This is a genomic window from Rhodococcus sp. S3, assembly GCF_058211795.1.
The window spans coordinates 4,302,978-4,533,663 of sequence record NZ_CM177074.1; the positions used below are offsets into that span (position 1 = coordinate 4,302,978).

At 67.1% G+C, this 230,686-nt stretch carries 205 protein-coding genes, 1 tRNA gene and 5 pseudogenes (2 of these 211 only partly in view); 103 read left to right on the plus strand and 108 right to left on the minus strand.

Annotated features, from left to right (window positions below):
* The 6 genes from glmS to AC0LPE_RS19890 all read right to left on the minus strand — a co-directional run.
* Positions 1-935: the 5' portion of a glutamine--fructose-6-phosphate transaminase (isomerizing) gene (gene glmS, locus AC0LPE_RS19865; protein ID WP_490605057.1), read on the minus strand. The gene continues 931 nt to the left of window position 1, outside the view; the window shows 935 of its 1,866 coding nt (coding positions 1-935); the start codon lies at positions 933-935; its stop codon lies beyond the left edge, outside the window.
* A gap of 77 nt (positions 936-1,012) precedes the next feature.
* Entirely contained in the window at positions 1,013-1,810 is a 798-nt protein-coding gene (locus AC0LPE_RS19870; protein WP_490605058.1) for a WecB/TagA/CpsF family glycosyltransferase, read from the minus strand.
* Positions 1,807-2,604, minus strand: a complete 798-nt coding sequence (locus AC0LPE_RS19875; protein ID WP_490605059.1) for a glycosyltransferase family 4 protein — start codon at positions 2,602-2,604, stop codon at positions 1,807-1,809. Before AC0LPE_RS19875 ends, AC0LPE_RS19870 begins: the two co-directional genes overlap by 4 nt.
* 423 nt (positions 2,605-3,027) lie before the next feature.
* Positions 3,028-3,960, minus strand: coding sequence for a glycosyltransferase family 2 protein (locus tag AC0LPE_RS19880; RefSeq protein WP_490605060.1), 933 nt, complete (start codon positions 3,958-3,960; stop codon positions 3,028-3,030).
* Between the two features lie 1,182 nt (positions 3,961-5,142).
* Positions 5,143-6,345, minus strand: a complete 1,203-nt coding sequence (locus AC0LPE_RS19885) for a glycosyltransferase family 4 protein (RefSeq protein WP_490605061.1) — start codon at positions 6,343-6,345, stop codon at positions 5,143-5,145.
* Positions 6,342-7,682, minus strand: coding sequence for an O-antigen ligase family protein (locus AC0LPE_RS19890; protein ID WP_490605062.1), 1,341 nt, complete (start codon positions 7,680-7,682; stop codon positions 6,342-6,344). The genes AC0LPE_RS19885 and AC0LPE_RS19890 overlap by 4 nt, the downstream gene beginning before the upstream one ends.
* Before the next feature lie 1,214 nt (positions 7,683-8,896).
* On the opposite strand from AC0LPE_RS19890, the gene AC0LPE_RS19895 reads away from it, so the two are divergent.
* The 5 genes from AC0LPE_RS19895 (at position 8,897) to AC0LPE_RS19915 (ending at position 13,680) form a co-directional block, all read left to right on the plus strand.
* Positions 8,897-9,811: a UTP--glucose-1-phosphate uridylyltransferase gene (locus AC0LPE_RS19895; protein WP_490606376.1), complete on the plus strand. Its 915-nt coding sequence runs from the start codon at positions 8,897-8,899 to the stop codon at positions 9,809-9,811.
* Positions 9,812-10,755: 944 nt separating this feature from the next.
* On the plus strand, positions 10,756-11,562 hold the full coding sequence (locus tag AC0LPE_RS19900; RefSeq protein WP_490606377.1) for a helix-turn-helix domain-containing protein: 807 nt from the start codon (positions 10,756-10,758) through the stop codon (positions 11,560-11,562).
* A 95-nt stretch (positions 11,563-11,657) separates the two neighbouring features.
* Positions 11,658-12,194 (plus strand): hypothetical protein, encoded by a 537-nt coding sequence (locus AC0LPE_RS19905; RefSeq protein WP_490605063.1) that lies wholly within the window; start codon positions 11,658-11,660, stop codon positions 12,192-12,194.
* A 78-nt stretch (positions 12,195-12,272) separates the two neighbouring features.
* Entirely contained in the window at positions 12,273-13,031 is a 759-nt protein-coding gene (locus tag AC0LPE_RS19910) for an aspartate dehydrogenase domain-containing protein (RefSeq protein WP_490606378.1), read from the plus strand.
* A 271-nt stretch (positions 13,032-13,302) separates the two neighbouring features.
* Positions 13,303-13,680 (plus strand): hypothetical protein, encoded by a 378-nt coding sequence (locus AC0LPE_RS19915; RefSeq protein WP_490605064.1) that lies wholly within the window; start codon positions 13,303-13,305, stop codon positions 13,678-13,680.
* Between the two features lie 70 nt (positions 13,681-13,750).
* Here AC0LPE_RS19915 and AC0LPE_RS19920 read toward each other — a convergent pair whose 3' ends face one another.
* Positions 13,751-14,671, minus strand: a complete 921-nt coding sequence (locus AC0LPE_RS19920) for an SDR family oxidoreductase (RefSeq protein ID WP_490606379.1) — start codon at positions 14,669-14,671, stop codon at positions 13,751-13,753.
* 999 nt (positions 14,672-15,670) lie between these two features.
* Here AC0LPE_RS19920 and AC0LPE_RS19925 point away from each other — a divergent pair.
* Together AC0LPE_RS19925 and AC0LPE_RS19930 are read left to right on the plus strand one after the other, a co-directional pair.
* Complete coding sequence (locus AC0LPE_RS19925) at positions 15,671-16,066, plus strand: hypothetical protein (RefSeq protein WP_490605065.1); 396 nt, start codon at positions 15,671-15,673, stop codon at positions 16,064-16,066.
* A gap of 183 nt (positions 16,067-16,249) precedes the next feature.
* Positions 16,250-17,644: an IS1380 family transposase gene (locus AC0LPE_RS19930; RefSeq protein ID WP_490605066.1), complete on the plus strand. Its 1,395-nt coding sequence runs from the start codon at positions 16,250-16,252 to the stop codon at positions 17,642-17,644.
* A 48-nt stretch (positions 17,645-17,692) separates the two neighbouring features.
* Here the strand turns inward: AC0LPE_RS19930 and AC0LPE_RS19935 are convergent, their stop codons facing one another.
* The 4 genes from AC0LPE_RS19935 to AC0LPE_RS19950 form a co-directional block, all read right to left on the minus strand.
* Positions 17,693-18,895, minus strand: a complete 1,203-nt coding sequence (locus tag AC0LPE_RS19935) for an IS110 family RNA-guided transposase (protein ID WP_106201818.1) — start codon at positions 18,893-18,895, stop codon at positions 17,693-17,695.
* A gap of 711 nt (positions 18,896-19,606) precedes the next feature.
* Positions 19,607-21,046: a sugar transferase gene (locus AC0LPE_RS19940; protein WP_490606380.1), complete on the minus strand. Its 1,440-nt coding sequence runs from the start codon at positions 21,044-21,046 to the stop codon at positions 19,607-19,609.
* A 268-nt stretch (positions 21,047-21,314) separates the two neighbouring features.
* Positions 21,315-23,375: a heavy metal translocating P-type ATPase gene (locus tag AC0LPE_RS19945; RefSeq protein WP_490605067.1), complete on the minus strand. Its 2,061-nt coding sequence runs from the start codon at positions 23,373-23,375 to the stop codon at positions 21,315-21,317.
* A 48-nt stretch (positions 23,376-23,423) separates the two neighbouring features.
* Entirely contained in the window at positions 23,424-24,071 is a 648-nt protein-coding gene (locus AC0LPE_RS19950; RefSeq protein ID WP_490606381.1) for a DUF305 domain-containing protein, read from the minus strand.
* Positions 24,072-24,261: 190 nt separating this feature from the next.
* Here AC0LPE_RS19950 and AC0LPE_RS19955 point away from each other — a divergent pair, with 190 nt between their 5' ends.
* Positions 24,262-24,948: a response regulator gene (locus tag AC0LPE_RS19955; protein ID WP_490605068.1), complete on the plus strand. Its 687-nt coding sequence runs from the start codon at positions 24,262-24,264 to the stop codon at positions 24,946-24,948.
* Positions 24,945-26,063, plus strand: coding sequence for a sensor histidine kinase (locus tag AC0LPE_RS19960; protein WP_268654515.1), 1,119 nt, complete (start codon positions 24,945-24,947; stop codon positions 26,061-26,063). The genes AC0LPE_RS19955 and AC0LPE_RS19960 overlap by 4 nt, the downstream gene beginning before the upstream one ends.
* Here the strand turns inward: AC0LPE_RS19960 and AC0LPE_RS19965 are convergent.
* From AC0LPE_RS19965 to AC0LPE_RS20010, 10 genes are all read right to left on the minus strand, one after another.
* The gene (locus AC0LPE_RS19965; protein ID WP_088897951.1) at positions 26,054-26,491 is read right to left on the minus strand and encodes an SRPBCC family protein; all 438 of its coding nucleotides are present in this window, start codon (positions 26,489-26,491) and stop codon (positions 26,054-26,056) included. The two genes, AC0LPE_RS19960 and AC0LPE_RS19965, sit on opposite strands and share 10 nt — an antisense overlap.
* A 106-nt stretch (positions 26,492-26,597) precedes the next feature.
* Positions 26,598-27,458 carry an MBL fold metallo-hydrolase gene (locus AC0LPE_RS19970; protein WP_490605069.1) on the minus strand — a complete coding sequence of 287 codons (861 nt, stop codon included), beginning with the start codon at positions 27,456-27,458 and terminating at the stop codon, positions 26,598-26,600.
* Between the two features lie 156 nt (positions 27,459-27,614).
* Complete coding sequence (gene bsh / locus AC0LPE_RS19975; protein WP_490605070.1) at positions 27,615-30,161, minus strand: choloylglycine hydrolase; 2,547 nt, start codon at positions 30,159-30,161, stop codon at positions 27,615-27,617.
* Positions 30,158-31,018 carry an alpha/beta fold hydrolase gene (locus AC0LPE_RS19980; protein ID WP_490605071.1) on the minus strand — a complete coding sequence of 287 codons (861 nt, stop codon included), beginning with the start codon at positions 31,016-31,018 and terminating at the stop codon, positions 30,158-30,160. Before AC0LPE_RS19980 ends, bsh begins: the two co-directional genes overlap by 4 nt.
* A complete protein-coding gene (locus tag AC0LPE_RS19985; protein WP_490605072.1) occupies positions 31,018-31,782 on the minus strand; it encodes an aspartate/glutamate racemase family protein in 765 nt (254 codons plus the stop codon). Before AC0LPE_RS19985 ends, AC0LPE_RS19980 begins: the two co-directional genes overlap by 1 nt.
* A complete protein-coding gene (locus AC0LPE_RS19990; protein ID WP_490605073.1) occupies positions 31,779-33,116 on the minus strand; it encodes a M20 family metallopeptidase in 1,338 nt (445 codons plus the stop codon). The genes AC0LPE_RS19985 and AC0LPE_RS19990 overlap by 4 nt, the downstream gene beginning before the upstream one ends.
* On the minus strand, positions 33,113-34,447 hold the full coding sequence (locus AC0LPE_RS19995) for an amidase (protein WP_326600013.1): 1,335 nt from the start codon (positions 34,445-34,447) through the stop codon (positions 33,113-33,115). Before AC0LPE_RS19995 ends, AC0LPE_RS19990 begins: the two co-directional genes overlap by 4 nt.
* The gene (locus AC0LPE_RS20000; RefSeq protein WP_326600015.1) at positions 34,444-35,322 is read right to left on the minus strand and encodes a VOC family protein; all 879 of its coding nucleotides are present in this window, start codon (positions 35,320-35,322) and stop codon (positions 34,444-34,446) included. The genes AC0LPE_RS19995 and AC0LPE_RS20000 overlap by 4 nt, the downstream gene beginning before the upstream one ends.
* 39 nt (positions 35,323-35,361) lie before the next feature.
* Positions 35,362-36,417 carry an FAD-binding oxidoreductase gene (locus tag AC0LPE_RS20005; RefSeq protein ID WP_490605074.1) on the minus strand — a complete coding sequence of 352 codons (1,056 nt, stop codon included), beginning with the start codon at positions 36,415-36,417 and terminating at the stop codon, positions 35,362-35,364.
* A 3-nt stretch (positions 36,418-36,420) separates the two neighbouring features.
* Positions 36,421-37,614, minus strand: a complete 1,194-nt coding sequence (locus AC0LPE_RS20010) for a Rieske 2Fe-2S domain-containing protein (protein ID WP_085469794.1) — start codon at positions 37,612-37,614, stop codon at positions 36,421-36,423.
* A 265-nt stretch (positions 37,615-37,879) separates the two neighbouring features.
* On the opposite strand from AC0LPE_RS20010, the gene AC0LPE_RS20015 reads away from it, so the two are divergent.
* Positions 37,880-38,494: a winged helix DNA-binding protein gene (locus tag AC0LPE_RS20015; RefSeq protein ID WP_160873994.1), complete on the plus strand. Its 615-nt coding sequence runs from the start codon at positions 37,880-37,882 to the stop codon at positions 38,492-38,494.
* 79 nt (positions 38,495-38,573) lie between these two features.
* Here AC0LPE_RS20015 and AC0LPE_RS20020 read toward each other — a convergent pair whose 3' ends face one another.
* The 3 genes and pseudogenes from AC0LPE_RS20020 to AC0LPE_RS20030 all read right to left on the minus strand — a co-directional run bounded on the left by AC0LPE_RS20020 (position 38,574) and on the right by AC0LPE_RS20030 (position 41,352).
* Positions 38,574-40,103: a sugar transferase gene (locus AC0LPE_RS20020; protein WP_490605075.1), complete on the minus strand. Its 1,530-nt coding sequence runs from the start codon at positions 40,101-40,103 to the stop codon at positions 38,574-38,576.
* Positions 40,104-40,643: 540 nt separating this feature from the next.
* Positions 40,644-40,794, minus strand: a pseudogene (locus AC0LPE_RS20025) (hydroxyquinol 1,2-dioxygenase); the annotation flags it as partial.
* Between the two features lie 27 nt (positions 40,795-40,821).
* A complete protein-coding gene (locus AC0LPE_RS20030) occupies positions 40,822-41,352 on the minus strand; it encodes a nuclear transport factor 2 family protein (protein WP_490605076.1) in 531 nt (176 codons plus the stop codon).
* Positions 41,353-41,638: 286 nt separating this feature from the next.
* On the opposite strand from AC0LPE_RS20030, the gene AC0LPE_RS20035 reads away from it, so the two are divergent.
* The 4 genes from AC0LPE_RS20035 (at position 41,639) to AC0LPE_RS20050 (ending at position 45,430) form a co-directional block, all read left to right on the plus strand.
* Positions 41,639-42,811 carry an acyl-CoA dehydrogenase family protein gene (locus AC0LPE_RS20035; RefSeq protein WP_160874010.1) on the plus strand — a complete coding sequence of 391 codons (1,173 nt, stop codon included), beginning with the start codon at positions 41,639-41,641 and terminating at the stop codon, positions 42,809-42,811.
* 29 nt (positions 42,812-42,840) lie between these two features.
* Positions 42,841-43,752, plus strand: a complete 912-nt coding sequence (bphC, locus tag AC0LPE_RS20040) for a biphenyl-2,3-diol 1,2-dioxygenase (protein ID WP_016694848.1) — start codon at positions 42,841-42,843, stop codon at positions 43,750-43,752.
* 159 nt (positions 43,753-43,911) lie between these two features.
* On the plus strand, positions 43,912-44,577 hold the full coding sequence (locus AC0LPE_RS20045; RefSeq protein ID WP_490605077.1) for an IclR family transcriptional regulator: 666 nt from the start codon (positions 43,912-43,914) through the stop codon (positions 44,575-44,577).
* Positions 44,578-44,647: 70 nt separating this feature from the next.
* Entirely contained in the window at positions 44,648-45,430 is a 783-nt protein-coding gene (locus AC0LPE_RS20050; protein ID WP_088897946.1) for an IclR family transcriptional regulator, read from the plus strand.
* Here AC0LPE_RS20050 and AC0LPE_RS20055 read toward each other — a convergent pair.
* Positions 45,412-46,200, minus strand: a complete 789-nt coding sequence (locus AC0LPE_RS20055; RefSeq protein WP_160874014.1) for an SDR family oxidoreductase — start codon at positions 46,198-46,200, stop codon at positions 45,412-45,414. The genes AC0LPE_RS20050 and AC0LPE_RS20055 overlap by 19 nt on opposite strands.
* A gap of 108 nt (positions 46,201-46,308) precedes the next feature.
* Between AC0LPE_RS20055 and AC0LPE_RS20060 the strand changes: the two genes are divergently transcribed.
* Positions 46,309-46,896, plus strand: a complete 588-nt coding sequence (locus AC0LPE_RS20060; protein WP_088897944.1) for a TetR/AcrR family transcriptional regulator — start codon at positions 46,309-46,311, stop codon at positions 46,894-46,896.
* A 36-nt stretch (positions 46,897-46,932) separates the two neighbouring features.
* On the opposite strand, the gene AC0LPE_RS20065 is transcribed toward AC0LPE_RS20060, so the two are convergent.
* From AC0LPE_RS20065 to AC0LPE_RS20075, 3 genes are all read right to left on the minus strand, one after another.
* On the minus strand, positions 46,933-48,069 hold the full coding sequence (locus tag AC0LPE_RS20065; protein WP_490605078.1) for a 3-ketosteroid-9-alpha-monooxygenase, oxygenase component: 1,137 nt from the start codon (positions 48,067-48,069) through the stop codon (positions 46,933-46,935).
* 486 nt (positions 48,070-48,555) lie between these two features.
* Positions 48,556-49,962, minus strand: a complete 1,407-nt coding sequence (locus tag AC0LPE_RS20070; protein ID WP_490605079.1) for a sensor histidine kinase — start codon at positions 49,960-49,962, stop codon at positions 48,556-48,558.
* Positions 49,959-50,666, minus strand: a complete 708-nt coding sequence (locus AC0LPE_RS20075) for a response regulator transcription factor (protein WP_016694841.1) — start codon at positions 50,664-50,666, stop codon at positions 49,959-49,961. The genes AC0LPE_RS20070 and AC0LPE_RS20075 overlap by 4 nt, the downstream gene beginning before the upstream one ends.
* Before the next feature lie 133 nt (positions 50,667-50,799).
* On the opposite strand from AC0LPE_RS20075, the gene AC0LPE_RS20080 reads away from it, so the two are divergent.
* From AC0LPE_RS20080 to AC0LPE_RS20095, 4 genes are read left to right on the plus strand one after another with little or no spacing between them, the layout of a single operon-like run.
* Positions 50,800-51,642 (plus strand): polyphosphate polymerase domain-containing protein, encoded by an 843-nt coding sequence (locus AC0LPE_RS20080; protein WP_490605080.1) that lies wholly within the window; start codon positions 50,800-50,802, stop codon positions 51,640-51,642.
* Between the two features lie 27 nt (positions 51,643-51,669).
* Complete coding sequence (locus tag AC0LPE_RS20085) at positions 51,670-52,347, plus strand: DUF4956 domain-containing protein (RefSeq protein WP_490605081.1); 678 nt, start codon at positions 51,670-51,672, stop codon at positions 52,345-52,347.
* Entirely contained in the window at positions 52,347-53,906 is a 1,560-nt protein-coding gene (locus AC0LPE_RS20090) for a CotH kinase family protein (RefSeq protein WP_160874024.1), read from the plus strand. Before AC0LPE_RS20085 ends, AC0LPE_RS20090 begins: the two co-directional genes overlap by 1 nt.
* 40 nt (positions 53,907-53,946) lie before the next feature.
* Entirely contained in the window at positions 53,947-54,744 is a 798-nt protein-coding gene (locus tag AC0LPE_RS20095; protein WP_490605082.1) for an enoyl-CoA hydratase, read from the plus strand.
* A 249-nt stretch (positions 54,745-54,993) separates the two neighbouring features.
* Here the strand turns inward: AC0LPE_RS20095 and AC0LPE_RS20100 are convergent, their stop codons facing one another.
* Together AC0LPE_RS20100 and AC0LPE_RS20105 are read right to left on the minus strand one after the other, a co-directional pair.
* Complete coding sequence (locus tag AC0LPE_RS20100) at positions 54,994-55,281, minus strand: hypothetical protein (protein WP_490605083.1); 288 nt, start codon at positions 55,279-55,281, stop codon at positions 54,994-54,996.
* Positions 55,282-55,325: 44 nt separating this feature from the next.
* Complete coding sequence (locus tag AC0LPE_RS20105) at positions 55,326-55,760, minus strand: PaaI family thioesterase (RefSeq protein ID WP_447818374.1); 435 nt, start codon at positions 55,758-55,760, stop codon at positions 55,326-55,328.
* Positions 55,761-55,849: 89 nt separating this feature from the next.
* On the opposite strand from AC0LPE_RS20105, the gene AC0LPE_RS20110 reads away from it, so the two are divergent.
* The 4 genes from AC0LPE_RS20110 (at position 55,850) to AC0LPE_RS20125 (ending at position 58,887) form a co-directional block, all read left to right on the plus strand.
* Positions 55,850-56,332, plus strand: a complete 483-nt coding sequence (locus AC0LPE_RS20110) for a winged helix-turn-helix transcriptional regulator (RefSeq protein ID WP_490605084.1) — start codon at positions 55,850-55,852, stop codon at positions 56,330-56,332.
* A gap of 285 nt (positions 56,333-56,617) precedes the next feature.
* Positions 56,618-57,490: an alpha/beta fold hydrolase gene (locus AC0LPE_RS20115; protein WP_145692253.1), complete on the plus strand. Its 873-nt coding sequence runs from the start codon at positions 56,618-56,620 to the stop codon at positions 57,488-57,490.
* A 53-nt stretch (positions 57,491-57,543) separates the two neighbouring features.
* Positions 57,544-58,305, plus strand: coding sequence for a DUF899 domain-containing protein (locus AC0LPE_RS20120; protein ID WP_264720426.1), 762 nt, complete (start codon positions 57,544-57,546; stop codon positions 58,303-58,305).
* A gap of 60 nt (positions 58,306-58,365) precedes the next feature.
* On the plus strand, positions 58,366-58,887 hold the full coding sequence (locus tag AC0LPE_RS20125; protein ID WP_261379964.1) for a DUF8606 domain-containing protein: 522 nt from the start codon (positions 58,366-58,368) through the stop codon (positions 58,885-58,887).
* A gap of 22 nt (positions 58,888-58,909) precedes the next feature.
* Here AC0LPE_RS20125 and AC0LPE_RS20130 read toward each other — a convergent pair whose 3' ends face one another.
* Positions 58,910-59,389, minus strand: coding sequence for a DUF6194 family protein (locus tag AC0LPE_RS20130; RefSeq protein ID WP_088897933.1), 480 nt, complete (start codon positions 59,387-59,389; stop codon positions 58,910-58,912).
* Positions 59,390-59,442: 53 nt separating this feature from the next.
* On the opposite strand from AC0LPE_RS20130, the gene AC0LPE_RS20135 reads away from it, so the two are divergent.
* On the plus strand, positions 59,443-60,228 hold the full coding sequence (locus AC0LPE_RS20135) for a MerR family transcriptional regulator (protein ID WP_490605085.1): 786 nt from the start codon (positions 59,443-59,445) through the stop codon (positions 60,226-60,228).
* Here AC0LPE_RS20135 and AC0LPE_RS20140 read toward each other — a convergent pair.
* Positions 60,149-62,093: pseudogene (locus AC0LPE_RS20140) on the minus strand (APC family permease). The gene AC0LPE_RS20135 and the pseudogene AC0LPE_RS20140 sit on opposite strands and share 80 nt — an antisense overlap.
* 151 nt (positions 62,094-62,244) lie before the next feature.
* Between AC0LPE_RS20140 and AC0LPE_RS20145 the strand changes: the two are divergent.
* The 4 genes from AC0LPE_RS20145 to AC0LPE_RS20160 all read left to right on the plus strand — a co-directional run bounded on the left by AC0LPE_RS20145 (position 62,245) and on the right by AC0LPE_RS20160 (position 66,126).
* Positions 62,245-63,501 (plus strand): IS701 family transposase, encoded by a 1,257-nt coding sequence (locus AC0LPE_RS20145; protein ID WP_490605086.1) that lies wholly within the window; start codon positions 62,245-62,247, stop codon positions 63,499-63,501.
* Positions 63,502-63,947: 446 nt separating this feature from the next.
* Positions 63,948-64,622 carry a PaaI family thioesterase gene (locus tag AC0LPE_RS20150; protein ID WP_490605087.1) on the plus strand — a complete coding sequence of 225 codons (675 nt, stop codon included), beginning with the start codon at positions 63,948-63,950 and terminating at the stop codon, positions 64,620-64,622.
* 132 nt (positions 64,623-64,754) lie between these two features.
* Positions 64,755-65,639, plus strand: a complete 885-nt coding sequence (locus tag AC0LPE_RS20155) for an acyl-CoA thioesterase domain-containing protein (protein WP_490605088.1) — start codon at positions 64,755-64,757, stop codon at positions 65,637-65,639.
* Between the two features lie 97 nt (positions 65,640-65,736).
* Positions 65,737-66,126 (plus strand): hypothetical protein, encoded by a 390-nt coding sequence (locus tag AC0LPE_RS20160; protein WP_145692248.1) that lies wholly within the window; start codon positions 65,737-65,739, stop codon positions 66,124-66,126.
* 427 nt (positions 66,127-66,553) lie between these two features.
* Here AC0LPE_RS20160 and AC0LPE_RS20165 read toward each other — a convergent pair whose 3' ends face one another.
* A complete protein-coding gene (locus AC0LPE_RS20165; RefSeq protein ID WP_258259099.1) occupies positions 66,554-66,787 on the minus strand; it encodes a hypothetical protein in 234 nt (77 codons plus the stop codon).
* Positions 66,788-66,916: 129 nt separating this feature from the next.
* A complete protein-coding gene (locus AC0LPE_RS20170; protein WP_490605089.1) occupies positions 66,917-68,452 on the minus strand; it encodes an amino acid permease in 1,536 nt (511 codons plus the stop codon).
* Between the two features lie 219 nt (positions 68,453-68,671).
* On the opposite strand from AC0LPE_RS20170, the gene AC0LPE_RS20175 reads away from it, so the two are divergent.
* The gene (locus AC0LPE_RS20175) at positions 68,672-69,178 is read left to right on the plus strand and encodes an Lrp/AsnC family transcriptional regulator (protein WP_016694965.1); all 507 of its coding nucleotides are present in this window, start codon (positions 68,672-68,674) and stop codon (positions 69,176-69,178) included.
* Between the two features lie 91 nt (positions 69,179-69,269).
* On the opposite strand, the gene AC0LPE_RS20180 is transcribed toward AC0LPE_RS20175, so the two are convergent.
* The 4 genes from AC0LPE_RS20180 to AC0LPE_RS20195 form a co-directional block, all read right to left on the minus strand.
* Positions 69,270-70,355, minus strand: a complete 1,086-nt coding sequence (locus AC0LPE_RS20180) for a Glu/Leu/Phe/Val family dehydrogenase (RefSeq protein WP_490605090.1) — start codon at positions 70,353-70,355, stop codon at positions 69,270-69,272.
* A 53-nt stretch (positions 70,356-70,408) separates the two neighbouring features.
* Entirely contained in the window at positions 70,409-73,867 is a 3,459-nt protein-coding gene (locus AC0LPE_RS20185) for an indolepyruvate ferredoxin oxidoreductase family protein (protein WP_490605091.1), read from the minus strand.
* A 379-nt stretch (positions 73,868-74,246) separates the two neighbouring features.
* A complete protein-coding gene (locus AC0LPE_RS20190) occupies positions 74,247-74,660 on the minus strand; it encodes an SPW repeat protein (protein WP_490605092.1) in 414 nt (137 codons plus the stop codon).
* Between the two features lie 159 nt (positions 74,661-74,819).
* Positions 74,820-75,833 carry a zinc-binding alcohol dehydrogenase family protein gene (locus AC0LPE_RS20195; RefSeq protein WP_229568424.1) on the minus strand — a complete coding sequence of 338 codons (1,014 nt, stop codon included), beginning with the start codon at positions 75,831-75,833 and terminating at the stop codon, positions 74,820-74,822.
* A 72-nt stretch (positions 75,834-75,905) separates the two neighbouring features.
* On the opposite strand from AC0LPE_RS20195, the gene AC0LPE_RS20200 reads away from it, so the two are divergent.
* On the plus strand, positions 75,906-76,058 hold the full coding sequence (locus AC0LPE_RS20200) for a hypothetical protein (RefSeq protein ID WP_490605093.1): 153 nt from the start codon (positions 75,906-75,908) through the stop codon (positions 76,056-76,058).
* Positions 76,059-76,155: 97 nt separating this feature from the next.
* A pseudogene (locus AC0LPE_RS20205) lies at positions 76,156-76,658 on the plus strand (hemerythrin domain-containing protein).
* A 24-nt stretch (positions 76,659-76,682) separates the two neighbouring features.
* On the opposite strand, the gene AC0LPE_RS20210 reads toward AC0LPE_RS20205, so the two are convergent.
* On the minus strand, positions 76,683-77,162 hold the full coding sequence (locus AC0LPE_RS20210; RefSeq protein ID WP_229565712.1) for a DUF421 domain-containing protein: 480 nt from the start codon (positions 77,160-77,162) through the stop codon (positions 76,683-76,685).
* Positions 77,162-77,683 (minus strand): hypothetical protein, encoded by a 522-nt coding sequence (locus AC0LPE_RS20215; protein ID WP_145692244.1) that lies wholly within the window; start codon positions 77,681-77,683, stop codon positions 77,162-77,164. Before AC0LPE_RS20215 ends, AC0LPE_RS20210 begins: the two co-directional genes overlap by 1 nt.
* Positions 77,684-77,879: 196 nt before the next feature.
* Between AC0LPE_RS20215 and AC0LPE_RS20220 the strand changes: the two genes are divergently transcribed.
* The 3 genes from AC0LPE_RS20220 (at position 77,880) to AC0LPE_RS20230 (ending at position 82,268) form a co-directional block, all read left to right on the plus strand.
* Positions 77,880-78,794 (plus strand): manganese catalase, encoded by a 915-nt coding sequence (locus AC0LPE_RS20220; RefSeq protein ID WP_490605094.1) that lies wholly within the window; start codon positions 77,880-77,882, stop codon positions 78,792-78,794.
* 126 nt (positions 78,795-78,920) lie between these two features.
* The gene (locus AC0LPE_RS20225) at positions 78,921-80,213 is read left to right on the plus strand and encodes an ATP-grasp domain-containing protein (RefSeq protein WP_088897924.1); all 1,293 of its coding nucleotides are present in this window, start codon (positions 78,921-78,923) and stop codon (positions 80,211-80,213) included.
* A 12-nt stretch (positions 80,214-80,225) separates the two neighbouring features.
* The gene (locus tag AC0LPE_RS20230) at positions 80,226-82,268 is read left to right on the plus strand and encodes a CocE/NonD family hydrolase (protein ID WP_088897923.1); all 2,043 of its coding nucleotides are present in this window, start codon (positions 80,226-80,228) and stop codon (positions 82,266-82,268) included.
* A 69-nt stretch (positions 82,269-82,337) separates the two neighbouring features.
* Here the strand turns inward: AC0LPE_RS20230 and AC0LPE_RS20235 are convergent, their stop codons facing one another.
* The 3 genes from AC0LPE_RS20235 to AC0LPE_RS20245 all read right to left on the minus strand — a co-directional run bounded on the left by AC0LPE_RS20235 (position 82,338) and on the right by AC0LPE_RS20245 (position 85,879).
* A complete protein-coding gene (locus AC0LPE_RS20235; RefSeq protein ID WP_088897922.1) occupies positions 82,338-82,796 on the minus strand; it encodes a DUF6098 family protein in 459 nt (152 codons plus the stop codon).
* A 79-nt stretch (positions 82,797-82,875) separates the two neighbouring features.
* On the minus strand, positions 82,876-84,396 hold the full coding sequence (locus AC0LPE_RS20240; RefSeq protein WP_490605095.1) for a sugar transferase: 1,521 nt from the start codon (positions 84,394-84,396) through the stop codon (positions 82,876-82,878).
* Between the two features lie 367 nt (positions 84,397-84,763).
* Positions 84,764-85,879: a glycosyltransferase gene (locus AC0LPE_RS20245; protein WP_490605096.1), complete on the minus strand. Its 1,116-nt coding sequence runs from the start codon at positions 85,877-85,879 to the stop codon at positions 84,764-84,766.
* A 177-nt stretch (positions 85,880-86,056) separates the two neighbouring features.
* On the opposite strand from AC0LPE_RS20245, the gene AC0LPE_RS20250 reads away from it, so the two are divergent.
* The 5 genes from AC0LPE_RS20250 (at position 86,057) to AC0LPE_RS20270 (ending at position 92,829) form a co-directional block, all read left to right on the plus strand.
* Positions 86,057-87,793: an alpha/beta fold hydrolase gene (locus AC0LPE_RS20250; RefSeq protein ID WP_490605097.1), complete on the plus strand. Its 1,737-nt coding sequence runs from the start codon at positions 86,057-86,059 to the stop codon at positions 87,791-87,793.
* The gene (locus AC0LPE_RS20255; protein ID WP_160874056.1) at positions 87,790-89,187 is read left to right on the plus strand and encodes an O-antigen ligase family protein; all 1,398 of its coding nucleotides are present in this window, start codon (positions 87,790-87,792) and stop codon (positions 89,185-89,187) included. The genes AC0LPE_RS20250 and AC0LPE_RS20255 overlap by 4 nt, the downstream gene beginning before the upstream one ends.
* Positions 89,070-90,152 carry a glycosyltransferase gene (locus tag AC0LPE_RS20260; RefSeq protein ID WP_160874058.1) on the plus strand — a complete coding sequence of 361 codons (1,083 nt, stop codon included), beginning with the start codon at positions 89,070-89,072 and terminating at the stop codon, positions 90,150-90,152. The genes AC0LPE_RS20255 and AC0LPE_RS20260 overlap by 118 nt, the downstream gene beginning before the upstream one ends.
* Positions 90,153-90,164: 12 nt before the next feature.
* Positions 90,165-91,712, plus strand: a complete 1,548-nt coding sequence (locus AC0LPE_RS20265) for a flippase (protein WP_490605098.1) — start codon at positions 90,165-90,167, stop codon at positions 91,710-91,712.
* Between the two features lie 82 nt (positions 91,713-91,794).
* On the plus strand, positions 91,795-92,829 hold the full coding sequence (locus tag AC0LPE_RS20270) for a cellulase family glycosylhydrolase (protein WP_229565724.1): 1,035 nt from the start codon (positions 91,795-91,797) through the stop codon (positions 92,827-92,829).
* Here the strand turns inward: AC0LPE_RS20270 and AC0LPE_RS20275 are convergent, their stop codons facing one another.
* Entirely contained in the window at positions 92,830-93,912 is a 1,083-nt protein-coding gene (locus tag AC0LPE_RS20275) for a GNAT family N-acetyltransferase (protein WP_490605099.1), read from the minus strand.
* Between the two features lie 165 nt (positions 93,913-94,077).
* Between AC0LPE_RS20275 and AC0LPE_RS20280 the strand changes: the two genes are divergently transcribed.
* Positions 94,078-95,199 carry a GH39 family glycosyl hydrolase gene (locus tag AC0LPE_RS20280; protein ID WP_490605100.1) on the plus strand — a complete coding sequence of 374 codons (1,122 nt, stop codon included), beginning with the start codon at positions 94,078-94,080 and terminating at the stop codon, positions 95,197-95,199.
* Between the two features lie 17 nt (positions 95,200-95,216).
* On the opposite strand, the gene AC0LPE_RS20285 is transcribed toward AC0LPE_RS20280, so the two are convergent.
* The 10 genes from AC0LPE_RS20285 to AC0LPE_RS20330 form a co-directional block, all read right to left on the minus strand.
* Positions 95,217-96,416, minus strand: a complete 1,200-nt coding sequence (locus AC0LPE_RS20285) for an aminotransferase class I/II-fold pyridoxal phosphate-dependent enzyme (protein WP_160874064.1) — start codon at positions 96,414-96,416, stop codon at positions 95,217-95,219.
* A 43-nt stretch (positions 96,417-96,459) separates the two neighbouring features.
* A complete protein-coding gene (locus tag AC0LPE_RS20290) occupies positions 96,460-97,107 on the minus strand; it encodes a phosphate signaling complex PhoU family protein (RefSeq protein WP_490605101.1) in 648 nt (215 codons plus the stop codon).
* Between the two features lie 73 nt (positions 97,108-97,180).
* On the minus strand, positions 97,181-97,339 hold the full coding sequence (locus AC0LPE_RS20295; protein ID WP_157788930.1) for a hypothetical protein: 159 nt from the start codon (positions 97,337-97,339) through the stop codon (positions 97,181-97,183).
* Between the two features lie 118 nt (positions 97,340-97,457).
* On the minus strand, positions 97,458-99,023 hold the full coding sequence (locus AC0LPE_RS20300; protein ID WP_490605102.1) for a hypothetical protein: 1,566 nt from the start codon (positions 99,021-99,023) through the stop codon (positions 97,458-97,460).
* 92 nt (positions 99,024-99,115) lie between these two features.
* Positions 99,116-99,940, minus strand: a complete 825-nt coding sequence (locus tag AC0LPE_RS20305) for an N-acetyltransferase (protein ID WP_490605103.1) — start codon at positions 99,938-99,940, stop codon at positions 99,116-99,118.
* A gap of 148 nt (positions 99,941-100,088) precedes the next feature.
* On the minus strand, positions 100,089-100,745 hold the full coding sequence (locus AC0LPE_RS20310; RefSeq protein WP_088897911.1) for a hypothetical protein: 657 nt from the start codon (positions 100,743-100,745) through the stop codon (positions 100,089-100,091).
* 108 nt (positions 100,746-100,853) lie between these two features.
* Positions 100,854-101,180, minus strand: coding sequence for an Rdx family protein (locus AC0LPE_RS20315; RefSeq protein ID WP_088897910.1), 327 nt, complete (start codon positions 101,178-101,180; stop codon positions 100,854-100,856).
* A gap of 207 nt (positions 101,181-101,387) precedes the next feature.
* Complete coding sequence (locus AC0LPE_RS20320) at positions 101,388-101,549, minus strand: hypothetical protein (protein ID WP_016696211.1); 162 nt, start codon at positions 101,547-101,549, stop codon at positions 101,388-101,390.
* An 83-nt stretch (positions 101,550-101,632) separates the two neighbouring features.
* The gene (locus AC0LPE_RS20325; protein ID WP_490606382.1) at positions 101,633-102,760 is read right to left on the minus strand and encodes a glycosyltransferase family 4 protein; all 1,128 of its coding nucleotides are present in this window, start codon (positions 102,758-102,760) and stop codon (positions 101,633-101,635) included.
* A gap of 486 nt (positions 102,761-103,246) precedes the next feature.
* Positions 103,247-103,912 carry a hypothetical protein gene (locus AC0LPE_RS20330; RefSeq protein WP_490605104.1) on the minus strand — a complete coding sequence of 222 codons (666 nt, stop codon included), beginning with the start codon at positions 103,910-103,912 and terminating at the stop codon, positions 103,247-103,249.
* Positions 103,913-104,207: 295 nt separating this feature from the next.
* Between AC0LPE_RS20330 and AC0LPE_RS20335 the strand changes: the two genes are divergently transcribed.
* Genes AC0LPE_RS20335 through AC0LPE_RS20350 form a run of 4 tightly spaced genes read left to right on the plus strand, consistent with a single transcriptional unit; the run spans position 104,208 to position 109,481 of the window.
* Positions 104,208-104,888 (plus strand): hypothetical protein, encoded by a 681-nt coding sequence (locus AC0LPE_RS20335; protein ID WP_490605105.1) that lies wholly within the window; start codon positions 104,208-104,210, stop codon positions 104,886-104,888.
* A gap of 5 nt (positions 104,889-104,893) precedes the next feature.
* Positions 104,894-106,378: a hypothetical protein gene (locus AC0LPE_RS20340; RefSeq protein WP_490605106.1), complete on the plus strand. Its 1,485-nt coding sequence runs from the start codon at positions 104,894-104,896 to the stop codon at positions 106,376-106,378.
* Positions 106,363-107,838: a glycosyltransferase gene (locus AC0LPE_RS20345; protein ID WP_490605107.1), complete on the plus strand. Its 1,476-nt coding sequence runs from the start codon at positions 106,363-106,365 to the stop codon at positions 107,836-107,838. Before AC0LPE_RS20340 ends, AC0LPE_RS20345 begins: the two co-directional genes overlap by 16 nt.
* Positions 107,835-109,481: a glycosyltransferase family 39 protein gene (locus AC0LPE_RS20350; protein WP_172414923.1), complete on the plus strand. Its 1,647-nt coding sequence runs from the start codon at positions 107,835-107,837 to the stop codon at positions 109,479-109,481. Before AC0LPE_RS20345 ends, AC0LPE_RS20350 begins: the two co-directional genes overlap by 4 nt.
* Here AC0LPE_RS20350 and AC0LPE_RS20355 read toward each other — a convergent pair.
* The 4 genes from AC0LPE_RS20355 to AC0LPE_RS20370 form a co-directional block, all read right to left on the minus strand.
* The gene (locus AC0LPE_RS20355) at positions 109,473-110,537 is read right to left on the minus strand and encodes a beta-mannosidase (RefSeq protein ID WP_443209889.1); all 1,065 of its coding nucleotides are present in this window, start codon (positions 110,535-110,537) and stop codon (positions 109,473-109,475) included. The two genes, AC0LPE_RS20350 and AC0LPE_RS20355, sit on opposite strands and share 9 nt — an antisense overlap.
* Before the next feature lie 55 nt (positions 110,538-110,592).
* Positions 110,593-111,219, minus strand: a complete 627-nt coding sequence (locus AC0LPE_RS20360) for a DUF5995 family protein (protein WP_490605108.1) — start codon at positions 111,217-111,219, stop codon at positions 110,593-110,595.
* Between the two features lie 79 nt (positions 111,220-111,298).
* Entirely contained in the window at positions 111,299-111,889 is a 591-nt protein-coding gene (gene dcd, locus AC0LPE_RS20365; RefSeq protein WP_016696219.1) for a dCTP deaminase, read from the minus strand.
* 34 nt (positions 111,890-111,923) lie between these two features.
* The gene (locus tag AC0LPE_RS20370; RefSeq protein WP_088897904.1) at positions 111,924-112,559 is read right to left on the minus strand and encodes a TetR/AcrR family transcriptional regulator; all 636 of its coding nucleotides are present in this window, start codon (positions 112,557-112,559) and stop codon (positions 111,924-111,926) included.
* 109 nt (positions 112,560-112,668) lie between these two features.
* Between AC0LPE_RS20370 and AC0LPE_RS20375 the strand changes: the two genes are divergently transcribed.
* Entirely contained in the window at positions 112,669-113,493 is an 825-nt protein-coding gene (locus AC0LPE_RS20375; RefSeq protein WP_088897986.1) for an oxygenase MpaB family protein, read from the plus strand.
* An 87-nt stretch (positions 113,494-113,580) separates the two neighbouring features.
* Positions 113,581-113,651 (plus strand) — tRNA-Gly (locus AC0LPE_RS20380).
* 91 nt (positions 113,652-113,742) lie between these two features.
* On the opposite strand, the gene AC0LPE_RS20385 is transcribed toward AC0LPE_RS20380, so the two are convergent.
* The 3 genes from AC0LPE_RS20385 to ahpC all read right to left on the minus strand — a co-directional run bounded on the left by AC0LPE_RS20385 (position 113,743) and on the right by ahpC (position 116,782).
* Positions 113,743-114,234: a gluconokinase gene (locus tag AC0LPE_RS20385; protein WP_372462908.1), complete on the minus strand. Its 492-nt coding sequence runs from the start codon at positions 114,232-114,234 to the stop codon at positions 113,743-113,745.
* A 242-nt stretch (positions 114,235-114,476) separates the two neighbouring features.
* Positions 114,477-116,072 carry an alkyl hydroperoxide reductase subunit F gene (gene ahpF / locus AC0LPE_RS20390; RefSeq protein ID WP_160874076.1) on the minus strand — a complete coding sequence of 532 codons (1,596 nt, stop codon included), beginning with the start codon at positions 116,070-116,072 and terminating at the stop codon, positions 114,477-114,479.
* A gap of 146 nt (positions 116,073-116,218) precedes the next feature.
* Complete coding sequence (gene ahpC, locus AC0LPE_RS20395) at positions 116,219-116,782, minus strand: alkyl hydroperoxide reductase subunit C (RefSeq protein ID WP_016696227.1); 564 nt, start codon at positions 116,780-116,782, stop codon at positions 116,219-116,221.
* A gap of 214 nt (positions 116,783-116,996) precedes the next feature.
* Between ahpC and AC0LPE_RS20400 the strand changes: the two are divergent.
* Positions 116,997-117,158 (plus strand): annotated as a pseudogene (locus AC0LPE_RS20400) (alpha/beta fold hydrolase); the annotation flags it as partial.
* 30 nt (positions 117,159-117,188) lie between these two features.
* Here the strand turns inward: AC0LPE_RS20400 and AC0LPE_RS20405 are convergent.
* Positions 117,189-117,431 (minus strand): DUF2630 family protein, encoded by a 243-nt coding sequence (locus AC0LPE_RS20405; protein WP_006552644.1) that lies wholly within the window; start codon positions 117,429-117,431, stop codon positions 117,189-117,191.
* 100 nt (positions 117,432-117,531) lie between these two features.
* On the opposite strand from AC0LPE_RS20405, the gene AC0LPE_RS20410 reads away from it, so the two are divergent.
* Entirely contained in the window at positions 117,532-117,954 is a 423-nt protein-coding gene (locus AC0LPE_RS20410) for a hypothetical protein (protein ID WP_064851718.1), read from the plus strand.
* Positions 117,955-118,046: 92 nt separating this feature from the next.
* On the opposite strand, the gene AC0LPE_RS20415 is transcribed toward AC0LPE_RS20410, so the two are convergent.
* On the minus strand, positions 118,047-118,553 hold the full coding sequence (locus tag AC0LPE_RS20415) for a VOC family protein (protein WP_490605109.1): 507 nt from the start codon (positions 118,551-118,553) through the stop codon (positions 118,047-118,049).
* 240 nt (positions 118,554-118,793) lie between these two features.
* Here AC0LPE_RS20415 and AC0LPE_RS20420 point away from each other — a divergent pair, with 240 nt between their 5' ends.
* Positions 118,794-119,225: a hypothetical protein gene (locus AC0LPE_RS20420; RefSeq protein ID WP_490605110.1), complete on the plus strand. Its 432-nt coding sequence runs from the start codon at positions 118,794-118,796 to the stop codon at positions 119,223-119,225.
* A gap of 3 nt (positions 119,226-119,228) precedes the next feature.
* Here the strand turns inward: AC0LPE_RS20420 and AC0LPE_RS20425 are convergent, their stop codons facing one another.
* Positions 119,229-120,065 (minus strand): DUF1206 domain-containing protein, encoded by an 837-nt coding sequence (locus tag AC0LPE_RS20425; RefSeq protein WP_490605111.1) that lies wholly within the window; start codon positions 120,063-120,065, stop codon positions 119,229-119,231.
* A gap of 129 nt (positions 120,066-120,194) precedes the next feature.
* Here AC0LPE_RS20425 and AC0LPE_RS20430 point away from each other — a divergent pair, with 129 nt between their 5' ends.
* Positions 120,195-123,506, plus strand: a complete 3,312-nt coding sequence (locus AC0LPE_RS20430; protein ID WP_490605112.1) for a bifunctional proline dehydrogenase/L-glutamate gamma-semialdehyde dehydrogenase — start codon at positions 120,195-120,197, stop codon at positions 123,504-123,506.
* 66 nt (positions 123,507-123,572) lie between these two features.
* The gene (locus AC0LPE_RS20435; RefSeq protein ID WP_016696235.1) at positions 123,573-123,953 is read left to right on the plus strand and encodes a hypothetical protein; all 381 of its coding nucleotides are present in this window, start codon (positions 123,573-123,575) and stop codon (positions 123,951-123,953) included.
* Positions 123,954-123,957: 4 nt separating this feature from the next.
* Here AC0LPE_RS20435 and AC0LPE_RS20440 read toward each other — a convergent pair whose 3' ends face one another.
* Positions 123,958-125,532, minus strand: coding sequence for an SGNH/GDSL hydrolase family protein (locus tag AC0LPE_RS20440; RefSeq protein ID WP_490605113.1), 1,575 nt, complete (start codon positions 125,530-125,532; stop codon positions 123,958-123,960).
* 111 nt (positions 125,533-125,643) lie between these two features.
* On the opposite strand from AC0LPE_RS20440, the gene AC0LPE_RS20445 reads away from it, so the two are divergent.
* From AC0LPE_RS20445 to aroD, 3 genes are all read left to right on the plus strand, one after another.
* Positions 125,644-125,967: a hypothetical protein gene (locus AC0LPE_RS20445; protein ID WP_024102029.1), complete on the plus strand. Its 324-nt coding sequence runs from the start codon at positions 125,644-125,646 to the stop codon at positions 125,965-125,967.
* A 117-nt stretch (positions 125,968-126,084) separates the two neighbouring features.
* Positions 126,085-127,737 (plus strand): MDR family MFS transporter, encoded by a 1,653-nt coding sequence (locus AC0LPE_RS20450; RefSeq protein WP_490605114.1) that lies wholly within the window; start codon positions 126,085-126,087, stop codon positions 127,735-127,737.
* 42 nt (positions 127,738-127,779) lie between these two features.
* Positions 127,780-128,550 (plus strand): type I 3-dehydroquinate dehydratase, encoded by a 771-nt coding sequence (gene aroD / locus AC0LPE_RS20455; RefSeq protein WP_490605115.1) that lies wholly within the window; start codon positions 127,780-127,782, stop codon positions 128,548-128,550.
* Positions 128,551-128,553: 3 nt separating this feature from the next.
* Here aroD and AC0LPE_RS20460 read toward each other — a convergent pair.
* The 3 genes and pseudogenes from AC0LPE_RS20460 to AC0LPE_RS20470 all read right to left on the minus strand — a co-directional run.
* Positions 128,554-128,919 (minus strand): annotated as a pseudogene (locus tag AC0LPE_RS20460) (fluoride efflux transporter FluC); the annotation flags it as partial.
* Positions 128,916-129,377 (minus strand): fluoride efflux transporter FluC, encoded by a 462-nt coding sequence (locus tag AC0LPE_RS20465; protein ID WP_490605116.1) that lies wholly within the window; start codon positions 129,375-129,377, stop codon positions 128,916-128,918. The gene AC0LPE_RS20465 and the pseudogene AC0LPE_RS20460, both read right to left, overlap by 4 nt.
* A complete protein-coding gene (locus AC0LPE_RS20470) occupies positions 129,362-130,261 on the minus strand; it encodes an alpha/beta fold hydrolase (protein ID WP_490605117.1) in 900 nt (299 codons plus the stop codon). The genes AC0LPE_RS20465 and AC0LPE_RS20470 overlap by 16 nt, the downstream gene beginning before the upstream one ends.
* 138 nt (positions 130,262-130,399) lie before the next feature.
* On the opposite strand from AC0LPE_RS20470, the gene AC0LPE_RS20475 reads away from it, so the two are divergent.
* The gene (locus tag AC0LPE_RS20475; RefSeq protein ID WP_490605118.1) at positions 130,400-131,746 is read left to right on the plus strand and encodes a cytochrome P450; all 1,347 of its coding nucleotides are present in this window, start codon (positions 130,400-130,402) and stop codon (positions 131,744-131,746) included.
* A gap of 20 nt (positions 131,747-131,766) precedes the next feature.
* Positions 131,767-133,887, plus strand: coding sequence for a thiamine pyrophosphate-dependent enzyme (locus AC0LPE_RS20480; RefSeq protein ID WP_490605119.1), 2,121 nt, complete (start codon positions 131,767-131,769; stop codon positions 133,885-133,887).
* 15 nt (positions 133,888-133,902) lie between these two features.
* Here the strand turns inward: AC0LPE_RS20480 and AC0LPE_RS20485 are convergent, their stop codons facing one another.
* A complete protein-coding gene (locus AC0LPE_RS20485; protein WP_490605120.1) occupies positions 133,903-134,610 on the minus strand; it encodes an HNH endonuclease family protein in 708 nt (235 codons plus the stop codon).
* Between the two features lie 38 nt (positions 134,611-134,648).
* Positions 134,649-135,671 carry a beta-ketoacyl-ACP synthase III gene (locus AC0LPE_RS20490; protein WP_490605121.1) on the minus strand — a complete coding sequence of 341 codons (1,023 nt, stop codon included), beginning with the start codon at positions 135,669-135,671 and terminating at the stop codon, positions 134,649-134,651.
* Positions 135,672-135,834: 163 nt separating this feature from the next.
* Between AC0LPE_RS20490 and AC0LPE_RS20495 the strand changes: the two genes are divergently transcribed.
* From AC0LPE_RS20495 to AC0LPE_RS20505, 3 genes are all read left to right on the plus strand, one after another.
* Positions 135,835-136,443 (plus strand): SAM-dependent methyltransferase, encoded by a 609-nt coding sequence (locus tag AC0LPE_RS20495; protein ID WP_145692219.1) that lies wholly within the window; start codon positions 135,835-135,837, stop codon positions 136,441-136,443.
* 97 nt (positions 136,444-136,540) lie between these two features.
* Positions 136,541-138,376, plus strand: a complete 1,836-nt coding sequence (locus AC0LPE_RS20500) for an acyl-CoA dehydrogenase (RefSeq protein WP_016696249.1) — start codon at positions 136,541-136,543, stop codon at positions 138,374-138,376.
* 141 nt (positions 138,377-138,517) lie between these two features.
* Entirely contained in the window at positions 138,518-139,675 is a 1,158-nt protein-coding gene (locus tag AC0LPE_RS20505) for an oxygenase MpaB family protein (protein WP_490605122.1), read from the plus strand.
* 75 nt (positions 139,676-139,750) lie between these two features.
* Here the strand turns inward: AC0LPE_RS20505 and AC0LPE_RS20510 are convergent, their stop codons facing one another.
* Together AC0LPE_RS20510 and AC0LPE_RS20515 are read right to left on the minus strand one after the other, a co-directional pair.
* Entirely contained in the window at positions 139,751-142,330 is a 2,580-nt protein-coding gene (locus AC0LPE_RS20510; RefSeq protein WP_490605123.1) for a VanW family protein, read from the minus strand.
* A 230-nt stretch (positions 142,331-142,560) separates the two neighbouring features.
* Positions 142,561-143,874, minus strand: a complete 1,314-nt coding sequence (locus tag AC0LPE_RS20515; protein WP_016695526.1) for an acetyl-CoA C-acetyltransferase — start codon at positions 143,872-143,874, stop codon at positions 142,561-142,563.
* A 124-nt stretch (positions 143,875-143,998) separates the two neighbouring features.
* Between AC0LPE_RS20515 and AC0LPE_RS20520 the strand changes: the two genes are divergently transcribed.
* A complete protein-coding gene (locus AC0LPE_RS20520; protein WP_160874094.1) occupies positions 143,999-145,345 on the plus strand; it encodes a 3-oxoacyl-ACP reductase in 1,347 nt (448 codons plus the stop codon).
* Positions 145,346-146,203 carry a MaoC/PaaZ C-terminal domain-containing protein gene (locus AC0LPE_RS20525; RefSeq protein WP_490605124.1) on the plus strand — a complete coding sequence of 286 codons (858 nt, stop codon included), beginning with the start codon at positions 145,346-145,348 and terminating at the stop codon, positions 146,201-146,203. It abuts the gene before it with no gap.
* 113 nt (positions 146,204-146,316) lie between these two features.
* Here AC0LPE_RS20525 and AC0LPE_RS20530 read toward each other — a convergent pair whose 3' ends face one another.
* Positions 146,317-146,925: a TetR/AcrR family transcriptional regulator gene (locus AC0LPE_RS20530; protein WP_006552668.1), complete on the minus strand. Its 609-nt coding sequence runs from the start codon at positions 146,923-146,925 to the stop codon at positions 146,317-146,319.
* Positions 146,926-147,000: 75 nt separating this feature from the next.
* The gene (locus AC0LPE_RS20535; RefSeq protein ID WP_490605125.1) at positions 147,001-148,182 is read right to left on the minus strand and encodes a glycoside hydrolase family 3 N-terminal domain-containing protein; all 1,182 of its coding nucleotides are present in this window, start codon (positions 148,180-148,182) and stop codon (positions 147,001-147,003) included.
* Between the two features lie 113 nt (positions 148,183-148,295).
* Here AC0LPE_RS20535 and AC0LPE_RS20540 point away from each other — a divergent pair, with 113 nt between their 5' ends.
* From AC0LPE_RS20540 to AC0LPE_RS20555, 4 genes are all read left to right on the plus strand, one after another.
* On the plus strand, positions 148,296-148,763 hold the full coding sequence (locus AC0LPE_RS20540) for a universal stress protein (protein WP_490605126.1): 468 nt from the start codon (positions 148,296-148,298) through the stop codon (positions 148,761-148,763).
* A 55-nt stretch (positions 148,764-148,818) separates the two neighbouring features.
* Complete coding sequence (locus AC0LPE_RS20545; RefSeq protein ID WP_490605127.1) at positions 148,819-149,901, plus strand: isochorismate synthase; 1,083 nt, start codon at positions 148,819-148,821, stop codon at positions 149,899-149,901.
* A gap of 140 nt (positions 149,902-150,041) precedes the next feature.
* Positions 150,042-150,215 (plus strand): DUF2613 domain-containing protein, encoded by a 174-nt coding sequence (locus AC0LPE_RS20550; protein WP_006552672.1) that lies wholly within the window; start codon positions 150,042-150,044, stop codon positions 150,213-150,215.
* Positions 150,196-154,482: an alpha-(1->3)-arabinofuranosyltransferase gene (locus AC0LPE_RS20555; protein ID WP_490605128.1), complete on the plus strand. Its 4,287-nt coding sequence runs from the start codon at positions 150,196-150,198 to the stop codon at positions 154,480-154,482. The genes AC0LPE_RS20550 and AC0LPE_RS20555 overlap by 20 nt, the downstream gene beginning before the upstream one ends.
* Here AC0LPE_RS20555 and AC0LPE_RS20560 read toward each other — a convergent pair.
* Positions 154,371-155,543 (minus strand): acyltransferase family protein, encoded by a 1,173-nt coding sequence (locus AC0LPE_RS20560; protein ID WP_490605129.1) that lies wholly within the window; start codon positions 155,541-155,543, stop codon positions 154,371-154,373. The two genes, AC0LPE_RS20555 and AC0LPE_RS20560, sit on opposite strands and share 112 nt — an antisense overlap.
* 246 nt (positions 155,544-155,789) lie before the next feature.
* Here AC0LPE_RS20560 and pgfA point away from each other — a divergent pair, with 246 nt between their 5' ends.
* Complete coding sequence (gene pgfA, locus AC0LPE_RS20565; protein WP_490605130.1) at positions 155,790-157,025, plus strand: cell envelope lipid trafficking protein PgfA; 1,236 nt, start codon at positions 155,790-155,792, stop codon at positions 157,023-157,025.
* A gap of 64 nt (positions 157,026-157,089) precedes the next feature.
* Here pgfA and AC0LPE_RS20570 read toward each other — a convergent pair whose 3' ends face one another.
* Positions 157,090-158,277, minus strand: coding sequence for a polysaccharide biosynthesis protein (locus tag AC0LPE_RS20570; protein WP_490606383.1), 1,188 nt, complete (start codon positions 158,275-158,277; stop codon positions 157,090-157,092).
* A 180-nt stretch (positions 158,278-158,457) separates the two neighbouring features.
* Between AC0LPE_RS20570 and AC0LPE_RS20575 the strand changes: the two genes are divergently transcribed.
* Entirely contained in the window at positions 158,458-160,209 is a 1,752-nt protein-coding gene (locus tag AC0LPE_RS20575; protein ID WP_490605131.1) for an MmpA family trehalose lipid delivery protein, read from the plus strand.
* Here the strand turns inward: AC0LPE_RS20575 and AC0LPE_RS20580 are convergent.
* Positions 160,120-161,349, minus strand: a complete 1,230-nt coding sequence (locus tag AC0LPE_RS20580; protein ID WP_229565874.1) for a glycosyltransferase family 4 protein — start codon at positions 161,347-161,349, stop codon at positions 160,120-160,122. The two genes, AC0LPE_RS20575 and AC0LPE_RS20580, sit on opposite strands and share 90 nt — an antisense overlap.
* Before the next feature lie 166 nt (positions 161,350-161,515).
* Between AC0LPE_RS20580 and AC0LPE_RS20585 the strand changes: the two genes are divergently transcribed.
* From AC0LPE_RS20585 to AC0LPE_RS20595, 3 genes are all read left to right on the plus strand, one after another.
* Positions 161,516-162,271: a class I SAM-dependent methyltransferase gene (locus AC0LPE_RS20585; RefSeq protein ID WP_160874215.1), complete on the plus strand. Its 756-nt coding sequence runs from the start codon at positions 161,516-161,518 to the stop codon at positions 162,269-162,271.
* A gap of 22 nt (positions 162,272-162,293) precedes the next feature.
* Complete coding sequence (locus AC0LPE_RS20590; RefSeq protein ID WP_088899660.1) at positions 162,294-163,196, plus strand: ROK family protein; 903 nt, start codon at positions 162,294-162,296, stop codon at positions 163,194-163,196.
* A 106-nt stretch (positions 163,197-163,302) separates the two neighbouring features.
* Positions 163,303-163,734, plus strand: coding sequence for a CBS domain-containing protein (locus AC0LPE_RS20595; RefSeq protein WP_172415080.1), 432 nt, complete (start codon positions 163,303-163,305; stop codon positions 163,732-163,734).
* A 32-nt stretch (positions 163,735-163,766) separates the two neighbouring features.
* Here the strand turns inward: AC0LPE_RS20595 and AC0LPE_RS20600 are convergent, their stop codons facing one another.
* A complete protein-coding gene (locus tag AC0LPE_RS20600; protein ID WP_088899662.1) occupies positions 163,767-164,168 on the minus strand; it encodes an Rv0313 family protein in 402 nt (133 codons plus the stop codon).
* Between the two features lie 110 nt (positions 164,169-164,278).
* On the opposite strand from AC0LPE_RS20600, the gene AC0LPE_RS20605 reads away from it, so the two are divergent.
* Positions 164,279-164,758 carry a nucleoside deaminase gene (locus tag AC0LPE_RS20605; protein ID WP_160874109.1) on the plus strand — a complete coding sequence of 160 codons (480 nt, stop codon included), beginning with the start codon at positions 164,279-164,281 and terminating at the stop codon, positions 164,756-164,758.
* Between the two features lie 114 nt (positions 164,759-164,872).
* Complete coding sequence (locus tag AC0LPE_RS20610) at positions 164,873-166,321, plus strand: aldehyde dehydrogenase (RefSeq protein ID WP_229565878.1); 1,449 nt, start codon at positions 164,873-164,875, stop codon at positions 166,319-166,321.
* Positions 166,322-166,408: 87 nt separating this feature from the next.
* Here the strand turns inward: AC0LPE_RS20610 and epsC are convergent, their stop codons facing one another.
* Positions 166,409-166,987 carry a serine O-acetyltransferase EpsC gene (gene epsC / locus AC0LPE_RS20615; RefSeq protein WP_006552687.1) on the minus strand — a complete coding sequence of 193 codons (579 nt, stop codon included), beginning with the start codon at positions 166,985-166,987 and terminating at the stop codon, positions 166,409-166,411.
* A gap of 8 nt (positions 166,988-166,995) precedes the next feature.
* Complete coding sequence (gene cysK / locus AC0LPE_RS20620; RefSeq protein ID WP_016694541.1) at positions 166,996-167,931, minus strand: cysteine synthase A; 936 nt, start codon at positions 167,929-167,931, stop codon at positions 166,996-166,998.
* A gap of 478 nt (positions 167,932-168,409) precedes the next feature.
* On the opposite strand from cysK, the gene AC0LPE_RS20625 reads away from it, so the two are divergent.
* From AC0LPE_RS20625 to AC0LPE_RS20640, 4 genes are all read left to right on the plus strand, one after another.
* Positions 168,410-168,976, plus strand: a complete 567-nt coding sequence (locus AC0LPE_RS20625) for an SRPBCC family protein (protein ID WP_490605132.1) — start codon at positions 168,410-168,412, stop codon at positions 168,974-168,976.
* Positions 168,976-170,145, plus strand: coding sequence for a zinc-dependent alcohol dehydrogenase (locus tag AC0LPE_RS20630; RefSeq protein WP_490606384.1), 1,170 nt, complete (start codon positions 168,976-168,978; stop codon positions 170,143-170,145). Before AC0LPE_RS20625 ends, AC0LPE_RS20630 begins: the two co-directional genes overlap by 1 nt.
* 59 nt (positions 170,146-170,204) lie before the next feature.
* Complete coding sequence (locus AC0LPE_RS20635; protein WP_106201231.1) at positions 170,205-170,681, plus strand: VOC family protein; 477 nt, start codon at positions 170,205-170,207, stop codon at positions 170,679-170,681.
* A gap of 90 nt (positions 170,682-170,771) precedes the next feature.
* The gene (locus AC0LPE_RS20640; protein WP_106201230.1) at positions 170,772-172,574 is read left to right on the plus strand and encodes an AAA family ATPase; all 1,803 of its coding nucleotides are present in this window, start codon (positions 170,772-170,774) and stop codon (positions 172,572-172,574) included.
* A gap of 64 nt (positions 172,575-172,638) precedes the next feature.
* Here AC0LPE_RS20640 and AC0LPE_RS20645 read toward each other — a convergent pair whose 3' ends face one another.
* The 5 genes from AC0LPE_RS20645 to AC0LPE_RS20665 all read right to left on the minus strand — a co-directional run bounded on the left by AC0LPE_RS20645 (position 172,639) and on the right by AC0LPE_RS20665 (position 177,905).
* Complete coding sequence (locus AC0LPE_RS20645; RefSeq protein ID WP_106201229.1) at positions 172,639-172,935, minus strand: NHL repeat-containing protein; 297 nt, start codon at positions 172,933-172,935, stop codon at positions 172,639-172,641.
* 415 nt (positions 172,936-173,350) lie between these two features.
* Positions 173,351-175,183 carry a phosphoenolpyruvate carboxykinase (GTP) gene (locus AC0LPE_RS20650; RefSeq protein ID WP_160874115.1) on the minus strand — a complete coding sequence of 611 codons (1,833 nt, stop codon included), beginning with the start codon at positions 175,181-175,183 and terminating at the stop codon, positions 173,351-173,353.
* Positions 175,184-175,462: 279 nt separating this feature from the next.
* Complete coding sequence (locus tag AC0LPE_RS20655) at positions 175,463-175,864, minus strand: DUF6802 family protein (protein WP_337199616.1); 402 nt, start codon at positions 175,862-175,864, stop codon at positions 175,463-175,465.
* A gap of 14 nt (positions 175,865-175,878) precedes the next feature.
* A complete protein-coding gene (locus tag AC0LPE_RS20660; protein WP_490605133.1) occupies positions 175,879-177,264 on the minus strand; it encodes a hypothetical protein in 1,386 nt (461 codons plus the stop codon).
* Positions 177,261-177,905: a hypothetical protein gene (locus AC0LPE_RS20665; RefSeq protein ID WP_490605134.1), complete on the minus strand. Its 645-nt coding sequence runs from the start codon at positions 177,903-177,905 to the stop codon at positions 177,261-177,263. The genes AC0LPE_RS20660 and AC0LPE_RS20665 overlap by 4 nt, the downstream gene beginning before the upstream one ends.
* 135 nt (positions 177,906-178,040) lie before the next feature.
* Here AC0LPE_RS20665 and trmB point away from each other — a divergent pair, with 135 nt between their 5' ends.
* The 3 genes from trmB to AC0LPE_RS20680 are packed head-to-tail and all read left to right on the plus strand — an operon-like array spanning position 178,041 to position 182,938.
* Positions 178,041-178,787 (plus strand): tRNA (guanosine(46)-N7)-methyltransferase TrmB, encoded by a 747-nt coding sequence (trmB, locus tag AC0LPE_RS20670; protein ID WP_159417495.1) that lies wholly within the window; start codon positions 178,041-178,043, stop codon positions 178,785-178,787.
* The gene (locus tag AC0LPE_RS20675; RefSeq protein WP_026061641.1) at positions 178,784-179,476 is read left to right on the plus strand and encodes an NYN domain-containing protein; all 693 of its coding nucleotides are present in this window, start codon (positions 178,784-178,786) and stop codon (positions 179,474-179,476) included. The genes trmB and AC0LPE_RS20675 overlap by 4 nt, the downstream gene beginning before the upstream one ends.
* Before the next feature lie 9 nt (positions 179,477-179,485).
* Entirely contained in the window at positions 179,486-182,938 is a 3,453-nt protein-coding gene (locus AC0LPE_RS20680; RefSeq protein WP_490605135.1) for an MMPL family transporter, read from the plus strand.
* Between the two features lie 61 nt (positions 182,939-182,999).
* On the opposite strand, the gene AC0LPE_RS20685 is transcribed toward AC0LPE_RS20680, so the two are convergent.
* From AC0LPE_RS20685 to macS, 3 genes are all read right to left on the minus strand, one after another.
* Positions 183,000-183,698 (minus strand): DUF1707 SHOCT-like domain-containing protein, encoded by a 699-nt coding sequence (locus AC0LPE_RS20685; RefSeq protein ID WP_016694529.1) that lies wholly within the window; start codon positions 183,696-183,698, stop codon positions 183,000-183,002.
* 50 nt (positions 183,699-183,748) lie between these two features.
* Complete coding sequence (locus AC0LPE_RS20690) at positions 183,749-184,375, minus strand: response regulator (RefSeq protein ID WP_060650815.1); 627 nt, start codon at positions 184,373-184,375, stop codon at positions 183,749-183,751.
* 63 nt (positions 184,376-184,438) lie between these two features.
* Entirely contained in the window at positions 184,439-185,578 is a 1,140-nt protein-coding gene (gene macS, locus AC0LPE_RS20695) for a MacS family sensor histidine kinase (RefSeq protein WP_016694527.1), read from the minus strand.
* Positions 185,579-185,752: 174 nt separating this feature from the next.
* Here macS and AC0LPE_RS20700 point away from each other — a divergent pair, with 174 nt between their 5' ends.
* The 5 genes from AC0LPE_RS20700 to AC0LPE_RS20720 all read left to right on the plus strand — a co-directional run bounded on the left by AC0LPE_RS20700 (position 185,753) and on the right by AC0LPE_RS20720 (position 191,278).
* Entirely contained in the window at positions 185,753-187,261 is a 1,509-nt protein-coding gene (locus AC0LPE_RS20700; RefSeq protein WP_019290866.1) for an adenylate/guanylate cyclase domain-containing protein, read from the plus strand.
* Positions 187,262-187,345: 84 nt separating this feature from the next.
* A complete protein-coding gene (locus AC0LPE_RS20705; protein ID WP_490605136.1) occupies positions 187,346-188,467 on the plus strand; it encodes a lysylphosphatidylglycerol synthase transmembrane domain-containing protein in 1,122 nt (373 codons plus the stop codon).
* An 89-nt stretch (positions 188,468-188,556) separates the two neighbouring features.
* Positions 188,557-189,111: a YceI family protein gene (locus AC0LPE_RS20710; RefSeq protein WP_490605137.1), complete on the plus strand. Its 555-nt coding sequence runs from the start codon at positions 188,557-188,559 to the stop codon at positions 189,109-189,111.
* A gap of 134 nt (positions 189,112-189,245) precedes the next feature.
* Complete coding sequence (locus AC0LPE_RS20715) at positions 189,246-189,626, plus strand: DUF3054 domain-containing protein (protein ID WP_016694523.1); 381 nt, start codon at positions 189,246-189,248, stop codon at positions 189,624-189,626.
* A 179-nt stretch (positions 189,627-189,805) separates the two neighbouring features.
* Positions 189,806-191,278, plus strand: coding sequence for a peptide MFS transporter (locus AC0LPE_RS20720; protein ID WP_037191483.1), 1,473 nt, complete (start codon positions 189,806-189,808; stop codon positions 191,276-191,278).
* A gap of 46 nt (positions 191,279-191,324) precedes the next feature.
* On the opposite strand, the gene AC0LPE_RS20725 is transcribed toward AC0LPE_RS20720, so the two are convergent.
* The 3 genes from AC0LPE_RS20725 to AC0LPE_RS20735 all read right to left on the minus strand — a co-directional run bounded on the left by AC0LPE_RS20725 (position 191,325) and on the right by AC0LPE_RS20735 (position 195,725).
* The gene (locus AC0LPE_RS20725; RefSeq protein ID WP_006552709.1) at positions 191,325-192,062 is read right to left on the minus strand and encodes a sulfite exporter TauE/SafE family protein; all 738 of its coding nucleotides are present in this window, start codon (positions 192,060-192,062) and stop codon (positions 191,325-191,327) included.
* A 134-nt stretch (positions 192,063-192,196) separates the two neighbouring features.
* A complete protein-coding gene (locus tag AC0LPE_RS20730; protein ID WP_490605138.1) occupies positions 192,197-193,876 on the minus strand; it encodes an NTF2-like N-terminal transpeptidase domain-containing protein in 1,680 nt (559 codons plus the stop codon).
* Between the two features lie 79 nt (positions 193,877-193,955).
* Complete coding sequence (locus tag AC0LPE_RS20735; protein ID WP_423658244.1) at positions 193,956-195,725, minus strand: penicillin-binding transpeptidase domain-containing protein; 1,770 nt, start codon at positions 195,723-195,725, stop codon at positions 193,956-193,958.
* A 193-nt stretch (positions 195,726-195,918) separates the two neighbouring features.
* Between AC0LPE_RS20735 and AC0LPE_RS20740 the strand changes: the two genes are divergently transcribed.
* Positions 195,919-197,454 carry an ABC-F family ATP-binding cassette domain-containing protein gene (locus AC0LPE_RS20740; protein ID WP_490605139.1) on the plus strand — a complete coding sequence of 512 codons (1,536 nt, stop codon included), beginning with the start codon at positions 195,919-195,921 and terminating at the stop codon, positions 197,452-197,454.
* 22 nt (positions 197,455-197,476) lie between these two features.
* Entirely contained in the window at positions 197,477-198,289 is an 813-nt protein-coding gene (locus tag AC0LPE_RS20745; protein WP_160874135.1) for an alpha/beta fold hydrolase, read from the plus strand.
* 16 nt (positions 198,290-198,305) lie between these two features.
* On the opposite strand, the gene AC0LPE_RS20750 is transcribed toward AC0LPE_RS20745, so the two are convergent.
* Positions 198,306-198,896, minus strand: a complete 591-nt coding sequence (locus AC0LPE_RS20750; protein WP_120283693.1) for a TetR family transcriptional regulator — start codon at positions 198,894-198,896, stop codon at positions 198,306-198,308.
* A 328-nt stretch (positions 198,897-199,224) separates the two neighbouring features.
* Entirely contained in the window at positions 199,225-200,451 is a 1,227-nt protein-coding gene (locus tag AC0LPE_RS20755; protein WP_160874137.1) for an acyl-CoA dehydrogenase family protein, read from the minus strand.
* A gap of 133 nt (positions 200,452-200,584) precedes the next feature.
* On the opposite strand from AC0LPE_RS20755, the gene AC0LPE_RS20760 reads away from it, so the two are divergent.
* Positions 200,585-201,703 carry an energy-coupling factor ABC transporter permease gene (locus AC0LPE_RS20760; protein WP_088898272.1) on the plus strand — a complete coding sequence of 373 codons (1,119 nt, stop codon included), beginning with the start codon at positions 200,585-200,587 and terminating at the stop codon, positions 201,701-201,703.
* 27 nt (positions 201,704-201,730) lie between these two features.
* On the opposite strand, the gene AC0LPE_RS20765 is transcribed toward AC0LPE_RS20760, so the two are convergent.
* On the minus strand, positions 201,731-202,261 hold the full coding sequence (locus AC0LPE_RS20765) for a TetR/AcrR family transcriptional regulator (protein ID WP_253250082.1): 531 nt from the start codon (positions 202,259-202,261) through the stop codon (positions 201,731-201,733).
* 201 nt (positions 202,262-202,462) lie between these two features.
* Between AC0LPE_RS20765 and AC0LPE_RS20770 the strand changes: the two genes are divergently transcribed.
* The 6 genes from AC0LPE_RS20770 to AC0LPE_RS20795 all read left to right on the plus strand — a co-directional run bounded on the left by AC0LPE_RS20770 (position 202,463) and on the right by AC0LPE_RS20795 (position 206,903).
* Positions 202,463-202,513, plus strand: a complete 51-nt coding sequence (locus AC0LPE_RS20770) for a hypothetical protein (RefSeq protein ID WP_404817807.1) — start codon at positions 202,463-202,465, stop codon at positions 202,511-202,513.
* A gap of 114 nt (positions 202,514-202,627) precedes the next feature.
* Positions 202,628-203,143: a DUF4242 domain-containing protein gene (locus tag AC0LPE_RS20775; RefSeq protein WP_016694511.1), complete on the plus strand. Its 516-nt coding sequence runs from the start codon at positions 202,628-202,630 to the stop codon at positions 203,141-203,143.
* A gap of 7 nt (positions 203,144-203,150) precedes the next feature.
* Positions 203,151-204,200, plus strand: coding sequence for an acyl-CoA dehydrogenase family protein (locus AC0LPE_RS20780; protein ID WP_088898274.1), 1,050 nt, complete (start codon positions 203,151-203,153; stop codon positions 204,198-204,200).
* The gene (locus AC0LPE_RS20785) at positions 204,176-204,916 is read left to right on the plus strand and encodes an ABC transporter ATP-binding protein (RefSeq protein ID WP_490605140.1); all 741 of its coding nucleotides are present in this window, start codon (positions 204,176-204,178) and stop codon (positions 204,914-204,916) included. Before AC0LPE_RS20780 ends, AC0LPE_RS20785 begins: the two co-directional genes overlap by 25 nt.
* On the plus strand, positions 204,913-206,085 hold the full coding sequence (locus tag AC0LPE_RS20790) for an ABC transporter substrate-binding protein (RefSeq protein WP_088898275.1): 1,173 nt from the start codon (positions 204,913-204,915) through the stop codon (positions 206,083-206,085). The genes AC0LPE_RS20785 and AC0LPE_RS20790 overlap by 4 nt, the downstream gene beginning before the upstream one ends.
* A gap of 47 nt (positions 206,086-206,132) precedes the next feature.
* Entirely contained in the window at positions 206,133-206,903 is a 771-nt protein-coding gene (locus AC0LPE_RS20795) for an ABC transporter permease (protein ID WP_490606385.1), read from the plus strand.
* A gap of 7 nt (positions 206,904-206,910) precedes the next feature.
* Here the strand turns inward: AC0LPE_RS20795 and AC0LPE_RS20800 are convergent, their stop codons facing one another.
* Genes AC0LPE_RS20800 through AC0LPE_RS20815 form a run of 4 tightly spaced genes read right to left on the minus strand, consistent with a single transcriptional unit; the run spans position 206,911 to position 210,709 of the window.
* Positions 206,911-207,384: a nitroreductase/quinone reductase family protein gene (locus AC0LPE_RS20800; RefSeq protein ID WP_160874147.1), complete on the minus strand. Its 474-nt coding sequence runs from the start codon at positions 207,382-207,384 to the stop codon at positions 206,911-206,913.
* Between the two features lie 4 nt (positions 207,385-207,388).
* Positions 207,389-208,261: an alpha/beta fold hydrolase gene (locus tag AC0LPE_RS20805; RefSeq protein ID WP_490605141.1), complete on the minus strand. Its 873-nt coding sequence runs from the start codon at positions 208,259-208,261 to the stop codon at positions 207,389-207,391.
* Entirely contained in the window at positions 208,251-208,892 is a 642-nt protein-coding gene (locus tag AC0LPE_RS20810; RefSeq protein ID WP_490605142.1) for a TetR/AcrR family transcriptional regulator, read from the minus strand. Before AC0LPE_RS20810 ends, AC0LPE_RS20805 begins: the two co-directional genes overlap by 11 nt.
* Positions 208,889-210,709 carry an N-acyl-D-amino-acid deacylase family protein gene (locus AC0LPE_RS20815; RefSeq protein WP_490605143.1) on the minus strand — a complete coding sequence of 607 codons (1,821 nt, stop codon included), beginning with the start codon at positions 210,707-210,709 and terminating at the stop codon, positions 208,889-208,891. Before AC0LPE_RS20815 ends, AC0LPE_RS20810 begins: the two co-directional genes overlap by 4 nt.
* A 72-nt stretch (positions 210,710-210,781) precedes the next feature.
* On the opposite strand from AC0LPE_RS20815, the gene AC0LPE_RS20820 reads away from it, so the two are divergent.
* Both AC0LPE_RS20820 and AC0LPE_RS20825 read left to right on the plus strand, forming a co-directional pair.
* Entirely contained in the window at positions 210,782-211,843 is a 1,062-nt protein-coding gene (locus tag AC0LPE_RS20820; RefSeq protein ID WP_088898281.1) for a D-TA family PLP-dependent enzyme, read from the plus strand.
* Entirely contained in the window at positions 211,843-212,958 is a 1,116-nt protein-coding gene (locus AC0LPE_RS20825) for a PQQ-dependent sugar dehydrogenase (RefSeq protein WP_160874219.1), read from the plus strand. The genes AC0LPE_RS20820 and AC0LPE_RS20825 overlap by 1 nt, the downstream gene beginning before the upstream one ends.
* A gap of 3 nt (positions 212,959-212,961) precedes the next feature.
* Here the strand turns inward: AC0LPE_RS20825 and AC0LPE_RS20830 are convergent, their stop codons facing one another.
* From AC0LPE_RS20830 to AC0LPE_RS20840, 3 genes are read right to left on the minus strand one after another with little or no spacing between them, the layout of a single operon-like run.
* Positions 212,962-213,414: a MaoC family dehydratase gene (locus AC0LPE_RS20830; RefSeq protein WP_016694499.1), complete on the minus strand. Its 453-nt coding sequence runs from the start codon at positions 213,412-213,414 to the stop codon at positions 212,962-212,964.
* A 28-nt stretch (positions 213,415-213,442) separates the two neighbouring features.
* Positions 213,443-214,189, minus strand: coding sequence for a GntR family transcriptional regulator (locus AC0LPE_RS20835; protein ID WP_016694498.1), 747 nt, complete (start codon positions 214,187-214,189; stop codon positions 213,443-213,445).
* Positions 214,190-214,215: 26 nt separating this feature from the next.
* Entirely contained in the window at positions 214,216-215,367 is a 1,152-nt protein-coding gene (locus AC0LPE_RS20840) for an acyl-CoA dehydrogenase family protein (RefSeq protein WP_490605144.1), read from the minus strand.
* A 213-nt stretch (positions 215,368-215,580) separates the two neighbouring features.
* On the opposite strand from AC0LPE_RS20840, the gene AC0LPE_RS20845 reads away from it, so the two are divergent.
* Both AC0LPE_RS20845 and AC0LPE_RS20850 read left to right on the plus strand, forming a co-directional pair.
* Positions 215,581-216,459: an HpcH/HpaI aldolase/citrate lyase family protein gene (locus AC0LPE_RS20845; RefSeq protein ID WP_490605145.1), complete on the plus strand. Its 879-nt coding sequence runs from the start codon at positions 215,581-215,583 to the stop codon at positions 216,457-216,459.
* Positions 216,460-216,464: 5 nt separating this feature from the next.
* Positions 216,465-217,484, plus strand: a complete 1,020-nt coding sequence (locus AC0LPE_RS20850; protein WP_145690891.1) for a MaoC family dehydratase — start codon at positions 216,465-216,467, stop codon at positions 217,482-217,484.
* Positions 217,485-217,556: 72 nt separating this feature from the next.
* Here the strand turns inward: AC0LPE_RS20850 and AC0LPE_RS20855 are convergent, their stop codons facing one another.
* A complete protein-coding gene (locus AC0LPE_RS20855; RefSeq protein WP_060650299.1) occupies positions 217,557-217,970 on the minus strand; it encodes a hypothetical protein in 414 nt (137 codons plus the stop codon).
* Positions 217,971-218,013: 43 nt separating this feature from the next.
* On the minus strand, positions 218,014-219,063 hold the full coding sequence (locus AC0LPE_RS20860) for an enoyl-CoA hydratase/isomerase family protein (protein ID WP_088898286.1): 1,050 nt from the start codon (positions 219,061-219,063) through the stop codon (positions 218,014-218,016).
* Between the two features lie 58 nt (positions 219,064-219,121).
* Between AC0LPE_RS20860 and AC0LPE_RS20865 the strand changes: the two genes are divergently transcribed.
* The 4 genes from AC0LPE_RS20865 to AC0LPE_RS20880 all read left to right on the plus strand — a co-directional run bounded on the left by AC0LPE_RS20865 (position 219,122) and on the right by AC0LPE_RS20880 (position 222,977).
* On the plus strand, positions 219,122-220,345 hold the full coding sequence (locus tag AC0LPE_RS20865) for a CoA transferase (RefSeq protein WP_490605146.1): 1,224 nt from the start codon (positions 219,122-219,124) through the stop codon (positions 220,343-220,345).
* Entirely contained in the window at positions 220,342-221,736 is a 1,395-nt protein-coding gene (locus AC0LPE_RS20870) for an amidohydrolase family protein (RefSeq protein WP_490605147.1), read from the plus strand. Before AC0LPE_RS20865 ends, AC0LPE_RS20870 begins: the two co-directional genes overlap by 4 nt.
* A 114-nt stretch (positions 221,737-221,850) precedes the next feature.
* Positions 221,851-222,480, plus strand: a complete 630-nt coding sequence (locus tag AC0LPE_RS20875; protein ID WP_160874165.1) for a TetR family transcriptional regulator — start codon at positions 221,851-221,853, stop codon at positions 222,478-222,480.
* A gap of 26 nt (positions 222,481-222,506) precedes the next feature.
* Positions 222,507-222,977 (plus strand): hotdog fold domain-containing protein, encoded by a 471-nt coding sequence (locus AC0LPE_RS20880; RefSeq protein ID WP_160874167.1) that lies wholly within the window; start codon positions 222,507-222,509, stop codon positions 222,975-222,977.
* 76 nt (positions 222,978-223,053) lie between these two features.
* Here AC0LPE_RS20880 and AC0LPE_RS20885 read toward each other — a convergent pair whose 3' ends face one another.
* From AC0LPE_RS20885 to AC0LPE_RS20895, 3 genes are all read right to left on the minus strand, one after another.
* The gene (locus AC0LPE_RS20885) at positions 223,054-224,124 is read right to left on the minus strand and encodes a 2-oxoacid:ferredoxin oxidoreductase subunit beta (RefSeq protein WP_490605148.1); all 1,071 of its coding nucleotides are present in this window, start codon (positions 224,122-224,124) and stop codon (positions 223,054-223,056) included.
* On the minus strand, positions 224,121-226,055 hold the full coding sequence (locus AC0LPE_RS20890; RefSeq protein ID WP_490606386.1) for a 2-oxoacid:acceptor oxidoreductase subunit alpha: 1,935 nt from the start codon (positions 226,053-226,055) through the stop codon (positions 224,121-224,123). Before AC0LPE_RS20890 ends, AC0LPE_RS20885 begins: the two co-directional genes overlap by 4 nt.
* A 120-nt stretch (positions 226,056-226,175) precedes the next feature.
* The gene (locus tag AC0LPE_RS20895; RefSeq protein ID WP_088898293.1) at positions 226,176-226,889 is read right to left on the minus strand and encodes a dienelactone hydrolase family protein; all 714 of its coding nucleotides are present in this window, start codon (positions 226,887-226,889) and stop codon (positions 226,176-226,178) included.
* A gap of 216 nt (positions 226,890-227,105) precedes the next feature.
* Between AC0LPE_RS20895 and AC0LPE_RS20900 the strand changes: the two genes are divergently transcribed.
* Positions 227,106-227,798: an SDR family NAD(P)-dependent oxidoreductase gene (locus AC0LPE_RS20900; protein WP_490605149.1), complete on the plus strand. Its 693-nt coding sequence runs from the start codon at positions 227,106-227,108 to the stop codon at positions 227,796-227,798.
* Positions 227,799-227,800: 2 nt separating this feature from the next.
* Here AC0LPE_RS20900 and AC0LPE_RS20905 read toward each other — a convergent pair whose 3' ends face one another.
* Positions 227,801-228,076: a WhiB family transcriptional regulator gene (locus AC0LPE_RS20905; protein WP_490605150.1), complete on the minus strand. Its 276-nt coding sequence runs from the start codon at positions 228,074-228,076 to the stop codon at positions 227,801-227,803.
* 202 nt (positions 228,077-228,278) lie between these two features.
* Positions 228,279-229,499, minus strand: a complete 1,221-nt coding sequence (locus tag AC0LPE_RS20910; RefSeq protein WP_160877355.1) for a CoA transferase — start codon at positions 229,497-229,499, stop codon at positions 228,279-228,281.
* Positions 229,500-229,702: 203 nt separating this feature from the next.
* On the opposite strand from AC0LPE_RS20910, the gene AC0LPE_RS20915 reads away from it, so the two are divergent.
* Positions 229,703-230,686: the 5' portion of an MFS transporter gene (locus tag AC0LPE_RS20915; RefSeq protein ID WP_088898295.1), read on the plus strand. 450 nt of this gene lie beyond the right edge of the window; 984 of the gene's 1,434 nt are visible here — the first part of the coding sequence; the start codon lies at positions 229,703-229,705; its stop codon lies off the right edge, out of view.

Sequence of the window (230,686 nt, forward strand, 5' to 3'; positions counted from 1 at the left end):
GCGCTTCCACAAGCCACCACAAAGACTTTGTCGATATCGCGAAGTTCCTGATCAGACATCCGAGTCTCATCTAAAACGACACGGCCCGTATCGAAATGCCCAAGAAGTGTGTTCGACACCGCCGATGGCTGCTCGTCGATCTCCTTGAGCATGAAATAGTCATGCCCACACTTTTCAGCCGCTGCGAGATCCCAGTCAATCTCGAAGGGCTGACCAGGATGATTACCGCCGCCCTGGAAGTCAAGGATTTGGTACCTGTCAGGAGAAAGGACGACCATCTGATCCTGGCCAAGCTCAACCGCATGTCGGGTGTACTCAATAAACGCCGCCACATCCGAAGCCAGAAACATCTCTCCCTCCCCCACACCAACAACGAGGGGAGTCGAGCGCCGCGCTGCCACAAGAAGGTCGGGATGATCGGCGTGCGCGAATACGAGTGTGAAAGCGCCTTCTAGCCTTTGCAGGACGCTCGCTACGCTTCCGATGAAGTCGCCGGCGGTTTCGCCCTTCGAGTACGCTCTCGCCACGAGGTGCACAGTAACCTCTGTGTCTGTATCGCTCTCGAGCTCGATTCCTGCATCTTCCAACTCGCTCCTCAAGGATGCGAAGTTTTCGATGATCCCGTTATGCACCACGGCAAGCTTACCTGTTACATCGCGGTGAGGATGCGCATTTCGATCTGTAGGACGCCCGTGTGTTGCCCATCGCGTGTGCCCAATGCCAGTGCATCCAGGAAAAGCGTACGCGAAAGAATCACCAAGCTCAGCTTCAAGATTGGCTAACTCGCCGGCTTTGCGCTCAACAGCGAGTCCGCCCTTTCCGTCCACGATAGCAATACCGGCAGAATCATATCCGCGGTATTCCATGCGTCGCAATGCCCCGACAACGACATCCGCCGCACGCCTATTTCCACAATATCCGACAATTCCACACATGTGTTAGACCTTCACAGAGATTCGGCGGTGTACCCTCGGTATATCCTTGGACACTGAAGTAACTTCAGCATGAACTCTTACTGCCTGCGGACACGGTTCGCGCTTCGCGTGAACAGCTGGCGGACAACCGACTCGACAAATATTGCGTTACCGAACAAGTATCTGCGCCATAGTCTCTTCGGTTCTTTAGCAAACCTATATACCCATTCCAGACCAGTGCCATGGAGCCAGCTGGGCGCCTCCTGTACATTGCCCGCCACAAAGTCAAAAGCAGCACCAACCCCCACTACAGGACACCTTAGGCGCGAGGCGAGCATTGAAGCCGCGAAATCCTGCTTTGGCGTACCCAATCCAAGCCACACAATACTTGGCTCAGAAAAGCCCACCTCAGTCACTATGTTCTCAATATACTTTTCATCGAGAGCAGCGAAGGGTGGTGAATAAGATCCTACAACGTCCACTCCCGGGTATTCCTTCTCGACGACGTCGATAAGCATTGCAAGCGTATCCTTAGATGCGCCTACAAAGAAGTGCCTTACGCCACTCGGTCGTCCTTTATCTAAAACGTCGCGAAAAAAGGACGGGCCCCGTACCGTCGACGCCATCGTTCTCCGCCCTTCACGTCGCGCAAGAAGGCGCATGGCCACTCCCACCGGAGCGCCATCCGGAAAGGTCACGCCATCCTCGGAGATGATCCGCGCGTAGGCCGCATCTGTCTGCGCCAGAGACACGCAATAGGCGTTCGCAAGTCGTACCGCCACTGCTTGATCAGCTTGGGAAGTCACGAGGTCAATTAGCCAATCGGTAGCAGCATTGCGATCGGTCGCCTGAAACGGCACTCCGCTTACCTTTACTATTTCAAACGGAGACTTCATTCGCTAACTCCACTCTGAGCAGAACCAGCATCCCCTTGAGCTGGCGTTGTTGATTCATTTAACGACGTGAATCCATACGCCTGCTCCAAACAAGATTTCATTCTTGTTAAAGTCCAATCTCTACGTTGCGAATAACCCAAGCCTTCTGTGGACTCGATCGCAGCTGCGAGTCGTCTTTCGATGCCATTCACAGGGCGTGAAGAAACCACCACCGCATTGGAATCAGCCATCGTCCGAACCCCGCCCAGATCCAAACATACGACGGGGAGTCCGCACGCCGCGGCTTCAGCTGCCGCCCAACCTCCTGAGTCGTGGAGACTCGGGAAGGCCAGGACAGTTGCGTTCCACATGTGTTTTTGGACCTCCGTTTGGTCGCACCAGCCCATGAACCGCACACGAGGACCAAATTCTTTAGCCGCCGCCCGAAGAGTCGTCATTTCCGGACCATCGCCAACAAAAACGAGCTCCCAATCATCGTCGAGGTGCCGTAGCGACTTTAGGACCAGGTCAACGCCCTTTAGCTTCAGCAAACGCCCAACAAATAGAATGCGTCGACGGGGCCGTGTCAACCCAGGAGGGGGCTGAAATTTGGAATATGGCAGGACACAGTTAGGTTGAACAAGTACCTGAGCGCCAATAGGCGCGCTAGCAACGCTATCCGAGTTAATCGATATAAAGCAATCGACTTGCCGACGAAGACCAAGACGAGTGAAAAACCTGACTATTCGAGTAGTGCAAACTCGAACTAACTGCCTAAATACCTCATCGAGTCCCAGCCTTAACGAAAGTCGCATCGGGGGATAGGTGTTTCCTCCTGCCGGCCCCCAGACACGCCGCGCATTCTTGCTCCTTGCCCCGAAGATAGCCGGCGGTAGCCAGTCCGAAGCAAACGTTGCATGGTGTACGACTGAATAGTTTTCTGCCGTCCTTTTGACAACCAAAGCGGCGCGCCATAACCAATAAAGGTATCGGCGGTACGTGCTCCGTGAACTATCGAATGGAGTTGAGATCCTTATGACGGATACATCGGACGGCAGCCGGGACGCTTCTGCTTCGAGACGCGGAGCGTTACCGCCCCGTGTGATTAATGTTACGCGGTCACTTATCTCCGCGCATGCCTTCAACAATGCCCAGCCAGCACCCGACTCACTCCCTTCCGACGGGTCGCACGCATACGCGCAGAGCAACACCGATCTCTCTGCTCGCTTAGTCAACCTTCATCCCCTCGCACTGGCCAGCGGCGCCGCAGATCGCCTTCTGACAAATCCTCGGAACCACTCATGAGTCCACCCAACATTTCGAACACCGTGATCGAGAACCAACCTGAGGCAACATGGATTCAAAACTGACATAGGAAGTAATACCGAAATACCGAATCCACCTACCACCCGCGCGGCGATCTCCGCGATACGCGGCATTCCCGCGCTGTGATTCTTCGCGCGCGCAAGCGCGCGTCCATTGTAATAATATCTACGTATGAGCCAGCGTCGTGAAAGTCGCGCCGGATCTACGGGCTCATACACCAACGCTTCATCGCACCATCGAATTTCGCCACCATTCGCGATTAATCGCGTGGTGAAATCTGTATCTTCCCCGCCGGGTAGATCCCAAGTTATATCAAAAGTGATGTCGCCGATTTTACGAACGTCAAGCAGTAAGTTGCCTGCGCCCGCTCCTTGGACCAACGACCCGGTCTGCTTGCGGGTGCGCTCATGAAGCGGTGCGTATTTGCTCGGCAATGATGTCGGCAAAACAGGTCCTGTAACAGCTTCGCATCGAAAATCACGCACCGTCATGATCATCGAACGCAGCCATCGTGGAGAAACAATCTCGTCATCGTCGATATAAACCAGATAGTCAACTCCACGCGAACGCGCAAGGTCCAACAATCGTTGGCGAGCGGGTGCAACCTGCCCGAATCCTAGGTGCACACATTCCACGTTTCCACTCAGCGTAGGGCGACCCGGTGATTCAGGGTCGTTGTCCCCGACAATGACCTGCATCTCAATTGAATCTGGAATCTCCACTTTCGCGATGCTCTCCACACACGCGCGGAGTGCCTCTTCACGGCGATAAGTCAGAATTGCGATCATGACTTCTTCTTTAATTATTTCGGGCATCAGCAAGCCTTTCTGACCTGTCGCCGGCACCCGCGCGATGGAATACCCAGACGGAAATGGCAGCAGTAACAAGGGACGAGAACGAAAGAGCGCTCGCCGCCAGGACTTCGAGCCCCGTAACCGCAGCGCACGCTGTCACGGCGAATTGCAGGGGTAACCACACGCATCGAATCCTGTTCAGCCTGCTTGTCAGACCCAGTACACGGAGTGCCGTACCGTACCCCAAGGTCACGCCGCTCGCAGCCACGCCTAAACCACATATAAAGACTACCGGTATGATGTTTTCGTATCCGGAGCCGAACACTAGCGAAACCAGTTTATTTCCATCAATTGAAATCGTAAGCACCGCGCACGTTAGTAAAATCACGAACAGGCCGATTACACCGAGCGCGCCAGCAGTCCGCGGTCCCGTAGAGCGAACTCGGTCCAGCTCTGCAACGCCTTCTCGCCCAAACTTTCGTAGGAGTACTGGAGCACACCCCGAGAAAATTACCGACAGTGGGCCAAGCACCGTTTGCGAAATTCGAATCACTGCCGCAACGTCAATCGTGGCCAGAACTGCGACAACAACGAACATAGCCTGTTGAGCAACTGTTCCGAGAGAAATCTCGAACAGAAATGATTTCGATTTCTCACTATGCATTTTTGAATAACCAAGCGACGGAAGGGGCGGAGTAATGCGAAGAGCTATTAAGGATACTCCAACTGTCACAATTAGGCCGGCGCCATAGATAATGATTGCACGCTCAGCATTCAAGTAGATGTATCCGCCTACAGCAACACCCAAGAATACAAGAGCTAGGCAAGCGAATGACACCCAACTAAGCGACCGGTGCAGTAGCAGAATTCTCAGAGGGTCGAGGCAAACAAAGAACGGTACCGACACTGCGTAACATATTGCTACAAACGAGATATTGTTGCTTAAGACAAGAAATACTAGTCCAACGATGGTCGGTACTACTGCAAAGGTCAATGATGCAGCAAGAGCGTCCCTCTCGTCACCTGGGCGCGTGTGACCGCCGCGCGCTGCCCATACATCGACGCCAATCGCACGACCACACGCTAATGCGATCATCGCAATAGATTGAACTACCGCGACACTTCCAAGGACTTCCGAGCCAGCAGCCTTGGCAATCGTTGAGATCAGGACGAAACTGAGAGCGCTTGACGCAGCCTGTACGGCCACAAACAACGCAGTGTCAATATGCTTCCTCATCTGGAGAGCTCACGGATCATAATGCTCATTTGCTCCATTGCGCGAGTGCCTGTGTATTGAGCAATAAACCTCTTATACGCTCGTTCACGGTAGGCGTCCCGCTCTGGACCAAAAATCTCGTCCAATGCCAACGAAATCTCATCTCGATCGATTTTAGATAGTCCTACGCCCCCGTCTTGAACGATCGATGCAAGAGCACCCTCGAAGGTGTAAATCACAGGAGTGGCAACCGACAGGGCTTCGATAGCGACTCGGCCGAATGGCTCCGCCCACTGGGATGGAACTACTGCCACTCCTGCTTGGGCAAGAATCTCGACGACTTCTTGATGTGTTACCGGCCCCTCAATTTTCACATTGTCTTTGACGCGACAGATATCTCGAATGGTTTCGGTATCGGGACCTTCCCCTATTATCTTAAGGACTCGGGCACTATCCTTGGGCCAAGCGCGAGCAAGGGCTGCAACCCCCTTTTCGGGCGACAACCGTCCTACATAGACAGCGTCATCTCCACCGTCAAATTTCGGTAGGGGAGACTCGAATGTAAAGTTTGGACGAACACGTACGCGCTCTGGATTAATACCGTGCTCCGTGACGAGCCGCTTCGTCTCTTCGCTCGTTGCAACGAATAGATGGTCACGCCACCCCTTGACGATTAGTTTCATCGCGAGGGCCATCACGAATACGACAAATGACTGTGCGATGCTCTCGTTGTAGCATCCCTTAAACACGCAGGATCGGAAATAACGCCGGCTTCCACACACCGCACATGAACCGTCGTTCCGTAATTTCGCAGACGGCGTAACCAGCCGATAGTTCCGAATTGCTTGCATCGTGGGGGTGCGTGTGACACGAGCCGCGAGCAGCAGAGAAGGAGACCAGGCGGGCCACGTGTTATTCACGTAGATGAAGACTGGATTATGCTGGCGTATTAGTTTAACAACGACGAACAACGTCTTCAGGTTGAAGATAGCCGCCGTAGCGGCGACGGGGGTCTTGGCTACTTTGGCATTAATCAAAACACACGGCAATACCTCATAACCAAGTTCGGAAAGCAAGCGACGCTCGTTTTCGAAGCTCTGCTCTTCGCCCCCCGGGAAACGATAACGAGAATGAAACATTAATACACGCCGCTTCGCGACTGGAGCGCGATTTCCGTTTCTTGACATACTTCTAGCGACGAAGAGACGGCGACTCGTCATTGAATAGCTCCTTTGTTAGCCGAGTCAACCTTGGCTTCAGCTACTCGGCGACTGTCGGGCGCCTGTTGGTCATTCTCGAAATCTTGGTCAGCTCGAGACGGCGCTATCAGCGCCCAGAACGTTAACCATACGACTCCGAAATATACGGTCGATTCTGTAAGGTCCATCATTAATATGAGGACAACAAGCGCAAAACCCCCGACATAGGGCATGCGAGTTTGAGCGACCTTGCAGTACCGAGTCAACAGCAACGACAGGCCGACGAGCATTAGAACGTAGCCTAGCCAACCCACTTGCAGTCTTATGTCGATGATCCCGCTATGTGCGCTGCTCGCATCGAAGCTGAGGTGCGACCGCAGTGCTTGACCGAGCGAACTGCTGTCGGTCCAAACGGAACCGAAACCCCATCCAAGTAAGGGTTGCTCTTCGGCATACCGGCGAGCCACCATCCAGAGGTGAGTTCGTCCAGTGAGCGTTTCGTCGCGTGAAAGATACTCGGCAATACGGGGACCGACGAGTTCGACAATGAACGAGCTCACCAGATAGAGAAGGAGAACGGGGATGGCTGCGTATCGCATCATGGTTGTTCTTGAGAACATCCATACGACCGTCATCGCGATGGAAGCGCCGATCGCTGCCACTAGTGCCGTTTGACTACCAGACTGATAAAGCATGAAAGCAGAGAACAAGGCTGCGAAAAGCCATACTCGTCGACGAGCCCGGTCGTTCAACGCGAGAGACAATGCAAGAATAAACTCTATCGCAGCGATTCGACCGAGCGAGTTCTTGTGGGTGAAAACGCCCCGGTAGGCATCTCTACGAGTGTCGTCGTCTATCCCGACCGACGGGTCAATTAGGACTACAGCGAGCGATACGACGAGTAAAGCACCAAGAGTGTAGGCCAGGAGACGCATGCGCGAGTCGATCGAAATCTCCCATGCAGCCGCGGCACCGGTCGCGGCCAGCAGAAGGGTGACCAAGGATGCCACCATGGTGGCCGTAGGTTGGAGTGACCAATACGAACTGGCGAGCGGGATCCCACACGTGAGTAGAAGCGCAGCGATAGGAATTCGCGTACGACCGGCTTTGCCATCGAGCGTGAAGTGAAAAAATAGCAGGAATGCGGCCGCCACGATCGAACCGTAGATCAGCAACGTTCCTACGATGGTCCTCGCGGCGTAAACCTGGAAGGCGCCGGATGCTCCTATCACGGCGAAAACAAGCGCGATTTTTACAAGGCGGCTGGGCTTCAGATCGTCCGATTTCGACTCGTGATCTCCGGAAAGACCGTTAATCGACGATTGTCGGGTATGCGTACGAGCACGTGGGTTTGTCATTTTAGATTGTCCCGCCTTTTTGGAGGACTACATTCATAATTTGTCTTTGATCGAGCATGCAATGAGATTTTGAGTAGCTCGCCGTAGAAGAAGGATCATGAGACATGCCCTCCGCCGACCGCAGGAAGCATCGTTCGCTGTAGCGTAGCGACGCAGCGGTAGTGCGAAACGTGGATCGGCGAGGACGTCTCCCCCAGTGTTCGTTGACATTTCGGCCTGTCGACTGCGCACGTCCTGGGCTGCTTATTGAAGCGGGGAAGATCGTGCCGACTTTAGCCGACCTAACAATTTGATTGCGATCCCTCAGCTCCTCACGGCCAGGAGCATGATTGTCTGTTAAGACGTCTAACCGGGGCGTACCCCGGCAGTCGTCGATAAATTCCCGATCGGAGCGGGGACTCACAGGCGCGCTGCTTGTTCCTCGTAAGCGTCCTTGACATGGGTAGGCGACGGTCGGCCTGACATCGCTGGAAGGAAGGGTGCTTACGGAGAACTTCGAGTGGTTCTCAGTTGGGGGTGCCATCCCCGATGCGCTTCGGCAACAAGATGGCAGCACAACTTGTGCAGCGCACATAGATACAGCTGGAATCTGCATGAATAATTCAGACAACGATTCACCTGTCGCTGGCATCGCAAATCACCATCGTGTGTCTCCTCCCCGAGACCTAACGTGCGCTAAGCACTTCTTCGGCGGCCGCCGAGACCTCCCGTTTGCTGCCCTCCCCGGCGGCAATCAAGAGGTGTAGCCCACGTCAGTCGGCCATCGGTAGGGCGAGGCAGGCCGTCGCGTAGCTATCTGGATCTTCTGTCGTAGAGACTCTAGCGTTACGTACCGCTATCGTCAGTGCGAAGTTGGACCTCTGGACCGGAGACCACGCTGCGTACCGATCGCGATCTTAGTGGCGCAGGCTACGGTGGTGCGACTTTAAGGTTCGGAGCGTGACTTCACGGCATTCGACGCGAATCAATCCAGTTGTGGCCAGATCGATTTCAGCGAGTTCTACCTCACCAATCGCATGGCCGACATCTATAGATGCGCCTTCGAAGGCGAACTGGGATAGTATCCGGCGGAACGGTCGCAGGTTCTGAGACATCAATCACACAGGGTTTCGGACACCTTCCTTCGGGTAGTTCGAGCGTTCCCTCGTCGTTGACGAGCTGCTATCAGCTGGGGTGTGACGAGGCAGAAGCAAGATGGTCAGTTTGGACGAGGGATGGTCATGACGGGTGTGTTTCAAACCGCAGTAGTGCCAGCCGCTGGGATGGGGACTCGGTTCCTGCCAGCTACGAAGTCGGTGCCGAAAGAACTACTGCCCGTGCTGGACACACCAGGCATCGAAGTTGTTGCGTCGGAAGCAGCTCGCTGCGGTGCGCAACGTCTTCTGATCGTAACGGCACCTGGTAAGGACAGTGTGGTAGCGCATTTCGCTGAAGATTTCGATCTCGAGGAGCACCTTGCAGTCAATGGCAAATTTGGACTGCTTGAAAAGGTGCGGCGCGCACCAAATTTGTTGTCGGTTGATGCAGTTGTTCAGGATAGCCCTCTCGGACTTGGCCATGCTGTCGGTTGTGCGGAAGCAGCTCTTAGTGACGACGAGGACGCGATCGCGGTGCTATTACCGGATGATCTCGTTCAGCCGACCGGCATTCTCGAGAAGATGGCCCTCGTCCGTGCGGAGCGTGGTGGAAGCGTGCTGTGCGCCATCGACGTGCCAAAGAGCCAAGTGAGCTCATATGGCATATTCGAAGTCGACCAAGTGCCCGGCCACGCGGATCAAGATGTTCTGCGAGTCCGTGGGATGGTGGAGAAGCCGGCGCTCGGCGATGCACCTTCTACGCTCGCCGCCGCCGGCCGATACCTCTTAGACCGCGAGATTTTCGATGCTTTGCGGCGGATCAAGCCCGGCGCCGGTGGAGAACTCCAACTGACCGATGCGGTCGCGCTTCTGATCCAGGAAGGACGTCCTGTTCATGTCGTTGTGCACCGCGGAACCCGCCACGATCTAGGCAATCCTGGTGGTTTTCTTCGAGCTGCCGTCGATGCTGCACTGAACAGTGAAGAGTACGGTGACGAACTCCGTGCATGGCTGCGGGCGCGCTTGGAGAGAGACGAATCCGCCGCGAACTGAAGGTAACAGACGGTCACTGACCCAATGGGGACTTAGGTCCCGACCGAGGGTGCCGAATGGCATCGGTTCTGGTTAAAATTTGCATCGTGTTGCCTCCCCGCAACATGCCGTATGTCCCCTCCCCTGGGATTACGGCGAGCGAGCCCCGCTGGCCCCTCCCCTCTGCCAGCGGGGCTCGTAGCAGCCAAGACCAGCGTGACGTTACTTCTGCGAACCTCCAAGTACGTTCTCGGGCACGTAGACCGACTGGTACGTCGGGCTAGAATTACTAGTTTGATTGACGAAAACACCGACGATGAAGACCCCAATCGCTGCTACAAGTGCCATGATCGCAGTGATAAGCCATAGATCTGGGCCGTTCTTCGCCCGGAACACGATCCGTTTCGAAGAGGTATGAACTGCCGAAGGACGCTCTCGCCCCGAACCTGCGCCGTCACTTCGCACCGACGACGACCTACCGACTCGGAGACGCTCCGAACCGTCGTCGATGCGCTGGAACTGGATCGTGTCGGCCGATTGGTCGACTAACAGACGCTCACTCACGGGAACCCCAATCAAAGTTGCACTGATACTGCAACTTCGGACGGTCCGATTCTTCCGTTACGTTACCTTCTCGATTTCACCCTCATTTTCATCCGAATGGAGGACAGTTCGCGAGTTTTCGTTCGAACGATGGACGCCTGTCTTCAGCCCGGCATGTATCTCTGGTGGCGATCGTTGACGCCTTCCGTCGCCGATGCCAAAATGATCAACTACACCCGAACGGGTGTGCGAACAACTCAAACAGATGGCCCGTCGCGACTGGCATCGCGACGGGCCGGATGTCCGACTGATCAGGAGTCGAACATGCGTCAGCATACCCATGCGCAGGTGCCGTTGTGAGCATCGACGCGATCACCTGGGCTCTCGAACACGCCGATATCCCCTCTCCCACTCCACCTGGTATGCCGTCGGCGCCGGCACTGACCGTGGTCTTACTTGGCCTCGCCAACCATGCGTCTCGTTATGGCGCGGATGCGTATCCTTCCGTCCGCAAACTCGCTGGTTACGCCCGCATAAGCGAGCGTCAGGTGCAGCGTTGTCTAAAGGCACTTGTCTCGCTTGGGCTCATCTCGCGGGGCGATCAAGAGCGAGTTGCAGCCACCATTCCTCGCGAAGACCGCCGTCCCGTCCTCTACAACCTGTCGATGAAGCGAGGCGACACTCCGTCACCCCGCAGCTCCGAACGAGGTGACAGGGCTACACCTCGCGGGGTGACAGGAATGGCCGCGCGGGGTGACGCCCCGGTCACCCGAACCGTCCTTGAATCAAAAGAAGAACCTGCTGCTGTCCGCGACGCGACGAATCGCACCCACGAAGCAGAACGCGAACGGCAGCAGTCATCTCGCGTCGATCGCCTAGCCACGGCGTGCCGCCGGGCCGGCCTCACCGCACGGTTCGACACTTTGACTCCCGCGAAGCGCACGATCGTCGAGCAATCCATAGCCGTTCACGGAATAGACGCGCTCGTCCGTGCTGCCTTAGATCGTCATCGACCGTGGGACCCAGCGCGTTCCGCGGCAGCGTGGATCCCTCTGTGGCAATCGCTGCAACCGCCGCAGCCGAAGCTCCCACCGCGGTGTGGCCGATGCGATGAGTACGGCTGGCTACCCGATGACGAGTTCGGGCGTGCAGTGCGCTGTCCATGCCGTCGCGCGACATTGCATAAGCACCACACTCGTAGTAAGGAGGCGATGCCGTCGGTGGCATGACAGAGTCGAGCCCTGCGTAGTTCGATCGACGGATTCCTCACCGGTCTTCGGCTCCTTACGCTGGCCCGCATCGGGTACACGACAAGGAGATCCGGATGACGAACAAAGTGGAAGCGGCAATGATGGCCGGCGTTCGAGGTGAGCTGCTCAGTTTTCACCCACTGGTGCAGGCGGCGCGAAAGAACGACGCTCTCATCGTCATCGGCATCTACGGTGGCGCAGCAGTTGTTTCGCTCGTTCTCATCGTGTTCGTCATGAATCCGACGGTGACGCTGATCGTGGACCTCCTGATGTTCGCGGCCTGGGGCGCCCTCGGATACCTGTTCGTCGCGCTCGGCACGCGGTTGTCCCACAACCTGGCTACATGGGGCATCGCATTGGTCGCCGCGATCGTCGCCGTGTCCAAGGTATTCGGCAACTTGAGTGGTGCTTTCATGTGGAACACAATGAACGCGGTCTTCGCAGAGACCGACCTCGAGTTACCGGGTGCAGGCGGATATGTGTTCCGACTCATCGTGTTCGGAGCACTCGCGGCTGGCTGCATCTACCTGGTGGTCGTCATGACACACTCGATGAAGATAATGTCACCGACGCCTCCCCCTTTCCCGCCGCCCGGTACCATGAGCCCGTAGTTCACAAGCGCGGCGGCTGCAGTCGCAAAGGATGTGAGGCAACTGGTACCCGAGGGAGTTGAGCGTCGTCCGCTCGCAGTGTGCGTAGTCGGTGCTGGAACGATCGGGCAGACGGTGATCGACGCTCTGCGCGAGCGCTCGGTGCCAGACATAAGACTCACGGCGGTCCTGACGTCACGCAGCAGTGTGCAAGAGACTGCAGCCGCGCTCAAGGCCTCCGACATCGTGGTGGAAGCTGCCACGGTCGACGCCGCTCGGACTCTGCTCCCCGAGGTGGTGAAACGCGGAAAGGACATCATCGTCTGTTCATGCGGCGTCTTCGCCGAGCGCGACTTCGATGTGAAATCGTTCGGGTCCGGACCAGGACGTGTATTGCTCCCGACGGGCGCGATTGGCGGCTTCGATGTTTTGGCCGCAGCGGCACGAGCAGGATCCCGCGACGCACGCTTGACCCACACCACGATCAAACGACCCAGTGCACTAGGCATCGAAGAACGTCTGGACTCGGAACGCACCGTTTTTCGAGGATCTGCCCGAGAAGCCGCGCTGACCTTTCCGCGGACCTCGAACTCGTCGGTGGCTCTCGCCCTCGCGACGCTCGGGCTTGATCGGGTCGAGGTGGTGGTCATTGCCGACCCCGCCGTTGCGAGCACGCGCCACGTCGTCGAGTGGGAGTCGCCGCTCGGCCGGTACGAGCTGACGTTCGAGAACGCGATCGACCCGGCGTCGAGTGGGCGCACGTCTGCGATCACTGCTTGGTCGGTGATCGAGGTTCTTGCTGCGCTACCGCTCGGGATCGGCCCCGGCGCGGTCGTGCTCAAGCCTCCCCGTAAGTAGTAGCCGGCCCGAGAGGCTCCGAACGCTTTCACGAGGGAGATTGTCGCTTTCGCGTGTTTGGAGCAGATTTTCGGGACGAAAGTCCCAAATGCGCGGGCGGAATCGTAACCACTTCTGTCACATTCAGGTTTCCTGATGGTTGCCCGGGTAGCGGAGGGTGAACGAGTCCTGTACACAGTGTGAAACACCACATTCCGCAGGTGAAGGTGTAACTCTCTACCGGGAGTGGCAATTCGGTTTCACCTGACCTACTCGCACCCTGGAGCAGCCTGTGACGACATCATCACTTTCGGACCGACCGGCACGGGTACTTTTCCTCGGCACCCCCTCCAGCACCGTCGCACTCGACAGGTGGAAAGAACTGCAGGAGCGCCTCGACCTCGCGGGGATCGAGACCACCACCGCCTTCGAGGGCGAAGTGGACTACGCGATCCTCACCGAGGACATCCTCGACGGCTACTGCACCGCCGCCGAAGCACTCACCCTGCAGAAGCTCCGCGCTCGAGGGATCACGTGCGCAAGCACATGCGCCGGCCCCGAGCAGATCCTCGCCGCGCTGGCGGAAACCTCGGCCGACGTTGCTTCTGTCGTGCCGATCTCGGCAGCCCGGGGAAGCACTTACCGGCACGCTGTATCCAGCGCAGTCTGAAACTCCAGAACGAGTCGTGCGCGCCAGTGGAGATTCACTGGCGCGCACGACTCGTTGATTACGGCTCGTTCTACGGCGAGGGCATCCCGCCGTTGACGTGGATCGTCGCGCCCACTACATAACTGGACTCAGGCGACGCCAAGAACACGTAGGCGGGTGCCAGTTCGGTCGGCTGCCCCGCACGTCCGAGCGGAGTGTTCTGCCCGAACTCGGGCAGCTCTTCCTTCGGCTGACCGTCCGACGGCTGCAGGGGCGTCCAGATCGGTCCGGGCGCAACCGCGTTCACACGGATGCCCTTCTCCGCCAGTTGGGTCGCCATGTTCTTCGTGAAGTTGTTGATGGCCGCCTTTGTCGACGAGTAGTCGATTAACGACGGCGACGGCTGGTACGCCACGATCGATGTGGTGTTGATGATCGTCGAGCCCGGCTGCAGATGCTTCAACGCCGCGCGCGTGGTGCGGAACATCGCAAGGATGTTCACCTGGAAGGTCTGCTCGAGCTGATCGTCGGGCAGGTCGTCGAGTCCCTCGACGGCAATCTGCTTGCCCGCGTTGTTGACCAGGATGTCCAACCCGCCGAGCTGCTCGACCGCCTGGTCGACGACATCGGAGCAGAACGACGCATCCGTCAGATCACCGGGAAGCGTGACTGCCTTGCGACCGCTCTCGGTGATGATGCGTGCGACGTTCTTCGCGTCGGGCTCTTCGTCCGGCAGGTACGAGATCGCGACGTCGGCACCCTCCCGCGCGAACGCGATGGCCGTGGCAGCGCCGATGCCCGAATCTCCACCGGTGATCAGTGCCTTACGTCCTTCGAGCCGGCCCGTGCCTCGATACGAGAACTCGCCGATGTCGGCCTTGGGCACCATGTCGGCGTCGAGTCCCGGCTCGGGCTGATCCTGCTTCGGAGGCGAGATGGACGGGTAGCGAGTGGTCGGATCCTGAAACTTCAGTTGATCGGCCTTAGTGGTGTGTACGTCGTTCTCTACCATCTTTACCGTCCTTGAAAGTTGGTGCTGTCTCCAGGCTGTGGAGAGGTCATAGATCGACTTCCCGCCGCGGCGTCGGAACAAACTCTATTCTCAAGCGGCGTCAACCTGGTCGATCTTTCCGGCCGGCGCGGCAACAGATGATGCAGCCGAGGCGAACCAGGGAATTGCAAACGGCGTGGTGGTGCGGCTTCGAACATTCTGGCGAGTAGATCGAGCCCTGTGAGGCTGCGTCCGATCAGGGACGTCGATATGCCAATGGTGACACCCCATGAAACGTTACTGTCAATAATTGCTGTTTAAATGAAACCGAAGATCCAAGGCGAGGATTACACCAATCGAGGTAATAATTTCCTAAGCAAGAATGCCAATCATTATCGCTCGATTCACTCACTTTCGCGTTTCTAGCCGCGGATTGACAACACCAAAGATCCGCCGACGACTGCCGAGCGCTCCGATAGAACGATAGGGAGCTCGAAGGCACCGAGGCAGAAGCTCATCGATCGCAGCATACATCGACACGAGCGTCGCAACTGCGCGGGTGGTAACGCCCAGCCAGAATGTAGCCGAACCCTGCGCGCGATCGGAAGCCGGTAGCAATATGTAGGCGATCGCAATGGTAGACAAGAATATTAACATCGCACCTACGAAAGTGGATCTGGTTACCGTGAACGGATCCACTTAGCAGATTACCCTTGGATGATCGCTGCAAGATCGTTCGCCACGCCCATGCCGGATGGGGCCCCTTCGGGGTGCAGAGCGCGTCAAACATCCATATCATCGCGATCTAAATCCGCTGTCCGGCCAACGGCACAGTGCGCCCTCGTTTAGAGACGAACTTTCGATCGGCTGGATTTACCCGAAGACACTCGCAGATGTCCGCATTCTGATGAAATCAGTAAGATTCGATCTTGGCCATAAGAGGACGCGGCAAGTTCACAGTCCCGAGGACTAGTACTGGGATAATGAGTGAAATAAGTCTCGGCATCCACAGTAACCACCGTGCCCTACGTCTCCACCAAGTCCGTCTTCGTGAGAACATCGCGCAGGCAAGGGACCACGCCCGACCAGTCGCAAAATCCAGTTGGTGAACACGGACTCAACCCCGGGGGCGTCGTGCCTACATTGTCTGCAGATGCGACCCATTTCGCCGAGGATCTGATGCTCGCTGTCGGTTTGTTCCTCAACGTTTTGGCCTGCCTGGGGAGATTCCGGGCGGTGCATGTCCGCTGCACGGATTTCTGGCAGTTCACGGGTCGCCATGGCCGGTTTCATGACATAGACATCGCTTTGGGTACCGCTGCGTTACCCTATGTCATCTGTTCGAACGACACTGTCGGGTCGCAGCATTCGACAGATGTGACGCCCAGACCACCGGATCAGGTGCTTCAAGCCTGAACACGTGCCGTTCGGGCCGCAGATGGGTGGAATGAACGCGTCCGGCGTCACCATCGTCTTAGCCTGCCGCTTTCACGGTAATTCGTGATTGCAGGGTGTCGTGAACGAAGAATGGTGCACTGAACTGCGAAAATATGACTTGTCTAGGGTCATATCCGCCGCAGTTCGAGGAGCACCATTCCGGTGAGCAAGTCTACGTCCCCCTACCCACGCGTGTCCGCATCGGCCACCGGAACCGGCGTCGTGTCGCACGCCGGAGCGGTCCTGCTGCTGCGCACCGCGGAGAAGACCGGCCTCGCTGCGGCGTTGACGACCGAACTCGCACCATATCGAAAACCGCTGGCCCGACACGATCCCGGCAAGATCGTGCTCGATCTCGCGACAGCACTGGCACTCGGCGGAGACTGCCTCGCCGACATCGCACAACTGCGGGCGCACCCGGAAGTCTTCGGACAGGTGACTTCCGACCCGACTGTCTCCCGCCTGATCGGAGTGTTGGCCGCCGACGCCGATACCGCACTCGCCGCGATCGGACGTGCCCGCGCCACCGCCCGCACCCATGCCTGGACTGCCGCCGGTACGTCGGCTCCCGACCATGCCATCGACGAGCACCATCCGCTGGTCCTCGATATCAATGCCACCCTGGTCACCGCACATTCTGAGAAGGAACAGGCCGCCCCGACGTTCAAGCGAGGCTTCGGTTTCCATCCGTTGTGTGCGTTCGTCGACCACGGTGCCGGCGGCACCGGTGAACCCGTCGCGATACTGCTGCGGCCGGGGAATTCGGGGTCGAGTACCGCTGCCGATCACGTCACCGTGGTGCAGGAGGCACTGGCACAGTTGCCGTTCGATCCGGAATACCGGGTCGGGAAGAAGGTGCTGGTGCGTATCGACGGCGCCGGCGGCACCCACCACCTGATCGAGTATCTGACCAAGCGCAGGATCTCGTATTCGGTGGGGTTCGGATTGACCGACGCCCATGCCGAGGCGATCGATCTGGTCCCGGAGCGAGCGTGGACTCCGGCCTACGACGCCGATGGGCAGGTCCGCGACGGGGCCTGGGTCACCGAGATCACCGACCTGCTCGACCTGTCGTCGTGGCCGAAGGGCATGCGGGTTGTGGTCCGGAAGGAGCGCCCGCATCCGGGTGCGCAGTTGCGGTTCACCGATCGTGACGGGCTGCGCCTGACCGCGTTCGTGACGAACACCCGAAGCGGGCAACTACCCGATCTGGAGTTGCGGCACCGGCGTCGGGCTCGGTGCGAGGATCGGATCCGGGCAGCGAAAATCACCGGGTTGCAGAATCTCCCGTTGCACGGGTTCGATCAGAATCGGATCTGGTTGGCGCTCGTGCAACTTGCGTGTGAGCTGCTCGCGTGGATGCAGATGCTCGCGTTGACCGATCTCGCGGCGCGGCGGTGGGAACCGAAACGGGTGCGGCTGCGGTTGCTGTCGATCGCGGGGAGGATCGCCCGGCATGCCCGTAAGGTTCGGCTGCGGCTGGCCGCATCGGCTCCGGATGTCGAGGTCATCGTGGCCGGACTGAGCCGTCTCGCCGCGTTGCCTGCACCCGCGTGACCTGCACGTATCTGCTTCATCGAGACGAAAGGACTCTCAATGATCCTGTCAAGCCGCCACCGCGGTGACCGGCACAGTCGGTTGCCAGGTGCGGTTGTCGCGGAGCAGAGCGTAGAGAACGTCCACGCGCCGCCGAGCCAGGCAGATCGTGGCCTGGACGGGTCGCTTACCTTCGGCACGTTTGCGCTGATAGTAGGCGCGGGATCGGGGATCGCAACGGACCGCGGTCAACGCCGACATGTACATCACCCGGCGCAGGCGCCTGCTGTAGCGCTGAGGGGTGTGCAGACGCCCGGTGCGTTTACCCGAATCCTTGGGTCTCGGCGCCAACCCGGTCCAGGCAGCGAGTTGGTCGGCCGAGCCGATCAGGGCGGGGTCACCTACTGCGGCAAGGAATTCGGCTCCGAGCCGGAATCCCATACCCGGCAGGCTCAGGATCACTTCGGCCAGAGGGTGACGGCGAAATCGGGCCTCGATCTCCGCGTCCACGGCGTTGATACGTGTGTCGAGGTCGATCACCGCCTGCGCCAATTCGGCGACCAGTTCGGCAGCGACATCTTCCCCCGGCAACCGCACGGTCTGCGCCTTCGCGGCGGTGACTGCGGCCCGGGCGATCGATTCGGCGTGGCGCACCCCGGCCCCGGTGAGCATTGCGGCCAGTCGGGCCGCCCCGACGCGGCGGATCGCTTTCGGTCGCTGGTAGCGGGCCAGCAGCACCACCCAGCCCCGGTCCGAGGAGATCTGCGCGACGCGTTCGAGTCCGGGGCAGATCGCGACGAGTTGCTGACGCAGCCGGTTGATGGTCCGGGTACGGTCGGCGACCAGATCGGTGCGGTGGCCGGTGAGCATCTGCAGCTCACGGATCAACTCGTCGTCGGGACGCAGAACGGGCAGGTCCGACCGCATCCGGGACTGATCGGCGATCACCCGGGCGTCGCGGGCGTCGGTCTTGGCTTCGCCGCCGCGGTAGACCGACGATGCCTGCCACACCGAACGTCCGGACAGGTAGCGCACCGGTTTCCCGGCGTCGGCCAGCACAGTCAGCAACAAGGTGACGTAGGCGGTGGTCAGATCCACCGTCCACGACACCGTCTCGGCGAGTGCGTCGATCTCGGTGATCACCGCACGGATCGTTGCTTCGTCGTTGTCGCATCGCCGCGACAGCACCACCGTCCCGGAGGTGTCGAGTACGCATATCCAGTGGTGTTCTTTGCCGACGTCGACTCCTGCCCACAGTTGCGAACCGGTCATCGGATTTCCTCGTTTTCGCTTGTGTTCCGGCCTGGCCCCGATGGACGCCTCCGCCGGCATTTCCTTAAACAAGCGATCATGCGCAGATCTCAATCAGCGGTCCGAGGTGTCCAGACAGGTCGGGTGGCCAGTCCTTTCAAGCCCCACTCGAGAGTGGGCAAACCTTATGCAGCCTCGCCCGGCCTGCCCGGGTTACAGCTCAACGTAACTCTCACGAAGTAACTGCACCTACGAACTTAAGGACACCTTTTCCGGGGCCGTGGACCCCCGGCGTGACCCGACCGGCTCGGTTGCTCGAGCGTGGGTGCACACCGGATCTGCGGTCTCCACACCCAATCCGAAGCCGCTCAGGCCGGCACGCGGGACTCAAGAAAGATTGAGGTTAGCGACGCCGTTTCGGTCGCGGCACTGCACACCGAAGTCAAGGTCGTTTCCGACCCCTACTCCACGAGGAATCGGCGAGGTACTTGCGACGACGACTCCGGGCGCAAAAGCAATTCGCTCGGATTCAACTTCAGCTATCCCGACGGACGCGGTAGTGCAGGTCTCATCCGTCCACCGAGCTCATGACCTCGAGAAGGAGGGAGTCCCCGCCGGAAGGGCATGCGAGTAACCTTCCGGCGGGGTTCGATGTCACCGTGCAGGGGACGGCGACAGCCTGAGACACTACCGCGAAGTTGATCTTGGGGCGAGGACTGTTTCGCCCGAAGATCAGTAGGCGCCTTCGCTGGCGACGACCGCCTTCACTGTCTTCATGATGATCAGCACGTCGGAGACCATGGACCAGTTCTCCACATACGACAGGTCCAGACGCACCGACTCGTCCCACGACAGGTCCGACCGGCCACTGACCTGCCAGAGGCCCGTCACGCCCGGACGCACCAGCAGACGACGCTTGACCCGGCCGTCGTAGCTCTCCACCTCACGGCGCAGCGGCGGACGCGGACCCGCCACGCTCATCTCGCCGCGCACGACGTTGATGAACTGCGGCAACTCGTCGATGCTGAAGCGACGCAGAACCCGGCCCACACGGGTGACGCGCGGGTCCTCCTTCATCTTGAAGAGCAGGCCGGCGCCCTCGTTCTGATCGAGCAATTGGTCGACCAGCTTGTCGGCGTTCTGCACCATCGAGCGGAACTTGATCATTCCGAACGGAGTTCCGTCGAGTCCGATGCGCTCGGACTTGTAGAAGATCGGGCCGCCGTCCTCGAGCTTGATGAGCAGCGCTACGACAGCAAAGACCGGGGCGAGACACAGCAGCGCGGTGAGCGAGAACGCGAGGTCGAACAGACGCTTCCCGCTGCGCTTGGCACCGTGATAGCTCGGCTTCTCCACATGGATCAGCGGCAAGCCGGCCACCGGGCGCATCTCGATGCGCGGACCGGCGACGTCGACGACGCCGGTCGCCACCACAAGATCGGCACGCTCGGGCTCGAGCTGCCACAGCAGGTCGCGGATGCCTTCGTGACCGAGGGTCTCGGTGGCGGTCACCGCGACGGTGTCGGCACCCGAGGCACGCAACGCTTCGACGACGGTGTTCTCGTCGCCGTGGATCGGGATCTGCCGACCGTCCACATCGATACTCTCGCCGGGCACACCGGAATAGCGCGGCACGCACACACCCACCACGCGATAGCCCTCACCGCTGCGGCGCTGGAACGTGCTGGCCATGTGACGAACTGCGCGAGCACCGCCCACCACCAGCACCGACGTCGTGAACTCGCCCTTCCGGCGACGGCGTGCGACGACCCGTCGCCAGACCCACCGGAAGAACAGCAGTCCCGCCAGGCCGACGGGCAGAGCGATGGCGAGATAACCGCGGGCGAGCTCCATCCGGAAGATGAGCGCCACGATGGCAACGAGGCCGAAAAGATTGAGCGTCGCCGAAACGACGCGCTGATATTCCTCGAAGCCGGCGCCGATCACCCGCCTGGACCGTGTACGGAACAGAGCAAGAAATGCGATCCACGCGGCGCCGAACGCAACGGAGACGAGCGTGTAACTCAGCGTTCCGACGCCGTCCATGGTGACCAGTGAGTCCTGCCCGAACCGCACCACATGCGCGAGCGCAATGGCCAGCACGACGACCAGAGCGTCGGTGACGAACAGAGTGTTGACGTAGGACTTCTGCCAGCCCCACCTGGTGGACATCCGATTACCGGCCGGAGCGCCGGTACCGACATCGGCACGTGAAATGCTGTGCACAGCATCGTAGTTCGCGGGACGAACTGTGGTCATGACGGAAGAACCCTCATAGCGTGTCTCCTCCCCGAGACGCTTCGACGCTCGAGCACCTCCCTGCACTCGGACGTCGACAACCCCGTATAATCATGCCGCGTCCTCCGTAGCGACTCCGATACGTTATGCGATTGAGATCGTCTCACAGAAGTGTCGCTCGCGCGCGTCAACAAAAGAGAAGTTATCGGGAAACTCGTCCGTCGGTAGCGTGCCCGGGGTCGAGATCGAGGCGCCTGAGCGTCTGCGCGTTGAGCGCGACGACGATCGTCGACGCCGACATGAGCACCGCGGCCACGGCCGGCGAGATCGCGATACCGGCGAAGGCCAGCACACCGGCCGCCAACGGAACGGCGACGACGTTGTATCCGGTTGCCCACAGCAGATTCTGCCACATCTTGCGGTAACTCGCGTGCGAGAGCTTGATGATCGACAGCACTGCTCGCGGATCGTTCGCGGCGAGGACGACACCGGCCGACTCGATCGCGACGTCCGTGCCCGCTCCGATCGCGATACCGACGTCGGCTCGCGCGAGGGCAGGCGCGTCGTTGACCCCGTCGCCGACCATTGCGACGGTGTGCCCGCGCTTCTGCAATTCGGCGACCTTCGCGTCCTTGTGTTCCGGGAGCACTTCCGCGAACACTTCGTCGATGCCGAGATCGGCGGCCACGGCGTCGGCCACCTGCTGGGCATCACCGGTGATCATCGCGACCGTCACGCCGCGCGCATGCAGCGCGTCGACGGCCTGGCGGGATTCGTCGCGCACGGTGTCCTCGAGCGCCACGGCTCCGAGTACCCGCCCGTCGGAGGCGACGTGCAGCACCGACGCGCCGCGTCGTACCCATCCGTCGGTGACAGCGGCGACGTCGTCGGGCACCGACAGTTGCAGGGAGCTCAGCATGGACGGTCCGCCGATCGTCACCTCCACTCCGTCGACGAGTCCACGCACGCCTCGGCCGGGCAACGAGCGGAAGTCCGTCACCACCCTCCGCTCGGCGGACGGCACGCGGGCATGGGTGGCGGCGACGATGGCGCGCGCGACCGGGTGCTCGCTGTCGGCTTCGACCGCCGCTGCCAGGGCGAGCAGATGATCCTCGTCGGTTCCCGCTGTGGCGACGACACCGGTGACCTCGTGCCTGCCCTGTGTGAGGGTGCCGGTCTTGTCGAACAGCACTGCGTCGACGGTGCGCATGCGTTCGAGCGCCAGCCGATCCTTGACGAGCACACCCGCCCGAGCCGCACGTTCGGTCGAGATCGCGATCACCAGCGGAATCGCCAGACCCAGCGCGTGAGGGCAGGCGATGACCAGGACGGTCACGGTACGCACCACGGCTTCGTCGAGATTGCCGAGCAACGTCCACACGACAAAGGTGAGAGCACCCGCGATTGCGGCGAAATAGAAGAGGAAGGCCGCGGCGCGATCCGCCAGCGCTTGCGCGCGGGACGAGGACGCCTGGGCATCGGCGACCATGCGCTGGATGCCGGCCAACGCGGTGTCCTCTCCCACCGCCGTGATCCGCACCCGGAGCGCGCTGTCGGTGGCGACGGTGCCCGCGACCACCGTGTCGCCGACGTCGCGGGTGACGGTCTTGGATTCACCGGTGACCATCGACTCGTCGACCTCGGCGGTCCCGTCGATGACGGTGCCGTCGGCCGGCACGCGCGCTCCGGCACGCACGAGCACCACATCGTCGAGGGACACTTCGTGCAACGGCACCTCGACGACACCATCGTCGGTGACCTTCTCTGCGGTGTCCGGCAACATCGCGGCCAGCGCTTCGAGTGCTCCGGAGGCCGAACCCAGCGCCCGCATCTCGAGCCAGTGACCGAGCAGCATGATGACGATCAGCAGCGCCAATTCCCACCAGAAGTCCAGGTCGAAACCGCCGACCTCGAGAGTGGTGGCCCACGACGCGACGAAGGCGACCGTGATGGCCATGGCGATGAGCAGCATCATCCCCGGTCGGCGGGAACGCAGTTCGGCCCAGCCGCCGGTCAGGAACGGCACGCCGCCGTAGAAGAAGATCACCGTGCCCAGTACCGGTGGGATCCACTCGACGCCCGGAACATCCGGGAGGTGATAGCCGAAGAGTTCGGCGACCATGTGGCTGAAGACCACGACCGGCACCGACAGGATCAGGCTGACCCAGAACCGTCGCCGGAACATCTCGCCGTGCGCGCCGTGCCCCGCGTGACGATCGTGGCCGGCGTGCTCGTGGGTGTGTTCGTGCACCTGCTGGGACATCGACAGCTCCTGACTCGGCCGGCGGGACGAACCCGCGACGCGGATCGGCTACAGAGTGGTCAACAACTGACGCATCGTGTCGATTTCCTTCTGCTGGGTGTCGGCGATGGTGCGGGCCAGCTCGACGGTCTCGGGATACTGCCCGTCCTCGATCTCGTCCTGCGCCATCTCGATCGCTCCCTCGTGGTGGACGATCATCTGCTCCAGATACAGGCGGGCCGCGTCGACACCCTGCGCGTCGGACAGTGCCTGCATGTCCTGCTCGCTCATCATCCCGTCCATGTGCGGCATGTCGTCCATGTGCGGCATGCCGGGCATGTCGAGTCTGTCCATCCGGGGAGTGCCCTCCCTGTGCATGGGCGGCATGCCCCACTCGTCGAGCCACGCCTCGAACTGCTCGATCTCGGGTTGTTGCTCTGCCTTGATCTGCTCGGCCAGCGCCCTCACCGGCTCCGGGATGCCGTCCTTTGCCAGCAGCATGTCGCTCATCTCGATGGCCTGCGCATGGTGCGGGATCATCATGCGCGAGAACATCACATCGTCCTGGTCGAACCGCGCGGAGTTCGCCTCGGCGGATGTCGGGACCGAAGTGGCGGTCGCCGTGGTTGCTTCGTTGCCACTGGAATCACTGCACGCAGACGTCGTGAATGCCACTGCCAGCGCGATCGCACCGGCGGCCAGAGCCTTCTTGTTCATGGCATCCACCCTCGCGTGTGCGCTCCCGGGTTCCGGTGGAGATCTCATGAAGATTTGCTCAAGAAGTGCGGGCACATCGTCAGCACCACGGCGGGTGGTGATGATGGATGCCATGCCTTCCTCTGTTCGCCCAACGGGACCATCCGGCGGATCCGCACCCGCCCCGAGCTCGACCGGCCGGATGCGAGCCATGGTCGTCGAGGACGAGGAGTCGTTGGCGAAGCTCGTAGGTTCGTATCTCGAACGCGACGGCTTCGACGTGACGATCACCGGCGACGGATCCGAGGCCGTGACCCTCGCGCGGCAGGTCGACCCCGACATCCTGGTGCTCGACCTCGGCCTCCCCGGACTCGACGGGGTCGAGGTGTGCCGGCAGCTGCGCACCTTCTCCGACGCGTACGTCGTGATGCTCACCGCGCGCACCGAGGAAGTCGACACCCTGATCGGTCTGTCCGTCGGAGCCGACGACTACCTGACGAAGCCGTTCAGCCCGCGTGAACTCATGGCCCGCATCCAGGCCATGCTGCGTCGTCCCCGGACCACTGCACGGATCTCAGCCTCTACGGGCCGGCAGGACCGCGTGTTCGGCGATCTCTCCATCGACGTCGACGGACGGGAGGTCGCCGTGCGCGGCACACCGGTCGCGCTCACCCGCACCGAGTTCGACATCCTCGCTGCCCTGGCGCAGGACCCAGGAGTCGTGTTCACCCGGGCGCAGCTCATCGCGGCCGTGTGGGGGCAGAACTGGGTCGGCGACGACCACCTCGTGGACGTGCACATCGGCCATGTGCGCCGCAAACTCGGCGACGATGCGAACCAGGGACGTTTCGTGCGCACCGTCCGCGGCGTCGGCTACCGGATGGGTACAGGACGATGACGTCCCGCTCCCCCACCGCGACGAGTTTCGGCACCCGCCTGTTCCTCGCGCTCGTCGCCGTCGTCGTCGGATGTGCCGTCAGCGCATGGCTGGTCGCGTCCGCTCTCGCTCCCGGGATCTTCCACGACCATCTCGGACAAGCGGGCATCGATCACGATTCGAGCCAGGCCGCCCACGTCGAAGAAGCCTTCACCTGGGCCATCGTCCTCGCGTGGGGTCTGGCGGTCGCGATCGCGGTGCTGTTGGCCTCGGCGGTCAGTTGGTACATCGCGCGACGGATCCAGCGTTCGCTCGACACGGTGACCACCTCCACCGCGCAGATCGCCGGAGGTCGTTACGACACCCGCGTCCCCAGCCCCGAGCTCGGCCACGAATTCGACGAACTGGCAACCAGTTTCAACGAGCTGGCACGACGCCTCGAAGCCACCGAAATCACAAGGCGCAGAATGCTCGCCGACCTCGGGCACGAAATGCGCACACCCATCGCCACACTCGACTCCTATCTGGAAGCACTCGAGGACGGCGTCCGCACTCTCGACGACGACACCCGGCAGATTCTGCGAGCCGCCACCCACCGGCTGAACCGCCTGGCACAGGACATCACCGCGGTCTCCCGGGCGGAAGAGCACCTCACCCGCATCCATCGGGTGCCCACTACCACCGGCACCCTCGTCGCCACGGCGGTCGACGCGGTGCGCGAGCAGTACGACGGCAAAGGCGTGACGTTGCAGGCCGACGTCGTCGAATCTGCGCCGGTGACGGTCGATCCCGACCGGCTCGGACAGGCGCTGGCGAACCTGCTGGACAACGCCCTACGGCACACACCGGCAGGAGGAAACGTCACCGTCGCCACTCGCATCCTGGGCCGCGACCGAACGGAGATCACCGTGACCGACACGGGCGCCGGCATCGCGCCCGATCACCTCGACCACCTCTTCGACCGGTTCTACCGCGCGGACACCGCCCGCGACCGGAATCACGGCGGCAGCGGCATCGGCCTGACGATCGCGCGGGCACTCGTCGAAGCCCACGCCGGTCGCATCCACGCGCACAGTGAGGGACCGGGCTGCGGAGCCCGGTTCACTCTGGAACTGCCGACGGCGAGTCAGGCGTAATTGGACAGGACGAACTCGGTCAGCCCCTTCCGGACCGCTTCGACCGCATGCTTCTGCCCGCGCTTCAGCACGAAGCCGGGAACCGGAACCTTCGGTTCGAGCGACATGGTGACGTGCACCCGGGTGCCGCGCGCGATCTGTTCGAGGGCGTACTCCCCGTCCTGGCTGCGCTGCATCGCACTGTCGACGAGCGTCCACGACGTCGAACTCTCCGTCCACGAATGCTCGATGGTCTGGGTATCGGAGAAGCCGAGCAGCGACAGGGTCATGCGGATCCGGAGCGGCCGGCCGTCGTCATCCCGGGTGAGCACCTCGACGCTCTTGTGCGCCGACGACCACTCGGGAATGCGCTCGACATCCTTCAGGGCGCGCATCACCTGCTCGGGTGTGGCCTCGATGTCGAATCGATCGGAGACGCTGGCCGCCATGTCGGGTCCTCCTCGTCGGAAACGCGGTACATCCACCAGATGACCCCGGATGCCCCACGCCGAAACCCCGCCGACGGTGCCGGCGGGGTTCGGTCCGTGCTGTCGATCAGCTGTCGACGCGCACCTCGTCGCCGGTGATGAGGAAGGTCATCAGGTCGGTGCCGACGGTCAGCGGGCCGTCGTAGTTCTCCCGGGTGCGTTCGACGAGCGTCTCCTCGGAGATCCCGGGGACGCGGCCGGGGATGCCGTTGACGATGTGGCTGTACACGGCCATCTTCGGCTGGGTCTGCTCGAAGATGTCGCCTGCCTGCTGCGGGTTCGTATGGTGCGCGTACACGCTGGGCAGCGCAGACGGATCCTCGAAATCGGCAACCTCGTGCACCAGCACGTCGACGCCTTCACCGAACTTCAGGACGTTCTCGGTGGGAACGGTGTCGCCGCTGATGAGCACCGACTTGCCCGCGTAGTCGACGCGATAGCCGACCGCCGGCTGGATGGCACCGACCGGATCGTGCTCCACGGTGAACATGGTGACGGTGACGCCGTCCTGATCGAAGACGACGCCGTCTTCCGCGAACTCGTGCGATTCGATCGGCGTGGTCGCGGGATCCACTTCCTTGTCCGCGACGCGCACGTCGATGTCGTTGCGGTAGGTGCTCTGCATTCCGTCGCCGATGTTCCGGACGCCGACGGGCCCGTAGAGCTGGAAGGCGCCCTCGCGCCCACCGAGCGCCGGGACGTAGCTGCTCATCCAGAGGTCGGACAGGCCGTTGATGTGGTCGGAGTGGAAGTGGGTGAGGAAGACGGCGTCGACCTGACCGACCGGAACGCCGGCCTGCGTCAGGCGCACCGTGGCTCCGCGCCCCGCATCGAAGACGAGGTTCAAGCCGTTGGCCTGGACCAGCGTGGACATGCCGTAGCGCTCGGTGCTCGGCACCGGCGTCGTGACACCGAAGGTTCCTTCCAAGGGAAGGAGAGATTTTGTACGCACTACGTACTTAATGAACGCTGTGCGTACATACTGTGCGGGTCATCACAGCGGAAAGTCAAATCACGGTTGGGTGTCGGAGATCGAGAACGGCCCCGGAGTCGAAACCCCGAGGCCGTTCCGATCGAGCTGCGGTCAGTTCTGCATGAGGACCTGCTGGCTCTTCACCAGCGGATACGACGCCAGTTCGCTCCCGTCGAGATCCTCTTTGTGCATGTCGACACCGGTGATCTGACTGTTCTCGTAGGTGCGGTAGTAGTAGATGCCTCTGTGGGTGTTACAGCACGACGAGTAGATGGTGATCTCGTACTTGTCGTCGAGCCGAACACATCCCCGCTGCTGTTCCACAGAACCGAGGATGTGGAAGAACTGGCTGATCGCCTCGGACTCCGAGTCGCCCGACACCGAATTCACCTTGGTGAAGGCGGCCTTGACGAAGCGCGACATCGACGACAGGTCTCCCGGCAACCCCACAGCACCGAGGCCGCGACTGTAGGTATCGAAGGGGATCTCCTTCGAGAAGCGCGGCTCGGGTGGATCGATCGACAGACTCATGTAGTTGTTGATGTTGAACAACTGGATGTCGAAGGTCGGATTGTTCGTGAGGACCTGGATCGGGTTGTCGTGGACCTTCAAGCCCTCGGCGACGGGTTCGACGGTAATGGACTCGTCCCGGTCGGAAATGATCCAGTGCAGCGGGGACGGCGGGAACTCCTCACTGAACGCAATGTCGACGATGCGCACGTCCGCAAGCGCGTCCCGCACCTGCGCGACGGTCTCGAACTGTCCGAGCACCCAGGGGATGAACTCGAACGACGCGACATTCGTCCCGTCCTCCGAAACGGGCTTGTAGTCGGCATTGTCGGGGAAATTCAGCCCCGCCATGCTCAAGCCCTTCTCGTTGGTCGCGTCGTAGTAGAGCGGATAACCCTCGGCTACCGTCGCCATGCCGATCATGGCGTGATGCGTCTTCAGTGGCGGCACCTTACGGAACTCGAACGGGAAGTTCCGCGGCGTGACCGTCACCGCTTCCCGGTAGGAGTATTCGAGATCGAGATTCCGGCCGAAGTAGTGGTCCTTGGCGGTGTAGTTGGCGGCTGTGCACATGCGGCTCCCTCCGAACTGTTTCGTCCACGATATCGGCATATGCGTGGACGCGTGGCGGTTCGACGCGGCCTTCTTGTCGGCCACCGAATGCCGCCGTTTCAATTCCTGGGCGGCGTGCCGGTACGACGACGGGCGCGCGGGCAGAAGCCACTGCAGGAATCGGGTACCCGGACCGACGTTCAGGCCGATCTCGTCGAGAACCTCGTCCACATGCCGAAGAGAGAACGGGATGATGTTCGTGCCCCGGGCCTGCTTGCCCTCGGTGCGCTCGATCATCCAGTTCAGCCTCGTACGGACGAACTCGCGACGCTCCTCCACCGGCGGAATCTCTCCACCGAGCAGATGATTGACGGTCCACAGCGCCGCCGCCTCTGCACTGAGCGGGCTGAACAACGACGACCCATAACCGACGAAGTACAGGTTGGCCACGTCGTTGGGCAGGATCTGCCGGTAGAGCAGGAAATTGCCGTCATCGTCCAGCAGGCGCTCCTGCACCGCCGCCGACAGGAAGGGCACCCGCTGCACGAACCCGGTCGCACAGACGATCACATCCGCCGGCAGCACCGATCCGTCGTCGAGTTCGGCGACCGGCCGACCGTCCTTCTCTCGCAGAACGGCGATCGATCGTCCCCGCCGCACCGAGATGGTGCCGGCCTCGACCTTCTCGTAGAATCCCTCGGTCGCGAGGCTGACGGCATGTCGCACGATCCGTTCGAACGAGCCTTCCGGAACCAGCCCGGTCCGATCGAACCGCAGTTGGCGTCGGGCGATCTTCTCGATGGAACCGAGTAGACCGTTGCGAACGAACTTCCCCGGCCCGGTCAGGAACCGTCCGAATCCTCGCTGCTCGATGTGCTCGAACAACCCCTCACTGAGACGCGTGAGCAGGATGTACTTGTAGTTGAGCACGTTCGCCAGCTTGCGCGGCATCTTCCAGGTGACTTCGCGGGCCACGACGGTGGTGGACGCCGCCACCTCACTCAGCGCCTCTGCGACATCGCAGGACGACTTGCCGTACCCGACCACCAGCACGTCGCGGCCCGCCGCATCGGCGAGGTCGTGGAAATCCGACGCCGCACAGAGCCGTCCGCCCGCACCCTCGTACTCCTCCTTACCTTCGTAGGGAGGAACGAACGGATCGCAGAAGATACCGTTCGCCACGATCAGGTGGTCGTACTCCTCGACCGCAGTCTCGTCCGAATCGAGACTCCTACTGGTGACCGTCCACCGTTCCGACTCCGGGTCCTGTTCCGCAGAGACCACTTCGGTTCCCAGACGCAGCAGGCGCCGGAGCCCGAAATGCTCGACGTAGTCGTCGAGATACCGCTGGACCTGTTCACCTGTGGGCCATTCCGGGTACTCGTCCGGCATCGGGAAGTCCGAGAACGCATACGTGCCCTTGTTGTTCTGAGTGGTGACACCGGGATACCGGCGAGTCACACTCCACACCCCGCCGACGTCCGGGGTCCGATCGTAGACATGAACGTCGAATCCGAACTCCGACAGGAGTTTCGCCGAGCACAGGCCGGCTATACCCGCACCGGCCACCGCAACGTTTCGTCCCCGGCCGGTCATCCCTCGTTCGCCCCCGCGGAATCCTCGGCGAAGAACGCGCTGACGAGCTGCTGGAAACGTGCGGCGTGTTCGATCTGCGTCCAGTGACCGCACTTACCGAAGATGTGCAGTTGCGAGTTGGGGATCAGGTCGAACATCTTCTGCGAGGCCGCGACCGGTACCACCCGATCCTCGCGTCCGTGCAGGATGAGCACCTCGTGCTCGATGGCGGCCAGATCTTCGTCGGGCACGATCTGCGCGTCCAGCCACCGCTGCCGGGGTTCGGGGAAGACCTGCTCGAAGGCTTCCTGCGCACCCGGCCGAATGGTCGCCCGGTACCGCAGTTCGGCCAGTTCGTCGGTGACCAGGGACCGGTCGTAGGCCATGATGTCCATGATCTTCTTCATGTTCTCGACCGAGGGCGTGTATCCCCAGAGCGCATCGAGTTCGGGGGTGAAGTCGAACTGCACACCGCCGGCTCCCATCAGCACGATTCGGCCGAGCCGCTGCGGGTGCCGGACTGCGAGGTGCAATGCGAGTCCACCACCGAACGAGTTGCCGACCACGTGCACCTTCGGGATCTCGAGGCCGTCGAGGAGAGCGAGGATCTGATCGATCCAGGTATCGAAGATCTCGAACCGGACCGGATCGGGAAGGGTGGTGTATCCGAAGCCGACCAGATCGGGAGCGATCACTCGACGCTGTTCTGCGAGGACCGGGATCAAACCTCGCCAGTTGGCCCACGCCGAGACGCCGGCGCCGGAACCGTGGAGGAGCAGCACCGGAATGCCGTCTCCCTCCCCCACGTCGTGATAGTTGGTCTCGAACCCGGAAGTGCGGATGGTTTGTGCGACTTCGGGATTGGTATCGACCTGCATCAGGACTCCTTTGAAGGGAAGACGGAAGCCACCGCGGCGAGCAGGTCGTCCTGCGGCCGTTCGGGAGAGGGGTAGGCCTGCTTGCTGTGCGACAGGCCGGTCTGCACGAGCATCTCGCACATCTTGTAGGCGACGACACCGGGATTGAGCACCGGCACGTCGAGGACGGTGGACAGGTGGGCGTGACTCTGGTGCATCGTCGTCGAACCCAGGATGATGACGTCGGCGCCGTCCTCCGCGATCGCGGTCTTCGCCTCGCGCTCGAGTGCCGCGAAGACGAAATCCTCCTTGCCCGCGAGCAGTTCGGCGGTATCGGGGCGGACACCGATGTCGCGCACGGAAGCAAGCCGGGACATGATGCCGTTCTCGCGAGCAGCCTTGTGGTACAGCTCGTGCCACTGCGGCCACATGGTGATCACCGAGAACTTCTTGCCGAGCATGCACGCCAGCAGCATGGTGGCCTGACTCGGTGCGACGACCGGGATGGACAGTCGCGAGCGCAGGGCAGCGAGCGCCGAATCGCTCATCGAGTTGACACAGACCCCGACATAGCCCTGTTCTTCCGCACGACAACCCGCGTCGAGCACGAATGCGTCCGCGAGGGTCGTCTCGTAGGCGCTGTCGAGGGTGCCGCCTCCGTTGCGTGCCGAGACGAAGACGTTCTCGAACGCCGGGTGCACGTAGTCACCGGAGAGCTGGGCGGCGAAGGCGTCCAACGCTTCCGGCGGTACCGCCACGGGGACGATGTTCAGTACACGCTTCACAGGTCGAGTTCCTCTCGGGTACGGGTCAAGGTGTCGACGACCGCGAACGCGATGGCACGGGTCGCCATCATCACGTCGGTCACCGAGGCGACGCCCATGCCGCCGAGACCCTCGTTGAGTTCGGCCGGGGCACTCGCCGGCGGCCAGGGATAACCGATTCGGGCACACGGAACTCCGAGCCGACGGATCAGGGTGCCGTCGGTCTGCCCGCCCAGTAGCGGGGTGGACTCGTAGAGCTTGCCCTCGACTTCCTCCCAACCGCGTTGGCAGCTCCGGATGATCCAGTTGTCGGGATCGGTCATGCCGCCCGGCAGGGACCCGTACATCTCCCAATCCAGTTCGATGTCCGGATGCTGCGCGCGCAGAGCACGAATCATCTCGGCAAACTGGTGCCGCACCTCGCCGGGCGTGGTCCGCGGATTGACCCGCACGTCGAGGTAGATCTCGGTCGCCGCGGACGGGAAGGCCGGCTTGTCCGGGTTTCCGGACCGGACCGCGGAGATCCAGCCCTCCGCCAGCGTCGACCCGGAGGTGTTACGGGCCGTGTACTCGGGCAGCCACGCCTCGATCGCCTGGATCACCGTGGCCGCGGGCACGATCGACGACCGGAAACCCTCGGTACCACGACTGATACCGGCATATCCGAAGGTGCCGCGCACGGTCACCTTGAACCAGCACATCCCGGGTTCCTCCGGGTACACCGCCCACCACGGCTTCAGCACGATCGCGTGGTCGGGCATCATGCCGTGGGTGAGCAGGTGGAACACGCCGGAGCTCATGCCGACCTGGTCGCGGTTGCTCATGCTCACTGGCATTCCGCCACCTGCGAACCCGATGGCCAGATCACCCAGCAACGGCAGGTCGGCGTCGGCGACCGCGTGCAGCACCTCGGTCAACCCTGCCACCATGCACTTCGGATTCGAGGCACCGAGTCCGATCACCAGGTCGCCGTCGACCTTCGCTTCGGGAATCATGTCCGGCCGCAACGACTTCCCCACCCACGGCACGTCCGCCTCCGGGTCGATGTGGGTGTCGATCGGCGCATACAGGAGCAGCCGGCTACCGCCACCGCTGCCCGGCAACTCCCCGATCGCGTTGCCTGTGTGCTCGGAGATCGGTTGGTACCGGGCACCGATCCCGACCTTGTCCTGCAGGTACGACGCCATGTACTCGGACGCGGGTCGCTCCCGGCCGGTCGGACTGTGGATGTTCACCAGGTCGACGAGCAGATCCCGGAACCGATCCGGATTCAACTTCGCCAGAACCTTCTCGTACATCTCCCGCCGAGCGGGATCGAGTGTCGCAGTGTCGGTTGTCTCGAGAGCGTCGGTCACGGTCGGCCCCCTTCGTCGTGAACCTCGAAGCGATGCGCCAATCCGACGCGGTCGGTCAGGCACGTTGCGATGCGGACCAGCCCCTGGTCTGCGTGGTGTGGAGCGATGATCTGGATGCCGAGGGGCAGCCCTCCGAACCCGCGGCCCGCGGGAAGCCCGACCGCAGGGCATCCGGCGATGCTGGCGAGCTTGTTGAACACCGGATCCCCGGTGCCGGACTCGATCGGCGGGGCCTCGCCCGGTGCCGCGAGCGTGACCAGCACGTCGACGTCGGCGAAAACCTGCCCGACGAACGTCCGGACATCCCGGAGCACCTCGCGTGCCCGCTGGACCTCGCTCGGAGCGGCGGTCCGTCCCTCGTTGAGGAATCGATGCAACTGCTCGGAGACCCGCTCGACGTGTGGACGGGCGATCCGGTCGGTGAGCGATGCGGACGCCTCCACGGCCATGATCAGGGTGTGTGCCCGGTCCAGAGCGTCCAACTCGTCGGGTACCGGCACATCCCGCACATCGGCGACGACCCCTTGCAGGTTCTCCGCGAACTCGTCGAGCAACGCCGCTGCGGCCGGAGTGGCCCGATCGGCCCACGGCGGCCGGAGAATCCCCACCCGCAGGTTCCGCAGCGCGGGAAGAACAGTGGTCCGTGGGGTGGCGACCCCGTCGGTCGAGAGCGACTCGTCCACCGCCCCCAGCCATGCCGGATGGCGTGCGAACGCGCCGACGGTGTCGAAGGTCAGCGCGACGGGCAGGACGCCGTCGAACGGCCAGCGCCCGTACGTCGGCTTCAGCGTGAACACACCGCAGAACGAACCGGGTCGCAGGACCGAGCCCGCGGTCTGGGTGCCGAGTGCGAGCGGCACCTGGCCGTCGGCAACCGCGGCGGCAGATCCACTCGACGACCCGCCCGGAGTCCGGTCGAGACCGTGCGGATTGCGGGTCGCAGTGGGCCGGTAGGTGGCGAACTCCGTGCTGGTCGTCTTACCGAGGATGACCGCGCCGTCCCGCCGGAGCCGGCGGACGACCTCTGCATCCTGGGCCGGCTGCCATCCGGCCCACAGGCTCGAGCCGTAACCGGTCGGCTGGTCGCCGGTCTCGATGATGTCCTTGAGTCCCACCGGGATACCGTGCAGCGGAGAGCGCCGCTGCTCTCCGTCCCGAGTCCGCGCCTGCTCGCTCGCACGCTCCGGGTCGAGGTGTGCCCACGCCCCGACGACGTGATCACGCTTCGCGATCCGGTCCAGGCAGTGCTCGACGGCGGAGACACTCGGATGCTCGTCGGCGAGGATGTCCGCGATCGGCGAGACGGTATCGGAGCCGGTCACGGCACTCATCCGACCTTCTGCGGTTCGTGGCCCCACCGCGACGGCGAACGGAAGGTCTTGACCTCCCAGGCGTCAGAATCGATCGTGTCGCCTCCGTAGCCGATCTCGATGGCGAAGCCGGACGGTGTGCGCATGTAGAAGGAGGTGACGCCGTCGTTGGTGTGGCGGCCGAAGGTCATCTGCAGTGCGATGCCTGCGCCGGTAACGAGATCATAGGCGCGGCCCACGTCGTCGAGCGATGCCACCTCGATCATCAGGTGGTTGAAGTCGCCGCCGGTGAAGCTGAAGCACTCGTTCATCAAGGCCAGGCTGTGGTGCCGCGGATTGCAGTGCAGGAAGGTGGCATCCGCACCGTCCCAGACGATGTAGTCGGTGAGCCGGAACCCGAGGACCCGGGTGTAGAAATCGACTGCGGCGGGGTAGTCCTTGCACATCAGGACCACGTGGCCGAGACCGAGTTCGCCGGTGACGAACCCGCTGATCACCCCTCCCCCGGCCAGCGGGGTGTGATCGATGGTGGGTCCGAAGACCACCTCGTTGGGGAAACCGTCGGCGTCGGTGAACCGGAATGCTGCGACGGCCAGTCGCTCCTCCGGTGAACCGGTATCGATCCACTCGACGTCGATGCCCTCGGCTGCGACCCGGTCCGCGACGTCGCGGAGCTGGTCGAGGCCGTCGACCTCCCACGTGATGGCCCGGATCCGATCCTCGTCCGCGGGATACAGCGCGATGCGGTGGTGATGGTCGTCGAGCCGGATCAGCAGCGGATCGGTGTCATTGTGCCGAGGTCGTGCCTGCAATCCGAGCAGATCGACCAGAACCTGACGCCAGGTGTCGAGATCGGAGACGTCGACACTCAGAGCGCCCAAGCGGGTGATGCTCATATCGTCCTCTGTTTCGAAAGGGGCGCCGCGGGCAGGCGGCTAACTGGGAAGGAATTGCTCGGCGTGGATGCGCTCGGCAGGCAGGCCGAGTTCGACCAGCCGGTCGTGCGCGGCGGCGAGCATCGCGGGCGGTCCGCACAGATAGGCGGACGTACGCGGGTGACGAACGTCGTCCTCGGTGAGGACGCTGACCGGGTTCCCGGTGAGGACCCCCTCGATGGAGGTCGGCTCATCGGACACCACCCGCACGTCGAGGGTGCGCATGAAGCTCCGGCGGGCCTCGAGTTCGTCGAGGTGGAACAGATCTGCCTCCCGGGCGCATCCGAACACGAGACGGATCGGATGGTCCTCACGAGCGGTCTGCAGGTTCTCGAGCATGGACAACATCGGTGCGAGACCGGTGCCGCCTGCGATCATCAACGTGGGACCGGGCTCGTCGGAGAGTCCGAATCCTCCTCTGGGCCCTTCGATTTCGATCGCGTCACCGACGGCGGCGACTTTGCGGAGATAGTCCGACATCGCCCCGGACGGCAGGACTCGGATCGTGAACGCGAGCTTCTTGCGGTCGCGCTCCCCGGATGCCATCGAGTACGAACGCCACTCCTCGGTGCCCGGCACCTGCATCCGGACGTACTGGCCGGCACGGAAGGCGAACCGGACGGACTTCGGCAGTTTGAGCACGAGCTCCACCACCGACTCTCCGAGCCAAGTGATCGCCCCGACCTTGGCCGTGGCGGCAACGAGTGGATACTCGTCCAGCATCGAGGCCGGATAATCGAGTTCGACCTCACTGTCCGCGCACGCCACCGACTGGCACAACAGTCGCTGGCCCTCGCGGATCTCGTCCTGGCGCAAGGAGAACACACGGTCCTGCGGCATCGCGAGGTCGCCACGAACGACCTTGCCGACGCACGTGCCACACGTCCCGACAGTGCACTGACTGACCAGTCGGACCCCTGCGGCCGTGGCCGCCTCGAGAACCGTCGAACCGGCCGGCACGGACACAGTCTTGGTGCCATCGGCGAAGGTCAGATCTACCGTGTGGACGACTCCGGCCTCGGACGCCGCCACCGCTTCGGTCGGGGTGATCGTCATGGGTCAGTCCTCGTCCAGGTACGGCGATTCGAAGAAGCCGCGCGGGTGCCGGGCCGCCATCTTGCGCCAGGCGATGATGGAATAGTCCATGTCGCACAACATCTCGTTGTTCCAGCCGTCGAAGCGGGTGTAGTGCTCCTCGGTGGCCTCACGAGCGAAGACGTCGCTGTTGTTGAAGCCCTCCAGCGCCAGCGGCAGCATGAAGTTGTCGTACTTGAAGTTGAACTCCGCGATCTCCTCGTCGGTGCGGGCGCGGGTGGCGATGATCTCCCAATACTCGTGATGGTGGTCGTCGATCGGGACGTAGAACTCGTACTGGACGTGGTCGGTGATGGGCCAGTGCTCGACCATCAGGACACCGGGGACCCACAACGAGGTGCGGAAATAGTGCGGGACCGTGCCGCGGGCCTTCATGTTGACCTTGGGATTGTCCAGAACCGGCTGGTACAGGTCGGGGCGGTCGTAGCGGTTCATCACGCCCTTGGGACCGTCCTCGATGTCGATCTCCTCCGTCGCCGAGTCGGTGAGTGCATTGACACCGAGAGGCAGGGCGCGGTCGAGAGCGACCAGGATCTGGTTGTCCCAGTGGACCAGCAGATGTCCCGGATCGAGGCCGTTCTCGGCGGCGAGGCGCCAGTTTCCGACGAGCTTGCGGTGGATGCCGCGGATCACGATGCCCTCGTCGAGCAGATGCGGTACGGGAGAATCGTTGGGGTCGTTGGTGACCGGCGCGGGAAGGTCGCTGGCCAGCGGAGGCGGAGTCCCGAAGTCCTCCTCACCGACGAACACGTAGATGATCCCGTTGACCTCTTCCACCGGGTACGTCCGGATGCCGGCCTTCCCGATCAGCGAGTCGTCGGGATTGCCGACGATCGTGGTCAGGCTGCCGTCCTCGAGTCCGTAGGTGAAGCCGTGGTACCAGCACGTGATCGTGCCCTCGGACAGGCACATCGGCTTCGCCGAGAGCTTCACGCCTCGGTGGATGCAGCGGTCGGATACTGCGTAGGTCTTACCCGAACTGCGACGCAGGGCGATGTCGTGTCCACCGATGGTGACGCCCTTGGCGGTGCCGTCCTCGAGTTCGCTGGACAGCAGCGCGGGATACCAGTGGTTGGCGAAACCCCAGTCTGCCTGGACATACGGGGCGTACTGGCGGGTGACGCCCGCCGAGGATCCGCTGTGCGAGATAGCGGTCATGGAATGACTCCCTGGAGGTGAGTGAGGGGTGGGGTAGGTCGCTGGATGGGCTGAGGTGCGACCGAGGTACGGACCCGAGAACCGGGTCTTCGAGAAGTGGGTGACACTCGCTGTGTCTGAAGCCAAAGTATCGAAGTTCCGTGGAACGTCAATAGAAAATCCATGAAATTTACATTGATGACATGTGCGCAATCTTGATACCGTTGACCCGCGCGGCGCACCCCGCCGCGGGGCGATGAGCCCGGGCCTATCGCGGAAGACAGTGATGACCAGCGCAGACTCCGAGCCGACCAGCGACACCGCACCCCTGCCCACCGGCAGACGTTGGCATCTCGCCGAGAACGCCTACGAGGACGCCCTGACGTCCTTCGAGTTCGCGATCCTCCAAGCCGAAGGCGGCTTCCAACGCTTCGCCATCCAAGCGATCCGGGCAGCCACAGACCTCGACCTGGCCTTCAACGAGATCGTCGCGTTGCACGTCGTGCGGATGCAGGAGCGTTCGAAGGACACCGCGACGATCGCCCAGCTGACCAACCGGGAGGATCTGCCCAATCTGCAGTACAACCTCCGCAAGCTCGTCAGCCTCGGCCTACTCGAACGACGGAAGGCCGGCACCTCCTCCGTCTTCACCGTCACCGAGAAGGGTCGGGCCGTCACCGATCGCTACGCCCAGCTCCGCCGCGAGACCCTGGTGTCCAACCTCGAGGAACTGAGCGACATCACCACGAAGATGCGGCACGCGTCGCGATCGATGCAGGTGCTGACCGGCCTGTACGAGGCCGCGAGCCGCGAACTCGCCACCATCAACACCGCCGTGCTGTTCGAGCCATTGGAGAACGGGAGTCGACCCCGCCGCTCGACAAAGCGCAAAGCCGACTGAACGGCACCGCTGCTATCTACCGCATACGAAAGAACGGCCCCGGAGTGGGAACTCCGAGGCCGTTCTTGTCGAGCTTTTCTCAGTAGGCGCCGTCGCTGGCCAGGACCGCCTTGACGGTCTTGCCGATGATCAACACATCCGAGACCATCGACCAGTTCTCCACATACGACAGATCCAGCCGCACCGACTCGTCCCACGACAGATCCGACCGGCCGCTGACCTGCCACAGGCCGGTCACACCCGGGCGCACCAGCAGCCGGCGCTTGACGCGACCGTCGTAGGCCTCCACCTCTCGCCGCAACGGCGGACGCGGACCCACCACACTCATCTCCCCGCGAATGACATTGAGGAACTGCGGGAGTTCGTCGATGCTGAACCGGCGCATCACCTTGCCGATACGGGTGACCCGCGGGTCGTCCTTCATCTTGAACAACGGGCCGGCACCCTCGTTCTGCGCCAACAACGTCTCGACCATCGTGTCGGCGTTGGTCACCATCGACCGGAACTTGATCATCCCGAACGGCGTGCCATCGATGCCGATGCGCTCGGCCTTGTAGAAGACCGGACCCCGATCCTCGAGCTTGATCAACAGCGCAACGACCGCAAACACCGGAGCCAGGGCCACCAGCGCCGCACCGGCGAAGACCAGATCGACGATCCGCTTCCCCGACCGCTTCGCCCCGTGATAGCTCGGCTTCTCGACGTGGATCAGCGGCAGACCGGCCACCGGGCGCATCTCGATCCGCGGACCCGCCACATCCACCACACCCGTGGCGACGACCAGGTCGGTGTCGAGCGGCTCGAGCTGCCAGACCAGATCGTGCAAACCGTCGCTGCCCAGGGTCTCGGTGGCGGTGACCACCACCGTGTCCGCCCCCGACAACTCGAGCGCCTCGACGACCGAATGCTCGTCGCCGTAGATAGTGATCTCCCGGCCGTCGACATCGATCACATCCCCCGCGGCACCCGAATAGCGGGGCACGCACACACCGACGACGCGATAACCCTCCCCGTCCTTACGGGAGAAGGTGCGGGTCATGTGCCGCACCGCCCGCGCACCACCCACCACGAGTACCGACGTCTGAAAGTCGCCCCGAGCACGCTTGCGCGCGATCACCTTCCGCCACACCCACCGAGTGAGCAGCAAGCCGGCGAGGCCGACCGGCAACGCAATGGCAAGGAATCCGCGCGCGATCTGCTCGTTGGTGATGAGCGCGATGATGGCGATGGTGCCGAACATGGCGAGCGTCGCCGAAATGACTCGCTGATACTCGTCGTAGCCGGCACCGATCACGCGACGCGACCGAGTGCGGAACAGGCTCAATGCGCCCAACCACGCGACGATGATGGTCGCGGATGTCAACGAGTACTCGAATGCTGCGCCCTCCCCGGCCAGCAAGAGTTCCTCGTATCCGAACCGCACCCACTGCGCCAGCAGCACGGACAGCACCACGACGAGCGCGTCCGTGACGTAGAGCCGCTTGACGTAGACGTCCTGCCACTTCCACCGATTGACGCCGGTGCCGGGCGACGCGTCCGCGGGGGCGCGGTTCTGCGCACCCCGCGGAGCGTCGAACGGGTCGACCCCTCGATCATCGACCGTCGTCATCCCGCAGTCCTCCCCATAAGTGGTGTCTCCTCCCCGAGACAAAACTTTCCCGACGAGTCCAGCCCCGGCGGTGGAACCGGACTCGAGCGAGCGTTACCCGAACTATCCCTAAGAAATAGCTGAGCGTTACGTGTGAACTGAAGTCTTGTCGCAGATCAGCCGGGAAATCCAGACCCATCGTCCGAGACGGTCGTGGGATTGCGTCCTGTGTTCGGTTGAATCTCTTGGGCTTCGAGCGCATCTACCTGCATGTAGCCCCGAACGCCCGAAAAACCGAAAGTGACGACAATCACTTTTACGTAACGCCCTCGTCCAGGGTTCAGAGGCCGACGAACCCGGCCGCCAGAGCCACAGCAGCGAATACTGTTACTGCGAGTTCACGAAACATCAAGAGTCCGCACGTAGTTGGCGGAGAGATGATGCGACTCGCACGGGAGGTGGGCTCACCAACCGAAGACACCGCATCTTGACGCGGTGAAACGGGGTTCGCCCGGCCTGTTGCAGGGGCGAACCTCGTTTCACCGCGTCAACCCGTGGGGGTCAGACGCCCTCGGGCGCGAGCACGATGTCGAACCGGACCTTCACCCAGGAGCGGTCCCCCAGACCGCGTCCGTCCGGCGTCGGCGTGGCCCGGCGACTGCTGCGCAAACTCCTTGACGAGCGAGTCCTTCACGCCGAAAACGCTGTCGCCGAAGAATCCATCCCTGACGGGCGTCGTTCAGAGTCCCTTCAGGAAACTGAAGAAGCCCGGCGTGTGCACCTCACGCAGGCGGGTGAGCTTGCGGTAGGAGATCAGCCAGACACCGTCGACCTTGCGGTACTCCTCGTGGTAGTGCCCCCACCCGTGCAGCGACTCCTCGACGCCGTCGTTGTCCCACCACAGCTGGTCCTCCATCGCCCAGATGCCGCGCGCGCTCGTGGCTGATTCGAGGACGATCTCGGGGCAGTGCCCGTGGTGCGCGGAGGTGATCGACACCGGTCCGTCGAGGAAGTTGCTGATGGCGCGGGTGAGTGCCTCGCGACCCACCACACGACCGGCCTCTTCACCGGTACGGGGCTGCTTGTCGCTGGGGAGTCCGCCCCACGTCTCGCTCACCACGTCCTCGGTGTGCAGAGTCGGGTACAGCTCCCACTGCTTGGTGTCCATCACCCGCAGCCGAGCTGCGAAGACCTGCTGGATCTCGTGGATGGCGAGAAGCTGTTCGGCCGCAGACAGATCACTGATCGGGCGGGCCGTGGTCTCGGTCATGGCGATCCTTCCGGAGCAGGCGGTCACCGGCCTGTCTACCGGCCGTCGGACGCAATCTCCTGCAACGTCCCGCTGATCGGAACAACAGCCGGCCCGCCGAAGGGGGCGGACCCCGTCCGTGTTGCCCGGATGTCCCGTTCAACGGAAACATCGGTGCGCGATCACATCACGGGCTGGGACTGTTCGATACGCCACACCTGCACAGCGCAGGTCGCTCCGTTACGCGGAACACCCCCTCCCACACAGTCCCGGCTCACAGCAGCCGATCCCAGGAAGAGTCACCGTCATGGGTCAGGTATTGGACAGGATCATGCAGCACGCGGACGAGATCCGCGCCGAGGGTGTCGAGGGCGACAAGCTCATGCGCCTCACCGACACCACCGCGAAGCGCCTGCGTGACTCCGGCATCATCCGCACCTTCCAGCCGAAAGAGTACGGCGGCTTCGAAGGCCACCCGCGTGAGGCGGCCGAGACCATCATGGCGCTCGGTGCACTCGACGGCGCGACGGGCTGGGTCGCCGGCATCGTCGGCGTTCATCCGTGGGAGCTCGCCTTCTTCGACCCCAAGGCCCAGGAGGAGATCTGGGGCGAGGACAACGACATGTGGATGGCCTCGCCGTACGCACCGATGGGTGTCGCGGTGCCCGTCGACGGCGGATACATCCTCAACGGCCGCTGGTCGTTCTCGTCCGGCACCGACCACTGCGGCTGGATCATGATCGGTGCCGCCGTCGGCGACAAGGACGGCAACCGCACCGGCCAGGTGCTGCACGTCGTGCTCCCCCGCTCCGATTACGAGATCGACCAGGACAGCTGGAACGTCATCGGCCTGCGCGGCACGGGTTCGAAGGACCTGATCATCAAGGACGCCTTCATCCCCGAGCACCGCACGATCGACGCCGACATCGTGCTCAGCGGCAACGGCTGGCGCCACGCGGGTCGCGACGAGACGCTGTACAAGTTCCCGTTCTCGTACATCTTCCCGCTGGGCATCACCTCGTCGCTGATCGGCATGACCGAGGGCGCACTCGCCTGCTACATCGCAGCGCAGAAGGAGCGCGTCCAGGTCACCGGTGTCCCCATCAAGGAGGACCCGTACGTCCTGTACGCCATCAGCGAGGCCGCTTCCGAGATCTCTGCGTCGCGACTCGCGCTGCTCGAGACCGTCGACCGCTTCTGGGACAAGACGGACCGCGGTGAGGAGATCAGCTTCGAGGAGCGCGCCATCGGACGTCGCACCCAGATCTCGGCCGCGTGGCGCGCCGTGCGGGCGATGGACGAGATCTTCGCGCGTGCCGGCGGTGCAGCGGTGCACCTGAAGACTCCGATGCAGCGTTTCTGGCGCGACGCACACGTCGGCCTGACGCACGCCATCCACGTGCCCGGCATGATCTACCACTCCGCAGCCCTGACGCAGCTCGGTGGCGACCCGCAGGGTCCCTACCGCGCGATGATCTGATTCCCCCCTTCACTTTCGAGGACGATGACATGACTGAACTGAGAGGTCTCGGCTACCTCCGCATCCAGACGCAGGACGTGCCGCGTTGGCGCGCCCTGCTCCTCGACGGGCTCGGCATGGCCGAGGGAACCGGCCCCGAGGCCGACGGCTTCTACGCCCGCATCGACGAGCGCCGCTCCCGCATCCAGGTGCTGCCCGGCGATTCCGACAAGGCCCTGGCCGTGGGCTGGGAGGTGCGTGACGAGTTCGCGCTCCAGCGAGTGCGCGAGGCCGTCGAGAAGTCGGGACGCACCGTCGAGGTGCTCTCGCACAAGGAAGCGACCTACATCGACGCCGAGGGCGCCATCGCGTTCGAGGATCCGGCCGGAACCCGCCTCGAAGTGTTCTTCGGGCCGGTTCTCGACCACAGCCCGGTCGTGACGCGGTTCGGCGGACGCTGGGTGACCGGCGGCCTCGGCCTGGGTCACGTCGTGCTGCCGACGGCGAACTTCGCCGAGACGTACGAGTTCTACACGCAGGTTCTCGGTTTCCTGCCGCGCGGCTCGATCCGTCTCGACGAGGACGGCCTCGTGCGGGTCCGCTTCCTCGGTATCAACGAACGCCACCACAGCCTTGCGCTGTGCCCGGCTCCGCCGAACGAGGAGCCCGGCCTGGTGCACCTGATGACCGAGGTCGACACTCTCGACGCGGTCGGCCAGGCCCTCGATCGGGTGAACAAGCTCGACTTCTCGATCTCGTCGACGCTCGGCCGGCACACGAACGACAAGATGATCTCGTTCTACGTCCGCGCACCCGGCGGCTGGGATCTCGAGTTCGGTACCGAAGGCATGCTCGTCGACGAGCGTCACTACACGTCCGAGGAGATCACGGCGGATGCGTACTGGGGCCACGACCAGTCGGGATCCGAGCCGCTGAAGGCGTTCCTGCCTCCCACTGCCTGATATCCCACGGGCCTGTCCGACGAATGCACCGCGACTTCCGGTCGCGGTGCATTTTTCGTCGGTCTTGAAATTCGTTCTTCCGCAGAGCTCCGAGTGGCACTACAGTCGTAGATACTCATTGATCGGTCGATCAATCAACGACACGCCACGGAGAAGACCATGTCCGAAGTCCTCCCCACCCCCTCGTCCGTCATGGACCGCGTCGGCCTTCTGCTCGAACCGTTCCGCGACACGGACGGACTGACCCTCACCGAACTGTGCCGACGAACGGGCTTCCCCCGCTCGTCGGCCCATCGCATGCTTCTCCAGCTCGTGTGGGTCGGATGGATGCGTCGCAGCGGCACCACCTATCACCTCGGCCCGAAGATCGTCGAGCTCGGCGCCCTCGCGCAGGCACACGACCGGATCCACAGCGCCGCCCTCCGCTCGATGTACGACCTGCACCGAGAGACCGGTCTCGCCGTCCACCTGACCGTTCTCGACGACGACCAGGTCGTCTACCTGGAGAAGGTGAGCGGCGCGCAGTTCACCGACACCACCTGGGCGGGTCAGCGGCGTCCCGCCGAGGACACCGTCGCCGGCCTGGCGCTGCTCGCCCGACGCGACGGGCACCATCCTGCGCTGAGCGGCCCCGACGGATACACGCTCGCCGGTGGTGTCGTGTACGGCGGTGAATGCTTCCGGCACGCCGTCGCCGCTTTCGCCGCAGGGGACGGGGAGATCGCCGCACTCTCACTTGCCGGCCCCGTCGAGGCGCTCGGCGAAGACGCGACCCGGCGGCTGCGTCGGGCAGCCGACCACCTGGAAGCGACCCTGACCGCGTGACACCACGCCCTGTCCACAGCCCCGTTGATCAATCGATCAACGGACGGTTCCGGCACATCGTGAGGATGCCATGACACACACCGACGACTTCTCCAACGCCTTCATCGCCCGCGTGGCCGGGCTCCTGGACGAGTTCCACACCGGCGATCGCCTCACCCTCTCCGAACTGTCGACGCGCACGGGCCTGCCCCGCTCGTCCACCCACCGGCTGCTCACCCAGCTCGCCGAGCACGGCTGGGTGAGCAAGCGCGGCAAGACCTACGCGCTCGGACGCACACCGCTCGAGTGGGGCGCGCTGGCGAGGAACCACGACCGCCTGCACCGAGCGGCCCACCCCGTCCTGCACGACCTGCATTCGGCGACAGGTCTCGTCGTACACCTGGCGGTTCTCGAAGGTGGCGATGTGCGCTACGTCGACAAGGTCGGCCGCGGACCTGTCGCACTCCCCTCGCGCATCGGCGGACGGCAGCCGGCGCATCGCACCGCACTCGGAAAGGCCCTTCTGGCCCACACCCGGATGCACGCCGCCTATCCTGCGACCGGATGCACGTACGCCACTGCTCCGAGGGCTGAGAATTTGCTCTCCCGCAACGAGATCGCACGTATCCGCGAACGCCACGTCGCGCACGAGTGCGGGGAATCGTTGCCGGGTATCGCATGCGTGGCGGCGCCGATCGGAAACGGGCAGATGTGCGTGGGAGCGCTGTCCGTGACCGGACCCGTCGACATCGTCGACACCGTCAGCCTGGCCACCCCGGTCCGGCTCGCGGCACGGGCCGTCTGGCGCTCCCTGTCCCCGGCCGATTCCCAGCCACACCTCGGCCGGCCGATGGCTCAGCGCACCAGCGCCTGACCTCCGTCCACCGGAAGCGAATGGCCCGTGATGTAGCGGGCCGCCTCGCTGCACAGGAAGACGACAGCGGGCCCGATATCGGTCTCGGGATCACCGAGTCGACCGAGTGGGATCGAACTCGCGTATGCGGCGGCTTCGTCCGGCTCGCGTTCCGCCCACTCCTGCATGGCCACCGAATCGGCGAGCGGAAGAATCGAATTGACGCGGATCCCGTCCGCCGCCCACTCACAGGCGGCGGTGCGGGTGAGAACCCGGATCGCTTCCTTCGCGGCGGCGTATCCACCCGTGCCCGAGGGGTTCCACCGGATACCGGCCGCCGATCCGAGATTGACGATCGAACCACCGCCGCGCAGGTGCGGGTGGCACGCCCGCATCATCCGCCAGGTGGCGGTCGGGCCGGACTCCATCCCGTCGCGGTACACGGCCTCGTCGAGTTCGAGCAGCGTTCCCGGAGCGGGTGATTGCGCGTTGTTCACCAGAATGTTCAGGCCACCGAACTCCCTCACCACGTCCGCGACGGTCGCCTCCACGGCCGCCGCGTCGGTCACGTCGCACACGTACGGCACCGCACGGCCGCCCCGAGCTTCGATCTCGACCGCGGTGGCACCGATCGTCTCCGCGGTGCGCCCCACGACGGCCACCGAGGCGCCGGCCGCGGCGAGCGCAAGTGCGATCCCTCGCCCGATGCCCTGGCCGGCGCCGGTCACGAGGGCGGTGCCACCCGCGAGGGGGGTGGTGGGAACGATCGGGTCCATGCGGGTCACGGCCATGCATACTCCTGAAGACGTCGGGACGGGACTCCATTGATCGGTTGATCAATGAATGTGGCAGAATACGGTCCGGAACAGGCCTCACCCAGGCCTTACGAGAGGACGACGGTGGACCCGCAGGAGCGTAAGAGACAGATACTCGACAGGTCGGCGGAGATCTTCGCCCGCAAGGGTGTCACCGCCACCACCATCCGCGAGATCGCCGATGCGGTCGGTGTCTACTCCGGAGCGCTCTACCACTACTTCCCGTCCAAGGAAGCGATCGTCACCGAGCTCATCCGCGAGTACATCACCGACCTCAACGAACGGTGCCGCGAGGTGCTCGCCCGGTCGCTACCGCCGGTCGAACGACTCGAGGCCTTCACACAGATCGCGCTGGAGACCTCCGAGGACTATCACGGCGCCACCTCCATCTGGCGACGCGAAGGCGAGTACATGCGCGAGCGCGTCGTCGAGGCCGACATGGTCTCCTCTGCCGACGCCATGGAAGTCGCATGGCGCGAGGCCATCCGGGACGGCATCGCGGAAGGGGTCTTCCGCACCGACATCGATCCCGAAGCGTTCCGGGAACTGATCTACGACGCGGTCTGGCATGCCTCCCGCTGGTACCGGCCCGGACCGAACCGCACCCTCGCCGATCTCTCGCGCACCATCGTGTCGTTGTTCGTCGACGGCTTCCGCCGACGCGACACATGATCCGCCCCGCCGCGTACGGCGGGACGGATCATCGGATCACTCCGCCGAACCGCTGAGGTTCTCCTCGACCTCCTTGTGCCACGACTCGAGCGCACGGGAGGTGTCCACCTCGAACTCGAAACGCTGCGTCATGTCCGGCGTGACGTCCTCGAGGTCGACGTAGAACTGGTTGTACCAGCGACGCAACTGGTAGACCGGGCCGTCCTCCTCCGTGAGGAGCGGATTCTCGATGCGGGACTTGTGCTTCCAGATCTCGATGTCCTGTGCGAACTGCTCCTCGAGACCGTCGGTGAACATCTTCGCCATCTCGGCGGCCTGCTCCTCGGACATGCCCTCGATCTTCTTGACGATCGTGCCGAACTGCAGCACGAACGAGTTGTTCGTGACCGGGTAGTGGCAGTTGATCAGCTTCGACTCGATGGTCGTGCCCTCGGAGACCGTGTAGATCGTATCGAGCATGAAGGACGGGCCGTAGTAGAAGGCGTCCGAGATCGTCTGCGCCTCCGGCAGATCCATCTGCACACCGGTCTTGATGTCGTCGCGCCCGTAGGAGCGCATGTGCTGGCCGGCGATGTGCCCGTCGAAGACGTTCTTGAAGTACTCGGGCATCTGGAAGTGCACGTAGAAGAAGTGCGCCATATCGACGACGTTGTCGACGATCTCACGGCAGTGCGATCCCTCGACGTGGATGGTCGTCCACGTCCAGTCGCTCCACTGCCCGTCCTCGTAGCCCTCGATCTCGGGGATCGCGAGCTCGGGAGTGGGCTCACTACCCTGCGGGCAGTGCCAGACGAACAGAACCCCGTTGCGCTCCATCGTCGTCCACGCCTTGGTACGGCCGAGCTTCGGCGTGCGGCGCGCGTACGGCACCGCTTCGCAACGGCCCTGGCCGTTCCAGCGCCAGTCGTGGAACGGGCACGCGATGGTGTCGCCCTTGATCTCGCCGCGCGCGAGGTTGCCGCCCATGTGCCGGCAGAAGGCGTCGAGCGCGTGCAGCTTTCCTGCCGTGTCGGCGAAGACCACCAGGTCGGTGCCGAACACCTTGACCTGATGCGGCTTTCCGTCACGGAAGTTCTTGGCGAGGCCGATGCAGTGCCATCCGCGCGCGAAGCGGGTGGGGTTGGTACCGGGATCGATGTTGCGGATCTCGATCCGCTCCTGGGGGACGGTCATGGTTTCTCCTGGGCTGGCAAGGGGTGAAGGCGAACGGCGGTCACCGGGCTGAGGTGACTGCCTCCGTGGAAGCGAGAGGAGCGATCGCAGGATCGGTCCGGTTCCCGGTCCGGATCACACCGTCGGCCACCGCCTCGTCCACCGTGCGGTCGAGTGCCTCGCAGCGCATCACATAGGCACCCGGACCAGCGGTGGCGATCTCTCGGCACGACTGCCGGGCCTCGTCGGACCATTGAATGCTGGTATGAGCTGGGCTGTACTTCGCGACGAGCACACGAGCGCCGCAGGTGTGACAGGCGAGCGACTGCATTGTTGCCGGTTCCCTTCCTCGGATGAGCCGAGACTAGGAACCGCGATGTGTGCGGCGACACAGCTTTTCAGCCCAGCGGGACAAACGGAGTTCTATCGAACGCCCGGCGACTTCTCGTCACGCGGTGAAACGAGGTTCACGCGGCGTGTTGCAGGGGCGAACCCCGTTTCAGCGCGTCAGCCGGGGAGTAGCCGTGGGATGCGGACACGGAAGGTCGAGCCGACTCCCTGTTCCGACTCCACCTCCACTTTCCCGCCGTGCGCCGCGACCAGCGCAGCGACGATCGACAGACCCAGACCGCTCCCACCCGACGAGCGGGTGCGGGAGGCGTCGGCGCGGTAGAAGCGTTCGAAGACGCGCTCGCGGTCGTCGGGGTCGAGGCCCGGGCCCGTGTCGGCGACCTCCAGAACAGCATCGTTGTCCGCGGTTCCCACCCGAACGGTGACATCGGCATCGGGTGGAGTGTGGGTCAGCGCGTTGGTGACGAGATTGCTCAGCACCTGGCGCAGACGGGCGTCGTCGCCGAGAACCTCGGGAGTGCCTGGGCCGTCGATGATCTCGAGGGTGATGGTCCGTTCGGGTGCGACGGCACGCGCGTTGTGCACCGCGTCGGCAGCGACCGCGAGCAGATCCACCGGGGAACGGTCGAGCGGTCGTTGTTCGTCGAGTCGCGCGAGCATCAGCAGGTCTTCGACGAGCAGGCCCATACGACGGGCTTCGCGTTCGATGCGTTCCATGAGCATGCCGGTGTCGGTGCTCGCCCCCTGTCGGTACAACTCGGCGAAGCCACGGATTGTGGTCAGTGGGGTGCGAAGTTCGTGGCTGGCGTCGGCGACGAAACGACGCATCTTCTCCTCCGAAAGACGGGCCGACTCCTCCGATGCTGCGGTGGCCGCGAAGGCGGACTCGATCCTGCCGAGCATCGCGTTGAAGGTCACCGATAAGCGGCCGATCTCCGTTCGGGGATCACCCTCGGGCACCCGCTCGCTGAGGTCGCCCTCGGCGATCGCGGCAGCGGTGCGCTCGACCTCGTCCAACGGACGCAGACTCATACGCACGACGACACCGCCGGCCACCGCCAGCGCGACCAGCACTACCGCACCGATCACCGTCTGCAGCACGACGAGCCTGTCCACCGTCTCCTCGGCCTCGGCCAGGCTCATGCCGACCGTGGTCACGACACCCGATGCATTCTCGGTGCTCATCACCCGCCAGTGCGGACCGTCGTCGCCCACGGATCCGACGGTGACGGGCCTGCCCGTCGGCTCCTCCGGCACATCCGGTGCGGTCGACTCGTCGTTGACGACGAACAACACCTGACCGTCGGCGTCGACGACCTGCACGTAGAAAGGGCTCGGTGGTCGCCGGGAGTTGGGGGCATCCAGCGGCGGCGTCGGTGGTGGCCTTTCGGGTCGCGCCCAGGTGCGTGCGGCCTCCTCGAGGTCGCGATCGACCCGCGACAGCAGGGAATTCCGCAGAGCCGAGGTGACCGCGACCCCGGACGCGAGCAGACCGATGCCGGCCAGGAGCACCAGGGCGGCCACCAGCGTCCAACGGAGTGGCAGCGCCCGCAGGCGGTTCATGTGCGGGGTTCCCGCATCACGTAACCCACCCCGCGAACGGTGTGGATGAGGGGGACGTCGCCGGTGTCGACCTTGCGTCGCAGATACGACACGTACGACTCGACCACCCCGACCTCACCGCCGAAGTCGTAGTTCCACACGTGCTCGAGGATGCGGGGCTTGCTGAGCACCGTGCCGGCGTTGAGCATGAGATACCGCAGCAGCGTGAACTCGGTCGGCGACAGCGACACGGGCTTGCCCGCCTTGAACACCTCGTGGGTGTCCTCGTCGAGTTCGAGGTCGGCGAAGGTGATGCGGGAGCTGCGTTCGGCCTCGGACACCTTGCCGGCGCGGCGCAGGATCGTGCGCAACCGGGCGATGACCTCTTCGAGGCTGAACGGTTTGGTGACGTAGTCGTCGGCGCCGAGCGTCAGGCCCGCGACCTTGTCCTCCACCGCGTCCTTCGCGGTCAGGAACAGCACGGGCGCATCGATGCCGTCGGCGCGCAGGCGGCGCAGCATGCCCATGCCGTCCATGCCGGGCATCATCACGTCGAGGATCACCGCGTCGGGTCGGAAGCGACGCGCCTTGTCGAGTCCTTCGGCGCCGTTGCTGGCGGTCTCCACCTCGAAGCCCTGGAACTTCAGGCTCACGGACAGCAGTTCGACGATGCTCGGCTCGTCGTCGACGACGAGCACGCGCGCTTCGGGAATCCGGTCGGTCACGACTTCGATTGTCGCGGGTAGGGCTGTTACCCCGCTCGAGGTTTCCTGGCAGTTTCCTGTGAGCTTCCCGATTGTCAGGAAGTTGCCAGGAGAACTCCACGGAACCTCGAGATCACGAGTGTGTGCTGTGGGGGTGAACAACGGCTTCCAACAGACCGCGAGCAAATTGCACGCGTTCAACCGGTACGAGATCAAGTACTTCGTCGACGAGATGAAGGTGCCCGACCTGCGGCGCGAGCTCGCCGCCCGGATGGACACCGATCCGTACTCGCCGCACGGCGGATATCCGGTGACGTCGCTGTACTACGACACCGCGGATCTGCGGTTCTACTGGGAGAAGATCGAGGGCCTGAAGTTCCGCCGCAAGGTGCGCATGCGGCTGTACGGGGACCCGGCCGCGTGCACCGACGACACTCCCGTGCAGGTCGAGATCAAGCAGCGCGTCAACCGGGTGACGCAGAAGCGTCGCACCGCACTCCCCTACGGCGTCGCCCTGCGATGGCTGAACGGGCGCGAGGACATCGAGTGCGACGACTCGCAGCGACCGTTCGTCAACGAGGTCTCCAGCCTCGTAGGGAATCTGGATCTGCGACCGATCGTGACCACCGGCTATCTGCGCGAGGCATTCGTCGGACGCGACGCCGACCTCGGCCTGCGCGTCACGATCGACCACAAGGTGCACGGACGCGACCGCGACTTCCACTTCGCGGCCGGCGCCGAGAACCGCTTCATCATCCCACCGAAGCTGGCCGTCGTGGAGCTCAAGGCCAACGAGCGGGTGCCCTACTGGGCGACGGATCTGACGGCGCAGCTGGACATGTCGGTGATCCGAGTGTCGAAGTACTGCCAGTCGGTCGAGGCGTTCGGGCTCGCACCCCGGTCCCGTTTCGGCGCACCGGATCTGGTGCTTCCGGATGGCTTCGACGCGCGGGTGCCCGCCGACCTTCTTTCCACCGAACCGATTCCGGTTCGCTGACTTACTCGTTTCGAATCAAGGACGGATATGAATCTCGATTTCCAGGACCTCAGCGGCACGTTCACGACCTTCGACATCGTGGTGTCGCTGGCGTTGTCGTTCGTGCTGTCGAGCGTGATCGCGTGGGTCTACCGCTACACGCACAAGAACGTCTCCTACAGCCAGTCCTACGTGCAGACGCTGGTGCTGGTCGGCATGGTCATCGCGCTCATCATGCTGGTGGTCGGGTCGAACATCGCCCGGGCGTTCGCTCTCGTCGGCGCGCTGTCGGTGGTGCGATTCCGCAACGCCATCAAGGAAACCCGTGATGTCGGGTTCATCTTCCTGGTGATGGCCATCGGCATGACCACCGGTACCCGCTTCTACGTGCTCGCCATCGCGGCGACCGTCGCGATCTGCCTCGTGCTGCTGATCATGAACAAGTTCAACTGGTTCAAGCTCGACGTGCAGCGTCAGGTGGTCAAGGTGCAGGTGCCGCCGGAACCGGCCTACACCAGCACCGTCGAGGACGTTCTCATCAAGCACTGCAGTGAATACGAGTTGGTGTCCACCGAATCCGTCCGCGCCGGCGCCCTGGTGGAGCTGTACTACACGGCTCAGCTGAAGAAGGGCACGAGCTCGAACGACCTGATCGCTGCACTGAGCGCCGTCAACGCCGGCCAGCGGGTGAGCGTCCTGACCGGATACGACCAGACCGACCTGTGATGACGGCACCGACACCGCGGCGCCGTCTGCGGCACCGGATACCGACCTCGCTGCGTCGGCTCTGGAAACTGCCGGTGGCGTTCATCGCGTTCGTCGCGATCGTGGCCACGGCCTTCGGAGCGGCACGCGTGCGGCCCTACATCACGGGTGACCCGACGATCATCTCCTCGGAGATCACCGAGAATGTCGCCGGCACAGTCGACCTGTTCGACACCTCCGTCACACACGAGTTGTCGCTCGAGATCGGCGACTCCGAGTACGACGACATGATCTCCGCATACGAGAAGGACGGCGACAAGGAGTGGGTGGTCGCCGATGTGGTCATCGACGGCACCCGCATCGACGACGTGGGTGTGCGCCTGAAGGGCAACTCGACGCTGCGCGGCCTGCAGGGCGAGGGTTTCGATCAGGCGCAGGGCCCGCCCGGGATGGAAGGCATGACGCAGGTGGACCCGGAGGATCCGACCTCACTGCCCTTGCTGATCCGTTTCGACAAGTACGTCGACGGTCGCGCGTATCAGGGCATGACCGAACTGTCGGTGCGGCCCGGCTCGCCGGTGATCAACGAGGCGATGGCGTTGTCGCTCACCGCCGAGACCGATCAGCCGACCCAGCGGTACGCGTACACGGTGTACTCGGTCAACGACAGCGCCACCGCGACGCGACTGGTGCTCGAGCATCCCGACGAGCAGTACGCCAACTCGCTGTTCGACTCCCCCGGCTATCTCTACAAGGCCGATGCGTCGTCGCGGTTCGAGTACGTCGGAGACGACCAGTCGGACTACGCCGACCAGTTCAAGGAGATCAATGCCGCCGATTCCGGGACGTTGCAACCGATCATCAGCTTCCTGAAGTGGATGGACTCGGCCGACAATGCCGAGTTCGACGCGCACCTGGCCGACTGGGTCGACGTCGAGTCCTTCGCCCGGTACGTCGCCACCCAGAACCTGCTCGTCAACTTCGATGACATGGCCGGACCGGGTCAGAACTACTACCTCTGGTACGACCTCGACACGAAGAAGCTGTCGGTGGTCTCGTGGGATCTGAACATGGCCATGCAGGGCGATACGTCCGCCGGCCCGGACGACTCCATCTCGATCATGGGCGGCATGGGACCGGGCGGCTCCGGAGGAAACACGGAGGGCGCACCCGAGCCACCGGCGATGCAGCAGGGCGACGCACCGTCCATGCGGCTCGGGCGCGGTGGTCCTCCGCAGGGCATGCCGGGCGACGCGCCACCGGAGGGGATGCCCCAGGGCATGCCACCGGGAATGCCGGGAGGTGACGGGGAAGGTCGGGGCCCGATGGGTGGCAACACACTGAAGACCCGTTTCCTCGACTCCGACGCCTTCACGGAGATCTACCACCAGGCGTACCAGGAGTTGTCCGAGCAGATCTACGGCAGCGGTCTGGCGCTCGAGGTCCTCGACGAGGTGGCGGCGTCGGTGCCGACCTCCGACGGACTCACGGCCGAGGCGCTGCAGGAGAGCGTCGACTCGATGCGCTCGTGGATCGAAGAACGTGCGCAGGCACAGCTTCAGTGGATTCAGCCCCGCTGAGCGGGGTCGGATCCACCGAAGTTACGGATACTGTCTGGCCATGACTTCCGAAGAGATCCTGCTCGTCGAGCAGCGCGATTCCGTCCGCATCCTGACCTTCAACCGCCCGGAGGCGCGGAACGCGCTGAGCTCGGCGCTCATCGATGCCCTGCGCACCGAGATCGCCGCCGCAGAGGTGGACGACGAGACGAACGTCGTGGTCCTCACCGGTACCGACCCGGCCTTCTGCGCCGGACTCGACCTGCAGGAACTCGGGGAGAGCGGAGGCAACCTGTCGCTGGTGTCGGGCGCCGACCTCCCCATCGGTCATCCGTGGAAGCCCATCTCCAAGCCGATCATCGGTGCGGTGAACGGTGCCGCCATCACCGGTGGCCTCGAGATGGCGCTCGCCTGCGACTTCCTCATCGCGTCCGAGCGCGCCCGCTTCGCCGACACCCACGCGCGCGTCGGTGTCCTGCCGGGTTGGGGACTCACCCAGCGCCTGCCCGCGGCGGTGGGTCCGGGCTTCGCGCGTCGCATGAGCCTGTCCGGGAACTTCGTCGGAGCCGAGGACGCGCTGCGCGCGGGTCTGGTGACGCAGGTCGTCGCGCACGACGAACTACTCGACACGGCCGTGGAGGTCGCGCGGACGATCGCCGGCAACGATCAGCCGGGTGTACGGGCGTTGCTCGGGTCGTACCGGCGTGCGGAGGAGCATGTCGTCGAACCGGCCCTACGGGTGGAGCAGCAGACCTCGGAAGAGTGGATGCGGGAGTTCTCGCCGTCGCGGGTCGCCGAGAGGCGGGCCGCGGTGATCGAACGTGGAAAGTCCCAAAATGCCGTGAACCCGAAGTCCTGAAACACCCAAAATTAAAGGACATTTCAGGCTAATCGGACAGATTTATCACGGAAGGATAACAACTAGTGACGGCAGGTAACAGGCTTTGTTGCCGTCGCGAAGTATGGGACGGAAGCGGACTTATCCTCACGGATATTTCGCTTCCCGCGCCCGTTCGCGGGTGTGCCCATCCATATCAACACGGAGGTATTCCTATGCTGCTCGGATCTCTCGCACTGACCCTCGGTGGACTGCTCGCCGCCCTCGGCATCATTCTCTGACAGCCGGACCGATCGACTCCGCGCCCGCACCACCCCCTGCGTGCGGGCGCGGTTCGGTCCATTCGGACGGATCCACTTCCGGAGTCCGGAAAACTGTTTCCTCGTCACACTTTTCGGACATCATCTTCTCGAGTTCGTCCTTCTCGCGCTGCGCCATCTCGGGGTCGACGTCCTCACCCGGGACGGGTCCGGGATCTGTAGCCGGCGCGCCCTGACCGGGATCGGCCGCGTCGATCTCGTCGGAGCCGGTGTGCTTGATCGGGAGAAACGGTTCCATGCTTGCCATGGATACGGGTTCCCGACACCGATGCGCGCAAACAACTACTCCGGCAACGGAACGTTCTGCAGTCGCAGCTGACCGCGAGCGAGCACCTTGCCGCTCGCGGTGTCGGTGATGATCACCAGCCACAGCTGTTGAGTCCTTCCCTGCTGCAACGGTTCTGCCGTGACCGACGCGCGGCATCCCGTGGTCGAGCGCAGGAAGTCGGTCGAATTGTTGACGCCGACGGCGAACTGGCCGCGCTCGAGTACCGCAGCGCTTGCACCGATACTGCCGGCAGTTTCGACGATGGTCGCGTAGAGCCCGCCGTGCACGACTCCCCACGGGGTGTGGTGGTCGGGTCCCAGGTCGACGTATCCGGTGACCTTCGTTCCGGTGGCTTCCTCGACGACGAAGCCGCTCGCCTCGACGAATCGGCTCGGCGGCTTCTGCCCGTAGTCCTCGATGGTCGGACGGGCCTCGACACTTCCGGTCATGACAACTCCTCGTTCACGCTGACTTCGATATCCACAGTTAGCCACTGCCAAGGCTGACTGTCAAGGATTAAGTCAGCTACCCTGTGGGCATGCAGTGGCTCGACTACAGCACAGACAACTGCTCGGTCCAGCGCACGATGGACGTCATCGGCGAGAAATGGACGATGATCGTTCTCCGCGAAGTGTTCAACGGCGTGCGACGTTTCGAGCAGATGCGCCGGCACACCGGCATCTCCGACCCCGTGCTGTCGGCCCGACTGCGCACCCTCGTCGAGGCCGGGATCCTCGACACCGTCCCCTACCGCGAGGAAGGCCGCCGCACGCGCAACGAGTACCGGCTCACCGACAAGGGCCGCGATCTCTACCCGATCCTCGTCGCCCTGCTCCAGTGGGGTGACAAATACTGCGCCGATCCGGAGGGTCCGTCGCTGCTCATCGAACATCGCGACTGCGGCGCGCCGGTCGAAGCGGTCGTGCAGTGCGCCCACGGCCACGGTCCGCTGGGGCCGAGCGAATCGCAGACCCGACCCGGCCCGACCGCGCGAAAACTCCCCGAGGGCACGAAGACATAACGAAATGAATTTTCGATCCTCGGCGGTGTTTGGCGCCGAGGCCACGGGTACTCCTGGCTCAGCGTCCCGGTGCGGACGCAGTCCGGATAACCGAACGACAGGAGGAACACATATGCACTTCGGATCTCTTGCGCTCCTCGGCGGACTGCCCGCGAAACCGGGCATCGCCCACTGAGCCAGCGCACGCCGCGTCCGCATCCATCAAGGGTGCGGACGCGGTCGTATGTGCGATGAATTTTGCGGGCACCGCGAGTCGGTATGGTCACCGACCCCGAAGGAGCCGACATGCCCGAACCCGTCACCCGCACGATCGACGTCCCCGGCGCGACTCTCGTCTACGACGTCCGCACCGCCCCCGGCGACACCACTCCTCTTCTGCTCGCCGGATCCCCGATGGACGCGAGCGGCTTCACCAGCCTCGTCTCCTACCTCGACGACCGGACGGTGATCACCTACGACCCGCGCGGCACGGGTCGCGGCACGCGCACCGACACGTCGATGCAGTCCACCCCGGCCCTGCACGCCGACGACCTGCACCGGATCCTCGCCGAGCTCGATCTCGGTCCCGTCGACGTCTTCGCCAGCAGCGGCGGCGCGGTCAACGCGCTCGAACTCGTCTCGCGGCATCCCGAGCAGGTGCGCACGCTGGTCGCGCACGAACCGCCGATCGTCGAGTTGTTGCCTGATCGCATCGGGGCCGAAGCGGTGCGCGACGACATCCGCGACACCTATCAGCGCAGCGGCCTCGGGCCGGCCATGGCGAAGTTCATCGCACTGGTCAGCTATGAAGGTGAGCTGACCTCCGACTATCTCGACCGGCCTGCTCCGAACCCGTCCGACTTCGGCCTGCCCACCGAGGACGACGGGACCCGCGACGACGTGCTGCTGGGCCAGAACTGGATGTCGTGCACGGGCTACCACCCCGATCTCGACGCTCTGGCGAACGCGTCCACGCACATCGTCGTCGCAGGTGGTCGCGAATCGGTACGCCAGCTGTGCGGCCGCGCCTCGGCAGCGCTCGCCGAGCGACTCGGCACCACTCCGACGCTGTTCCCCGGCGATCACGGTGGCTTCATGGGAGCCGCCGAGGGCATGCCCGGCGATCCGGAAGCGTTCGCCGCCGTGCTCCGCGACGTGCTCCAACCGAGCCGCGTGTAATCCGTCCGATCCGCTCCCGCGCGCGTCGCGGTTCCCGCTTTCCGGAGGTCACCATGACCGAACCGCATTCCAGCCGTCCACCCGTGGTCGACCTCGCGGCCTGGCAGGCCGCGCGCGACGAACTCCTCGTTCGGGAGAAGGCCCACACGAAGGAGGGCGATGCCATCGCCGCGGCCCGCCGACGACTCCCGATGGTGGAGTTCGACGGAACGGTCGAGGTGGTCGGGCCCGACGGCCCGGTCCCCTTCCTCGACCTCTTCCAGGGCCGCAACGAACTCGTCGTCTACAAGCACATGTGGTACGACGGCGCGCCTCCGCAGGGACAGTGCGAGGGGTGCACGACCACGGCCTGGCACGTCCGCGATGCCGTCTACCTCAATGCTCGCGGAGTGTCGCTCGCGTTCGTCACCACTGGTCCGTGGGAGGAGGTGGCGGCGTTCGTCGAGTTCATGGGATACACCCAGCCCTGGTATTCGGTGCGCGACGTCGCCGAACCCGTGGGCGGAGCGATGGGTTATCTCACCTCCTATCTCCGCGACGGTGACCGGACCTTCCTCACCTACTCCACGACGGGTCGCGGCACCGAAAGGGCCAACAGCTCGGCCGGCCTGCTCGACATGACCCCGTACGGACGCGGCGAGAGGTGGGAGGACAAACCCGAGGGGTGGCCGGAGGGAGACGACCCGTGCTGGTTCTGGCGCGCCGATGCCGACGGCAACGCGACATGGGATGAGACGAGCCGCCCGGTGCCGCAGTGGACCCGGCCCGGTGCGACTCCCGTCGAGACCCTCGGAAGGAAGAGCGACTGGCACTGATCACACCGACGGCGCCGCGCGCCTACCGTGGAACGAGGTGTTCCCGACGAAGGAGTGTGCGTGGCGGAATCGTCCGGGTCGAATCGTCCCGAGTCCGAATGGAACGGCCGGGATTGGTACGTGAACTTCGGTGAGCGCAGCCCGTCACGGAACTGGGACGACGGCCGCCGCTACGGTTTCCTTGCCGCCGGTGGCGGCCGCTGGTATTCGGATTCCTTGCAGGAGTTGCCTGTCGGTGGCCGCGTCTTCGTCTACATCCCGAAGAACGGGTACGTCGGCATCGGCGTCGTGACCGGGCCGGCGGCACCGGCCGACGAGGCGACGCTCGTCGTCGACGGCCGGCCGGTCCCGTTCCGCAGCCTCGAGCTGAAGGCGCCGTATGTCCACGAGAGCGAGGGCACGGACCCGCACGAGGACCACCGCGAGTGGATCGTGCCGGTGCAGTGGACGCACACCGTCGCGCGCGAGGATGCCTTCCGCATCCCGGGGCTGTTCGCGAACCAGAACTCTGCGTGCCGTCTGCGTCATCGCTTCACCGTCGACACCGTGACGTCGTTCTTCGAGAACAATCCGGATGAGTGACGGCAGAATCTCTTTCGCACGATCACTCCGTGTCGCGCAGCGCGCTCCTGCGTTCGACGCGGCGCCGATCGGCCAGGTGGGCGTCGCGCAGCACTTCGAGCAGACGCGGCGTGGCCCGCTCGCCGGGTTCGACGACCGCGACCCACCCCAGTGAACCGTAGAGCGGGTGTGGCATGAACACGTCGGCCTCGGCGAAGTCGATCGTCGAGGGGTCGACGGACCGGGGCGGGTAGCCGAGCAGTTCGATGAACAGCTGCGACCCCGCATGCACGTTCACTCGCCATCGGCCCGGTTCGTCGAGGCGTGAATCCTCGTCGTCCGGATAGTTCTTCGTCACGATCGTCGCGTAGGGCTGCCGGTTGTGCGGGACCTCTCCGTCCGAGGTGTAGTAGAAGAAGTGATCGCCCCACGAGATCTCGGGATGCCCACTCCCCTCCTGTGGTGCGAGCTCGAGGACACCGTCGAAACTCCTGATCTCTGCGAGGATCTGTTCCATCGTCATACTTCGAGTGTCGCCTTGAAGTGCTTATGGAGGGTTCGGCTGTGGAGCACACGATGACGACGGGGCGCCTGGCCGCAGCCGTCGGATACTCCGTGCAGCAGGTGCGCGACCTCGAACGTCTCGGGGTGATCCCTCCTGCCGTACGAATGCCCAACGGCTATCGCAGATTCGGACCCGAACACGTCGCGGCTCTGCGTGCGTACCGCGCACTGGCTGTCGCGGTCGGGCCCGTGGAGGCGCGCAGTGTCATGCACGATGTGCAGACACTCCCCTACGACGAGGCGCTCGCTCGTGTCGTCGAACTCCACAGTGGGCTCGCGCGTGCACGCGACGAGAGTCTCGCCGCGCTCCGCGCACTCGACACCATCGTCGACGAGGCCGCCCACGACGCGCCTCCGCTGCCCCGCGACGCCATGAGCATCACCGAGCTGGCGACGGCGATCGGGGTGCGGTCGTCCACGCTGAGGTTCTGGGAGAAGGAGGGATTGGTCGCGCCCGAACGGACCGACCGCAACAGTATTCGGAGCTACTCACCCGCCGCGGCGCGGGATGCGCGGATCGTCGCCGCACTACGCGCGGGTGGCTACCGGATCCCGGCGGTCCGGGCGGTGATGGCAGCGATCGGAACCGACGACGACACCGACACCGCTCGGGATGCACTCCACGAGCGACTACGCACCATCGCCGTGCAATCCGAAGTGTTGCTGCGGGCCGGTGCAGGCATCGCGAACCTGATCGGGAACGGGACTCCGCGCTCGCCTAACTCGAGTCCGACGAGTGCAACCGCCACGGCACACTCGTCACCATCACCCCGGGCTGGAACAGCAGACGACTCTTGAGCCGCAGCGCGCTCTGATTGTGGAGCAGATTCTCCCACCAGTGCCCCACGACGTATTCGGGGATGAAGACGGTGACCACATCGCGCGGCGAATTGCCCCGCACCCGCCTGACGTAGTCGAGCACCGGTCGTGTGATCTCCCGGTACGGCGACTCCAGCACCTTCAACGGAATAGTGATGTCGCTGGCCTCCCACTCACGCACGAGAGCACGGGTGTCCTCCTCGTCGACGTCGACGGTGATCGCCTCGAGGGTGTCGGGATGGGTGGCCGACGCGTACGCGAGCGCCCGACGAGTCGGATGGTGCAGCTTGGCCACGAGCACGATCGAATACGTACGGCTGGGCAGCAGACCGTCCCATTTACCGGCGTCGAGTTCGGCCGCCACGCGTCGGTAGTGGTGGTTGACGGCCCGCATCCCCACGAAGACGGTCACCATGGCGAGGATCGCGATCCACGCGCCGGCAACGAATTTCGTGATGAGCACGATGATCAGGACTGTCCCCGTCATCGCCAGACCCAGGCCGTTGACGACACGCGAGCGCTGCATCCTCCGGCGATGTCGCGGGTCGGTCTCGGTGACCAACAGGCGGGTCCAGTGGCGCACCATGCCGGTCTGGCTCAGCGTGAAGGAGACGAACACCCCGACGATGTAGAGCTGGATGAGATGGGTGACTTCGGCATCGAACAGCCAGACGAACACGATCGCGGCGAGGGCCAGGAAGACGATGCCGTTGCTGAACGCCAGCCGATCACCCCGGGTGCGTAGCTGCGTGGGCAGGTGTTTGTCCTGCGCCAGCACCGACGCGAGCACCGGGAAACCGTTGAATGCCGTGTTGGCGGCGAGGACGAGGATCAATGCGGTCACAGCGGTGACGAGGTAGAAGCCGAGTGGGAAGCCGGTGAAGACCGTCTCGGCCACCTGCGCGACCAGCGTCTTCTGGTGGTATCCCTCGGGTGCCCCGAGCAGTTGCGTTGCGGGGTCCGCAGCGACGACGACCCCCAGTCGCTCGGCGAGGACGATGATGCCCATCAGCAACGTGATCGCGATGGCACCCAACATCAGGAGGGTGGTGGCGGCGTTGTTCGATTTCGGTTTCCGGAAGGCCGGCACCCCGTTGCTGATGGCCTCCACCCCGGTCAGGGCCGCGCATCCCGACGAGAACGCGCGCGAGAAGGAAGGCGAAGGCCAGCCCGGCCAGGTGGGATTGTTCGGCGGCGAGTTCGTAGTGCGACGACTCGGCGCGCAGAGGGGCGTCGAACACCACGAGACGCGCGAACCCCCAGACGAGCATCACGCCGATACAGAACATGAAGGCGTAGGTGGGGATGGCGAAAGCTGCGCCCGCTTCGCGGAGTCCGCGCAGATTCACTGCGGTGAGAAGGACGATCGCGGCGATCGCGAACAGCACCTTGTGGTGTGCGACGAAGGGGATCGCCGACCCGATGTTCTGGGCGGCCGACGAGATCGACACGGCGACCGTCAGCACGTAGTCGACGATCAACGCGCTGCCCACTGTCAGGCCGGCCATCGCACCGAGGTTCTTCGTCGCCACTTCGTAGTCGCCGCCCCCGGAGGGGTAGGCATGCACGTTCTGCCGGTAGCTCGCGACCACCACGACCAGGACGACGGCGACGGCGAGACCGATCCAGCCGGAGAACGCGTAGGCGGACAGGCCCGCCACCGACAGCACGAGGAAGATCTCCTCCGGCGCATAGGCGACGGACGACAGGGCGTCGGACGCGAACACCGGCAGGGCCACGCGTTTCGGCAACAGGGTGTGGCCGAGAGTGTCGCTGCGCAGCGGTCTTCCCAGCAGCACTCGTTTGGTGACGTTGTCACGGCCCTTGTGGATGGTTACGGCCACGACCACCGACTCCTGTCCGGCGCATACCCGCGCACGCAGAAGCGAACGGTACGCTTGAATTACGACGCTCGCCATAGTAGGACTTTGTTAGGTTCACCACTTCCTGGTGTGAGGCCTCGAGATTCGGCGAGATGTCCGAGACGATAACCAGGTGGATGCCGCAGCCCTGACCGATGTCGGTGAACGTCTCGATGCGTTCATCGGCGAGGTGTTCTCCTCGCTCAAACGCAAGGACCAGCGAGTAACGGCCGGGGTATATGCGCGAGGGTTGATGCTCGACGGGCGCCGCAAGTCGATGCAGCCGATGGCCGACCGCCTCGGGATCGATCACCAACGCCTGCAGCAGTTCGTCACCACCTCACCGTGGGATCCGGTACCGGTCCGGAAAACACTGTCCCGCAAAGCGTGTGATTTGATCTCCCCGGATGCGTGGGTGATCGACGACACCGGATTCGCCAAGGACGGTGACGCCTCGCCGTGTGTGGCCCGGCAGTATTCGGGCACCCTCGGCAAGGTCGGAAACTGCCAGGTCGCGGTCAGTGTGCACGCCGCCACCGATACCGCGTCCGCACCCTTGGATTGGCGGCTGTATCTGCCTGAGAGCTGGGACGATCAGCGGTGCGACGATCCGGAGACGGCCTCGGCGATCACCGCTCGCCGGCGACGCAACGCGATCCCGACCGAGGAGCGCTATCGCACCAAGGCAGTGATGGCTCTCGAGATGCTCGACGAGCTGATCTCGTGGGGCCGGACCCCACCGGTGATCGTCGCCGACGCCGGCGACGGCGACTCGGCGACCTTCCGGCAGGGCCTGACCGACCGCGACCTGGCCTACGTCGTCGCGGTCAAGGGCGCCACCCTCGCGCACCCCGCCGATGCAGTCCCGGCCGCCGCCGCGTACTCCGGGCGCGGGCGGCCTCCGACCCGACGCTACCCACCGGCCGTGACCTGCAGGGATCTCGTTCTGGCGGCCGGAGTAGGCGCGCTGACCGAGGTCACCTGGCGCCGCGGAACCAAGACCGGTCCGGGCAACCCGACCGCGGTGATGCGCTCACGGTTCGTGGCGCTGCGGATCCGCCCCGCGAACCGCACCATTCCCCGCGACGAGGACGGAACCCTGCCGCAGGCGTGGCTGCTCGCCGAATGGCCGGCGGGCGCGGCGCAGCCCACCGACTTCTGGCTGGCCACCCTGCCCGAGGACACCCCGCTGTCGGAGTTGGTGCGCCTGGCGAAGATCCGCTGGCGCATCGAACACGACTACCGGGAACTGAAAACCGGTCTCGGACTCGACCACTTCGAGGGCCGCTCCTGGCTCGGCTGGCACCACCACGTCACCCTCGTCACCGCCGCACACATGTTTCTCACCACCCTGCGGCTGACCGACCCAAAAGCGGTCGGGCGGGACTGACCCTCTACGGCATTGTGCGCGAACTCCAACGCGCACTGGCCTATTGGATCGGTACCTGCCCGACCTGCCATCACACCTTCCCAACATAACAAAGTACTAATAGGTGCAGATCGGGCAAATTCACCCCGTCGATCACCCCTCGATGAAGTTGGCAGGTGAAAGAATCGCGGGTAGTGTGGAGTCGTTGTTGCTCCTCGCAACAAAGCGTGCCGTGTCTCCTCCCCTTTGACATGGCACGGACGGACCCCGTCGGCCCCTCCCCTCGTTAAGCCGACGGGGTTCTCTCATTGGTTCCCGCCCGTGCCGGGGTTCACACGTTTTCGTACAGAACGGTCCGTTTTACGGATTTTGCGGCGATCCCGTACAGCGGCAGCAGAACTTGACTCGTTCACCATGCGCGCGGTCGACTATTTTCCTTCACCACGCTCACGATCCGGAGAACCCTGATGACCGATTCCATCCTCGAGCTCTACGTCAACGACGGATTGTCCGACGAGGAAATCGATCAGCAGAGGGCCGCCTACGGGCCGCTCACCGAGGACGTGCGCGAACTGATCCGGCTCGCACTGCAGACCCGCGTGGATGCCGACGACGTCGCGCGGGCGCGGGAACATCTTGCGGCCGCGCGCGAGATCCTCGAACGCGACCGGGAGGACGGCCCGTACGGCACCCGGTTCAACGACTCGGGCCGATTCCGCAACTGGGGCAACGCCGCAATAGGCCTGCGCAACGCCATCGCGCCGATCGGCGACATCCACGAGGCGGACGACGGCCGCGTGTGGACCGACATCGACCTCGGTCCCGTCTACGAAGGACCGGCCGGGCACGTGCACGGCGGGGTCTCCGCGCTGCTGCTCGACCAGATCCTCGGCGACGCCGCGCGCATCTCGGGATATCCGGGGATGACGGGCACGCTCACCATCCGCTACCGCAAGCGCACTCCCCTCGGCGCACTGCGTGTGGAGGCGAAACTCGACCGCGTCGAGGGACGTAAGGCGTTCGTCGTGGGGCACATCGCCGACTCGGAGGGGATCTGCGTGGAAGCGGAAGGCATCTTCATCGCTCCGGTGTGGATGGTGCAGCAGCGCGACTCGTTCGCGGAGACACCGAGGCCCGAATAGGCTCACAACCGAGAAGTGAGGCTCACAACGCCCATGGTCGACCATCAGGGTTGTGAGCCTCACCTGTGCGTTGTGAACCTCCGAACGACGTAACCCTTCCGTCGTCGACCACAGAATGGAAATATCACTCTCATGAACGAGAATGGCATTTCCGCAAGTCAGCGGCCGTCGGTGACGATGAGCCGGTACACCTTCACCGCCGACTTCGGCCTGACGTCGCTCCAGCTGAGCAAGGAACGCGCGGTCATGCGCGCCGACCTGCACGACAAGCTGCGCAACGACGCCAGCGCCGCAGCACTCGGGGTGCTCACCACCGTGGTGGACATCGTCACGTCCACCCCACCACTCGCCGTGTGCAGCCCGGACTGGGTCGCGACCCAGGATCTGTCGATCCACACGGCCGAACCGCTCACCGAAGGCCCGATCGTCGTCGACACCCACCTGGTGCGCGTCGGCAAGAAGACAGTGCACGTCGCCGCGGAGATCTTCGACGGACGCGGTATCACCGACCTCGAGGAGCTCGTCGCCGCCCTCGACAACGGCGGGTTACGACCGGCGGGGCGCGGCCTCGTCACCTTCGTGCGGCTTCCTCGCACCGCTGCGGCCGGTTCGGACTACTACAACCCCGGCGAGTGGGTGGGCACCATCCGCGAATATCCCAGCGAGCACGTCGAGGGATCGATCTACTCCCGATTGGGGATGCGCACCCTCGACGCACGCACCGGGGTACTCGAACTCGACCTCACTCCGTTCGTGGCCAACATGATCGGCACCATCCAGGGTGGCGCCCAGGCATTGCTCGCCGAGCACGCGGCGCACACCGTCCTCCCGGGTTTCGTGGCCATCGACATCCAGGCCCACTATCTGTCGCAGGTGAAGGTGGGGCCGGCGCGGTCGCACGTCACGGTGGTCCGTGAGACGAAGGACCATGCGGTCGTCGACGTCCGCCTCGTGGACGCCGGAGCCGACGATCAGGTGCTCGCCCTGACGACGGTCACCCTGCAACGCCTGATCTGATACCCCTGTTGCGAGAGTCACGACTTGCGACTCGGTGGGCCCGGCTCCTCCGCCAGTACAGTTGATCGATATCCGGCAGGAGCGAGAGGAGTCGACCGTGCAGAACGCCGTGTTCTACTCACTCGTCGCGATGTGCTCGTTGTTCGCCGCGTCGACGTGGTGCCTCTCTCGCCCTCATCTGCTGTCGAGCGCGGCAGCGCTCGTGGCCTCCGGACTCTGGGTGCTGATGAACGGGCCTCTCGAGGGGCGCGTGCTGTACTCGGTGACGCCGAACCATGGATTGACCGAGGCCGATCTGCTCTCGGGAGTGGGCGTGTGCATCGCAGCCTGGGGTTTCTGGACGACGCGGAACCGTCGGCGCCGTCGGCGTTCGCAACGACCGTCGTCGTACCGCAGGCACCCCGACGGGTCCCGAGCCATGCCGACCCCCGTCTTTCCGGCGGGAAGCGACGTCGAAACGGGCCCCATCCGCCGCAAAGCAGGATGAACGTCTCGGTTCGACGCCGAGAGGATTTCTCAGGTCTCGTTTCAGTATCGGCTCTGGACGAGTGCCCAACTGTCACCTAAGCTCCAAAGCGGCCACGGCGTAGGTGGCCGTGTCTCCCTAGAGTCCTCCCCGACACAGGAGATACAGCGCGAGGCCCCGCCGGCTCCTCCCCTCGAATCGCTGGCGGGGCCCTTCCCTGTCTGCCTCCCCGACGACAGGGGCAGATCGAATGGTAATCGGGTCCCGATGTCCGGTTCGTCCTACGTTCGGACGAAACGGCGGGTAACCCTTGTGACCTTCGTCTCTGCTTCGCTGTTCACAGCATAGAGCAATCCGCTCACTCGCGTGCATAGATCTTTCTGGAGTTCACCGAAAGGTCAACTCGCAGAGTCCGTTCTGCCGCTTTCGCGCGCTTCGCACTCTTCCGTCAGGCACGGTCCGTCAGCTCGGCGTGCCCGGCCTGACGAGCACAGTGCGCGCAGCAGTAGACGGCATCCGCCGACTCCACGCCGTGCCCGAGGATGCGGCAGTGGCAGTGGGCGCACTGCGGCGCCATCGCGGTGATCGCGCACTCGAAACTGTCGAAGGTGCCCGAGACGTCCCCACGCGTGAGGGTGAAGGTCTTGTCGTAGTCGTTGCCGCACGTGTCGCACGTGGCCATGACTCTCCTCCTCTTCCGGCATCGCGACCGGACGGCGTCCGGTCTCCTTCCGGTCGAGTACCCGGAACCGCCGGAACACACGAGCCCGCCCGCACCGATTCGGTGCGGGCGGGCTCGTGGACGACGGATCTACACCGGTTCGGGTTCCTTCGCTTCGTGCTTCGCAGCTTCCTGCTGTGCGGCCTCGAGCTTCAGGCGCTGTCCGAGCACCGACTTTCGGCGGCCGTAGACGAAGTAGATTGCCACGCCCAGGACCATCCAGACGGTGAAGCGGATCCACGTCTCGACCGAGAGGTTGAGCATGAGCCAGCCGCAGGCGAGAACCGCGAGGATCGGGACCAGCGGCACGAGCGGCACTCGGAATCCGCGGGGCAGGTCGGGGCGGGTGCGACGGAGCACCATCACGCCGACGCACACCAGGACGAAGGCGAACAACGTGCCGATGTTGACCATCTCCTCGAGCACACCCATCGGGAACACCGCGGCGAGGACGGCCACGACACCACCGACCATCAGGGTGATGCGCACGGGCACACCCTTGTGGTTCGTGACGGCGAGCTTGCGGGTGACGAGTCCGTCGCGGGACATCGCGAACAGCACGCGGGTCTGGCCGAGCATCATCACCATCACGACGGTGGTGAGGCCGGCGAGACCGCCGATGTTGATGGCCATCTGCGCCCACGTGATGCCGTGTGCCTCGAAGGCCGTGGCCAGCGTGGCGCTGCCGTCGCCGACCAGTTCGCTGCCGGTGCGCAGGTCGGTGTACTTCACCATGCCGGTGAGGACGAGCGTGACGCCGACGTAGAGGACGGTGACGATCGCCAGCGAACCGAAGATGCCGCGGGGCAGTGCCTTCTGCGGGTTCTTGGTCTCCTCGGCGGTGGTGGCGACGACGTCGAAGCCGATGAAGGCGAAGAAGACCAGGCTCGCCGCGGCGAGGAGGCCGTACCAGCCGTAGGTGCTACCACCCGCGCCGGTGAGGGCCGAGAACAGCGACTGGTGCATGCCGGCTGCGGCGCTCTGCGTCTCCTCGGCCGGCGGGACGTACGGGGAGTAGTTGGACTTGTCGATGTAGAAGATGCCGACGACGATGACGAGCAGGACCACCGCGACCTTGATGGCGGTGACGACGGCGGAAACCCGCGACGAGACCTTGGTGCCGATCGCGAGGATGATCGTGATGGCGCCGACGATGAGCAGCGACCCCCAGTCGACCGTGATCGGTCCGAGGTCGATCGACGCGTCCCCGCCGAACATGCCCCCGAGATACATCGACCATCCCTTGGCGACGACCGCGGAGGCGAGGGCGAACTCGAGGATCAGATCCCATCCGATGATCCAGGCGACGAATTCACCGAAGGTGGCGTAGGAGAAGGTGTAGGCGCTGCCGGCGACCGGTACCGCGGAGGCGAACTCCGCGTAACACAGTGCGGCGAGACCGCACGCGATCGCGGCGAGGACGAACGCCAGCGAGATGGACGGTCCGGCGAGATTACCGGCGGTGCGGGCGGTGAGGGTGAAGATTCCGGCTCCGACCACGACGGCGACGCCGAACACGGTCAGATCCTTGGCGGTCAGTTCTCGTCGTAGCCGCGAACCGGGTTCATCGGTATCCGCGATCGACTGTTCGACGGATTTGGTCCGCCAGATGCCGACTCCGGGCATTGTGTGCTCCTCGGGGTGATTGCGGCGCCCGCCACGCCCGGTCCGGGCGAGGGGTAGGCATGTCGCTCACTTCGCGCGCATTACGTTGCAGCAAGCCGTGTTTGCGTGAGCATTTGATGCAGCAATCATGGCACTGGCTCGTGAAGTGTCAATATCTTTCTGATCAGTTGAGCATTATGCTCGAGTGGTGACGCGCATCACAACGGAAAGGGTGTCATCGTGTTCAGTCTCGACCGGCTCGACGCAGCTCTCCTCGGAGAGCTCACGCGCAACCCCCGGGCAGGAATCGTCGACCTGTCGGCGAAGCTCGGCGTCGCCCGCAACACCGTGCAGTCGCGCATCAGGAAACTCGAGGAGTCCGGCGCCGTCACCGGATACCGACCGGTCGTCGACCTGCCGAAGCTGGGCGTGCCGCTGCAGGCGTTCATCGGCGCCGAGCTCGTCCAGGCGCGGATGGGGCATGTGATCGCCCAATTGGGCCGATTCCCAGAGGTATTGGAGGTCCACGCGACAACGGGCCGGGAGGATCTCCTGATCCGGATGGCGGCGCAGTCCCAGGAGGACCTCCTGCTGGTCCTCGAACGGCTCCACGCCATCGAGGGCGTCGCGCACACCACCACGACGCTCGCGCTCACCACACCGATCGAGTACCGGACGCAGCCGCTCGTCGAGCACATCACCCGCGATGCTGGGCACGGCCGGTCGTCGTCGGCCGGAAGCTCCTGAGAACACGAGAAGGGGAGGCACCTCGCGGTGCCTCCCCTTTGTTCCCCTGTGCGGATCAGTTTCCCTGTGCGGACCAGTTCCCTTGTGCGGATCAGACGGTATCGATGCGCCGCTCGGCGATGCGGTTGGCGGCCGCGCCCGGCGTGACGCCGAGAGTGCTCGAGACGTCGAAGATCTCGGCGGTGCGGTCGAAGATCGACTCCACCCGCTCGCGGACGACGTCGGCGGCGGATCCGTCGACCTCACCGGCGACCTGGATCAGTCCGCCCGCGTTCGCGACATAGTCGGGCACCCAGACGATTCCGCGCTTGCCCAGCAGTCCCTCCACCTCGGGCTGCGCGAGCTGGTTGTTGGCCGCACCGCACACGAGACGTGCGTCGAGGTGGGCAGCGGTGGTCGAGGTCAGCGTGCCGCCGAGGGCGCACGGGGCGTAGACGTCGGCGGACGAGGCGACGACGTTGTCGGTGACCTGCGCCGGGAACTCGTCGACCACGCGGGCGATCGCCGCGGGGTTCACGTCGGAGACGATCACCTCGGCACCATCGGCGACGAGCAGCTTCACCAGCTCGTATCCGACCTTGCCGAGACCCTCGACCCCGACCGTGCGACCCGCGAGAGTCGTTTGTCCCCAGACGGTCCGGGCGCCGGCACGCATGGCCTGGAAGACACCGAGCGCGGTCAGCGGCGAGCTGTCGCCGGAGCCGCCGGCGGCGACGGTGCGCCCCACGGCGTGGGCGGTGTGCCGGCCCACCACGTCGAGGTCCTCCGCGCGGGTTCCCACGTCGGCGGCGGTGATGTAGCGACCACCGAGCGACTCGACGAATCGTCCGTAGGCAGCGAGCAGATCGTCGTTCTTGTCCATCTTCGGATCACCGATGATGACGGCCTTGCCGCCACCGAGGTTCACGCCCGACACCGCGGCCTTGTAGGTCATGCCCCACGACAGTCGCAGCACGTCCTCGAGCGCCGACATCTCGTCCGCATAGGGGTAGAAACGGGTGCCACCGAGGGCGGGACCGAGTGCGGTGGAGTGGATCGCGACGATGGCGCGCAATCCGGTGGCCGCGTCGTGGTGGAAGACGACCTGCTCGTGGGGGCGGTCGGTCAGTCGGGCCGAGCGGCCGAACACTCCGGCGGATTGGGTGAACTCCGGGAGATCGAGGGCAGAGGTGGTCATCGATGGGTTCCTTTGCAGCAGAGGGTGTTCGTGCGTCAGAAGTCGGTGTCGGCTCAGAAGTCGGTGTCGATGCCGAGCTCGGCAAGGCGGGCCCGGTACTGCTCGACGGAGCGGAGCTTGACGTCCTCGTAGCCGCGCACCATGTCGGGCAGGGCCGCGATCTCGACGGCGCGGTCGTAGGAGTCGACGTCCAGGTCGGCGGCGAGCCCCTGGATCGTGGCGGTGTAGTGAGCGAGCAGCGCACGCTCGACGCGGCGGACGTGGGCGTAGCCGAAGGGATCGAGCTTCGTCCCGCGCAGACGCTTCGCCTTGGCCAGAGCCTTCAGCGCGACATGCGATTTCGGTCCGAAGCCGACCTTCTTCTCACGGCCGAGTGCGCGCAGCGCCGGCGGGTGGAGGCGGTAGGTGAGCTTGTGTCCACCGAGGACCTGGCCCTGCACCTCGTCGAGGAAGGCCGGGTCGACGAGCATGCGGGCGACCTCGTACTCGTCCTTGTAGGCGGTGAACTTGAACAACCCGCGGGCGACGGCCTCGCTGAAGTCCGTGCGGTTCGTGACGCGACGCTCGGCCTCCCAGGCTGCCTGCACCTGCCCGATGTAGCGGGCGGCGAGGGCTTCGCTCTGGAAATCGATCAGCGACGCGGCGCGGATCCGCACGAGCCGCTCGACCTCACCGGTGAAGGTGGTGCCGGCGAACAGACGCTCGGGTGCGACGGTGGCGGCGCGCTCGGTGCGGGCCGGTTCGGTCGCGGCGGCGAAGGCCGCGGGATCCGCGACGGCCACCCGGCCCCAGCGGAAGGCGGCGATGTTGGTCGCGACGGCCACCCCGTTGATCTCGATGGCCTCCTCGATGGCGTCGGCGGGGATCTCGAGTCCGCCGAGCTGGTGGGCGGCGCCCACGACGAGGAAGTTCGCAGCCGAGGTCTCGCCGAACAGCGCCTGGGCTGCGGCGAGGGCGTCGAACGAGACGGTCGTGCGGGTCGCGGTGTCGAGGCGCGCGAGCAGGTCCTGCTCGTCGGGGTGCCGGACCGAGCGGTCGTAGACCATGTCGCCGGTGGGGACGCGGCTCGTCGACGCGACCGCCACGGTCTCCTCACGGTTCGCGTAGGCGAGGTTCTTCGGCTCGGTCGCGGTGAGCAGGTCGAGCGCGAGCAGAGCGGTGGCACCGCCCGGGCCGACGCGGTTGCCGGGCTCGAGTCCGTCGGCGGCGAAGCGCAGGTGGGAGACCACCGGGCCGGCCTTCTGGCTCATGCCGATCTGGTCGAGCGACTCGACCTCGAATCCGGCGCGCAGCGCGGCCGTGGCGAGCACCTGGTTGACGGTGACGATGCCGGTGCCGCCGATGCCCGCGAGGAAGACGTTGCGGGTGCCCTTCGGGGTGTCGATGGCGGCGTCCGGGATGCGCGGCGGGGTCGGAGCCTTGCGGCGCTTCGGCTTCTCCGGCGACGTCTCGACGGTCACGAAGGACGGGCAGTCGCCGTCGAGGCACGAGTAGTCGGTGTTGCAGGAGGTCTGGTCGATGCGGGTCTTCGAACCGAACTCGGTGTCGACCGGCTGCACCGACAGGCAGTTGCTCTTGACGCCGCAGTCGCCGCAGCCCTCGCACACCGCTTCGTTGATGACGACGCGGGTGGTGCGGGCGGGCAGGGTGCCGCGCTTACGCTGACGGCGCGCATCGGCGGCGCAGTGCTGGTCGTAGATGAGCACGGTGACGCCCTCGATCTCGCGCAGCAGCTTCTGCGCCTCGTCGAGCCGGTCGCGGTGCCAGACCTCGGTGCCGCGAGCGAGGGTGCGCTTGCGGAGGCGCTTCGGCTCGTCGGAGCAGATGATGATCTTGCGGACACCCTCGGTGGTGAGCTTGTGGGTCAGCGCCGGGATCTTGAGGGCGCCTTCGGCGTCCTGCGCGCCGGTCATCGCGACGACGTCGTTGTAGAGCAGCTTGAAGGTGATGTTCACGCCGGCGGCGACGCACGCCTGCACGGCGAGCTGGCCGGAGTGGAAATAGGTTCCGTCGCCGAGGTTCTGGAACATGTGGCCGATGTCGGTGAACGGCGCCTGGCCGATCCACTGCGCACCTTCGCCGCCCATCTGGGTCAGGCCGGTGACGGCGCTGTCCTTGCGGCCCGAGAGTGTGACGAGAGTGTGGCAGCCGATGCCGCCGCCGCCGATCGAACCCTCCGGCAGAGCGGTGGAGCGGTTGTGCGGGCAGCCGCTGCAGAAGTAGGGGGTGCGCTGGGTCGACAGCACCTCGAGCGACAGTTGCGGCAGGGGCGCGGGGCCGAGTTCGACGTGGTCGCGGAGCACGCGACGCAGCGGGCCGCGCAGGCGACCGGCGGTGAGCTCACCGTCGACAGGCACGAGCGGGCGGCCGTCGGCGTCCTTCTTGCCGACGATCTGCGGGGCGTTCGCGGTGCCGTAGAGGATCTCGCGGATCTGGGTCTCGACGAAGGCGGTCTTGTCCTCGACCACGATCAGTTCGTCGAGGCCGCGGGCGAATTCGCGGACGATCTCGGGACCGATGGGGTACGGCATGCCGATGCGCAGCAGGCGGATGCCGGCGCGGTGCAGCGCGGCGTCGTCGACACCGAGGTCGAGCAGGGCCTGGCGCAGGGCGTCGAAGGTGGTGCCGGTGGCGGCGAGGCCGACGCGGGCCTGCGGCGGGTCGACCTCGATCACGTCGAGGCCGTTGAGGCGGCCGTATTCCTGGACGATCTTCCAGCGCGGGCCGTAGAGGTCGGCCTCGGCGATGACGCTGTCGCCGGGCGCGGCCATGGGGCGCTGCTTGTAGACGAATGGCCGTCCTTCCCATTCGATCTCGGGGACCGTGATGGGCAGGTCGGAGATGGAGCCGTCGACGGACCAGGCGCCGTCGGCGACGTCCGCGACGATCTTGAGGGCGACGAGGCATCCCGAGGCGCGCGACAGCGCGACGCCGTGCAGGCCCATCGTGACGATCTCGGCGGCGTTGCGCGGGAACAGGACCGGGATGCCGAGGGCGGCGAGTGATCGCTCGCTGACGGCGGGCACGGTCGACGACTTCGACGCGGGGTCGTCGCCCACCATGAGCAGCACGCCGCCGTTCGGGTTCACCCCGTACATGTTGGCGTGGCGCAGCGCGTCGGTGGCACGGTCGAGGCCGGGGCCCTTGCCGTACCAGACGCCGACGACGCCGTCGTGGGTCGGTGTGCCGGCACCGAGCTGTCCCTGGCTGCCCCACACGGCGGTGGCGGCGAGTTCCTCGTTGAATCCGGGGACGAAGGTGATGTCGTGCTCGGCGAGGACCTTCGGCATGCCGTGGAGCATCTTGTCGAGACCACCGAGGGGGCTGCCCTGGTATCCGGAGACGAAGGTCGCCACCCGGCGACCGTCCCGCATGGCCCGCACCTGCTGTTCGACGAACAGGCGGGCGATGGCCTGGACGCCGGTGAGGAGCACGGTGCCGGAGCCCGAGCGATATCGGTCGTCGAGGTCGTAGGGAAGTCGTTCGCTCTCCCGGATTACGGTCTCGGTCATTGCGTACCACCCGTCCTTCGTCGCGGCGTCCGATTGTGTCTGCGCCACTTCGATCGCGTCACTTGGTACAGCAATGGTTGATTGAGCTAGGCGATCACGTCAACAAAAGATTTTCGAGCGCATCATTTCGCTCAAATGTGACGCACCGCACACACATGAAGTGTGCACGGTGCTCAGAATCACCGCCCGCGGCGGGCACGGGCAGTTCCACCTCTCCCCGGTTCACGAACCCGTGGACCGGGTTGCCGTCGCCGCCGGGAGGGTATGGCCCTCGGTAGCCGGTATCGGTGTCCGGACGCCGCACCCGGTGAGGTGCTGCCGGTTCAGACATGCAGCCGGCAGCACCGTTCGGGTTACTGCATCCCGGGCTACTGCACCGTCAACGCGAACGGTCCATCAGGCCGGTTCCCATCGCAGCCGCGGCCACGCCCAGGACGAACACGATCGCACCCACGATGACGTGGGACCAGATCATGGACGTACTGGTGTCGACGCCGCTGACCAGCCACGGCGAGACGAACAACCACAGACCGAGCAGTGGCGCGACGAACGCCAGGCCGTGGGTGCGGCCGTAGGCCGAACCGAGCGCCATGGCGAGCAGTGCGACCGCGAGGCCGCAGATCAGATTGGTGGTGGCGAGTGCCGTCTGATCGGCGAAGCCGATGATCCAGGCGGATGTCGCCGCGTACAGACCGGCAACCATCATCAATCCGTCGGTGACCTGGACTGTGGGCTGTTCACCCATCCGGTCGTAGCGTTCGCGCATCTCGACGATGTCGGGATGGGTGTGCATTGCAGAATGAGCCGATGATGTCGACATTGTCCTCATCTCCTCGTGGGTGAGAAGTCCGAGGGGCCCTCCTGGGTCCGACACCATTATCGTCGTCCCGGGCGGGACGTTCCCGTAGGGCAGAAAGTCCCTACTTGGCGATCTCGGGCATGATCGCCGGCGTCAGACGGGTGCCGCATCGGGCACGAGGACGGCAGCGCCGCGCACGCGGTCACCGGCGAGATCCGCCAACGCACGGTCGGCTTCGTCCAGCCCGTATCGCATCGTCGCGACCCTGATGCGGTGCTGCCCGGCGAACGCGAGGAACTCCCGGGAGTCCTCTCTCGTATTGGCGGTCACCGACCGGATCTCGCGCTCGTAGAACAGGTGCCGCTGGTAGTTCAGCTGCGGGACGTCGGTCAGATGGATGCCGGCGATCGAGAGGATACCGCCGCGGTCGAGCGCCTCGAGTGCGGGCGGAACGAGGTCGCCGACGGGCGCGAAGAGAATGGCAGCGTCGAGAGGCACCGGCGGTGCGTCGGCGGCAGCCTGCACCGACGCGGCCCCGAATTCGCGGGCGAGATTCCGCGCATCCTCGCTCCTCGTCATGACGTGCACCTCGGCACCTCGCGCCAGGGCGACCTGCGTCGCGATGTGGGCGCTGCCGCCGAAGCCGTAGATGCCGAGCCTGCCGCCGTCGGGGACCGAGGCGCGCTTCAGCGCGCGGTAGCCGATGATGCCGGCGCAGAGCAGCGGCGCGAGTTCGATGTCGTCGTACCCGTCGGGCAGCGGGAGAGCGAAGGTCGCCGGTACGGCGACGAACTCGGCGTACCCACCGTCCTCGTCCCAGCCGGTGTATCTCGAATTCGGACAGAGATTCTCGTCGCCGCGGAGACAGTAGCGGCACTGCCCGCAGGTCGACCGCAGCCAGGCCACGCCGACGCGGTCGCCGACCGCGAACCCCTCGACCGCCTCCCCCACCCGATGGACCACCCCGACCACCTCGTGCCCCGGGACGACCCCCGCCCGGTGGATGGGGAGATCGCCCTCCGTGACGTGCAGGTCGGTGCGGCACACACCGCACGCCAGCACGCGCACCAGCAGATCGTTCGGTCCCGTCTCCGGGATCGGGACGGATTCGAACCGCAGGGGGTGGCCGGCCACGGGACCGGGCTCCACCACCCGCCACGCTCGCATCGATCGGGATTCGTCCACGGCCCTCGCCTCCCGCGTGTTTGCCGATCTCGGCACCGGTGAACCCTTTCATACATGAGCAGCACAGACGGGTCCACCGATCCGTACGACCCGGCTCAGGATCCCGACGCCGATCCCGACAGCCTCCTCTCGAAGGCTCCGCAGCAGCCCGACCAGGCAGAGGGCGAGGACGACCCGACCGAGACCGACGATACCGGACAATCCTGACCGTTCGAAGGAGATCCCGATGACCGAAACCACCCACGAGGGACCGAATTCCGGCGACACGGATGTCGTCACCATACTCACCGAGGACCATCGGGAGATGCTCGAACTTCTGGGCCGAGCGGAGACCACCCTCGACGCCGAGGAACGCCGCGATCTCACCGACTCCGCGATCGCCGAGGTGATGAGGCACTCGGTCGCCGAGGAGATGTTCGTCTATCCGGAGATGGAGAAACATCTGCCCGGGGCACCGAAGCCGTCGAACACGACAAGAAGGAGCACGACGAGATCGTGCAGGTGATGAAGCAACTCGAGGGAGCGGACGCATCGAGTGCGGAGTTCACGACGTCGGTGAAGAAGTTGCAGGATCTTCTGCGCCACCACGCGGACGACGAAGAGTCGGAACAGTTCCCGGAGTTGAGGGCGCATCTCGGGCAGGAGACCCTCGTGGAGGTCGGCACCAAGGTGCAGGCCGCCAAGAAGCTGGCACCGACCCGACCGCATCCGTCCGCACCGCATTCCGAACTGTTCCACAAGGCCGTCGGTCCGGGGGTCGGCATGGTGGACCGACTGCGCGACGCACTGACCGGCCGCAGTACCTGAGCGTGAGGACGGCGCGTCACCCCGTCACCCCGGCTCCGGTTCCTCCGGCGCGCCGTCCTGAGCTCTCGTCCGAACGAAGAAGGAGATCTTCCCGTTCGTCTCGAGCACCGCGAGGTCGATGTCGGCGAACCGGCGGATGCCCTGTTGACGCGCGGCGGCCATGAGGTCGTCGAGGGACAGACGTTCCCGTTTCAGGTTCCGCAGGTCGGGTTCGCCGTCCCGGACGATCACGACGGGGACACCATGGGTGATCCCACGCATCCGCGGAGAACGAGCGTTGATCAGCGAGAGCGCCAACGTCAGCACCGCGAAGACACCGATGGTGAGGACCGCGCCCGTCATGGACACGTCGTCCTGCGTGATCCCCTGCTGTACGAGATCACCCATCACCACGAAAAGCACGAGTTGGAAGGTGCTCAGTTCGCCGACGCTCGACCGGCCGACGAGACGGGTGATCCCCCACAGGAACAGGAACAGGACGATCGCGCGGATCACGATTTCCATCAGGGCACCAGCCAGGTATCGAAATAGATCGTCACTGCCGATTTCTCGCCGTCCATCACCGAGACGGAGCCCGATTCGCCCCATTGCCTCCCGGCCTGGATCCGTACATCGAGCGCGAAGGTGAACTCGTCGCCGGGCGGCGGATCGAAGGTCAGGTACGCCAGTCCGTCCCCGGCGGTCTCCGCGGACGGTTCGGGCAGCCGGCCCCGCATCTCGAGGATCTCGAAGTAGGACGTGTCGATCGCCAGGACGATCTCTCCGTCGAAGCCATCCTCCCGGTGCACCGTCACCTTCCAGGGGACGTCGAGGCCGGCGCGTGCGATACGCGGGTAGGTCAGGTCGAGTTCGTACCCGCCGCCCTGCGCGGTGGCCGTCGAACTCCGTACACCGAGGAAGCCCAGTATTCCGGCCACCAGCACGAGCACGAGCAGGGCCGCTGCGGTTGTCCGCAATCGCGCCACGCCCTTGCTGCGAGCCACCTCCCCGACGTCGTCGAGCGTGGAATCCGGCCTGTTCTCCATCTCTCCACGTTGACACAGCACCGGTGACAAAAGGTGGATATCGACAGGGTGTTCGAGCTGCTCGAGCACGGGTAGTCGCACGTAGCACCACGGGCCAACCGAGGCGGCGTCGAGACCAGGCGCCACGGGTGTCTTCACGGGCGCGTCTTCACGCGCGACGCGTCCTCGCACGACAATCGGCATTCGAGGGAGCAACATGTTTCGTCACACAGACCATCTGCAGTTCGACGTCGAGCCGGAGAAGCCCGATCCCGTCTACGCCCGCAAGCTCCAGGAGCTGAACGGCGGTGCGTACGGCGAGATGACCGTGACCATGCAGTACCTGTTCCAGGGCTGGAATTGTCGAATGCCCGGCAAGTACAAGGACATGATCATGGACGTCGCCACCGAGGAGATCGGGCACGTCGAAATGATCGCCACCATGGTGGCGCGTCTCCTCGAAGGCGCACCTGCCACGGAGTCGACCAAGAACGCCGCCGCCGACCCGGTGGTCGCAGCCGTACTCGGCGGCATGGATCCGCAACAGGCCATCGTCTCCGGTGGCGGGGCGACTCTCTCCGACAGCAACGGTGTGCCGTGGAACGGTCGGTTCATCATCGCCAGCGGTAACCTCCTCGCCGACTTCCAGGCCAACGTCGCCGCCGAAGCGCAGGGCAGGGTCCAGACCGCCCGGTTGTACAACATGACGGACGATCCGGGCGTCAAGGACATGCTCCGGTTCAACCTCGCCCGCGACACCTACCACCAGAACCTGTGGCTCGCCGCCATCGAGGAACTGAAGGCCGACGGCATCGAACCCGGACCGATCGCACCGAACGCACTGTTCGACGAGGAGCACTCCGAGCACGCGTCCAGCCTGTGGCACCTGTCCGACGGCGCCGCCGCCGATCAGGGTCGCTGGGCGCACGGCACCGGCCCCGACGGCACGACACCCATGTCGTTCCTCGCCGACCCGGTCCCGCTGGGCGACGTGGCGAGCGCACCGCCGCCGGACCCCAAGCTGTACGCGACCTACGACGGGTCGCAGGGCAAGCCCCGTTCTGCCGCAATGGGAACGGAGAAGGGACTCGTGGGCAAGGTGAAGGACGCTCTCGACCCCGACACCCCCTGATCCATCCTCGAGGCGACCGCCCCGGCTCCCCGCGAGCCGGGGCGGTTGCGCGTGAAAGTACCTTCCCTGCGGTTTGTTTCGTTACCGGATTGTTTTGTGCCGTAGGGAAGCGGGAAGGCTTCACACATGAGCACCAACATCTTCGTCCTCGGACTCACCGACATCCAGCGCAAGGAACTGGAGACCGTACGCGGCGCCGACCAGCTGAGCTTCCACGGCCTCCTCGACTACGAAACACTGGTGGAGCCCGACGAATACGTGTTCGACGATCTTCTCGACGCCTGCCGGCGCGAACTCGACGACTTCCCCGGCAGCGTGGACGGGATCATCGCCCACTGGGACTTCCCCACCAGCGTGCTCGCTCCGATCCTCGCCGCCGAACGGAACATCCCCTCGCCGTCGCTGCGCAGCATCGTGGCCACCGAGCACAAGTACTGGAGCCGCCTCGCGCAGAAGGAATCGGTTCCCGAGTGCGTCCCGCAGTTCAACTCGTTCGATCCCTTCGACGACAACGCCCTCGACAGCATCGACCTCGAATTCCCCTTCTGGGTCAAGCCCGTGAAGTCGCATTCGTCGCAGCTCGGATTCGAGATCCACAACGAGCAGGAGTTCGCCGACGCCCTCGTCGAGATCCGCGAGAAGATCGGACTTGTCGGTAACGCCTTCGACGAGGTCCTGCGCCGCGTCGACCTCCCCGAGGAGATCGGGAAGAGCTCGGGCACCACCTGCCTCGCCGAGCAGGTTGTCAGCGGTATCCAAGCCGCCCCCGAGGGCACGATGTTCCAGGGGCAGTTCAACGTCCACGGTGTCTTCGACATGCGCAAGGACGCCGCCGGGCACAGCTTCGAACGTCTCGACTACCCGGCGAGCACCGTGCCCGAGGAGGTTCAGGCACGCATGATCGACATCACCGAGCGCTACCTGCGCCACGTCGGCTTCGACAACGGCTGCTTCAACTCGGAGTTCATGTGGGACGAAGAGAACGACAAGCTCTGGCTGATCGAGGTCAACACACGGATCTCCCAGTCGCACAGCGAATTGTTCGCCAAGGTCGACGGCAGCTCCAACCACGAGGTGGCCATCGACATCGCCCTCGGCCGGCAGCCCCGGATGCCGCATCGCCAGGGCGAATACGCCGTGGCGGCGAAGTGCATCATCCCGCACTACGAGGACGGCATCGTGACCTCGGTGCCCTCGGACGCCGACGTCGCCCGTCTCCGCGAACGGATCCCCGGTGCCCTGGTGTGCATCGACGTCGCTCCCGGTGACCGGCTCGCCGATCTGCCCAACCAGGACGCCTACCGCTACGAACTGGGCACGATGTACATCGGCGCCGACAGTGTCGAACAGCTCGAGCAGCGCTATCGCGAAGGCCTGAAGGCACTTCCGTTCGCCTTCGATCCGGCGCCCGAGGACTAGGAGGAGCACTACATGCGCACGATCACAGACCTCCCCCATGAGGTCCGTGTCATCGAGAACGTCTTCATCACGATGCGCGACGGCGTTCGGCTCGCGGCGCGGATCTGGCTGCCCGTCGACGCCGAAGCACATCCGGTACCTGCTGTGCTGGAATACATTCCGTATCGGAAGCGGGATTCCACGCGCGGACGTGACGCGCTGAACCATCCCTACATGGCCGGCCACGGTTACGCCTGCGTGCGGGTGGACATGCGTGGCAGCGGCGATTCCGACGGCGTGCTGCGCGACGAGTACCTTGCCGACGAGCACGACGACGCCTGCGAGGTCATCGAATGGATTGCGGCGCAGCCGTGGTGCGACGGTTCGGTCGGCATGATGGGCATCTCGTGGGGTGGCTTCAACAGCCTGCAGGTCGCGGCACGCCGGCCGCCCGCCCTGAAGGCCATCGTCAGTGCTTCCGCGACCGAGGATCTGTACGTCGACAACATGCACTACATGGGTGGATGTCTGTTGTCCGACAACCTGTCCGAAGCGACGGTGATGTTCGCCTTCAACAGCCTGCCTCCCGATCCCGCCATCGTCGGCGATCGCTGGCGCGAGATGTGGCACGAGCGTCTCGAGGGCAGCGGCCTGTGGATCGAGAAGTGGCTCGAACACCAGCACCGCGACGACTACTGGAAGCGCGCCTCCGTCAACGAGGACTACTCCTCCGTGCAGTGCCCGGTCCTCGCCGTGGGCGGCTGGGCCGACGGCTACACCAACGCCATCTTCCGGCTGATGGAACATCTCGACGTGCCCCGCAAGGGACTGATCGGACCGTGGGGCCACAAGTACCCGCATCTGGGGGTCCCCGGCCCGGAGATCGGCTTCCTGCAGGAGGTCGTGCGGTGGTGGGACCATTGGCTCAAGGGCGTCGACACCGGGGTGATGGACGAACCGATGGTGCGTGCCTGGATGCAGGACTCCATCGCGCCGAACCCGTCCTATTCCGAACGCCCGGGTCGCTGGGTGGCCGAACCGTCGTGGCCGTCGCCGAACATCGAGAACCGTCGCTACACCTTCGACCGGTACGCGCTGCATCCCGACGACGACGGCACCCTCACCGTCGACGAACGGCCCCTCGCTCTGCAATCCCCCTTGAGTGTCGGCATGTTCGCCGGCAAATGGGCGTCCTACGCCGCGACTCCCGACCTGCCGTCGGACCAACGCGAGGAGGACGGCGGTGCGCTCGTCTTCGAGACCGAGGCACTCGACACGACGACGGAGGTCCTCGGCCGACCCGAACTGGAACTCGAGGTCTCGTCCGACAGGCCGGTGGCGATGCTCGCCGCGCGGTTGTCCGACGTCGCGCCCAACGGTGAGGCGACACGCGTGACCTACGGGCTGCTCAATCTGACGCACCGCGACAGCAGCGAGAAGCCGGAAGCCCTCGAGCCGGGACGGCGCTACCGTATCCGGATCGAGCTCAACGGCATGGCGCACGTCTTCCCGGCAGGGCATCGTCTGCGGCTCTCACTGTCCACCTCCTACTTCCCACTGGCGTGGCCGTCGCCGACACCCGCCGAGGTCACGGTGTACACCGGCGGTGGGCTGCATCTGCCGGTGCGCCCGCCCCGACCCGAGGACGCGCACCTGCGCGAGTTCGGCGAACCGGAGGCCGCCCCGGAACTCGGCATCACCCTGCTGAAGCCGGGTGAACACCACTGGCGGACCACCCGCGACCTCGCGACCGGTGTGTCGACCCTCGACATCCTCGACGACCAGGGGTCGTTCCGGATCGACGAGACCGGCACGGTCATCCGACGTCGCACCCAGGAGTGGTTCAGTTTCGGAGGCAACGATCCCAATTCCGTGCGCGGCGAGACGCAGACCCTGCGCCGCTACGAGCGGGACGACTGGCGCACCGAGGTCCGTACCCGCACGATCCTCACGTCCACCCCGGAGGAGTTCGTGATCAACGCGGAGCTCGACGCCTTCGAGCTCGACGACGACCACGGAGATCGACGGGTCCACTCGGAGAGCTGGCAGCGCCGGATCCCGCGTGACCTGGTCTGACGGAATCACGATGGAAGCCCACCCCGCGACGTGGCGGGGTGGGCTTCCTGCGTTCTGTGCGAACGGTGTTCAGGCGCTTCTGCGCGAATCACTGCTTACGTCGAAGTGCTCGTCGTACCACCCCTGCGCCTCGTCGAGCACCTCTCGGGCGAGCCGGGCATGGGGCCGGACGTCGACGAGCAGCGGCTCGTGGCCGGGACCGCGCCCGACCATCCGGCCCGTGAGGATCCATACGAACCGCCCGTCCTCGTCGCCGGACCCGACGCACGTACAGACGCGGCGGGCGACCCAGTCCTTGACGGGCCGGCGCCACCACGGCTCCGGAGCGAGGGTGGTGGCGACGAGCCCCGGCAGGGTCACGTTCGCCTCCTGGTCGCGGCTCGGCCCGTCCTCGGCGTCCGCCGCCGGGCCCTTCGAATACCTCAGGTAGAGCAGCGGATCCGTCGCCACGTCGGCGAGCTGGTCGAGTGAGGTGATCAGCGGGATGTCATCGGGGTCGGGATGGAAACTTCGGACGGACGTGTTCACCTTCGACTCCTCCTGCAGATCCCAGGCGAATTCGAAGGGTTCCCTGCTCCCCGGCCGTGAAACCCCGCACCGCGGTCGGTCAGTAGGCGCCGTCGCTCGCGAGCACCGCCCGCACCGTCTTCACAACGATGAGCAGATCCTGCACCATCGACCAGTTCGCCACGTAGAACAGGTCGAGGCGGATGCGATCGGCCTCGGACAGATCGGACCTGCCGGAGACCTGCCACAAGCCCGTCATGCCGGGACGCACGAGGATACGGCGCGGAACGAAGCCCGGGATCTTCTCGCCCTCACCGACCGCGAGGGGACGCGGCCCCACGAGACTCATGTCGCGGGCGAGGACGTTGAACAGCTGCGGCAGTTCGTCGATGCTCGTGCGGCGGATGAACCGGCCCACCGGAGTGATCCGCGGGTCGCGGGCGGACTTGTAGAAGGTCGCGTCCTCCTGACCGGTCTGCGCGCGGACCGTATCGACCATCCGGTCGGCATCGACGACCATGGACCGGAACTTCCACATCCGGAAGACGGTGCCGCCCAGACCGACGCGTTCCTGTCGGTAGAAGACGGGGCCGCCGTCCTGAAGCTTGATCAGCGCGGCGACCACGAACATGGCCGGCGCCGCGATCGTGAGGGCGAGGACCGCGCACACGAGGTCGAAGGTCGTCTTGGCGATCCGATGCGACCCGCGGTACTGCGGCTCCTCGACGTGCACGAACGGCAGCCCGCCCACGGGGTGCATCGACAGTCGCGGCAGGGCGATGTCGGTGACGCCGGGAGCCACCACGAGATCGACGCGATACGGCTCGAGTTCCCACGCGAGCTCGCCGATATCTCCGTTGCCCCAATGGGTTCCGGCAGCGATCGCGACGGTGTCGGCCCCGGAGAGCTTGACGGCGTTGATCACGTCGGTCTCCGCACCGAGTACCGGGATCTCCTGACCGGCGACGGTGATGGTGCGCCCGCTCTCCCCCGTGTATCCGGTGGTGCACACACCGACGACGCGGTATCCGGCCGAGGTGTCGCGGACGAACGATCCGACCATCGCGTCCACCGCGTGTTCGGAGCCGACGACGAGCACCGAGGTCCGGAACTCACCCCGTACGCGACGTCGTTCGATCGAACGACGGCACCAGCGGCGTCCGAGCGGCAGGACGACCAGGCCGACCGGCATGGCCAGCAACAGGTAGACCCGGATCGTGTCGAGGTCGGTGGCGAACGAGTCGACGAGGAACGAGGCGATCGCGAGCAGACCGAAGGTCTGCAGGGTCGCCCTCGTGACGAGCCGGTACTCCTCCTCGCCACTGCCCACGATCGGCTTCTTGCGAGTTCCGTTGAGCGCCAGAATCGCAAGCCACAGGCCGGCCACCACGATCGCCGAGGCGAGTCCCTGGGTCACCGAGGACCCCGGGTCGACCGGTCCACCGATCATCGTCCCGGCCCCCTGCGCCAGGACGACGGTCGTGACGACGATCGTCGTGTCGGTGATCGCCAGCGACCGGAGATAGGTGCGCTGCCATTGTCTGCGCGGGACACTTCCGTGACCATCGCTCGTGTCGTGGGTCGGCGCGCGGCGACGCGCCAACTCGGGTCCGATCCCCATGCTTCTCCTGCTTGCCTACTCCACGCGAAGTGGCCCCGACAGCCAGATGAACGATTCGGTGATTATGTCCGTTTTCTCCAAGGAACGCGAATCCTGTTCCAGTGCAACGGATCACGGTGACGTGGGCGATTCCGCCCCTGAAGCGAAGAAGCTACGCGTAACTCGAATTACTTGTGCGCGTAGTTACTTCAGCAAATAACACATTCATGAAGCGGCGACGAACGCAGCTCGGTCGGCGGCAGTGAGCCATGACGATCCCCCATCGAACCCCATCAACCCCATCAGCAGGCTCCCGACCCGGGAGAAAGGTACAACAGGGACGAACCGGCGACAAGGGTTCGTCTACTCGTCGGTAGTATGACGTGAGTCACGCCGTTCCGATCCCCTCCCCGACCCAGTCGCGGATGCGCTGCCGGAAGTCCTCCGAGGACAGCGCGGCGACGGCCTCGTTACGCCCCTTCGGCACACCGTCGATCGCGGCGATGCACTCGGCGACCGCCTCCACCCTGTCCTCGCGGAAACACAACCCGTCGACCCCCTCGGCAACCGTCTCACCAGCACCTCCGAGCGCGTTGACGACCACACGCGCCCCTGCCGCGCGCGCCTCGACGGGCATGATCCCGAAGTCCTCCACCGCAGGAAAGACGTAGACGTGGGCCTGCTGGTAGAGCGCGTAGAGCAGGGCGTCCGACGGCCGCGCGAGCACATGGACCGGTACCGTCGCCTCGTCGGCGAGCTGCCGCAGCCGGCTCTCCTCCGGTCCGGATCCCGCGATCACTGCCGGCACCCCGGCGAGGTCGGCGGCACGGATCACCCAATCCAGTCGCTTGTACGGTACGAACCTCGACGCCCCCAGCACGAAAACCTCCGGAAGCCCCTCCAACAGGGCGGATTCGGCTGCGGACAGTTCGTCACGCCAGTCGGGCACCGACGCGATGCGGGCCGTCTCCACCGGAGGAAAGATCACACGCGCCTCGACATCCCAGGCCCGCTCGATGCGGCGGCGCACGAAATCGCTGTTCGCGGCGAAGTGCGCGCCTTCCCGTGCACGACGCCGATCGAGGGCCCGCAACGGAGGTGCCGCGCACCGCACCGCGAGCGAGGCGCCCCGATCGTCGAGCTCCGGATTCCACAGGTAGCGCGCCGGAGTGTGCACGTAGACGAACTTCTCGAACCCGCTCGGTGCGCTGCGGAAGGTCACGTGATGGGCGAAGCAATGCGAGCTGACCAGGGCGAAGTCGTACGAGCCGGGTCGGCGACGCCAGACGTACGGCATGGCCGACAGCGCCAGCGCCTTGTTCCGGCGCAGGGGCGTGCGCGCCAGACCGCTCTCGTGCACCGTCCGCCCCGGATACCGGTCGGCGTCGTCCCACAGGCACAGGACGTCGGCGTCGGGAAAGGTGCGGACGAATTCGTCGAGCACCTTCTCCGAACCTCCGTCGCGCGCGATCCATTCGTGCACCAAGATTCCGGGCACAGCCATCCCTCCGAAGAACCCGAGCCGATCGGGGAGGTACTTTATGACCTTGCCGGCGCCGAGAGGTAACGGGTCGGCACAATCCATCGATACGAATGCGTCCGAACGACAAGAAGATTCAGGGTCCGAGACGGGGTCGGGAAATCACCCCCTCTTTCACCCCTCGACAGTGGAGGTCACGGAGTGGATGTGCGACACGCGTCGTGGTTCGGCGATCCCGCGTCCCCTCTCCTCGGCCACGTCCACCTTCCCGCCGACCGCCGCGCACGCGGCGCGGTGGTGCTGTGCCCGCCCCTCGGCAAGGAACACCTCGACACCTATCGGGGGATCAAGGCGCTCGCCGAGCAACTCGCCGAGCGCGGCCTGGCGGCGTTGCGCTTCGACTACGCGGGCACCGGAGACTCCGCCGGCGATCAGGACTCGCCCGACGCGGTCGCGGCGTGGCAGCGAAGTGTCGTCACCGCGGTGGAGACGGCCCGCGCGAGCGGCGCCGAGCACATCACCGTCGTGGGACTGCGCGCCGGCGCACTGATCGCGGCGACGGCCCTGCCGGAGTGCGGGCCGGTCGATGCCGTCGTGCTGTGGGATCCGATCGTCTCGGGCCGAGCGATGCTGCGCGAACAACGCGCTCTCTACCGGCTCGCCCTCGGTGCCGACGATCCCGACGACCCCCGTGTGTCGATCGTCGGCGGCGTTCTCGCCCCCGAGGCCGCCGACGCCCTCGGCGCTCTGAAGATCGATCCGCGGTCGCTGACCGGCACACGGACCCTGCTCGCGACCCGACCCACGGCCCGCGAGACCGCCGCGGTGTCGGCGCTCGCCACTGCACTCGGCGGTGACGAGATCTCCCTCGAGGCCCACGAATCCTTCGTCACCCCCAGCACACTGCATTCCGCGATCCCCACCGAGCAGCTGATCCGGATCGCCGACCGAGTCGCTGCGGGCACGCCCGCGGCGACGCGCGAGGTCCACTTCCCCGGGCGCAAGCGCGCGGTCGTCGCGACCACCGACTCGGGGCTCCCGATCCACGAGAGCGTCGAGTATCTCGGTCCGAACGAGATGTTCGCGCTGCGTACGCACGGTGTCGGCACCGAGGGGTTCGGCGCACCGCGCCCGTCCGCCCCGACGGTGCTGTTCTTCGGCACTGCCTACGAGCACCGGCTCGGCCCGAGTCGTCTCTGGGTCGAGCTCGCGCGCGAGTTCGCCGCGCACGGGATCTCCACGATCCGGTTCGACCGGACCGGGGTCGGCGATACCGGCACGGCGCACGGGGCGACCCCCACACCGCTGTACTCCGACGACTCCGACCGCGACGCTCTCGATGCTGTCGCCGCGCTCGGCGTCGATCCTCAGGACCTCGTGGTGATCGGGTTGTGTTCGGGTGCGTGGTACTCGTCGTGGGTCACCCTCCGGGGTGCAGCGCACTCCGCCGTGCTCGTAAACGTGATCCTGTGGTGCACCCACCGCCGGAAGTCGTTGCGTGCAGACCTCGGTCCGAACGCGCCCGACGTTCCGGCGATCGCAGCTCCGGTGGAACCGCAGACGGTCTCCCTACGTGCCCGCATCAAGCCGTGGGCGCAGAAGTACCTGCCCTATCCGTTGTGGCTGCTGCTCGGCCGACTCGGAGTGACCCAGGTTCCCGAGGTGGGGTTGGAGGCACTGCGTCGCGCGGGTGTGTCGACCACGGTCGTGTTGTCCGCCGAGGACCATCGATGGTTCCTGTCCCAGCGCGGCGAGGAAGGACTTCGCCGCCTGCGCCGGCGTGGCTTCACCGGCGACATCCTCACCAGCGAGGTCGGTGAGCACAGCGGTCGGCAGCGGGACGGCCGCGAGTTCCTCCGCACGGCGATCACCTCGACCGTGCTCTCCCGATTCGGCTCCCACACCTCGGATCCCACTGCAGGCGAGTACGTCTCATGACCCCCCTGTTGCTGCTCGCCGTTCCCGCCGTGCTCGCGTCGGGAGTGTTGCTCTGGCGGCGACCCCAACGCGGGTTGCTGGCGATCGCCGCGCTCACTCCGTTCCACGGTCTGCTCGCGATCGTCCCCGGCGGTGAATCGTTGTCGCCGTGGAAGGAGGGGTTGTTGCTCCTCACCCTCGCCGCGACCTTCGTCAGCCCGTACCGACGCCGGTTGCCGGCACCGTCCTGTCCGTGGTGGCCGGCCGTGGTCGCGTGGGTGGCGATCGGAGTCCTGTCGGCGCTGCTCGTCTCGGGACTCGCCGGCATCATCGCCATCAAGATCACCTACTTCTATCTCGTCATCCCGGTGATCCTGTGGCGGGCGCCGTTCGACGCCCGCGACCGCGACCACCTGGTGTCGATCCTCATGGGCACCACGGCCGTCACCGCCGTCGTCGGACTCGCGCAACAGGTGATCGGTGGTGAACGACTCGCCGAACTCGGTTACCGCTGGGACGAGCATCTGCGCATCAGCGGCGGAATCCTGCGCAGTTTCAGCACGTTCACGACCCCCTTCGCCTTCGGTCTGTTCGTGATGATCGGACTGATCGTAGGGTGCTCGGTCTCCTTCGCCGATCCGCACCGGCTCCGCAACACGCTGTTCCTGTGTGCGACACCGGTCATGGTGCTCGGCATGGGTGTGACGATCGTGCGTGCCAGCTACATCGGTCTTGCCGTCGCACTGCTGTGGCTGGCGGTCCACCGCTACCGCGCCCTGTTCCTCGGCTTCGGCGCCGCCGCGGCACTCGCACCGCTCGTCCTCTTCGCCGTGCCGAGTTCGATTCTCGCTCCGCTGTTCTCCTCGTCGAGTCTCGGTGAACGCGGGGACGGCTGGTCGCAGACCCTGTCGTCGCTATGGGTGCACCCCTTCGGTCAGGGTCTCGGCGCGACCGGCTCGGCTGCCGCCGACACGGTGGCGCAGAGCAACCCGATGCTGTCGGAACTGTCGTACACGGCGGCCGTGCAGTTCGGGTACATGCCCTATCAGCCCGACAACTACTACATGAAGCTCGCCGTGGAACTCGGCCCGATCGGCGTGTGGTTGTTCGTCCTCGTACTCGTGTGCGCCGCGGTCTCGACGCTGCGTGCATCGCGGGTTCTGAGCGGACAGGACGCCGCACTCGCACTCGGAGTGAGTGGCACGATCGTCGCGGCGGCGGTCGCCTCCACGGTGGCGACCTATCTCGAGATCTTCCCTCTCGACGTCTATTTCTGGTTACTGTTAGGAACTGTCGGATGCGCACTGACGCAACACTGGTCACCTCCCCGAAGCTCGCTCACCGCATCGGATTCGGCGCCCTCGCACTCCGTCCGTCCGGCAGCGGAGTCCAGACCTACGTCCGCGAGCTGCTGACCGCGCTCGATTCCCTGCTCTCCTCGGCGGCGCTGCGCGCGACCGTGCAGTGCGACGCCACCGGCGAACTGCCCCCTCGCGTGACCCCGTCGGTGCGGCCGGTCGCCGACGGGGTTCGGCGGATGCTGCACGCCAAGGTGCCCGTCCGCGGGGTCGACCTGTTCCACAGTCTCGACGTCGATCTGCCCGTCCTGTGTTCCGGTGTCACCGTCTCGACGTTCCACGACCTCGCCGTCTTCGACACCCCGTGGGCATTCAGCAGGCACCGGGCCGCCGGTGAGCGAGCACTGTTGCGCGATGCCATGCGACGGGCCGACGTGCTCGTCGCGGTCTCGAACTTCACCGCCGAACGTCTCCACGCGTTGTGCGGACGCGACGCCGTGGTCACCCCGCTCGCACCCGCCGCGTGGGCGAAACCTCCCATCCCGGAGGAGGTGCGGGACATCCGCAGGGCCTACCGGCTGCCCGAACGGTTCGTCCTGCAGGTCGGCACCGTCGAACCCCGCAAGGACGTCGCGCTCGTCGCCGACGCGTGCCGCATCCTCGACGTCCCGCTGGTGCTGGCCGGAGCCGGATCCACCGGACCCCACGCACCGCCCGGTTCGATCGGTCTCGGTTACGTTCCCACCGCGCACCTCCCGGCGCTGTACGCCGCGGCGACCGCCGTCGCATACGCCTCGCGCTACGAGGGCTTCGGGCTGCCGCCGCTCGAGGCGATGGCGTGCGGCGGGGCGGTGGTGACGAGCGCCGTCGGTGCACTGCCCGACGTCGTCGACGACGGAGCCCTTCTCGTCACCGAACATACCGTGACGTCGTGGACCGCCGCCCTGCGCGTCGTCGTCCACGACCGCGACACCGCGGAGACGCTGCGCACCCGAGGACGCGAGGTCGCCGCGACGTCGACATGGACGCGCACCGCCGAGCTCACACGCGAGGCCTACCGCACCGCGGGCCTGAGAATCTGACGAGGTCGTTGCGTGGGTAGACATTCGCTGGCCGACCGGATGGCCGAAACCGTCGTGATGGAGCGGATCGTCGCTGCCCACGACCCCGGTGGCACCCTCCACGAACCGCAGACACCCGAACTCGACGGGCGGGCCGCGCGACGCAACACCGTCGTGATGCTCGGCAGCCGGCTGGCCGTCGCCTCGATGGGCTGGGCCGGGTCGATGATCGTCGCCCGCGCACTGGCACCGGACGACTTCGGCAAGTTCTCCTTCGTCTTCGGCCTGCTCGGGTTGCTGTCCGTCGTCACCGATCTCGGTGTGGGCCGAGTGGTGCTCGCCAAGCTCGTCGAGTGCAATCCGTGGGAGGTCTCCTACGTCACCACCGCGTTCATCGCGTTGCGCGGTGTACTCGGTCTGCTCGGGTACGCGCTGGCCGTCGGATATGTGGTGGTCCTCGGATACTCGTCCGATGTCGTCTGGGCGACGGTGGTCGCCGGTCTCGTCGTGGTGATCGCGACGCCCAACAACGCCCTGTCGGTGATGTATCAGAGTCGCCTGCGCATGGCGTCGGTCGCGATCGCCGAGACCTTCGGCCAGCTCGCGCAACTGATCGCGACCATCGCCGCAGTGCTGTGGAATCCGGTGCTGCTCGTGCTCGTCGTGCCGGCGGTGATCAACGAGATCGTCGGCGCGGGCATCCTCGTGCGCGGCGTGCGGGCGGGCAGGGCCGGACCTCTGCCCGCCGCGCGCGCCCAGTTGTGGCGGTGGCGCGAGATGCTCGTCGAGGCCGTCCCCCTCAGCATCGGTTTCGCCCTGCTCACCCTGCTGTCGAAGATCGACGTGCTGATGCTCGGGCGCATCGACACCTTCGACTCGGTGGGGCTCTACACCGTCGGATACAAGTTCGCCGACCTGCTGTCGATGGTGTCGTCGACCGTCGTGGGACCGGTGACCACGCTGCTGGTCGCGACCTGGCCTGCGCAGAGCGAGATGTTCCGGCAGCGCACACGGGAGGCGGCGATGCTTCTCGCGGTGTTGGGCGCGACCGCCACCGCGGTCTTCTGGTCGTCGGCGGACGGCGTGCTGTCCCTCCTCTACGGCGAGCGATTCGCCGAAGCGGCCGACGCGTCGCGCATGCTGGTGCTCGGTAGCGCTCTGTCGATGCTCACCGAACTCGGTCTCATGGTGCTCATCGCGACCGGACGCCACCGGGTCTACCCGTGGGTGGCGCTGGCCGCACTCGCCGGGAACATCGGGGCGAACCTCGTCCTCATCCCCCGCATGTCGTTCGACGGGGCGGCGCTGGCGACGGTGTTCACCGAGGCCGCGATGCTTGTCGCGATCTGGATCGTCGTCGCACGAACCGTCCGGATCGGGGGCCTGTTCCCCTTCACCCAGACCGTCGCGATCGCGATGCTGGGTGTTGCGGTGGCCGTGTGGATGTCGCTTCTCGCGGAGCGCTACGATCTTCCCTGGCCCGTCACCGCTGTCCTCTCGACTGTCTGTGTTCTGGCCGGAACCCATGTCCTTCCCATCACCGGCGGGCTCGGCCTCGTCGGTCTCGTCAAGTCCCGTTGAGGTTGCAGTGTCCCTTTCGCGGTCGATGCCGCGTCGCGTGTCGCGGTCCATGCCGCTCCGCGCCGTTCTCACCCTTGTCGGTGTGTTTGCTCTGTCGTGTACCCAGAGCACCGAGCCACGCGACTGCCGAACCGATCTGACCGCCGACAGTCTCGGGGTCGCGACGGGAGCCGGCCTCGACTCCCTCGACTCCGCCGACCTCGACGCGTACATGTCGACGGTCGCCGACAGCGGTGCCGGCTGGATCCGGTTCGACATGGACTGGTCGACCATCGAACCCGCGCGCGGCCGCTTCGACTGGAGGGGCACCGACCGGGTCGTCGCCGCGGCCGACGCACACGACCTGCAGGTGCTGGGCCTGCTCACTCACACTCCGCGCTGGGCGCGGACGTCGGAGGCCGACCCCGGCGACCCGCACGGGATGCCCGCCGACCCCGGCGAATTCGGTCGCTTCGCAGGCGACGTCGCCGATCGCTACTCCGACAGCGTCACGCACTGGGAGATCTGGAACGAGCCGAACCTGACGGCCTTCTTCACCCCGCAACCCGACGTCGGCGCGTACGCCGACCTGCTCGTGGCGGCGTCGGACGCGATCCGCAACGTCGACCCCGGGGCGGTGGTGGTCACCGGTGGCCTGTCCCCCGGCACCGACAACGGATCGGACATCGCCCCGACGACTTTCCTCACCGAGTTGTACGACCAGGGCGTGTCGTCGGCCTTCGACGTCGTGGGCATGCACCCCTACAGCTATCCCGCTCTGCCGTCCGATGCGTCGACGTCCGACTGGAACTCCTTCTACCGCATGCGCGAGATGCGCACCGTCATGGTCGAGCGGGGGGACTCCGACAAGCCCATCTGGGCAACGGAGTTCGGGGCGCCGACGGGCACGGACACCGACGCGGTGGGGCCCACGGAGCAGGCCGACATCCTGCGCGACGGGATCACCGAGCAACGCGCCTTGGGATTCGTCGACAAGCTGTTCGTCTACAGCCTCTTCGACCGGGGCACCGAGGTGGCCGATCGCGAGCAGAACTTCGGGATCCTCGCGCACGACGGGGCACTCAAACCGGCCTGGGACGTGCTGCGCACGGCCGCGGTCACTCCGGGTTGCCTCTGATCAGCAGCGGTTCGAGGTGAGGGCGTCGCGCGCCGCCAGGCGCAGGGGACGGACGAGGTCGGCTCCGAGATCTGCGGCGCGGAGGGTCCACCGGTGGTGCGGTCGCGAGGTGGGGACGGCGACGATCCGCCCGACCCGGTATTCACCGTTCGCCCACTGCTCCTTGAATTCCGTTGTGCCGAGCAGGTAGTCGAAGCGGTCGATGCCCAGTTCGTCGTGCCGGTCGGCGAGGTGGCGCTGCAGCAACTGGCCGGGCTGGTAGCGACGCACCTCGGGATGGAAGCGGCTCAAACACATCTCGGCCGTGGTCCCGGTGCGGAACATGATCTCGTGGGCCGTCCATCGGTCGCCGACGAGCAGGCCCACGACGAGCAACCGGCCGGCACGGGCCTCGGCCTCGAGCAGCGGCCGGGTGAACGCGACGAACGGCGGTGCACAGAAGTTGTCGCGTCCGCTGTGTTCGTCGGCGGCCGCGGCCACGGCGGTGATGTCGGGCCACCTGTGCGCGAGATGGCCCGGATCGCGCACCACTTCGACGGAGACCGGGGTGCCTTCGCGTTCCAGCGAGCGTTCGAGGCGGGACAGCGTCTTCAGCGTGCGGCGACCACGCAACGATTCGGCGCCGGCACCGTCAGCGACATCGACGGTCAGGCACCGTTCGGTGCCGGCGATATCGACGCTCCAGCGAGACGAGGCCTGCAGCATCTCCACGAGAGGATCGGTGAGATCGACGTGGTCGAGCTGCAGTGCCATGTTCCGGTCGGCGATACCGTCGAGCAGATCGGCGAGCGCGGCCTCGCCGGTCGCGAGGAAGGTTCCTATCGTGGCGAGGCCGTGGGCCGGCAGCCGTAGGGCGGTGACCCCGAGCCGGGTACGGGCGTGCAGGGGTGCGAGTCCGACGAGGCGCCCGCCGCGCCGGACGGTGCACACGGCCGATCGACCGCGTCCCATCCGATTCCAGGCCAGTGTGTAGGAGGGGCGGGTCGCGACGCGCCCACCCGCCTCATGGGCGAGGTCGTCCCATTCCGCGGAGAGCCGAACGGCCGAGTCTTCGTCGTGGATCTCGAAACTCACGGTGCGCATGCACCGGAACCTTCGGTCCACAAATCCCGCATCTTCCGGCCCCCTGCTCGTTAGAGTGAATTCGCGGCGTCGGTCTGCCGCTCGCTCCACCGAAAGAATCGCAGGTCGGCGGCGCAGCGTTACGACCGATGCCTGAATTGTCCGGATTCTACACCAGGAGAGTCGATGGGTCGTCTCGCACGTGCTGCACTGGCCACAGCCCTCTCGTGCTCCCTCGCCGCACTCGCAGCGTGCGCCCCACCGCCCCAACCGCCTCCCCCGACGACCTGCGCGACCGACGACATCGGTATCGCGGCCGGCGCACCGCTGATGTATCTGTCGGACTCCGAACTCGACCGTGAACTCGACGCGATCCGCGCGGTCGGCGCCCGGTGGCTGCGCGTGGACATCGACTGGTCGGTGATCGAACCGAACCGCGGGCAACAGAACTGGTCGGTGCCCGACCGTGTGGTGGACCGCGCCCGTGCCCGCGGACTCGAGGTGGTCGGCATCATCGCGTACACCCCCACTTGGGCACGCGTCGCGGGTGGCGGCGACACGCACGGATATCCCGCCGACCCGGCGGCGTTCGCCGCCTTCTCGCGTCAGGTCGCACAGCGCTATTCGACCCGCGTGAACCATTGGGAGATCTGGAACGAACCGAACCTGACCAATTTCTTCCGGCCCCGGGCCGACGTCGGGACGTATGTCGAACTGCTCGCCGCCGCGGCACCGGCGATCAAGTCGGTGCAACCCGGCGCGCGCATACTCAACGGCGGCCTCGCCCCCGCCGTGAACGACGGCACCAACATCTCCCCCGTCACCTACGTGCAGCAGCTCTACGCGCGCGGCGCACACCAGTACTTCGACATCCTGTCGGTCCACCCCTACAGCTATCCGGCGCTGCCGTCCGATGCGAGTACGCAGAGCTGGAACACCTTCTACCGCATGCGCCTGATGCGCGACACGATGGTGCAGTACGGCGACGCCGCGACACCGGTGTGGGCCACCGAGTTCGGCGCCCCCACCGGAACCGACTCGAACGCGGTGAGCACGCAACTCCAGGCCGACATCATCGCCGACGGCATTGCGGAGGCCCGCCGACTCGGCTGGGTGCAGAAGGTGTTCGTCTACTCGATGCGCGACCGCGGGACGAACCAAGCCGATGTGGAGCAGAACTTCGGGCTGCTCTACCAGAACTTCTCGGCCAAACCCTCACGCGCCGTGGTCGCTTCGGCCGCCTCGGGATGCGCTGCCGCGAACGGCACACTCGAGTCCACGAACACCCCGGCCGACGCGGTGTGGTGACAGCGGTGCGCTGACGGTCAGGCGCCGAGCGCGTCGGTGACCCCGTCGAGGATCCGCTCGAGGATCGGCCCCGACGTCGCGAAGTTGATGCGCAGGAAGTTGCGTGCCCCCGACCCGAACCGCACCCCGCCGTCGGCGAGGACACGTCCCCGATCGCGGACGACCGACACCGGATCATCGATGCCGAGGGGTCCGGTGTTCAACCATGTCAGGTAGGTGCCCTGCGGCAGATGGTGCCGCAGGGACGGGATCCGTTCGCGCAGAACCTCGTCCACCCGCCGACGATTCCGGGCGAGGACCTGCAGCAGGTCGCGCTGCCACGCGTCGCCCTCGCGCCACGCGGCGAGCGTGGCGATCACTCCCGGAACCGACACCGTCCCGTACAGGTCGAACGGCTCCGCGTCCCGGCGCTCGAGCAGTGTTCCTGAGCCGTAGTGCACCACCGCGCACCGCATCCCTGCGAGGTTGAACGCCTTGCTGGCGGAAGTGAGCGTCACCGTGCGGGCAGCGGTCTCCGGTCCGAGCGACGCGAACGGGATGTGCCGGTGCGGCTCGTAGATCAGCTCGGCATGGATCTCGTCGCTGACGACAAGCATGTCGAACCGTTCGGCGAGATCGGCGATCCGCTCGAGTTCCTCACGCGTGAGCACCCGCCCGGTGGGGTTGTGCGGGTTGACGAGCACCAGTACCCGCGGACGACGCCGTGCCACCAACGGCTCGAACGCATCGAAGTCGAGCACCCACCCGTCGCCCCGGTCGACGAACGGAAAGTCGATCTGCTGCAGACCCATCCGTCGCAGCGACGCCAGGAACGGCGGGTAGTTCGGTGTCTGGATCGCCACCGCATCGCCGCGCGTGGTGCTCAGGTGCAGCACGAGCTGCAATGCCTGGATGAGATCCGTCTGCTCGCGGACGGCACCGGGATCGGGTTCCCATCCGTAACGCGTGCGCATGCGTTGCGCGAACTCCTCACGCAGCGGCGTGCCGTGGAACCAGTCGGGATAACCGAGATCGCTACGCTCGACCAGCTCGTGCAGCGCATGCGCGATCGGCGGTGCGACCGGGAAGTCCATGTCGGCGACCCATGCGGGGGCCAGCCCGTCGGTGGCCGCCCGTGCCCACTTGGCACCGGACCGCGCCGACAGGGCGTCGAAGTCGAGGTCGTCGAACCCGGGCACCCCAGGACCGCCGACCGAGAGGCGCTCGTCGCTGGTCATGTGGATGAGAATCGCACGGTTCGCGGCGCTCCGCGCGCCGAAGTCAGGCGGCGGGTCGCTGGCCCGTGACGAAGAAGATAAGCCGATCCGCGACGTCGACGGCCTGGTCGCCGAACCGCCCGTAGAAACGCGCGAGGAGTGCGGTGTCGACCGCGGTCCGGATGTCGCCGTCCCATTCGGGACTCTCGAGCAGGGAGAGCAGTCGCGAATGCACCGCATCGAGTTCGGTCTCGATGGCGTGCGTGCCCTTGATCGTGTCGAGGTCGAAGTCGGTGAACGCGTCGCGCAGAATCGCGACGATCTGCGCCGCAAGATCGGCCATCCCGCGAAGATCGTCGCGCAGGAGGTCGGATACCAGCGACTCGGGATGGCGACGACGTACGACCCGCGCGATGTGCAGGCTCAGTTCGCCCATCCTGGTGAGATCGCCCGTAATGCGCACGGCGGAGAACACCAACCGCAGGTCGGCGGCCACGGGACCCTGTAGGGCGAGGATTCGCACCGCTCGCTCGGAACAGTCGGTGTCGAGTTCGGCGATCCGTGCGTCGAGATCGAGGGCGGCCTGGGCTGCGTCGAGGTCGGTGTCGAACAACGCGCGAGTGGCCAGGTCGAGCCCTTCGGCCGCGACCGCTGCGAGCTCACCGAGGCGTCCGACCAGGTCGTCGAGCTGTCCTCGGAACAACTCCCTCATGTCTCGCTCCCTTCGTCGACCGGTTCACGGCACGTGTACCCGACCGGTCCTCGTTGCAGTCCCCGGGAGGAGCCTAACGACGCGCGTCGACGACGCGCTCTGCGGCGACGTCCTCGGAGGACGATACAGAGCCCGCGACGTCGTCCATGCGGGCGAGATGAGCCTTGATCCATTCGGTGCTTCCCGGCGTCGCGGTGCTGTGCTGCGGGGTGCCGGCAATGCAGATAGACAAATTGTTTTCCTCGTCGTGACGCCGATGTGCTCGGCTGCGCAGGTCACACCCATCCACTGGAGTGACCGCCATCACTATAGCCTGTCGGCGCCGAGCTTCAACTCGGGCGAAAACCTGATCAGTAGCGCGACGTCTCCCGAGGTTCGCCGTAACCGTTCTGCTCGGGATAGCCGTGCCCGTCCCGGTAGCCCTGCTGGTCGGCGTATCCGTAGTCGTATCCCTCGTCGTAGCGGTACTGCTGATAGGCCCGATCCTCGGGCGGGACGAACAGCGACTCCGGCTGGGACGACACAGGCTGTGACAACACCGGCTGGGACGACACCGGCTGGGACGACACAGGCTGGGACGACACAGGCTGCGGGGCCCGGTGACGGTCGTCGGGCACCGGTCGCGGTGCAGGTGCAGGTGCAGGCTGGGGTGTGGCAACAGGGACGGGAGCCGGGGGTTCGGGAGCCGCCTCCACGGCTGCTTCGCGGCGCCGAGCCGGAAGCACGGGCACCAATTCTCGTCCGGCACCGAGCACGACGAGACGCGTGGGTACCTCGATCTCGGCCAAGGCGCGCAGCGTGTCCTCCGCCTGCGCTCGCTCCTCGGCACCGGCCTGCAGCACGATCACGGCGAGCGCGAGCCCCTCGGTCTTCGCGCGGGTCCACCACTGTTCCCCGATCCCGCAGCACACGATCCGGTCGCGGGCATCGCCGAACGCATCGGCTTCGACGGTCACGCCCTCCCCTGTGAGAAGGAGGATGTGGTCACCGAGCGAGGCGCGCTGCCCGAGCATGACGATTGTGTCGAGCGGAAGCGTCTGCCGGTCGTCGCGCTCGATCTGCACGGCCGTCCGGTGGCGACGCGCGACCCGCCGGGCCCACGCCGCACTGTTCGACGCGCCGAAGCGCCCGTTCAGAGCGACCAGCAACTCCGCGACGAGGACGAACACTGCGAGGAAGGCGACCGCGGCCTCGGCACGCGGCATCGGGGACACCTTCGTCCCGGTGCCGGCGGGCATCGACAGCACCTGGAGGTATTCGAGGCTTGCACCCGAGCGTGCCTGCCGGAGCTGCTCGAGCCGCGCATCGAGTTCGGCCTGCACCACCGGATCGGCTGTGCCCTCCGCGTTGCCCTCCTCGTCGGCCGCGATACTCGCGGCGAGGTCGGCGCGCAGACCGGCAACGACCGCGTCCAGTTCGGCGATGCGCGCGTCGAGGGCGACGCGATTGCGTTCGGTCTGCGCGCGGTCGAGCTGTGTGACGACCGTTTGTGCGAGCCGGTCGGCGTCGGCCTGCGAGTCGTCGCGGGCTGTCACGGTGAGCAGAGTGGGCGACGAGCCGTAGCCGACGTCGATCCTCGACGGCAGCTTCGCGGGATCCTCGTTGGTCTCGGCTGCGATTGCGGCCACGACCGCCGAGTCCTGCGACAGCGCCACGTACGGGGCGATGAGCTGCCCGAGGGTCGCGTCGTTGCCGGACACCGAGGCCGACGAGCGGATCTCTGCGACGAGCGACGACTCGTACACCCCGGGACCGCTGTCGCGGACGAAGAAGACCGCGACCGCGGCGAGCGCGGCGACGAGTGCGGCGGGCACGGCCACGCGAGCGAGATCGCGGGCATGCCCCACGAGATCGACGGTGGGAGGAACACCGAGCTCACGACGCAGTTCGGCGTCGCGGATGCTTCGTTCGGACACGATGCACAGGCCTTTCGCTGTCGCCCCGGGGAGTGGGCACGTCGCCATTGTGTCGCGGCGAATCGGGCAAATGTTACCGACCCGTACGTCCGTCAGCTGCCGAGCAGCCAGCGCGGACGGGACCACATCTGCCAGGTCTCGGCGACGCGCGCTCCGGCTGCGAGGTAGAGCGGGGTGACACGCGGCCTGGTGAGTCCGCACATCGCGACCGGACCTCGCTGCGCGTGCGTGTGGGCGGCGCCGGCCCGGATCAGCCGGTTCGCGTATCCGCGACGTTGCCGGCCGGTCCGGGTTCCGAGCGACCACACCGTCCGGATCGGCCCGCTGTCGACGAGCAGGGTGCAGGACTGCAGAGCCGCAGCCCGGCCGTCTGCATCCTCGTCGTCCGAATCCCGGTCGCCGACATCTTCGTCGTCGAAGATCCCGATCACCTCGACGCCGGAGGTGCGGGCGACGACGTCGGCGTAGGCGACCGCGGCGGTCCCGGGCGCGATCCCGAAGGTCGCGGCGGCGAGTTCGCGGGCATTCACCATGTCGGCCTCGCCGAGAACCCGAAAACCCGGATCGACGGGAGCATCGTGGGCGACGAGGTAGGTCAGGTCCAGCGAACCCGCACACACCCAGCCGCGGTCGCCGAGGACCTGGGCGGCACCGAGGCCGTCACCTGTCAGCAGGACGATCGACGGATGACCGGCCTCCGTCAGCGTTTCGTAGACATGGTCGGCGTGGGCGGTCACGTCGCCGCCGTGGACGAGGGCGAGGTTGTAGTCGGGGTCGGGGGCCGCGGTGATACCGATCCACCAGCCGTCGCCCTCGGACCAGTGACCTCCGGACGTCAGCGGCCGCATGCTCGCGCCGTAGGCACGTCGCAGTTGCGTCGACGATGCGAGACCCGTCGCGATCGAGGCGGCGTCCACCCCTTCTCCTTCCCTGCCGCAGGAAATCGATCCCCCGGACCAGATCTACCCGGACCACATCTACAGCGTCGGTACGGAAACGGCATCGGCGGCACCCGCTGGAGGTGCCGCCGATGCCGTTACATGCGGATCGGAGTGTGGACTCCGATCAGAGGTAGGCGCCGATCAGGTCGCGCAGGAACTTGATCACGAACTGGAGCGGGTCGACCGGCTCCGGCTGCGACTGGGGAGCCGGCGGAACATTGTCGGCCTGCGGCGCGGACTCGCCCTGCGGTGCGGGCGCGGACTCGGCCTGCGGCGCGGACTGTGCCTGCGGAGCCGACTCGCCCTGCGGTGCGGACTCACCGCCGCCGACCGTCACGGAGATGCCACCGGTGAAGGGGCGACCGGACGCGTCGAAGATGTTCTCGTACTGCGCACCCGAGGCGTCCTGGCAGCCCCAGAAGACGTTGTAGGTGCCGTCGGTGATCGACTCCGGACCGGCCTGCGAGGGTGCGCCGTCCTTGATGTACAGCGCGCTCGAGGTGCTCGTGTTGGTCACCGAGAAGCTCGTACCGGCGGGCTGCGCGTCGATGCGGCCCGACGGATCGGCCGTGTCGACGGTGCCCGGCTTCAGGACGTAGGTGACGCAGGTGACGCCGCGGTCGACGTCGGCGCGCGTCAGATCGAAGTCGACGACGATGGCGCCGTTCTCCGCCTTCGCCGAGACGCTCGGACCCGCAGCGGACGAGACGCCCGGAACGACCAGTGCCAGCAGTGCGGCACCAGAGGCCGCGACTGCAGCCTTCTTCGCAACAGAATTCATCGATTTTCCTCCCCGTATTTCGATGTCGGCGACCACTTTCGTGAGCGGCACGCCGTCGGCCGTGCCCGACGCGCGTAGAACGCGGGCACATATGCGAGAACGTTACCGCTAGATGTCGTTGCTGTCGCGATGAGGTGGGGCATCGGTCCGGGCGGCCCGATCCACATGCCCGAGATCACGATCCGGCTCCACGAGATCACGGACTCGCTGCTTGAGCGCGGCGATTTCGGGAAAACCCTTGTCCTCCTTGCGGTCCCACACGACCGTGTCGTCGACGACGATGCGGAACACCCCACCGGTCCCGGGAACGAGCGCGACCTCGCCGAGCGCGGTACCGAAGGTGTTCAGCAGTTCCTGCGCCATCCAACCGGCGCGCAGCAGCCATTTGCACTGCGTGCAGTAGGTGATCGCGACGCGGGGAGCCTGCTCGGTCATGAGCGACAGGATATCTCCGCCGGAAAATAGGTGAAGCCCCGGCAATCGTGGTGGTGGATCGGCCGGGGCTTCTGCACGGACCGGTGATGGGGGGTAACCGACCCGTGCGGCCGTCCTCACATGGGGGGACAGGAGGACGACGCGGAACCGAGTCTAGACACGGGAATTTGTTACTCGCGAGTATCGCGCAGGCGGACGTCCGGCGTGTCAGGAAGCGACGGGAGGATTCGCAGAATCACGCTGCTCCCGCTGCATCTCGACGAGTTGTTCCTCCCTCTCGGAGACGAACAGGAACCGACCGACCGCGAGCGCGCCGAGAGCCGAGAGGCCCAGCCACGCCGCCAGCGCCGATGCGATCCACACCCACATGGCTCACAGTGTGCGCGAATCCGCCGAGAACACCAAACATCGGAATTCACAACATGGTTGCAAAAGCAATACTCGAGGACGCCTCACAATGTGACGCCCGTCGCCCACAAGGCGTTCACAATGGCCGGCAACGTCACCTCAATATCGTGGCGCTCCTCCACCCGGCGGCGCGCAGTGACGGCGAGTTCGTACCGCAGGCCGGGGTCGGACATCAATCGCCGCATCGCCTCTGCCAGAGCCTTCGCATCGCCGGGTGGAACGAGCAGTCCCGCGCCGTCGGCCAGGTACTCGGCGGTCCCTCCGTGATCGGTGCCGACGACGGGCACACCGTGCGCCATCGCCTCCAGTGCGACCAGCGGTCCCGCCTCCGGTGAGGTGCTCGCAGAGACCATCACGTCCCACACCGCGAAGACCTCGGCGGGATCGACCCGGCCCAGGAACGACACCCGTCCACGCAGGTCGGAGGCGTCTGCGCGACGCCGCAGTTCGTCGAGGAAGGCTTCGTCGCCGGGGAACGGCACCCCCGCCACGTCGAGGTGGACGCCGGGCACCTCGGCCACCGCCTCGAGAAGGACGCGGTGTCCCTTCCATTCCGTCACCGACGCGAGGATGCCCACCCGCGTGGTCGAGCCGTCAGGAGTCGAGCCCTGGGGAGACGCCGGCCGGGACGGAGCAGGCGGGATCGGGACGCCGTGCGGTGCGACGACCACCGGATATCCGCATTCCCGGACCGGGACGGCCGAGGCCCGCGAGACGGCCACCGCTTCCCCCACGGCGCCTCTGCCCACCCGGGCGACGATGTGCTGCTTACGGGAGGACAGGGTGTCGTGCACCAGCCACCTGGCACGTTCCCGGTGGGACGTGCCGAGCACGGCGAGTCGCAGGGAAGGCAGTGCGAACAACGAATTGCACACCACCTGCGGCCGCTCCGCGGCGAGCACGCGACGGAGTCTGCGCGCTCCCACCAGCCACCGCACCGGAAGACCTGCCAGTCCCGCGATCCGCCCGACTCCGGTCTGTCCCCACATGCCCAGCCGGGGCAACCGGACACGGACGCATCCGGCCGGAAGGGCTTCGGCGAGCGGCCCGTCGGGGCACGCCACGACGACCCGACGTCCCTGCGCGAGGGCGGCGTCGACGAGCATCAGCATGATCTTCTCGGCACCCGACCGTTCACCGGTGTGCGCGACGAACAACAGCGGATCGCTCACGGATTCCGTCACGGAGCCTCCTGATTCGTCCGATTCGGGGTCGTCGGCTGAAATCGAGACCGGCGTGCGTTCCGTTACAACAGCGCAACGTCACACCGAATTATCGCCGCGTCTGCAATATTCTCGTGATCGGACGCAATACGCTGTTCGAGTGACATCCCCCCGAACCGGTCGCCGTTCCCGTCGTGCCCTCATGCTGGCCCTTGCTGCCTCGATGACGTTGTGCGCGAACCCGATTACCGCTGCAGCGCAGGATCTCGAGCCGACGGAACCGACGCCTCCGGGCGAGGTCCATTCCCGACCCGCAATCTAGGACTCGGGCCGAACATCGAATTCCGCGGCAATTCCGATGTCGCCACGCTCACATTTCCGGTCCCGGCCGGAAATACTCCCGCTTTCCTCGACACCACCGCCGAACTGCCCACGAACGTCGCGCGCGGATGGATCGACGTCGTCTCGGACGGGCGCCTGCTCACGCGCGTGGAACTACCGCCCGGCGGCGCCATCGTGCCGCTGTCGATCCCGCTCGCCGGGGCGAAGGTGGAGAACGACGCCGCGGTGATCTCGCTCGATCTGCACCTGGTCGCCGTCGACAACATCTGTCCCGACGACTGGACGCTGGGTTCGGTACGTCTGCGCGACGGTGTGGTCCGGTACGCGGGCACCCCCGAGGCGCCGCAGGCGGTCGCCGACTACCTCCCGCCGGTCCTCGATCGCCTCGAGCTGTATCTGGCCGAGGAACCCACGGACGCCGAGGCGAGCGTCGCCCTCGACCTCGCGGCGACCGTGAGCGCCCGCTACTCCGGCCGGCAGGTGCCCGTGGACGTACGTGAGCTCCCGGCGAACGGCGTTCCTCCCGCCGCCGACACCCCGTTCGTCCGGCAGATCGTCGTCAGCGAGGGCGAGGAGACGGGTGCGGAGGTCGTGCCGGTGCCCGACGGGCCGCCCGCCCTGTACGTCCGCGGCGACGCGGAGACCCTCCTCGACCAGGGACGCCTGATCACCAGCGCCCTGTCCGGCTTCGCTGTCGCCTCCGACGTCGCCGTCGGTGCGTTCGAGACCCGCCCCATCCTCCCGTCCGACTCGGCCACCCTGTACGACCTGCGGGTGTCCGATCTCGAGACGAGCAGCCTCGGCATCGCGGACGTGCACCTCTTCCTCGACCAGACCGAGTTCGGCCGGCCGGTGCGCGACGTGAGCATCGACCTGCAGGGCTCCTACACCCCGCTCCCCGCCACCCAGGGCGGGTCGATCACCGTCTCCGCCGGCGACATCACGCTCGACTCATGGGCGGCCGACGGGAGCGGCGTCATCGACCGTGTCGTCACGGTTCCGAACTCGGCCCTCGGGCGGCTCACCGACGTCAGAGTCGAACTCCGCACCACCGGCGCGCAGCAGCAGTGCGGTCGCCAGCAACCCGTCACCCTGCGCATCGACGGTGACAGTCGTGTCTTCAGCACGCTCGCGGATCCCCCGCTCCCCGTCGCTGCCCCAGACGCTGATGCCGAAGGTCGACGTCGCGACCTCCGACCGCAGTCTCGTCGACGTCTCCCGCGCCGTCGAAATCATTGCCGGACTCCAGTCGCTCACCAGCCGTCCGCTCGACCCCGAATGGGTGACGATCGACGAAGCGCTCGCCTCGTCGGGACCGGCAGTGATCGTGGACGCGAACGGCCTCCTCCCCGAAGATCTGCAGTCGCAGCTGCCGCTCGTCCGCACCGAGGACCGCCGGTTCGAGGTCCGCAACGCCGACGGCGAGAGCACCAGCCTCACCTTCGGCACCGAGGTGGACTTCGCCTCGCTGCAGGTCGTGCGGGACGACGGACGCACCGTGCTGGTCGCCACGTCGACCGGTGCTCCCGAGGAACTCGACCGGACGCTCGACTGGCTCTCCGCCGAGCCCGATCGCTGGTTCGAACTCGAGGGCAGCGTGCTGTTCACCGCACCCGACCGCGATCCGATCTCCCTGATCGATCCCCGGAGCCAGGACGACGACCTCGACGCGCCGTCGTCGGGATCGGACAGCACTGTGACCGCGGTGGTCGTCGCGGGTGTCGTCCTGCTCGTCGTCGGCGCGGCGGGTGCCGCGGTGTGGTCGCGCACCCGGCGCCGCCCGCAGTCACGGTGAACACCGTGACCGCGACAGTGGAGCAGCCGTCGTTCACCGAGCGGTTCTTCACGAGCGCGTTGCGGCACACCACCCGCCGGTGGATCGTGATCGTCGCCGCGACCGTCATCGCCTTCCACTCCACGTGGCTGCAGTTGATCGACGAGATCCGCACCGGCACCACGGGCGGTTACGTCCTCATCGTGCCGCCGCTCGTCGCGATCGTCGCGATCGGCATCACGCGGCAACGGAAGAACGAACTGCCGATCCACGACCGGCAGACCGACATCATCACGTCGGTGCTCCTGCTGCTGATCGCCCTCGCGATCAAGGGGCTGCTGATGCCGCGCTACGCGACGAACTATCAGGTGAGGCACCTCGACGTGCTCGCCGCGTGGGTGTTCGTGTGCGGGGCGTGCGTCGCGATGTTCGGCCTGCGCGTGACGGCGGCGTACTGGCAGGCGTGGGCGATGCTCTTCCTGAGCTCGCCCGTGCTCTACCGGATCGTGCTCGTCGAGGCCGGGGGCACGAAGCTCGCCGCGGGACAGGTCACGCTCGTGCTCGCCGCCACGGCCATCGGACTCGCGACGCGGCGCACCCGGGCCCGCGGATTCTTCTACGGCTCCGCGACATTCGTGACCGGCCTTTTCGTGCTCATCCTGATCGATCAGCAGTGGCCGGACGCGTCCATCGCCGTGTCCCAGTACGTGCCGGCGGTGATCGCGACGCTGGTCGTCGGTGCAGGCGCCTACCTGTGGACCTATCGCGGGCTCGCCCCGCGCACGCTGCCGCCGAATCCGGTGTCGATTCCCCAGGCGGTGCGGGGAGCCCTGTGCGTCGTGGTGGCCGCGCTGCTCGCGGCGCTCATGCCGCTGCCCGACCAGCGACTGACCCCCGTGTCGGAAGGGCCGCCCTATTCGGGCACCGCCACACAGATCGTCCCGGCCGGATGGATGCAGTTGTCGTCCGTCGACTACGACTGGCCCCGTGCCTACTTCCGCCAGGGATCGGTGCTGCGCCGGCAGGTGATCCGTGCGGAGGAACCGAATCCGGACTGGGACCGTCTGCTGCGTCCGCGCACCGTCGCCGTGCAGACACTGCAGGTGCGCAGCCCGAACGCGTTCGCGGTCTACCCCGCCGAGTCGATGTACGAACTCGGCAGGTCGCGCGTGAGCCCCAAGGAGTACGTCGATCTGGGGCACGGGGTGACCGCCGAATACTTCACCGTCGTCGACGACAACCTGCTCCTGACATGGAGCCTGCTCAGCTTCGTGTGGACCCGCAGCGACACCGTCGCCCAACGGGTGAGCCTGCTGACGGTGGACAACCACGAACTCGACGCGCCTTTCCTGCAACCCGAACCGAACACCGCCACCAATGCGCGCACGCTGCTGCGGGTGCTGTTGCGCGGCAACGGCACCGTCGAGGACACCGAACCCGAGTACAAGGACCGTTCCATGCTGATCGAAGTGGGTCGCGAACTCGTGGAGGCACAATGGCAGGGCGAGTGAACGTCGGCTCCGGACACGATGTTCCACCCGAGGGCACCGCGGAGTTCGACGCCTACCGGACCGCCGCCCTCCACGAGGCGGTGCACGGACTGCGCGAACGCAGCCCCGTCTCGTCGGCGTCGGTTGCGTTCGTGCCGTGGCAGAAACATCTCGGATTCGCGCTCGCCGCGGCCTTCGTGCTCGCGCTCGTCGTGGCGACGAAACCGACCCTGATCGTCTTCACCGTGCTGTGCACCTTCGGGTACATCGCGACCCTCGCCGACCGGCTGCTGCTGTTCACCCGTGGCATGGCACGCGACGCGCAGTTCATCGTCGACGACGAGGAAGCACTCGCCCTCACCGACGACCAGCTACCGCCGTACACGGTGCTCGTCCCCGCTTACAACGAACCCGAGGTGGTCGGCGACCTGCTCGCCGCGATGGCCGCGCTCGACTATCCGGCCGACATGCTCCAGGTGCTGTTGTTGCTCGAGGAGGACGACACCGTCACCATCGAGGCCGCGGAGAAGGCCGGGCTCGGCGAGAGTGTCGAGATCCTGCTCGTCCCGGCCGCCGACCCGCGCACGAAACCGAAGGCGTGCAACTACGGTCTGCACTTCACGACCGGTGAGATCGTGACGATCTTCGACGCCGAGGATCTGCCGGAGCCGTTGCAGCTGCGCCGGGTGGTCGTCGTCTTCGACCGTCTCGGCGACGACGTGGCATGCGTGCAGGCGAAACTGGCCTTCCACAACGGAACCCAGAATCTGCTGACCGGCTGGTTCACCGCCGACTACGCACTGTGGTTCAACTTCATCCTGCCCGGATTGATGAAGTCGCAGTCGCCGATCCCGCTGGGAGGCACGTCGAACCACATCCGCCGGTCGGTGTTCGACGAGATCGGTGCGTGGGATCCGTACAACGTCACAGAGGACGCCGATCTCGGCGTGCGGATCGCCGAATCCGGTTACTCCACCGCAGTTCTCGACTCGACCACACTCGAGGAGGCGAACAGCGATCCGATCAACTGGGTGCGGCAGCGATCCCGTTGGTACAAGGGCTATCTGCAGACCTGGCTGGTCCACATGCGCCGGCCCGTGCAGTTGTGGCGGGTGATCGGCACCGCGGGGATGCTGCGTTTCACGACCCTGCTCGCGGGCACGCCGATCATCGCCTGCCTGAACATGGTGTTCTGGATGACGACGCTGGCGTGGCTACTCGGGCAGGCGGCACTGATCGAGGAGATCTTCCCCTGGTACGCCTACTTCCCCGCGCTGATCTCGCTCGTGTTCGGCAACGTCGCCGTGATGTACATGAACTTCGTGGCGTGCCGAGAGACCGGGCACGCGAACCTGTGGTGGCCGTGCCTGACCGTGCCGTTCTACTGGGTGCTCATGTCGATCGCGGCGATCAAGGGCACCTATCAGCTCATCCGTAATCCTTCCTGCTGGGAGAAGACCTTCCACGGGTTGTCGTCGTGAGGGCCCGCAGCGCGTGGGTGTTCTGGACCGCCTGCCTGATCTATCTGGTGGTGGGACTGTGGCTCGCGCTGGACGTGCAGTACTACCAGGGTGATTCGCTCAGCCGTGTCAGCGCCGCGCGGTCGGTGCTGCTCAGCCGCGACCCGCACCTCGCCGCCATCGGGTTCGTGTTCACGCCGCTCACCGCCCTCGTCCAGGTGCCCCTCACGGGACTGTCGGCGTGGTTCCCCTCGCTGTCCGCCTATGCGGTCACGGCGGTGCTCATGTCGGCACCGTTCATGGCCGGCGCGGCGGTGCAGATCCACCGGATCGCGTGTGATCGCGGCTGCGCGCCGTGGTTCGTGTGGACGGTGACGGCGGTGTTCGCCCTGAACCCGATGATCGTCTACTACGGGGCGAACGGCATGAGCGAGGCGCCGTTCCTGTTCGCATTGTGCTGGGCCGCGCGTCGTTTGATCCGCTGGTGCAACACCGACGACATCCACGACCTGGCGCTGGCCGGAATCGCCCTGGCACTGGCGTATCTCGCGCGGTACGACGCGTTGGCCGTCGGCGGGGCGGTGACGGTCTTCGTCGCACTGCTCGTCCGGTACCGGTCGCGCCGCTACGCTCCCGGCTCGGGATGGCAGCCGGCGATCATGGACGCGATCCTCGTCGCCTCCCCCCTCGCGTTGGCCTTCGTCGCGTTCGTCGTGACGAGCTGGCTCGTCACCGGCGAATGGCTCGCGCAGTTCACCTCGGCCTACGGCAACGCCGCCATCCTCGAGCAGAGCGGTGGCGGGTCGTCGGGCGGGCTCGGTGCGATCGCGTTCTCGCTCGCCGAGACCGTCGTGCTCGGACCGGCACTTCCGCTGCTGATCCCGGTCGTGGCGGTGCTCGCGTGGCGGCGACGCGATCTCGAACCGCTCGTGCCGTTCGTCGTCTTCGGCGCGGTCCTGGGATTCGCGGCCCTGTCCTATGCGCGCGGAATGACGTTCCCGTTCCTGCGCTTCTACATCTGCGCGATCCCGCTGCTCGCGGTGTGGGTCGTACAGCTGGCTCCGCGACGCGGACTGCTCACGGCACGACGCCCCGGACCGCACGCCGTTCCGAGGACGGAGGACCGCAGCGGCGCGGCACCGTTGGGCGCGACGCTCCTGGTGTGCAGTCTGCCCGTCACCTTCGTTGCGATGGGCTCGCCCACCCTGTCGCAGGAACAGCACGCGTTGCGCACGGTGCTGTTCCCGGACGACGACGATCCGTCCGAGGTGCGCGAGCAGCAGCGACGGGTGATCGCGGCGTTCTCCACCGAACGACGCATCGCCGATTATCTCGACGCGATGGACCTGCCGCCGGGCTCGGTACTGATGGACACGGTCTACGGGTTCGCGATCTTCTCGGCCACCGAACGCCCCGAGACGTTCGTCATCCCCTCGGATGCCGACTTCACGGCCGTGCTCAACCGTCCCTCCGCCTCCGGGGTCGAGTACATCCTCACCGTCCCCAACGAGGGCCGGGGAACATCGGATGCCGTCAACCGCCGCTACCCCACCATCTACGAGACCGGCAGCGACATAGCGCTGCTCGAACTCGAGATCCCCAACGACGGTGCCGACCAACCCGACTGGCGACTCTTCCGGGTCCTCGACCGTGATTCACCCTGAGCGGTGGTGACGCCGTAGGACGTAGTGGACCGGGTCGTCCGGGCCGACGTCGTAGGTGCACTCGTCCGGTCGCGGGTCGGGGACGAATGACCACATCAGTGCGCCGTCCGCCCCGAGGTCGCGGTATTGCGTGAGCGTGCGGTCGACGATATCGGCACGTTCGTTCGCGGTGCGGCACGAACCGGCCCGGACACCGAGTTCGGCGACGAGCATCGGCTTCGACAACCCGTCGAGCCGCTGCTCGAGGAACTGCGCGTCGTCGTAGTCGTGATACTGCACGACGTCGAGCTGCTCGGAGCCGGTGACGATCGCGAAATCGTCTCCGGCCGAACCGCACTGGTCGCCTCCGATGGTGCCCACGGTGACGAGCCGGTCCGGGTCGTGCTCACGGACGATGGCGGCCGCGTCGTCGATCCAGGTGCGGAGCAGCCGGGCGCCACCGGGCAGGCACTCGCGCAGTTCGAGGGTGCACTCGTCGTCGGTGCAGGTCGCGGTCTCGGGTTCGCCGATCAGGTCCCACATCGCCACCGCCGGCGACGACCCCCACCGCTCGACGGCCGTCGCGACCCAGTCGTCGTAGGCGAGTACATGACCGGGTAGCGGGTCGCGCCAACCGGTGTCGTACCAGTCCGCCTGCTTGTATCCACCCGCGTCGCAATCGCTGTCCTGCGGGGCGAGAACCGGGATCAGATACACCCTGTGCCGCTCGGCGGCGTCGAAGACGGCATCGAGGGCCGTGAAGTCGAGCGTGCCGCCGATCCGGTGCACGGCGTGGGACTGGAAGGCGTCGAAACGCACGATCGAACGCGGCGCCAGCGTGCCGAAGAACTCGTCGAGATCCACCTGGGCACCGCATCCCTGGTTGACCTCCCAGCGGGTGCCGAGCTGGTAGGCGTTGAGTCCGGCGGGCCACCACGTCCGGTCGTCGAGAACGAGACGGTCGCCGTCGGCACGCACCACCGGCAGATCCTCGGGAGGCGAGGGGCGCGACGAAGTGTCCTGCGCGCAGGCCGCGAGCAGGAGCAGCAGGGCGGTGGCGACCGCAGCGACGCGCACGTCCAGAGATTGACCGCCACGGAGCCGTGTACGCAGGCATCCGGACATCGGGTCGTCAGAGGTTGTCGAGGGTCCGGATGATCCGGCGCATGTCCTTGCTCTCGGTGTTGTGAACGAGGCCGACGAGGGCCGACGTCAGCGGGTCGGGGCGTGCGATGACCCTGCCGAGCACGGCGACGTTCCGGTCGAGGACGTCGATCGCAGCGGGGCGCAGGTTCGCATCCATCTGCGACAGCATCTCGGCCCATACCCACGCGTTGTCCCGCGCGCGGTCGAAGGCGAAGTCGAGGACCGGGTGCACCGCGTCGACCGGTTCGAGGATCTTGATCAGGGGCGAGAACGACTCGATGGCGTCGCGCACCTTCGGCATCACCCCCGCGATGATGCCCAGCAGCAGGTGCTGCAGCACGATCAGCCGGCCCTGTTTCGTGGCATCGAACGCGATCTGCCACGCCCTGGTCGGTGTGGCCGCTTCGTAGGCCTCGAAGTAGCGGTTCGCGAACAGGGTGTCGATACTGTTCATGCGGTCCTTGTCCGCGAAGACGCCGGCCTTCACCGCCAGGGTCATCTGCCGGTAGACGGCCGCGAAACATCCCCGCGGATCACCGCTCTTCGCGGTCTCGTCGACGATGCCGTCGAGGATCCCGATCACCTCGTCGATGTCGTTCGCGTGCAGCGCCACGGTCCCCTCCTCCGTGCGGATGAGGATCATTGTGGACCCGCAGCTGCCGTCCCGGAAAGAACCGCGGGGCGGGGAAGAACTAGCTGGGACGCGCGTCGGGGTGCTTGTGCACGAAGTTCAGGTACGCCTTCGACGGCGTGGGCCCGCGCTGGCCCTGGTACTTGGACCCGACCTTCGCGCTGCCGTAGGGGTGCTCAGCGGGGCTCGTCAGCCGGAACAGGCACAGCTGACCGATCTTCATGCCCGGCCACAGCGTGATCGGCAGGTTCGCGACGTTGGACAGCTCGAGGGTGATGTGCCCGTCGAAGCCCGGGTCGATGAACCCGGCCGTCGAGTGCGTGAGCAGACCGAGCCGGCCCAGCGACGACTTGCCTTCGAGGCGGCCGGCGAGATCGGCCGGCAGGGTGCACCGTTCCATCGTCGACCCGAGCACGAACTCGCCGGGGTGCAGCACGAACGGCTCGCCCTCGGGCACCTGCACGAGCGACGTCAGTTCGTCCTGCTGCTTCGCCGGGTCGATGTGCGTGTAGCGCGTGTTGTTGAAGACGCGGAACAGGCTGTCGAGTTTGACGTCGACACTCGACGGCTGCACGAGCTCCGGATCGAACGGGTCGATGCCCAGATGCCCGGAGGCGATCTGAGCGCGGATGTCGCGATCGGAGAGCAGCACGAGTAGAGGTTAACAATCTCCCGGTCGAGGGTTTCTACGTGGCCGAGTCACGCCGCAGTTGCGTCGACATCGTGAGCAGCAGTTCGGTGCACTCCTCGACGACATCGTCGTGGCTCAGCGGCACGGTGCCGTCGAGCCAGGCCGTCAGCGCCTGGGCGAGTCCGCCGACGACATAGTGCGCCGCGAGGTCGAGCCGGGGGCTCGGGGTGATGGCGTAGATGTTCTCGGCCTGAGCGGTGACCAGGCCGGCGAACATGCGGGTCGAGTCGAGGCGCCGCTTCGCCAGCTGCGTGTTGGCCTGGCTGACGGAGAACAGCATGCGGCCGAGCCGCGGGTCCTCGTCGATCTCGCGGACGATGTTCTCGACGCAGGCCCGCACGATCGCGCGGTCGTCGGCGGCGGGTGCCGAGGTCACGGCGGCGAGGGTGCTCTCGGCGATGCGCTGGACGACGTGGTCGTAGACGGCACCGGTGAGCTCGTCGCGGTCGGCGAAGCTCTCGTAGAAGTAGCGCGACGCCAGACCGGCGCGCTTGCAGACACCGCGCACCGACAGCGTGGCTTCGCCGTCGGCAGCTCCGAGGAGGTCGAGACCGGCCTCGATCAGCTGCGCTCGCCGATCGGCCTGTCGTTCCTCGCCTGCGCGTCCACCGTAGAGCCGTCCAGTTGCCATACCCCTATCTTCGCAGCGTCCGGTCTCCGTTCCGCGCAACCTCCGGTCTTTACCGTCGGCGCGCATCTGAGTACAGTCGTGGTCACTTCGAACGATGGAGGGACATCCGATGACGACGACCGTCGACAAGCCCGTCGGCCTGGACGACACGATGGACGGGCTCGGCCTGGCCGCCGGAGCAGCGAACATCATCATGCAGCTGTCGTGGCCCGGTGTCGGCTACGGCGTCTACGAGTCGCGCGTGGAGTCGGGACGGCTGTTCGACCACCCGATCAAGCGCACCCGCACCACCCTCACCTATCTCGCCGTTGCAGCACGCGGCACCGATGACGAGAAGCGCCTGTTCCGTCGCGGCGTCAACAAGGCCCACGCGCAGGTGCGCTCCACCGAGTCGAGCCCGGTCGAATACAACGCGATGGACCCGGAACTGCAGCTGTGGGTGGCGTCGTGCATCTACCGCGGGTTCGAGGACGTGCACCGCGCGCTGTACGGGCCGATCCCCGACGACGCGATCGAGTACTTCTATCAGAACGGCGCGACCTTCGGCACGACACTGCAGGTGCCGCAGCACATGTGGCCGAAGGACCGCGCGGCGTTCGAGCAGTACTGGGAGGACAACCTCCACAAGGTGAAGATCGACGACACGATCCGCGAGCACCTGCTGTCGATCGCCCGGATCGAGTTCCTGCCCCAGCCCGTCCCGGCCCTGTTCGGCAAGCTCAACCTGTTCTTCACCGCCGGCTTCCTGCCGCAGCTGTTCCGCGAGCAGATGCTGCTGCCGTGGACGCCGAGCGACCAGCGTCGCTTCGACCGCGTCATGCGAGCTCTCGGTGTGGTGAACAAGAGGCTGCCGGTCGCGGTGCGGGAGCTGCCCTACCGCGTGCTGCTGGCCGACATGCGGTGGCGGATCCGGACGGGCCGATCCCTGGTCTAGGGGTCCCGCGATCGACCCTGAGAGTCTGCTACAGTTTGCTCCGAAAGCTCGGGCCGGAGTCGGTGAGAATCGGCAAAAGCCCAGCGTGCCGATGTAGTTCAATGGTAGAACATCAGCTTCCCAAGCTGAATACGCGGGTTCGATTCCCGTCATCGGCTCTCGGCGAAGGCCCCGACCACACGGTCGGGGCCTTCGTCGTATCGAGTCCGTCGTTGTTGTCGATTTTTTCGCGTTCTTCGACAACAACACCTACCTCGACGGGCCTTCGAGGTACGCGCGGGCCGTGTCGAGGAGTTCGGGAAGTGAGCGGGTCGCGTCCAGGGTGACGCCGTCCTCGTCGGGTCCCAACGGCTCGAGCGTCTCGAACTGCGACGCCACCAGCGACTCGGAGAAGAAGTGGCCGCCGCGTCCGCGGACCCTGGACCGCACGACGTCGACGGGCACATCCAGATGCAGGAAGACGGCCGGGGTGCCGGCCCGCAGAATGTCGCGGTACGACCGCTTCAGTGCCGAGCACGCGACCACCGGGGTCTCGTCGCTGTCGGCTGCGGCCTCGGCGACCGCACGCAACCAGGGCTCACGATCGTCGTCGTCGAGCGCACGCCCCGAGCGCATCTTCTCGATCGACGCGTCGCTGTGATAGTCGTCCGCTTCGATGAAGGCTCCGCCGATCGCGTCCGCGAGCTGCCTCGCGAAAGTCGTTTTGCCACATCCACTGACGCCCATCACCACAACAGCCATGCCACATCGTAACTTCGGGGAGGTTGTGGTCGCTCTCGTCGAAATTCCCGGCCACAACCTCCCCGAAGTTCACTCCAGGTACGACGCGTAATCGGCGTAGGGCACCTGCTCGGTGGGGCTTGCCGCGGGTGAATTGGGGGAGAATGTGGGCGGTTTCCGCGAGATTCTCGGCAACGACCTCCCCCGACAAAGCAGCGTGGCCGCCACCCGGAAGGGTGACGGCCACGGGGCTGCAGTGACGCCTAGACGGTCGCGGCGACCGCTTCCTCGGCCTGGGCCGGGGCGCTCGTGCGGATGAGGTGGTCGAACGCGCCGAGCGCGGCCGTCGCACCCGCACCTGCGGAGACGATGATCTGCTTGTACGGGACGGTCGTGCAGTCGCCGGCGGCGAACACGCCGGGCACCGAGGTGCGACCGTGGTCGTCGACGACGATCTCGCCGCGCGGGCTGAGTTCGACGGTGCCGGAGAGCCACTCGGTGTTGGGCAGCAGACCGATCTGGACGAACACGCCGTCGAGCTCGAGGGTGCGCGACTCGTCGGTGGTGCGGTCGGTGTAGGTCAGGCCGGTGACCTTCGAACCGTCGCCGAGGACCTCGGTGGTGAGGGCGCTGACGACGATGTCGACGTTGGGCAGGCTGCGGAGCTTGCGCTGCAGCACCTCGTCGGCGCGCAGGACCGAGTCGAACTCGATGAGCGTCACGTGGGCGACGACGCCGGCGAGGTCGATCGCGGCCTCGACACCGGAGTTGCCGCCACCGATGACCGCGACGCGCTTGCCCTTGAACAGCGGGCCGTCGCAGTGCGGGCAGTAGGTGACGCCCTTGTTGCGGTACTCCTGCTCACCCGGCACGTTCATCGCGCGCCAACGGGCACCTGTCGCGAGAACGACGCTGCGCGAGAGCAACCGGGCACCGCTCTCGAGCTCGACCTCCACGAGACCACCCTCGGTGGGGGCCGGGGTGAGCTTCGAGGCCTTCTGGACGTTCATGATGTCGACGTCGTACTGGCGCACGTGGTTCTCGAGCTCGGCGGCGAACTTCGGGCCCTCCGTGTAGGGGACGGAGGAGAAGTTCTCGATGGCCATGGTGTCGAGCACCTGGCCGCCGAAACGCTCGGCGAGAACACCGGTGCGGATTCCCTTGCGGGAGGCGTAGATCGCGGCGGTCGCGCCGGCGGGGCCACCACCGACGACGAGGACGTCGAAGGGATCCTTCTCGCTGATCGCGGCGGCGGTGCGCTCGGCGGAGCCGCTGTCGAGCTTGCCGACGATCTGCTCGAGGTTCATGCGTCCGGAGCCGAACAGCTCACCGTTGAGGAAGACGGTCGGCACGGCCATGACCTGACGTGCGTCGACCTCGTCCTGGAAGAGGGAGCCTTCGATCGCGGTGTGCTTGATGCGCGAGTTGGTCACGCACATCACGTTCAGGGCCTGCACCACGTCGGGGCAGTTCTGGCACGACAGCGAGAAGTAGGTCTCGAAGTGGAAGTCGCCCTCGAGATCGCGCACCTGCTCGAGCAGTTCCACGGCCTCCTTCGAGGGGTGGCCGCCGACCTGCAGCAGGGCGAGCACGAGGGAGGTGAACTCGTGGCCGAGCGGGATACCCGCGAACTCGACCGCGATGTCGGTGCCGACCCGGCGGATCAGGAAGGAGGGGCGACGGGTGGCTTCACCGTCGCGCACATGGGTGACCAGATCGGACATGCCGGCGATCTGATCGAGGAGATCGGCGAGTTCCTTCGACTTCGGCCGGTCGTCGAGGGACGACACGAGCTCGATCGGCTGGGTGACCTTTTCGAGAAGGGACTTCAACTGGGCGGCGAGGGAGGCGTCGAGCATGAGGATTCACTCCAGAGGTGGAAGAACTGTGACCGGAAGAGATGGGAGTCGGCGAACTTCTCAGCTCGAGCCGAGCGGACCCGGACGGTGCCCGGTGGCACGGGACGTTCGATCCCGTGCCACCGGAACGAATTTCCGTCGACGAATCAGATCTTGCCGACGAGCTCCAGCGACGGAGCGAGGGTGTCGTCGCCCTCTTCCCACTTGGCCGGGCAGACCTCACCCGGGTGGTTGCGGACGTACTGAGCGGCCTTGACCTTGCGGACGAGCTCGGCGGCGTTGCGGCCGATGCCCTCAGCGGTGACCTCGGTGAACTGGACGACGCCGTCCGGGTCGACCAGGAAGGTGCCGCGGTCGGCGAGGCCCTGATCCTCACGGAGGACCTCGAAGTCGGTGCTGATCTGCAGGGTCGGGTCACCGATCATGGCGTACTTGATCTTGCCGATGGTCTCGGACGAGCCGTGCCACGCCTTGTGCGTGAAGTGCGTGTCGGTCGAGACGGAGAAGACCTCGACGCCGAGCTTCTGCAGCTCCTCGTAGTGGTCCGCGAGGTCGCCAAGCTCCGTCGGGCAGACGAACGTGAAGTCTGCGGGGTAGAAGAAGAAGATCGCCCACTTGCCCTTGATGTCCTCGTCGGACACGGTCACGAAGGCGCCGTCCTTGAAAGCCTCGGCCTTGAAGGGCTTGATCTTCTTGTTGATCAGCGACATGTAGAAACCTCACTCGTCTCGATGGGGTTGACGGCTTCGACGTTATCCGCGAACTATTAATTGTGCCAATCGATAGTTTCTAGAAATTCGATAAGCAAGGGCTATAACACGGCATTCGGCCAGGTCGTTGCTTTTCCTTCCTCACGAATGTGACAGAACACACAGCCTTTGCGACAGAGCACTCCGGCCCGTCCGGAAGGGAAAGATGGAACCGATGCACTCACGACCGAGCTACCGCCGCACCGGATCCGGTGAACCCCTACCCCTCCTGCACGGGATCGGCGCCACGATGAACGACTTCTCCACCCTCGTCCCGCACCTCGCCGAGCACTTCGACGTGCTGAACGCCGAACTACCCGGCTACGGTTCGTCGCCGAAGCAGAACGGTCGACCCACCGTCGGCGCCCTACTGTCGGTAGGACTCGACCTCGTCGACCGGCCGCGCCTGGGCGTCGTCCGGGTCGTCGCCGAACTCGGCCTTCGCGCGACGCTGCCGCAGCAGGTCCCAGCACTGGTCGAGCCTCTTCTCGACAGCGGCCAGCCGCTGCAGGTCCTCGTCGCTCGGACCGTCCGCGCCGGTTCGTGAGCGCAGTGTCTTCTCTTCGTCCACCAGCTTCTCGATGTGCTGGAAGAGTTCGTTCTCGTCCATGGGAAACTCCCTCGATGTGGTGTTCCGTCGGCATAGCCTCATCCGGCAGGAGTGAAACCGCCGCCGGTTTCGCACCGGGCCGGCCGGGTATCTCCTCGACATGAGCATCGAAGACGGTCCCGGCGACACCCTCAGCCCCAGCGAAGGCCTCGACGCCGACGAAGTGCGGAACGACGACGGCGACGAGGTCGTCGACCCGCCCGAGGACTGGAGCGGCGCCGACAAGTTCGGAACGACCCAGCGTGAAGAGCAAGAAGGCGAGTCGCTGGACCAGCGCCTCGCCGAGGAGGAACCCGACGTCGAACCCGCTGAGCCGCTGGACAAGCCTGTCGCGGCGACACCGGAGGACGAGCTCACCGAGGACGTCGACGAGGTGATCGACGACGCCACCACCGGCGCCCCCGAGGACTCGAAACTCGCCGACGAGGTCGACGGGGTGATCGTGCAGGATTCGCGTGTCGACCGCGGTCAGATCAGCGGCGCCCCCGAGGACGGGGAGTCGATCTTCCCGATCGTCGAGTAGGAGTTCGGCGAACAGACGAAGGGGAGGTTGTGTGCGTGTCCGGTAGACGGACACGCACACAACCTCCCCTTACCCCGTGCTAGAGCTTCGCGCTAGAGCACCTTCGAGCCGTACATCTCGCCGAGCGGGTCGGCGATGAGTTCGAGGCGGGCTCCGTCGGGGTCGCGGAAGTACAACGAGACGTCGCTGTGTTCGACGAGCTCGACACCTGCGTCGATCAGCTTGTCGCGCAAGCGCTCCCAGGCGGGAAGGGCGACGCTGATCGCGATGTGGTGCAGACCGCCGAAGACCTCCCGATAGGGGCCGACGTCGAGACCGGGGAAGTCGAAGAAAGCCAGCAGATTGCCGTTGCCGATGTCGAAGAAGAAGTGCGAGGAGCCGGGATAGTCGCGGTTCTCGATCAGCTCCGTCAGCGGGAACTCGAGGAGATCCTGGTAGAAGCGCACGGTCCGTTCGACGTCGCTGCTGATCAGCGCAGTGTGGTGCAGCCCCCGCGCCGACGACTGCGGGCGCGCGTCGGCGGGCTTCAGGTGCGCGTCGCGGATGAGTGCACGCCGACGCCCGAATTCCTCGGAGCGCTGCTGCTCGTCGGCAATCATCGGTCCACCTTCTTCCCGGTGTAGTTGCATTCTCAACCACCAGGATGATCCCCACTAGTTGCGTTGTCAACTAGTTTGGCCCAGGTGGTAGCACTTCGTGACCCGGGGAGTCACGGACCGGGTACGACGATCTCGTCGCCGTCACGTCTTCTTCACGAACATCCGATTCGCCCGTTCCCGCAGATATCGGGTGCGGACGATGAATGTGTCGGGGGCTCAACGCGGTTCCGAGGAGATCCCATGAACCATCGCAGGACCCTGCGTGCGACGGTCTCGTTGCTCGCACCGCTCGCACTGCTCGCCGGTTTCGCACCCGCCGCGAGCGCAGCGGCGGACACCGACACCCGAGGATTGTGGACCGCCAGCACCCGCGGAGACACCGTGCTGGTGAAGCTGATGTACACCTCTCCACCGGACGAGGACCACCCCTTCATCTGCGTCGCGGCGCTCGGCACCGGCGAGTCCGGAACCGCCGAGATCTTCGGAGCGAACTACCAGACCCTCGAGTTCACCGGGATCGCCGCAGGACCCAACATCGCGACCGCCAGTTGCGAGGACAACGACGGAGAGCTCCGGCCGGTGGGCGCGATCGAGTTCGACCTGCCCGGCCCACCGACCCTCCACTACGTCGCGACCGAGTCCTTCTGGTTCGACGACGCGGACGACGACTGAGCGTCACATCTTCGCGTCGCGCGCCATGACGAAGCTGTAGAGGCCGTAGACCGCGATACCGAGTCCCATCAGGACGAGCAGCACCGTGCCGAAAGGCTGCGAGCCCAACGTCTTCAGAGCACCGTCGAGGCCCGCTGCCTTCTGCGGGTCGGCCTGGAAGACCGCGACGATCACCAGAACACCGACGAGACCGAGCGCGAGACCCTTCGCGACGTAACCGACAAGCCCGAGACGTTTCACGAACGTGCTCGGGTGGCTCTTCAGATCGTCGACGAAGTTCTTCGACGCACCCTTGTAGACGTGGTAAGCGCCCACACCGAGGATGACGAGTCCCGCGACGACGAGGACGAACTTGCCGGCGCCGGACTGCAGCAGCTTCGCCGTCAGTCCCGCGTTCTGTTCACCACTGGACTTGCCGCTGCCGCGGGCGAACCCGAACGCGGTGTACGCGAAGGCGAGGTAGACGACACCGACGCAGGCGGCCTTGAACCGGTCGAACGCCTTGTCCTTCATGTCGGCGTCGGGCTGCTCAGGCTCGGACGCCTTACCGAAGGCGGCCTCGGCGAACCGCCACAGGCCCATCATCACGAATACGACGACGGCGATCCACAACGCGATCTTCCCGCCGGGCTGCTCGCCCAACTCCGCCATCGCACCGGACTGCGACGCCTCCTGCTCGCCGCGACCGAACGCGACCCTGATCGCGAGGTAGCCGATGAGCAGGTGCACGATGCCACTGCCGACGTAGCCGGCACGGGCGAACTTCTCGAACACACCGTTTTGCGCGACGCGCTCGGCGGATGTCGCCGCGCCACGCGACGCGGGGGCCTGACGGTTCACTCTCGTCTCCTCATCGGTCGGGACTGTCCCCTTCGGGCTGTATTCCCGAGACCGCGGACCGCAAACGCGAACCGGCTCCGGTGGGTAGATTGGCGTCAGGTTCGAAACGCCGTCGATCGGAGGCGCATCGTGCGGATCGTCGAGGATGCTGTCGCCCTGGCCCGCCGGTGGGTGGAGGAATCGTCGGAAGTCGCGCCCGACCGTGCGGCCCGCCACCTCGCCGACGTCCTGAAGGACCCCCACGGACTCGAGTTCACCGTGCGCTTCGTCGACGAGGTCATCCGCCCCGAGGATCCGGCGACCGCGGCGCACGCCCTGGCCGAATTGTCCCGGAACATACCGGATTTCCTTCCCGTCCATCTCCGCGCGGCCGTGCGGGCGGGCGGCGCGATCGGTCCCCGCTTCCCGCACCTCGTCGTCCCCGCCGCGCGTCGCGCGCTGCGGGCGATGGTGGGGCACCTCGTCGTCGACACCGACGATGCCGCGCTGGGCCGGGCCATCGCACGACTGCAACGACCCGGCATCCGGCTCAACCTCAACCTGCTGGGCGAAGCCGTCCTCGGCGAGGCCGAGGCGCGTCGCCGTTTCGAGGGCACCCATGCGTTGCTGGCACGTGACGACGTCGACTACGTCTCGCTCAAGGTCTCGGCGGCCGTCGCGCCGCACTCGCCATGGGCGTTCGACGAGACCGTCGCGGACATCGTCGAGCGGCTCACCCCGCTGTACCGTCTCGCCGCGACCTCGCCGACGCCGAAGTTCGTCAATCTCGACATGGAGGAGTACCACGACCTGGACGTGACGGTCGCGGCGTTCACGACGCTGCTCGACCGTCCCGAGTTCCTCCATCTCGAGGCCGGAATCGTGCTGCAGGCGTATCTGCCCGACGCCCTGACCGCCATGATCGAACTGCAGCGGTGGGCGGCGGCGCGACGCGCAGGCGGCGGCGCCGCGATCAAGATCCGGGTGGTCAAGGGCGCCAACCTGCCGATGGAACGGGTCGACGCGTCGCTGCACGGATGGCCGCTCGCGACGTGGAGCACCAAGCAGGAGACCGATACGAACTACAAGCGGCTGCTGCACTACGCGTTCACGCCCGAGCGGATCGAGAACGTGCGGATCGGGGTGGCCGGGCACAATCTCTTCGACATCGCCTACGCGTGGGAGCTCGCCGGTCGCCGGCAGGTGCGCAACGGGATCGACTTCGAGATGCTCCTCGGCATGGCGCAGAGCCAGGCCGAGGTGATCCGTCGACACGTCGGCAGCCTGTTGCTCTACACACCCGTCGTCCGCCCCGACGAGTTCGACGTCGCGATCTCGTATCTGGTGCGTCGGCTCGACGAGGGTTCGGGGCAGGAGAATTTCATGTCGGCGGTGTTCGATCTGGCCGACGATCCCGCCCTGTTCGGACGCGAGGAGCAGCGGTTCCGTGCGTCGGTGGCGGCGCTCGACGACAGCGTCCCCTTCCCCAACCGCACGCAGAACCGGCAGGGTCCTCCCACCCCTGCGCCGCCGGTGTTCACGAACACGCCGGACACCGATCCGTCCCTGCCGCAGAACCGGGAGTGGGGGCGCCGCATCCTCGAGCGGGTGCCGTCGTCGAAACTCGGTATCGACACCGTGCGCGCCCACACCCTCTCCTCCGAGGACGACCTCGAGCGCGTGCTGGTCGACGCGAACGCGGCCGGTCGTGTCTGGGGTGCCCGCAGCGGTGCCGAACGCGCACGGATCCTCGAACAGGTGGCCGATGTGCTCGAGGCGCGGCGCGCCGATCTGCTCGAGGTGATGGCGGCCGAGGGCGGTAAGACGCTCGACCAGTCCGATCCGGAGGTCTCGGAAGCGATCGACTTCGCGCGGTACTACGCCGAGCGGGCCCGCGCGCTCGACGAGATCGACGGTGCGCGGTTCGTGCCGTCGACCCTCACCGTCGTGACGCCGCCGTGGAACTTCCCGGTCGCGATCCCGGCGGGATCGACGCTCGGGGCGCTGGCGTCCGGTTCGGCTGTGGTCCTCAAGCCCGCGACCCTCACGGCGCGATGCGGGTCGGTGCTCGCCGAGGCGATGTGGGATGCCGGTGTGCCCCGCGACGTCCTGCATCTCGTCCACGCCGACGAACGGTCGCTGGGCACGAAGCTCGTCTCCGATCCCCGCGTCGACCGGGTGGTGCTCACCGGCGCCTACGAGACCGCCGAGCTGTTCCGTTCGCTGCGTCCGGGGAGGCGGCTGCTGGCGGAGACGAGCGGCAAGAACGCGATCGTCGTGACGCCGAGCGCCGATCCGGATCTGGCGGTGCGCGACGTCGTGCAGTCGGCGTTCGGGCATGCCGGGCAGAAGTGCTCGGCGGCGTCGCTCGTGATCCTCGTCGGCTCCGTGGCGACCTCCCGCCGGTTCCGCGACCAACTCGTCGACGCGGTGCGGTCACTGCCGGTCGGTCCCGCGCACGATCCGCGAACCCGTATGGGGCCGTTGATCGAACCGGCGCAGGGCAAACTGCTCACCGCTCTCACCGAACTCGAGGACGGCGAGTCGTGGCTCGTCGAACCGCGCCGGCTCGACGAGGAGGGCCGGCTGTGGACACCCGGCGTGCGCACCGGGGTGCGACGCGGGTCGCGCACGCATCTCGTCGAGTTCTTCGGTCCGGTGCTGGGGGTGATGACCGCGGCCGACCTGGACGAGGCGATCGCGATCCAGAACGAGGTGGATTACGGACTCACGGCAGGTCTTCACTCGCTGGACCCCGACGAGATCGCCCGCTGGCTCGATCGGGTGCAGGCCGGGAATCTGTACGTCAACCGTGGTATCACCGGTGCCATTGTGCGACGGCAGCCCTTCGGTGGTTGGAAGAAGTCGTCGGTGGGCGCGGGCTTCAAGGCGGGTGGGCCGAACTACCTCTTCGGCTTCGGCTCCTGGGAACCGTGCACCTGGGACGAGGACGCGCTGCGCCGGGCGTTCGACGACGACGAGCGAGCGTGGACGTCGGAATTCGCTGTGGCACAAGATGTCACGGGATTGACGGCGGAGCGGAACCTGTTCCGGTACCGGCCCGTTCGCACACACGTACGCCTCGGCGAGGCGGGTCGGCCCGACGAACTCGTGCGCGTGCTCGGCGCCGCGGCCCGGGCCGGCGCGCCGGTGGAAATCTCTTCGGCTTTCGACGTCGATCTCGTAAGATGCTCGAATACAGCACGTTTCGACGGTCGCGTGCGCGTGGAGAGTGATGCGGAATGGGAGGAACGGATCGTCGACGTGGCCCCGGCGCGCGTCCGTCTGATCGGCGCAGCGCCACCCGCCGAATGGAACACCCGATGCGACGTCGCGGTGTTCGACCATCCGGTGACCGGATCCGGACGAATCGAAATGTTGCCGTTCCTGGCCGAACAGTCCGTCACGATCACCGCTCATCGATTCGGCACACCGCACCGGCTCACCGACGAGATCATCTGAAAACAAACCCCGAAGCGGTTCTGCCGAAGCCCTGTGAACCCCGACACTGTGAGGTGGAATAGGAAAATGGATATCGCCACGACACCCCCTACCGAACGTCGCAAGCTCGCACTCGCCGCAGTGAAGGAACTCGGGCCCCAGCGCACCGAGAAGGCCGTCCTCAAGGTTCGTTGTCCCAAGGGCCACACCGTAGCGGCGGTGTACAACACCACCGAGGGTCAGGTCGTGGTCTCCCGCAGCGGTCCCGGCGGCCGCGGCAACCGCGACCGCGAAGCGACACCGCACAACGGCACATCACTCAATTCGGAGTATGTGGACACCCTCGAGGTGACGCAGTTCGAGGACGACGCCATTCCCTCGGGATGCGCGTGCGGTCCGCGCTCGCTGTCGCGGAAGAAGATGCAGGACGCCGTGGCGACACACGCTCACGTCATCAACCTGACCTGATCCCTCACAGACCGAAACGCAACTGCACCCGGAACACGTCGAGCACCTCGTCGACCCACCCCAGGATCGACAGCGTCGAATCGATATTCTGCGGTGGCGTACGCACAAGGGTGTCGTGCCGGAGCAGACGCTCGAAATCCACGGCGACAGGACCGTTTCGCACCGTTCCGTTCGGCGACCGGAATTCGACGCCGGCACGCACCATCACGTCGATGATCTCCTGGGCGAGGATCCCGTAGGCGACCGTCGTCGGGTGCACACCGTCGAGGGAGAACAGTCCCCCACTGTCGCGGCCACCGTGACCGTCGGCCGACAAAAAGCGTGTGTCGGGCACCGGGTCGAGCGCGGCGAGCGCCGGAGGTAGCGGGTACGGCTGCCACCATGCGGGTCGCGCATCGAGGTCGTCGACGTAGCGGCGCGCGGCCAGGCGGTCGAGGATGCCCGCGGTGTCGAGCAGATACCAGTCCAGTCCGGCACGTCGCGCGTCGGCGACCGCTTCGGTGATCGTCTCGTCGAACAGGTCGATCGCGGCGTCGACCATGCGGGCCTGCGCACCGGTGATGTGTTCGTCGCGGCTCGCATCGAAGCGGCGCGCGTCCACCCACGGCCGGGTGTAATAGGGGAAGTACGGCGAGCCGTTCTTCGTCCCGATCCCCCGGGCGATCGGGGCGATGGTGACGTGCGGGACGGTGCACAGCACCACGTGCCGCGCGTCGATGTCGCGGAGCTTCGCGACGACCTCCGCGAACTCGCTGTCGAAATGTTCGGGCCGCCAGATCGTGTAGGCCTGTTTCGCGTCGAGGTCGCGGAAGTCGTCGCCGCTCCACACGACCTGCAGTTCGGTGACGGTCTGCAGCGCGTTGTTCGAACCGAGGAAGACGACGAGTGTCTCGATGCCCGCGTCGGTGTCGTCGTCGTGCTCGGCACCGAGTTCGGTCGCGACGTCGAACAGTGTCATCTCGCGGCGCCGGTCGTCGGTGTTCGGATAGACGTACAACGCGGCCCGCTCCCCGTTGTTCTCGACGAGCTGCCGCACGAGATCGTCGCGGGGTCTTCCGATGCGTTCGGCGCAGACGCGTGCGGTCTTCTGCAGCGCGTCGCGCAGATCCCAGCCGAAGCACGACAGGTTGTGGAGATATCCGACGAGCGGTGGTGTCGCGCCGGGTCCGCGTTCCCAGTAGTCCTCGACCTCGTCCATGAAACCCCGCGCCGTGAAGAGCGCGGTCGGCAGCTCCCACGGTTCGAGCGTGGATCCGTGCCGCTCCTCGATCCGGCGCAACAGCACTTCGACGTTCAGCGGCAGTCCGCCCGGTCCACCGAAGCGCGGGTACCGCAGGTCGGCGCCGAGCTCGTGGGCGACGATCGCCGGGACGGAGACGTCGGTGTTGTAGATCGCGCCGCTCTGGAAGCCCTGCAGCAGGGAGTCGCCGAGCGCCACCAACCGGTGTGGCGGTGTGCCGCGGAAGGACCGGGGAACCTCGATGCCGAGGGTCGGGTCGGACACCGGCACCCGCGGCGGCCGAGCGGCACGCGCCGCCACCGTGTCGGGTGTGCCCTCCGGGATCTCGTCGGCCGTCATCACGCCTCCTCAGCCCCCTCATCGAGGGTAGGCAGACGGCACCCCCGGCGTGGCCGGATCCGACAGCTCGTCGACGGCGACCTTGTCCGGGCCGACGCGTACCTTCGGAGCATGAGCGACGCCGACTTCGCCCACACCGATCGCGCCGAGAAGAACCGGCGAGACAAGGCCGTGACCCTGGCCCGGTATGCATGGAACCGCGGCATCTCGGGAGCCGAACTGCTCGCCATGACCGACGAGACGCGACGCAAGCTGGCGCGGGCCGCGGATGCGCATCCACCGCGCACCATGGAGACCTGGGAACTCGCCGCGAGATTGATGGACGAGAAGACGGCGTGGGCGCAGAAGCACCCCGATCATCCCGCAGCGGTCCGCACCGACGAGGACGAGAAGATCATGTGGGTCAAACCGCCCGTGCGGTCCTGGTTCGAGTGACCGGGAGGAAATTGCCTTGCAGCAGAAGTTACCGGGTGCAACAATTTCCGATCGCCTCACTCCTGCGCAGGCCACCTTCACGTAACAGCTCGATATTCCTATTCCGACAGGAACACCGTGACCACCACTTCGGAACCTCTGGTTCTCACCCAGCGACGGATCTGGATCATCTTCTCCGCGCTCATCGCGGGCATGATGCTCGCCAGCCTGGACCAGACGATCGTCTCCACCGCCATGCCCACGATCGTCGGGCAGCTCGGCGGCGTCGAACACCAGGCGTGGATCACCACCGCCTACCTGCTCGCGGTGACCATCGTGATGCCGATCTACGGCAAGTTCGGCGACGTCTTCGGGCGCCGGTACCTGTTCCTCATCGCGATCGGCGTGTTCACCATCGCCTCCGCGGCGTGCTCGATGACCGACGACTTCTGGACCTTCGTGGTCTTCCGCGCGATCCAGGGCTTCGGCGGTGGCGGTCTGATGATCCTGTCGCAGGCGATCATCGCCGACATCGTGCCCGCGAGCGAACGCGGTAAGTACATGGGCCCGCTCGGCGCGATCTTCGGTCTGTCGGCCGTCGGTGGCCCGCTGATCGGCGGCTTCTTCGTCGACCACTTGACGTGGGAGTGGTGCTTCTACATCAACGTGCCGGTCGGCATCATCGCGTTCGTCATCACCTGGTTCGCGCTGCGCCTGCCGGTGAAGAAGCCGACGAAGCGGATCGACATCCTCGGCGTGCTCACGCTCTCCCTCGCCACGACCTGCCTGATCTTCTTCACGGATCTCGGTGGCGACGCCGATCGCGGCTGGACCGCTCCGCTCACGTGGATGTTCGGCGCCGGACTCGTGGTGTTCGTGTGCCTGTTCGTGCTCGTCGAGTCGCGGGCGCAGGATCCGATCATCCCGCTGTCGCTGTTCCGCAACTCGATCTTCGTCAACGCCACGGCCATCGGTTTCGTCCTCGGCCTCGGCATGTTCTCGGCGATCGCGTTCATGCCGACCTTCCTGCAGATGTCGTCGGGCACCTCGGCCGCGGTCTCGGGTCTGTTGCTGCTGCCGATGATGGCCGGTCTGATGATCACCTCGATCGGCTCGGGTCTGGCCATCACCAAGACCCAGCGCTACAAGATCTATCCGATCGTCGGTTCGCTCATCACCGCGGCGGGCATGCTGTGGCTGACCACGCTCGAGGGCGACACCCCGCTGTGGGTGATCTGCTCGATGCTGTTCGTCTTCGGTCTGGGTCTCGGCCTGATCATGCAGGTCGTCATCCTGATCGTGCAGAACGCGGTGCCCGCCGACGAGATCGGCACGGCGACGAGTTCGAACAACTACTTCCGCGAGGTCGGTGCGGCACTCGGTGTGGCGATCTTCGGCACCATCTTCACCAACCGCCTGGCGGAGAAGCTCGTCGAGGTCTTCACCGCGGCCGGCGCGACCCCGGAGCAGGCCGGTCAGGCCACCGCGACCGTCGATCCGGCAGCGATGAAGATGCTGCCCGATCCCGTCCGCGAGGGTGTCATCGACGCCTACGCCGACTCGCTGGCGCCGGTGTTCTGGTACCTCATCCCGTTCCTGCTCATCGCGTTCGTCCTCGCGTGCTTCATCAAGGAGATCCCGCTCTCCGACGAGGCACTCATGGTCGCGCGTGGCGAGGCGGTCGCCGACCCGGCGAAGGCGTCGAAGGACGACACCGTCGTGGTCGTCGAGGGAACCGAGGTCGGTGCGGACACTGCGGACACTGCGGACAGCGGGTCGAAGCGGCCGTGATCGAATAGGGCCGATCATCGGACGAGGGAACGGAGACGGCACGTGGGACGAACGATCACACCGGTTCGCGTCAAGGACGTGGTGATCGGTGAAGGCGCACCCACGATCGTCGTCCCCGTCACCGGCCGCACCCCCGAGGCGCTGCGCGAGCAGATCGCGGCCGTCGCCGATCGGGCCGACGTCGTCGAATGGCGCGTGGACTTCTTCCACACCGTCGACGACGTCGCCTCGGTGGTCGCGCAGGCCGGCGCCCTCGCCGAGCAGTTGCAGGGCACTCCCCTGCTCGCGACCTGCCGCACCGCCGACGAGGGCGGCGAGATCGCGATCGACGACGAGGCGTACGCCGATCTGACGGTCGCACTCGCCGAGAGCGGCGCGGTGGATCTGGTGGACGTCGAGTACCGCCGCGACCGTGCCGCCGTCGAGCGGATCGTCGCGGCGGCTCACGCCTGCGGTGTTGCGGTGGTGGCGTCGAACCACGACTTCGACGCCACGCCGCCGAAGGACGAGATCGTCGCGCGGCTACGCGAGATGCAGGAACTCGGCGCCGACATCTGCAAGATCGCCGTCATGCCGCAGTCGACGGCCGACGTGCTCACCCTGCTCGACGCGACCCGCACCATGCACGAGGACCACGCCGACCGCCCGTTGATCACCATGTCGATGGGCGGCCTCGGCGTGGTGTCGCGGATCGCCGGGCAGGTCTTCGGATCGGCGGCGACGTTCGGGATGGTCGGCACCGCCTCGGCACCCGGGCAGGTCGACGCCGACGAACTGCGCTCGGTGCTCGGCCTCATCGACCGCGCTCGCTGATCCCCACACGGCGGTGAGAGCGAGCCCGGCGGCCGCCGCGATGAGCGTGGTCGCCAGGGCGCCCAGCGCGATCGCGCAGGCGGCACCGTAGCGGCGCGCCACGATCAGGCGGACGGAGTCGACGCTGGTCGTGCTGAAGGTGGTGAACCCGCCGCAGAACCCTACCCCGACGACGGCGAGCAACTCCGCGGCGGCGTCGTGGAACAGCACCGCACCGGTGAGCAGCCCCAGCAGCAACGAACCGATGACGTTGATCAGCACGGTCGGCCACGGCAGGGACGATCCGGAGCGGGCACGCAGAGCACTGTCGACGACGAACCGCGTCACCGCACCGGCGCTGCCTGCCAACGCCACCCACACCGCGATCATCGCCGTGCCGCTCGGCGACTCCCGAACCACGCGCCCAGCGCGACACCGATGCCGGTCGCGAGAAGGCCGACGAGCATCGTGCCGAGCGCATAGGTTGCCGCGGCGACGAGTTCACCGTCGCGCAGCAGCAGGTCGGTGTCGACCGCGAGCGCGCTGTAGGTAGTGAACGAGCCCAGCGCACCGGTGCCCACCCCGAGCCGGACCACCTGACCCCAGGAGGTGTCGGGACCGATGCGGATCAGTGCCTCGAGCAGGAATCCGAGCAGCAGCGCACCGAGGACGTTGATCGCGAAGGTCGTGACCGGCCGGCCCCCGGACTCGACGGGGAACCACCGGCCGAGGCCGTAGCGGGCACTCGTCCCGAGCAGACCGCCCACGGCGACCGCCGCCAGCGCCGACGGTCGCAGGTGCAGCGCTCTCGGCAGCGGGCGTTCGCCCTCGGTCAGTCCTGGTCCCACAACTTCAGAACCGTAGTGAGGATCTCCTCCGACGCACCGAGACCCCCGAGATGACTCTCGCCGGGCAGGTGGTGGAACTGGGCGTCGGGCAGCAGGTCCACCATGTGCAGGCCGTGCTCGATCGGGATGATGTGGTCGGTGTCGCCGTGCCACCACCGCACGGGCACCTTCACGTCGGAGACGCGGAAACCCCAGTCGCGGGTGAATACGACGATGTCGGCGAACGGCGCGGAGATCTGACGTCGGCTGCCGTTGAGCAGGTCGTCGAGGAACATCGTCTTGAACTCGGGACGGGCGAGCAGGCGGCGGTCGGCCTCGGGTGAGAACCGTCCGTACAGGTCGATGATCGGCGACGCGAACGGGCGCACCACGCGGATCGCCGCGCTCATCGCCACGCCGATGGGGACGCCCGCGGTCTGCAGTGCCGGCGCGACGAAGGCGCCCAGCTTCATCAGGTTGCTGTCGATCGACTCGGGACCGACGACCGGTGCCACACCGCCGAGGACCGCAGCCGCGACGACCCGTTCGCGCAGTGCATAGGCCGCGGCGAGGGTGTAGGGGCCGCCGCCGGACAGTCCGACGATCGCCATGCGGTCGACCCCGAGGGTGTCGGCGACGATGCGCAGGTCGTCGCTGAACGCGAGGACGTTCTCGTAGAGGTGCGGTGTCGACGAGCCGATCCCCGGGCGATCGATCCCGATGAGGCGGATGTGGTTCCGTTCGGCGAAAGCGCGGGCCTCGATGGGAACCTGGCGGCGCGCACCCGGTGTGCCGTGCAGCCAGAACACCGTGCGGCCCTGGGCCGACCCGAACTCGGCGAAACCGAGCCGGCGGCCCTCCCCGACCGCGACGGTGCCTTCGAGCTTGGGGCGTTCGACGTCCATGGCGTCAGCATGGCACGCACCCGAACGCCCGACCAGCGACCGTCCCGTGGGACGAATCGACGCAACCGAGATGTGATGCGCGCTACATTGGATCTGACTACAGCCAGCGTCAGATTCCGACCACCCGGAGATGCGCCCGTGACGAAGATGCTTGCTCCTCCACCTCCAGGCCTCGCTCCCGTCCCGGGCGACAGCGGCCTCCCCTACGTCGGTTACGCGCTGAAGTACATGCGCGATCCCATTGCGGCATATACGCATCGATACCACGAGCACGGTCCGGTTTCGTGGTTCCGCTTCGCCGGCCGCCCCTGGGTGGTGTTGCTCGGGCCCGACGCCGTCGGCGCGGCCCTGCAGAACCGCGACCGCGCACTGCTGAACGGGCCGGGCTGGCGCGCCCTGATCGGGCCGTTCTTCGACCGTGGACTCATGCTGCTCGACGGCGACGAACACACCGCGCACCGTCGCATCATGTCGCAGGCGTTCACCCGCGACCGACTGTCCCTCTACACCGACCGCATGCACCCGTCGATCGAACGGACCCTCGACGGGTGGACGCCGCGCGACGATTTCCGCGTGTACCCGGCGCTCAAGGAACTGACCCTCGGTCTCGCGACGGAGATCTTCATGGGCGGCGCCGAGGGGTCGTCCACCCGCGAGATGGACGAGGTGAACCGGGCTTTCATCGGATGCGTACAGGCGGCCACCGCCATCGTGCGCTATCCGCTACCGGGCACGCGGTGGCGTCGCGGCATCGTCGGACGGGCACGCCTCGAGAAGTTCTTCCGGCACTATCTCCCCGCGCGTCGCGCAGGGGACGGCGACGACATCTTCTCGGTGTTCTGCCACGTCGAATCCGAAGAAGGCGAACGGTTCTCGGACGACGACGTCGTCAACCACATGATCTTCCTGATGATGGCCGCGCACGACACCTCGACGATCACACTGTCGACGGCGATGCAGTACCTCGGCCAGTTCCCCGAATGGCAGCAGCGCTGCCGCGAGGAGTCCGACGCGCTCGGCACCACCACGCCGAGTTTCGACCGACTCGACGAACTGACCTCGCTGGACCTGGTGATCAAGGAATGCCAGCGACTGGTGACACCGGTGCCGGGTGTCGTGCGACGCGCGGCGAAGGACACCGAGATCCTCGGCCACTTCGTCCCGAAGGGGACCCTCCTCAACCTCGGGATGCACTTCTCCCACCACATGCCCGAATTGTGGCCCGACCCGGAACGTTTCGACCCCGAGCGGTTCTCGCCGGAGCGCCGCGAGGACAAGGTGCACAAGTACGCCTGGGCGCCCTTCGGCGGTGGCGCCCATCGGTGCCTGGGCATGCACTTCTCGGGAGCCGAGATCAAGACGGTGCTGCACCATCTGCTGCTGCGTTTCCGCTGGCACGTGCCGGCCGACTACGTCGCACCGATGAACTTCACGTCGTTGCCGTTCCCGAACGACGGGGGTCCGATCCACCTCCTTCCGAGGTGATCGGGGCGTAGAAAGAAGGGGTGACCGCCGCCGACGAACTCGACGAACGTTTCGTCACCGCGGTGCGCGCTCTGCCCGGGCACGCACCGCCGGAGCGGCCGGTCGAGCGGCGGGTCGACGACGACCTGCTGGTGCGATACTTCGACGCCCAGGTGCAGTCGCGGCACCTCGATTTCGCGGCCCGTACCCTGCAGGGACGCGGTGAGGGTTTCTACACCATCGCGTCGGCGGGCCACGAATCGAACGCCGCGCTGGGACTGTGCACGCGGGTGACGGATCCCGCTCTGCTGCACTACCGTTCGGGCGGTTTCTACGCGGCTCGCGCGTCGCTCGTCGAGGGCAGCACCCCGATCCGCGACGTGCTCGCCGGATGTGCGGCGTCCACGCTCGATCCGATCTCGGCGGGCCGGCACAAGGTGTTCGGCAATGCCGACCTGAACATCCTGCCGCAGACGTCGACGATCGCCTCGCACCTGCCGCGGGCCGTCGGTCTCGCCCTCGCACTGCCTCGGATGCAGCGTCTCGGGCTCGATGCGGCGTGGCCGTGGGATTCGGTGGTGGTGTGCAGTTTCGGTGACGCCTCGGCGAACCATTCGACGGCCGTCGGTGCCCTGAACGCGGCCGCCTACTGCCGTCACCGCGGATTGCCGTTGCCGTTGCTGCTCGTGTGCGAGGACAACGGGCTCGGCATCAGCGTGCCCACCCCGCCCGGCTGGCTCGAGCGGTCGCTGTCGTCGCATCCGGGGATCGATTACCGAGCGGTCGACGGCGCCGATCCGGTGGAGATGCTCGCTGCCGCAACCGATGCCGCGGAGACGGTGCGCACGACCCGAGCTCCGATCCTGTTGCACGTGCGGGCGGTGCGTTTCCTCGGTCATGCCGGTTCCGACGTCGAGTCGGCCTACCGCAGCCCATCGGCTCTCGCCGCCGATCACAAGCGGGACCCGCTGGTGGGCACGGCCCGCGAACTCGTCACGCGCGGAGTGCTCGATGCTGCAGGGGTTCTCGACCGGTACGAGCGGATACGGGCGGAGGTCGACTCCGTCGCCGACTCACTGCAGCAGCCGCCGCGACTGGCGACCGCCGCCGAGGTGATGCGACCGCTCGAATCCGGGCTCGTGCATGTCGACGACGATCCGCACCCGGCCGGCGAACCGCTCACGCTCGCCCGGGCCGTCACCCGCACGCTCGGGCAGCTGCTCGAGGAGGATCCCCACGCCTGTGTGTTCGGCGAGGATGTCGGCCTCAAGGGCGGGGTCTACGGCGTCACCCGAGGACTGCAGGAGCGCTTCGGGCGCCTGCGCGTGTTCGACACCCTGCTCGACGAGCAGACGATCCTCGGCACCGCGCTGGGTTTCGCCGCCGCGGGCATGCTGCCGATCCCGGAGATCCAGTACCTGGCCTATCTGCACAACGCCGAGGACCAGTTACGCGGGGAGGCGGCGAGCCTGGCGTTCTTCTCCGACGGGCGGTACCGCAATCCGATGGTCGTGCGCATCGCGGGCCTGCCCTACCAGCGCGGCTTCGGCGGGCACTTCCACAACGACGATTCCGTCGCCGTGCTGCGCGACATCCCCGGTCTCGTGCTGGCCGTGCCGAGTTCACCCGCCACGGCCGGCGCCCTGCTGCGCACGTGCGTCGAACTGACCCGTCAGGAGGGCCGGGTGTGCGTCTACCTGGAACCGATCGCGCTGTACCACCGGCGCGACCTCTACGACGAGGGCGACGGACTGTGGCAGCAGGTCCCCGACACCGCCGGGCTCCCACCGGGATCGGTGTGCACCTACGGCGACGGACGCGACGTGCTGGTGGTGACCTTCGGCAACGGGGTGCCGATGAGTCTGCGTGCCGTCCGTCGCGCAGGAGTGGCGGCGACCGTCCTCGACCTGCAGTGGTTGTCGCCGCTGCCGACGACCGCACTGCTCGAACACGTCCGCCGCTTCGAGCGCGTGGTAGTGGTCGACGAGACGCGCCGTAGCGGAGGGGTCGCGGAAGCGGTCGTCGCGGCGCTCGTCGACGAGGCGTGGCACGGCCGGATCACGCGGGTCACCTCCCACGACAGCTACGTGCCGCTCGGACCCGCGGCCGCGCACGTGCTGATGTCGGAGGACGACATCGTGCGGGCCCTGCTGGAGGCGTGATCAGCAGGAGACGGGTCAGCAGGAGGCGAGGATGCGCGACATCGCGTCGTGTTCTGCCTGGGTGACCCATAGTTCGTAGGTGGTCTTCACCTCGATCTGCCGCACGACGTACTCGCAGTGGTAGGCGGTGTTCGGCGGCAACCATTCCGACGCGTCGGAGTCGCCCTTGCCCTGGTTGGTGGGGCCGTCGACGGCGATCAGGTTGCGCGGATCGTTCGCGAGGTTCCGCTTCTGTTGATCGTCCAGATAGCGGGCGCCCTTCTTCCACGCATCGGACAGGGCGACGACGTGGTCGATCTGCACGGCGGACGAGGTCTCGACCCCGCGACGGAAGGAGATCGTCTTCCCCGTGTACGGATCCTCGAGGGTGCCGGCGGTAACCGTGCACTGCTTCTTCCCCGGCTCGAAGGAGACGTCGACGAGGTCGCGCCGCAGGATGTCGTTACGGGTGTCGCAGCCGTTGCGCCCCATCTCGACGGTCACCTCGTCGGTCCAGGCCGAACCGAACAGCGAGCGGTCGTAGCCGCTCTGCGATTCGGCGGGCCGGACGGGCAGGGCCGCCAGCGCCTCGAGCGCTTCGGAGGGGTTCTCGACCGTGCTCCCGCCGGGAGTGCCCGGTTCGTCGTCCCCCACCGGTTCGAGGAGGACGACGACCACGCTGACCACGATGAAGCACAGGACCCAGACCCAACGGGGAATGGACGACGTGCGAGTGCTCGCCATATGTCGATACTGCTACGAAGTCGTACTGCTGCCGCTTCCTACTTCGCCAGCGGGGGCATCTTCACGACCTGGCCCGCGTACGACAGGCCGGCACCGAACGCGAGGAGCAGCGCGGTGGATCCGGCCTCGACCTGGCCGGTGCGCAGCATCTTCTCCATCGCCAGCGGGATGGACGCGGCGGAGGTGTTGCCGGTCTCGATGATGTCGTCGGCGACCGCAACCGTCTCGGGCAGTTCGAGCTGCTTGACGATGACGTCGTTGATGCGCAGGTTGGCCTGGTGCGGGACGAAGGCGTCGAGGTCCTCGAGCGCCACGCCGGCCTTGTCGGCGATCTGGCGGGCGAACTTGCTCATCTCGAAGGCGGCCCAGCGGAAGACCGCGGTGCCCTCCATGATGATCCAGGGACGCTTCTGGTTCGGGTTGGTGGCGAAAGCGACCCAGTCGGGTTCCTGGCGGATCGCGTTGGCCTGCGAACCGTCGGAGCCCCAGACGGTGGGGCCGACACCGACCTCGTCGGACGGGCCGACGACCACGGCACCGGCACCGTCGCCGAAGATGAAGCGCACCGAGCGATCGGTGGGCTCGGTGGTGTCGCTCATGCGCTCGACACCGACGACGAGCACGTGCTCGGCCGTTCCGGCGCGCACGAGATCGGAGGCGACACCGAGGGCGTAACAGAAACCTGCGCAGCCGGCCTGGATGTCGAGCGCCGCGGCACCGCCGGTGCCGATGCGGTCTGCGACGAGAGCCGCGGCCTGCGGGGTCTGGAAGGGGTAGGTGGAGGTCGCGACGATCACGGTGTCGATCTGCGCACCCGTGAGGCCGGCGGCCGCGAGGGCCTGCTCGGCGGAGCTCGTCGCCATGTCGACGACCGACTCCTCGGGATGCTGCTTCGCGAAGCGGCGCTCCTTGATGCCGGACCGCGACTGGATCCATTCGTCGCTCGAGTCGATCTGCCGGCAGATCTCGTCGTTGGTGACGATGCGCTCGGGGCGGTGCACACCCAGACCGAGCAGCGCGCTGTTCCTCAGCGGGGCGGGGACAGCGATCTGTGCACCCATCAGACGAACTCCTCCTCCTCGACGTACCGCGTGTCGGCACATCGCATCCGGTCAACGATATCGCAGGTCACGGTTTTGTCACAGCGCTACCCCGACGATGCGCTTCCGTGACCCGTACCGCAAGCGGCCGTCCCGTCCACCGGACGCGGGCTAGCGTCGCGGTATGGATGCACAGGACTGGAACGAGAAGTATGCGGCGTCGGAACTGATCTGGGGCGCGCCGCCCAATCCGGTGATCGTCGAACACGTGGCGTCGCTGCCGCACGGTCGCGCCCTCGATCTCGGGTGCGGTGAAGGTCGTCACTCCCTATGGCTGGCGACGCGCGGATGGGAGGTCGTGGGCGTCGACTTCTCCGAGGTCGCCCTCGACAAGGCCCGCCGGATCGCGGCGCAGGCGCCGTCACGTTCGCGGGACCGGCTCCGCTACGTCCTCGCAGATGTGACGGCCGACTCGTTCGAGGGCGAATATGACCTGATTCTCTCGGCCTTCCTGCATTTCCCTCCGCCACAGCGGAAGGCGCTTCTCGACCGCGCCATCAATTCACTGAAACCTGAAGGAATCCTCATATTCCTGGGGCACGACACGATAAATGTCGACGAGGGCGTGGGCGGACCCCAGGACAAGGAGATCCTTTACACGCCAACCGATCTCGTCGAGGAAATCGACGGAAGATTGGAAATCGGGATTGCCGAACGGCGATATCGGGAAACCGACGCGGGAACGGCGATCGACGCGCTCGTCGTGGCGAGCAAACCACCTCTTGGCAGTTAGTTGCCTGACGAGTAGCATGGAGATGTTACCGACGAGTAATAACTTGGGCGGTACTTGAAGCCAGCTGGACCGCACCACACTGGGAGACACCGACGACATGGGCCATTACAAGAGCAACCTCCGCGACCTCGAGTTCAACCTCTTCGAGTTCCTGAAGATTCAGAAGGTCCTCGAAGCCGGCAAGTTCGGCGATCTGGACGAGGACACCGCACGCGGCATCCTCGCCGAGGTCAAGGCACTGGCCGAGGGGCCGGCCGCCGAAGGCTTCGCCGACGCCGACCGCAACCCGCCGGTCTTCGACCCCGAGACCCATTCGGTGTCGCTTCCCGAGCCGTTCAAGAAGTCGTTCCGCGCCTGGTGGGACGCCGGTTACTGGTCGATGGGCATCCCCGAGGAGATCGGCGGCACCGACGCACCCCGCAGCCTCCTGTGGGCCGTCAACGAGATGATGCTCGGCGCTCAGCCTGCGGCGTTCATGTACGCGGCCGGCCCGGCCTTCGCGGGCGTGCTCTACGACAACGGCACCGATGAGCAGAAGCAGTGGGCCGCCACCTGCGTCGAGCGCGGCTGGGGCGCCACCATGGTCCTCACCGAGCCCGACGCCGGTTCCGACGTCGGCGCCGGTCGCACCAAGGCGATCAAGCAGGACGACGGCTCCTGGCACATCGAGGGCGTCAAGCGGTTCATCACCTCCGCCGACTCCGACGACCTGTTCGAGAACATCTTCCACCTCGTCCTCGCCCGCCCCGAGGGTGCCGGCCCCGGCACCAAGGGCCTGTCGCTGTTCTTCGTCCCGAAGTTCCACTTCGACTTCGAGAAGAACGAGATGGGCGAGCGCAACGGCGTGTTCGTCACCAACGTCGAACACAAGATGGGCATCAAGGCCTCCGCGACCTGCGAGGTCACCTTCGGCGGCCACGGCGTTCCGGCCCAGGGCTGGCTCGTCGGTGAGGTCCACAACGGCATCGCGCAGATGTTCGACGTCATCGAGCACGCTCGCATGATGGTCGGCACCAAGGCCATCGCGACCCTGTCGACCGGCTACCTCAACGCCCTCGACTACGCCAAGGAGCGCATCCAGGGCGCCGACCTGACCAAGATGTCCGACAAGACCGCCCCGCGCGTGTCGATCATGCACCACCCGGACGTCCGTCGTTCGCTCGCGATGCAGAAGGCCTACTCCGAGGGTCTGCGCGCCGTGTACCTGTACACCGCCGCCCACCAGGACGACTCCGTCGCCGAGCAGGTCTCCGGCGCCGACGCCGGTCTCGCGCACCGCATCAACGACCTGCTGCTGCCGGTCGTCAAGGGCTGCGGCTCCGAGCGGGCCTACCAGTACCTGAAGGATTCGCTCCAGACCCTCGGCGGTTCGGGCTTCCTGCAGGACTACCCGATCGAGCAGTACATCCGCGACTCGAAGATCGACTCGCTGTACGAGGGCACCACCGCCATCCAGGCGCAGGACTTCTTCTTCCGGAAGATCGCCCGCGACCGCGGTGTGGCGCTCGCCCACGTCGCCGGGGAGATCAAGAAGTTCGTCGAGCGCGACGACGCCGACCAGCGCCTGAAGAAGGAGCGCACGCTCCTGGCCACCGCCCTCGGCGAGACCCAGACGATGGTCGCCACGCTCACCCAGTACCTCATGGGTGCGCAGGAGCAGCCCACCGAGCTGTACAAGGTCGGCCTCGGCTCCGTCCGCTTCCTCGAGGCGTTCGGCGACCTGATGATCGGCTGGCTGCTGCTCGAGCACGCCGAGATCGCTCTCTCCGCGCTCGACGCCGGCGTCGACGCCTCGGACAAGGCGTTCTACGAGGGCAAGGTCGCGGCCGCGTCCTTCTTCGCCAAGAACGTCCTGCCGGAGCTGAGCGTCGCGCGTCAGATCATCACCGACGTCGACCTCGACATCATGGAGCTCGACGAAGCGGCGTTCTGATCGAACCGCTCACGGCGGTAGCGCGATAGACGAGACCGACGTTGTGCGCGATTTCCCGACGGATTTCGCACACGACGTCGGTCTCGTCGTTTTTCGGGAGCAGCATTGACAACCTTTGTTGTCAGTAGCACTCTGAGCCCTGTGACCATCACCGGCACGTCGACGACGACTCGGTACATGCGCGACCGCGAGAAGGCCGCCCGCATCACCGCACCCCTGCGCCCCTTCGCGGGACGCGCTCCCGATGCCACACCCGAGGAGGCGGACGCCCTGCGCCGCGCCCTACTCGAGCGCGACGAACCCAGCGCCGAACTGGTGCGGGCCATCCGGCGCGACCGTACTGTCACCCTCGCGCAGTTCCGCACTGCACTGGCCGAGGGCATCGACGCCCCCGACTGGGTCGACCGCGACACGATCGCCCTCGGCGCACGCACGCTGCGCAGGGTCGGATCCGACGTCGGCGACGTCCTCGCCTACGGCTCGCTGCTCGGCGGATACAACAACTCCGGTCCACTACCGGTGCTGACGTCGTCCGGTCGCCTCACCGGTGAGCGCACCCGCCGGCGCATCGCCGAGACGGGGACGTGGTGGAACGGGTGCGTCGCCGACGGCGGTCTCGAACGCTTCGGCGAAGGCTTCACGCTCTCGGTGCACGTGCGACTGATGCACGCCTTCGTCGACTATCACCACGAGCACGACGGCGAGTGGGACACCGAGTTCCGCGGACTACCGGTCAACCAGTTCGACCAGGCCGGCACGCTGGGCCTGTTCTCGATCACCTTCCTGCTCCACACCCGCGTCCTGGGTGTGCGGTACACCCGGCGCGAGGCCGAAGCCGTCCTGCACCTGTGGGCGTACGTCGGGTGGTTGATGGGCGTCGACCCGAAGTGGCTCCGGTTCGAGGAGCGCTCTGGACTGCGGATGATGTACCAGATCGGGTCGTCCTCACCCGCCGCCGACGAGAACAGCCACATGCTCGCCCGGTCGCTCGTCGAACTCCCGCTCCACACCCGGTATCCGCGTTTCCAGGCACTGCGTCGACGGTACGAATACGAACGCGGACTGTCGCTCGCGACAACACTTCTCGGCCCGTCCGGCGTCCTCGCACTGAAGGTCCCGCTGCGTCCGCCGTGGTATCCGGTGGGTCGCTTCGCCGTGAACGTCGTCAAACACCATGTGATCGGCCGTTTCCCGGCCGGGAAGGCGTGGCTGCAGCGTCACGGCGAGAAGCAACTGCGCGACGCGCAGCTCCGCATCCTCGACGGCGAGATCCCCGACGTGGTGCCGCTTCCCGAGTGACGAAACTACGGGAGGTTGTGTGCGAGTTCTTCGCCGGAACCGCACACAACCTCCCCGAAGTTTCGAGGACGTCGGTTACTCCTCCTCGGTTCCACCCTCTGCCGGCGCTTCTGCCGCAGGCGATTCCGGCGCGGGTGCGTCCTCGGCCTCAGCGTCCTCCGATCCGGTGTCGCCGGAGGTCGCGTCGTCGCCGCCACCGGAAGGCTCGTCGCTCGGTTCCGGTTCGGGGCTGATGCACTTCACGATCGGGACCGGGTCGTACCGGACTGTGCGCGTCGCGTTCGAGATCTGCGCGCCCGTCCGTGCGTCGGTGACGATCCGGGTGTCGGTGACGGTGAAGCCCTGCGCGCCGCTCGACGGGATGCAGGCCGACCCGGCGGGCAACGTGATCGTGTTGGGCGAGGTGAAGTTCGTGCGGTTGCCGGTGACCGACTGGACGTCGACGGTCTTGGTGCCCCAGATCCGCACCGTGATGTCCGAGCTCGTGCCGATCGTCTGGATCAGGACGCCCGTGTCGAACGGGTTGCGGAACTTCAGGTCGATGGCGCCGTCGTAGATCGTGGCCTCGCGGGCCGCCGGGTACCGGGAGATGTAGTAGCTGTGCTCGGTGTGCTCGACGTCCTCCATGCCGGCGAAGTAGGTCGCGTTGTAGAGGGTGGTCGCGAGCTGGCTGATGCCACCGCCCACGGCCTTACCGGGACGTCCGGACTCGATGATGCCCGACTCGATGTACCCCTGTGCCGCACCGCGCGGACCGGTGTAGTCGTTGAAGGAGAAGGTCTCCCCCGGCTTGACGATGGCGCCGTTGATCTCCTGGGCGGCGAGCCGGATGTTGACGCCGGACGCGTATTCGAAGCCGCTGGTGGTGAACTCCGAGACCACTTCCTCGATGCCGAGCTTCTCGGCGCCTTCGGTGGTGAGTTCGGGTTCGGCCTTCTTGTACACCGCGTCGGTGCTGCGGTCGCCCTCCTCCTTCAGCAGGTCGGGCAACTTCTCGAGGGTGACGGGCCAGTCGACCATCTCGCCGGTCTCACTGGGCACGATCGTCGGGCGACCACCGTCGAGGACGATCCGCGCATCCTTCGGTTCGGTCTCCGACGGCGCGAGCTGCGGCGCCAGGATGCCGATCGCGGCCTCGGTGTTGTACTGCGGTTCGAGTCCTCCCGAACCGTCCGGCACGAACGACAGGACGGCGCCCACCGCATCGCGCGGAAGCACACCGACGGCCCCGTCGAGCCCCCGGACGACCAGATCCTGCGCCACGGCCGGAACGGCGACCTCCGCCAGCGCCCGGTCGAGGCCCTCGCGGGTGACGGTGACGTCGACGCTCTCGACAGGCAGCGAGACGTCGCCGTACGGCCAGCGCTCGGCGAAGACGTCGCCCGCGACGGCCACGTCGAGTTGCTGGCCGGGCTGCGGCGTCACCGGAACGGGTGTGCCGTCCTCGAAGACGATGTTGCCCTCGCGCGGCTCGTGCGCGGCGGCAGTGGCGGCCTTCTCGATGGCTGCGGACAGGGCGACCTCGTCGCGCGTGGAGACCACACCGACCTCGTCGTTCCCGAAGAACGACGCGAGTCGCGTGAACGGATTGAGCGGCTGCGAACCCACCTGGTCGAGCGTCGCGGGCCAGTCGATCCCGATCCCGGCCTCGGACGGCACGATCTGTCCCTGGGTGTCGCCGGCGGTGACGTCGACGGGCATGTCGAGCCGCGGCGTCAGTTGTTCGGTGAGTTCGGCCTCGGCCGCATCGAGCGACATGCCGCCGATCTCGACACCCGCGACGGTGACACCGCGCGGCACCTTGCCCGACGACAACGCCAGATCGGCCACGTAGAACACGGCGAGCAGCGCGACGACACCACCGACGACGAGCGCGATCGTGCGCCGGGGCAGATTCGATCCGGACCTACCCGGTTCGTCGCCGTCTCCGCCGGAACCTCCCGGGCCGCCGGTGGGCGGAGGGGTGACGGGAGGCGGCCCCTGCGGCGGCGGACCCGCCTGCATCTGGTGGGTCGGCTGGTCGCCCTGCGGCGGATGGGCGGCCGACGGCATCGCCGTCGACGTGGGTGGGACGGGAGCCCCCGGCTGTTCGGGACCGGGTTGTGCCGGACCGGGTTGCGCCGGGTCCGGTTCCCCCTGCGAACGGAGGAGCCGATGGGTGGCGGCGGACGATCCGTCCGGTGCGCGGTTCCCCGGCGCGACGACCGGGATGACCGCGGTGGGTGCCTCCGAAGGATGGACGTTCTCGGTCGGGGACCCGTCCGCGCCGGTGGGAGCCACCTGGTCCGTGCCATCGGATCGGGCCTCTGTGGGAGCCTGCGGGGCAGCCATGGCTTCCGTCTTCGGCTCGTCGACCTGCGGTTCCACCGCTCCGCTCGCCTCCGGCGTTTCGCCGGCGACCGGCTGCGGAGCCTCGGCGGCCGGCTGCGGCTCGGTGACGCTGCCCGCTCCAGGCTCGGTCGCTTCACCCGCTTGCGGCTCGGTGACACTGCCCGCCTCCGCCACCTCCCGGTGAGGATCGACCGCTTCGAAACGCTCGGTAGGAGCCGACGCACCCTCGGCCTCGCGAGCGGACTCCGCCGTCGAACCGACGTTCTCGGCTCGTGCGTCGTCGTGCTCGTGAGGGGACTCGTCGGTCCCGTTGCTGCCGCTCACCCGGATCCCTTCGCAAAGCTGGGCGCGCCGTCGAATTCGCGCGCCGACTACCTGGTTTCAAGGGTAGTGCCCCAGCTTCGGGCGGCTTCGCCCGGAATGCGAAGACCCCGCGTTGCTACCAGGTCGGGGGTCAGGCAGCAGCGCGGGGTCGCTGGGTCTATCGCTGTCCGTCGCGGAGCGTTACACACCGAACGGAACTTTTTTTCTCAACGACTTCCGAGGGATGTCGATCAGGCCTCGAGAATCGCCGTCACACCCTGTCCACCTGCGGCGCAGATGGAGATCAGGCCGCGGACGGGCTTGCCGGTCTCCTGCTTCTTCTCGTGCAGCATCTTGGCCAGCGAGGCCACGATCCGGCCGCCGGTCGCGGCGAACGGGTGGCCGGCCGCCAGCGACGAGCCGTTGACGTTGAGCTTGCTGCGGTCGATCGAGCCGAGCGGGGCATCGAGCCCCAGCTTGCCCTTGCAGTACTCCTCCGACTCGAACGCCTGGAGTGTGGCGAGCACCACGGAGGCGAACGCCTCGTGGATCTCGTAGAAGTCGAAGTCCTGCAGGGTCAGGCCGTTGCGCTGCAGCAGGCGCGGGATGGCGTAGGTGGGCGCCATGAGCAGCCCGTCGCCACCGTGGATGTAGTCGACCGCGGCGGTCTCGGAGTCGACGAGGTAGGCGAGCACGGGCAGCTTGCGCTCGGCGGCCCACTCCTCGCTCGACAGCAGCGCGGCCGACGCGCCGTCGGTGAGCGGCGTCGAGTTACCGGCGGTCATGGTGGCGTCGCCGAGCTTGGTGCCGAAGACCGGCTTCAGCGTCGACAGCTTCTCGACCGACGAATCGGGACGCAGGTTGTCGTCGCGGGTCAGCCCGAGGAACGGGGTGACGAGATCGTCGAAGAAGCCCCGGTCGTAGGCGGCGGCCATGTTGCGGTGGCTCGCGACGGCCAGTTCGTCCTGGGCCTCGCGGGAGACGCCGAACTCCTTGGCGGTGATCGCGGCGTGCTCACCCATCGACAGGCCGGTGCGCGGCTCGCCGTTGCGCGGGATCTCGATGCCGAGCATCGACGGGCGGACGTTGCCGAGCAGCTTGACCCGGTCGGCCGTGGTGCGGGCCCGGTTCAGGGAGAGCAGGAACTCGCGGAGCTGGTTGTTCACGGCGATCGGGGCGTCGGAAGTGGTGTCGACGCCGCCGCCGATACCCGCCTCGATCCGTCCGGCGGCGATGGCGTCGCCGACCGCGATGATCGACTGCAGGCCGGTGCCGCACGCCTGCTGCAGATCCCAGGCCGGGGTGTAGGGGCTCAGCGCGCTGCCGAGCACGCTCTCGCGGACGAGGTTGAAGTCGCGGGCGTGCTTGAGGACGGCACCGCCGACGACGGCGCCGAGGCGCTCACCCTGCAGGTTGAAGCGGCCGACGAGACCGTCGAGGGTGGCGGTGAACATGTCCTGGTTGGACGCGCGGGCGTACTTGCGGTCGGACCGGGCGAACGGGATCCGGTTGCCTCCGAGAACGGCGACACGGCGCTGCTGCGTGGAACGGGCTTTGGTGGTCACTGGTGTCTCCCGGTTTCGGACGGATTCGAATTCTGGCTACTATTCTTACTCACGGGTAAGTTTGTTGTCGAACACGCTTGCTGTCGAACACTGCACCGACGACCGAATCGAAGAAGGTGGAATCGTGGCCGAAGCCAAGGGCGCACCCAAGCTCTACGCCCAGCTCATCTCGTCCGCACCCGGAGCGTTCCTCGCCAAGCAGTTCGGTCTGCCACAGCCCGAGAAGCTCCGGCGCTACCAGCCCGGCGAGCCCCCGCTCCCCGGCCCCGTTCTGCTCGGCGGCAACGGCCGCCTGGTCGAACCGATCCGCAACCTCCTGAGCGACTACACGTTCGCCGAGCCGTCCGACACGAAGTTCGGCGCACTCGTCTTCGACGCTACCGGCATCACCGACCCCGCGGGCCTCGAACAGCTCTTCACGTTCTTCCAGCCCTCCCTGCGCAATCTCGCCCCGAGCGGCCGCGTCGTCGTCCTCGGCACCACGCCCGAGGAGGCCGGGTCGGTCGACGAGCGCATCGCCCAGCGCGCCCTCGAGGGCTTCACGCGCAGCGTCGGCAAGGAACTGCGTCGCGGTGCCACCGTGCAGCTCGTCTACGTCTCGCCGGAGGCCGCGACCGGCCTGTCCGGCGTGGAGTCGACGCTGCGCTTCCTGCTCTCGGCGAAGTCGGCCTTCGTCGACGCCCAGGTGATCCGCATCGGTGAGGGCGACGCCACCGCCCCCGAGTCGTGGGAGCGCCCGCTCGCCGGCAAGGTCGCGGTCGTCACCGGGGCGGCCCGCGGCATCGGCGCGACGATCGCCGAGGTGCTCGCCCGCGACGGCGCGACGGTCGTCGCTGCCGACGTCCCCGCGGCCGGCGACGCGCTGACCCAGACCGCCAACAAGGTCGGCGGCACCGCCTTCGCGCTCGACGTCACCGCACCCGACGCCGGCGAGAAGCTCGCCGCGCACCTGCTCGAGCGTCACGGCGGCGCCGACATCATCGTCCACAACGCCGGCATCACCCGCGACAAGCTGCTCGTCAACATGGACGCCGATCGCTGGAACGCCGTGATGGCCGTGAACCTGATCGCCCCGCGCAAGATCACCGACGTGCTCGTCGAGAAGGGCGCGCTGAAGGAGGGCGGCCGGGTCATCGACGTGTCGTCGATCGCCGGTATCGCCGGTAACCGCGGCCAGACCAACTACGGCGCCTCGAAGGCCGGTGTCATCGGTCTCGTCCAGGCGACCAGCGAGGCGCTCGCCGACAAGAAGATCACCGTCAACGCAGTCGCTCCGGGCTTCATCGAGACCGCCATGACGGCCGCGATCCCGGTCGCCACCCGCGAGGCCGGCCGCCTGATGAGCTCGCTGCAGCAGGGCGGCGAGACCGTCGACGTCGCCGAGACCGTCGCATGGTTCGCGAGCCCCGCGTCGAGCGCCGTGACCGGGCAGGTCGTGCGCGTGTGCGGCCAGTCCATGCTGGGGGCGTAGATGGCACGGATCGAACTGTCCTCGCTGCCGTCGACCTTCGACATCTACAGCCGGGCCGTGCTCGGGGCGCTGCCCGTGGTGGGCGCGTCGGGCGACAGCCTGCCCGACGACGTCCTGGTCCTGCGGTCGCTGAAGGTCGATCCCGACGATCTCGCCGAGTACACCAAGGTGTGTGGGCTGCGGTTCGGCGACAGCCTGCCGCTGACCTATCCGTTCATCCTCACGTTCCCGCTCGTGATGAAACTGATGGTGTCGAAGGGCTTCCCGTTCGCTGCCGTCGGTTCGGTGCACGCCGAGAACGTGATCGAGCAGTTCCGGCCGATCTCGGTCACCGAGCCGCTCGACATCGCGGTGCACGCGGAGAACATGCGCGAACACCGCAAGGGGCTGCTGGTCGATCTCGTCAGCGAGGTCAACGTCGGACGCGAGTTGGTGTGGCGGCAGACGTCGACCTTCCTGCACCAGCAGCGCACGTCGCTGTCGGGTCAGCCCAAGCCGGAGCCGAAGGAGGAGGAGATTCCCCTGGTCCCCACCTCCACGTTGCGGGTCGACCAGAAGGTCATCGACCGCTACGCGGCGGTCTCCGGTGACCGCAACCCGATCCACGTCTCGACTTTGGGCGCCAAGGCTTTCGGATTCCCGAAGACCATCGCCCACGGCATGTGGAGCGCGGCGGCCACCCTGTCGGCGGTCGAGGGGCGGATCCCCGGCAAGGTGACCTACGCGGTGCGGTTCGGGAAGCCGGTGCTGCTGCCGTCGTCGCTGAGCCTGTATGCGCAGCACGTCGCCGACGGATGGGATCTGGCACTGCGGCATCCGAAGAAGCAGTACCCGCACCTGACCGCCACGCTGCGGTAGGGCGGGGAACCACCGAGACTTCGGGCGGGGCGGGACGCGATGGGGGCGTTCCGCCCCGCCCGAACCCTTGGGGGCGAATAGTTTTGTCGCCGTGGTGTTCCCGGCGAGAAGGATCAGTGCATCTGGTCGGAACGCTTGCGTCCCGCGAGACCGCGCCAGGCCAGGTTCTCGAGCAGATCCGCAGCCTGCTGCACGTCGATCTCACCGCCGGCGATGCGGTCGGCGACGGCCTCACCGGCACCGACGAGCGCGACCGCCATGATCGTGAAGTTCGTGTCGGGTTCCGGATCGCGCGTGCTCGATTCGAGCAGATGCGCGGTGAGTTCGATCAGCCGGTCGCGGCTGCCCTGCACCTGGGGCGCGAAGGCCTGCTGCGACAGCGCCTGACGGTAGAGGACCATCCACGACGGCCGGTGCTCGTCGACGAAGCCGAGGAACGACTCGAGCGCGACCCGCAGTTGTTCACGCGGGGCGAGGGTGGGGTCGCCCGCCGGTGTGAGCGCCTCCACGAACCGCTGCCCCTCGCGGGCGATGCACGCCGCGAACAACTCGTCCTTCGACCCGTAGTACAGGTAGAGCATCGGCTTCGAGATCGACGCCCGCGCCGCGATGGCGTCCATGGACGTGTTGTGGAAACCGTGCTCGGAGAACACTTCGACGGCGGCGTCCAGCATCTGTTGCTCGCGGACCGCACGCGGCAGTCGCTTGGTTCCGCCCGCCATGACTCCTCCCGGACTCCTCGAATGAAGTTCTTACTCTACGGTAGGAAGCCTACGGTCGAAGCAACCTGCGACATTTCAGCAGTCCAGAGCGCCCTTCGCGCGTGTCACGGTCCGCACCGACTCGTCGACCCATTCCGGTGAGAGCGTGCCCTCCGCGACGACCTGCTCGAGATGATCGAGCACGGCGGGCACCTCGTCGGTGGTCAGCCACAGTGCCTGGTTCACGCCCGCCACCATCGCGGCCTCGACGGCCTCGGTGATGCCGTAGGTGTCGGTGATCGCGCGCATCCCCGACAGGTCGTCGGTGAAGATCACGCCACCGAAGGCAGGGCCGCCGTAGGCACCCGAGCGGAGCAGATCCACCGCTGCCGGGCTGATGCTCGCGGGCAGCCCGCCGGTCAGGCCCGGAACGTCGAGGTGGCCGAGCATGACGCCCACCTCGGGCGAGACCAGGCTGCGGTACGGCACGAGATCGCTCTGCTGCAGCTGCTCGATCGGCGGGGTCGTCACGGCACCGGTGTGCGAATCACCGGAGGCCGAACCGTGGCCCGGAAAGTGCTTGAGTACCGGCATGATTCCCGCGTCGATCAGTCCCCGCGCATAGGCGCCGGCGTACTGCGTGACGACCTCGGGATCGTCGGAGAACGAACGGTCGCCGATGACGGAGTCGTCGGGCTGGCTGCTCACGTCGACGTCCGGTGCGAAGTCGACGGTGATGCCCAGCGACTTCAGTTCCTGTCCACGTTCGAACGCCATCCGGTAGGTCTCGTCGACCGTCATCGTCTGCGCCGTCACCCGCGCGGACGGATCGGGGCCGAACAGGTCGCCCACGCGCGACACGCGGCCGCCCTCCTCGTCGATCGTGACCATGAGCGGCAATGCGCTCTGCGCGGCCACCTGCGGCACGAGACCGTCGGCGAGCATCGACGCGTCGGTCCAGCTGCCGATGAAGATGCCGCCGATCTGCTCGGATTCGACGATGGCCTGCGCGTCGGCGGCTCCGGTGACCCCGACGTTGAGCAACTGGGCGAGCTTCTGCCGCAGCGTCAGCCGGGCGAGCAGATCGTCGCCGCAGGTCGCCGACGTCGCAGCCGCGGTCGCCTCGGTGGTCGTGGCGGTCGCGGTGGTGGTGGACGAGGCGGTCGCCGAGCTCGACGTCGCCTCGACCGGGTCGTCGCCGCCCGAATCGGACGAACCGCATCCCGCGGTGGTGAGGGCGACCGCGAGCACGGCGGCGACAGTGTGACGGATCCGCATGGTGCCGACGGTAGCGGACGAACCTCGGAGACCCACAGCTCGAACCTCCCCCAGGGACGCTCCGGCAGGTTAAGGTGCACCCGAGCATCCGAATCCGACCCAGGGGGTACGCGGTGGGCGCAGATCTGATCCTCATCGCCTACGACGGTTCCGAGAACTCGAAGCGTGCCGTGCAGTATGCGGGTCGTTTCCTCGAGTCGTGCCGCGCCGTCGTCGTCACCGCCTGGGAGCCGATGGTCCGGCAGGCCGCCCGCATGTCCGGCCTGTCCGGGGTCATGCAACCCGACTGGGTGCCCGACGAGGACAGCGAGGACGTCGCCCTGTCCGACGCGCGCATCATCAACGACGAGGGCCTCGAGCTGGCCCGCTCGACAGGTCTGCACGCCGAGGGCCGCACTGTCGAGGTCGTCAACGCGGTGTGGTCGGCGATCATCGAGGCCGCCGACGAGCTGGACGTCGACATCATCGTCACCGGCACCCGCGGCACCACCGGTCTGCGGTCGCTGTTGCAGTCGTCGGTGGCCGATCACGTGCTCCGGCACAGTCACCGGCCGGTCCTGATCGTGCCGCCGGGGCGCTGACGCCCCGTACCGGGTCACCGGCGCCGGGTGCGGGCAGGGATATTGTCGATCCACCATGGACGGATTCCTGCTCTCGCGCGCCGAACGCTCGGTGCACGCCACCGGCACCCGCCGGTTCTTCGACGACGTCCACTCCGCCACGCAGGCACTCCGCAGCGGCAAGGCGACGATCGTCGTCGGTGCACTGCCGTTCTCGCGGCACCGTCCGGTGGCCCTCGCGCAGCCCGACGACGTCGAGATCGTCGACGGCCCGTGGCAGGCCCCGTCCGACCTGTCGGACCTGCCGCCGGTGCGGATCTCCGCCGAACTGCCGCTGCCCCGCGTGCACGTCGAGCGGGTGCGCCGGCTCGTGGAGCAGCTGTCCCTCGGGGAGATGGAGAAGGTCGTCGCCGCCCGGCGGGTCGCGCTCGAGGCCGACGAACCCCTCGACCCGCTCGCTCTCGCAGCCCGCATGATCGAACGCCATCCCGACGCGGCGACGTACGCGCTGGACCTGAGCGCGGCGGGCGAACGCTATTGGGGGCACACGCTGGTCGGCGCGACCCCCGAACTGCTCGTGAGCCGGCGCGGCGACACCGTCACGTGCCGTCCCCTCGCCGGGACCGCCGCCCGCCGGGCCGATCCGGACGAGGACCGCCGCGCCGGTGAGGACCTGCTGACCTCGGACAAGAACCTCACCGAGCACGGTTACGTCGTCGACTGGATCCGCACGCGGTTGGCCCCGCTGTGCAGCGACCTCGACATCCCCGACAAGCCCGAGCTCACCGCGACACCCGACGTCTGGCATCTCGCCACGCCGATCACCGGCACCCTCCGCGACGCCGGCACCGACGCGCTCACCCTCGCCCACGTCCTGCATCCCACCCCGGCCGTGGCGGGCACCCCCACCGAGGCCGCGCTGGACGCGATCGCCCGGGTCGAGGGCGACCGGCGCTTCTACGGCGGCGCGGTGGGCTGGTGCGACGAACAGGGCGACGGCGACTGGTTCGTCGCCATCCGGTGCGCGGAGCTCAGTTCCGACGGCCGACGCGCCGTGGCCTGGGCCGGAGGTGGCATCGTGGCCGATTCCGATCCCGTCGCCGAGCTCGACGAGACCACCGCGAAACTGCGCACGCTGCTCGGCGCGCTGGGCGTGTAGCGCACCGCCGCGACGGTGAAGATCGACTCGGAGGCTCGCACCGTCCGCCGACGCCTGCCGGGGTGATAGTTTGGCGCGGACCGATAGACAGCGTGGCGGCCGGCGATGACTGCCTGCGTCACTGGAGATGGGGAGACGGAATGGGGAAGTTCCTGGGACCGGGCCTGGGTAGCGTGGTCGTCGGTGCCGTACTCGGCGCCGTGGCGGTCTTCGGAGTGACGGCCGCTGTGCAGGAGAATTCGCGCCCTCAGATCGATCGCAGTGGCAACGCCGATTCGTCCCTCCTGAACCAGGTTGAGTACGGCAGCCGCTGACGGCGCCGGCAACGCTTCGAGTTCACGCACGTACCGAGGCGAGACGGAGCTCCCGTCCGCCGAACCGCTGTCCCGCCGGTGGCTGTACGCAGTCACCGCGGTGGCGGTGGTCCTGTCTTTCGCCCAGGTTCCGGGCCTGGTCGTCGCCGACACCAAGTACGACCTGACGCAGAACCCGATCGGCTTCCTCACGCGCGCCGCTCACCAGTGGAGCAGTGTGGCGCCGCTCGGGCAGGTGCAGAACCAGGCGTACGGCTACTTCTTCCCGCACGGCTCGTTCTTCGCCGCGGGACAACTGCTGCACATCCCCCCGTGGATCACCCAGCGGGTGTGGTGGGTGCTGCTGCTCGTCGCCGGATTCTGGGGCCTCGTCCGCCTCGCCGAAGCCCTCGGTATCGGGAGCCGTAGCTCCCGCCTGATCGCGGCGACGGTGTTCGTGCTGTCCCCGCGCGTCCTCACGACGCTCGGTTCCATCTCGTCGGAAGCACATCCGATGATGCTGGCGCCGTGGGTGCTGCTGCCGCTGGTGCGGTATCTGAACACGCAGAATCCCGGCTCGGCCCGCCGGCTCGCCGCGCAGTCCGCCGTGGCGGTGGCGCTCATGGGCGCGATCAACGCGGTCGCGACCGCCGCGGCCTGTCTCGTCGCGGCCCTGTGGTGGGCCGCGCACCGCCCGAACCGGCGCTGGTGGCGTTTCACGCTGTGGTGGCTGCCGCTGTGCGTCGTCGCGGTGACCTGGTGGATGGTGCCGCTGCTGCTGCTCGGGCGCGTCAGTCCGCCCTTCCTCGACTTCATCGAATCGTCCGGTGTCACCACCGAATGGACGTCGCTCGCCGAGGTGCTGCGCGGCACCAGCAGCTGGACGCCCTTCGTCTCCCCCGAACGCATCGCGGGCGCCGTGCTCGTCACGCAGCCCGCCGCCGTCCTCGTCACCGGCGCCCTGGCGGCGGCCGGCCTCGCCGGTCTCGCGATGCGGTCGATGCCCGCGCGCGGTCGCTTCACCCTGATCCTCGTGGTGGGTCTCGTCGGCATGGGCGTCGGTTACGTCGGCCAGCTGGACTCACCGTTCGCCGAGCAGGTCCGGTTGTTCCTCGACACCGCCGGTGCGCCGCTGCGCAACGTCCACAAGCTCGAACCGCTCGTGCGACTGCCGATCGTGCTCGGGATCGCACACCTGTTGCGCGCCGTGCCCCTGCCCGGATCGGTGCCGTGGACGCGTGCCCGGAACGCCTTCGCGCATCCCGAACGCAATCCGATGGTCGCGGTGACGACGCTGATCCTCGTCGCGATGACGCTCGCGACCTCACTCGCGTGGACCGGCAGGCTCGCTCCGCGCGGCGCCTACGACGAGGTCCCCGATCACTGGCACGCCGCGGCGGCCTGGCTCGAGGACAACACGAGCGAGCGCGGTGAACGCGCCCTCATCGTTCCCGGCGCGCCGTTCGGCAGCCAGATGTGGGGTCTCACCCGCGACGAACCGCTGCAGGCCCTCGCGTCGACGCCGTGGGCCGTGCGCGACGCCGTCCCGCTCGTGCCGCCCGGCGCCATCCGTGCCCTCGACGCCGTGCAACGCGACATCGCCGACGGCCGCCCGTCCGACGGTCTCGCCGCGACCCTGCGCGGTCAGGGCATCGGCTTCCTGGTGGTGCGCAACGACCTCGATCCCGACACCTCCCCCGCCGCGCGACCGGCACTCGTGCACCGCACGCTCGACGGTTCGCCGGGCATCGAGCGGGTCGCCGAGTTCGGTGACGACATCGTCTTCGGCAACCCCGAGGACTTCGTCACCGACGCCGACCTGCGACCGGTCTATCCGGCCGTGGAGATCTACCGCGTCGCCGAGCCGGCCGCGGCGCCCGTCGGCCCCTATGTCGTGGAGGCCGCCGACGTGCCGGTCGTGCAGGGTGGCCCCGAGGCGCTGCTGCGCCGCAACACCGCGCAGCCCGAGTTCGTCGGTCCCACACTCCTCGTGGCCGACGCGGCCCGTGCGGGTCTGCCCGTCGACGAGGTGACGATCACCGACACCCCGACGGACCGCGAGACGGACTACGGACAGGTCGACCATCATTCGTCGACGATCCGCACGGCCGACGACCCGCGCCGCACCCACAACGCCGTCCCCGACTATCCGGTGCCCGACACCGAACTCGTCCGGGCCGAGTGGGAAGGCGCCCGCATCAGCGTGTCGAGCGCGGCGTCGGATGCCACCCAGCTCGGCGGCACGTCGGTGGCGAGCAGCCCGGCCGCGGTGGTCGACGGCGACCCGACGACCGGTTGGCACAGCAACGGTCTCGAATCGGCGGTCGGCCAGTGGCTGCAGCTCGACCTCGACCGGCCGATCGAGGCGGGTCTGCTGCACCTGACGACGAGTTCCGGTGCCCTCGGCGATCCGGTCAAGTGGCTCGAGGTGTCCACCGACCGGGGCAGCACGGCGGTGCGCGTCGACAAGCCGGGACGCGAACAGACGGTCGCGCTGCCGCTGGGTACCACCTCGTGGATCCGCATCACATCGGTGCACACCGAACGCGGCACGGTCGGCAACCAGTTCGGTCTCACCGAGGTGGTCGTCGAGGACTTCACCGACCGGAACGACCCGCGCCCGATCGACATCCGTCGCCGCATCGTGGTGCCGGGCCCGGCCGAGGACGCCGCGGTGCGCGGATGGCAGCTCGGACAGGAGTTCCCCGGTCGCGGCAGTTGTGTCGACACCGACGACCGCGTCCGCTGCGCGCGCGGACTTGCCACCTCCGCCGAGGAACCCGGCATGTTCACCCGCACCCTGGACGTGCCGCAGGAGACCTGGGTCCGCCCGGAACTGCTCCTGCGCGCGCGTCCCGGGCCGGCGCTCGAGGATCTCGTGGACCGCTCGGATCGGGTCGTCGCGCGCGGTGACGCCGACGTCGTCGACCTGCAGGGCTCGGCCTTCGCCCTCACCGACGGTGATCCGCGGACGTCGTGGACCGCGGAGGAGAGCTCGCTCGAAGCGGGTGCGCCGCGGCCGTCGCTCACGCTGGAGCTGCCCGAGGAACAGCGCGTCACGGGGCTGGACATCAGGGCGGCGCTGGGAGCGCTGCCGGTCGCGCCGTCGCGGGTCGCGGTGAATCTCGGCAACGGACCGCAGGTGCGCGAACTCGACGGTGACGACACGATCGTCGACCTGACCCCGCACGTCACGGACCGGATCGAACTCACCGTGGTGCGTTGGCGCGACACCCTCGACCGCACCGTGCTGGGTTTCTCGAAACTCAGCCCGCCCGGGCTCGCCGAGGTGTCGGTGCTCGGCGACGACGGGCCGATCGGAGCACAGGGATCCGTCTACGACGAGACGGTGACCGTCGACTGCGAGCGTGGACCCGTCGTGGAGATCGACGGGCGCACCTATCGCACATCGCTCACCGCGCGGGTCGCAGATCTCGCGGCGGGCGTGGAGGTTCCTGCGACGCTGTGCGACACCGACGTCGTCGGCATGAACCCGGGCCGGGTCGACATCGACGTCGATCCCGGTGCGGCCTTCGTCGTCTCGGGCCTGCGGCTCGACGTCCCCGGTTCCGGTGCGCCCGTCGCGGAGCCGACGGAACTCGACAAGGGCCGTTGGACGGAGAACCTGCGCGAAGTGACCGTTCCGGCGGGCGACGAGGACCGGCTCGTGGTGGTGCCCGAGAGCACCAACGTCGGCTGGGTGGCCCGCACCCCGGACGGTGCCGTGGCGACGCCGGTCGTCGTGGACGGCTGGCAGCAGGGCTGGATCGTGCCGGCCGGTCCGGAGCAGACGCTGACCCTCGAGTTCGCGACCGACCGCTGGTACCGGCTCGGGATCTTTGGCGGGTTGCTGTTGCTCGTCCCGTTGTTCGCGGCGGCCGTGTGGCCGCGGCGGCGCGTCGACGATCCGGGTCCGATGCCGCGCACCTGGGGTTCGTCGGTTCTCGCACTGGCGGGTGTGCTGGTCGCCGCGACGCTCCTCGCGGGATGGGTCGGTGCCGCCGTCGCGGTCGCCGGCGCGGCGGGGATCGGTGCGCTCGCGGTGCGCCGCGGCCCCGTCGTGGCGTCGCGCGTGCTCGTGGGCACCGCGGGCGGCGCGACGATGCTGGCGATGGCGCTGCTGTCCACCGGGCCGTGGCGATCACCCGACGGATATGTCGGGCACTCGTTCCTGATTCAGTTCGCGGCGCTCGTCGGCGTGGTCGCGGTGGGTCTGGCGGCGGTGCCGCGCCGGGCCTTGTCCCAGCGGTGGAAGGCGGCACGCGCCGGCTCCTCGACGAGGGCGTAGCTGACGGACGCGACGGCCAGGCTCAGCACGACCGTCACCGTCAGCACGAACCAGAAGTGCCCCGCGAAGGCCGGGATCCCGAAGACGGGGAAGACGATCGACAGCACCGCGAGGTGCCAGATGAACACGCCGTACGACCACCGTCCGACGGCCAGCGCGGCCGGGCTCGCGAGGACACGGTGCTGCCGGCGCGGCGCGAGCGTCAGCGGGGCGAGCAGCGCGAAGCTCATGATCGCGCCCAGGGCGATCTTGGCGAGGTATTCGGTGGGTGCGAGATCGGTGAGCGTCTCCGGTCCGGCCAGCGGGGTGGCCGCGGCCGCGAAGGCGGCGACGGCGATCGCTCCCATCACCGTGCGTCGCGCCGCGAGCCGGTGCATCCACGTCTCGGGTCCGGTGACGAGTTCGGCGAGGATCATGCCCGCCGCGAACCAGGGCAGGTAGCCGGGCAGCCAGTTGGTGTGGTTGATGTGGTCGGGGGTGCCGACCGGAACCCACGCCCACAGCAGCGACAGTCCGCTCACGGCGAGCAGCAGCGGGACGCGGTAGCGGGCGGCGTCCCCGCGCAGCCCGCTCGCCGCCAGGGCGAGCAGCGGCAGCACGAGATAGAAGGCCACCTCCACCGACAGGCTCCACATCTGGGTGAGCCCCTCGGTGAGGGTCAGTGGGACGAACACTTGCACGAGCGCGAGATTCGACCACCACACCGTCGCGCCGCCGCCCGCGCCGGGCAGCAACCACAGCACCAGGATCACGACGGTCCAGTAGGCGGGGAGGATGCGGGTCGCGCGGGAGAGGAAGTAGCGGGTCGTCGAGGGGGACGGCCCCAGCGCGCGGGCCGCGGCGGCGTGCGGACGCCACAGCAGGAAACCGGACAGGGCGAAGAACAGGGCGACGGCGAGGTCGAACCGTGCCCACACCCGGCCGAGCAGTGAGTCGTGCACTGCGCCGGTCTGGAACGCGACGTGGGTGATCAACACGCCCACTGCGGCGAAGCCGCGCATCCCTTCGAGTGCCGGAAGGAATCCGCTCACGCTGCGGTTCCGGTCGGTGGTGGTGGTCATCGGGCACCAGTGTGCCGTGTCGCGGTAGCGGCGGACAGAACAGGATCATCCGGAACGGGACGATCCCGGCAACGACGAAGATCGACTACGGATCCGTCCCAGCGGTGAGCGGGCGCGCATAGGGCCATACCGGGCTGTTAGTGTCTGAGCTCACGTGGTGTTCGCGGGCCGGATGCCAGGCGATCCGTGCAGCCCTGCTGCTGCCGGTGGGGGTACTCGATGACGACCGTTGAGTGAGGAGAAAGCATGGCTGAGCGTTCGAGCTCCGGCCGGATACTGGCAATGATTCTGGTGGGCCTGGGGGCCTTCCTCCTGGTGATCGCGATTCTCGTGCCGACGTACACGCTCGGGAAGCTGAGGACGACACCGCTCGATCTCGAGGTGACCACGGTCGCCGAAGGCACGGGCGACATCCTCAACTCCCGTCAGCTGCTCGCCGGCAACGCGCAGGTCGATCGCGACGTGCCGATCGTCGCGCAGCGCTTCGTCACCGTCGAGGATCCCTCGGATGCCGAGATCATGACGCTGCAGGCCGGCCAGACCGTGCGACGACTCGACATGCAGGGGGACACGGGCCTGGTCTCGGCCGTCGTCGACCGCGTCACGATCGACCGGAAGACCTCCATGCCCGTCTCGGAGGAGGAGTTCCCGGATCGCGTGAGCACGATCCAGGTGAACGCCGACAAGCCGCCGGTGGAGATCGACAACCGCGACGGACTGCAGTACAAGTTCCCGTTCGACGTCCAGCAGGAGTCGTACCCGTACTACGACATCAACGCTCGCGACAACTTCCCCATCGACTTCGTCGGTGAGGAGGAGATCAACGGCATGAAGGTCTACCACTTCAGCCAGGAGATCGGCCCGATCGACCTGTCGAAGGCCGACCGCGAGGTCCCGACCTACAAGCTCAGCCTGCCCGCCTCCACCTGGGGTGTCGGTGAGGGCGACGAGCCGATCACGATGACCCGCTGGTACAACAACACCCGCGACCTGTGGGTCGATCCGGTTACCGGCGTCGTCGTCAAGGGCCAGGAGCAGCAGGACCAGTACTACGCCCGCGAGGCCGACAAGCCCGAGGTGACCGTTCTGAACGTGACGCTCCCGTTCAACGAGGAGACGATCGAGTACCAGATCGAGCAGGCCAAGAACGGCCAGGACACCATCTCGCTGTTCGGCCGCACCCTGCCGATCATCCTCGGCATCCTCGGCGTCATCCTGCTGATCGTCGGCTTCGTGCTCGGCCTGCGCGGCGGCGGCAACCGTCGTCCGGCCACCGCGACCGGCGGTCCCGCTCCGGCAGGCCCGGCCACGACCACGGTCGGCCCGGCGCATTCGGCCGGCGCGCAGCACGATCACACCGACGACCGCACCGAGGTCATCCCGCGTCAGACCGATCCGAACGCGCAGCAGCGCGATTGGACGACGGATCAGACGCAGGAGATCCCGCGCACCGATCTGCGCAAGCCTCCGACGCAGGAGTGATCGTCCGGTAGACGAACCGAGCCGCCCCTCACCGATCCCGGTGGGGGGCGGTTTCGTTCGTGGGTCACTCGTCGGTGGACGGGGTCGCCGCCTCGTCCGTGGACGACCGGGTCGCGCCGGCACCGCGCAGAGCGAGCACCGCGACCACTGCGGCCGTCGCGGCGGCCACACCGACGGTGACCGCGATGAACTGCCGCAGGGTCGACGCCACCGTGAACATCAGCACCGCCTCGAAGGCGAGGCCCGCCCATGCGACGAGCGCGAGATGGGTGCGTTCCCCGGCGATCGCCGACAGCAACGCCCCCTGCAGGACGGCCAGACACGCGCCCTGCAGCGCGAACAGCCACAGCAGCGACTGCACCGGCCCGTAGGCATCGCCGACCAGCATCGGGACGATCGGTGCGCAGATCGCCGCACCGGCGACGAGCACCGCGCCGATCGCGACGAGGACGGTGAGCGCCGACCGCACCGCGGCCGCCGACTGGGCGGGATTCGCCATCCGCGGATAGAGCACCACACCGACCGCCTGCGGCAACCAGAAGGCGACCTTCGTCGCCACCGCCCCCAGCGCGTACAGGCCGGCCGAATCGGGGTCGAGCAGCATGCGGGCGAGCAACAGATCGAGCGACGTGAGCGCGATGAGGGCCAGCTGCACCTGGGAGGCACGCAGCACCGCCCCCGCGGTCGGGACCGGTTCCGTCCGTCCACCCGACGTCCGGCCCACGAGCACACTCGCGGCCAGCGCGACCGCACCCGTGCCGAGCGCCCCGGCGAACAGCGCGGCACCGGGGCCGCCCCCGACGGCGAGCACCGCGACGGCCGGCACCACCTTCGCGATGCCGGCTCCGGCCAGGACCACGCTGAGCGCCGCGAACCTGCCCCGGCCCTGCAGCAGACCCTGTTCGGCGGCGAGGAGGACGAGCAGCGGCGCGGTGACGAGCGATCCGAACGCTCCCCCGACACTCGTGTCGAGCGCCCACGCCACGACGGGCACGAGAAGCATCGCGACGACGAAGGCGAGCACGGCGCAGCGGTAACCGAGACGGCGCAGCGCCGCGGCGCCGGTGCCGTGCACGGCCTCCCGGGCGACGACCGTCTGCAACGCCAGCGCCGGCACGGCGAGGACGAGCTGCGCGGCGAGCAGGCTCGCGAACTCGCCGTATCCGGCGGGCCCGAGCCAGCGTCCCGCCGGCAGGTGCAACAGATAGGACGCGAGGTTCGCGGTCATCGCGCCGACCGTCACCAGTGTCATACCGGCGACGGCGGTTCCCGTCGTCGACCCACGAGTGGTCTCGGTGCCCGTCGTCGAACCACGAGTGGTCTCGGTGCCCGTCGTCGAACCACGAGTGGTCTCGGTGCCCTCCGACGCGGGTCGGGGTGTTCGCGGCATCCGCTCATCCTCCCATCCGGAACGACACCGTATTCTGCCGCCATGTCCCGCCCGGAGTCGTCCCGCATGTCCACGACGGCGGCTCTCCCGGCGGTCTGGTCCCTCGTCCTCACGGTCGCGGTGCTCGGCCCGTTCCTCGTCTCCCCCGGCTACCTGCTCTTCCGCGATGCGGTGAGCACTCCCCGATCGTTCCTCACCGACTCCGCCCTCGGTCTGTCCGACGCCGCCGCCCGTGCGGTGCCGCAGGACGCCCTGCTGGCGTGGGTGAGCACCGTCGTCGACGGTGGTGTCGCGGTCACGGCGCTGCTCGTCGCGTCGTTGTGGGCGGCGGGATGGGGCGCGGCACGGCTGGTCGCGGTGGTGCTGCCGACGAGCGGAACCGGCGCCCGGCTCGTCGCGGCGACGGTCGCGATCTGGAATCCCTATGTCGCCGAGCGGCTGCTGCAGGGGCACTGGAGCCTGCTCGCCGGATACGCCGCGCTGCCGTGGACGATCTGCGCGGCCGTCGCGATCCGGCGACGCAGGCGCGGTGGGTGGGCGGCGCTCGCGGTGTGTCTGGCCGCTGCGGGACCGACCCCGACCGGCGCCCTGCTGGCGATCGTGACGGCCTGCGCCGTCCTCGTCGCCCCCGGTGGACGGACGCGGGTGTCGCCGCGCGTGGGCGGCGCGCTCGCGCTGGGTGTCACGGTGTCGTTGCCGTGGCTGGTCGCGACGGCGCTCGCCGGTGGCGGCACCGAAGCGGACCCGGCCGGAGTGCGCGCGTTCGCCGCCCGGGCCGAACCGCTGCTCGGCACGATCGGTTCGGTGGCGGGACTCGGCGGGATCTGGAACGCCGAAGCCGTCCCCACCTCGCGCACCACGGCATGGGCGCTGATGGGCACCCTGCTGCTGCTGGCGGTGGTGGCGTGCGGGGTGCCGGCGTTGTGGCGGCGACGCAGGAATCCGGTGATCGTCGCGGTCGTGGTGCCCGCTGTCCTCGCGGTGCTCGCCATCGCCCTCGCCGCGACCGGCCCGGGCCTCGCCGTCGGCGAATGGGCGATGGTGAACGTGCCCGGCGCGGGACTGCTGCGCGACACCCAGAAGTGGGTCGCGTGGGCGATGCCCGCCTACGCGCTCGCCGCGGCGGCCGGCACGACCGCCCTCGCGCGGCGCTTCGCGGCGCCCGAACCGGTCTGGGCGACGGCCGCGATCGCCGCCGTGCTGGTTGCGCTGCCGGACCTGGTCTGGGGTGTGAGCGGACAACTGCAACCCGTGCGCTATCCGTCGGGCTGGGAGAGGGTCTCGCAGATCGTCACGGCCGACGACGGCGACGTGGCGGTGCTGCCCGCGGGGATGTTCCGGGTCTTCGACTTCTCCGGGCCCGTACCGGTGCTCGATCCGTCCCCGCGCATGCTGCGCGCCGACGTCCTGCAGACCGGAACCCTGATCGTCGCCGAGGGCAGTGTCGCCGGGGAGGGTCGTCGCGCGGAGGACGTCGAAGCTCTGCTGTTGTCCGGCGCGGACCCGAGTGCGCTCGCCGCGCGCGGGGTGGGCTGGGTGCTCGTCGAGCACGGCACGCCGGGCGAACTCGGTGACGCGCAGAGCACACTCGACGCGCTCGAGACCGCTTATCAGGACGAGGATCTGAGCCTGTACCGGGTGGAAGGAGTCACTTCGACTCCGTCACCGAACCGCGCCCTGGCGATCGGGACGCACGTGGTGTGGCTACTGGTACTGGCCGGCGGCGCTGGCTGCGCGCTCGGGCAGCGGGTCGGCGAGCGTCGACGGCTCGTCGGCGCGCGGGAACAGTCCTGAGACGGTGTGCCCGAAGGTCGTGACGGACAGGACCTCGTGCACGCCCTCCCCCGTGGCCTCCCACGAGAACTCGCCGGCGCGGATGCGGGCCTTGTTGCCGAGCTGACGACGACGGTCGGCGTCAGCGAGCAGATCGGCGACGGCGGCGGTCAGTTCGGCGGGTGAGTCCACGAGCACACCGGTCACGCCGTCGATGATCGAGTCGGTCAGTCCCTTGGAGCTGCGGTAGCCGATGGTGGGCACACCGTGCTGGGCGGCCTCGACCACCGCGAGACCCCACCCCTCCTTGCGCGAGGGCATCACGTGAACCCAGGCGCGGGAGAGCAATTCGTGCTTGCGCTGCTCGTCGACGTGGCCGTGGTAGGTGACGGCGTCGCCGATGCCGAGTTCGGCGGCCGCATCGCGGAGGTTCTGCTCCCACCAGCCACCGCCGATGACGTCGAGATGCAGACCCGGGACGGTGCCGCGCAACGCCGCGACCGCGGCGAGGGCGTCCTCGATCTGCTTGTGCGGCACCAGCCTCGAGAGCACGCACACGCTCGGGTGGGCCGTGCGCGTGTCGTCGCCACCCACCGCGACACCGGCGGGGACGGCGTCGACACCGTTGCGGACCACGGCGATCCGCTCCCGGTCGACGCCGAGAGCGCGCAGCTCGTCGGCGGACGGAAGGGAGACGGTGAGGTACTGATTGCGGCGGTGCACACGCGGCGACAGCGACGACTCGATCCACCAGCCGAGCTTGGCCATCAGCCTGCCCGCGACCGGCCACTGCTCGCGGTGGCAGTGGTGCACGAGCACCGTGACAGGCGCGCCGGCGACGAGCCGGGCGAAGAACGGGATGCCGTTCTGGGTGTCGATGACGGCGTCGGGACGGATACCGGCGAGGGGGCCGACACCGAATCTGCCCGCGAGGATCGCGGCGAGCGCGCGGGGATAGACGGTGAGCCGTCCCCCGCCGCGGCTGACGGTGATGCCGTCGATCCGGTCGCGCTCGGGAGCTCCGGGATAGGAGGCGGTCCTCAGGACGACGCGGACGCCGCGCGCCGCGAGTTGTGCCCCGACCTGTTCGAGATACCGCTCGCTGCCACCACCCTGCGGATGCCCGCTATCGCGCCAGCAGAGCAGCAGAACCTCCCGCACGCGGTGACCCCCCTGTATGTCGACTCGACCACCCGGCCGGGCAGATGTGACTCGGACGATGACAGGGACACAGTAGCGGGTGCCGGTCGGCGACAGGTGAGGGACGAGTGCGAGGCCCGCACTAAGGTGACTGGACGTGCCATCGACGACCCGACCCCGCACCGACGTGACCCGGCTGTTCGCCCGCCGCGCCACACTGCGCCGCTCCGTGGGGTTGCTCGGCAGCTTCCGGTTCGAGCAGACGGCACCCGAGAAGTTCTACGGCGGTCTCGCGCGCGACACCGTCGACCTCATCGGCGATCTCTACACGGGTCTGACCGGCGCCGATCTGACGGGCACCACGGTCGTCGACGTCGGCGGCGGACCGGGCTACTTCGCCGACGCGTTCACCGAGGTGGGTTCGCGCTACGTGCCGATCGAGCCCGACCCGTCGGAGATGCACGCCGCCGGCCTGCAGGTGGGCGGCGCGATCCGCGGCTCGGGCCTGGCACTGCCTCTGCGCACCGGATCGGTGGACGTGTGCTTCTCGTCGAACGTCGCCGAACACGTCCCGACGCCGTGGGTGATGGCCGACGAGATGCTGCGCGTCACGCGGCCCGGCGGACTGATGGTGTTGTCGTACACCCTGTGGTGGGGGCCGTTCGGAGGGCACGAGACCGGCCCGTGGCACGCCTTCGGCGGCGAGTACGCGGCCCGGCGTTACGCCCGCAAACACGGCAGGGAGCCGAAGAACCGGTACGGGGTGTCGCTGTTCGACGTCGGCGCGACCGACGGTCTGCGCTGGGCACGTTCGACACCCGACGGTGAACTGCTCGCGGCCTTCCCCCGCTACCACCCGAACTGGGCGTGGTGGCTCGTGAACGTGCCCGGCGTCCGGGAGTTCCTCGTCAGCAACCTGGTCCTGGTCCTGCGGCGACGCTGACCCGTCGCTTAGTGTCGTCGCCATGACCGCATTGGCCCTGGACGTCGGCGGCACCAAGCTCGCCGCGGCCGTCGCCGCCGACGACGGCACCCCGCTCGAAGCCCGATCCGTGCCGGTCCCCCGGAAGGACGTGTGGGGCGCGTGCGCGGGACTGCTCCGGGAGGTCGCCGAGATCGGTGAGGGACCGGTGACCGCCGTGGGGATCGCCGCGGCAGGACCGGTCGACACGAACGCCGGGACGATCTGCCCGATCAACATCTCCGAGTGGAGTTCCGGCTTCGCACTCGTCGACGCCGTGCGTTCGGTGTTCCCCGACGCCCGCGTCGATCTGGTGATGGACGGCGCGGCCGCGACCCTCGCCGAACAGCGCTTCGGAGCCGGCCGCGATGTCGCCGACCTGCTCGGGGTCGTGCTCGGCACCGGTATCGGCGGCGGTCTCGTGCTCGGCGGCCGGATCGTGCGCGGCCGCACCGGGAACGCCGGTCACATCGGGCACGTCGTCTCGCCCTACGGCACGACGGTGTGCGCGTGCGGCGGCGTCGGCTGCATCGAGACCGTGGCGAGCGGCCCGTCGGCGGTGCGCTGGGCCCGCGCCCACGGCTGGGAAGGCCCCGACGGTGTCGCGCTCGCCGCGGACGCTGAGGCCGGGGTCGGCGTCGCCGCCGCGGCACTCGAGCGGGCGGGAACGGCACTGGGCCAGGTCATCGCGTCGGCAGCAGCCCTTGTGGATGTGGGACGCGTGGTCGTCGGCGGTGGCTTCGCGCAGTCGGGCGGGCACCTGTGGCGGCCGATGCTGGCGTCGGCGGCCCGGCACGCCCGCCTGCGGTTCGTGCAGGACCTGCAGATCGTCCCCGCCGAACTCGGCGCCCTGGGCACCCTCACCGGCGCATCGATCGTCGCCGCAGGTCACGACTGGATAACCTGACCCGGCACACCGGGCTTTCCGGCCTACCCTGAGGACCACATCGGAGTCCCGGCGGAAACCGGTGGCGGGCCGCCGGGATGCTCTGCGAGCAGATCGGCGGTACCGGATGCGGATTGCTGACATTTTGCGGAACAAGGGTTCGGCGGTGCACACGGTCGGGCCCGACACCACGGTGTGCGAGCTCATCGGCGACTTCGCGCGGTTCAACATCGGCGCGATGGTGGTGTGCGAGGGCAAGACCGTCGCCGGGATCGTCACCGAACGCGACGTCGTACGCGCCCTCCACGAACGCGGACCGTCGATCCTCGCCGCCCCGGCACACGAACTGATGTCCCGGACGGTGACGACCTGCCTGCCCACCGACTCGGTCGACAGTCTCGCCGAGACGATGACCGAACAACGGATCCGGCACCTGCCGGTCGTGGTGGACGCTCAGCTGGTCGGGATCGTCAGTATCGGCGACGTGGTCAAGAGCCGCATCGACGAACTACAGACCGAACGCGACCAGCTCGCCTCGTACATCCACGATGGTGGATGACCTGTCGTTCCACGACGGCAGCTGAGAACTGATCAGTTCTCGCCGGTCGCGGCGTCGTCGGGAGCGGTGTCCCCGGGGGCACTCTCCTCGGTGGCGCTCGGGCGGTCGAGGATGCTCACGCTCATGCCGTAGGGCAGGAACCGCACCGAGCGTCGCGGGTCGGTGTTGCCCTTGAGCGTGCGCAGCGCGTCGAGTTCGGTGCGATGGACCTGGTCGACGCGGGCCACACCGTCGTCGTCGGTGGTGTAGACGACCCAGACGCCGTCGCCCTTCTCGCCGGTGGTCTCGGGCCGCGGCTGCGTGCGCGTCGGCGCCACCGGCGGCTCGAGGAACGAGAAGATGCGGTCCTTCAGTTCCCGCAGTTCCTCACCGGCTTCCCGCACCACGCGGTCGAGATCTTCGGGATCGAACCCGAACGGATTGTTCTCCGCCATGTCATGTCTCCTGACCGTTGGGCACCCTCCAGTGTGGTGACGGTCGCCGATTCGCGCCACCCGACTCCTCCCCCGCCCTACTGTGCAGCCGAGGGAGGAAGGAGACATCCATGGTGAACGACACGGATCTGCAACACCTGCGGCGGTGCGTCGAACTCGCGGAGGAGGCGGTCGCGGCCGGCGACGAGCCGTTCGGGTCGGTGCTCGTCGACGCGGACGGCACGGTCCTGGCCGAGGACCGCAACCGTATCGCCGGCGGCGACCGCACCCGGCACCCCGAGTTCGCGCTCGCGCGATGGGCGGCCGAACATCTCGAACCCGACCGGCGTGCCACCGCCACCGTCTACACCTCCGGTGAGCACTGCCCGATGTGCGCGGCCGCGCACGGCTGGGTCGGCCTGGGGCGGATCGTCTACGCGGCGTCCTCCGAACAACTCGTCCGGTGGCTGGGTGAGATGGGCGTGCCGGCGGCACCGGTCCGTCCGCTGCCGATCCGCGAGGTCGTGCCGGATGCCGTCGTCGACGGACCCGCGCCCGAACTCGAGCAGGAGATTCGGCTCCTGCACCGTCGCTGCCATCTCGGGGATTAGTCTTCCTGTCCCATCCGGTCTGGTCACCCCCTGGTCAATAGTTGTAACGTGTTCTAGTGTTCGAGGTCACACGAATACGGCCGATACACGAGCACAGCCAGGTGAGGAAGCGACATGACCGACTACGACAAGTTGTTCATCGGCGGCCGATGGGTGGCACCGTCGACCGACGAGAGACTCGAAGTGTTCTCCCCCGCCACGGAAGAGCGCGTCGGTTCCGTGCCCGTCGCGGGACCGCAGGACATCGACGCCGCAGTGTCCGCCGCCCGTACGGCCTTCGACGAAGGTCCGTGGTCGCGCACCACCCCGAGCGAGCGCGCCGAGATCCTCGGCAAGGCAGCAAAGCTCATCGAGGAGCGTCGCGCCGAGATCGGCGCCTCGCTCACCGCGGAGATGGGCCAGCCGCCGGCCTCGGTCGAGATGATGCAGCTGACGTCGGGCCTGGCCACAATCAACTACTATGCGGGGCTTGCCGATTCGTTCCCGTGGGTCGAGGAGCGCACCGGCCTGTTCGGTCGCAGCCGCGTCAGCCGCGAACCAGTCGGCGTCGTCGCCGCCGTCATCGCGTGGAACGTGCCGTTGTTCCTGATGATCAACAAACTCGGACCTGCCCTGCTCGCCGGATGCACGGTGGTCCTCAAGCCCGCTCCCGAATCGCCGCTGACGACGAACGTCCTCGCCGAGATCCTCACGGAGGCAGGACTTCCCGAGGGCGTCCTCTCACTCGTTCCCGGTGGCGCCGAGACCGGCGAGTACCTGGTCTCACACCCCGACGTCGACAAGATCACCTTCACCGGTTCGACGGCCGTGGGTCGTCACATCGGTGAGATCGCCGCGCGCGGACTCAAGCGCTGCTCGCTCGAACTCGGCGGCAAGTCGGCAGCGATCATCCTCGAGGACGCCGACCTCGATTCGACGATGCCGATGCTGGTGATGTCCGGCCTGATGAACACCGGTCAGGCCTGCGTCGGGCAGACCCGCGTCCTCGCGCCGCGGTCGCGCTACGACGAGGTGATCGAGAAGATGACCGCGACCGCGGCCTTCTTCCCCGTCGGACTGCCCGATACCGAAGGCGCACAACTCGGTCCGCTGATCTCCGCGAAGCAGCGCGATCGCGTCGAGTCCTACATCGCCAAGGGCAAGGAGGAAGGCGCGCGTCTCGTGCTCGGTGGTGGTCGTCCCGAGGGCATCGAGACGGGGTACTTCGTCGAACCGACGATCTTCGCCGACGTCGACAACTCCATGACCATCGCCCGTGAGGAAATCTTCGGGCCCGTCATCTGCGTGATCCCCTACGACAGCGTCGACGAGGCCGTGAAGATCGCCAACGACTCCGACTACGGCCTCGCCGGGTCGGTGTACACCACCGATGTCGAGAAGGGTCTCGAGGTCGCGTCACGCGTGCGCACCGGCACGTACGGAATCAACTGGTACGCATTCGATCCGGGTTCGCCGTTCGGCGGCTACAAGAACTCCGGCATCGGCCGCGAGAACGGCCCCGAAGGCGTCGAGGCGTACTGCGAGACCAAGTCGGTGCTGTACCCGCTCGGTTACGAGGGCTGACCCCCAAAAAAAGGGGAGGATATGTGCGTTCTCGTCGGAGAACTCGCACATATCCTCCCCTTTTTCGTGTTTCGGGAGGACGCGACCTCAGATGTACATCGCGGGATCGATGTACGTCGTCGGATCCACGAGCGGTTCGTGCTTCTTGCGGGACCGGACGGTCGCAGGGATACCCGTGGCGATCGAATCCGCCGGCACGTCGTGGGTGACCACGGCGTTGGCGCCGATCGCGCTGTCGTCCCCGATCACCACCGGGCCGAGGACCTTCGCCCCCGCCCCGACGGTGACACGGTTGCCCAGCGTCGGATGACGCTTCTCCTTCGCCAGCGACCGGCCGCCGAGCGTGACGCCGTGGTAGAGCATCACGTCGTCGCCGATCTCGGCCGTCTCACCGATGACCACGCCCATGCCGTGGTCGATGAAGAAGCGCCGGCCGATGGTCGCGCCGGGGTGGATCTCGATGCCGGTGAGGAACCGGGTGAACTGCGCGAGGATCCGCGCGGGTCCCTTCAGGGCGGGCACCTGCCACATCCGGTGCGCGATGCGGTGCGACCAGATCGCGTGCAGCCCCGAATAGACGATGGCGTTCTCCGCGTCGCTGCGCGCGGCCGGGTCGTGGCCGCGCGCCGACTGCAGATCCTCCCGGAGAGTGTGCAGGATCCCCACGACGGCGATCAGTCCCGGATGTGCTCGAAGAGCGGGGTGGAGATGTAGCGCTCGCCGAAGTCGGGAACGACGACGACGATCAGCTTGCCGGCGTTCTCCGGGCGCTTCGCGATCTCGAGTGCGGCCCACACGTTGGCGCCGGCCGAGATGCCGCCGAGGATGCCCTCGTCGGTGCCCAGGCGGCGGGCGACCTCGATGGCGTCGTCGAACTTCACGTCGACGATCTCGTCGTAGATCTCGCGGTCGAGGACCTCGGGCACGAAGTTCGCGCCGATGCCCTGGATCTTGTGCGGGCCGGGCTCACCGCCGGTGAGGATCGGCGAGTCGGCGGGCTCGACACCGACGATCTTCACGTCGGGCTTGCGGGCCTTGAGGGTGCGGCCGACACCGGTGAGCGTGCCACCCGTGCCGATGCCCGCGACGAAGATGTCGACGGCACCGTCGGTGTCGTTCCAGACCTCTTCACCGGTGGTGCGCTCGTGGATCTCCGGGTTGGCCGGGTTGCCGAACTGGCGGGCCAGGATGGCGTTCTCGGTGTTCGCGACGATCTCCTCGGCCTTCGCGACGGCACCCTTCATGCCCTCGGAGCCGGGGGTCAGGACGATCTCGGCGCCGTAGGCGCGGAGCATCACGCGACGCTCGGTCGACATCGTCTCGGGCATCGTGAGGATGACCTTGTAGCCGCGCGCAGCGCCGACCATGGCGAGCGCGATACCGGTGTTGCCGGAGGTGCCCTCGACGATGGTGCCGCCGGGCTTCAGCTCACCGGACTTCTCGGCGGCGTCGATGATCGCGACACCGATGCGGTCCTTGACGCTGTTGGCCGGGTTGTAGAACTCGAGCTTCGCGGCGACGGTGGCGCCGGCCCCCTCGGTCAGACGGTTGAGCTTGACGATCGGGGTGCGCCCGACCAGCTCGGTGACGTTGTCGTAGATCCTGCTCATGCTCGATCCTCCTCATGGCCACATACGGCGGCTCGGGTCGCGGTCTCGGTCTATTGCACCATTTCGCCGTCATCGGACGACTCGGCGGGCCCATCGATGTACGAACGTATCCGTACGCCGTCGTTATTCCCCGGCGAGTCGGCGTGTCGTCGCCCGACCCGGCCTCGACGGGTCGTGCCCGGCGAGATTTCGGACCGGCTCGACCGGGTTTGCCCGGCCACCGAGCACGGGTAGCCGACCATATGAGTCATCACGATCTTCCCGTCCCCGATTACGACGAACTGGCGCCGGGCACGCTCGCGCCGAGGATCCGCGCACTCGACGAAGCACAGTTGACGATCACCCCCCGCTCCGGCACGGTGTCGCCGAACAGACGCCGAAACGCGGAAGACCCTGACTAGACCGAACACCGAACACCGAACACCGACCCGAGCATCCGAGCATCCGAGCATCCGAGCATCCGAGCAAGGAGACGACCGTGGTCGACTTCAACAGAGTCGTGCAGAACGCGAGCCGAGTCGTGGAGAACGCGAACAGGGCGATCGACGACGCCGGTCGCTCGGTGGGCGGATTCGTCCGGCGCGCCGTCGACCGGCCCGTCGACGCTCGGAAACCGCAGACGGTGACCGTCGCGGCTCCGCGCGCACAGGTCATGCAGTTCTGGCGCGATCCCGAGAACCTGAGCAGAGTCTTCGGCGACCACGTCCGGGTGGAGACGGTCGAAGCGAACCGGCTGCGCTGGACCTGGGAGAGCCCCGGCAGGACGACGACCTGGGACACCCGCGTCGACGTCACCTCGGAAGGGCTTGCGTTCGTCGGCGAGGACGACGCGGACACCCCGGGTCCACGCGTGGTCCTCGCGGTGTCCGACGCGCCCCGGGGTAGCACCGAGATGACCCTGCGCGCCGAGGTTCCCGTCCCCGATCTCGTCACCGGTGCCCTGACCTTCACCGCGCTCTACCGTGCGCGGGCCCTCATGCAGACCGGTGAGATCCCCACCCTGCAGGGCAGTCCGAGTGCCCGCGAATCGGAAGGAGACGCGTGATGCGAGCCCTGTGCTGGATGGGTGTGAACGAGTTGTCGGTGGAGACGGTCGACGATCCCGGCCTGGTCAATCCGCACGACGTGATCGTGCGGGTCCGCCTCACCACGACCTGCGGGTCCGACCTCCACTTCCTCGGCGGGTACCTGCCGGGGATGCGGGAGGGCGACGTGATCGGCCACGAGTTCATGGGCGAGATCGTCGACACCGGTCCGGAGGTGACCACCGTGCGGGTCGGCGACCGGGTGGTCGTGCCGTCGTTCATCGGATGCGGAAAATGCCCGTACTGCGCCGACGGCCTGCACGCGGTGTGCGACACCACCAACCCGAACGCTGCGATGCAGCAACCCGTGCTGGGCTATCCCACCGGCGGAATCTACGGCTACACCCACCCCTTCGGCGGGTACCAGGGATCGCACGCCGAGTACATCCGCGTGCCCTTCGGCGACGTCAACTGCTTCCAGATCCCCGACGGCGTAGGCGACGAGCAGGCCCTGTTCCTGTCCGACGCGGTCCCGACCGGCTACATGGGCGCCGACTTCTGCGACATCTCCCCGGGTGACACGGTGGCAGTCTGGGGTGCCGGCGCCGTCGGTCTCATGGCCGCGGCGAGCGCAAGGATCATGGGCGCCGAACGGGTGATCGTGATCGACCGTTTCCGCGACCGCCTCGACCGCGCCGCGAAGAAGGTCGGCGCCGAAACCGTGGACTACACCGAGGTCGACAGCGTCTACGAGACGCTCCGCGAGAGCACCGGCGGACGCGGACCGGACGCCTGTATCGACGCCGTGGGCATGGAGGGTCACGGCACGGGCGTCATGCAGGCCTACGACAAGGTCAAGCAGGCACTGCGGATGGAGAGCGACCGCGCGACCTCCCTGCGCGAGGCGATCCTGTCCTGCGGCAAGGGCGGAGTCGTGTCGGTGCTCGGCATCTACGGTGTCACCGACAAGTTCCCGATGGCGGTGCTGACGAACAAGAGCTTGACCCTGCGGACGGCGCAGCAACACGGCCAGCGGTACGTGCCCACCCTGTTCGAACACGTCCTCGAGAGCAGGTTGGACCCGAGTTGGCTCATGACGCACGACCTTCCGCTCACCGACGCGGTACGCGGCTACGAGATGTTCAAGAACAAGGAGGACGACTGCCTGCGCGCGGTCTTCCGCCCCTAGGTCGTCACCGGTCGGATTTCTTCAATACGAGCGCACGGTCGGCGTCCGACACTGGCGCCATGACGAATTCGGTGAACCCCATCCCCGAGGGATACACCTCCCTCACCCCCTTCCTCGTCGTCGACGGTGCCTCCCGCGCGATCGACTTCTACTGCGACGCGTTCGGAGCGACCGTCGTCGAGCGGATGGACGGCCCCGACGGGACGGTGATGCACGCAGAGCTCGACTTCGACAACGGCCGACTGCAATTGAGCGATCCCCATCCCGGCATCGGCCTGCACGCGCCGAGCGGAACGAACGACGTCGACCATTCGTACGTGCTGTACTGCGCGGACGCCGACGCCGTGTTCGCGCGGGCCGTCGCCCTCGGTGCCCAGGTGTTCGAGGAACCGTCGACCTTCGTCACCGGCGACCGGTTCGCGTCGATCCTCGATCCGTTCGGTCATCGGTGGGCCGTGATGACGCGGGTCGAGAACGTGCCCGCGGAGGAAGCGAAGCGACGGCTCGACGAGTGGGCGGCAACGCAGAACGCGTGAGGTGTAAAGCAGTTGCCCACGGAGCACCCTTCGGTGCACGCTGACTAGGATCTTCCTCCCGGATGTTCCGTACGAGAGCCGGGGGGATCAGTGTTCGACAAGAGGCGTGCGCAGAAGCGATTCGACGACGGCGTGATGGCCCTGGGCTATTTCGTCAAGGGAAGGCGACAGCGCACGGACTTCGCCGTCGCCCGGCAATGCTTTCACGAAGCGCTGGCGATCGACCCCATGATGTGCGACGCATGGCTCGGCCTCGCAACGACCGGTCTCGTGAACGAAGCTGTGATCGAGAATCTCATGCGCACTGCGCACCAGAGTCTCTTCCGGGAACAAACGCGGGCGGGGTTGCGTCCCGGAACATTGTCCGGGTCCTTCCAGGCAGGCAGATTCGCGTCGCATCGTCTCTCGACAGGTCCCGAGATCTGGGCTGCCGCAGCCCAGGCACGTATGGACGCAGGCCACTTTCAGGACGCCTTCGCGCTGCTCGAAACCATGCAGCCTCCCTCACAACTCGCCACTTACATGATGGGGGCCCTGCACTACGAGACCCGCCGATGGACCGATGTGCTGTCCGTTCTGGGTCCTGTCGGAGAGTGGGCCGACGGATACCTCCGCGTCGGAGCGAACGTGATGGTCGGGGTCGCCTGTGCGTTTCTCGGACTCTTCGAAGAAGCCGACCGCCGCCTCCGGTTGGCCGAGAAGTCCGATACTCCGTGGCTCGTTGCGTACGCCATGTACATCCGGGCACTGATCGCACGCGAATCGGGGGACGAGCCGAGAGCACGCACCTTGCTGGAGCGCGTGTACGCCACGCGACCGAACGACGCCGCTTACGCCGAGGCACTACACAACCCCGATCACCGTCTCGCTCTGACCAGCGCGGAACGTATCTCACGACGTACCGACCCCTGGGATCCGGCCACCGAGCCCTCCGGCAGTCGAATCTCCGATGACACCGATCGATCGAAGCGCGCCGAGGCCTGTTCGAGAGCACGTCGCGCACTCGATGCCATGGTCGGCCTCCAGTCCGTCAAGCGGGAAATCGAAAAGCTCACTGCCTCGACTCTTCTCGCGAACGCTCAGAGCGATCACGCTACCGATGTCGTTCGTCCCTCCGCACGCTCACGCCACCTGGTGTTCACCGGGCCTCCCGGAGTCGGCAAGACCGTTGTAGCCCGCGCGCTGGCACAGATGTACTACGGACTCGGCATTCTCGCGACCGACACAGTCGTGGAAGTTGCGCCGAACGACTTCTTCGCGCCCGGATCGGGTTCCCCGGAACTGCTGGCGAGAGAGATCTTCGCAAGCGCAGTCGACGGCGTCCTGTTCATCGACGAGGCGTACTCGCTGTACCACGACGGCTGGATCGGTGGAGACGCAGCCGGAGGCAAGGTGATCGACGGATTACTCGCGACGATGGAGAACAATCGCGACCGCGTGGTGGTCATTGTGGCAGGCTATGAAGATGCCATGACCACTTTTCTGAACCGAAACGAGGGCCTGAAGAGCAGGTTCTCGCGACACATCAGGTTTCCTTCGTACTCTGCGACAGAGCTGGCAGAGATCGCGAACCGGATGGCCGGCGGCGTCTACGGCGCCGATCTGGATCCGTCCGCCGCCACAGAGATCGAACGTATCGCCGCAGTGCTGTGTACGGCGAACGAGACGTCGACCAAGGGCTCTACACGTTCTCTCATCGACCGCGAAGGCAACGCTCGGTTCATCCGCAACCTCCTGGAATCGGCCATCGAAGAGCGGGACCTACGCATCGTCTCGACCTACACCGACTTGAAGGCCCTTTCGGCACAGCAACTCGCACGCATCGAAGAATCGGATGTGAACCGCGCCGTTCGCGAACGCTTTCCCCACGTCATGGAACTCGTGTCGGATTGAACCAGCCGAGGTTGACGACGACCTGCACTGGACCTCTGCCTCGGCAGCGGTCTAGACGTCGAGGTCAGGGCACCACCGGCGCAGCGGCTCCGACGAAGGCCACCATCTCGGAGCCGCCGGGATTGGTCTGGATCGGGATCTGCTTCCAACTGTTCGCCACCCACACGTTCCCGGCCTGGTCGATCGTGATGCCGGTGTTGCGCACGAGGCCGTCGAGTCCGTAGCCGGTGACGGCCGGGGAGATCGGTGCGCCCGTGGCGGTTCCGGGACGGCAGGCGACTGCCCTGCTGCCGCAGAACTGGGAGACGGCCCGGCCGGCGAAGTTCGCAACCCAGATGTTGTCGTTGCCGTCGACGACCACACCCCACGGAACCCGGAGGCCGCCGCGCCTCGGCGGCGGGGCCGTTCGGGGAAGTTCCGAGTACCGGGGCAACTGCCAGCGCGTAAGCCGCTGCCACCGTGGTCTTCTCGCCAAGAACGACGTCCGCCGACGAAGTTGCTCTTCGCTCTGTGCGGTGGCGGGCGCCGCCAGAAGCGCCCAGGCCAGCGCCGTCGCCCCCACCAGTGCCGCACATTTCCGACCGATACGACCCGAACCACGCACGAGACGACCCTCTCGCCGACGGAAAGCAGTTGCAGTGCATCGTCGAACTGCGTCACCGGTCAGCGTGGCACAACCGAGATGTCCACTGTGGACGATTTCCCGGATTTCACCCCACAGACGGCGAATGCCGCCCCCGGGAAACCGGGAGCGGCATTCGTCGTGGTGTACGGACTCAGCCCAGGCGCTGCTTGAGGGCCTCGAACTCGTCGCGGATGCCCGAGGGCACCTTCTCACCGAGGAACTCGAACCACTCGGCGATGCCGTCGATCTCGGACTTCCACTCCTCGACGTCGACCTTGAGGGCCTCGTCGACGTCGGCGGGATCGACATCGAGACCGTCGAGCGTGAGGTCGGCGGCGCTGGGCACGTAGCCGATCGGCGTGGACTGCGCGCCGGCCTTGTGCTCGATACGGTCGACGATCCACTTGAGCACGCGCGAGTTCTCGCCGAAGCCGGGCCACAGGAAGCGGCCGTCGTCGCCGCGACGGAACCAGTTGACGTAGAAGATCTTCGGCAGCTTGTCCTCGTCGGCGTTCTTGCCGAGCGTGATCCAGTGGTTCAGGTAGTCGCCGGCGTTGTAGCCGAGGAAGGGCAGCATCGCCATCGGGTCGCGACGGACGCTACCGACCTTGCCCTCCGCCGCAGCCGTCTGCTCGGACGACAGGGTCGCGCCGAGGAAGGTGCCGTGCTGCCAGTCGAAGGACTCGCTGACGAGGGGCACCGTCGTCTTGCGGCGGCCACCGAACAGGATCGCGGAGATCGGCACACCCTGCGGGTCGTCCCACTCGGGGGCGAGGATCGGGCACTGCGACATCGGGGTGCAGTAGCGCGAGTTCGGGTGCGCGGCGTTGGTGCCGGACTCGGGGGTCCAGTCGTTGCCCAGCCAGTCGGTGAGGTGCGCCGGGGTCTGGCCGCCGATGCCCTCCCACCAGATGTCGCCGTCGTCGGTCTTCGCGACGTTGGTGTAGATGGTGTTGCCGGCCTCGATGGTCGCCATCGCGTTCGGGTTCGAGTCTGCGCTGGTGCCCGGGGCGACGCCGAAGAAGCCGAACTCGGGGTTGACGGCGTAGAGGCGGCCGTCCTTGCCGAAACGCATCCACGCGATGTCGTCGCCGAGGGTCTCGGCACGCCAGCCCGGGATGGTCGGCTGGATCATCGCGAGGTTGGTCTTGCCACAGGCCGACGGGAACGCCGCGGCGATGTAGTAGGCCTTCTCCTCGGGCGAGATCAGCTTGAGGATCAGCATGTGCTCGGCCAGCCAGCCCTCGTCGTGGGCCATGGCCGACGCGATGCGCAGCGAGTAGCACTTCTTGCCGAGCAGGGCGTTGCCGCCGTAGCCGGAACCGAAGCTCCAGATCTCACGGGTCTCGGGGAAGTGGGTGATGTACTTCGTCTCGTTGCACGGCCACGGGACATCCTGCTGGCCGGCCTCGAGCGGCGCACCCACGGAGTGCAGCGCCTTGACGAACGGACGGTCGGTGCCGAGCTTCTCGAGCGCCGCGCTCCCCATGCGGGTCATGATGCGCATCGAGACGACGACGTACTCCGAGTCGGTCAGCTCGACGCCGAGCTTCGGGTCCTCTGCACCGAGCGGGCCCATGCAGAAGGGCACGACGAAGAGGGTGCGTCCGCGCATGCTGCCGCGGTACAGCTCGGTCATCGTGGCGCGCATCTCGTCGGGGTCGACCCAGTTGTTGGTCGGGCCCGCGTCGATCTCGTTCTTCGAGCAGATGAAGGTGCGCGACTCGACGCGTGCGACGTCCGACGGATCGGAATTGGCCAGGAACGAGTTCGGCTTCTTCTCGTCGTTCAGACGCGTGAAGGTGCCGGCCTCGACCAGCTGAGAGGTCAGACGGTCCCATTCCTCATCGGATCCGTCGGCCCATACGACACGATCGGGCTGGGTGAGCTCGGCAATCTCCTGGACCCAGGCAAGCAACTCGGCATGCTGGGTCGGGAGCTTGTCGTCGGTACCGTTCAAACCGGGAATGGTCGCTGAGGTCATCAAAACTCTCCTGGGGTGTGCCCGGAACCGGATCCCACCTTCGACCTGCACGTTCTTCTGTGTGGACGATGGCAGATCCGGGCTTGCCCCTCTCGGCAGGGGTACCACCTACTTCGTCCGTGGCCGAACAGTCGAAGTAGGCGCCGGATGTCCTTTTCATAGAGGTTAACGTCGGAATGCCGACCGGCGTCACTCGGGGCCGGTCGGAAATCTCACAGAAACGATTCAGAACTTGCGCACAATACCGTCCCCTCCCCCTGCTGCGCAGCCGGATATGAATCACTTCGACTCTTCTCCGTGGTGTACGTCGTATCCAAGGCTACCTGTGTCCAGTCGGCTCCACCGACCCGATCCGTCGAGCTCGCGACAGTATTTCCACACGCCGTAGCGGCCGTCGGCCGCGATCACCGACAGGCGGTCGCTGCTGCCGTCGAGATCGGTGTCGGTGGCCACCACCAGGCCGTCACCCCAGTCGCCGCCGACTCCCCAGCGCTCGGTGTCGGCGACGACGGTCTCGGCGGCGCCGTCACCGTCGAGGTCGGTGGTCGGGTCGAGTTCGTCGGCCCAGGCGGCCACCTCGGACGGATCGAAGACCGACGGATCGAACGGATCGGTGAACGGCTGGGGTGCGCCACCCGAGCCGGCGAGTTCGGCCATCGTCTCCCTTTCCGACCCGGGCACGCGCCGGATCGCTCCTATCCGGTTGGACGCACGCGGGGGCCCTGCGGTTCCGGGATGTGGCCGAGTGCCGCCAGGTCGCGTTCGCACGCCGCGATACGGGCACGCCGCTCGCCACGGCGACGGGTGATCTCCGCGTCGATCGCGGCGACGCGTTCGCGCACGCGGGTCGCGTGCCGGTCGCGCGCGGCCACGGCGAGCGCGGTGGACTGCAGCTCCGTCTCGTGGATACGGGTGCGGATCCAGGTGTCGAGTTCCGCGCGCACGGTCGCGAGCTCGTCGGCGATCCACCGGCGCATCCGGTCCCGGTAGGCGATGCGCCTGCGGATCCGCATCAGCCATCCGGCCGCCGGGACCGCGCACGCGATCGCAACCACCAGCGACATCCAGCCCGGCAGGTCCCCGAACGGGGTGAGGAGCAGTCTGCCGAGACCGGCACCTGCCGACGCACCGAAGACCACCGTCAGCGTGTCCTCCATCGACCGCGCGGTCTCCGGTGGGCGGGACGTGCGCGTGGGTTCCGGGGCCGGCGTGCCCGGTGCGATCCGGGCCGTGTCCTCGACGAGCCGCGCGCACAGGTCGTCGACGTGGGCGTCGATCGTCGTGACCACCGCATCCGCGTCCGCGGTCTCGAGCACCTCCACCGCGGCGGTGGACGCCGCCCGCACGCGCATCGCGACCTCCTGCAACAGCGTCACCTGCATCCGGCGCAGGCCGGGACCGGAGGTCGCGGGTGGTGCCGCGGCGGTGAGGCGGGAGCGCTCCGCACGCAGGTCCCCTTCCTCGTCCTCCGCGCTCAGTCGCTCGATCTCCTCCTCGATCATCGGCCGGGTGGCGGCGACGACCGCTGCCCGTGCGCGTCGCGGGTCGTGCGACGAGCGGACCGTCGCGGCCAGGACGTCCCGCAGTTCGACGAGTCCGGACGCGGTGAACAGGGCCTGCCGGACCGCCTCGCTCGTGTCGTCCCGGAGTTCACGTGCCCGCCGCGCGGCCGCGGCGCTCACGGGCAGGACCACGACCCGCGACAGCCAGGACGCGTGCCGCTGCAGGATCTCGACGTCGGCGTCGCGCACCGCACGCCAGTCGGGGAAGCGGTCGATGCCCGTCAACGCACAGACGACCTCGATCGACTCGGCTGCCGCCGCGCGCACGAGGTCCAGTTCGGTGCGGCCGATCGTCGCCGACGGGTCGAGCACCACGAGAGTGACGGCGCGGCCCTCGTCCGTGATGTCCGGCCCGCCCAGATGTCGTAGCTCTGCTGCCAGCGTGCCGGCGCCGGAACCGGGCACTCCGACGACCCGCACGCCGGTCGCGGCCGGCCGGTGCAGTCCCATCCATCCGCGCGGATTCCATCGGCGCAGGACGTCGTCGGCCGGATCCACGAAACCGCTCGGCGGTGTCACTGCGGTCCTGCGGCGACGGACTCCATCGGGCCCAGCCCGATCAGGTCGAGGGTCTGTTCGACGAGTTCGCGCGCCTGCGGTGCCGCCGGGACACCCGCCACGACGCGGGCGAGCTCCTCGTCGCGTAGGCGGCGGACCACGGCCGCACGCGCGGCGAGCGGTTCCGCGAGCCGCGCGTCGTCGTGGACGGCGACCACCTGATGCGGCGGCACGCCCACTGCACACGCGACGGCGGCACACTCTGCGTCATCCGGCTCGCCGGACACCACGAGAACGACGCGGCGGGGATCGACGGCTGCCAGCGCGGCGCGGTCGGCCGGATGGGCGACGGCCGGGTCGAGACGACGGGGCACGACGTAGACGACGAGGTCGGCGTCGAGGACCGGATCGGGGCCGTCCGGCGTGTCCACTGCCACTCCGGCCACGGCCGCGTCTACTTCCCCACCCTCGATTTCGGCCCTCCGGAGCAGCAGTTCACCAACCTGCGCCTCGATCCTCTCCCGGCCGGTCCCGGCCCGCCCCGCGACCTGCACCCGCAGCGCGGCCGTATGCTCGGCCAGCGCCCGGCGAATCAACCGCCCTGCCTGCGCATCCAGTTGTTCGACCTGCGCGGCGAGGTGGTGCCACAACTCCCCCGTCATGATCCCCCGATCGTCGGCGGAGATTGTCGCAGAGAGACCGCTGACAGGCAGCCGAACGAATGCTTCCCTGAGAAAACACTGTGGCCACTCAGGTCACTCCCGCCACACACTCTCGGAATACGCGACAATGGACGGGTGAACGAAGCCGATCAGCACACCACCGAGACGCTCGACGAGCGCCCGACCCGCGGGAACCGCCTGTACCCCAGGGTGACGAGTTTCCGGTCCCGCCGTGGATCGCTGACCGACCCCCAGCAGCAGTGCTGGGACCGTCGTTGGCCCGAACTCGGCAAGGAGGTCGGCGACGAGCCGCTCGACGTCGACGCATGGTTCGGCCGCTCCGCGCCCCTCGTCCTCGAGATCGGATCCGGAACGGGAACCGCCGCGGTCGCCATGGCCCAGGCCGAGCCCGAGGTGAACCTCATCGCCGTGGAGGTCTACAAGCCCGGCATCGCCCAGACACTGCAGAACATCGAACGCAGCTACGACACCGACGCGCCGATCCGGAACCTGCGGATCCTGCGCGGCGACGCCGTCGAGGTGCTCGAGAAGATGCTGACCACCGAGTCGCTCACCGGCGTGCGGGTCTTCTTCCCGGATCCGTGGCCCAAGGCCCGTCACCACAAGCGCCGGCTCTTGCAGGCCCCGACGTTCGCCCTGATCGCCGACCGGTTGAAGCCTGGTGGAGTGCTGCACGTGGCCACCGACCACGCCGATTACGCCGAGGCCATCGCCGAGGTGGGCGATGCCGAACCGCGCCTCGCCCGCTTCACCGGCACCTCCCCGATCAGCCTCGAACGCCCCGTCACCAAGTTCGAGGACAAGGCACACCAGGTGGGTAGCGCGATCAACGAGTTCGTCTGGGGGAAGATCGGAGCATGAGTGTCCATGAAGAGCTTCCCGGCGTGACCGACTCCTCCGCGATCGACGGCGTCGAGCCGGTCCGTAAGGTCCTGCTCGTCTGGGACGCCCCCAACCTCGACATGGGCCTCGGCGCGATCCTCGGCGGCCGGCCCACCGCCGCCTACCGTCCGCGCTTCGACGCGCTCGGCCGGTGGCTGCTCGGGCGCACCGCCGAACTGTCGCGTCTGCACTCCGCGACCCTCGAACCCGAGGCCACGGTGTTCACCAACATCGCCCCCGGCAGCGCGGACGTCGTCCGCCCCTGGGTCGAGGCCCTGCGTAATGTGGGCTTCGCGGTGTTCGCCAAGCCGAAGATCGACGAGGACAGCGATGTCGACTCCGACATGCTGAACCACATCGAGCTGAGGCACCGGGAGGGTCTCGCCGGTGTGATGGTGGCCTCCGCCGACGGGCAGGCGTTCCGTGAACCCCTCGAGCGGCTCGCTCAGGAGGGCATCGCAACCCAGGTGCTCGGTTTCCGCGAGCACGCCAGCTGGGCGGTGACCTCCGAGATCATCGAGTTCCTCGATCTCGAGGACATTCCCGGTGTGTTCCGCGAACCGCTGCCCCGCGTCAGCCTGGAATCGCTGCCCGACGAGGGTGCCTGGCTGCAGCCGTTCCGACCGCTTTCTGCTCTCCTGGTGGGGCGCAAGAGCGTCGCCGAATAGGAGACTTACGTGTTCGACCGTTGGGGAGAGCTCGTCTACCGCGCGCGCTTCACCGTCATTGCGGTGATGGTCGCGGGGTTGCTCGCGCTCGCCGGGTACGGGCTGAGCCTGAACGATCACCTCAGCCAGAGCGGCTGGGACGATCCCGGTTCGGAGTCCGTCGCCGCTGCCAAGCTCGCCGACGGCACCTTCGGCCGCGACACCGCGGGCGACGTGTTGGTGCTGTACACGGCACCCGAGGGCAGCACGGTCGACGATCCCGCGTTCTCCGCGAAGGTCACCGACAGCCTGAACTCGCTGGTCGCCGAGCACCCCGACGAAATCCTCAAGATCAACGGTGCGTACTGGCCCACCGACAACGCACCGTCGCTGCCGACGCTGGCCGACCCGTCGCGCCAGCACGCGATCGCGTCGATCGCCATCGCCGGCGAGGACGACACGGAACTGACCGGCAACTTCCGCGAGGTCAAGGACGCGTTCTACATCGACGGCGTCGACGTGCAGCTCGCCGGTCTGCAGCCGATCTCCGGCGCGCTGAACGACACGATGGCCAACGACATCAAGCGCATGGAGATCCTCGCGATCCCTGCCGTCGGAATCCTGTTGTTCTTCGTCTTCGGCGGTGTCGTCGCGGCCGCGCTCCCGCTGATCACCGGTGGTCTCACGATCGTCGCGGCGAACGGCATCGTCCGGTTGATCACCAACTTCACCGAGGTCAACTCGTTCGTCGCGCCGGTCGTCTCGCTGATCGGTCTGGGTCTGGCGATCGACTACGGCCTGTTCATGGTGTCGCGTTTCCGTGAGGAACTCGCCGAGGGCTACGACACCCCGGCGGCGGTGCGGCGCACTGTCGTCACCGCAGGTCGCACGGTGGTGTTCTCGGCGACGATGGTGGTCACCAGCCTCGGTGGCCTCGTGCTGTTCCCGCAGGGCTTCCTCAAGTCGGTCGCCTACGGCGCGATCTCGGCGGTGTCGCTGGCCGCCCTGCTGTCCATCACGATCCTGCCCGCCATCCTGAGCATCCTCGGCAGGCGCATCGACAAGTTCGGCATGAAGCGCTTCGGGCAGATCCAGTCGAACGAGCAGGTCGAGAACAGCTTCCTCGGCCGCCTGTGCCGCTGGGTGATGGTCAACCCGATGAAGGTGACCATCCCGACGGTCATCGGTCTGCTGCTGCTCATCATGCCGCTGACCGGCATCAAGTTCGGCGGCATCAACGAGACCTACCTGCCGCCCGAGCACCCCACGCGCGTCGCGCAGGAGACCTTCGACGAACTGTTCCCCGGCCAGCGCGCCGAGCCGGTCAAGCTCGTCGTCCGCGGCGCCGAGGGCGGCGACCTCAACAAGATCATCACCACGGCCAGCGAAGCTCCCGGTCTCGTCGAGAAATTCACGATCACCGGCCCGGCGAAGGACGGCGTCCGCGTACTCAAGGCCGGCCTGACCGACCGCAACGAGTCCTCCGACACCGTCGAGTATCTGCACGCGGCCGAATGGCCCGAGGGTGTCGAAGTGCTCGTCGGCGGCACACCCGCGATCGAACAGGACTCGATCGCAGCCCTCCTCGACACCCTGCCGTTGATGGTCGTGGTGGTCGTCCTGCTGACGACGCTGCTGATGTTCCTGGCGTTCGGCTCGCTCGTGCTGCCGGTCAAGGCGGTGTTGATGAGCGCCCTGGGTCTCGGCTCGACCCTCGGCATCCTCACCTGGATCTTCATCGACGGCCACGGCGCCGACCTGCTCAACTTCACCCCGGGGCCGATCATGTCGCCGGTACTCGTGCTGATCATCGCGATCGTGTACGGCCTGTCGACCGACTACGAGGTGTTCCTGCTCTCCAGAATGGTCGAGGCGAGATCGATGGGGGCGAGCACCACCGAGTCGATCCGTATCGGTACCGCCCACACCGGCCGCATCATCACCGCGGCCGCCCTGATCCTCATCGTCGTCACCGGCGCCTTCGGGTTCTCCGAGCTGGTGATGATGAAGTACATCGCGTTCGGCATGATCGCCGCGCTGATCATCGACGCGACCGTCATCCGCATGTTCCTCGTGCCCGCCGTGATGAAGCTGCTCGGCGACGACTGCTGGTGGGCTCCGGCGTGGATGAAGCGGATCCAGGAGAAGATCGGCCTGGGCGAGCCGATCCTCGCCGACGAACTGATGCCCGAGGACGTTCCCGAGCTCATCACCGTCGGCATGTTCGGTCCGGCGACGGTCGCGGCCACGGGCGCGCACCGCTTCCCGGCAGGTGCCTTCGAGGGCGGCAGCGACCTCACGCAGCCGCTGCCCAAGATCGCTCCGCCGAGGCCGGCCGCCGAACAGCGCAAGCTCCGCGATCTCACGCCGCCGCCGGTGCGACGCCAGGCTCCGGGCCGTCCTTCGGTCCGTCCGGCCGCGCCCGCGTCCGGTCGTCCTCCTGCTGCTCCGCGCAACGGCGAACGGGTGCCGCCCGCAGCCGGACGTCCGATGCCGGCGAGCCGCCCGGTGCAGCCCGGTACGGGTCCGGGCCGTCCGTCGCGTCCGGTCCCGGAACCGCGTCGTCGTCCGGAGGATCGGCCGCAGGTGGACGAGCGCAACGGCTCGGCTCTTCCCGAGCGTCGCGCCCCGGAGAAGGGTGTCCCGGAGAAGCCCGAACGTCGTGCCCCCGAGGTGCCGCAGCGCGATGTCACGCAGCGCGGTGCGCTCGATGCCACACAGCGCGGTGCGCTCGACCAGACACAGCGCGGTGCGTCCGACCCGTCGTCGCCGTCGTCGGTGCCTCCGCTCCCCCGCCGTCAGCGCGGGGAAGTTCCGCCGCCGCTGCCGCAGTCGTTCGTCCGGCCACCGGCCGTTCCGGGCGATGCGGAGCCTCTGCCCGGCGCCCAGGCGTCGCGTCCGAGCGAGCCCGGCACCGGTCGTGGACGGGATCCGCAGGCGATCGAGAACTGGTTGTCGCAGTTGCGCCGCACGTCGCCCGGCGGGGGGTCGTCCGCGCAGCGTCCGCGGCCCGCATCCGACACACCGCGGCCATCCACATCCGACGCACCGCGTCCGCCGGCCCCCGGAGCGCAGCGACCCTCGACGCCGGAGCCGCAGCGACCCTCGGCACCGGAGCCCCAGCGACCCTCGGCGCCGCAGCCCCAGCGACCCGCAGCACCGGAATCGCAGCGTCCCCCGACTCCGGAGGCACCGCGACCTTCGGTGCAGGGACCTGCCCGGCCATCCGTGCCGGGTACGCAGCAGCCGCCCACGCAGGGCATGCAGCCTCCGGCTCAGGGCGGTCCTCGTCCGCCTCTGCCCTCGCGGTCCCGGGGGCAGGCGCAGCCGCCCCACCCGGCCGGCGAGCGAGAGGAAGCGCGAGCGGACGAATCGCAGCCGGAGCAGAACGACGCGGAGTCGCGGAGCCGTGGACGCCACGGTCCCGACAGCGGCCGTTCGATCAGCGTCAGTGAGCTGATCGCCCGGCAGCGTCGCGACTGACCTCCCGAACGAACCCGAGGCGACCCGCATGCGGGTCGCCTCGGGTGTTTCGAGGAGTCGGTCAGCTGCCGTTGAAGAACTTCCGCAGCCGCGTGGACAGCGGATGGGTGACGTTGAAGCTCCCGCCGCGGACCTTGCCCGTCACCACGACGTGCAGCGGCCCGTACGGCGCTCCGCCGCGCACCTTCGACGTCACGCTCGACGCGACGTTCTCGACGCCGTTGACATCGGCTGTGGCCTCGGCGGGGAGCACGATGTTGACCGAGCTGAGGTAGTCGCTGACGTCGATCCGCACGACCTGCGTCTGCATCACCGCTTCGGTGAAGTCGAGGGTCACGGAGGACGCGACGGTGTCGAGGACGATGGCGGGCGGCACGTGCCAGCGTCCCTTGCGTTCGATGCCGGAGACACGGCCCTTGATCACGAGAGGGGCGCCCTGGCCGGTCGCGGGATAGGCGCCTGCACTCGGCGTTGGGTAGCCGGCCGCGCTCGGCACGGGGTAGCCGGTCGCGCTCGGTGCGGGGTAGTGCGGCTGCGACATGCCCGGCAGGTTCTGGTCCTGGAACTCGGGCCGGATCTGGATGCCCGGCAGATCGACGAGCACCTGGTTCAGGTCGCCTCGGGTCTTGGCAGCGAGGACGGTGTCCATCCGTTCGGTGAACTCCCCGAGCGAGAGCATCCCCTGCCCGACCGCCCGCTGCAGAAGTTCGCCGACGTGCTCGCGCTCGGCGTCCGACACCCGCAGATCCCTCGGTTCCATGCCCCCGAGCTTAACGGGACGATCGGTATGGCTCACTCGCCGTGCGAGTGCTATTCGAGGCCCTGTTCGATGACGTAGCGGGTGAGTTCGACGCGGTTGGCGAGCTGCAGTTTGCGCAGCGTCGCCTGGACGTGGTTCTCCACGGTGCGGTGGCTGAGCGTCAGTCGTGCGGCGATCTGTTTCGCCGACAACCCTTTCGCGACGAGGCGCAACACTTCGGTCTCCCGTCCGGTCAGGGTCGGCGGGGGCCGGCGGTCTGCGACGTCGTTCGACATCCGGCGGTACTCGCCGAGCACGAGCCCGGCCAGTCCGGGGGTGAAGACGGCCTGTCCCCGCGCGGTCGCGAGGACTGCGTCGACGAGTTCGTGCACCGAGGCGCTCTTCACGAGATAGCCGGACGCACCGGCCTTGACGGCGCCGAGGACGTCGTCGCGTTCGGAGGACGCCGACAGGACGAGTACCCGGCTGTCCGGGGAGACCTCGAGGACGGCGCGGGTCGCCTCGGTGCCGGTGCCGTCGGGCATCGCCATGTCCATGAGCACGACGTCGGGGCGGACGACCGCGGCACGACGCGCGGCGCTCGCGACACCGTCGGCCTCGGCGACGACGGTGAACCCGGCCTCCTCGAGGTCACGTCCGACGGCGTTGCGCCAGATCGGGTGGTCGTCGACCACCATCACGCTGACGGTGCCGCGTTCCTCCGCGGTGTTCTCGTGTGCTTCCGCGTTGATCTCGGCCACTCATTCCCCCTTCGGTACCCGGATCTCCCATTCGGTTCCTTCGCCTACGTCACTGTCGAGCAGTGCGACGCCGCCGAGCCATTCCGCTCGCCCGACGATCGACTTGGACACCCCCATGCGTCCCTGTTCGCGAGCTTCGTCGAGTCTGCCCGGTGCGATCCCGACGCCGTCGTCCCGGATGCTGAGCACGATCTCGTCGCCGAGATCCTCGAGCAGGATGTAGGCGGCGGCCCCGGCGCCGGCGTGCAGTTGCGTGTTCGACAGCGCCGCGGTCGTGAGCGCCGCGAGTTCCTCCGCTCGATCCCGCGGGATCATGATCGGATCGGCGGGCGCGGAGACCGTCGCGGTCGTCCCGGCGCGGGCCCGGACGAGTGCGGTGAGGTCGGCGTCCTGACCGCCGCGGTCGACGTCGGTGTCCTGTTCGGAGATCAGTTGCCGCAGCGCGGTCTCCTGTTCGCGGGCCAGCTCGGCGAGCTCCGTCGCACCACCACCCAGCTCGACTCCGCGCCGCTGCACGAGCGCGAGCACCTGGAGGACGCCGTCGTGCACCTGCCGGGCGAGCCGGTCCCGTTCCTCGGTGGCCGCTGCCACGCGCACGGCCTGCTCGAGTTGCCGGTGCGCACTGCGCGCGGTGGTGGTGGCGAACCCCATCGCCACACCGCACGCGACGAGCACGGGCGCCGTCGCGTCCCGCCACAGATCGAGGTTGATCTGGTCGCGCACTACCGCACTGACGACGGACATCAGCAGCGCCGAACCGATGCCGGTGAGCGGACCACCGAGGATCGCGGCCGAGAGCACGGCGTTGGCGACCCACAGCGTGGTGGGCATGGTCTGGTGGTTGCTGTACCAGTCGTGGTCGGCGACCAGCCGGGTCGCCGCCATCAACGCGACGGCGAGGATCTGGTCGACCACGGTGACCGTGCGCCTCAGTCGTGCCTCGCGGGAGAGCAGCACCGCCGAGACGAGCGACCACGTCACGAGCACCCCGACGAAGAACCACGACAGGCCCGGACGGGTGTAGTTCACGACGGTCGAGAACTGCGATCCCACCGCATATGCGACGGTCACGAGCCGGAAGACCTGGGCGGCCCGCCACAGGGGCGCATCCGCGTCGGGACCGGTCGGAGACGGCCTCATGTGTACGTTTCGCACCTTTCGTCACGGTGGGTGGGGCGAGTGAATCCAACCACTCCTCACCCCCAACGGTGACCGCCCCATCCTGTGACCGTCCGCACAGTGGTTTGATTTGAAGTCGTGCTGAGGTCGTACCGAGCTGTCGCCGCCACCTTGCGGAGTCGTTGGCCGCTCTACATGGTCTCCATGGGCGCGTCGAACCTGTTCGGTGCGATGCTCGTGTTCGCCTTCGTCCGGTACGGCATCCCCATCGCCGAGACCGACGCCATCATCGCGGATCGGGTCCGCAACTTCGCGGTCTTCGCGGTGTACCTGGTCTTCGCCGGCATCGTGAGCCTCGGCGCCGCGGCGATCACGCTGCGCTCGGTCGTCCGGTGGCAGCTCCGCGGCGGACCGCCCACCCGGGCGGAGCAGATGGCGGCCCTGCACGCCCCGCTGCGACAGGCGATCGTGCATCTCGGCCTGTGGCTGCTCGGTGGCGTGCTCTTCGTCTTCCTCACAGCCGAGGAGATGCCGTCGCTCGCGGTGGCGGTGTCGGTCACCGTCGCAATGGCCGCGACCAGCACCTTCGGTTTCACCTACATGCTCGGTGAACGCATCCTGCGGCCGGTCGCCGCGCGGGCGCTGAGCGAGGGGAACTTCGACCGGACGATGGCTCCCGGCGTCGGTACGCGCCTGGCCATGACCTGGGGTCTGGGCACGCTCATGCCGGTCGCCGGGATCGTGCTGCTGTGCGTGACGCAGTTGAGCGCCAACACCGACTTCGACGCCGACGCGCTCGCCCTGTCCGTACTCGCGCTCGCGGTGACGTCGATCGGCCTCGCGCTCGTGTTGTCACTGCTGACGTCGGCGCAGATCTCCGACCCGATCAAGCAGTTGCGCTGGGCGATCGAACGCGTGCAGCGCGGCGCCTCGGGAGTGCAGGTCGAGGTGTTCGACGGCAGTGAGATCGGACGCCTGCAGGTCGGCTTCAACCGCATGATGGCCGAGTCCGACGAACGCCGACGTCTGCGGGAGTTGTTCGGTCAGCACGTCGGCGAGGACGTCGCGCGCCGGGCCCTGCAGTACGGCACCGAACTCGGTGGTGAGACGCGCTACGTCGCGGTGCTGTTCGTCGACATGGTGGGTTCGACGGCGACGGCCGCCGAGCGCCCGCCGAGCGAGGTCGTCGAACTGCTCAACGAGTTCTTCCGTGTCGTCGTCGAGGTGGTCGACCACCATCACGGCTTCGTCAACAAGTTCATGGGCGACGCGGCATTGGTGATCTTCGGCGCTCCCCTCGACCGGCCCGACGCCCCCACGGCGGCGCTCGCGGCGGCCCGCGAACTGCGTTTCGCTCTGGACGAGATCACCGGACTCGATGTCGGGATCGGCGTGTCGGCGGGACTCGCGGTGGCCGGCAACATCGGCGCGGCGGAGCGCTTCGAGTACACGGTGATCGGCGACCCGGTCAACGAGGCCTCGCGCCTGACCGAGCTCGCGAAACTGCGTCCGAGCAGGGTTCTCGCGTCATCGAGCGCGTTGTACTTCGCGGACGACGAGGAGCGCAGCCACTGGGAACTCGGCGACGAGGTGCAGCTGCGCGGCCGGCGGCGGATGACCCATCTCGCCTGGCCCGTGCGCTATCCCGGAGCCCCCGGAGAAGCGAACGGGACGGACGAATCGAACACTTCGACGGACGAGTGACGGCCCGTCCCGCAGGACCCGCGAACGACGCGGAACGGCCATAGCGCCCTCTTCGTGACCCGACGGTCGGTTACGGTGAACAGCGTGGCGCAGCCGCACGACGATCCTCCATGCCCCGACGCCACGCCGCGTCGGGGCTCGTTCCGGTGGATCAAGTGGGTCTCGGCGATCGCTCTTGTGGCCCTGCTGACGGTCGAGGCGATCTATCTGTGGCCGACGATGAGCGACTCGTGGCGCGCGGTCACGGAGATGCACTGGGGCTGGTTCGCGGCGGCCGTATTGGCGCAGATGATCTCCCTCAGCGGCTTCGCGGGAGTGCAGCAGCGACTGCTCCGCGCCGGCGGGGTGCGTGTCGGGCACTGGCGGTCGGCGTCGGTGATCTACGGCAGCACGGCGATGGCGGTGACCCTGCCCGCAGGACCGGTCTTCTCCACGGCCTTCACCTACAAGCAGACCCGCAAGTGGGGCGCGACTCCCGTGGTCGCCTCGTGGCAGCTCGCGGTCTCGGGCGTCATCGCGGCGGTGACCCTGGCGTCGGTGGGCATGATCGGCGCGTTCGCGGTCGGCAGCCGGATCAGTCCCGTCACGCTCGTGTTGTCGCTCGCCGGCGCGATCGCGTTGATCTTCGGCCTGCGGTACGTCGCGAAGAACCCCATGTCGATCGAAGCGGCGGGCACGTGGGTGCTCCATCGGGTCAACCGCATCACGAGGAAGCCGAGGGACACCGGCTTCGACGTCTTCGAACGCACCCTCGCGCAGGTCGAGGCCGTCGAACTCGCGCGTCGCGACGGCGTGGCCGCCGTGGCGTGGTCGGCCGTGCACCGCGCAGCCGATGTCGCATGCCTCGGACTGGCGTGCTGGGCCGTCGGCGGCTCTCCGTCGGTGGCGGGGTTGTTCATCGCGTTCGCGGCGGCGAAGGCCGTGGGCAGCGTGCCGCTCGCGCCGGGCGGCCTCGGATTCGTGGACGGCACCCTCATCGCGACGCTCACCGCCGCCGGACTGAGCGCGTCGCAGTCGCTGGCAGCGGTCTTCGTGTACCGGATGGTGAGCTTCGCGTTCGTGGCCCTGGCGGGCTGGGCCACCGTCGCCGCGATGTACCGGGGCAACGGACCCGACGAGATCGATCCGATCGCCGAGCGCGCGGAACACGAGCGCAGCACCCTCGAACGGCGACGTCGTCCGGTCGAGAATCCCGAGCCGGCGTGATCCGCCCCACAATGTAGTTGCGCAAGCAACTATTCGGTGGCATGGTTGTCGACAAGCAGTTGAAAGTTTAATCATCGAGGAGGACCACCATGACCACCGCCACCACCACCTTCCCCGGCCTGACCACCGGCACCTGGGCCATCGACCCCGTCCACTCGAACGTGGGCTTCACCGTCCGGCACCTCGTCGTCAGCAAGGTTCGCGGCACCTTCGAGAACTTCTCCGGCGCCATCACCGTCGCCGAGGACGGCACCGCATCGGTGAACGCCGAGATCGACGTCAAGTCGATCAACACCAAGAACGCCGACCGCGACGCGCACATCCGCTCCGCCGACTTCTTCGACGCCGAGCAGTTCCCCGTCGCCACCTTCACCTCGACCGACGTGCGTGCCGACGGTGACGACTACATCGTCACGGGCGACTTCACGCTCCACGGCGTCACCCTCCCGGTCGACCTGAAGCTCGAGTTCAACGGCGTCAACCCCGGCATGGGCCAGGGCCCGGTCGCCGGCTTCGAGGCCACCACCGTCATCAACCGCAAGGATTTCGGCATCAGCATCGAGATGCCGCTCGAAGGCGGCGGAGCCGTCGTCGGCGACAAGATCACCATCACCCTCGAGATCGAGGCCGGCCTGCAGGCCTGACCCCTCTCTCACAGACAGCGCCTCTGCTCCGGCAGGGGCGCTGTCGTGTTCCACCCGCTCTACCGGCACGGATCGTGCTCGAGAGCACGCGCCGGAGATTCCGGCGCGCCCCACGCCGCCGCTACTCTGGACCCGTGAAGAAGTACACCCCGGCGTTGGCGATCGACGTCGTTCTCGTCGTCGTATTCGCCGTGCTCGGTCGTTCCAGCCACGACGAAGTGCTCGATCTCGTGGGGCTCGCAGGAACGGCGTGGCCGTTCCTCGGCGGCCTCACCGTCGGATGGTTCCTCACCGCGTGGCTCTACCGCGACAAGTTCGACGCCTTCGCGGCCGTTCCCACCGGCCTCCTCGTATGGGTGAGCACTCTCGTCGTCGGGATGCTGCTGCGTGCCGTCACCGGTCAGGGCACCGCGACCGCCTTCATCATCGTTGCGACGATCTTCCTCGGCCTGTTCCTGGTGGGCTGGCGCGTCGTCGTCGGGCTGCTCCAGCGCCGCAAGGTCGACGCGCACTGACCACCCCGCGGTCGACGCCCACTGACCGCCCCGCGGTCGACGCCCACTGACCGCCCCGCGGTCGACGCTCACCGACCTCTCGGTCTCGTTTCTCACACTCGCACCCGAAGTGTGATCTGCGACCGCGGGATACGCGAATTTTTCGCGCTCGCGCCCCGCGCGGTGGAACAGTGGGGATCATGTCCACGCTGGAACCACCTACTCTGACCGGGTCGCGATCCGACCATCGGTTCTTCGGCCAGCCACTACCCCTGGCCAACCTGTTCGGTGTCGAGATGTGGGAGCGATTCTCCTTCTACGGCATGCAGGGCATCCTGATCTACTACCTGTACTACTCGGCATCCGAGGGCGGGCTGGGGATCAGTCAGGGGGCCGCGACCTCCATCGTCGGCGCCTACGGCGGCACGGTCTACCTGTCGACGATTCTCGGGGCGTGGATCGCCGACCGGTTGCTGGGTTCCGAACGAACCCTGTTCTACAGTGCCGTGCTCATCATGTTCGGCCACATCGCGCTCGCGGTGCTTCCCGGTTTCGTGGGAGTCGGTGTCGGCCTGGTACTGGTCGCGTTCGGTAGCGGTGGCCTGAAGGCCACGGCGACGTCGATCGTCGGCGATCTCTACGACGAGCAGGACCCCCGACGCGACGCCGGCTTCTCCATCTTTTACATGGGCGTGAACATCGGCGCGCTCGTCGGCCCGCTGCTCACCGGCTTCCTGCAGACGCGCTACGGCTTCCACTGGGGCTTCGGTCTCGCCGCGGTCGGCATGTTCCTCGGCCTGCTGCAGTACACGATCTACCGCAAGCATCTCGGCGACATCGGCAAGGTGCCGCCGCATCCCCTGCCCGCCGAGACCCGTACGAAAGCGGCCGGGATCGGTCTGGTCGCCGTGGTCCTCATCGCGGTCGCCGCGCTGACGGGCCTCGTCACGACGAGCAACATGTCCGACATCGTCGTCGCCCTGACCATCATCGCGACGATCACCTACTTCGTCATCATGCTGTCGAGCAAGCAGATCACCCCGGTCGAGCGCAGCCGGGTGCTGTCGTTCATCCCGATGTTCATCGCGAGCGCGGTGTTCTGGTCGCTCTTCCAGCAGCAGTTCACGATGGTCGCCGTCTACGCCGACACGCGCCTGAACCGCGACCTGTTCGGGTGGGAGTTCCCGCCGTCCTGGGTGCAGTCGATCAACCCGGTCTTCATCATCCTGTTCGCGGGTGTCTTCGCCGCCGTGTGGACCAAGCTCGGACCGCGTCAGCCGTCGTCGCCCATCAAGTTCGCCGCGGGCACGATCATCATGGGTATCGCCTTCCTGTGCTTCATCCCCATGGCCGGTGGTGGCCCCAACAGCGCTCCGCTGCTCGGACTCGTCTTCATCCTGCTGCTGTTCACCTTCGCCGAACTGTTCCTGTCCCCCGTCGGACTGTCGCTGTCGACGAAGCTCGCGCCGAAGAACTTCCACACGCAGATGGTCGCGTTGTTCTACCTGTCCGTCGCGTGCGGTACGGCCATGGCCGGCACCCTCGCCGGGTTCTACGACGAGAACAACGAGGTGCCGTACTACCTGTGGATCGGCGGAGCGTCGATCGCAGTGGGCATCGTGCTGGCCCTGTTCGCACCGCGCATCAAGAAGCTCATGCACGGCGTGCAGTGACCCCGGCTGCACAGAGTGCAGTGACACCGCTGCACAGAGACACCGCTCAGCGGAGAGCGAGCCATACCGCCAACCCGAACCCTGCAAGCGCGACACCCACGCGCAGCAGGTTCGGGGGTATGCGCCGCACGAGCGGCGGACCGCAGTAGCCACCGGCGAACGCGCCGACGGCCATCGCGGCCGCCGCTCCCCAGTGCACGGGTCCGAAGACGGCGAACCCGATCGCCGCGACCAGGTTGGCGACGCCGAGCAGGTAACTCTTGAGGATGCTCGCGCGCCAGATCTGCTCGGACGTGCAGATCAGCACCAGCGCGTAGAAGACGACGCCCGCGCCGGCACCGAAGTATCCGCCGTAGACCGCAACGACGAAGACCGCCACGGAGAACACCCGCGGCAGGTCGCGGCCGCCGGCCAGGGTGCGGATGCGTGGCTGGAGCAGCAGCGCGAGAGCGGCGAGCGCAACGAATCCCGGAACGATCGCTTCGAACGAGTCGGGCGGGGCGACGAGCAGGACGGCCGCCCCCACCACACCGCCGAGCGCGGCGTAGAGCGTCCACCACCACACGCGGGGGCCGGTGTCGACGACCTCCCGCGCCGAGTTCGTCAGCGCCCCGACACCGACACCGACCATCGCGACGGTGTTGGTGACGTTCGCCGCGACCGGCGGGAGGCCGACGGCGAGCAACGCCGGATACGAGACGATCGACGCCAGGCCGGTGACGAACCCGACGACACCCGCGAAGAATCCGGCAACCACGAGCAGGGCCAGGTCGAGGACGGTCACGATCGCTCAACGTACCTGTGTGCCGTGAGACCGTCCTCCGGCGGATCAGTGTGCCGTGGACCGTCCTCCGGCGGATCAGTGTGCCGTGGACCGTCCTCCGGCGGATCAGTGTGCCGTGGACCGGGCTCCGGCGGTCACTCCCCGAGCAGGGGTTCTCCGAGCTTGCGCAGGAAGGTGTCGGCCATCTTGATCGCGCGGTCGCCGCCGTCGGCATCGGCGACGAAGACCGCGAAGGCCAGGTCGCCGCCGGTGTAGCCGAAGAACCAGCGGTCCTCGCCGCTCGCCGCGGCGATACCCGCGAGACCGGCGTGTCCGCGGAGGAAGGACGCCGGGCCGTTCTGCACGTTGTCGATCATCATGCCGCGCAGCGCGTCGATCACCGAGCCGGGCAGCGCCTCGGGGGCGTCGTGGACGACCGTCTCCTGGCCCTGCACGATCGTCGGGACAGCGGCACTGCCTCGTGCGACCGAGGCGGCGAGCACCGCGGCGCCGAGCGGCGTGATCAGGTTCTCGTCGGAGTCCGATCCGGCGAACTGGACCACTCCGGACCGGTTGTGGCCGATCTGCGAGGTCTCGAACTCGAAGCCCGGCACGTCGTAGTCGACGCCGAGGCCGAGACGACGGGCGGTCGCGGCGACATCGTCGGACCCCACGTCGTTCGGATCGACACCGCGTTCGAGACCGGCCGCGAGCCGGACCGGATCGAGAACACCGCCGGCCGGGTAGAGGCCGTGGGTGATGACGGGACCGAGTTCCATGGCCCAGTTGTTGACGTCGGCGGCGAGGATGCCGCCGGTCGACGGCTGGATGGCGACCAGCGCGGCCGGGGTACCGGCGGTGACGACCGCTTCCTTCGCAGCGAGCTGCACCTGGGAGTCGACGGTCGCCTGCAGATCCGGGGGCGGCGGGCCCTGGAAGCCGGCCACCTGGATCGGGCCGTCCTCGGGATCCTCGAGGGTGACCGCCCAGCCCGCCGTCCGGTCGCGTTCGAGCTGCCAGGCCGAGCGCAGCGAGTCGAGCAGCGGCGTGGAGATCCGCCGATCGGCGCTGATCAGGGTGGGTGTCGTGAGCACCTCGACGCCGGGGATCGACACGATGCCGTCCTCGAGGAACTGGTAGTCCTGGTCGCGGAGCTTGACCGCGGTGATCCGGTTGCCGGGGTTCTCCGCCATCCGCTCCTGCATCAGCTGGGCGGTGATGACGGGCGCGACCGGCTCGAGGACCGCCGCGAGGCGATTCGTGGTGTCGACGGGATCGGGCATCGCCGCCGGGTCGAGCACCACGGCGTTGATGGTCTGTTCCTCCATGAGGAGGCGGCCCGTGCGGTCGAAGATCTTCGGCGGCGCGGCGTCGGTGCGCACGTGATGGACGGTGCGTCCGCCCGACAGATCGGGGACGACGACCTCCGGGTCCCAGGACACACGCCAGCCGACGGCGAGCTTCCGCACCGAACCGGTGACCTGATACGACCAGTCCTTGCCCTCACCGAAGTTCCAGCCGGCGGAGAGCGTGAAGTATCCCGAGTCGTCGTTGAGTTCGACGAGCTGGGTGACGTCGTAGTCGACGGTGCCGTCGGACAGACCGTCGTACATCTGCGAGATCGTTTCCTCCGCCGCGTTCGGGTAGGAGGTCAGGGCCGCCGCTGCGCCCACATCACGATCGTCGAGGGCGGCGACGAAGTCGTCGACGAGGCGTTGCGCCTCGCTTCGAGAATCCGAGAACACAACCGTCGTCAGCGCGACGACAGCCACGACGAGGCACACGGCCAGCGCGACGATGCGCCCCCGCTTCCCCCGCCAATCACGAAATCTCATATGCAACAACCTTCACTTCAGTCACACGAGATACCAGCACGCGTTGTGCACGAACACATCACAATTGCGCCACGCGTCCCTACCCCCTCAGCCATCGCCCCGCCGCCTCGACGGCAGGGGCCGAGCCGTCCGCCCCCGACACGAACACCGCAAAGGCAAGATTATCCTGTGATCCGATAAACCAGCCGTGCGCCCCGACGTTGTCACCGTACTCCGCCGTCCCCGTCTTCCCCGTCAGATCGGGAATATCGCGCAACGTGCCGGCTGTACCCTCGATCACAGTCTCGCGCATCATCTCTCGCAGTGCCGCGAGCACGTTCTCGGGCATCGGTTCGGCGTCCCGATCCGCGGTCGCCGGCTGCCCCTCGACAATCGCCGGAACCGGCGTTCGATCGTTCGCCACCGAGGCTGCGACCAGCGCCATCCCGAACGGCGACGCCGTCACCTGCCCCTGCCCGATCGCTGCCTCCACGCGGGCCGCATCGGTGTCGGCGACCGGCACGTCACCCGTGACCGTGACGAGACCGGGCGTGACGTAATCGATGCCGAGACCGAACCGTTCTGCAGTCGCGCGCAGGGCGTCGGGCGGCAGGTCCAGAGCGAGCTGCCCCATCGTCGTATTGCACGAGAACGCGAACGCGGTGTGCAGCGGCACCGGGCCGAGATCGAAGTTCTCGTCGTTGGGGATCGTGCGCGAACCGATCGAGGCGACGCCCGGGCACGGCAGCACGGTGTCGGGTTCGGCGAGCCCGGCATCGAGCGCCGCCGCCGTGGTCACCACCTTGAACGTCGACCCCGGCGGGTAGAGGCCGGTCGCGGCGATCGGCCCCTCGGCGTCGGCCTCGTCGTTCTGGGCCATCGTGCGGATCGCGCCCGTCGAGGGTTCGATCCCGACGATCACCGCGGGCGTGTCGAAACCGGCGAGGACCTCCTCGGCCCGTCGCTGCAGGTCGAGATCGATCGTGCTGGTCAGGTCGGGTGCCTCCGGTCCCGCTTCGCCGGCGACCTGGCTCGTCGTGCCGTCCGTCGCGACCCGCCGGATCACCCAGCCCGCCGAGGCATCCTGCCCCTCCTGCCAGAGTTCGGCGAGGCCGGACCACACGGGCGAGGCGAGATCGCGCTCGGTGGTGAGCAGACGGGTCTGCGGCACGAGCGTCACACCGGGCAGCGCGGCGAGGCGATCCTCGATCGGCGCGAGGTCCTCCTCACGCAGCGTGATCACTCCCGCAGTCCCGCCGGCGGCCGCCGCGACCTGCTCGGCGAGGCTCTCCGCCGTGATGGTCGGGACGACCGTGGCCAGCACGGGAGCGACCGCGGCGGGATCGGCGGTCGCATCCAGGTTCACGACGGTGACGACCTGCTCCCCCATGAGCGGCCGCCCGGCCCGGTCGAAGATCGTGGGCGGGGCGCCGACGGTGGTCAGGTACTCCAGCGACGCGCCACCCGCCAGCTCCGGCGACAGCACCGTGGGATCCCAGCGGACCCGCCACGCATCGGCCTCCGGATCCTCCGTCGCGCTGCCGGTGGTGCGGTACGACCAGTCGCGCCCCTCCCCGAAGGTCCACGTCACGTCGAGCTCGAAGGTGTCGTCGTCGCCCGTCCCCGCGACACTCACGGTGGGATCGTCGTGGCCGAGCCCGGCGAAGAGGGCGTCGATCGCGGACTCCGCGGCCACCGGATCGGTGGTCGACGCCGCCGCGCCGGAGACGTCGCCGGCGTCGAGAGCGGCAGCGAACTCCTCCGCGATCGTCTCCGGCTGATCGGGGCCGGTCGCACACGCCGACAGCGACAGCACCGTGGCTGCCGCGACACCCATACCAATCAGTCGGATCCGCACGGTCCCGATCATGCCTGCACTTCCGAGCCCGTGCCTGTTATCGCAGGTAGGAGTCGGGGTGAAATATTCGGTTGCATACCGGACGGTGCGGGATCACCATGGTGTTCGCATCCCGTACCCGTCGATCGGAGAAGTCCGTTGCTCCTGTGAGAGGTCCCGTCCCCCGCGCACTCGCGCAATCGACCCTCACCCTTCGGGAGCCACCATGTCTTCATCCGGTATCACGCTGTCCGCACTCTCCTACGTCCATCCGGACGGCATCGTCGCCGTGCAGGATCTCGACGCCGTCGTCCCGGCCGGGCGGATCGGCCTGGTGGGCCGCAACGGAAGTGGGAAGACCACCCTGCTGCGGCTCATCGCGGGTGAACTCCGCCCGACCTCCGGTTCGTCGACGGTGCGCGGACGGGTCGCCTACCTTCCCCAGGACGTGACCCTCGATCCGACGGTGCCGGTCGATTCCGTCCTCGGTATCGGAGAGATCCGGAAGTCACTGCGACGCATCGAATCCGGATCGTTCGACGATCGGGACTTCGAGGTCGTCGCCGACCGGTGGGACATCGAGGACCGCGCCCTCGCGCTCATGCACCGAGTCGGCCTCGACCGGATCCTGCACGACGCCGGGGATTTCGATCGCACCGTCGGTCAGCTCTCCGGCGGGGAGACGGTGCTGCTCGCCTTCACCGCACGCCTGCTCGACGAGCCGGACGTGCTGCTGCTCGACGAGCCGACGAACAATCTCGACGCCGACGGTCGTGCGCGCCTGCAGGATGCACTCGACAGGTTCCCCGGCACGGTGCTCGTCGCCGGGCACGACCGGGAACTGCTCGACCGCACGGATGCGATCGCCGAACTGCGCAACGGTGCGTTGCGCCTGTTCGGCGGCGGGTTCGGCGAATACGAGCGGATCGTCGCGGAGGAACAGGAGGCGGCACGGGCTGCGGTGCGGGATGCCCGCAACGACGTGCGGCGCCAGGCACGCGAACTGGCGGCGGCGCACGTCACGATCGCCCGGCGGCAACGCTACGGGCAGAAGATGTACGAGCAGAAGCGCGAACCCAAGATCGTCATGGGCGCGCGCAAACGGCAGGCGCAGGAATCCGCCGGGCGTTTCCGCCGCGAGCACGAGGAGGATCTGACCACGGCACGGGAGAACCTGGACCGTGCGAAGGACGCGGTGCGCGACGATCCGGAGATCCGCATCGACCTGCCCGGGACCGCGGTTCCGCCCGGTCGGCGGGTGGCGGACGCACCGCTCGAGATCGTCGGGCCGGAGCGGATCGCGCTGCGCGGGCCCAACGGGTCGGGGAAGACGACCCTGCTGCACCGCATCGTCGAAGCGGAACCCCACGTTCCCTTCGCGTTGCTCCCGCAGCGGCTCGACATCTTCGACGACGATCGTTCGGTCGCGGAGAACGCCGAGGATCGGGCGCCGCACCTGACTCCGCAGCAGGTGCGGGCGCGTCTGGCGCGCTTCCTGTTCCGCGGCCGTCACGCCGAGGTCGCCGTGGGGGCGCTGTCGGGCGGGGAACGACTGCGGGCCGCGCTCGCGATCGTGCTCGCGGCCGATCCCGCTCCGCAGTTGCTGCTGTTGGACGAGCCCACCAACAACCTCGACCTGGCCGGTCTCGCGCACCTGACCCAGGCCCTGCGCGCCTACAGCGGTGCGCTCGTGGTGGTCTCGCACGACGAACGATTCCTCGAGGAGGTGGCGGTGGATCGGTCGGTCGAACTCGAAAGATGAGCCGTTCGGCGATACTGCTGGGATGAGCCATGCGACGAATCCCGCCGACGGCACCCGGATCCGGTTCACCACGGCAGGCCCCGAGGGGGCACCGGTCGTGCTGCTGGTCCACGGCAGTGCCCTGTCGTCGGCGGTGTGGCGGGCCTTCGGGTACGTGAAGGCGCTCGGCGGGGATTTCCGTCTGGTCATGCCCGATCTGCGTGGCCACGGCCGCAGCGACACCCCGCACGACGAGGATGCCTACGCGATGGACGCGATCGTCGGGGACCTGCTCGCCGTCCTGGACGCGGCGGGAGCCGACCGGGTGCACTACGTCGGCTATTCGTTCGGCGCCCGTGCAGGACTCGCGCTCGCCGTCGCCGCTCCGGAGCGGCTGGCGAGTCTGACCCTGCTCGGCGGGAGCGCACGCCCCCAGCAGGGAGCGATGGACGCGATGTTCTTCCCCGGCACCGTCGACGTGCTCGAGCGCGAGGGCATGGACGGTTTCATCCGTGCCTGGGAGGAAAGGCGTCGCACGCCGGTCGATCCCGCGACGCGTTCGGCCTTTTCTAAGAACGACGCGCAGGCTCTCGCCGCCTATTTCCGCCGGTCGGATCGGGAACCGGGAATCGGCGACGAGACACTCGCGGGCATCGACGTGCCCGTGCTCGCCGTCGTCGGGTCGGACGACCGCCTGCGTGTGGAGGACACCCGCGCGTTGTCGCGCACCGTCCCCGGTGCGCGACTCGCGATTCTGCGCGGGGTGGACCATGCCGAGACGGTCTCGGCCGCACTACCTGCGGTCGAGACCTTCCTCTCGGCACGCGCCGGCCGGAAACCGACCGACACGCGCTGATACTCGGTTCGGGCGCTCAGGCCGGGACGACGACCTGTTCCCGCGGTGTCATCGCCGGCACCGGCCGGGACTGCTGCGCCTTCCGGTGCGGTGCGACCACGGCCTTCTCCTGCGCAGCACGGGCAACCGCCTGCTGCCGGCCGACTCCGGATGCCTCCGCGAGCAGCGCCGATACCGACCGTTTCATGACCTCGACCGCCTCGGGCACCGACAGGCGCAGTACGTCCCGCAGCGATACCCAGGTAGGCCAGGTCGTCGACACTCCCAGCAGGTTCTCGATGTGGGTGCGGACGGTGTCGTCGACGCCCTCGAACTGGTCGGAGAACAACGCCCTGATCTCGTATCGCGCCCGGTCGAGATAGCGCAGGCGGTTGCGCTGCAATTCGCGCGAGAACGGCGCGCGGATCTCGGACGACCGCGCGAACGGCGCGATGTATTCGAGCAGTTCCGCCCGCTGCCTGCAGTAGGCGTCGATCCGTTCGTCGAGCGGCAGCGACGGATCGATCGGCTCGTAGGCGTCGTCCTGGCGCCGCATCAGTTCGGCACCGGTGGCGGCGAACAACGTCTCGAGATCGCCGAAGTGTCCCCACAACGATCGCAGGGACACCCCGGCCCGCGAGGCGATCTGCGCCCCTGTGGGTTTGAGCTCTCCCGCCCTGATGAGCGCGATATGAGCTTCTATGACGGCCTGCCGGGTGCGCTCTGCGCGAGCGCTCCTGCCGTCCGTCGTGACCGACGGCTTGTCGCCGTCCTTTCGTTCCGCGTACATCGCTCCCCCGATTTCCGCTCGGATTCCCCTCCGGACCGGTCACTCCCCTCGTCGGTGACCGGCATAACTTTTCTCATGGCGAACAATAGTCGACACAGCGGGGGAATTGTCATCCCCCTCCCGGAAATTGTCCTTTTTGCGAATTTCGAGTGGCTGTATGCAGGGCTTACTGTGCGAGCAATCCCTTCGCGATATGTGTTACTTGAATTTCGTTGCTACCGGCGTAGATCATCAACGATTTCGCATCACGCGCGAGTTGTTCGACACGATATTCGGCCATGTATCCGTTTCCCCCGAACAGTTGCACGGCCTCCATCGCCACCTCGGTCGCCGCCCGCGACGAGTACAGCTTCATCGCCGACGCCTCCGACAGGCTCACGGGCTTCCCCGCCTGCGCGCGCTCGATCGCGCTGAAGACCATGTTGCGGACGTTCACCCGCGCGATCTCCATCTCGGCGAGCTTGAGCTGGATCAACTGGAACTGGGCGATCTCCTTGCCCCACAGCTTCCGGGACTTCGCGTACTCCGTGCACAGCTTCAGGCACTGCTCGATGATGCCCAGGGCCAGATAGGCGATGCCGATCCGTTCGGTGGCGAAGGATTCGCGCGCGCTGTCCTTGCCGTCACTGCGACCGCCGTCCTCGGTCTCCCCGAGCAGCCGGTCGCGGGTCAGGCGCACGTTGTCGAAGAACAACTCGCCCGTCGGCGAGGAGTTCATGCCCATCTTCTTGAACGGTGGGCTCTGGGTGAGCCCTTCCATGCCCTTGTCCAGCACGAATGCAAGCACCTTGCGGTCGCGGCGATCCACCGAGGGATCCCCCTCGTCGAGCTTCGCGTACACGATGATCACGTCGGCGTACGGACCGTTGGTGATGAAGGTCTTCTGGCCGTTGAGGATGTAGTCCTCCCCGTCGCGGCGCACCGTCGTCTTCATCCCGCCGAAGGCGTCGGATCCCGAATCGGGTTCGGTGATCGCCCACGCACCGACCTTCTCGAAGGTCACCAGCTCGGGCAACCACCGCTTCTTCTGCGCGAGGGTGCCGCGGCTACGGATCGTGCCAGCCGTCAGACCCAGGCTGACGCCCAGCGAGGCGATGAGCCCGAGGCTCACCCCGGCGATCTCGATGTTGAGCAACGCCGCCATGCCCGGCGACCCGCCGGTACCTCCGGACGATCCCGAAGACTTCTCTCCGCGTTCCTCTTTCGCGAGGGCACGTTCGAGCGACTCGCGGGCCATCTCGTCGATGCCGAAAGTCGCGTACAACTTCCGGATGATGTCGTACGGCGGCAATTCTCCCGACTCGAGATTGTCGACGTGCGGACGGATTTCCTTCTCGATGAATCCGCGAAGTGCGTCGCGGAACATGAGGTCTGTGTCGGACCACTCGTACATGCACCGAACATAGAACAGGTGTCGATTCCCTCCCGCCCTTTCGTCCCACTGGGCAGTCGAAAACGCTCCACGTACAGCGTGCCGGTACTAGCCTTCGCCGCAGAGCACTCCGTCGGCGAGAGGGACATCGGAGATGGTCGATTCGAGTGGGTTTGCCGGCACGGACGTCCTCGCCCTGCACATGGGCGACGGTCTGATCGCCGACCGCGCATCCGCGTGGTTCTTCGTCATCGCCGTGATCGGGGTCAGCATCGCCGCCTGGTACGCACGCAGCGACCTGAACAAGAGGTCGGTGCCGACCGCGGCGGCGGTCTGCGCCCTGCTGTTCGCCCTGCAGGTGGTCGACGTACCGGTGCTGCCGGACGTCAGCGGCCACGTCGTGGGCGGCGCACTCGCGGCGATCCTGCTCGGCCCGTTCGTGGGTGCGGTCGCGTTGACGATCGTCCTGGTGGTGCAGGCCTTCGTCTTCGCCGACGGCGGCCTGTCGGCTCTGGGCGCCAACGTCACCAACATGGTGCTCGTCGCCATCGCCGCCGGTTTCCTCACCGCGACGGCACTGCGCGCACTGTGCGAACACCACGGGGTGCGGCGGTTCGTCATGCTCGGCCTGGTCTCGTTCGTCGCAGGGTTCGTCTCGGTCCTCGCGGCGGTGACGGGTTTCGTCGTCGAGTACGCCCTCGGCGGCACCTATGCGGTGCCGGTGTCGAACATCGGATTCCTCTACGCCACGCACATTCCCGTCGGGCTGGTCGAGGGTGTGGTGACGGCCGCCGTCGTCCTCGCCGTCGCGCGGATCTCCCCGGAATCCGTCCAACTCACCCGACTGCCGGTCAATCCTCTCGACGCGACCACCTCGCCGCCCCCGCCTCCGCGTCCGCGCGCTCGCGGGACGCTGTTCATCGGCCTGGCGTTCACTTCGCTCGTCGTCGCGGGGATCCTCGCACCGCTCGCCGTCGACACCCCCGGCGCTCTCGAGGTGGCCACCTCACGCGGCTGCGAGATCGACTCGCTCGCCGAGGATCTCACAGGCGATTGCATGGCGCGGGACGTCGAGGAACATCGGCTCGCCGACAGCGCACTGGCCGACTACACCATCGACGACCGTCCCGGTTCGACGGGTGTGGCCGCGGTGGTGGGGACGCTCGGCACCTTCGTCCTGGCCAGCGTGTGTTTCCGCGCTCTCGTGCCGCGGCCGGCGAAGACCACCACCGCCGAGCAGCGCTCACAGCAGCGGAGCAACTCTGCGGGCTGAGTCCGCAGGCTGCCGCGGCGGCACGGATCAGCGGGAGAGGTGCGCCTCGATGGTCGCCGCAGCCATGTCGCGACCGAACCGGATGGGCTCGACCGAGTGCTCGAACTTGCTGCCCGACAGGGCACCGTCGTAGATCAGCTGCACGCGCCGGGCCACGGCCTCGGGTTCGGACACCCCGGCGAGGTCGAGCAGTTCGACGAGCGTCGTCTTCAGCCATTCCCGGTGCGCGAGTACCGGTTCGAGTGGTTCCTGCGGAAATTCCGTCGCAGCGTTGGCGTACTGGCATCCCCGGAAGTTCTTTTTCGGCGCCGACTGCATCGCGAGATCGAAGAAGGTGAGGATCTTCGCGATCGGATCGTCGAGCGGTTCGACGGCGGCGTGCCACCGCTGCCGGTCGCGCCGGTCGAGGTCGTCCAGATAGGCGAGCACCAGTGCATCCTTCGACCCGTACGACGAGTAGAGGCTCGCGCGGGCGACGCCGGCCTCGGCGAGGATGCGGTCGATGCCCACCGCGCGGATGCCGTGCTCGGCGAAGAGCGCGCTCGCGGTGTCGAGCAGGCGTGTGGCGGGTGAGGGCTTGGACGGCGACCCCTCGGCTTTCCCCTTCGGACCGGCCGTGCCCTTCGGAGTGCCGGTTGATTCACTCTCGACGAACGTACGCACGTGCCCAGCGTAACGGACAGCGCGCGATAGACAGACCGTTCTATTCACAGTACGGTGGAGCACGTGACACACAGCCTTCTGACTCGCCGCCTGCACGTGGATCTCGTGCGGGTGTCGACTGCTGCGTGTTGTCGCTCCACTCTCTGACCGGCCTCGTCTGCGTGCACCGCATGCCGTAGTCGCCCCGTCCGAAGACGAAACGGCGCCCCGTCGTGCCCGGACCGGTCACAGTTCCAACCCGCTTTCCCGGAAGGTGACCCCATGTCGCTGTATCTCTACGAACTCGTCCCCACCGAAGGCCAGGCCGAGGCTGCCATCAAGGCCTTCGACGATGCTGTCGTCGCTGCCGGCGGCGAACTGATCGAATCGCAGGTCACCACCGGTGGCACGCGCGTCTTCGCGATCGCCGAGTTCGACGCGTGCCGCCCCGCGCAGCTCGAGTCGGCCTCCCTCGATGTCGCCGAGATCGTCGGCCCGAACGAGGTCCGTCTCGTCGGCGCCGAGCTCGACCAGATCAAGGCCACCCGCCCCGAGGCCGGTTACCTCGTCGAATGGGACATCCCCGACACGATCGACATGGAGACCTACCTCGCGCGCAAGAAGGCGAACTCGCCGAAGTACGCCGACGTCCCCGAGGTGAGCTTCCTGCGCACCTACGTCCGCGAGGACATGGACAAGTGCCTGTGCTTCTACAACGCCCCCGACGAGGCCGCCGTCGTGCGTGCCCGCGAGGTCGTCAGCACGCCCATCGACCGTCTCCACTCCCTCGAAGGATAAGCATCCGATGACCGCGGCCATTGACCGAGCGAGCGAGCAACAGCGCGCGGCGATCGCAGAATTCGTACGCGATCGCGCCGCTGCTCTCGATCGCGGAGAAACCGACATCCGCACCGACATCGCCCGCACGGGCGAGCTCGGCCTGCTCCGCAAGGGGCTGGACGGGGAGTGTCTCTCCGAGATGGTCGCGGTCATCGACGAGGTCGCCGGCGAATCGCTCACCGTCGGCTTCTCGCTGTGGGCGCAGCGCATGGCGCTCGAATACATCGACCGCGCACCGCAGTTCCTGCGCGATCGTTATCGGGACGACCTCGCGTCCGGTCGCACGATCGGCGTCACCGCCATGGCCGCGGCCCTCAAGCATCTCGCCGGTCTCGGCGAACTGCCCCTCGTCGCCGAACGGACCGACGACGGCATCACCGTCACCGGCCCGATCCACTGGGCATCCAACGTCTTTCCCGACTCGGTGATCGTCTTCCCGGCCCGCACCGCCGACGGCGATCGCCTCGTCGCCGTGGTCCGCGCCGATGCCGAGGGCATCACCATCGCGGATTCGCCCGAACTGCTCGCGCTCGGTGCCACGTCGTCGACCTCGTTGAAGTTCGACGGTGTGCGGATTCCGCAGTCGCACATCCTCACCGAGGATCTCGCGAACTTCTGCGGTTCGATCCGGCCGACCTTCATGATGTTGCAGACGTCGTTCTGCGTCGGCATCGCACGCGCGTCGCTCACGGAGGCGGCCGGCCGTCTGCACGGACTCGGCGAGCAGTTCACCGGTGAGTACGAAGAACTTTCGGCGCGTTACGAGTCGCTGCGCGAGCGGCTGTACCGCTTCGCCACCGATCCCGCCTCGATCGCTCCCGCGGAGTTCATCCGTCTGCGTCTCGACGGTTCGGTGGTCGCGGTCGCCGCGACCCGCCTCGAGGCGACGCTGCGCGGCGGCGCCGGATACGCGACGGCCAGCGCCACCAACCGCCGGTTCCGTGAGGCGGCCTTCCTGCCCATTCAATCGCCGTCGGAAGGACAGCTTCGGTGGGAACTGTCGCAGTACGAATAACGAACGGATACAAGAGTTTCGCCGGCCGCCGTAGCCCGGTCCTCCAGGGGGTGGACCTGGATATCGCGACCGGCGAGTTCCTCGTCGTGCTGGGCAGCAGCGGTAGCGGCAAGTCGACGCTGCTACGGATCGTCGCGGGTCTCGATCACCTCGATCGCGGTTCCGTCGACTGGCCCGACACCGAGGGCGACAACCGTCCGCACACCGGAATGGTCTTCCAGCAGCCCTTCCTGATGCCGTGGCTCACCGTGCGCGAGAACATCGCCTTCGGTGGACGTTTCGCCGCGCACCGCGAGCGGTTCGACACCGCCTACGCCGATTCGCTCCTCGAGCGTTTCGGCCTTTCCGCGCTCGCCGGCTACTACCCCGACCAGCTGTCCGGTGGCCAGGCCCAGCGTATCGCCGTCATCCGCGCCGTCGCGGTGCGTCCGCGACTGCTGCTGCTCGACGAGCCGTTCAGCGCCCTCGACCCGGCCACCCGTTCAGATCTGCGGTCGTGGCTCGGCGAACTCGCGCGCGATCTCAGTTTCACGACGGTCCTCGTCACGCACGACATCGACGAGGCGCTCGAACTCGCCGACCGCATCGCACTGTTCGGGAGTTCGGGCGTGGTGCAGCAGGAATGGACGCTCGGCGGCATGTCGGCGCTCGACCGCGACGCGCTGCGTCCGGCCATCCTGGCGCACTACCGCGATTCGTCGCTGTCCGCGACATGACCGATTCGGGCCTGTTCAGCCGTCGCACCCTCATGCGCGGTGCGCTCGGCCTCGCGGCTGCCGGTGGTATCGCCGGCACGATCGACCTCGCGCGCACCGCGACCACCGACCGCGCCAACCGCACGGGGCAGTTGCGCATCGGTTACCTGCCGATCACCGACGCCGCGCCGCTGCTCGTCGCGCACGGGTCGAGTCTGTATCCCACCGGCGTCGTCGATTCCGCGAAGCCGGTGCTCTTCCGAAGCTGGGCATCGCTGGCGGAGGCCTTCATCAGCCGACGCGTCGACGTCGTGCACCTGCTCATGCCCATGGCCGTCCAGTTGCGGTACAGCCTCGGCAGTTCCGTGCGGATCCTCGGCTGGAACCACACCAACGGCTCGGCGCTGACGGTCGCCCCGCACATCACCGATCTGAGCGATCTCGCCGGGCAGACGGTGGCCATCCCGTTCTGGTGGTCGATCCACAACATCGCCCTGCAGCAGCTGCTGCGGGCGCACGGACTGACACCGGTCGTGCGGGAGGCGCCGTCGAAGTCCGCGCGCACCGTGGGTCTCGTCGTCATGGGTCCGTCCGACATGATCCCGGCCCTGGCGAACGGCTCGATCGCCGCGTTCACGGTCGCCGATCCGTTCAACGCCGCGGCGGAGGTTCGCGGGGTGGGGCGGATCCACCGCTTCCTCGGCGATGTGTGGCGCGACCACGCGTGCTGCGCCCTGCTCGTGCACGAGGACCTGATCGAACGCGACCCCGTCGCCGTGCAGGCCCTCACCGACTCCGTGGTCTCCGCCCAGCTGCAGATCGGCGCCGACCGTCCGGCCGCGGCCGCGATGCTGTCCGCCGGATACCTGCCGCAGCCGTTGCCCGCGATCACGAAGGCGCTGACCTATCCCGATCGCGAGGCCGGCACGGTGCACCCGCAGTGGCAACCGCAGCGCATCGGCTACCAGCCGTTCCCCTTCCCGACCTTCACCGCGGCGCTGATCGAGGCGATGCACGACACCGTCGTCGACGGCGACACGCGGTTCCTCTCGCGCCTCGACCCTGCGACCGTGCACGACGACCTCGTCGACGACCGGTTCGTCCGCACGTCCCTCACCCGCGTCGACGGCACCGATGCCTTCGGCCTTCCCGCCGATCTCACCCGCACAGAGGAGGTCGATCCTTCGTGAGCGCCCCGACCAGCACGGCGCCGGAGACGGCCCGCACCGCCCGGCAGTTGCCTCTCGTCCCCCAGGCCGTCGCCATCGTCATCGCTGTGGCCCTGTGGTGGCTCGTGACGACGGTGCTCGTCGCGCCGGATTCGCTCGTGCGGGACTTCGCCCCGCAGTACGTCTTCCCGGCGATCGTCGACCTGTTCGCACGCGGTGTGCTGTTGCCCGACACCCTCGCGAGCCTGTGGCGGCTGCTGGTGGGTCTGCTGATCGCCGCGACGCTCGGCATCCCCCTCGGGTTGCTGATCGGACTCAACCCGCTCGTCGAGCGCGCGACGATGCCCATCATGCAGTTCCTGCGGATGATCTCGCCGCTGTCGTGGGCGCCGATCGCCGTGGCGCTGTTCGGCATCGGGCACCAGCCGGTCTTCTTCCTCATCGCCGCCGCCGCGATCTGGCCGATCGTCATCAACACGGCTGCCGGCGTGCACGGCATCGACCAGGGCTATCTGATGGTGGCCCGATCGTTCGGCGCGACGCGACTCGAACTGCTCACCACCGTCGTCCTGCCGGCCATCCGCGCGCAGGTGCAGACCGGTCTGCGGGTCGGTCTCGGTATCGCGTGGGTGGTGCTCGTGCCCGCCGAGATGCTCGGCGTGCGGTCGGGTCTGGGCTACCAGATCCTCAACGCCCGCGACCAGCTCGCCTACGACCAGGTCATGGCCGTGATCGTCGTGATCGGTTTCCTCGGGTTCTGGCTCGACTGGGCGGCGCGGCACCTGCTGCGCGAACGGCGCAGGCCGGTGAGCGTCGAGGAAGCCGACCGCCCGCTCTGACCTGCGATCAGGACTCGAACGGCGTCAGCACGAAGACGGGAAGCACCCGGTCGGTGCGTTTCGCGTACAGCGCGTAGTTCGGCCACGTCTGCAGCAGCACCTGCCACAGCCGCTCGCGTTCGTCGCCCTCCGCGATCCGCACCGCCACCGCGTACTCGTGCCCGTCGTACAGCACCTGCGCCCGGTCGGCCGCGCGCAGGTTGACGGCCCAGGACGGCGCCTTCGGGTGTCCCCAGTTCGAGCCCACCACGAGCCATCCCCCGTCGTGCGGCACGCACAGCAGCGGCGTGGACCGCGGCTCCCCGGTCTTGCGGCCCTTCACGGTGAGCACGAGCGACGGCAGTCCCGCGATCGCGAGCAGGGTGACCTTGCCGCGCGTGACCCGTTGGATGGTCTTGTCCACCGCGATGATCGGCCGTGAATACCGCGGCAACCACGGCAACGCTCCGATACGGACGGCGACCGGTCGGAGCGGATTCATGCGGCTATCTCCCCCAGGCTGCCAGCAGCGTCCGGGCTGCAGCGACGACGGCCAGCGGCTGATCGATCATCGGATGGTGGCCGGAGGCCGGAAGATCGATCAGCAACGCATCAGGGCCCAGATTATCGACGATCCGCCTGTAGAGCGCGTCGTCGATGATGCCGCGTTCGCAGCGGAAGTAGGCGACGGCGCATCCCGGATTCATCACCTCGAGGCTACGGCGCCCCTCACGTCCCATGCGGAGATTGTCGAATTTCCACGACCAGCCGCCGTCGACCTGCTTCAGCGACCCGCGGGCGATGTGCTCGAGTACGTAGGGTTCGGCGTCCTCCTGCGGCGGCACGAGGCGGAACCGGGTGACGGCGTCCTCCGCCGCGGCGTAGACCTTCGGCGGTCCGGCGTTCGCGACGGCCTTCGCGCGCATCTCGAGTTCCTCGGGCGTCATGTCGCGGATCGGCGAATCGATGAGCACCACACCGGCGAGTTCGTCGCCGTGGAGATGGGAGGCCGCGAACGAGACGATCCCGCCCATGCTGTGGCCGATGAGGACCGGCGGACCGCTGATGCCGCCGGCGCGGGCCGCGGCGAGGACCTCCGCGGACCACGCTTCCAGGGTGTAGTGCTCGCGGTGCTCGCTGTCGCCGTGACCGCTCAGGTCGAGCGCGACGACGCGACGTCCGGCGGCGAGCTGCGGGCCGATGTGGTCCCACCACCCCGAATGCGCCATACCGCCGTGGACCAGCACGACGCCCGGCAGACCGGATTCGCCCCACGCCCGGTAGGCGATGGTCGCACCCGCTGCCTCGACCTTTCCGGTCTCGACGGGTGCGGCCAGGGCGTCGACGAACCACTGAGGAGCAGATCCGTTATTGCTCATCATCCGAACTTATGTCAGATGTGACGAGCGCCAACATCCGGGCCATCAGTTCGATCCGTCGCACGTCGAATTCCGGCTGCGGATGCACCGTCGACGCCAGTGCTTCGCCGTCGAACATGTGCACGAGCGACAGCAGGAGGGTGTCGAAGACGTCGGACGGGAACCGGGCCGCGACCGGCAGCCACCTGCCGAAGTCGACGATCTGGGCGTGATAGCGCTCGGCCATCGGCGCCAGATGCTCGCGCAACGCGGGGTCGGTGCGCGCCGCGCCGAGCAGTTCGTACCAGGCGGCGTTCATCGGGGCCCGGCAGGCGGTCCGCAGCAGTTCGAGGCACACCCGCAGCGACTCCGAGATGTCCGCGTGCTCGTCACCGAGCGCCGCGAGGCCCGCCTCGAAGTTCGCGAACTGGCGTTCCCGGACCGCATCGGCCGCCGCGATCATCAGGTCGAGTCGCGTCGGGAAGTGCCGGAACACCCCACCCGACGACACCCCCGAGCGCCGGCACACCTCACCGATCGTCGTCGCGGTGTAGCCGAGCTCGGCGAGGGAGGTGATGGTCGCGTCGAGGATGCGACCGATCGTCTCCTCCCTGCGCTCCTGCTGGGTGCGGCGTACTGCGGGTGCACTCACGCGACGGGCTCACCTGCCGGGGTGCGGATCGGCGCGGGTCCGCGCTCCTCCACCCCGGCGCGCAGGAACCGGCCGGTGCCGACGGTGCGTCCGTAGCCGGGCACGAACTCGCCGTCGCGGTAGACCACCCGGCCGGCGACCGCCGTCGCCGTCACGGCGCGATCGTTGCGGTTGACCATGCGGCGGATTCCGCCGAACTCCTCGAGCGGAGCCTCGTGGTAGGCATCGACGTCGGCGTTCAGCCCGGCAGGATCGACGACGACGAAGTCGGCGCGGTCGCCCACCCGCAGGTGGCCGGCGTCGATTCCGTAGAAGTCGCCGAGTTCACCGGTGAGCTTGTGGACGGCCTCGGGCAGCGTGAGGAACGGCTTGCCCGCCTTCTCGGCGTCGTGGACGCGGCGGAGCAGACAGATCGCGAAGTTGTAGAAGGCCATGTTCCGCAGGTGGGCGCCGGCGTCCGAGAAGCCCACGGTGACACCGGGGGTGCGGATGAGCCGGTCGGCGACCTTCTTGCGGTCGTTGGCGATCACGGTGTGCCACCGGAACTTCCGGCCGTACTCGACGACGAGGTCGAGGAAGGTGTCGACCGGGTGCAGTTTCCTCTCGCGCGCGACGTCGCCGATCGACCGACCGATGAGCGAGCCGTCGGGACATTCGACGATCCGGGTGTCGTCGAAGTCGCGGTGCCACACGCGGGGCGAGAACTTCTTCTCGAAGTCCTGCCGGAACCAGCGGCGGTAGGCCTCGTCGCGCAGCAGGTCGTTGCGGACGAGTTCGTCCTGCAGATGCAGTGCGGCACGGCCCGATCCGAACTCCTCGAAGACGACGAGGTCGATGCCGTCGGAGTACACCTCGAAGGTCGTGGGCAGGTGCTGCCAGCGGAAGGCGCCCTTGCCGATCCGATTGGCCGCGAACGCGATCGGGCCGAAGATGCGGTTGACCCACCGTTCGGCCTTCGTGTCGGCCGCGGCGAGCACCGACGCCTTCATCGGTTTGCGTCCGATGCCCGTGCTGGCGAGGGCGAAGAATGCGACGTCGTACTTGGTGTTGAGGTTCGGCACGGCCTGCAGGGTGCGGCCGCGCCGGCGCAGGATCTTGTGCAGGCGGCGGAATTCCGACCACGACGCGTGGGTCGACGGCAGGGTGCGCGAGCGGTAGCGGTCGCCGTCCATCTTGTCCCACGGGTTCGTCATCGTCGACACGCCGAGGAAGCCCGCGTCGAGGGCGTCCTCGACGCGGGCGTCGATGGCGGCGAGTTCGGCGCGGGTCGGGCGGTTCGCCGACTCCGTGGAGCGTCCGAGTCCCATCACCGATGCGCGGACGTCCGAATGCCCCACGAAGGCCGTCACGTTCGGTCCGAGCGGCAGCTTGTTCAGCGCCTCGATGTATTCATGCGGCGTGCTCCACGTCTTGGACTTCTCGAGGGCCGAGAGGACGTGCTCGCGCGGGAGCGCCTCGACGCGACTGAACAGGTCGGCGGCGTCGACCGGTGGCACGAACACCGTCGAGATCGAGCAGTTGCCCATGAGCACGGTCGTGACGCCGTGCCGCACGGACTCGGACAGACCCGGACCCACGAGCACTTCGGCGTCGTAGTGGGTGTGGGTATCGACGAAGCCGGGCATCACCCAGCGGCCGTGCGCGTCGACGGCCTCGGTGTCCGGGCCGGCGGAAAGACTGTCGGAGGTCGCGGTGACGACGACCCCGTCGCGGATGCCGAGGTTGCGGACGACGCCGGGCGCACCCGTCCCGTCGAACCAGAGACCACCTCGGACGATGACGTCGAAATCCCCATGATTGTGATCCACACCACTCATGGCGCGAGGGTAACACGAAAAAGAGGTCGCGCACTCTCTAAATTTCCGGTCCCGACCGTCTACGGTTCGGCCATGGATCTCGACACCACTCCGGCACTGCTCGTCGACCGCGACATCCTCGATCGCAACATCGCGCGGATGGCGCAGTCCGCCGCCTCGCGAGGTCTGTCGCTCCGACCCCACGCGAAGACGCACAAGTGCTCCGAGATCGGACGACGGCAGCTCGACGCGGGAGCCCGCGGTCTCACAGTTGCGACCGTCTCCGAAGCCGAGGTCTTCGCCGACGAGGGCTTCGACGACCTGTTCGTCGCGTATCCGCTGTGGGTGGACGCCGCCCGCGGCGCTCGGCTGCGCGCGCTGGCCGGACGGGTGCGTCTCACGGTCGGGATCGATTCGGCGACCGGAGCCCGGCAACTCGTCGAGCACGCCGGCACCGCGATCGGGGTGCTCGTCGAGATCGACAGTGGGCACCACCGCACCGGCGTGCTGCCCGAGCAGGCCGGAACAGTGGCGTCGGCGGCGCGCGAAGCAGGCCTCGACGTGCGTGGTGTCTTCACCTTCCCCGGCCACTCGTACGCACCCGACGCGCCGGGCAGTGCCGCCCGGGAGGAAGCCGACGCGCTGGCGGTTGCAGCGGCGTCGCTACGAGCAGCGGGGATCGAGCCGTCCGTGATCAGTGGCGGCTCCTCCCCCACAGCTCTCCTCGAAGTACCTACGGTCGCAACCGAACTGCGACCCGGTGTGTACATCTTCGGTGACGCCCAGCAACTCGAACTCGGCGCGGTGAGCGAATCCGACATCGCACTGACCGCGCTGGCAACCGTCGTCTCCACTCGCGACCAGGTGGTCGTCCTCGATGCCGGTTCCAAGGTCCTCGGCGCCGACCGGGCCGCGTGGGCCACCGGGTACGGACGCATCCTCGGCGAACCGGACGCACGCATCACCGCACTGTCGGAACATCACGCGACGGTGCAGTGGCCGGAGGCGTCGACCCGCCCACGACTCGGCGACAAGGTGAGGGTGATCCCCAACCACGTGTGCAACGCCGTGAACCTCGCGGACGAACTGATCGTGCTTTCGAACGGTGAAGTGGTGGACACCTGGCGGGTGGTCGCGCGAGGATGTACGACGTGATGCGCAGACGTCTGGCCTGCCTGACCGCGGCGGTAGTACTGCCGCTGAGTGCGTGCGCGTCCGAATCGACCGCGCCGGACACCGAGACCACCGGACCGGCGACCACCGGGACCGTCACGGACGCAACCGCCTCCGCGGTCTCCGAGGTGAACGGAGTACCCCACGTGATCGGGACGGTGGCGTCCGGACTCGACACGCCGTGGGGCATCGCCTTCCTGCCCACCGGCTCCGCGTTGGTCACCGAACGCAACAGCGGCCGGATCGTCGAGATCACCGACGGTGAGGTCCGCGAGGTCGGTCGCGTCGGCGAGACCCTCGCGCAGGGCGAATCGGGGCTGCTGGGGATCGCGGTGTCGCCGACCTTCGACACCGACCGCTTCGTCTATCTCTACGTGACCACCGGCAGCGACAACCGGGTACTCAGAGCAGTTCTCGACGGCACCACGCTTGCCGAACCGGAGGTGATCCTCGACGGCATCCCGTCCGCCCGGATCCACGACGGTGGGCGGATGACCTTCGGTCCCGACGGGATGCTGTACGTCGCGACCGGCGAGGCGGGCCGCCGCGAACTGGCCCAGGATCCGAATTCGCTCGGCGGCAAGATCCTTCGCATCACGAGCGACGGCGAACCCGCACCCGGCAATCCCGATCCGGCATCGCCGGCGTACTCGCTCGGTCACCGCAACGTACAAGGACTCTCGTTCGACGACCGGGGACGGTTGTGGGCGTCGGAATTCGGGCAGAACGACGTCGACGAATTGAATCTCGTGACGGCAGGCGCAAACTACGGCTGGCCTGTGGTCGAAGGCGCCGGGGGTTCCGACGAATTCGTCGATCCGGTCCTCACGTGGCCGGTCTCGCAGGCGTCGCCGTCGGGCCTGGCGTGGTTCGACGGCAGCCTCTGGATGGCAGGCCTGCGCGGAGAACGCTTGTGGCGCATTGATGTTCAGGACACCGCAGCCACCGCAACCGATTTCTTCGTCGGCGAGTACGGAAGGCTGCGGACCGTCGTCGCCGCGCCGGACGGCTCGCTGTGGCTGACGACGTCCAACCGGGACGGTCGCGGCAGCCCGGCCGGCGACGACGATCGCATCCTCCGGATCGAGATCTCCTGACGATCAGGGGACGAGAACGACGACCGTCTCGGCGACCAGCGCCGGGCGCTCTCCACCCTCGATCTCGATGGTGTATCCGACGACGAGGTTCGCGCCCTTGGCGGTGCGCTCGAGCGACTTGAACTCGGCGCCGGCGCGGATCCGCGAGCCGACAGGGACCGGCGCGGGGTAACGAACCTTGTTGCTGCCGTAGTTGACCTTCATCTTCAGTCCCTCGAGGGAGAAGATCTGGGTGCCGAGGACCGGCAGCAACGACAGGGTGAGGTAACCGTGGGCGATGGTCTTGCCGTACGGGCCGTCCTTGGCGCGCTCGGGGTCGACGTGGATCCACTGGTGATCGCCGGTGGCCTCGGCGAACAGGTCGATGCGCTTCTGGTCGATCTCGAGCCAGTCGCTGTGGCCGAGGTGCTCGCCGACGGCCTTCTCGACCTCGTCGATTCCGTTGAAAACCCGCATTGTTGCTCCTGTCGATGTGCGGCGACGGTCAGAGACCGGCTCGCCTGAGGGTGACGCGATAGGTGTAGTGCTCGGGCAGAAAGTAACTCACCGACAACTCGGTGGGCACGCCGTCGTCGTTCGAGTACAACCGGTCGACGCGCAGCAGGGGATGTCCCACTTCGCAGTTCAGCTCGGTCGCCACCTGTTCGGTGGCGAGCGCGACCGTGATGGACTGTGCGGCTTCGACGATCGGGCTGTCGAGATGCGGTTCGAGCAGCCCGATCATCGTGTTGCGGCTCGACGCGCCCGCTTGGAGTTCCGGCGCGTCGAGCACGTGCGCGGCGACGGATTCGGGAAGGTGAACCGTGGTGAGCACGAACGGAATTCCGTCGTGCAGGCGCTTGAACACAGCCGTGTACAACACGTCGGTGTCGAGACGCAGCCGGCTCGCGGCGTCGATGTCGACTCCGCGTCGCAGCGGCGAGACGATCTGCATGACCGTGTCGGCCGACAACGCGAGCAGATCCTCGATCGAGCCGAGCTGGCGCCGGTAGCGCCGGCCCGACTCGTTCGCGAAGGTGCCGCGGCCGGGAACGCGGTAGACGATGCCGTCGGCCACGAGATCCTGGAAGGCGCGGCGCACCGTCTGCCGGCTCACGCCGTGTTCCTCGGCGAGTTCGGCTTCGGTGGGCAGCCGCGTGCCGTCGCTGTACCGTCCCGCTTCGACGGCCTCCCGGAGCTGGCGCGCGAGTTGCGCGTAGGCCGGTTCCGTTTCCCGCACCTTGTAGTCCATGACGGACCGATCCTAGCGGCCGGTCGTCACAGTCCGCCGCGTGCTACGAGCTGGCTGGCGATGACGTTGCGCTGGATCTCGTTGGTGCCCTCGCCGACGATCATCAGCGGCGCGTCGCGGAAGTAGCGCTCGACGTCGTACTCGGTGGAGTAGCCGTAGCCGCCGTGGATGCGCACCGCATTGAGCGCGATCTCCATCGCGATCTCCGAGCAGTACAGCTTGGCCATGCCGGCCTCCATATCGCAGCGCTCGCCGCTGTCGTACTTCTCCGCCGCGTAGCGCGCCAGCTGCCGCGCGGCGGTGAGCTTGGTGGCCATCTCCGCCAGATAGTTGCCGATGGACTGGTGCTTCCAGATCGGCTGGCCGAAGCTCTCCCGCTGCTGCGCGTAGGCGAGGGAATCCTCGAGTGCGGCGGTCGCGACACCCAGAGCGCGGGAGGCGACCTGCAGGCGACCGGTCTCGAGGCCCTTCATCATGTGGGCGAAGCCCTTGCCGGGCTCGCCGCCGAGGATCGCGTCGGCGGAGATGCGGTAGCCATCGAAGCTCAGCTCGCACGACTCGACGCCCTTGTAACCCAGCTTGGGCAGGTCACGCGAGACGGTCAGGCCCGGGCCGTGCTCGACGAGCACGACGGAGATGCCCTTGTGGCGCGGCTGCGCGGTGGGGTCGGTCTTGCACAGCAGCGCGATCAGCCCCGAGCGACGCGCGTTGGTGATCCACGTCTTGGCACCGTTGATGACCAGCTCGTCGCCGTCGCGCTTGGCCGTCGTGGTCATCGCCTGCAGGTCGGAGCCGCCGCCGGGCTCGGTCAGCGCCATCGTCGCGCGGATCTCACCGGTGGCCAGCTTGGGCAGGTACTTGCTCTTCTGCTCCTCGGTGCCGAACAGGGTCAGCAGCTTGGCGACGACGGTGTGCCCGCCCATCGCACCCGACAGCGACATCCATCCGCGGGCGAGTTCCTCGGTGACCTGGACGTAGCAGGGCATCGACACCGGCGATCCGCCGTACTCCTCGGGCACGGCGAGTCCGTAGATGCCGATCTGCTTCATCTGCTCGATCCACTTCTCGGGGTACTCGTTGGCGTGCTCGACCTCCTGCACCGACGGCTTGACCTCCCGATCGATGAAGTCGCGGACGGTCTTGACCAGAAAAGTCTCTTCGTCGTTCAGGTAGGTCACGGGGGCACCCTTCGTCGGGGACGGGCCACACGGACCCGGGAAACTTTGTACGGCCATTTTGTGGACCAAGTTCGGGCGTTGTCAACGCGAAGACACTCATTCGACGTCGTGATTGCAGAGTTTTAGCCGATACGAACGACTGCACCTTCCTATGGGCACACCTCTCCGTGGGGTGGCATACCGCCAACAATGGCCGTACATTTAGCGCCGTCATTGCCGACCGAACTCCCCGAGGTCCCCGTGTCTTCCGAGCAACACCTCCGCCGGCGCGCCGTTCTCGTCGCCCCCGGCTCCGACGAACGCAAAGCCGGTAAGGCCCTCGCCTCCGCCGCCGACGAGGTCGTCCTCGACCTCGAGGACGCCGTCACCGCCGCCCAGAAGGACGCCGCCCGCGAACTCGTCGCTCCCCTGGTCCGCGAACACGGCGCCACGCGCACCGTCTCCGTGCGCATCAACGGACGCGGCACCCCCTGGTTCGAGGACGACCTGCGTGCGTGCGCCGCACTCGGCGACGCCCTCGCCTCGATCGTGATCCCCAAGGTCGAGAGCGCCGACGACCTCGTCGAGGCCGACCGCATCCTCGGCAGCGAGTCGACCGTCACCGTGCAGGCCCTCATCGAGACCCCCGCCGGCGTGCAGTGCATCGACGAGATCGTCGCCGGCCCCCGGGTGGCCGGTGTGATCATCGGCTACGCCGACCTCGGCGCCTCCCTGGGTCGCGCCCGCACCGCAGCCCCCGAGCACTGGCTCTATGTGCAGGACCGCGTGCTGCACGCCGCCCGCGCCGCCGATGTCCAGGCGATCGACGGCCCGTTCCTCGGCATCGCCGACGACGACGCCTTCCGTCACTCGGCGCAGTGGGTGTCCGATCTCGGATTCGACGGCAAGTGGGTCATCCATCCCGCGCAGATCACCTCTGCCGCAGCGGCATTCACCCCCACCGACGATCAGGTCGACGCCGCACGCAAGGTCCTCGCCGCACTCGAGGAAGCCGAGAACCGCGGCGCCGGAGCCGCCCAGCTCGACGGGCAGATGCTCGACGAGGCCGTCGCCGTCGCCGCCCGCCGCACCCTGTCGAAGATCGGAGCCTGAAAGCCATGACCACCTCGTACGTCGGCGGACCCTATTTCGACGAACTGACCGTCGGCCAGGTCTTCGACACCGCCCCCGCCGTGACGCTCACCGACGGCCTCGCCGCTGCGCACCAGAGCATTCTCGGTGACCGCCTGCGTCTTCCGCTCGACAAGCACCTCTCGGCCGCCGTCGCGGGCGGGCCGGTCGCGCACGCCGGCTTCGTCACCGACATCGCGATCGGGCAGTCCACGCTCGTCACGCACCATGTCAAGGCCAATCTCTTCTACCGCGGCCTGCGTTTCCGCCGCTTCCCGCACATCGGCGACACCCTCTACACCACCACCGAAGTCGTGGGGTTGAAGGAGAATTCGGCGAAGCCCGGACGCAAGCCCACCGGTCTCGCGGCGTTGCGCATGAACACCGTCGACCAGGACGGCAACACCGTCCTCGACTTCTACCGCTGCGCGATGCTGCCGCTGAGCGAGAATCCCGATCCCGACCGCGTCGTGCACTCCGACGACCTCTCGGCCATCGGACCGCAGGACGAACCGCAGTGGTCCGCGCCCGCCGACTGGGATCTGGATGTCTACCGGTCGAAGGTGCCGGGCGAGCACTTCGACAAGTCCCTCGCCGGTGCCGTACTGCAGTCCAGCGGCGACGTCGTCTCGAGCGCACCGGAACTCGCGCGCCTGAGCCTCAATATCGCAGCGACGCACCACGACGAGCGGGTCGGCGCTTCGGGTCGTCTCGTCTACGGCGGCCACACCATCGGCCTGGCCTTCTCGCAGGCGACGCGCGCTCTGCCGAATCTCGTCACGGTGCTGGGCTGGAAGTCGTGCGACCACACCGGTCCGGTGCAGGAGGGCGACACCCTCACCAGCGACCTGCACGTCGAATCCGCCGAGCCCCTCGCCGAAGGTGGTGGCGTGCTGAACCTGCGGTCGCTCGTCTACGCACACCGCGGCGGTGCCGCGAATGGCGACCGCGGCGATGCCGAGCCGGCGCCCGTGCTGGATTGGCGGTTCACCGCGCTCATGGCCTGACGGCCACTGCTGCCGAAGCCGACGTTGTTCGCGACATCCTGTGGGAAATCGTGAACAACGTCGGTTTCGTCGTTACGCGTCGACCCGCTTGACGAGGCGCTCGTAGCGCTGCCGGGCCGCCTGGGTGCTCCCCAGGCCGAGGCCGAAGGCGATCTCCTGCCACGTCATCCCGCGTTCCCGTGCGATGCGGAGGATGAGCGCCTCGAGTTGGTCCATCTCGGCGCGCGCCTTCGGCACGAGGCCGAGCGCGGCGATGACGTCGGCGTCGTCGACCTCGGGTTCGTCGGGGCCGGGACTGTGCACGCCGCCCGCCAGTGCCGCGACGAGACGGATGGCGCCGAGCGGGTCGAGCATCTCGGGATGCGATTGCCTGGCCCGCTGTTCGGGAGTGCTGCCGTGTCGTTCGGCGATCCGGAACAGCCCCGCGTACTCACGGTGCGCGCGTTCGCGACTCGGATCGGGTGGGGTGAAACCTTCCTCGGACATGAACCCAGGATGGTGTGTGAACAACTTGTTGTCAACAGATTGTTCACACGTCGCGGATCTCGTCCACCAATCCCCAATCGAGTGCACGGGAGACGTCGAGAGGCGCAGCCGTGACGAACAGGTGCAGCGACCGCCACCTGCCGATCCGCCGCGGGATGCTCACCGTCCCGCCGGCCCCGGGGATGAGCCCCATCGAGACCTCCGGGAGGCGGAAGACCGTGTCGGGAGTCGCGACCACCCGGCCCGCGAAGGCCGGGATCTCGATACCCGCGCCGATGCAGTGACCGTGCAGGCGCACCTCGATGCGACCGGCGAGTTGCGCGACGAGACGCCCCACTCCCCCGCGCGTGCGGACGAAATGCGCGAGCGTGATGTCGGGCGTGCGGCCGAACTCGTCGAGATCACCGCCGGCACAGAACGACGACCCAGCCCCGTCGAGCACGACCCGTTCGATGCTGTCGTCGAGGATCGCGAGTCGCAAGGCGTCGACGAGAGCGTCGCGCAGCACCGTGCCGTAGGCGTTGCGGCGCTCGGGCCGGTTGAGCGTGATGTGCAGGAGGTCGCCGTCGCGCGCGATCAGCACCGGTTCGTCCGAGGGCGGCGGCAGGGGCCGCGGGCCGCGCCCGGCGAGCCACGCGGCGAACTCCGGTCCGCCCTGCAACGTCGAGTAGCCGAGCGACTCCACGTCGATCGCTTCCGGCACCGCGAGCGTCTCGGACGCCCGCACGACCTGCCGTGCCACCAGCGCGGCCTGCGGGTTCGCGGCGACCGCCTCGGCGAAGGCGGCGATGCTCGCGTCCGGATCCGGTGTGTCCACCACGCCGCGGGACTGCGCGACCGGCGCGTAGGTGAGGTCGAGCGCGTCGATCAACGGACGAACCTCGGCGGGGATCTCGCGGGTGGCGCGGCCGACGAGGATCCGGTCGGCCAGCGCGGCCTGCTCGACGGCACGCTCGATCAGGGGAACGCCTGCGTCGAGGTCGACGACGACCATCGGCCGGGACACGGCACCGCCCTCACCGAGAAGGAGCTCTCCTGCCGCGCCGTTCGCCAGGTCCGCAGCGGAGAGAAGCATCGCTCGTGCCGTATCCATGTGGTCCGTCCTTGTACTCCACCAGGCCCCATCCGGCACGAAATGTAACATCACGGTCGTGGCCACCGACCTCGCCGCAGACCCGGTACGCGACTGGGCCGACAGCGGAATTGCCTCTCTGACCGGCAGAGTCGACGGTCCCCCACTGCTCCCACCCGGTCGCGCTGCCACCGCCGCCCGCGAACTCTCCGCCTGGATCACCGCTGCCTCCGGTGACGTCGCCGACATCGACGGCGCACGCCTGCTGTCCGAGCGTGCGGCGTTCACCGGTCATCGTCGTGGTGGAGCGGTCTCCGCCGGAGGTGCGTGTCGCCTGTTGCCGACGATCGACGGGTGGGCGGCGGTCTCGTGCGCGCGTCCCGACGACCCGCTCCTGCTCGGCGCCCTGATCGGCGAGGAGATCCCCGGCGATCCGTGGCTTGCCGTCGCCGACTGGCTCGTCGAACACACCGGGGCGGAGCTGGCCGAGCGTGCCGAACTGCTCGGGATCGCGGCGGGGCCTGTCGTCCACGGTGTAGCCGCTTCCCTGACGCCGTCGGAGCCCCGCTCGGTCGACGGGTTGCTCGTCGTCGACTTCAGCGCACTGTGGGCCGGGCCGCTGTGTGCGCATCTGCTCGGTCTCGCCGGTGCGCGCGTCGTCAAGGTCGAGACGCCGTCGCGGCCGGACGGTGCGCGTCGCGGCAATGCCGACTTCTATCGACTCCTGCACGGCGGGCACGAATCGGTCGTGCTCGACCCGGCCGACGACACGCAGCGACGCGAACTCGCGGAACTGGTGGCAACCGCCGACATCGTGATCGAAGCATCGCGATCGCGAGCACTCGCCGGTTTCGGCCTCGACGCCGCAAAGGCCGTGGACGACGGCACCACGTGGATCTCGATCACCGCACACGGACGGGATTCGCACCGTGTGGGTTTCGGCGACGACATCGCCGCCTCCGCCGGATTGATCGCGTACGACGCGGAGGGCCCCGTCTTCGTCGGTGATGCGATCACCGATCCCCTCACGGGTCTCACCGCGGCGGCGCTGGCCATGTCGGTACCACCCGACGGACACGGAAAGCTTTGGGACATCTCGATGTCCGCTGTCGTCGCGGCGACTCTCGACGAACCCACGACCATCTCGCAACCCGCCATCCGCGACGGCGAGCAGTGGGTGCTGCAGACAGCGGACGGTGTCGTTGCCGTCGCCGAACCGCAGAGGCGTGAAATCTCCGGTGAGGTCGCCGAATCCGGGCGGGACACCCAGCGCGTACTCACCGATCTGGGCATCCGATCGTGAGCGTCCTCGTCGTCCGCGACGTCGAGGTCGACGGTGTCGGCGGAACCGATGTCCTCATCCGCAATGGGGTCGTCGCGGCCATCGGGTCGGAAATCTCGGTGCCCGCGTCCGCCGACGTCGTCCACGGCCATGGAGGCGCACTGCTTCCGGGTCTGCACGACCACCATATCCACCTGCATGCCCTCGCGGCCGACCGCGCGTCGGTCCGCTGTGGTCCACCTGCCGTCCGCACCGCCGACGAACTCGCCCGCGCACTCGCAACCGCGGCCGGCGACGGATGGATCCGGGGTGTCGGATACTCGGAAGAGGTTGCCGGCCTGCTGGATTCGGCTTCTCTCGACGCGTTGCACGCCGAGCGTCCCGTGCGCATCCAACATCGAAGCGGCGCAATGTGGTTCCTGAACTCCACCGCCGCCGCACTCACGGGACTCGCAACGGCTGATCATCCCGGCGTCGAACGCGACGCGAATGGCCATCCGACGGGACGGGTGTGGCGCGCCGACACATGGCTCCGCGACCGGCTGCCCGACACCGGCCCACCGTCGCTCGCAGACGTGGGCGCCGAACTCGCGTCCTACGGCATCACCGGCCTCACCGACGCGACGCCCGACCTCACCCCGTCGACCCTCGAGCACCTCCGCGCTTCCCACGTCGACAGGTGCGTCCCGCAACATATCCGACTTCTCGGTGCACCACTGGATTTCGTCGGCTCGGAGACGTTCGCCGCGGGTCCGTACAAGATCGTGCTCGCCGACTCCGGACTGCCCGACCTCGACGACCTCGCGACGACGATCCGCCGTGCCCACGATGCCGGTCGCGGGGTGGCGGTGCACTGCGTCAGTCGCGAGGCGTTCGCGATCCTGCTCGCCGTCCTCACCGAGGTGGGCACCGTCTCCGGCGACCGTATCGAACACGGCGCCCTCATCCCGGCCGAGTCGATCGACGACCTGCGTCGTCTCGGTCTGCAGGTGGTCACCCAGCCCGGCTTCCTCGCCGACCGCGGCGACGCCTATCTCCGCGACGTGCCCGCCGTCGACCTGCCCGACCTCTATCGCTGCCGAAGCCTCCTCGACGGCGACGTGCCGGTCGCGCTGTCCAGCGATGCCCCCTACGGCCCCGCCGACCCGTGGGCGGTGATCTCCGCCGCGGTCTCCCGCACGTGCCCGACCGGTGACGCCGTCGGGGCGGACGAACGCATTCCTGCCGCGACCGCGCTGGCCCGGTATCTGGCGCCGCTCGACGACCCCGGTGGCGCTGCTCGCCGCGTGCGGGTCGGCGCGCCGGCCGATCTCGTCCTGCTCGACCGTCCCCTGGCCGACGCCCTCGCGGCCCCGACCGGAGACGCGGTCCGCGCGACCGTCATCGCCGGTCGCGTCGTCCACCACTCCTGATCCGCTACAACGCCAGTCATCCGCTTCAGCAGTGTCCCGAAGCGGATATCCAGGACGGAAGCGGATCCACCTCTTCCGGCCATTCCAGAGCACGCGCTCTGTTACTGTCTGGGCATGGCGCGCACACGCACCCACAACCTCGACCGGCTGATGGACGCAGCCGAGGCACTCGCAGTGGAATCCGGCCCCGCTGCCGTCACCGTCCGCGCACTCTCCGAAGCGACGTCGGTGTCCAACGGCGCGATCTACCACGCCTTCGGGTCGCGGGCAGGGCTGATGGGACACGTCTGGCTGCGCGCGGCCCGGCGCTTCCTCGACCTGCAACGCGACGCCGTCGACCGCACCCTCGCCACCGGGTCGGCGCCACAGAACGCCGTCGAGGCCGTCGTCGCTGCCGCCGACGCGCCCGCCGAGTACTCGATCCGCTACCCCGTCTCCGGGCACTTCCTGCTCGCCGTGCGTCGCGCGGACGTCCTCGGCTCCGGCGACGTCCCGAACGACGTCGCCACACAGCTGAATGCTCTCGACGACGCGCTCACGGCCCTGTTCGTCCGGCTCGCCCGTGGCGTGTGGGACCGCGCCGATCGCGAAGCGGTGGCGGTGATCCGCGACTGCGTCGTCGAACTCCCTGCCGCCCTGCTCCTGCGGGGACGACGGGACCCCACGCCCGCCGTCCGCGACCGCCTCGCCGCGGCCGTTCGAGCCGTCCTCGCCCTCACCCCACCCGATCCGGCACCACGCTGATCGCCCGACCGACAAGGACATCCGTCATGACGACCAACCTCGACATCTGGAACAGACTGCAGCGCGTGCCGTTCGGGAACTGGCTGTTCACCCAGGCAGTGTGTTTCAAGGCGCCCTACTTCCGCAGCATCCATCCGCTCATCCACGAACTGCGGCCGGGTCTGTGCCGGGTCACCGCACCGAATCGGCGCAGCGTGCACAACCACCTCGGGACCTATCACGCGATCGCGTCGTGCAACATGGCCGAGATCGCCGGCGGCATGATGACCGACGCCACCGTCCCCGCCACCCACCGCTGGATCCCCGTCGGGATGACCGTGGAGTACAAGTCGAAGGCGACCACCGCCGTCACCGCGGTCGCCCGGCTCGACGACATCCCGGACTTCCCCGACGAGCCCACCGAACTCGTCGTCCCCGTGGATATCTCGGATGCCGAGGGCAAGGTCTTCGTCACGGCCCGCATCACCATGAACGTCTCGCCGAAGCCCCGCCGATAGACACCCGCTACAACGTCGGCCCTCCGCTACAGCAGATTGCCGTCGCGGATGGCCAGGACGGTAGCGGATGCCGGCGTCAGGGCACGGTCCACGTGTTGTCGCCCCGCAGCAACTGCTGCAGGTCTGCGGTGCCGGATTCCTGCGCGGCCCGCACCCGGGCGCGTTCGGCGTCGTCGTAGGTCGTCCGCGCGACCTGCCGCACGATCCCTGTGACGACGTAGCGAAGGTCCTGGTCCGACAGCCGCGACAACGCGTATGCGTATTCGGGGTCGTCGGTGTGCGCGTCGTGCACGACGATGTCGGCGGCGTCCACCTCGGAGCGTTGTGCCACCCGCAGGCCGAAACCCTTTCGGACGACGCACAGCTCGTCGTCGATGCCGAAGATGATCGGTTCGCCGTGCCGTAGCGGGATCAGGTGCGACGGCGCTTCGTCCTTGCGCAGCACGTCGAACGACCCGTCGTTGAAGATCGGGCAGTCCTGCAGGATCTCGACGAAGGCCGCACCGCGATGATGTGCCGCCGCGCGCAGGACCTCCGTCAGCCCGGCGCGATCGGAGTCGAGAGCACGCGCGACGAAGGACGCTTCGGCGCCGAGCGCGAGCGACAGGGTGTTGAACGGCGCGTCGACCGACCCGCCGGGTGAGGACTTGGTGACCTTGCCGACCTCCGAGGTCGGCGAGTACTGCCCCTTGGTGAGGCCGTAGATCCGGTTGTTGAACAACAGGATCCGCATGTTCACGTTCCGGCGCAGGGCATGGACGAGATGGTTGCCGCCGATCGACAGGGCGTCGCCGTCGCCGGTGACGACCCACACCGACAGATCCGGACGCGTCACCGCGAGACCGGTTGCGAGCGTCGGGGCGCGGCCGTGGATCGAGTGCACACCGTAGGTGTCGAGATAGTAGGGGAACCGCGACGAGCATCCGATACCGGAGACGAACACGAGATTCTCACGCCGGACACCCAATTCGGGCAGCAGGCTGCGGACCGTCGCGAGGATGACGTAGTCGCCGCAGCCCGGGCACCACCGCACCTCCTGGTCGGAGGTGAAGTCCTTCGCCTTCTGCGGGTCGTCCGTGCGGGGCACACCGTCGAGTGCGTCGGTGTGCGGGCGGAGTCCGAGATCGTGGCCGAGGAGTCCGGTCATGCTCGTGCCCTCTCTGCTGTGGAGTCGAGTTTCGTCGAGGAGGCGATCGCAGCCGGTGTCCGGGATCGTTCGGTGTCGGCGAGTGTTCCGGCGAACTCGGCCTCGATGGCGTCGTGGAGTTCGTCGGCGCGGAACGCCATGCCCGCCACCTTCGTCACCGGCTGGATGTCGGCGTCGAACCGCGACCGCAGCAGGAACGAGAGCTGGCCGAGGTTCATCTCGGGGACCAGCACGCGCCGGTAGCGGCCGAGCACATCGCCGAGGTTCTTCGGCATCGGCGCCAGGTGCCGGAGGTGTGCGCGGGCGACGACATGCCCGGCCCGCCGGGCGCGGCGCACGGCCTCCCCGATCGGCCCGTACGACGAACCCCAGCCGAGCACCAGTACCTCGGCGTCGCCGGTGGGGTCGTCGACGTCGAGATCCGGGACGTCGATGCCCGCCACCCGCGCGACCCGCAGTCGGGTCATCAGCTCGTGGTTGGTGTGATGATAGGAGATGTCGCCGGTGCCGTCGGCCTTCTCGAGTCCGCCGATCCGATGCTCGCGACCTGCGGTTCCGGGTATCGCCCAGTCGCGGGCGAGGGTGTCGGCATGGCGGGCGTAGGGCTGATAGCCGGGGTCGTCGTCGCCCGGCGACGCGGCGAAGCGCGGATCGATGCAGGGCAGGTCGTCGATGTCGGGGATCCGCCACGGTTCGGATCCGTTGGCGATCGCACCGTCGGACAACAGCATGACCGGCGTGCGGTAGGTGATGGCGATGCGCGCGGCCTCGAGTGCGGCGTCGAAGCAGTCGGCGGGCGACTGCGGTGCGACGATCGCGACGGGCGATTCGCCGTTGCGGCCGAACATCGCCTGCATCAGGTCGGCCTGTTCGGTCTTCGTCGGCAGGCCCGTGGACGGTCCGCCGCGCTGGACGTCGACGACGATCAGCGGCAGCTCGGTCATCACCGCCAGACCGATGGCCTCGGATTGCAGGGCGATCCCCGGACCCGACGTGCTGGTGATCCCGAGCGCACCGCCGTAGGACGCGCCGATCGCGGCGCCGATACCCGCGATCTCGTCCTCGGCCTGGAAGGTGTGCACTCCGAAGCGTCCGAGTCTGCTCAGTTCGTGGAGGATGTCGGAGGCCGGCGTGATCGGATAGGTGCCGAGGAAGACGTCCATCCCCGCCGCGCGACCCGCCGCGACGAGACCGTAGGCGAGGGCGGTGTTGCCGGTGATCTGCCGGTACGTCCCGGGTGGCAGCGACGCGCGGGCCACCTCGTAGGTCGCGGCGAACGCCTCGGTGGTCTCGCCGTAGTTCCAGCCGGCGCGCAGGGCGAGGACGTTCGCGTGCGCGATGTCGGGTTTCGACGCGAACTTGCGCTCGAGGAACGTCTCGACCGGCGCGATCGGCCGCCCGTACATCCACGACAGGAGACCGAGCGCAAACATGTTCTTCGAGCGCTGCGCGTCCTTCTTACCGACGCCGGCCGGTTCGACGGCTCCGGTGGTGAGCGTGCTCATCGGCAGGGCGTGGACGGTCAGGTGCTCCACGGCGTCGGTGCCGAGCGGGTCGGCGTCGTAGCCGGCCTTGCTCAGGTTCCGTTTGGTGAACTCGTCGCTGTTGACGATGACGGTGCCGCCTCGGGGCAGGTCGCCTACGTTGGCCTTGAAGGCCGCCGGGTTCATCGCGACCAGCACGTCGGGCCGGTCCCCGGCGGTGAGGATGTCGTGATCGGCGATCTGGATCTGGAAGCTCGAGACCCCGGGAAGAGTGCCTTGAGGTGCGCGGATCTCGGCGGGGAAGTTGGGTTGTGTGGCCAGGTCGTTGCCGAAGGCGGCCGCCTCGGCGGTGAACCGGTCACCGGCGAGTTGCATGCCGTCGCCGGAGTCGCCGGCGATGCGGATGACGACCTGTTCGAGTTTCGCGCTCGACGCCATGCGCTCCATCGTGGCCCTCACGCGCGCATGTGCAACCGTTTCTCCCGAAAATTCTGTCCATCCGCTACAAGATCGGCTTTCCGCTACAACAAATTGCCGTAGCGGAAAGCCGATTCTGTAGCGAATACGTCAGGACTTCACGGTGTCCCCGATGAAGCTCAACGCCTGCGGCCACGACACGGCGTAGGCGTCGGCGTTGACGGGATTGCCGTGCCGGTCGCGGGAGGAGAAGCCGTGTTCGGCGCCCGGGTAGACGTGGGTGATGGTCGCGCCGGTCTCGCGCTGTTGCAGCGTCGCCTGCAGGTTCGCGAAGGTCTCGGCGCTCATGATCGTGTCGGCGCCGGCGTGCAGCACCATGACGGGTGCCGCGACGCGACCTGCCTGCTCGACGGCGTCGATCGTGTGGTTCGGGGCGGGCGGCACCGCGATCGACGGGTGGTAGGCGACGACGTTCGCGACGCGCGTGTCGCGGGCGCCGAGGATCAGGGCGAGGCGTCCGCCGAGGCACCACCCGATCACGCCGACCTTCTCCAGGCGTAGTTCACCGAAGGCGTGGTCGAGCAGGGTCGCCATCTCCGCGAGGCACTTCTCGTCGTCGAGGCCCCGCATCAACTCCACGAGTTCCTCGCGCGAGCTGTCGTCGGCGCTCGGTCCGTGCCAGGGATCCCAGACGAGCGCGGTCACACCGGTTCCGGCGATGTCGTGCGCGTACTCGCGGACCTGGGCGTCGATGCCGGTGATCATGGGCAGCAGCAGCATTCCTCCGGTGGCACCGCCGAGCGGCCTGGCCAGGTAGGCACGCAGACCTGCGATGTGAACGAATTCTGCCTCGATGTCGGTCATCGACCGTCCTTCCACTTGCGTCGTTTGTTCGTCATGATCTTCGTACGAAGTCGTTCAGCGGGCAGCGCATCCACCCGTCGCTGCAGCTCAGGGGCCGTCCGTCCCGCACGCCGAAAAGAATGAGAACATCATTTCCGTTTTGCGGTATCGTTCCTCTCGCGCACCGACGTACGGTCGGAGCACGGCAGACGGCTCGCTCGAAAGGGATACAGGCAGATGGCTCGCACCGTATTGGTCAGTGGTGGCACCGGCGGCCTCGGCAGCGCCGTGACGAAACATCTCCTCGACACCGGATGGCGGGTCGTGGTGCCGTGGCTGGTCCGTGACGAGCTCGAGCGCGTCGGCACGCATCCGAATCTGCAGCTCGTCCAGGCCGACCTCTCCGACGAGCAACAGCTCGAGGACGCCCTGAACCTGGCGTGCGACGACCCCGACGCTCCCCTGTTCGGCGTCGTCAACCTCGTCGGCGGCTTCACCTCGGGACCGCGGGTGCACGAGACCCCGATCGAGGTCCTCGACTCCCAGCTCGATCTCAACCTGCGCACCGCCTATTCCGTCAGCCAGGCGGCGCTGCCCCACCTGATCCGCCGCGGCGGTGGATCGATCGTCTGCATCTCCACCGCCGCGACGCTCAATCCCTTCCCGGGCGGCGCCTCCTACATCGCTTCCAAGGCTGCGGTGTCGGCGCTGGTCGAGACGATGGCGCTCGAGTACCGCGATGACCACATCCGCGTCAATGCGCTGCTGCCCGTCGTCATCGACACCCCGGCCAACCGCGCCGCGATGCCCGACGCCGACACGAGCCGCTGGTCGAAGCCGGCCGACCTCGCGAAGGTCATCGAGTTCCTGATCTCCGATGCGGGTGCCTCCGTCACCGGTGGCCTGATCCCGGTCACCAACGTCGGCTGAACTCAGACCGACTGGAGGCGGCCGAGTTTCGCCGCACGTTCGAACGCTCGCCGTTCGGCGTAGTTCATGCCGCCCCACACGCCGTGCGTCTCTCCGGTCCGCACGGCGTGCGCACGGCATTCGATGATCACCGGGCAGGAGCGACAGACTTCCTTCGCCTGCCGCTCGGCCCGGACCATCGCGCCGCGGCCGTCCTCGGGCTGAGGGAAGAACATCGCCGTGTCCACCCCGCGGCACCGCGCCGCGACCACCCAGTCACGGTCGCCGGATCCGTTCATCGCCGCCTCCTTGCCGGTCGGTCCCTCGCGGACCCGCACTCGTCGAACGAGTATTTGTACGGCCATTTTTCGGTACGCGACGGGGATCGTCAATCGCTGAGCAGCGCAGATTCATCAGAATCGACGATGGCAGTCGCTTCGGATACCTATAAGCACCGGACGCTATGGCCGCACATTTGACGAGTGGCCGACGCGGATCAGGTCAACCGACGATGCCGGCCTTCTTCAGACCCGCGATCTGCTCATCGGTGAGCCCGAGATCGGCGAGCACCGTGTCGGTGTGCTGACCGAGCCCCGGCACCGCACCCATGGGCAGTTCGACGTCGCGGAAGTTCATCGGCGGCAGGATGCCGCGCACCGGACCGGCCTCGGTCTGCACCTCGCGCCAGCGGTCGCGCGTCGCGAGCTGGGGGTGCTCGATGAGTCCGCGCAGATCCCGCAGCTGCGCGGCCGGCACACCGGCGTCGGCGAGTTTCTCGTCGAGCTCTGCGCTCGTGAACTGCTTGGTGGCCTGCCCGACCAGCGCATCGACCTCCTCGCGGCGACGCACCCGCTCGAGATTGGTGGCGTAGCGCGGATCGTCGCCCAGTTCGGGCATGCCGAGCACATCGGTGAGCGTGCGCCAGCCCCGGTCGTTCTGCACGCCGATGAGGATCTCGCCGTCCGAGGTGGGGTACTTGTCGTACGGCGCGATCGAGGTGTGCGACAGACCCATCCGCGGCACCTGCCGTCCCTGGTACATCTGCAGGTACATCGGGTAGCCGAGCCACTCGGCGGTGGCATCGAACATCGACACGTCGATCGTCGCGCCCACGCCGGTGCGGTGCCGGCGCAGCAGCGCCGCCTGGATCGAGGTGAGCGCGTACATGCCCGCGGCGATGTCCGAGGTGGGGATGCCCGTCTTCACCGCCGTCTCGGGCGTGCCGGTGATCGAGCACAGGCCGGTCTCGGACTGCACGAGCATGTCGTAGGCCTTGCGGTCGCGCATCGGCCCGTCGGTGCCGTATCCCGACATGTTGACCACCACGAGTTCCGGGTGGTCCGCACGCAGGTCGTCGGCACCGAGTCCGAGACGCTCCACCGCGCCGGGTGCGAGATTCTGCAGGAAGACGTCGGCGCCGCGGATCAGCTTCTTCACCGCGTCGATGCCCTCGGACGCCTTCAGGTCCACGGCGAAGGATTCCTTGCCGCGGTTGAGCCACACGAAGTGGGCGGCCAACCCCTGCACGGCGCTGTCGTAGGCGCGCGCGAAGTCGCCGTCGCCGACCCGTTCGACCTTGACGACCCGGGCGCCGAGATCCGCGAGATGGCGCGTCGCGAGGGGTGCGGCGACCGCCTGTTCGAGGCTCACCACGGTGATGCCCTCCAGCGGCAGGCCTGCAGAAACCTCGACCTCGCTCCGATTGGTTCCGTCGCTCGTCACCCGTGCGTCCTTTCGCGTCCGCGGTTCCCGTCCGGCGTCGCTGTATGTCTACCAGGCCGAACACCGACTCCCCGGTAATACCTCTGGGGTATCGATCCGCGTTCTATTGGGTATTGGACTGGAAAGCCGAGCCCTGCCACTCTCCGATGAGACGCAGACCACATTCCACCCGCCTCGTCGGGGGCGTAAGAGACGGAGGGCGCATGAGTTCGTCCACACCCACCGATCAGGAGATCGCGAAGAAGGCCCGTAAGGCCGGCATCGCCTCCTTCATCGGCACCACCATCGAGTGGTACGACTTCTACATCTACGGCACGGCCGCCGCTCTGGTGTTCGGCCAGATCTTCTTCTCGGACGAACTCTCGAGCGGTGTCGCGACCCTCCTCGCGTTCGTCACACTCTGGGCAGGCTTCCTCGCCCGCCCGCTCGGTGGTGTCATCTTCGGCCATCTCGGCGACCGCATCGGACGCAAGAACACCCTCGTCATCACGCTCGTCATGATGGGCATCGCGACGGTGGGCATCGGCCTGCTCCCGACCTACGCGCAGATCGGGATGTGGGCGCCGGTCCTGCTGGTCTTCCTGCGCATCGTGCAGGGCGTCGCGGTCGGTGGTGAATGGGGCGGTGCCGTCCTCATTGCCAGCGAGAACGCCCCGAAGGGCAAGGGAATCCTGTATTCGGCGTTCGCGCAGCAGGGTTCGCCCGCCGGCAACCTGTTGTCGACGATGGCGTTCTTCTTCCTCGCCGCGCTGCCCACCCCGCAGTTCATGATGTGGGGCTGGCGCATCCCGTTCCTGCTCTCCGGTGTCCTGGTCGCCGTCGGCCTGATCATCCGTCTCAAGCTCGAAGAGTCGGACGCGATGAAAGCCGTTCTGGCGCGCAAGAAGACCGTCAAGCTCCCGATCAAGGAAGTGCTGCGCAAGCACTGGGTCCTGGTCCTGCTCGGTGCCGGTGCACTGCCCCTCGCCCAGGTGACCTACTTCAAGAACACTTTCGCGCTGTCGTGGGCGACGAGCGAACTCGGCTACGAGCGCGGCACCTTCCTCGCGATCATCGCGATCGCCCTCGTGGTGCAGTTCATCGTGCAGCCCTTCGGTGCCGTGCTGGTGTCGAAGATCGACATGCGCAAGGCCATGCTCCTGATGATCGTCCCGGAGCTGTTCCTCATGCCCGCGATGTTCTTCGCG

Coding starts and splice junctions, on each gene's coding strand:
- AC0LPE_RS19870 (WP_490605058.1), bottom strand. CDS start 1,810: ATGAAGTCTCCGTTTGAAATAGTAAAGGTAAGCGGAGTGCCGTTTCAG.
- AC0LPE_RS19875 (WP_490605059.1), bottom strand. CDS start 2,604: ATGCGACTTTCGTTAAGGCTGGGACTCGATGAGGTATTTAGGCAGTTA.
- AC0LPE_RS19885 (WP_490605061.1), bottom strand. CDS start 6,345: ATGACGAGTCGCCGTCTCTTCGTCGCTAGAAGTATGTCAAGAAACGGA.
- AC0LPE_RS19890 (WP_490605062.1), bottom strand. CDS start 7,682: ATGACAAACCCACGTGCTCGTACGCATACCCGACAATCGTCGATTAAC.
- AC0LPE_RS19895 (WP_490606376.1), top strand. CDS start 8,897: ATGGTCATGACGGGTGTGTTTCAAACCGCAGTAGTGCCAGCCGCTGGG.
- AC0LPE_RS19900 (WP_490606377.1), top strand. CDS start 10,756: ATGCCGTCGGCGCCGGCACTGACCGTGGTCTTACTTGGCCTCGCCAAC.
- AC0LPE_RS19905 (WP_490605063.1), top strand. CDS start 11,658: ATGACGAACAAAGTGGAAGCGGCAATGATGGCCGGCGTTCGAGGTGAG.
- AC0LPE_RS19920 (WP_490606379.1), bottom strand. CDS start 14,671: ATGGTAGAGAACGACGTACACACCACTAAGGCCGATCAACTGAAGTTT.
- AC0LPE_RS19935 (WP_106201818.1), bottom strand. CDS start 18,895: ATGACCGGTTCGCAACTGTGGGCAGGAGTCGACGTCGGCAAAGAACAC.
- AC0LPE_RS19940 (WP_490606380.1), bottom strand. CDS start 21,046: ATGTCCACCAGGTGGGGCTGGCAGAAGTCCTACGTCAACACTCTGTTC.
- AC0LPE_RS19945 (WP_490605067.1), bottom strand. CDS start 23,375: ATGTCCCAGCAGGTGCACGAACACACCCACGAGCACGCCGGCCACGAT.
- AC0LPE_RS19950 (WP_490606381.1), bottom strand. CDS start 24,071: ATGAACAAGAAGGCTCTGGCCGCCGGTGCGATCGCGCTGGCAGTGGCA.
- AC0LPE_RS19955 (WP_490605068.1), top strand. CDS start 24,262: ATGGTCGTCGAGGACGAGGAGTCGTTGGCGAAGCTCGTAGGTTCGTAT.
- AC0LPE_RS19960 (WP_268654515.1), top strand. CDS start 24,945: ATGACGTCCCGCTCCCCCACCGCGACGAGTTTCGGCACCCGCCTGTTC.
- AC0LPE_RS19965 (WP_088897951.1), bottom strand. CDS start 26,491: ATGGCGGCCAGCGTCTCCGATCGATTCGACATCGAGGCCACACCCGAG.
- bsh (WP_490605070.1), bottom strand. CDS start 30,161: ATGACCGGCCGGGGACGAAACGTTGCGGTGGCCGGTGCGGGTATAGCC.
- AC0LPE_RS19980 (WP_490605071.1), bottom strand. CDS start 31,018: ATGCAGGTCGATACCAATCCCGAAGTCGCACAAACCATCCGCACTTCC.
- AC0LPE_RS19995 (WP_326600013.1), bottom strand. CDS start 34,447: ATGAGTGCCGTGACCGGCTCCGATACCGTCTCGCCGATCGCGGACATC.
- AC0LPE_RS20000 (WP_326600015.1), bottom strand. CDS start 35,322: ATGAGCATCACCCGCTTGGGCGCTCTGAGTGTCGACGTCTCCGATCTC.
- AC0LPE_RS20005 (WP_490605074.1), bottom strand. CDS start 36,417: ATGACGATCACCCCGACCGAAGCGGTGGCGGCGTCCGAGGCCGGAGTC.
- AC0LPE_RS20010 (WP_085469794.1), bottom strand. CDS start 37,614: ATGACCGCTATCTCGCACAGCGGATCCTCGGCGGGCGTCACCCGCCAG.
- AC0LPE_RS20015 (WP_160873994.1), top strand. CDS start 37,880: ATGACCAGCGCAGACTCCGAGCCGACCAGCGACACCGCACCCCTGCCC.
- AC0LPE_RS20020 (WP_490605075.1), bottom strand. CDS start 40,103: ATGACGACGGTCGATGATCGAGGGGTCGACCCGTTCGACGCTCCGCGG.
- AC0LPE_RS20030 (WP_490605076.1), bottom strand. CDS start 41,352: ATGACCGAGACCACGGCCCGCCCGATCAGTGATCTGTCTGCGGCCGAA.
- AC0LPE_RS20035 (WP_160874010.1), top strand. CDS start 41,639: ATGGGTCAGGTATTGGACAGGATCATGCAGCACGCGGACGAGATCCGC.
- bphC (WP_016694848.1), top strand. CDS start 42,841: ATGACTGAACTGAGAGGTCTCGGCTACCTCCGCATCCAGACGCAGGAC.
- AC0LPE_RS20045 (WP_490605077.1), top strand. CDS start 43,912: ATGTCCGAAGTCCTCCCCACCCCCTCGTCCGTCATGGACCGCGTCGGC.
- AC0LPE_RS20050 (WP_088897946.1), top strand. CDS start 44,648: ATGACACACACCGACGACTTCTCCAACGCCTTCATCGCCCGCGTGGCC.
- AC0LPE_RS20055 (WP_160874014.1), bottom strand. CDS start 46,200: ATGGCCGTGACCCGCATGGACCCGATCGTTCCCACCACCCCCCTCGCG.
- AC0LPE_RS20065 (WP_490605078.1), bottom strand. CDS start 48,069: ATGACCGTCCCCCAGGAGCGGATCGAGATCCGCAACATCGATCCCGGT.
- AC0LPE_RS20070 (WP_490605079.1), bottom strand. CDS start 49,962: ATGAACCGCCTGCGGGCGCTGCCACTCCGTTGGACGCTGGTGGCCGCC.
- AC0LPE_RS20085 (WP_490605081.1), top strand. CDS start 51,670: ATGAATCTCGATTTCCAGGACCTCAGCGGCACGTTCACGACCTTCGAC.
- AC0LPE_RS20090 (WP_160874024.1), top strand. CDS start 52,347: ATGACGGCACCGACACCGCGGCGCCGTCTGCGGCACCGGATACCGACC.
- AC0LPE_RS20095 (WP_490605082.1), top strand. CDS start 53,947: ATGACTTCCGAAGAGATCCTGCTCGTCGAGCAGCGCGATTCCGTCCGC.
- AC0LPE_RS20100 (WP_490605083.1), bottom strand. CDS start 55,281: ATGGAACCGTTTCTCCCGATCAAGCACACCGGCTCCGACGAGATCGAC.
- AC0LPE_RS20105 (WP_447818374.1), bottom strand. CDS start 55,760: ATGACCGGAAGTGTCGAGGCCCGTCCGACCATCGAGGACTACGGGCAG.
- AC0LPE_RS20110 (WP_490605084.1), top strand. CDS start 55,850: ATGCAGTGGCTCGACTACAGCACAGACAACTGCTCGGTCCAGCGCACG.
- AC0LPE_RS20115 (WP_145692253.1), top strand. CDS start 56,618: ATGCCCGAACCCGTCACCCGCACGATCGACGTCCCCGGCGCGACTCTC.
- AC0LPE_RS20120 (WP_264720426.1), top strand. CDS start 57,544: ATGACCGAACCGCATTCCAGCCGTCCACCCGTGGTCGACCTCGCGGCC.
- AC0LPE_RS20130 (WP_088897933.1), bottom strand. CDS start 59,389: ATGACGATGGAACAGATCCTCGCAGAGATCAGGAGTTTCGACGGTGTC.
- AC0LPE_RS20135 (WP_490605085.1), top strand. CDS start 59,443: ATGACGACGGGGCGCCTGGCCGCAGCCGTCGGATACTCCGTGCAGCAG.
- AC0LPE_RS20150 (WP_490605087.1), top strand. CDS start 63,948: ATGACCGATTCCATCCTCGAGCTCTACGTCAACGACGGATTGTCCGAC.
- AC0LPE_RS20155 (WP_490605088.1), top strand. CDS start 64,755: ATGAACGAGAATGGCATTTCCGCAAGTCAGCGGCCGTCGGTGACGATG.
- AC0LPE_RS20165 (WP_258259099.1), bottom strand. CDS start 66,787: ATGGCCACGTGCGACACGTGCGGCAACGACTACGACAAGACCTTCACC.
- AC0LPE_RS20170 (WP_490605089.1), bottom strand. CDS start 68,452: ATGCCCGGAGTCGGCATCTGGCGGACCAAATCCGTCGAACAGTCGATC.
- AC0LPE_RS20180 (WP_490605090.1), bottom strand. CDS start 70,355: ATGACCACCTCTGCCCTCGATCTCCCGGAGTTCACCCAATCCGCCGGA.
- AC0LPE_RS20185 (WP_490605091.1), bottom strand. CDS start 73,867: ATGACCGAGACCGTAATCCGGGAGAGCGAACGACTTCCCTACGACCTC.
- AC0LPE_RS20190 (WP_490605092.1), bottom strand. CDS start 74,660: ATGCACACCCATCCCGACATCGTCGAGATGCGCGAACGCTACGACCGG.
- AC0LPE_RS20195 (WP_229568424.1), bottom strand. CDS start 75,833: ATGCGAGCGTGGCGGGTGGTGGAGCCCGGTCCCGTGGCCGGCCACCCC.
- AC0LPE_RS20200 (WP_490605093.1), top strand. CDS start 75,906: ATGAGCAGCACAGACGGGTCCACCGATCCGTACGACCCGGCTCAGGAT.
- AC0LPE_RS20210 (WP_229565712.1), bottom strand. CDS start 77,162: ATGGAAATCGTGATCCGCGCGATCGTCCTGTTCCTGTTCCTGTGGGGG.
- AC0LPE_RS20215 (WP_145692244.1), bottom strand. CDS start 77,683: ATGGAGAACAGGCCGGATTCCACGCTCGACGACGTCGGGGAGGTGGCT.
- AC0LPE_RS20220 (WP_490605094.1), top strand. CDS start 77,880: ATGTTTCGTCACACAGACCATCTGCAGTTCGACGTCGAGCCGGAGAAG.
- AC0LPE_RS20225 (WP_088897924.1), top strand. CDS start 78,921: ATGAGCACCAACATCTTCGTCCTCGGACTCACCGACATCCAGCGCAAG.
- AC0LPE_RS20230 (WP_088897923.1), top strand. CDS start 80,226: ATGCGCACGATCACAGACCTCCCCCATGAGGTCCGTGTCATCGAGAAC.
- AC0LPE_RS20240 (WP_490605095.1), bottom strand. CDS start 84,396: ATGGGGATCGGACCCGAGTTGGCGCGTCGCCGCGCGCCGACCCACGAC.
- AC0LPE_RS20245 (WP_490605096.1), bottom strand. CDS start 85,879: ATGGCTGTGCCCGGAATCTTGGTGCACGAATGGATCGCGCGCGACGGA.
- AC0LPE_RS20255 (WP_160874056.1), top strand. CDS start 87,790: ATGACCCCCCTGTTGCTGCTCGCCGTTCCCGCCGTGCTCGCGTCGGGA.
- AC0LPE_RS20260 (WP_160874058.1), top strand. CDS start 89,070: ATGCGCACTGACGCAACACTGGTCACCTCCCCGAAGCTCGCTCACCGC.
- AC0LPE_RS20275 (WP_490605099.1), bottom strand. CDS start 93,912: ATGCGCACCGTGAGTTTCGAGATCCACGACGAAGACTCGGCCGTTCGG.
- AC0LPE_RS20280 (WP_490605100.1), top strand. CDS start 94,078: ATGGGTCGTCTCGCACGTGCTGCACTGGCCACAGCCCTCTCGTGCTCC.
- AC0LPE_RS20285 (WP_160874064.1), bottom strand. CDS start 96,416: ATGACCAGCGACGAGCGCCTCTCGGTCGGCGGTCCTGGGGTGCCCGGG.
- AC0LPE_RS20290 (WP_490605101.1), bottom strand. CDS start 97,107: ATGAGGGAGTTGTTCCGAGGACAGCTCGACGACCTGGTCGGACGCCTC.
- AC0LPE_RS20310 (WP_088897911.1), bottom strand. CDS start 100,745: ATGAATTCTGTTGCGAAGAAGGCTGCAGTCGCGGCCTCTGGTGCCGCA.
- AC0LPE_RS20315 (WP_088897910.1), bottom strand. CDS start 101,180: ATGACCGAGCAGGCTCCCCGCGTCGCGATCACCTACTGCACGCAGTGC.
- AC0LPE_RS20320 (WP_016696211.1), bottom strand. CDS start 101,549: ATGTGGGTGTGGATCGCATCGGCGCTGGCGGCGTGGCTGGGCCTCTCG.
- AC0LPE_RS20345 (WP_490605107.1), top strand. CDS start 106,363: ATGGCAGGGCGAGTGAACGTCGGCTCCGGACACGATGTTCCACCCGAG.
- AC0LPE_RS20370 (WP_088897904.1), bottom strand. CDS start 112,559: ATGGCAACTGGACGGCTCTACGGTGGACGCGCAGGCGAGGAACGACAG.
- AC0LPE_RS20375 (WP_088897986.1), top strand. CDS start 112,669: ATGACGACGACCGTCGACAAGCCCGTCGGCCTGGACGACACGATGGAC.
- AC0LPE_RS20385 (WP_372462908.1), bottom strand. CDS start 114,234: ATGGCTGTTGTGGTGATGGGCGTCAGTGGATGTGGCAAAACGACTTTC.
- ahpF (WP_160874076.1), bottom strand. CDS start 116,072: ATGCTCGACGCCTCCCTCGCCGCCCAGTTGAAGTCCCTTCTCGAAAAG.
- ahpC (WP_016696227.1), bottom strand. CDS start 116,782: ATGTCGCTGATCAACAAGAAGATCAAGCCCTTCAAGGCCGAGGCTTTC.
- AC0LPE_RS20405 (WP_006552644.1), bottom strand. CDS start 117,431: ATGGACGAGAACGAACTCTTCCAGCACATCGAGAAGCTGGTGGACGAA.
- AC0LPE_RS20410 (WP_064851718.1), top strand. CDS start 117,532: ATGAGCATCGAAGACGGTCCCGGCGACACCCTCAGCCCCAGCGAAGGC.
- AC0LPE_RS20415 (WP_490605109.1), bottom strand. CDS start 118,553: ATGATTGCCGACGAGCAGCAGCGCTCCGAGGAATTCGGGCGTCGGCGT.
- AC0LPE_RS20420 (WP_490605110.1), top strand. CDS start 118,794: ATGAACCATCGCAGGACCCTGCGTGCGACGGTCTCGTTGCTCGCACCG.
- AC0LPE_RS20435 (WP_016696235.1), top strand. CDS start 123,573: ATGGATATCGCCACGACACCCCCTACCGAACGTCGCAAGCTCGCACTC.
- AC0LPE_RS20440 (WP_490605113.1), bottom strand. CDS start 125,532: ATGACGGCCGACGAGATCCCGGAGGGCACACCCGACACGGTGGCGGCG.
- AC0LPE_RS20445 (WP_024102029.1), top strand. CDS start 125,644: ATGAGCGACGCCGACTTCGCCCACACCGATCGCGCCGAGAAGAACCGG.
- AC0LPE_RS20470 (WP_490605117.1), bottom strand. CDS start 130,261: ATGGACGTCGAACGCCCCAAGCTCGAAGGCACCGTCGCGGTCGGGGAG.
- AC0LPE_RS20485 (WP_490605120.1), bottom strand. CDS start 134,610: ATGGCGAGCACTCGCACGTCGTCCATTCCCCGTTGGGTCTGGGTCCTG.
- AC0LPE_RS20490 (WP_490605121.1), bottom strand. CDS start 135,671: ATGGGTGCACAGATCGCTGTCCCCGCCCCGCTGAGGAACAGCGCGCTG.
- AC0LPE_RS20495 (WP_145692219.1), top strand. CDS start 135,835: ATGGATGCACAGGACTGGAACGAGAAGTATGCGGCGTCGGAACTGATC.
- AC0LPE_RS20500 (WP_016696249.1), top strand. CDS start 136,541: ATGGGCCATTACAAGAGCAACCTCCGCGACCTCGAGTTCAACCTCTTC.
- AC0LPE_RS20525 (WP_490605124.1), top strand. CDS start 145,346: ATGGCACGGATCGAACTGTCCTCGCTGCCGTCGACCTTCGACATCTAC.
- AC0LPE_RS20530 (WP_006552668.1), bottom strand. CDS start 146,925: ATGGCGGGCGGAACCAAGCGACTGCCGCGTGCGGTCCGCGAGCAACAG.
- AC0LPE_RS20535 (WP_490605125.1), bottom strand. CDS start 148,182: ATGCGGATCCGTCACACTGTCGCCGCCGTGCTCGCGGTCGCCCTCACC.
- AC0LPE_RS20545 (WP_490605127.1), top strand. CDS start 148,819: ATGGACGGATTCCTGCTCTCGCGCGCCGAACGCTCGGTGCACGCCACC.
- AC0LPE_RS20550 (WP_006552672.1), top strand. CDS start 150,042: ATGGGGAAGTTCCTGGGACCGGGCCTGGGTAGCGTGGTCGTCGGTGCC.
- AC0LPE_RS20560 (WP_490605129.1), bottom strand. CDS start 155,543: ATGACCACCACCACCGACCGGAACCGCAGCGTGAGCGGATTCCTTCCG.
- pgfA (WP_490605130.1), top strand. CDS start 155,790: ATGGCTGAGCGTTCGAGCTCCGGCCGGATACTGGCAATGATTCTGGTG.
- AC0LPE_RS20570 (WP_490606383.1), bottom strand. CDS start 158,277: ATGACACTGGTGACGGTCGGCGCGATGACCGCGAACCTCGCGTCCTAT.
- AC0LPE_RS20575 (WP_490605131.1), top strand. CDS start 158,458: ATGTCCCGCCCGGAGTCGTCCCGCATGTCCACGACGGCGGCTCTCCCG.
- AC0LPE_RS20590 (WP_088899660.1), top strand. CDS start 162,294: ATGACCGCATTGGCCCTGGACGTCGGCGGCACCAAGCTCGCCGCGGCC.
- AC0LPE_RS20595 (WP_172415080.1), top strand. CDS start 163,303: ATGCGGATTGCTGACATTTTGCGGAACAAGGGTTCGGCGGTGCACACG.
- AC0LPE_RS20600 (WP_088899662.1), bottom strand. CDS start 164,168: ATGGCGGAGAACAATCCGTTCGGGTTCGATCCCGAAGATCTCGACCGC.
- AC0LPE_RS20605 (WP_160874109.1), top strand. CDS start 164,279: ATGGTGAACGACACGGATCTGCAACACCTGCGGCGGTGCGTCGAACTC.
- AC0LPE_RS20610 (WP_229565878.1), top strand. CDS start 164,873: ATGACCGACTACGACAAGTTGTTCATCGGCGGCCGATGGGTGGCACCG.
- cysK (WP_016694541.1), bottom strand. CDS start 167,931: ATGAGCAGGATCTACGACAACGTCACCGAGCTGGTCGGGCGCACCCCG.
- AC0LPE_RS20630 (WP_490606384.1), top strand. CDS start 168,976: ATGCGAGCCCTGTGCTGGATGGGTGTGAACGAGTTGTCGGTGGAGACG.
- AC0LPE_RS20635 (WP_106201231.1), top strand. CDS start 170,205: ATGACGAATTCGGTGAACCCCATCCCCGAGGGATACACCTCCCTCACC.
- AC0LPE_RS20650 (WP_160874115.1), bottom strand. CDS start 175,183: ATGACCTCAGCGACCATTCCCGGTTTGAACGGTACCGACGACAAGCTC.
- AC0LPE_RS20665 (WP_490605134.1), bottom strand. CDS start 177,905: ATGACGGGGGAGTTGTGGCACCACCTCGCCGCGCAGGTCGAACAACTG.
- AC0LPE_RS20675 (WP_026061641.1), top strand. CDS start 178,784: ATGAGTGTCCATGAAGAGCTTCCCGGCGTGACCGACTCCTCCGCGATC.
- AC0LPE_RS20685 (WP_016694529.1), bottom strand. CDS start 183,698: ATGGAACCGAGGGATCTGCGGGTGTCGGACGCCGAGCGCGAGCACGTC.
- AC0LPE_RS20690 (WP_060650815.1), bottom strand. CDS start 184,375: ATGGTGGTCGACGACCACCCGATCTGGCGCAACGCCGTCGGACGTGAC.
- macS (WP_016694527.1), bottom strand. CDS start 185,578: ATGAGGCCGTCTCCGACCGGTCCCGACGCGGATGCGCCCCTGTGGCGG.
- AC0LPE_RS20700 (WP_019290866.1), top strand. CDS start 185,753: ATGGTCTCCATGGGCGCGTCGAACCTGTTCGGTGCGATGCTCGTGTTC.
- AC0LPE_RS20710 (WP_490605137.1), top strand. CDS start 188,557: ATGACCACCGCCACCACCACCTTCCCCGGCCTGACCACCGGCACCTGG.
- AC0LPE_RS20720 (WP_037191483.1), top strand. CDS start 189,806: ATGTCCACGCTGGAACCACCTACTCTGACCGGGTCGCGATCCGACCAT.
- AC0LPE_RS20730 (WP_490605138.1), bottom strand. CDS start 193,876: ATGAGATTTCGTGATTGGCGGGGGAAGCGGGGGCGCATCGTCGCGCTG.
- AC0LPE_RS20735 (WP_423658244.1), bottom strand. CDS start 195,725: ATGATCGGGACCGTGCGGATCCGACTGATTGGTATGGGTGTCGCGGCA.
- AC0LPE_RS20740 (WP_490605139.1), top strand. CDS start 195,919: ATGTCTTCATCCGGTATCACGCTGTCCGCACTCTCCTACGTCCATCCG.
- AC0LPE_RS20745 (WP_160874135.1), top strand. CDS start 197,477: ATGAGCCATGCGACGAATCCCGCCGACGGCACCCGGATCCGGTTCACC.
- AC0LPE_RS20755 (WP_160874137.1), bottom strand. CDS start 200,451: ATGTACGAGTGGTCCGACACAGACCTCATGTTCCGCGACGCACTTCGC.
- AC0LPE_RS20760 (WP_088898272.1), top strand. CDS start 200,585: ATGGTCGATTCGAGTGGGTTTGCCGGCACGGACGTCCTCGCCCTGCAC.
- AC0LPE_RS20775 (WP_016694511.1), top strand. CDS start 202,628: ATGTCGCTGTATCTCTACGAACTCGTCCCCACCGAAGGCCAGGCCGAG.
- AC0LPE_RS20780 (WP_088898274.1), top strand. CDS start 203,151: ATGACCGCGGCCATTGACCGAGCGAGCGAGCAACAGCGCGCGGCGATC.
- AC0LPE_RS20790 (WP_088898275.1), top strand. CDS start 204,913: ATGACCGATTCGGGCCTGTTCAGCCGTCGCACCCTCATGCGCGGTGCG.
- AC0LPE_RS20800 (WP_160874147.1), bottom strand. CDS start 207,384: ATGAATCCGCTCCGACCGGTCGCCGTCCGTATCGGAGCGTTGCCGTGG.
- AC0LPE_RS20805 (WP_490605141.1), bottom strand. CDS start 208,261: ATGAGCAATAACGGATCTGCTCCTCAGTGGTTCGTCGACGCCCTGGCC.
- AC0LPE_RS20815 (WP_490605143.1), bottom strand. CDS start 210,709: ATGAGTGGTGTGGATCACAATCATGGGGATTTCGACGTCATCGTCCGA.
- AC0LPE_RS20820 (WP_088898281.1), top strand. CDS start 210,782: ATGGATCTCGACACCACTCCGGCACTGCTCGTCGACCGCGACATCCTC.
- AC0LPE_RS20825 (WP_160874219.1), top strand. CDS start 211,843: ATGCGCAGACGTCTGGCCTGCCTGACCGCGGCGGTAGTACTGCCGCTG.
- AC0LPE_RS20830 (WP_016694499.1), bottom strand. CDS start 213,414: ATGCGGGTTTTCAACGGAATCGACGAGGTCGAGAAGGCCGTCGGCGAG.
- AC0LPE_RS20835 (WP_016694498.1), bottom strand. CDS start 214,189: ATGGACTACAAGGTGCGGGAAACGGAACCGGCCTACGCGCAACTCGCG.
- AC0LPE_RS20850 (WP_145690891.1), top strand. CDS start 216,465: ATGACCACCTCGTACGTCGGCGGACCCTATTTCGACGAACTGACCGTC.
- AC0LPE_RS20855 (WP_060650299.1), bottom strand. CDS start 217,970: ATGTCCGAGGAAGGTTTCACCCCACCCGATCCGAGTCGCGAACGCGCG.
- AC0LPE_RS20860 (WP_088898286.1), bottom strand. CDS start 219,063: ATGGATACGGCACGAGCGATGCTTCTCTCCGCTGCGGACCTGGCGAAC.
- AC0LPE_RS20875 (WP_160874165.1), top strand. CDS start 221,851: ATGGCGCGCACACGCACCCACAACCTCGACCGGCTGATGGACGCAGCC.
- AC0LPE_RS20880 (WP_160874167.1), top strand. CDS start 222,507: ATGACGACCAACCTCGACATCTGGAACAGACTGCAGCGCGTGCCGTTC.
- AC0LPE_RS20885 (WP_490605148.1), bottom strand. CDS start 224,124: ATGACCGGACTCCTCGGCCACGATCTCGGACTCCGCCCGCACACCGAC.
- AC0LPE_RS20890 (WP_490606386.1), bottom strand. CDS start 226,055: ATGGAGCGCATGGCGTCGAGCGCGAAACTCGAACAGGTCGTCATCCGC.
- AC0LPE_RS20895 (WP_088898293.1), bottom strand. CDS start 226,889: ATGACCGACATCGAGGCAGAATTCGTTCACATCGCAGGTCTGCGTGCC.
- AC0LPE_RS20900 (WP_490605149.1), top strand. CDS start 227,106: ATGGCTCGCACCGTATTGGTCAGTGGTGGCACCGGCGGCCTCGGCAGC.
- AC0LPE_RS20905 (WP_490605150.1), bottom strand. CDS start 228,076: ATGAACGGATCCGGCGACCGTGACTGGGTGGTCGCGGCGCGGTGCCGC.